The organism is Nonomuraea sp. B10E15, assembly GCF_039871615.1.
GTDB lineage: Bacteria > Actinomycetota > Actinomycetes > Streptosporangiales > Streptosporangiaceae > Nonomuraea.
The window spans coordinates 1-222,419 of the sequence record NZ_JBDPMB010000003.1 but is presented as its reverse complement, the minus strand read 5'-3'; the positions used below and the strand labels follow the sequence as shown (position 1 = coordinate 222,419).

At 71.3% G+C, this 222,419-nt stretch carries 206 protein-coding genes, 14 tRNA genes, 7 pseudogenes and 1 riboswitch (1 of these 228 running past the window's edge); of the genes and pseudogenes, 115 read left to right on the top strand and 112 right to left on the bottom strand.

Translation table 11 applies throughout. The features are described from left to right. The 4 genes in view from ABGB14_RS13940 to ABGB14_RS13925 are tightly spaced (at most 29 nt apart) and all read right to left on the bottom strand, a layout consistent with a single transcriptional unit that may run on beyond the window. Positions 1 to 2,469 carry the 5' portion of a DNA methyltransferase gene (locus ABGB14_RS13940; protein WP_347644027.1) on the bottom strand. 1,662 nt of this gene lie to the left of the window's left edge, so only the first 2,469 of its 4,131 coding nucleotides appear in the window; its start codon is at positions 2,467 to 2,469; the stop codon falls past the left edge of the window. After that, a complete protein-coding gene (locus ABGB14_RS13935) occupies positions 2,469 to 5,363 on the bottom strand; it encodes a DEAD/DEAH box helicase (RefSeq protein ID WP_347644026.1) in 2,895 nt (964 codons plus the stop codon). The genes ABGB14_RS13940 and ABGB14_RS13935 overlap by 1 nt, the downstream gene beginning before the upstream one ends. After that, complete coding sequence (locus tag ABGB14_RS13930; RefSeq protein WP_347644025.1) at positions 5,363 to 11,599, bottom strand: protein kinase; 6,237 nt, start codon at positions 11,597 to 11,599, stop codon at positions 5,363 to 5,365. Before ABGB14_RS13930 ends, ABGB14_RS13935 begins: the two co-directional genes overlap by 1 nt. 29 nt (positions 11,600 to 11,628) lie before the next feature. Next, positions 11,629 to 12,342 carry a hypothetical protein gene (locus ABGB14_RS13925; RefSeq protein WP_347644024.1) on the bottom strand — a complete coding sequence of 238 codons (714 nt, stop codon included), beginning with the start codon at positions 12,340 to 12,342 and terminating at the stop codon, positions 11,629 to 11,631. On the opposite strand from ABGB14_RS13925, the gene ABGB14_RS13920 reads away from it, so the two are divergent. Then, complete coding sequence (locus tag ABGB14_RS13920; protein ID WP_347644023.1) at positions 12,304 to 16,647, top strand: histone-like nucleoid-structuring protein Lsr2; 4,344 nt, start codon at positions 12,304 to 12,306, stop codon at positions 16,645 to 16,647. The two genes, ABGB14_RS13925 and ABGB14_RS13920, sit on opposite strands and share 39 nt — an antisense overlap. Positions 16,648 to 16,711: 64 nt before the next feature. Here ABGB14_RS13920 and ABGB14_RS13915 read toward each other — a convergent pair whose 3' ends face one another. Beyond that, positions 16,712 to 17,281 carry a TOPRIM nucleotidyl transferase/hydrolase domain-containing protein gene (locus ABGB14_RS13915; RefSeq protein WP_347644351.1) on the bottom strand — a complete coding sequence of 190 codons (570 nt, stop codon included), beginning with the start codon at positions 17,279 to 17,281 and terminating at the stop codon, positions 16,712 to 16,714. Between the two features lie 77 nt (positions 17,282 to 17,358). Continuing rightward, the gene (locus ABGB14_RS13910) at positions 17,359 to 17,778 is read right to left on the bottom strand and encodes a RidA family protein (RefSeq protein ID WP_347644022.1); all 420 of its coding nucleotides are present in this window, start codon (positions 17,776 to 17,778) and stop codon (positions 17,359 to 17,361) included. 209 nt (positions 17,779 to 17,987) lie between these two features. Between ABGB14_RS13910 and ABGB14_RS13905 the strand changes: the two genes are divergently transcribed. From ABGB14_RS13905 to ligD, 3 genes are all read left to right on the top strand, one after another. Continuing rightward, positions 17,988 to 18,518, top strand: coding sequence for a TetR/AcrR family transcriptional regulator (locus ABGB14_RS13905; RefSeq protein ID WP_347644021.1), 531 nt, complete (start codon positions 17,988 to 17,990; stop codon positions 18,516 to 18,518). Next, the gene (locus ABGB14_RS13900) at positions 18,511 to 19,809 is read left to right on the top strand and encodes a glycosyltransferase (protein WP_347644020.1); all 1,299 of its coding nucleotides are present in this window, start codon (positions 18,511 to 18,513) and stop codon (positions 19,807 to 19,809) included. The genes ABGB14_RS13905 and ABGB14_RS13900 overlap by 8 nt, the downstream gene beginning before the upstream one ends. A 132-nt stretch (positions 19,810 to 19,941) precedes the next feature. Further along, complete coding sequence (gene ligD, locus ABGB14_RS13895; RefSeq protein ID WP_347644019.1) at positions 19,942 to 21,135, top strand: non-homologous end-joining DNA ligase; 1,194 nt, start codon at positions 19,942 to 19,944, stop codon at positions 21,133 to 21,135. A gap of 21 nt (positions 21,136 to 21,156) precedes the next feature. Here ligD and ABGB14_RS13890 read toward each other — a convergent pair whose 3' ends face one another. Both ABGB14_RS13890 and ABGB14_RS13885 read right to left on the bottom strand, forming a co-directional pair. Further along, entirely contained in the window at positions 21,157 to 22,575 is a 1,419-nt protein-coding gene (locus ABGB14_RS13890) for an FAD-dependent oxidoreductase (protein WP_347644350.1), read from the bottom strand. Positions 22,576 to 22,646: 71 nt separating this feature from the next. Further along, a complete protein-coding gene (locus ABGB14_RS13885) occupies positions 22,647 to 23,540 on the bottom strand; it encodes an NAD(P)H-binding protein (protein WP_347644018.1) in 894 nt (297 codons plus the stop codon). Between the two features lie 87 nt (positions 23,541 to 23,627). Between ABGB14_RS13885 and ABGB14_RS13880 the strand changes: the two genes are divergently transcribed. Further along, positions 23,628 to 25,394 carry a thiamine pyrophosphate-dependent enzyme gene (locus ABGB14_RS13880; protein ID WP_347644017.1) on the top strand — a complete coding sequence of 589 codons (1,767 nt, stop codon included), beginning with the start codon at positions 23,628 to 23,630 and terminating at the stop codon, positions 25,392 to 25,394. On the opposite strand, the pseudogene ABGB14_RS13875 reads toward ABGB14_RS13880, so the two are convergent. Continuing rightward, positions 25,394 to 26,146: pseudogene (locus ABGB14_RS13875) on the bottom strand (IclR family transcriptional regulator); the annotation flags it as partial. The gene ABGB14_RS13880 and the pseudogene ABGB14_RS13875 sit on opposite strands and share 1 nt — an antisense overlap. A 79-nt stretch (positions 26,147 to 26,225) precedes the next feature. Between ABGB14_RS13875 and ABGB14_RS13870 the strand changes: the two are divergent. The 8 genes from ABGB14_RS13870 to ABGB14_RS13835 are packed head-to-tail and all read left to right on the top strand — an operon-like array spanning position 26,226 to position 32,653. After that, positions 26,226 to 27,383 (top strand): 4-hydroxybenzoate 3-monooxygenase, encoded by a 1,158-nt coding sequence (locus ABGB14_RS13870; protein ID WP_347644016.1) that lies wholly within the window; start codon positions 26,226 to 26,228, stop codon positions 27,381 to 27,383. After that, the gene (locus ABGB14_RS13865) at positions 27,380 to 28,123 is read left to right on the top strand and encodes a CoA transferase subunit A (protein WP_347644015.1); all 744 of its coding nucleotides are present in this window, start codon (positions 27,380 to 27,382) and stop codon (positions 28,121 to 28,123) included. Before ABGB14_RS13870 ends, ABGB14_RS13865 begins: the two co-directional genes overlap by 4 nt. Then, a complete protein-coding gene (locus ABGB14_RS13860; protein ID WP_347644014.1) occupies positions 28,123 to 28,758 on the top strand; it encodes a CoA transferase subunit B in 636 nt (211 codons plus the stop codon). Before ABGB14_RS13865 ends, ABGB14_RS13860 begins: the two co-directional genes overlap by 1 nt. Continuing rightward, on the top strand, positions 28,755 to 29,423 hold the full coding sequence (gene pcaH / locus ABGB14_RS13855; RefSeq protein WP_347644013.1) for a protocatechuate 3,4-dioxygenase subunit beta: 669 nt from the start codon (positions 28,755 to 28,757) through the stop codon (positions 29,421 to 29,423). Before ABGB14_RS13860 ends, pcaH begins: the two co-directional genes overlap by 4 nt. Beyond that, complete coding sequence (locus ABGB14_RS13850) at positions 29,420 to 29,908, top strand: protocatechuate 3,4-dioxygenase subunit alpha (RefSeq protein WP_347644012.1); 489 nt, start codon at positions 29,420 to 29,422, stop codon at positions 29,906 to 29,908. The genes pcaH and ABGB14_RS13850 overlap by 4 nt, the downstream gene beginning before the upstream one ends. After that, a complete protein-coding gene (locus ABGB14_RS13845; RefSeq protein WP_347644011.1) occupies positions 29,898 to 31,214 on the top strand; it encodes a lyase family protein in 1,317 nt (438 codons plus the stop codon). Before ABGB14_RS13850 ends, ABGB14_RS13845 begins: the two co-directional genes overlap by 11 nt. Beyond that, entirely contained in the window at positions 31,211 to 32,314 is a 1,104-nt protein-coding gene (gene pcaC, locus ABGB14_RS13840) for a 4-carboxymuconolactone decarboxylase (RefSeq protein ID WP_347644010.1), read from the top strand. The genes ABGB14_RS13845 and pcaC overlap by 4 nt, the downstream gene beginning before the upstream one ends. A 27-nt stretch (positions 32,315 to 32,341) precedes the next feature. Beyond that, positions 32,342 to 32,653, top strand: coding sequence for a DUF6401 family natural product biosynthesis protein (locus tag ABGB14_RS13835; protein WP_347644009.1), 312 nt, complete (start codon positions 32,342 to 32,344; stop codon positions 32,651 to 32,653). A 166-nt stretch (positions 32,654 to 32,819) separates the two neighbouring features. On the opposite strand, the gene ABGB14_RS13830 is transcribed toward ABGB14_RS13835, so the two are convergent. Continuing rightward, positions 32,820 to 33,602: a hypothetical protein gene (locus ABGB14_RS13830; RefSeq protein WP_347644349.1), complete on the bottom strand. Its 783-nt coding sequence runs from the start codon at positions 33,600 to 33,602 to the stop codon at positions 32,820 to 32,822. 132 nt (positions 33,603 to 33,734) lie between these two features. On the opposite strand from ABGB14_RS13830, the gene ABGB14_RS13825 reads away from it, so the two are divergent. Next, on the top strand, positions 33,735 to 34,115 hold the full coding sequence (locus tag ABGB14_RS13825; protein ID WP_347644008.1) for a VOC family protein: 381 nt from the start codon (positions 33,735 to 33,737) through the stop codon (positions 34,113 to 34,115). 7 nt (positions 34,116 to 34,122) lie between these two features. Here ABGB14_RS13825 and ABGB14_RS13820 read toward each other — a convergent pair whose 3' ends face one another. Continuing rightward, positions 34,123 to 34,893, bottom strand: a complete 771-nt coding sequence (locus tag ABGB14_RS13820; RefSeq protein WP_347644007.1) for an aldolase/citrate lyase family protein — start codon at positions 34,891 to 34,893, stop codon at positions 34,123 to 34,125. A 46-nt stretch (positions 34,894 to 34,939) separates the two neighbouring features. Further along, positions 34,940 to 35,860, bottom strand: a complete 921-nt coding sequence (locus ABGB14_RS13815; RefSeq protein WP_347644006.1) for an aldo/keto reductase — start codon at positions 35,858 to 35,860, stop codon at positions 34,940 to 34,942. A gap of 221 nt (positions 35,861 to 36,081) precedes the next feature. Here ABGB14_RS13815 and ABGB14_RS13810 point away from each other — a divergent pair, with 221 nt between their 5' ends. The 3 genes from ABGB14_RS13810 to ABGB14_RS13800 are packed head-to-tail and all read left to right on the top strand — an operon-like array spanning position 36,082 to position 39,264. Next, complete coding sequence (locus ABGB14_RS13810; protein WP_347644005.1) at positions 36,082 to 37,467, top strand: four-carbon acid sugar kinase family protein; 1,386 nt, start codon at positions 36,082 to 36,084, stop codon at positions 37,465 to 37,467. Beyond that, positions 37,464 to 38,465 carry a 4-hydroxythreonine-4-phosphate dehydrogenase PdxA gene (gene pdxA / locus ABGB14_RS13805; protein ID WP_347644004.1) on the top strand — a complete coding sequence of 334 codons (1,002 nt, stop codon included), beginning with the start codon at positions 37,464 to 37,466 and terminating at the stop codon, positions 38,463 to 38,465. Before ABGB14_RS13810 ends, pdxA begins: the two co-directional genes overlap by 4 nt. Before the next feature lie 16 nt (positions 38,466 to 38,481). Next, positions 38,482 to 39,264: a DeoR/GlpR family DNA-binding transcription regulator gene (locus ABGB14_RS13800; RefSeq protein WP_347644003.1), complete on the top strand. Its 783-nt coding sequence runs from the start codon at positions 38,482 to 38,484 to the stop codon at positions 39,262 to 39,264. A gap of 98 nt (positions 39,265 to 39,362) precedes the next feature. Here ABGB14_RS13800 and ABGB14_RS13795 read toward each other — a convergent pair. The 5 genes from ABGB14_RS13795 to ABGB14_RS13775 form a co-directional block, all read right to left on the bottom strand. Next, positions 39,363 to 39,437: transfer RNA gene (locus ABGB14_RS13795), tRNA-Val, on the bottom strand. A gap of 19 nt (positions 39,438 to 39,456) precedes the next feature. Continuing rightward, positions 39,457 to 39,528: transfer RNA gene (locus ABGB14_RS13790), tRNA-Gly, on the bottom strand. Between the two features lie 48 nt (positions 39,529 to 39,576). Continuing rightward, positions 39,577 to 39,647: transfer RNA gene (locus tag ABGB14_RS13785), tRNA-Cys, on the bottom strand. 15 nt (positions 39,648 to 39,662) lie between these two features. Beyond that, positions 39,663 to 39,734: transfer RNA gene (locus tag ABGB14_RS13780), tRNA-Gly, on the bottom strand. A gap of 93 nt (positions 39,735 to 39,827) precedes the next feature. Then, positions 39,828 to 41,888 (bottom strand): N-acetylmuramoyl-L-alanine amidase, encoded by a 2,061-nt coding sequence (locus tag ABGB14_RS13775; protein ID WP_347644002.1) that lies wholly within the window; start codon positions 41,886 to 41,888, stop codon positions 39,828 to 39,830. 260 nt (positions 41,889 to 42,148) lie between these two features. Between ABGB14_RS13775 and ABGB14_RS13770 the strand changes: the two genes are divergently transcribed. The 9 genes from ABGB14_RS13770 (at position 42,149) to ABGB14_RS13730 (ending at position 51,473) form a co-directional block, all read left to right on the top strand. Continuing rightward, positions 42,149 to 42,424 carry a hypothetical protein gene (locus ABGB14_RS13770; protein ID WP_132597376.1) on the top strand — a complete coding sequence of 92 codons (276 nt, stop codon included), beginning with the start codon at positions 42,149 to 42,151 and terminating at the stop codon, positions 42,422 to 42,424. Between the two features lie 13 nt (positions 42,425 to 42,437). Further along, entirely contained in the window at positions 42,438 to 44,258 is a 1,821-nt protein-coding gene (gene glmS, locus ABGB14_RS13765) for a glutamine--fructose-6-phosphate transaminase (isomerizing) (protein WP_347644001.1), read from the top strand. Positions 44,259 to 44,329: 71 nt separating this feature from the next. Further along, positions 44,330 to 45,100 (top strand): SAM-dependent methyltransferase, encoded by a 771-nt coding sequence (locus ABGB14_RS13760; RefSeq protein WP_347644000.1) that lies wholly within the window; start codon positions 44,330 to 44,332, stop codon positions 45,098 to 45,100. 171 nt (positions 45,101 to 45,271) lie between these two features. Beyond that, the gene (locus tag ABGB14_RS13755) at positions 45,272 to 46,219 is read left to right on the top strand and encodes a tripartite tricarboxylate transporter substrate-binding protein (protein WP_347643999.1); all 948 of its coding nucleotides are present in this window, start codon (positions 45,272 to 45,274) and stop codon (positions 46,217 to 46,219) included. 4 nt (positions 46,220 to 46,223) lie between these two features. After that, positions 46,224 to 46,419, top strand: a riboswitch (cobalamin riboswitch). A gap of 118 nt (positions 46,420 to 46,537) precedes the next feature. Next, positions 46,538 to 48,757 (top strand): ribonucleoside-diphosphate reductase subunit alpha, encoded by a 2,220-nt coding sequence (locus ABGB14_RS13750; protein ID WP_347643998.1) that lies wholly within the window; start codon positions 46,538 to 46,540, stop codon positions 48,755 to 48,757. A 10-nt stretch (positions 48,758 to 48,767) separates the two neighbouring features. Continuing rightward, entirely contained in the window at positions 48,768 to 49,763 is a 996-nt protein-coding gene (locus tag ABGB14_RS13745; protein ID WP_347643997.1) for a ribonucleotide-diphosphate reductase subunit beta, read from the top strand. A gap of 18 nt (positions 49,764 to 49,781) precedes the next feature. After that, on the top strand, positions 49,782 to 50,864 hold the full coding sequence (locus tag ABGB14_RS13740; protein ID WP_347643996.1) for a mechanosensitive ion channel family protein: 1,083 nt from the start codon (positions 49,782 to 49,784) through the stop codon (positions 50,862 to 50,864). A gap of 209 nt (positions 50,865 to 51,073) precedes the next feature. Next, a tRNA-Pro gene (locus ABGB14_RS13735) sits at positions 51,074 to 51,148 on the top strand. Between the two features lie 133 nt (positions 51,149 to 51,281). Beyond that, positions 51,282 to 51,473: a zinc ribbon domain-containing protein gene (locus ABGB14_RS13730; protein WP_347643995.1), complete on the top strand. Its 192-nt coding sequence runs from the start codon at positions 51,282 to 51,284 to the stop codon at positions 51,471 to 51,473. A 222-nt stretch (positions 51,474 to 51,695) separates the two neighbouring features. Here the strand turns inward: ABGB14_RS13730 and ABGB14_RS13725 are convergent, their stop codons facing one another. Both ABGB14_RS13725 and ABGB14_RS13720 read right to left on the bottom strand, forming a co-directional pair. Further along, positions 51,696 to 52,433, bottom strand: coding sequence for a class I SAM-dependent methyltransferase (locus ABGB14_RS13725; RefSeq protein WP_347643994.1), 738 nt, complete (start codon positions 52,431 to 52,433; stop codon positions 51,696 to 51,698). Between the two features lie 88 nt (positions 52,434 to 52,521). Next, the gene (locus ABGB14_RS13720) at positions 52,522 to 53,508 is read right to left on the bottom strand and encodes a hypothetical protein (RefSeq protein ID WP_347643993.1); all 987 of its coding nucleotides are present in this window, start codon (positions 53,506 to 53,508) and stop codon (positions 52,522 to 52,524) included. A 212-nt stretch (positions 53,509 to 53,720) separates the two neighbouring features. Here ABGB14_RS13720 and ABGB14_RS13715 point away from each other — a divergent pair, with 212 nt between their 5' ends. After that, complete coding sequence (locus ABGB14_RS13715) at positions 53,721 to 54,983, top strand: NAD(P)/FAD-dependent oxidoreductase (RefSeq protein WP_347643992.1); 1,263 nt, start codon at positions 53,721 to 53,723, stop codon at positions 54,981 to 54,983. Next, on the top strand, positions 54,976 to 55,431 hold the full coding sequence (locus ABGB14_RS13710; protein ID WP_347643991.1) for a MarR family winged helix-turn-helix transcriptional regulator: 456 nt from the start codon (positions 54,976 to 54,978) through the stop codon (positions 55,429 to 55,431). The genes ABGB14_RS13715 and ABGB14_RS13710 overlap by 8 nt, the downstream gene beginning before the upstream one ends. A gap of 8 nt (positions 55,432 to 55,439) precedes the next feature. Here the strand turns inward: ABGB14_RS13710 and ABGB14_RS13705 are convergent, their stop codons facing one another. After that, positions 55,440 to 56,045, bottom strand: a complete 606-nt coding sequence (locus ABGB14_RS13705; RefSeq protein WP_347643990.1) for a GntR family transcriptional regulator — start codon at positions 56,043 to 56,045, stop codon at positions 55,440 to 55,442. A 49-nt stretch (positions 56,046 to 56,094) separates the two neighbouring features. On the opposite strand from ABGB14_RS13705, the gene aceE reads away from it, so the two are divergent. The 4 genes from aceE to ABGB14_RS13685 all read left to right on the top strand — a co-directional run bounded on the left by aceE (position 56,095) and on the right by ABGB14_RS13685 (position 61,494). Further along, on the top strand, positions 56,095 to 58,542 hold the full coding sequence (gene aceE, locus ABGB14_RS13700) for a pyruvate dehydrogenase (acetyl-transferring), homodimeric type (RefSeq protein ID WP_347643989.1): 2,448 nt from the start codon (positions 56,095 to 56,097) through the stop codon (positions 58,540 to 58,542). A gap of 79 nt (positions 58,543 to 58,621) precedes the next feature. Further along, positions 58,622 to 59,227 (top strand): bifunctional 4-hydroxy-2-oxoglutarate aldolase/2-dehydro-3-deoxy-phosphogluconate aldolase, encoded by a 606-nt coding sequence (locus ABGB14_RS13695; protein WP_347643988.1) that lies wholly within the window; start codon positions 58,622 to 58,624, stop codon positions 59,225 to 59,227. 139 nt (positions 59,228 to 59,366) lie between these two features. Then, positions 59,367 to 60,479, top strand: coding sequence for an epoxide hydrolase family protein (locus ABGB14_RS13690; RefSeq protein WP_347643987.1), 1,113 nt, complete (start codon positions 59,367 to 59,369; stop codon positions 60,477 to 60,479). A 166-nt stretch (positions 60,480 to 60,645) separates the two neighbouring features. Further along, entirely contained in the window at positions 60,646 to 61,494 is an 849-nt protein-coding gene (locus ABGB14_RS13685) for an AraC family transcriptional regulator (protein WP_347643986.1), read from the top strand. Positions 61,495 to 61,524: 30 nt separating this feature from the next. Here the strand turns inward: ABGB14_RS13685 and ABGB14_RS13680 are convergent, their stop codons facing one another. The 3 genes from ABGB14_RS13680 to ABGB14_RS13670 are packed head-to-tail and all read right to left on the bottom strand — an operon-like array spanning position 61,525 to position 64,514. Continuing rightward, positions 61,525 to 62,925, bottom strand: a complete 1,401-nt coding sequence (locus tag ABGB14_RS13680) for an aminotransferase class V-fold PLP-dependent enzyme (RefSeq protein ID WP_347643985.1) — start codon at positions 62,923 to 62,925, stop codon at positions 61,525 to 61,527. 60 nt (positions 62,926 to 62,985) lie between these two features. After that, a complete protein-coding gene (locus ABGB14_RS13675; RefSeq protein ID WP_347643984.1) occupies positions 62,986 to 64,116 on the bottom strand; it encodes a hypothetical protein in 1,131 nt (376 codons plus the stop codon). After that, on the bottom strand, positions 64,113 to 64,514 hold the full coding sequence (locus ABGB14_RS13670) for a GntR family transcriptional regulator (protein ID WP_347643983.1): 402 nt from the start codon (positions 64,512 to 64,514) through the stop codon (positions 64,113 to 64,115). The genes ABGB14_RS13675 and ABGB14_RS13670 overlap by 4 nt, the downstream gene beginning before the upstream one ends. Before the next feature lie 68 nt (positions 64,515 to 64,582). Between ABGB14_RS13670 and ABGB14_RS13665 the strand changes: the two genes are divergently transcribed. From ABGB14_RS13665 to ABGB14_RS13645, 5 genes are all read left to right on the top strand, one after another. Continuing rightward, entirely contained in the window at positions 64,583 to 64,939 is a 357-nt protein-coding gene (locus ABGB14_RS13665; protein WP_347643982.1) for a hypothetical protein, read from the top strand. Next, positions 64,936 to 65,826: an ATP-binding cassette domain-containing protein gene (locus ABGB14_RS13660; RefSeq protein WP_347643981.1), complete on the top strand. Its 891-nt coding sequence runs from the start codon at positions 64,936 to 64,938 to the stop codon at positions 65,824 to 65,826. The genes ABGB14_RS13665 and ABGB14_RS13660 overlap by 4 nt, the downstream gene beginning before the upstream one ends. Further along, on the top strand, positions 65,823 to 66,617 hold the full coding sequence (locus ABGB14_RS13655) for an ABC transporter permease (RefSeq protein WP_347643980.1): 795 nt from the start codon (positions 65,823 to 65,825) through the stop codon (positions 66,615 to 66,617). The genes ABGB14_RS13660 and ABGB14_RS13655 overlap by 4 nt, the downstream gene beginning before the upstream one ends. A gap of 45 nt (positions 66,618 to 66,662) precedes the next feature. Continuing rightward, entirely contained in the window at positions 66,663 to 67,412 is a 750-nt protein-coding gene (locus tag ABGB14_RS13650) for a class I SAM-dependent methyltransferase (RefSeq protein ID WP_347643979.1), read from the top strand. 112 nt (positions 67,413 to 67,524) lie between these two features. Further along, positions 67,525 to 68,079 (top strand): SDR family NAD(P)-dependent oxidoreductase, encoded by a 555-nt coding sequence (locus ABGB14_RS13645; protein WP_347643978.1) that lies wholly within the window; start codon positions 67,525 to 67,527, stop codon positions 68,077 to 68,079. On the opposite strand, the gene ABGB14_RS13640 is transcribed toward ABGB14_RS13645, so the two are convergent. Continuing rightward, complete coding sequence (locus tag ABGB14_RS13640) at positions 67,967 to 68,218, bottom strand: helix-turn-helix domain-containing protein (protein ID WP_347644348.1); 252 nt, start codon at positions 68,216 to 68,218, stop codon at positions 67,967 to 67,969. The genes ABGB14_RS13645 and ABGB14_RS13640 overlap by 113 nt on opposite strands. A gap of 166 nt (positions 68,219 to 68,384) precedes the next feature. Between ABGB14_RS13640 and ABGB14_RS13635 the strand changes: the two genes are divergently transcribed. Continuing rightward, a complete protein-coding gene (locus ABGB14_RS13635) occupies positions 68,385 to 69,641 on the top strand; it encodes an MFS transporter (RefSeq protein ID WP_347643977.1) in 1,257 nt (418 codons plus the stop codon). 19 nt (positions 69,642 to 69,660) lie between these two features. On the opposite strand, the gene ABGB14_RS13630 is transcribed toward ABGB14_RS13635, so the two are convergent. After that, entirely contained in the window at positions 69,661 to 69,834 is a 174-nt protein-coding gene (locus ABGB14_RS13630) for a hypothetical protein (protein ID WP_347643976.1), read from the bottom strand. A 186-nt stretch (positions 69,835 to 70,020) separates the two neighbouring features. Further along, positions 70,021 to 70,263 (bottom strand): zinc-binding dehydrogenase, encoded by a 243-nt coding sequence (locus ABGB14_RS13625; protein ID WP_347643975.1) that lies wholly within the window; start codon positions 70,261 to 70,263, stop codon positions 70,021 to 70,023. A gap of 353 nt (positions 70,264 to 70,616) precedes the next feature. On the opposite strand from ABGB14_RS13625, the gene ABGB14_RS13620 reads away from it, so the two are divergent. Further along, positions 70,617 to 71,102: a hypothetical protein gene (locus ABGB14_RS13620; RefSeq protein WP_347643974.1), complete on the top strand. Its 486-nt coding sequence runs from the start codon at positions 70,617 to 70,619 to the stop codon at positions 71,100 to 71,102. Positions 71,103 to 71,292: 190 nt separating this feature from the next. Continuing rightward, on the top strand, positions 71,293 to 71,634 hold the full coding sequence (locus ABGB14_RS13615; protein ID WP_347643973.1) for a hypothetical protein: 342 nt from the start codon (positions 71,293 to 71,295) through the stop codon (positions 71,632 to 71,634). A gap of 130 nt (positions 71,635 to 71,764) precedes the next feature. Here ABGB14_RS13615 and rpsR read toward each other — a convergent pair. After that, positions 71,765 to 71,974 (bottom strand): annotated as a pseudogene (rpsR, locus tag ABGB14_RS13610) (30S ribosomal protein S18); the annotation flags it as partial. Between the two features lie 138 nt (positions 71,975 to 72,112). Between rpsR and ABGB14_RS13605 the strand changes: the two are divergent. Together ABGB14_RS13605 and ABGB14_RS13600 are read left to right on the top strand one after the other, a co-directional pair. Then, a complete protein-coding gene (locus ABGB14_RS13605) occupies positions 72,113 to 73,057 on the top strand; it encodes a sulfite exporter TauE/SafE family protein (RefSeq protein WP_347643972.1) in 945 nt (314 codons plus the stop codon). A 60-nt stretch (positions 73,058 to 73,117) separates the two neighbouring features. Continuing rightward, positions 73,118 to 73,531 (top strand): Rrf2 family transcriptional regulator, encoded by a 414-nt coding sequence (locus tag ABGB14_RS13600; RefSeq protein ID WP_347643971.1) that lies wholly within the window; start codon positions 73,118 to 73,120, stop codon positions 73,529 to 73,531. Between the two features lie 39 nt (positions 73,532 to 73,570). Here the strand turns inward: ABGB14_RS13600 and ABGB14_RS13595 are convergent, their stop codons facing one another. The 4 genes from ABGB14_RS13595 to ABGB14_RS13580 form a co-directional block, all read right to left on the bottom strand. Continuing rightward, positions 73,571 to 74,362: a PIG-L family deacetylase gene (locus ABGB14_RS13595; RefSeq protein WP_347643970.1), complete on the bottom strand. Its 792-nt coding sequence runs from the start codon at positions 74,360 to 74,362 to the stop codon at positions 73,571 to 73,573. A 61-nt stretch (positions 74,363 to 74,423) separates the two neighbouring features. Then, positions 74,424 to 74,496, bottom strand: a tRNA-Lys gene (locus ABGB14_RS13590). Between the two features lie 25 nt (positions 74,497 to 74,521). After that, positions 74,522 to 74,594: transfer RNA gene (locus ABGB14_RS13585), tRNA-Gln, on the bottom strand. Positions 74,595 to 74,610: 16 nt separating this feature from the next. Continuing rightward, positions 74,611 to 74,681, bottom strand: a tRNA-Ala gene (locus tag ABGB14_RS13580). On the opposite strand from ABGB14_RS13580, the gene ABGB14_RS13575 reads away from it, so the two are divergent. Further along, positions 74,682 to 74,855 carry a hypothetical protein gene (locus tag ABGB14_RS13575; protein ID WP_347643969.1) on the top strand — a complete coding sequence of 58 codons (174 nt, stop codon included), beginning with the start codon at positions 74,682 to 74,684 and terminating at the stop codon, positions 74,853 to 74,855. Positions 74,856 to 75,033: 178 nt separating this feature from the next. Here ABGB14_RS13575 and ABGB14_RS13570 read toward each other — a convergent pair whose 3' ends face one another. The 3 genes from ABGB14_RS13570 to ABGB14_RS13560 all read right to left on the bottom strand — a co-directional run bounded on the left by ABGB14_RS13570 (position 75,034) and on the right by ABGB14_RS13560 (position 79,023). After that, positions 75,034 to 77,310: a SpoIIE family protein phosphatase gene (locus tag ABGB14_RS13570; protein ID WP_347643968.1), complete on the bottom strand. Its 2,277-nt coding sequence runs from the start codon at positions 77,308 to 77,310 to the stop codon at positions 75,034 to 75,036. Between the two features lie 124 nt (positions 77,311 to 77,434). Then, positions 77,435 to 78,373, bottom strand: a complete 939-nt coding sequence (locus ABGB14_RS13565) for an aminoglycoside phosphotransferase family protein (protein ID WP_347643967.1) — start codon at positions 78,371 to 78,373, stop codon at positions 77,435 to 77,437. Positions 78,374 to 78,405: 32 nt separating this feature from the next. After that, on the bottom strand, positions 78,406 to 79,023 hold the full coding sequence (locus ABGB14_RS13560) for a TetR/AcrR family transcriptional regulator (protein WP_347643966.1): 618 nt from the start codon (positions 79,021 to 79,023) through the stop codon (positions 78,406 to 78,408). Positions 79,024 to 79,142: 119 nt separating this feature from the next. Here ABGB14_RS13560 and ABGB14_RS13555 point away from each other — a divergent pair, with 119 nt between their 5' ends. Further along, positions 79,143 to 80,339 (top strand): SGNH/GDSL hydrolase family protein, encoded by a 1,197-nt coding sequence (locus ABGB14_RS13555; RefSeq protein ID WP_347643965.1) that lies wholly within the window; start codon positions 79,143 to 79,145, stop codon positions 80,337 to 80,339. Here ABGB14_RS13555 and ABGB14_RS13550 read toward each other — a convergent pair. From ABGB14_RS13550 to ABGB14_RS13535, 4 genes are all read right to left on the bottom strand, one after another. Then, a complete protein-coding gene (locus tag ABGB14_RS13550; RefSeq protein ID WP_347643964.1) occupies positions 80,336 to 81,772 on the bottom strand; it encodes an L-fucose/L-arabinose isomerase family protein in 1,437 nt (478 codons plus the stop codon). The genes ABGB14_RS13555 and ABGB14_RS13550 overlap by 4 nt on opposite strands. Before the next feature lie 85 nt (positions 81,773 to 81,857). Next, positions 81,858 to 82,694 carry an alpha/beta fold hydrolase gene (locus ABGB14_RS13545; protein WP_347643963.1) on the bottom strand — a complete coding sequence of 279 codons (837 nt, stop codon included), beginning with the start codon at positions 82,692 to 82,694 and terminating at the stop codon, positions 81,858 to 81,860. A gap of 69 nt (positions 82,695 to 82,763) precedes the next feature. Next, positions 82,764 to 84,131, bottom strand: coding sequence for a xylan 1,4-beta-xylosidase (locus ABGB14_RS13540; protein ID WP_347643962.1), 1,368 nt, complete (start codon positions 84,129 to 84,131; stop codon positions 82,764 to 82,766). Between the two features lie 151 nt (positions 84,132 to 84,282). Beyond that, on the bottom strand, positions 84,283 to 85,323 hold the full coding sequence (locus ABGB14_RS13535; RefSeq protein ID WP_347643961.1) for a PP2C family protein-serine/threonine phosphatase: 1,041 nt from the start codon (positions 85,321 to 85,323) through the stop codon (positions 84,283 to 84,285). Between the two features lie 287 nt (positions 85,324 to 85,610). Between ABGB14_RS13535 and ABGB14_RS13530 the strand changes: the two genes are divergently transcribed. Next, the gene (locus tag ABGB14_RS13530; protein WP_347643960.1) at positions 85,611 to 86,576 is read left to right on the top strand and encodes a sporulation protein; all 966 of its coding nucleotides are present in this window, start codon (positions 85,611 to 85,613) and stop codon (positions 86,574 to 86,576) included. Positions 86,577 to 86,675: 99 nt separating this feature from the next. Here ABGB14_RS13530 and ABGB14_RS13525 read toward each other — a convergent pair whose 3' ends face one another. The 3 genes from ABGB14_RS13525 to ABGB14_RS13515 are packed head-to-tail and all read right to left on the bottom strand — an operon-like array spanning position 86,676 to position 88,123. Beyond that, the gene (locus ABGB14_RS13525) at positions 86,676 to 87,116 is read right to left on the bottom strand and encodes a hypothetical protein (protein WP_347643959.1); all 441 of its coding nucleotides are present in this window, start codon (positions 87,114 to 87,116) and stop codon (positions 86,676 to 86,678) included. Continuing rightward, a complete protein-coding gene (locus tag ABGB14_RS13520) occupies positions 87,097 to 88,002 on the bottom strand; it encodes a transposase (protein ID WP_347643958.1) in 906 nt (301 codons plus the stop codon). The genes ABGB14_RS13525 and ABGB14_RS13520 overlap by 20 nt, the downstream gene beginning before the upstream one ends. Then, positions 87,956 to 88,123: a helix-turn-helix domain-containing protein gene (locus ABGB14_RS13515; protein ID WP_347643957.1), complete on the bottom strand. Its 168-nt coding sequence runs from the start codon at positions 88,121 to 88,123 to the stop codon at positions 87,956 to 87,958. Before ABGB14_RS13515 ends, ABGB14_RS13520 begins: the two co-directional genes overlap by 47 nt. Before the next feature lie 22 nt (positions 88,124 to 88,145). Here ABGB14_RS13515 and tnpA point away from each other — a divergent pair. Continuing rightward, positions 88,146 to 88,563, top strand: a pseudogene (gene tnpA / locus ABGB14_RS13510) (IS200/IS605 family transposase). Here tnpA and ABGB14_RS13505 read toward each other — a convergent pair. Then, entirely contained in the window at positions 88,517 to 88,762 is a 246-nt protein-coding gene (locus ABGB14_RS13505) for a hypothetical protein (protein WP_347644359.1), read from the bottom strand. The pseudogene tnpA and the gene ABGB14_RS13505 overlap by 47 nt on opposite strands. A 162-nt stretch (positions 88,763 to 88,924) precedes the next feature. On the opposite strand from ABGB14_RS13505, the gene ABGB14_RS13500 reads away from it, so the two are divergent. Beyond that, the gene (locus ABGB14_RS13500) at positions 88,925 to 90,478 is read left to right on the top strand and encodes an MFS transporter (protein WP_347643956.1); all 1,554 of its coding nucleotides are present in this window, start codon (positions 88,925 to 88,927) and stop codon (positions 90,476 to 90,478) included. A gap of 226 nt (positions 90,479 to 90,704) precedes the next feature. Continuing rightward, positions 90,705 to 91,604 (top strand): hypothetical protein, encoded by a 900-nt coding sequence (locus ABGB14_RS13495; RefSeq protein ID WP_347643955.1) that lies wholly within the window; start codon positions 90,705 to 90,707, stop codon positions 91,602 to 91,604. Positions 91,605 to 91,943: 339 nt separating this feature from the next. Here the strand turns inward: ABGB14_RS13495 and ABGB14_RS13490 are convergent, their stop codons facing one another. Further along, positions 91,944 to 93,422 (bottom strand): Nramp family divalent metal transporter, encoded by a 1,479-nt coding sequence (locus tag ABGB14_RS13490; RefSeq protein ID WP_347643954.1) that lies wholly within the window; start codon positions 93,420 to 93,422, stop codon positions 91,944 to 91,946. A gap of 353 nt (positions 93,423 to 93,775) precedes the next feature. Here ABGB14_RS13490 and ABGB14_RS13485 point away from each other — a divergent pair, with 353 nt between their 5' ends. Further along, positions 93,776 to 94,564, top strand: coding sequence for a hypothetical protein (locus tag ABGB14_RS13485; RefSeq protein ID WP_347643953.1), 789 nt, complete (start codon positions 93,776 to 93,778; stop codon positions 94,562 to 94,564). Positions 94,565 to 94,834: 270 nt separating this feature from the next. Here ABGB14_RS13485 and glgC read toward each other — a convergent pair whose 3' ends face one another. Further along, a complete protein-coding gene (gene glgC / locus ABGB14_RS13480) occupies positions 94,835 to 96,070 on the bottom strand; it encodes a glucose-1-phosphate adenylyltransferase (RefSeq protein WP_347621076.1) in 1,236 nt (411 codons plus the stop codon). Between the two features lie 208 nt (positions 96,071 to 96,278). Here glgC and glgA point away from each other — a divergent pair, with 208 nt between their 5' ends. Together glgA and ABGB14_RS13470 are read left to right on the top strand one after the other, a co-directional pair. Continuing rightward, positions 96,279 to 97,451 (top strand): glycogen synthase, encoded by a 1,173-nt coding sequence (glgA, locus tag ABGB14_RS13475; RefSeq protein WP_347643952.1) that lies wholly within the window; start codon positions 96,279 to 96,281, stop codon positions 97,449 to 97,451. Beyond that, complete coding sequence (locus ABGB14_RS13470; protein ID WP_347643951.1) at positions 97,448 to 97,636, top strand: hypothetical protein; 189 nt, start codon at positions 97,448 to 97,450, stop codon at positions 97,634 to 97,636. The genes glgA and ABGB14_RS13470 overlap by 4 nt, the downstream gene beginning before the upstream one ends. 13 nt (positions 97,637 to 97,649) lie before the next feature. On the opposite strand, the gene ABGB14_RS13465 is transcribed toward ABGB14_RS13470, so the two are convergent. Continuing rightward, positions 97,650 to 98,054, bottom strand: coding sequence for a nitroreductase family deazaflavin-dependent oxidoreductase (locus ABGB14_RS13465; RefSeq protein WP_347643950.1), 405 nt, complete (start codon positions 98,052 to 98,054; stop codon positions 97,650 to 97,652). A 194-nt stretch (positions 98,055 to 98,248) separates the two neighbouring features. Between ABGB14_RS13465 and ABGB14_RS13460 the strand changes: the two genes are divergently transcribed. Continuing rightward, positions 98,249 to 104,560, top strand: a complete 6,312-nt coding sequence (locus ABGB14_RS13460) for a CHAT domain-containing protein (RefSeq protein ID WP_347643949.1) — start codon at positions 98,249 to 98,251, stop codon at positions 104,558 to 104,560. A 2-nt stretch (positions 104,561 to 104,562) separates the two neighbouring features. On the opposite strand, the gene ABGB14_RS13455 is transcribed toward ABGB14_RS13460, so the two are convergent. Beyond that, positions 104,563 to 105,018: a hypothetical protein gene (locus ABGB14_RS13455; protein WP_347643948.1), complete on the bottom strand. Its 456-nt coding sequence runs from the start codon at positions 105,016 to 105,018 to the stop codon at positions 104,563 to 104,565. A gap of 113 nt (positions 105,019 to 105,131) precedes the next feature. Between ABGB14_RS13455 and ABGB14_RS13450 the strand changes: the two genes are divergently transcribed. After that, a complete protein-coding gene (locus tag ABGB14_RS13450; RefSeq protein ID WP_347643947.1) occupies positions 105,132 to 105,647 on the top strand; it encodes a hypothetical protein in 516 nt (171 codons plus the stop codon). On the opposite strand, the gene ABGB14_RS13445 is transcribed toward ABGB14_RS13450, so the two are convergent. Both ABGB14_RS13445 and ABGB14_RS13440 read right to left on the bottom strand, forming a co-directional pair. Further along, on the bottom strand, positions 105,644 to 106,192 hold the full coding sequence (locus ABGB14_RS13445; protein WP_347643946.1) for a GNAT family protein: 549 nt from the start codon (positions 106,190 to 106,192) through the stop codon (positions 105,644 to 105,646). The two genes, ABGB14_RS13450 and ABGB14_RS13445, sit on opposite strands and share 4 nt — an antisense overlap. Before the next feature lie 43 nt (positions 106,193 to 106,235). After that, positions 106,236 to 106,943: a hypothetical protein gene (locus ABGB14_RS13440; protein WP_347643945.1), complete on the bottom strand. Its 708-nt coding sequence runs from the start codon at positions 106,941 to 106,943 to the stop codon at positions 106,236 to 106,238. Between the two features lie 289 nt (positions 106,944 to 107,232). Here ABGB14_RS13440 and ABGB14_RS13435 point away from each other — a divergent pair, with 289 nt between their 5' ends. Beyond that, entirely contained in the window at positions 107,233 to 108,528 is a 1,296-nt protein-coding gene (locus ABGB14_RS13435; protein WP_347643944.1) for an MFS transporter, read from the top strand. Here the strand turns inward: ABGB14_RS13435 and ABGB14_RS13430 are convergent. Together ABGB14_RS13430 and ABGB14_RS13425 are read right to left on the bottom strand one after the other, a co-directional pair. After that, positions 108,525 to 109,457, bottom strand: a complete 933-nt coding sequence (locus ABGB14_RS13430) for an SPFH domain-containing protein (RefSeq protein ID WP_347643943.1) — start codon at positions 109,455 to 109,457, stop codon at positions 108,525 to 108,527. The two genes, ABGB14_RS13435 and ABGB14_RS13430, sit on opposite strands and share 4 nt — an antisense overlap. Positions 109,458 to 109,524: 67 nt before the next feature. After that, positions 109,525 to 110,859, bottom strand: a complete 1,335-nt coding sequence (locus ABGB14_RS13425) for an MFS transporter (RefSeq protein WP_347643942.1) — start codon at positions 110,857 to 110,859, stop codon at positions 109,525 to 109,527. Between the two features lie 100 nt (positions 110,860 to 110,959). Here ABGB14_RS13425 and ABGB14_RS13420 point away from each other — a divergent pair, with 100 nt between their 5' ends. The 3 genes from ABGB14_RS13420 (at position 110,960) to ABGB14_RS13410 (ending at position 112,614) form a co-directional block, all read left to right on the top strand. Continuing rightward, positions 110,960 to 111,631: a GntR family transcriptional regulator gene (locus tag ABGB14_RS13420; RefSeq protein ID WP_347643941.1), complete on the top strand. Its 672-nt coding sequence runs from the start codon at positions 110,960 to 110,962 to the stop codon at positions 111,629 to 111,631. Between the two features lie 9 nt (positions 111,632 to 111,640). Beyond that, positions 111,641 to 112,000, top strand: a complete 360-nt coding sequence (locus ABGB14_RS13415) for a DUF2203 domain-containing protein (protein WP_347643940.1) — start codon at positions 111,641 to 111,643, stop codon at positions 111,998 to 112,000. 68 nt (positions 112,001 to 112,068) lie between these two features. Next, the gene (locus ABGB14_RS13410; protein WP_347643939.1) at positions 112,069 to 112,614 is read left to right on the top strand and encodes a CGNR zinc finger domain-containing protein; all 546 of its coding nucleotides are present in this window, start codon (positions 112,069 to 112,071) and stop codon (positions 112,612 to 112,614) included. 25 nt (positions 112,615 to 112,639) lie between these two features. On the opposite strand, the gene ABGB14_RS13405 is transcribed toward ABGB14_RS13410, so the two are convergent. Further along, positions 112,640 to 113,917 carry an MFS transporter gene (locus tag ABGB14_RS13405; protein WP_347643938.1) on the bottom strand — a complete coding sequence of 426 codons (1,278 nt, stop codon included), beginning with the start codon at positions 113,915 to 113,917 and terminating at the stop codon, positions 112,640 to 112,642. Between the two features lie 223 nt (positions 113,918 to 114,140). Between ABGB14_RS13405 and ABGB14_RS13400 the strand changes: the two genes are divergently transcribed. Beyond that, a complete protein-coding gene (locus tag ABGB14_RS13400; protein ID WP_347643937.1) occupies positions 114,141 to 114,770 on the top strand; it encodes an alpha-ketoglutarate-dependent dioxygenase AlkB in 630 nt (209 codons plus the stop codon). Positions 114,771 to 114,793: 23 nt separating this feature from the next. Here the strand turns inward: ABGB14_RS13400 and ABGB14_RS13395 are convergent, their stop codons facing one another. The 5 genes from ABGB14_RS13395 to ABGB14_RS13375 all read right to left on the bottom strand — a co-directional run bounded on the left by ABGB14_RS13395 (position 114,794) and on the right by ABGB14_RS13375 (position 119,558). Continuing rightward, positions 114,794 to 115,738 carry an oxidoreductase gene (locus ABGB14_RS13395; protein WP_347643936.1) on the bottom strand — a complete coding sequence of 315 codons (945 nt, stop codon included), beginning with the start codon at positions 115,736 to 115,738 and terminating at the stop codon, positions 114,794 to 114,796. 136 nt (positions 115,739 to 115,874) lie between these two features. After that, positions 115,875 to 116,768, bottom strand: coding sequence for an alpha/beta hydrolase (locus ABGB14_RS13390; protein WP_347643935.1), 894 nt, complete (start codon positions 116,766 to 116,768; stop codon positions 115,875 to 115,877). Beyond that, entirely contained in the window at positions 116,765 to 117,322 is a 558-nt protein-coding gene (locus tag ABGB14_RS13385; protein ID WP_347643934.1) for a MarR family transcriptional regulator, read from the bottom strand. Before ABGB14_RS13385 ends, ABGB14_RS13390 begins: the two co-directional genes overlap by 4 nt. Before the next feature lie 52 nt (positions 117,323 to 117,374). Beyond that, complete coding sequence (locus ABGB14_RS13380) at positions 117,375 to 118,259, bottom strand: D-alanyl-D-alanine carboxypeptidase family protein (protein ID WP_347643933.1); 885 nt, start codon at positions 118,257 to 118,259, stop codon at positions 117,375 to 117,377. A 120-nt stretch (positions 118,260 to 118,379) separates the two neighbouring features. Further along, the gene (locus ABGB14_RS13375) at positions 118,380 to 119,558 is read right to left on the bottom strand and encodes a glycosyltransferase family 4 protein (protein ID WP_347643932.1); all 1,179 of its coding nucleotides are present in this window, start codon (positions 119,556 to 119,558) and stop codon (positions 118,380 to 118,382) included. Between the two features lie 255 nt (positions 119,559 to 119,813). On the opposite strand from ABGB14_RS13375, the gene ABGB14_RS13370 reads away from it, so the two are divergent. Continuing rightward, positions 119,814 to 120,506, top strand: coding sequence for a DUF6348 family protein (locus tag ABGB14_RS13370; RefSeq protein WP_347643931.1), 693 nt, complete (start codon positions 119,814 to 119,816; stop codon positions 120,504 to 120,506). A 145-nt stretch (positions 120,507 to 120,651) separates the two neighbouring features. Continuing rightward, complete coding sequence (locus tag ABGB14_RS13365; protein WP_347644347.1) at positions 120,652 to 121,650, top strand: LacI family DNA-binding transcriptional regulator; 999 nt, start codon at positions 120,652 to 120,654, stop codon at positions 121,648 to 121,650. Here the strand turns inward: ABGB14_RS13365 and ABGB14_RS13360 are convergent. Then, positions 121,637 to 123,127 carry an alpha-N-arabinofuranosidase gene (locus tag ABGB14_RS13360; RefSeq protein WP_347643930.1) on the bottom strand — a complete coding sequence of 497 codons (1,491 nt, stop codon included), beginning with the start codon at positions 123,125 to 123,127 and terminating at the stop codon, positions 121,637 to 121,639. The genes ABGB14_RS13365 and ABGB14_RS13360 overlap by 14 nt on opposite strands. A 325-nt stretch (positions 123,128 to 123,452) precedes the next feature. On the opposite strand from ABGB14_RS13360, the gene ABGB14_RS13355 reads away from it, so the two are divergent. The 4 genes from ABGB14_RS13355 to ABGB14_RS13340 all read left to right on the top strand — a co-directional run bounded on the left by ABGB14_RS13355 (position 123,453) and on the right by ABGB14_RS13340 (position 128,008). Continuing rightward, positions 123,453 to 124,787: an extracellular solute-binding protein gene (locus tag ABGB14_RS13355; RefSeq protein ID WP_347643929.1), complete on the top strand. Its 1,335-nt coding sequence runs from the start codon at positions 123,453 to 123,455 to the stop codon at positions 124,785 to 124,787. A gap of 49 nt (positions 124,788 to 124,836) precedes the next feature. Continuing rightward, positions 124,837 to 125,760, top strand: a complete 924-nt coding sequence (locus tag ABGB14_RS13350; protein ID WP_347643928.1) for a sugar ABC transporter permease — start codon at positions 124,837 to 124,839, stop codon at positions 125,758 to 125,760. Next, positions 125,757 to 126,590, top strand: a complete 834-nt coding sequence (locus tag ABGB14_RS13345) for a carbohydrate ABC transporter permease (protein WP_347643927.1) — start codon at positions 125,757 to 125,759, stop codon at positions 126,588 to 126,590. Before ABGB14_RS13350 ends, ABGB14_RS13345 begins: the two co-directional genes overlap by 4 nt. A gap of 80 nt (positions 126,591 to 126,670) precedes the next feature. Further along, positions 126,671 to 128,008 carry an APC family permease gene (locus ABGB14_RS13340; RefSeq protein ID WP_347643926.1) on the top strand — a complete coding sequence of 446 codons (1,338 nt, stop codon included), beginning with the start codon at positions 126,671 to 126,673 and terminating at the stop codon, positions 128,006 to 128,008. A gap of 83 nt (positions 128,009 to 128,091) precedes the next feature. Here ABGB14_RS13340 and ABGB14_RS13335 read toward each other — a convergent pair. The 4 genes from ABGB14_RS13335 to ABGB14_RS13320 form a co-directional block, all read right to left on the bottom strand. Continuing rightward, a tRNA-Val gene (locus ABGB14_RS13335) sits at positions 128,092 to 128,166 on the bottom strand. A 1-nt stretch (position 128,167) separates the two neighbouring features. Then, positions 128,168 to 128,241: transfer RNA gene (locus tag ABGB14_RS13330), tRNA-Cys, on the bottom strand. Positions 128,242 to 128,255: 14 nt separating this feature from the next. Beyond that, a tRNA-Gly gene (locus ABGB14_RS13325) sits at positions 128,256 to 128,327 on the bottom strand. A 15-nt stretch (positions 128,328 to 128,342) separates the two neighbouring features. Further along, complete coding sequence (locus ABGB14_RS13320; RefSeq protein ID WP_347643925.1) at positions 128,343 to 129,017, bottom strand: ACT domain-containing protein; 675 nt, start codon at positions 129,015 to 129,017, stop codon at positions 128,343 to 128,345. 41 nt (positions 129,018 to 129,058) lie between these two features. Between ABGB14_RS13320 and ABGB14_RS13315 the strand changes: the two genes are divergently transcribed. Next, complete coding sequence (locus ABGB14_RS13315) at positions 129,059 to 129,295, top strand: hypothetical protein (RefSeq protein WP_347643924.1); 237 nt, start codon at positions 129,059 to 129,061, stop codon at positions 129,293 to 129,295. 81 nt (positions 129,296 to 129,376) lie between these two features. After that, positions 129,377 to 130,486 carry a tRNA dihydrouridine synthase DusB gene (gene dusB, locus ABGB14_RS13310; protein WP_347643923.1) on the top strand — a complete coding sequence of 370 codons (1,110 nt, stop codon included), beginning with the start codon at positions 129,377 to 129,379 and terminating at the stop codon, positions 130,484 to 130,486. Between the two features lie 5 nt (positions 130,487 to 130,491). Here the strand turns inward: dusB and ABGB14_RS13305 are convergent, their stop codons facing one another. After that, complete coding sequence (locus ABGB14_RS13305) at positions 130,492 to 131,271, bottom strand: phytanoyl-CoA dioxygenase family protein (RefSeq protein ID WP_347643922.1); 780 nt, start codon at positions 131,269 to 131,271, stop codon at positions 130,492 to 130,494. Positions 131,272 to 131,312: 41 nt separating this feature from the next. Here ABGB14_RS13305 and ABGB14_RS13300 point away from each other — a divergent pair, with 41 nt between their 5' ends. Continuing rightward, complete coding sequence (locus ABGB14_RS13300; protein WP_347643921.1) at positions 131,313 to 132,239, top strand: helix-turn-helix domain-containing protein; 927 nt, start codon at positions 131,313 to 131,315, stop codon at positions 132,237 to 132,239. Here the strand turns inward: ABGB14_RS13300 and ABGB14_RS13295 are convergent. The 4 genes from ABGB14_RS13295 to ABGB14_RS13280 all read right to left on the bottom strand — a co-directional run bounded on the left by ABGB14_RS13295 (position 132,206) and on the right by ABGB14_RS13280 (position 137,292). Beyond that, complete coding sequence (locus ABGB14_RS13295; protein WP_347643920.1) at positions 132,206 to 132,721, bottom strand: DUF2087 domain-containing protein; 516 nt, start codon at positions 132,719 to 132,721, stop codon at positions 132,206 to 132,208. The two genes, ABGB14_RS13300 and ABGB14_RS13295, sit on opposite strands and share 34 nt — an antisense overlap. 188 nt (positions 132,722 to 132,909) lie before the next feature. Next, positions 132,910 to 135,417, bottom strand: a complete 2,508-nt coding sequence (locus tag ABGB14_RS13290; protein ID WP_347644346.1) for a DUF3516 domain-containing protein — start codon at positions 135,415 to 135,417, stop codon at positions 132,910 to 132,912. 47 nt (positions 135,418 to 135,464) lie between these two features. After that, positions 135,465 to 135,965: an N-acetyltransferase family protein gene (locus ABGB14_RS13285; RefSeq protein WP_347643919.1), complete on the bottom strand. Its 501-nt coding sequence runs from the start codon at positions 135,963 to 135,965 to the stop codon at positions 135,465 to 135,467. A gap of 46 nt (positions 135,966 to 136,011) precedes the next feature. Continuing rightward, positions 136,012 to 137,292 carry an acyltransferase gene (locus tag ABGB14_RS13280; RefSeq protein WP_347643918.1) on the bottom strand — a complete coding sequence of 427 codons (1,281 nt, stop codon included), beginning with the start codon at positions 137,290 to 137,292 and terminating at the stop codon, positions 136,012 to 136,014. 184 nt (positions 137,293 to 137,476) lie between these two features. Here ABGB14_RS13280 and ABGB14_RS13275 point away from each other — a divergent pair, with 184 nt between their 5' ends. Beyond that, the gene (locus ABGB14_RS13275) at positions 137,477 to 138,724 is read left to right on the top strand and encodes a sensor domain-containing protein (RefSeq protein WP_347643917.1); all 1,248 of its coding nucleotides are present in this window, start codon (positions 137,477 to 137,479) and stop codon (positions 138,722 to 138,724) included. Continuing rightward, a complete protein-coding gene (locus tag ABGB14_RS13270; RefSeq protein ID WP_347621116.1) occupies positions 138,715 to 139,362 on the top strand; it encodes a response regulator transcription factor in 648 nt (215 codons plus the stop codon). The genes ABGB14_RS13275 and ABGB14_RS13270 overlap by 10 nt, the downstream gene beginning before the upstream one ends. Before the next feature lie 147 nt (positions 139,363 to 139,509). Here the strand turns inward: ABGB14_RS13270 and mihF are convergent, their stop codons facing one another. Both mihF and ABGB14_RS13260 read right to left on the bottom strand, forming a co-directional pair. Beyond that, positions 139,510 to 139,815 (bottom strand): integration host factor, actinobacterial type, encoded by a 306-nt coding sequence (gene mihF, locus ABGB14_RS13265; protein ID WP_043641121.1) that lies wholly within the window; start codon positions 139,813 to 139,815, stop codon positions 139,510 to 139,512. A 641-nt stretch (positions 139,816 to 140,456) separates the two neighbouring features. Further along, the gene (locus ABGB14_RS13260) at positions 140,457 to 141,692 is read right to left on the bottom strand and encodes an ROK family protein (protein WP_347643916.1); all 1,236 of its coding nucleotides are present in this window, start codon (positions 141,690 to 141,692) and stop codon (positions 140,457 to 140,459) included. Here ABGB14_RS13260 and ABGB14_RS13255 point away from each other — a divergent pair. The 11 genes from ABGB14_RS13255 to ABGB14_RS13205 all read left to right on the top strand — a co-directional run bounded on the left by ABGB14_RS13255 (position 141,604) and on the right by ABGB14_RS13205 (position 153,004). Then, positions 141,604 to 142,965, top strand: a complete 1,362-nt coding sequence (locus tag ABGB14_RS13255) for an MFS transporter (RefSeq protein WP_347643915.1) — start codon at positions 141,604 to 141,606, stop codon at positions 142,963 to 142,965. The genes ABGB14_RS13260 and ABGB14_RS13255 overlap by 89 nt on opposite strands. A gap of 238 nt (positions 142,966 to 143,203) precedes the next feature. Beyond that, a complete protein-coding gene (locus ABGB14_RS13250) occupies positions 143,204 to 144,259 on the top strand; it encodes a LacI family DNA-binding transcriptional regulator (protein WP_347643914.1) in 1,056 nt (351 codons plus the stop codon). Further along, positions 144,256 to 145,170: a sugar ABC transporter permease gene (locus ABGB14_RS13245; RefSeq protein WP_347643913.1), complete on the top strand. Its 915-nt coding sequence runs from the start codon at positions 144,256 to 144,258 to the stop codon at positions 145,168 to 145,170. Before ABGB14_RS13250 ends, ABGB14_RS13245 begins: the two co-directional genes overlap by 4 nt. Beyond that, positions 145,167 to 145,985 carry a carbohydrate ABC transporter permease gene (locus ABGB14_RS13240; RefSeq protein ID WP_347643912.1) on the top strand — a complete coding sequence of 273 codons (819 nt, stop codon included), beginning with the start codon at positions 145,167 to 145,169 and terminating at the stop codon, positions 145,983 to 145,985. The genes ABGB14_RS13245 and ABGB14_RS13240 overlap by 4 nt, the downstream gene beginning before the upstream one ends. 9 nt (positions 145,986 to 145,994) lie before the next feature. Further along, positions 145,995 to 147,296 (top strand): sugar ABC transporter substrate-binding protein, encoded by a 1,302-nt coding sequence (locus ABGB14_RS13235; RefSeq protein WP_347643911.1) that lies wholly within the window; start codon positions 145,995 to 145,997, stop codon positions 147,294 to 147,296. Next, positions 147,293 to 148,294, top strand: coding sequence for an ADP-ribosylglycohydrolase family protein (locus ABGB14_RS13230; RefSeq protein WP_347643910.1), 1,002 nt, complete (start codon positions 147,293 to 147,295; stop codon positions 148,292 to 148,294). Before ABGB14_RS13235 ends, ABGB14_RS13230 begins: the two co-directional genes overlap by 4 nt. Before the next feature lie 6 nt (positions 148,295 to 148,300). After that, positions 148,301 to 149,392: an ADP-ribosylglycohydrolase family protein gene (locus ABGB14_RS13225; RefSeq protein ID WP_347643909.1), complete on the top strand. Its 1,092-nt coding sequence runs from the start codon at positions 148,301 to 148,303 to the stop codon at positions 149,390 to 149,392. Continuing rightward, positions 149,389 to 150,528, top strand: coding sequence for an ADP-ribosylglycohydrolase family protein (locus ABGB14_RS13220; protein WP_347643908.1), 1,140 nt, complete (start codon positions 149,389 to 149,391; stop codon positions 150,526 to 150,528). Before ABGB14_RS13225 ends, ABGB14_RS13220 begins: the two co-directional genes overlap by 4 nt. Beyond that, on the top strand, positions 150,525 to 151,859 hold the full coding sequence (locus tag ABGB14_RS13215) for an ADP-ribosylglycohydrolase family protein (RefSeq protein ID WP_347643907.1): 1,335 nt from the start codon (positions 150,525 to 150,527) through the stop codon (positions 151,857 to 151,859). Before ABGB14_RS13220 ends, ABGB14_RS13215 begins: the two co-directional genes overlap by 4 nt. Further along, on the top strand, positions 151,856 to 152,743 hold the full coding sequence (gene rbsK / locus ABGB14_RS13210; protein WP_347643906.1) for a ribokinase: 888 nt from the start codon (positions 151,856 to 151,858) through the stop codon (positions 152,741 to 152,743). Before ABGB14_RS13215 ends, rbsK begins: the two co-directional genes overlap by 4 nt. Before the next feature lie 48 nt (positions 152,744 to 152,791). After that, a complete protein-coding gene (locus tag ABGB14_RS13205; RefSeq protein ID WP_132606345.1) occupies positions 152,792 to 153,004 on the top strand; it encodes a hypothetical protein in 213 nt (70 codons plus the stop codon). A 112-nt stretch (positions 153,005 to 153,116) separates the two neighbouring features. On the opposite strand, the pseudogene ABGB14_RS13200 reads toward ABGB14_RS13205, so the two are convergent. Continuing rightward, a pseudogene (locus ABGB14_RS13200) lies at positions 153,117 to 153,476 on the bottom strand (FCD domain-containing protein); the annotation flags it as partial. Between ABGB14_RS13200 and ABGB14_RS13195 the strand changes: the two are divergent. Then, positions 153,411 to 153,599, top strand: a pseudogene (locus tag ABGB14_RS13195) (helix-turn-helix transcriptional regulator); the annotation flags it as partial. The pseudogenes ABGB14_RS13200 and ABGB14_RS13195 overlap by 66 nt on opposite strands. A gap of 420 nt (positions 153,600 to 154,019) precedes the next feature. Here ABGB14_RS13195 and ABGB14_RS13190 read toward each other — a convergent pair. Both ABGB14_RS13190 and ABGB14_RS13185 read right to left on the bottom strand, forming a co-directional pair. Next, entirely contained in the window at positions 154,020 to 155,177 is a 1,158-nt protein-coding gene (locus ABGB14_RS13190) for an acyltransferase (RefSeq protein ID WP_347643905.1), read from the bottom strand. A gap of 211 nt (positions 155,178 to 155,388) precedes the next feature. Next, a complete protein-coding gene (locus tag ABGB14_RS13185) occupies positions 155,389 to 156,054 on the bottom strand; it encodes an NAD(P)-binding domain-containing protein (protein ID WP_347643904.1) in 666 nt (221 codons plus the stop codon). 115 nt (positions 156,055 to 156,169) lie between these two features. Between ABGB14_RS13185 and ABGB14_RS13180 the strand changes: the two genes are divergently transcribed. After that, complete coding sequence (locus ABGB14_RS13180) at positions 156,170 to 156,760, top strand: helix-turn-helix domain-containing protein (protein ID WP_132596267.1); 591 nt, start codon at positions 156,170 to 156,172, stop codon at positions 156,758 to 156,760. A 112-nt stretch (positions 156,761 to 156,872) separates the two neighbouring features. Here the strand turns inward: ABGB14_RS13180 and ABGB14_RS13175 are convergent, their stop codons facing one another. Then, positions 156,873 to 157,145, bottom strand: a complete 273-nt coding sequence (locus ABGB14_RS13175) for a hypothetical protein (protein WP_347643903.1) — start codon at positions 157,143 to 157,145, stop codon at positions 156,873 to 156,875. Between the two features lie 100 nt (positions 157,146 to 157,245). On the opposite strand from ABGB14_RS13175, the gene ABGB14_RS13170 reads away from it, so the two are divergent. Continuing rightward, positions 157,246 to 157,572: an alcohol dehydrogenase catalytic domain-containing protein gene (locus ABGB14_RS13170; RefSeq protein WP_347643902.1), complete on the top strand. Its 327-nt coding sequence runs from the start codon at positions 157,246 to 157,248 to the stop codon at positions 157,570 to 157,572. Here the strand turns inward: ABGB14_RS13170 and pyrF are convergent. Next, on the bottom strand, positions 157,563 to 158,387 hold the full coding sequence (pyrF, locus tag ABGB14_RS13165) for an orotidine-5'-phosphate decarboxylase (protein WP_347643901.1): 825 nt from the start codon (positions 158,385 to 158,387) through the stop codon (positions 157,563 to 157,565). The two genes, ABGB14_RS13170 and pyrF, sit on opposite strands and share 10 nt — an antisense overlap. A 199-nt stretch (positions 158,388 to 158,586) precedes the next feature. On the opposite strand from pyrF, the gene ABGB14_RS13160 reads away from it, so the two are divergent. Both ABGB14_RS13160 and ABGB14_RS13155 read left to right on the top strand, forming a co-directional pair. Further along, positions 158,587 to 159,063 carry a DUF2283 domain-containing protein gene (locus ABGB14_RS13160; RefSeq protein ID WP_347643900.1) on the top strand — a complete coding sequence of 159 codons (477 nt, stop codon included), beginning with the start codon at positions 158,587 to 158,589 and terminating at the stop codon, positions 159,061 to 159,063. 122 nt (positions 159,064 to 159,185) lie between these two features. After that, on the top strand, positions 159,186 to 160,001 hold the full coding sequence (locus ABGB14_RS13155) for an HAD family hydrolase (RefSeq protein WP_347643899.1): 816 nt from the start codon (positions 159,186 to 159,188) through the stop codon (positions 159,999 to 160,001). A gap of 33 nt (positions 160,002 to 160,034) precedes the next feature. Here the strand turns inward: ABGB14_RS13155 and ABGB14_RS13150 are convergent, their stop codons facing one another. The 4 genes from ABGB14_RS13150 to ABGB14_RS13135 are packed head-to-tail and all read right to left on the bottom strand — an operon-like array spanning position 160,035 to position 161,324. Continuing rightward, positions 160,035 to 160,382: a hypothetical protein gene (locus ABGB14_RS13150; protein ID WP_347643898.1), complete on the bottom strand. Its 348-nt coding sequence runs from the start codon at positions 160,380 to 160,382 to the stop codon at positions 160,035 to 160,037. A 28-nt stretch (positions 160,383 to 160,410) separates the two neighbouring features. After that, the gene (locus ABGB14_RS13145) at positions 160,411 to 160,992 is read right to left on the bottom strand and encodes a TIGR00645 family protein (RefSeq protein WP_347643897.1); all 582 of its coding nucleotides are present in this window, start codon (positions 160,990 to 160,992) and stop codon (positions 160,411 to 160,413) included. A gap of 50 nt (positions 160,993 to 161,042) precedes the next feature. Continuing rightward, the gene (locus tag ABGB14_RS13140) at positions 161,043 to 161,186 is read right to left on the bottom strand and encodes a hypothetical protein (protein ID WP_347643896.1); all 144 of its coding nucleotides are present in this window, start codon (positions 161,184 to 161,186) and stop codon (positions 161,043 to 161,045) included. A 12-nt stretch (positions 161,187 to 161,198) separates the two neighbouring features. Further along, entirely contained in the window at positions 161,199 to 161,324 is a 126-nt protein-coding gene (locus tag ABGB14_RS13135; RefSeq protein ID WP_347643895.1) for a hypothetical protein, read from the bottom strand. 130 nt (positions 161,325 to 161,454) lie between these two features. Here ABGB14_RS13135 and ABGB14_RS13130 point away from each other — a divergent pair, with 130 nt between their 5' ends. Further along, entirely contained in the window at positions 161,455 to 161,880 is a 426-nt protein-coding gene (locus ABGB14_RS13130) for a hypothetical protein (protein WP_347643894.1), read from the top strand. A gap of 104 nt (positions 161,881 to 161,984) precedes the next feature. Further along, complete coding sequence (locus ABGB14_RS13125; RefSeq protein WP_347643893.1) at positions 161,985 to 162,356, top strand: hypothetical protein; 372 nt, start codon at positions 161,985 to 161,987, stop codon at positions 162,354 to 162,356. 18 nt (positions 162,357 to 162,374) lie between these two features. On the opposite strand, the gene ABGB14_RS13120 is transcribed toward ABGB14_RS13125, so the two are convergent. Continuing rightward, the gene (locus ABGB14_RS13120) at positions 162,375 to 163,034 is read right to left on the bottom strand and encodes an endonuclease V (protein WP_347643892.1); all 660 of its coding nucleotides are present in this window, start codon (positions 163,032 to 163,034) and stop codon (positions 162,375 to 162,377) included. Between the two features lie 53 nt (positions 163,035 to 163,087). Here ABGB14_RS13120 and ABGB14_RS13115 point away from each other — a divergent pair, with 53 nt between their 5' ends. Further along, on the top strand, positions 163,088 to 164,176 hold the full coding sequence (locus ABGB14_RS13115) for an alpha/beta hydrolase (RefSeq protein ID WP_347643891.1): 1,089 nt from the start codon (positions 163,088 to 163,090) through the stop codon (positions 164,174 to 164,176). Positions 164,177 to 164,239: 63 nt separating this feature from the next. Then, a complete protein-coding gene (locus ABGB14_RS13110) occupies positions 164,240 to 164,980 on the top strand; it encodes a sulfite exporter TauE/SafE family protein (RefSeq protein WP_347643890.1) in 741 nt (246 codons plus the stop codon). Here the strand turns inward: ABGB14_RS13110 and ABGB14_RS13105 are convergent. The 4 genes from ABGB14_RS13105 to ABGB14_RS13090 form a co-directional block, all read right to left on the bottom strand. Continuing rightward, the gene (locus ABGB14_RS13105) at positions 164,949 to 165,677 is read right to left on the bottom strand and encodes a type 1 glutamine amidotransferase (protein ID WP_347643889.1); all 729 of its coding nucleotides are present in this window, start codon (positions 165,675 to 165,677) and stop codon (positions 164,949 to 164,951) included. The genes ABGB14_RS13110 and ABGB14_RS13105 overlap by 32 nt on opposite strands. An 87-nt stretch (positions 165,678 to 165,764) precedes the next feature. Next, positions 165,765 to 166,592, bottom strand: a complete 828-nt coding sequence (locus tag ABGB14_RS13100; protein ID WP_347643888.1) for a bifunctional 5,10-methylenetetrahydrofolate dehydrogenase/5,10-methenyltetrahydrofolate cyclohydrolase — start codon at positions 166,590 to 166,592, stop codon at positions 165,765 to 165,767. After that, entirely contained in the window at positions 166,589 to 167,194 is a 606-nt protein-coding gene (locus ABGB14_RS13095) for a cyclodeaminase/cyclohydrolase family protein (RefSeq protein WP_347643887.1), read from the bottom strand. The genes ABGB14_RS13100 and ABGB14_RS13095 overlap by 4 nt, the downstream gene beginning before the upstream one ends. Before the next feature lie 28 nt (positions 167,195 to 167,222). Beyond that, on the bottom strand, positions 167,223 to 167,789 hold the full coding sequence (locus tag ABGB14_RS13090; protein ID WP_347643886.1) for a hypothetical protein: 567 nt from the start codon (positions 167,787 to 167,789) through the stop codon (positions 167,223 to 167,225). 158 nt (positions 167,790 to 167,947) lie between these two features. On the opposite strand from ABGB14_RS13090, the gene ABGB14_RS13085 reads away from it, so the two are divergent. Further along, on the top strand, positions 167,948 to 168,856 hold the full coding sequence (locus ABGB14_RS13085) for a superoxide dismutase (RefSeq protein WP_347643885.1): 909 nt from the start codon (positions 167,948 to 167,950) through the stop codon (positions 168,854 to 168,856). A gap of 42 nt (positions 168,857 to 168,898) precedes the next feature. Here ABGB14_RS13085 and ABGB14_RS13080 read toward each other — a convergent pair whose 3' ends face one another. From ABGB14_RS13080 to ABGB14_RS13060, 5 genes are all read right to left on the bottom strand, one after another. Further along, a complete protein-coding gene (locus ABGB14_RS13080) occupies positions 168,899 to 169,528 on the bottom strand; it encodes an FMN reductase (RefSeq protein ID WP_347643884.1) in 630 nt (209 codons plus the stop codon). A 39-nt stretch (positions 169,529 to 169,567) separates the two neighbouring features. Beyond that, a complete protein-coding gene (locus ABGB14_RS13075; RefSeq protein WP_347644345.1) occupies positions 169,568 to 170,662 on the bottom strand; it encodes an LLM class flavin-dependent oxidoreductase in 1,095 nt (364 codons plus the stop codon). A 115-nt stretch (positions 170,663 to 170,777) separates the two neighbouring features. Further along, on the bottom strand, positions 170,778 to 171,353 hold the full coding sequence (locus tag ABGB14_RS13070) for an epimerase (protein ID WP_347643883.1): 576 nt from the start codon (positions 171,351 to 171,353) through the stop codon (positions 170,778 to 170,780). Between the two features lie 42 nt (positions 171,354 to 171,395). Further along, complete coding sequence (locus tag ABGB14_RS13065) at positions 171,396 to 171,875, bottom strand: hypothetical protein (RefSeq protein ID WP_347643882.1); 480 nt, start codon at positions 171,873 to 171,875, stop codon at positions 171,396 to 171,398. 112 nt (positions 171,876 to 171,987) lie between these two features. Continuing rightward, positions 171,988 to 174,360 (bottom strand): LuxR C-terminal-related transcriptional regulator, encoded by a 2,373-nt coding sequence (locus tag ABGB14_RS13060; protein ID WP_347643881.1) that lies wholly within the window; start codon positions 174,358 to 174,360, stop codon positions 171,988 to 171,990. A 307-nt stretch (positions 174,361 to 174,667) separates the two neighbouring features. Here ABGB14_RS13060 and ABGB14_RS13055 point away from each other — a divergent pair, with 307 nt between their 5' ends. Beyond that, complete coding sequence (locus tag ABGB14_RS13055) at positions 174,668 to 175,840, top strand: serine hydrolase domain-containing protein (protein WP_347643880.1); 1,173 nt, start codon at positions 174,668 to 174,670, stop codon at positions 175,838 to 175,840. A 79-nt stretch (positions 175,841 to 175,919) separates the two neighbouring features. On the opposite strand, the gene ABGB14_RS13050 is transcribed toward ABGB14_RS13055, so the two are convergent. From ABGB14_RS13050 to ABGB14_RS13035, 4 genes are all read right to left on the bottom strand, one after another. Continuing rightward, positions 175,920 to 175,994 (bottom strand) — tRNA-Val (locus ABGB14_RS13050). Positions 175,995 to 176,060: 66 nt separating this feature from the next. Next, positions 176,061 to 176,132 (bottom strand) — tRNA-Gly (locus ABGB14_RS13045). Positions 176,133 to 176,212: 80 nt separating this feature from the next. Then, positions 176,213 to 176,935, bottom strand: a complete 723-nt coding sequence (locus ABGB14_RS13040) for an SDR family oxidoreductase (protein WP_347643879.1) — start codon at positions 176,933 to 176,935, stop codon at positions 176,213 to 176,215. A gap of 29 nt (positions 176,936 to 176,964) precedes the next feature. Next, a complete protein-coding gene (locus ABGB14_RS13035; protein WP_347643878.1) occupies positions 176,965 to 178,161 on the bottom strand; it encodes a hypothetical protein in 1,197 nt (398 codons plus the stop codon). Between the two features lie 113 nt (positions 178,162 to 178,274). Between ABGB14_RS13035 and ABGB14_RS13030 the strand changes: the two genes are divergently transcribed. The 3 genes from ABGB14_RS13030 to hutH are packed head-to-tail and all read left to right on the top strand — an operon-like array spanning position 178,275 to position 181,150. After that, on the top strand, positions 178,275 to 178,826 hold the full coding sequence (locus ABGB14_RS13030; protein ID WP_347643877.1) for a hemerythrin domain-containing protein: 552 nt from the start codon (positions 178,275 to 178,277) through the stop codon (positions 178,824 to 178,826). A gap of 49 nt (positions 178,827 to 178,875) precedes the next feature. Continuing rightward, positions 178,876 to 179,583 carry a helix-turn-helix transcriptional regulator gene (locus ABGB14_RS13025; protein ID WP_347643876.1) on the top strand — a complete coding sequence of 236 codons (708 nt, stop codon included), beginning with the start codon at positions 178,876 to 178,878 and terminating at the stop codon, positions 179,581 to 179,583. A 16-nt stretch (positions 179,584 to 179,599) separates the two neighbouring features. After that, positions 179,600 to 181,150 (top strand): histidine ammonia-lyase, encoded by a 1,551-nt coding sequence (gene hutH / locus ABGB14_RS13020; RefSeq protein WP_347643875.1) that lies wholly within the window; start codon positions 179,600 to 179,602, stop codon positions 181,148 to 181,150. Here hutH and ABGB14_RS13015 read toward each other — a convergent pair. Further along, positions 181,142 to 182,314, bottom strand: coding sequence for a Rid family hydrolase (locus tag ABGB14_RS13015; protein WP_347643874.1), 1,173 nt, complete (start codon positions 182,312 to 182,314; stop codon positions 181,142 to 181,144). The genes hutH and ABGB14_RS13015 overlap by 9 nt on opposite strands. Before the next feature lie 57 nt (positions 182,315 to 182,371). Here ABGB14_RS13015 and ABGB14_RS13010 point away from each other — a divergent pair, with 57 nt between their 5' ends. Genes ABGB14_RS13010 through ABGB14_RS12990 form a run of 5 tightly spaced genes read left to right on the top strand, consistent with a single transcriptional unit; the run spans position 182,372 to position 187,507 of the window. Beyond that, entirely contained in the window at positions 182,372 to 183,289 is a 918-nt protein-coding gene (locus ABGB14_RS13010) for a LysR family transcriptional regulator (protein ID WP_347643873.1), read from the top strand. After that, entirely contained in the window at positions 183,256 to 184,266 is a 1,011-nt protein-coding gene (locus ABGB14_RS13005) for a chorismate-binding protein (protein ID WP_347643872.1), read from the top strand. Before ABGB14_RS13010 ends, ABGB14_RS13005 begins: the two co-directional genes overlap by 34 nt. Position 184,267: 1 nt before the next feature. Beyond that, entirely contained in the window at positions 184,268 to 185,110 is an 843-nt protein-coding gene (locus tag ABGB14_RS13000; RefSeq protein ID WP_347643871.1) for an aminotransferase class IV, read from the top strand. A 39-nt stretch (positions 185,111 to 185,149) separates the two neighbouring features. Continuing rightward, positions 185,150 to 186,925, top strand: a complete 1,776-nt coding sequence (locus ABGB14_RS12995) for a serine/threonine-protein kinase (protein WP_347643870.1) — start codon at positions 185,150 to 185,152, stop codon at positions 186,923 to 186,925. Positions 186,926 to 186,982: 57 nt separating this feature from the next. Continuing rightward, positions 186,983 to 187,507, top strand: a complete 525-nt coding sequence (locus ABGB14_RS12990; RefSeq protein ID WP_347643869.1) for a hypothetical protein — start codon at positions 186,983 to 186,985, stop codon at positions 187,505 to 187,507. Positions 187,508 to 187,512: 5 nt separating this feature from the next. On the opposite strand, the gene ABGB14_RS12985 is transcribed toward ABGB14_RS12990, so the two are convergent. Beyond that, positions 187,513 to 188,889: a hypothetical protein gene (locus ABGB14_RS12985; RefSeq protein WP_347643868.1), complete on the bottom strand. Its 1,377-nt coding sequence runs from the start codon at positions 188,887 to 188,889 to the stop codon at positions 187,513 to 187,515. A gap of 39 nt (positions 188,890 to 188,928) precedes the next feature. On the opposite strand from ABGB14_RS12985, the gene ABGB14_RS12980 reads away from it, so the two are divergent. Then, positions 188,929 to 189,582: a DUF305 domain-containing protein gene (locus ABGB14_RS12980; RefSeq protein ID WP_347643867.1), complete on the top strand. Its 654-nt coding sequence runs from the start codon at positions 188,929 to 188,931 to the stop codon at positions 189,580 to 189,582. Between the two features lie 76 nt (positions 189,583 to 189,658). On the opposite strand, the gene ABGB14_RS12975 is transcribed toward ABGB14_RS12980, so the two are convergent. Continuing rightward, the gene (locus tag ABGB14_RS12975) at positions 189,659 to 190,075 is read right to left on the bottom strand and encodes an SsgA family sporulation/cell division regulator (RefSeq protein ID WP_132341648.1); all 417 of its coding nucleotides are present in this window, start codon (positions 190,073 to 190,075) and stop codon (positions 189,659 to 189,661) included. Positions 190,076 to 190,560: 485 nt separating this feature from the next. Between ABGB14_RS12975 and ABGB14_RS12970 the strand changes: the two genes are divergently transcribed. Continuing rightward, positions 190,561 to 190,635 (top strand) — tRNA-Val (locus tag ABGB14_RS12970). 59 nt (positions 190,636 to 190,694) lie between these two features. Here ABGB14_RS12970 and ABGB14_RS12965 read toward each other — a convergent pair. Beyond that, positions 190,695 to 190,910 (bottom strand): annotated as a pseudogene (locus ABGB14_RS12965) (tyrosine-type recombinase/integrase); the annotation flags it as partial. 671 nt (positions 190,911 to 191,581) lie between these two features. Here ABGB14_RS12965 and ABGB14_RS12960 point away from each other — a divergent pair. The 5 genes and pseudogenes from ABGB14_RS12960 to ABGB14_RS12940 all read left to right on the top strand — a co-directional run. Further along, positions 191,582 to 191,863, top strand: coding sequence for a metal-sensitive transcriptional regulator (locus ABGB14_RS12960; protein ID WP_347643866.1), 282 nt, complete (start codon positions 191,582 to 191,584; stop codon positions 191,861 to 191,863). Between the two features lie 27 nt (positions 191,864 to 191,890). Beyond that, positions 191,891 to 192,103 carry a cation transporter gene (locus ABGB14_RS12955; protein WP_347643865.1) on the top strand — a complete coding sequence of 71 codons (213 nt, stop codon included), beginning with the start codon at positions 191,891 to 191,893 and terminating at the stop codon, positions 192,101 to 192,103. Then, entirely contained in the window at positions 192,100 to 193,080 is a 981-nt protein-coding gene (locus ABGB14_RS12950) for a hypothetical protein (protein ID WP_347643864.1), read from the top strand. The genes ABGB14_RS12955 and ABGB14_RS12950 overlap by 4 nt, the downstream gene beginning before the upstream one ends. A 21-nt stretch (positions 193,081 to 193,101) precedes the next feature. Continuing rightward, positions 193,102 to 195,327 carry a heavy metal translocating P-type ATPase gene (locus ABGB14_RS12945; RefSeq protein ID WP_347643863.1) on the top strand — a complete coding sequence of 742 codons (2,226 nt, stop codon included), beginning with the start codon at positions 193,102 to 193,104 and terminating at the stop codon, positions 195,325 to 195,327. Between the two features lie 150 nt (positions 195,328 to 195,477). Continuing rightward, positions 195,478 to 195,651, top strand: a pseudogene (locus ABGB14_RS12940) (metal-sensitive transcriptional regulator); the annotation flags it as partial. Positions 195,652 to 195,665: 14 nt separating this feature from the next. On the opposite strand, the gene ABGB14_RS12935 reads toward ABGB14_RS12940, so the two are convergent. Both ABGB14_RS12935 and ABGB14_RS12930 read right to left on the bottom strand, forming a co-directional pair. Beyond that, positions 195,666 to 198,041, bottom strand: a complete 2,376-nt coding sequence (locus ABGB14_RS12935) for a heavy metal translocating P-type ATPase (protein ID WP_347643862.1) — start codon at positions 198,039 to 198,041, stop codon at positions 195,666 to 195,668. Between the two features lie 875 nt (positions 198,042 to 198,916). Continuing rightward, positions 198,917 to 200,095 (bottom strand): FAD/NAD(P)-binding oxidoreductase, encoded by a 1,179-nt coding sequence (locus tag ABGB14_RS12930; RefSeq protein ID WP_347643861.1) that lies wholly within the window; start codon positions 200,093 to 200,095, stop codon positions 198,917 to 198,919. Between the two features lie 150 nt (positions 200,096 to 200,245). On the opposite strand from ABGB14_RS12930, the gene ABGB14_RS12925 reads away from it, so the two are divergent. The 3 genes from ABGB14_RS12925 (at position 200,246) to ABGB14_RS12915 (ending at position 201,188) form a co-directional block, all read left to right on the top strand. Further along, a complete protein-coding gene (locus ABGB14_RS12925; protein ID WP_347643860.1) occupies positions 200,246 to 200,455 on the top strand; it encodes a heavy metal-associated domain-containing protein in 210 nt (69 codons plus the stop codon). A gap of 60 nt (positions 200,456 to 200,515) precedes the next feature. Next, a complete protein-coding gene (locus ABGB14_RS12920; protein ID WP_347643859.1) occupies positions 200,516 to 200,917 on the top strand; it encodes a DUF305 domain-containing protein in 402 nt (133 codons plus the stop codon). 67 nt (positions 200,918 to 200,984) lie between these two features. Next, positions 200,985 to 201,188, top strand: a complete 204-nt coding sequence (locus ABGB14_RS12915; RefSeq protein WP_347643858.1) for a hypothetical protein — start codon at positions 200,985 to 200,987, stop codon at positions 201,186 to 201,188. 48 nt (positions 201,189 to 201,236) lie between these two features. On the opposite strand, the gene ABGB14_RS12910 is transcribed toward ABGB14_RS12915, so the two are convergent. After that, complete coding sequence (locus ABGB14_RS12910; RefSeq protein ID WP_347643857.1) at positions 201,237 to 201,764, bottom strand: DUF4396 domain-containing protein; 528 nt, start codon at positions 201,762 to 201,764, stop codon at positions 201,237 to 201,239. A gap of 531 nt (positions 201,765 to 202,295) precedes the next feature. Between ABGB14_RS12910 and ABGB14_RS12905 the strand changes: the two genes are divergently transcribed. Beyond that, positions 202,296 to 202,823: a carboxymuconolactone decarboxylase family protein gene (locus ABGB14_RS12905; RefSeq protein ID WP_347643856.1), complete on the top strand. Its 528-nt coding sequence runs from the start codon at positions 202,296 to 202,298 to the stop codon at positions 202,821 to 202,823. A 407-nt stretch (positions 202,824 to 203,230) separates the two neighbouring features. Here ABGB14_RS12905 and ABGB14_RS12900 read toward each other — a convergent pair whose 3' ends face one another. After that, a complete protein-coding gene (locus tag ABGB14_RS12900) occupies positions 203,231 to 204,643 on the bottom strand; it encodes an MFS transporter (protein WP_347643855.1) in 1,413 nt (470 codons plus the stop codon). 93 nt (positions 204,644 to 204,736) lie between these two features. On the opposite strand from ABGB14_RS12900, the gene ABGB14_RS12895 reads away from it, so the two are divergent. Further along, positions 204,737 to 205,315 (top strand): TetR/AcrR family transcriptional regulator, encoded by a 579-nt coding sequence (locus ABGB14_RS12895; RefSeq protein ID WP_347643854.1) that lies wholly within the window; start codon positions 204,737 to 204,739, stop codon positions 205,313 to 205,315. A 178-nt stretch (positions 205,316 to 205,493) separates the two neighbouring features. Here the strand turns inward: ABGB14_RS12895 and ABGB14_RS12890 are convergent, their stop codons facing one another. The 3 genes from ABGB14_RS12890 to ABGB14_RS12880 form a co-directional block, all read right to left on the bottom strand. Then, positions 205,494 to 206,477, bottom strand: coding sequence for a hypothetical protein (locus tag ABGB14_RS12890; RefSeq protein WP_347643853.1), 984 nt, complete (start codon positions 206,475 to 206,477; stop codon positions 205,494 to 205,496). Between the two features lie 330 nt (positions 206,478 to 206,807). Next, positions 206,808 to 207,293, bottom strand: coding sequence for a hypothetical protein (locus tag ABGB14_RS12885; RefSeq protein WP_347643852.1), 486 nt, complete (start codon positions 207,291 to 207,293; stop codon positions 206,808 to 206,810). Between the two features lie 288 nt (positions 207,294 to 207,581). Next, on the bottom strand, positions 207,582 to 208,832 hold the full coding sequence (locus ABGB14_RS12880) for a serine hydrolase domain-containing protein (protein ID WP_347643851.1): 1,251 nt from the start codon (positions 208,830 to 208,832) through the stop codon (positions 207,582 to 207,584). A gap of 271 nt (positions 208,833 to 209,103) precedes the next feature. Between ABGB14_RS12880 and ABGB14_RS12875 the strand changes: the two genes are divergently transcribed. Beyond that, on the top strand, positions 209,104 to 210,006 hold the full coding sequence (locus tag ABGB14_RS12875) for an aminoglycoside phosphotransferase family protein (protein ID WP_347643850.1): 903 nt from the start codon (positions 209,104 to 209,106) through the stop codon (positions 210,004 to 210,006). Between the two features lie 73 nt (positions 210,007 to 210,079). On the opposite strand, the gene ABGB14_RS12870 is transcribed toward ABGB14_RS12875, so the two are convergent. Genes ABGB14_RS12870 through ABGB14_RS12855 form a run of 4 tightly spaced genes read right to left on the bottom strand, consistent with a single transcriptional unit; the run spans position 210,080 to position 212,578 of the window. Next, complete coding sequence (locus ABGB14_RS12870) at positions 210,080 to 210,577, bottom strand: SRPBCC domain-containing protein (RefSeq protein ID WP_347643849.1); 498 nt, start codon at positions 210,575 to 210,577, stop codon at positions 210,080 to 210,082. Between the two features lies 1 nt (position 210,578). Next, positions 210,579 to 211,781 carry an RNA polymerase sigma factor gene (locus ABGB14_RS12865; RefSeq protein ID WP_347643848.1) on the bottom strand — a complete coding sequence of 401 codons (1,203 nt, stop codon included), beginning with the start codon at positions 211,779 to 211,781 and terminating at the stop codon, positions 210,579 to 210,581. Between the two features lie 7 nt (positions 211,782 to 211,788). Beyond that, on the bottom strand, positions 211,789 to 212,145 hold the full coding sequence (locus tag ABGB14_RS12860) for a YciI family protein (RefSeq protein ID WP_347643847.1): 357 nt from the start codon (positions 212,143 to 212,145) through the stop codon (positions 211,789 to 211,791). Positions 212,146 to 212,167: 22 nt separating this feature from the next. Further along, on the bottom strand, positions 212,168 to 212,578 hold the full coding sequence (locus tag ABGB14_RS12855) for a DUF6069 family protein (protein WP_347643846.1): 411 nt from the start codon (positions 212,576 to 212,578) through the stop codon (positions 212,168 to 212,170). 569 nt (positions 212,579 to 213,147) lie between these two features. Between ABGB14_RS12855 and ABGB14_RS12850 the strand changes: the two genes are divergently transcribed. The 3 genes from ABGB14_RS12850 to ABGB14_RS12840 are packed head-to-tail and all read left to right on the top strand — an operon-like array spanning position 213,148 to position 215,203. Then, the gene (locus tag ABGB14_RS12850; protein WP_347643845.1) at positions 213,148 to 213,816 is read left to right on the top strand and encodes a helix-turn-helix domain-containing protein; all 669 of its coding nucleotides are present in this window, start codon (positions 213,148 to 213,150) and stop codon (positions 213,814 to 213,816) included. Between the two features lie 56 nt (positions 213,817 to 213,872). Then, positions 213,873 to 214,439, top strand: a complete 567-nt coding sequence (locus tag ABGB14_RS12845) for a dihydrofolate reductase family protein (protein WP_347643844.1) — start codon at positions 213,873 to 213,875, stop codon at positions 214,437 to 214,439. Beyond that, the gene (locus tag ABGB14_RS12840; RefSeq protein ID WP_347643843.1) at positions 214,436 to 215,203 is read left to right on the top strand and encodes an alpha/beta fold hydrolase; all 768 of its coding nucleotides are present in this window, start codon (positions 214,436 to 214,438) and stop codon (positions 215,201 to 215,203) included. Before ABGB14_RS12845 ends, ABGB14_RS12840 begins: the two co-directional genes overlap by 4 nt. A 222-nt stretch (positions 215,204 to 215,425) precedes the next feature. On the opposite strand, the gene ABGB14_RS12835 is transcribed toward ABGB14_RS12840, so the two are convergent. From ABGB14_RS12835 to ABGB14_RS12810, 6 genes are all read right to left on the bottom strand, one after another. Beyond that, positions 215,426 to 218,647 (bottom strand): S8 family serine peptidase, encoded by a 3,222-nt coding sequence (locus tag ABGB14_RS12835; RefSeq protein WP_347643842.1) that lies wholly within the window; start codon positions 218,645 to 218,647, stop codon positions 215,426 to 215,428. Between the two features lie 158 nt (positions 218,648 to 218,805). Further along, a complete protein-coding gene (locus ABGB14_RS12830; protein WP_347643841.1) occupies positions 218,806 to 219,249 on the bottom strand; it encodes a hypothetical protein in 444 nt (147 codons plus the stop codon). Positions 219,250 to 219,575: 326 nt separating this feature from the next. Continuing rightward, positions 219,576 to 220,490 carry a hypothetical protein gene (locus ABGB14_RS12825; RefSeq protein WP_347643840.1) on the bottom strand — a complete coding sequence of 305 codons (915 nt, stop codon included), beginning with the start codon at positions 220,488 to 220,490 and terminating at the stop codon, positions 219,576 to 219,578. Next, a complete protein-coding gene (locus ABGB14_RS12820; protein ID WP_347643839.1) occupies positions 220,487 to 221,341 on the bottom strand; it encodes a hypothetical protein in 855 nt (284 codons plus the stop codon). Before ABGB14_RS12820 ends, ABGB14_RS12825 begins: the two co-directional genes overlap by 4 nt. Further along, positions 221,341 to 221,649 (bottom strand): hypothetical protein, encoded by a 309-nt coding sequence (locus ABGB14_RS12815; RefSeq protein WP_347643838.1) that lies wholly within the window; start codon positions 221,647 to 221,649, stop codon positions 221,341 to 221,343. The genes ABGB14_RS12820 and ABGB14_RS12815 overlap by 1 nt, the downstream gene beginning before the upstream one ends. Continuing rightward, positions 221,646 to 221,945: a hypothetical protein gene (locus ABGB14_RS12810; protein WP_347643837.1), complete on the bottom strand. Its 300-nt coding sequence runs from the start codon at positions 221,943 to 221,945 to the stop codon at positions 221,646 to 221,648. The genes ABGB14_RS12815 and ABGB14_RS12810 overlap by 4 nt, the downstream gene beginning before the upstream one ends. Between the last annotated feature and the right edge of the window lie 474 nt (positions 221,946 to 222,419).

Genomic DNA, 222,419 nt, shown 5'->3' with positions numbered 1-222,419 from the left:
AATCTTTGTACGGCGCGCTATACCGGAGATGGCCGCAATCGATGGCTCGACCACGCTGAAATACTTCTTGTCCTCGAAGTCGAGCTTGTCCCACGGCGGATTTCCCAGTACGCAAGTGAAGCCACCAGCCCAGCCGGTTTCCGAGTTCGCATCAGCTGTCGCGTGTTCCGGAACCGTGAAGATGTCCGGGAAGGCCAGGTGCCAGTGGAAGAACCGGTACTCCTCACGCAGCCGTTCGATCTCGTTCAGGGTCGCGTCAGGGACGGGATCCCCGTCCGAGTCCTGGAGCCTGCGGAAGACGTTGTGCGTGATCGCAGGTGGCGCGTCCTTGGTCTTGTGCCACATGAACGCCGCACACCACGCATCCGCCACCCGCAGCGCGTCCAGGTATTCCGGTGAGCTCTCCCAGGCCTGGTACTCCGCAGCCTGGGCGTGGACCTGCTTCAGATTGTCGGATGGCGCGGTGGAGATCCGGCGCAGGCCGGCGGCGAAGGCCGTGTTGGCGACCTTGCCGTCCGAGCTCAGCTCGAACAGCCCGCCCTGTCCGGCGCGCTCCTGCTCGTTCTGCTTTCCCAGGAATCTCGCGTACTTCTCGTCGTCTCCTTCGACCGCCTTGAACGCCTTGCTCGGAATGCCGTCCCGCATCAGCGCCGGCGTCGCCCCGATGAGGGCGTTGCCGTGCTTGATGTGGGCGTCCAGGAAGCCGAGCGGCTTGCCCGGCTCCAGTGCTTCCAGCCAGAGCGACACCTTGGCCAGCTCGACCGCCATCGGGTTGAGGTCGACGCCGTAGACGCAGCGGGCGATCACCTCGTGCAACGCATGCCGTACGGCATCGAGCGTCGGCTCAGGGTTGCCCTCGCGGACGGCGGCGACCCGCTTGGCGATCCGGCGCGCGGCGGCCACCAGGAAGTGGCCGGACCCGCAGGCCGGATCGCAGACGGTCAGCGAGAGCAACTCCGCGACGATGTGATCGGCCGGGTCGGGCGAGCCCGCAGCCGCCGCCTTGGCCTCGCCGCGCTTCTGCGCGTCGTCGATGACCGGGTCGAGCGTGGAGTCGAGCAGGGTCTCGATCAGCGAACTGGGCGTGTAGTACGAGCCTGTCTTCTTGCGGTCGTTGCCGAGCCGGTTGACCAGCTCGAACGTGCGGTCGACGGCGCTGTGCTTAGGCACCAGCTCCAAGAGTGACTCGTAGATCGAGCCCAGCTCCTCGGCGCCCATGTTCCGGTAGTCGACGGACCGCCAGCGGGTCGAGCCGTCGTCCTTGACCCGGGCGAGGTGCCGGATCGCCTCCAGAAGGTAGGAGTTCGCCAGCGCCGCACCCCGCAGCGGGGCGTCGGCCCCGGTGTCGTCGAAGAGCCCGCCCAGACCGGGCAGGCCGAGCTCAGGGCGGCCGTTCTCGTCGCCCAGGGAGTCCAGGACGATCCGCAGGGCCTGGTAGAGGTCGGTGTGTGAGGTGCCGCGCCGGCGGAGGGCATGGCGGCGCAGGCGTGCGGAGGAGAAGTATTTCTCGTAACGCTCGCGGGTCTGCTCGCTGGTGCCCGGCGGGTGGAGGGCGTCGCGGTCCTCGGCCACGAACAGGAAGATCAGCCGGTAGGCCAGCCGGAGCAGCGCGGCGTGGAACGTGTGCACGTCCAGCTCTGCGCGGAGCCGCTCGTTGGCCGGGTGCTTGAGGAAGCCGGTGCCCAGAGCCGTGATGGCCCTCTGAACGCCGTCGCGGTGGCTGTCCAGGGCCCGCGTGCCGGACGCGATCGCCTCCACACGCCACTTCTCCAGCCAGCAGGCCGAAGGCGCCTCGTTCTCCTCGACCTTGAACCTGGAGTAGTGCAGCAGCCGGTACAGCAGGACGAACTCGCTGAACAGCTCGCCGTCGAAGATCGCCTCAAGGTTGAACTCGACGTAGGAGGCGGTGGCCAGCGCGCTGGAGTCGCGCAGCAGGCGCAGCCGCCGGCCGTTGGTGACCACGCCCCACAGATGAGCCTCGGTCCGGTTCAGGAACTCCTGCACCAGCGACTGTGCCGGGATCATGCCCCCTGCGCGCTTGTCCAGATCGGCGTTCCAGGCGATCAGATGGATCGGGACGTGGTTCCAACGGTGGCTGATCGCGAAGGTCTTGCCGCCGTCGTCGGACGGCATGCCGGCGGCGCCGTTGGCGGTCAGGTCGCCGTAGCCGCACTCCGCGAAGAGCGGTGCGAGCCACTGCGAGATCGCCACACCGGTGGGGTCGGCCGGGGCGGCGGCCTCGGGCGCGACCGGAAGCGTGCCCCGTAGCTCCTTCCACACCGACTTGAGATAGTCCCAGTGCCGTTCGGCGTCATCACGCACCGAGCGGGCCCCGTACACCTTGTAGTCGGCGGGCAGGCAGCCCGGCACGTCCTTGCCCTCGGAGATGCGGATCAGCATGTCGGAGGGAAGCAGGCCGCCGACCGTGTGGACGGCGGAGAAGACCTGGTTGCGGGTGACGGCGGACATCAGGCGACCCCTCCGGCGGGCAGGTAGACGTAGACGCCGAGGATGTCGGCGGGATCTTGCACGGTGACGTCCAGGCCACGGATGATCTCGCCCGAGGCGCTGCGGACGCGGCGGTGGGAGTCGTGCAGCTCGGCTTCGAGCCGCTTGCCGTACTCCCTGAGATGGTCGGCGGTGGCGGGCGGGCCGTCGAGCACGCGCGCCATGGTGCGTTCGCCGAACACCGGATCGGTGTTGTCGTCGGCGCTCGCCTCGACCAGCTTGAGAGCTTCCTCGTCCGGCAGCCACTCGGCGCCCGCCGGCGAACCCTGAAAGGCCAGCAGCCGGGCGTCCTCGGCGACGAGCTGCTTCTCGCCCGACCGGGACGGCAGCGTGAGGTGGAAGCGGTAGCGCACCAGCAGCAGCGTGGTACGGGTGGCCACGGCGTTGGTGCGGATCACGCCGCAGCGCCTGGCCGCCCGCCTGCCGTTGCGGTCGCTCTCCAGCGCGGTGTTGAGCACGTATCCTGCCAGCGCCCCGACCACGGGGTCGGTGCGCACCAGCGCCGCCTCGCCGCGCGCCACGGCCGCCGTGGCCCGGAACGGGATGGCGCGGCCCAGCTCGACGGCGTCGCCGCCGACGACCGGCGCGAGCGCGTCCCGCAGCCCGGCCGGCGTCCCGCTCACGTCCGCCGTGAAGTCACCGGGGCCGTCGCCGCGCAGCACGCCGTCGAGGGCGGGCAGGGCGTACCGGACGAAATCGTGGACCTCGTCCGACCGGCCCAGGGTGTCGCGGATCGCGGCGACCTCGCGCGCGACCTCTTCCGGGTGGATGGAGCGCTGGGCGAAGCGGGAGCGGGAGGTGCGCTCGCGCTCCGCGGCCGAGTTCCACTCCGACTCCAGCTCCTCCGCCTTCCGGTCGAGCTCCTCCAGGCCGAACAGCGCCTCCTGGTCCGGGCGCTGGTCGCGCATCAGCAGCCACTCGACGAGCGCGTCCGTCACCCCGGTGGAGGCGGCGTCCGGGACGGAGACGGAGATGCCCAGGTCCTTGAGGATCTGGCGGTGCTTCTTGATGAGGACTTCGAGCACCTTGCCGTCGATGCCGTTGTCGCTGCCGTACAGGGTGATGACCCTGACGGTGTCCTTCTTCTGGCCGTAGCGGTCGACGCGGCCCTCGCGCTGGTCGTGCCGGGTCGGGTTCCAGGCCAGGTCGTAGTGGACGACGGCGTCGAAGTGGTGTTGCAGGTTGACGCCCTCCGACAGGCAGTCGGTGGCGACCAGCACCCGGCGGGCGGCGCCGTCGTCGCCGGCTTCGTCGGCCAGCTCCTCGATGCGTTGCAGCCGCTGCTGGGGTGACAGCGTGCCGGTGACGGACCTGACGACCGTCTTCTTGCCCAGCTTGCCGTTCAGGTGCGCGGCGACGTACTCGGCCGTGGGGATGTAGCGGCAGAAGACGATCGGGTTGTAGCCGTCGGCGAGCAGCGCCTTGAGGTGCTTGACCAGGGCGGCCAGCTTGCGGTCCTGCTCCGGCCCCTCCAACTCGGCCGCCCGGTCGGCCAGGTGCGCCAGCCGCGCTCCCGCCCCGTCGATCTCCGCTCCCGGAGCGGCGTCGAGCCCTTCCATGGCATCGCTGTCGGCGGCGTCGCTGGTGAGCGGCGCGCCCAGCCGGTCTGCTTCCTCGGCGGTGGCGGCGACCGCGGCGGCCGAGCGGGTGCGCAGCGTCTGGGCGGCGGCGCGAGGAGAGGAGACCAGCGAGCGCAGCAGCGCGATCGCCGACCACCAGGCGATGCGCGCCTCCCGCTTGCCGCGCTCGCCCGCCGCCGACACGCGCTCGCCGGCGTAGGCGATCGCGTCGTCGAGCAGCGCCCGGTACGCGGGCGAGAGCCGGTACGTCTCGTCCTTGAAGTGGCGGTCGGACGGGAAGGAGGTGTCCTCACGCAGGCTGTCGTCGGCCAGGCCGTCGTTCACGGTGAGGAACTGCCGCACGTCGGCCCGCTTGCGCTGGACGAAATGCTGGGCCAGCAGCCGCCGCCCGGCCTCCGAGTCGAGCTCGACGGTGGCGAGCTCCGGCCTGATGAGCCCCAGCAGGTTGCGGAACGCGCTCTCCTTGCCGCTGTGCGGGGTGGCGGTCACCAGCAGCAGGTGCCGCCCCGCGTCGTCGGCCACGCGCTGGAGCAGCTCGTAGCGGAGCTGGTTCTGGGTCGACGCGGCGGCGTCGTCAGCCGCCACGCAGGTGTGCGCCTCGTCCACGATGACCAGGTCGGGGCAGTGCCGGACGAAGTCGTCGCGGTGCCGGGTCGACTTGATGAAGTCCGTGGAGACGATCACGTTCGGGTGCCGGTCGAACAGCGACTGGCCCAGGTCCAGGCCGCGTTCGAGTTTGGAGACGGTCGAGGCCAGCACCAGCTCGGCGTCGATGCCGAACTTCGTCCGCAGCTCCTCCTGCCACTGCTCGGCCAGGGCGGGCGAGCAGAGCACGGCCAGGCGCTCCGCGCCGCCCTGGGCGAGAAGCTCGGCGGCGATGAGGCCGGCTTCGACGGTCTTGCCGATGCCGACGTCGTCGGAGATCAGCATGCGCACCGTCTTCTGGCGCAGCGCCATCATCAGCGGCACCAGCTGGTACGCGCGCGGCTCGACCGCGATCCCGGCCAGCGAACGGAACGGCCCGGCACCCGAGCGGAAACCGATGCGCAGCGCCGAGCGGAGCAGCCCGGCGTCGCGCTGGTTGCCCAGATCCTTGGGGGAGGGCGGGGCGAACCGCGCGCTGCCCACGTCCTCGAACGCCGGGAAGACGGCGGCGACGTCGTCGTCGGAGCCGCCCAGCGGGCGCAGTACCAGCAGGTCATCGGCGCTCTCGGGGAGCACGACCCAGTCGCGGCCGCGCGCGGAGACGAGCGAACCGGGGGAGTAGGCGGGCATCAGGCGTTTCCTCGCGTCGTCAGGGTGCCGAAGTAGCGCTCGTTCTGGGCCACGATGGCCGCCCAGTCGGCGTCATGAGGGAAGCGGATCACGTCCCAGGCCGCGTTGAAAAGGCGTTCCTCCGCCTCGGCGTCCCGCTCGGCGACCACCGCGTGGTCGTGGACCGGGCCGTCGACGAAGACCGCCACCTTGACGCCGGGCAGCCGGTAGACGTAGTCGGGGCGGGCCAGCGCCTCGGTGACGAAGGTCTGCGCCTCGTCGGGCAGCCGCAGGCCCTGCTGCTTCAGCCAGGTCACGAAGTCGCCTTCCAGCGTGCTCTCGGACTGCCCGACCAGCCGGGCCAGCTGCTCGGTGCGGCTCTCGCCCCGTCCGGTCGTCCTGGCCTCGGCGCCGGCCAGGCGCAGCAGCAGATCGCGGACCGAGTGCCGGTCGATCGCGGGGTGGTCGAGCTGGTTGCCGTAGGTGAGCAGGCACTCGTAGCAGCCCCGGGCGCACGGCCGGTCGGAGCGCGCGTGGCAGAGGTCGGCGCCGTCGGGAGCGAAGTGGCAGATCGCCAGCGCCTCCGCTGCGGCGCGGGCGAGGGCGCGCGGCTCGGACTGCATCAGGCGCAGCACGCCGGCGCCGCCCTCGGCGGCCTCGGTGAACAGCATCCGGTCCCGAGGGCCCTCGACCGGCGGCAGCAACTCGCTCGTCAGCTCGGAGTCCTCCAGCTCGAAGGCCGCTTCTATGCCGCGTTCGAGCGCGTACATGAGGGAGAGCGCGACCGGCGCGGGCAAGGGTTCATCGAGTTTGAGCACCAGAATGTTACGGGTGTCCTGGACATACGGGATGACGCGCTTGCGCTGCCGCTTCTCGTTGCCGTCGGCGTCCACGACCGGCAGTTCGCTGGAGTCACCGGACGCCTCGGAGGCCTCGCGCTCGTTCAGCCAGCGGCCGTCGGCCGGGTCGAGCCAGAAGCCGTCCGGCTCGTCCTTCTTGGCGCGCAGCCGGCCCAGGTTGGAGATGCGGACGGTGGCCGAGTCGCCGAACGACAGCGTGGCGATCTTCCCGGCCGGGTCGCCGACGATCGCGTCCCGGCGGCCGGTGCGGCGGCCGTGGTCGTTGAACCGGTAGGACGTCACCAGCCGGAAACCCGCCCGGCGCCGCTCTTCCTCGTCGGAGGAGATCCGCTCCCTGCGCTTGGTGTAGACGGTGTGGAGCTGGAGCAGTGCGCGCGTGGTCTCGCCCAAGGGCTGGTCGCACATCTGGCATCGGTCGGCCCGCTCACTGATGTCATGGTGGTAGCCGCAGGAGGCGCAGCGCTGGGCGTCGGTGGTGATCACATCGCCCGAGGCGTCCGGCTGCAGCTGGATCCGCTCGACCTGATAGCGCGAACCCTCGTGGTAGATGAGCGCGCCGGGGCCGAACTCGCGGATGGCCAGGAAACGGGGCCGCTGCAGATAGTCTCCGTCGCCGTAGCGGCGGCCGACCGTCGGGATGTAGGCGGCCAGCGGCAGGCGCGGGAAGGAGTAGCCGGGCAGGAACCCCTCGCTGGCGAGATAGCGGTAGGGGTTGAAGTCCGACAACACCGACTTGCTGTCCACGCTCTCGTTCTTGAGCAGGTCGAGCTGGGTCTCGGCCTGCTTGCGGCGGCTTTCCGCGATCTTCCTGTCGCGCTCGGTGAGCGTGTGGTCGAGCCGGCGCCGGTTCTGCTCCGCCTGGTCGACCAGGGCGGCGCGGAACAGGTCGCGCCAGCGGTCGAACGCCCGGTCGAACGCCTCCGGGGCGCGACGGACCTGCTCCTCGATCCACTCGTCGTGCCACCAGGTGGTCTCGGCGAAGTCGGCCAGCACCCCGCCGAACACCCGGCGGGCAGCGGCAACGGCACGCCGCTGGGCTGCCGGTTCGTGGATGTCGGCGTCGATGGTGGAGTGCAGCGCCAGCGCGGGGTCGGGACGGCGGACGTTCTCGTCGTAGCTCAGGTCGATGATGCCCGGGATCGTGTTGCCCAGCTTGAGCCGGGCTTCTGCCAGCCAGATGGCGTTGACGTGCGACCGGACCAGGTCCTCGTTGGCCAGGTCGAGCCGCGGCGGCGCCACCGCTCCCGCGACCATGCGCTCGGAGCGGCGGAAATAGTACTGGTCGTGGCTGTTGCCGGTAGCGCAGTAGGTCGTCACCAGCGCGGGCTGGCCCGACCGGCCCGCTCGGCCGCTGCGCTGGGCGTAGTTGGCGGGCGTGGGCGGCACGTTCCGCATCATCACGGCGTTGAGCTCGGAGATGTCCACACCCAGCTCCATGGTGGGGGAGCAGTAGAGGAGCTTCAGATCCGCCCGGCGGAAGGCGTCCTCACGCCGTTCCCGTTCCTCGGGGGAGACCTGAGCGGTGTGCTCGCGGGCCGACAGCCCGGCCAGGGCGGCGGCCGTGTCGCGGTACAGGTCGCGGAAGAAGACATTGACCCGGGGACCGTCGCCGCTGGCGTAGGTGCGGGTCAGCGGGTCATGGCAGCCCGTCTCGCCCGTCCCCGCCCGCCAGAGGAGACAGGCGGCCGAGACCCGGTAGCCGGTGATCGGCGGGCCGGCGGGACGGCGCCTCCAGCCGGCCCGCTGCGGCGCGGCCTCGACCGTCGTCAGCAACTGGGCTGTGGCCAGCACCTTCATCAGGTCCACGATGACTTGCTGGGTGTCGTCGATGGACAGCTTCGGGAAGTGCAGCCGCCTGAGATACTTACCGAACTTGCCGCGCCCGGACAGGAACAGGCCCGACCGGTCGATGCCCGGCCGCGAGCCCTGCGGGTAGGCCGTGCCGACCTTGGGCCTGTCGCCTTCGGCCAGCCGCCACGGCTCGATCAGCCGCTCCTCACTGGCACGCTGGAGGCTGTCGAAGTCCTCGCGGAAATACTCGACGTCGATGGCCAGCGCACGGCGCATCTCGTCCAGGAGCGCCCGCATGATCTCCGCACGGCGCCCGGCCTCGGCCTGCCGCAGCGCCGGATGCTTCGCCGCCTCCCACCGCTGGTCGTTGGCGGCGAGCCAGTCGAGGTCGGCGTAGTCGATGACCAGCAGGCCGGTCTGCTCCAGGTTGGGCATGGTGACCCGCCAGCCGCGCTCCAGATCGAGATAGAGACGGAAGGCGATCACGTCACGCAGCGTCTTGGCGGCGCGAGCGGCCATCGACGGCGCCAGGTCGTCGCCCTTGGCGTAGTCGGTCACGGCCAGGCCGAGCGACTCCGACACCCGGGAGGCCAGATCTTCGTGCCGGATGCCCTCCTCGCCCGCCGCCCTGGCCGCGTGGTAGAGCGCACTGCGCAGCTGCGTGATCTGGACGAAGTCGTTGAAGTGTCCCGCCTGCAGGGAGGCGTCCTGCCGGTTGTCGACGAAGGTCAGCAGCTTGCGGGCCCTCTTGTCGAGCGCCTCGGCCGGCACCTCCTTGAGCGATCGGACGATGGAGGCGGAGACCAGCGACGTGGCGGAAGAGCGGCCCTCCTGGTCGAGCCGTGCCAGCTTGGCGAAGTCCTTGCCACGGACCTGCTCGTAGCTCACCCCGCAGTGCAGGCAGAACAGGAACGGCGCGGGAATGAAGGCGGCCTTCAGCTCGCCGCGCCCTTCGACGCCGTACGGGTCGACGGTCACCGCCCGCGGGACCCTGGGACGGTAGGAGTCGCGCACGACCTCCCCGCCCTGCTCGTCGAACTCCAGCCACGACTCGGGCAGGCGACGCTGGGCGACCATCTCCTCAACGGTGGACGGCCAGGGCCGGGTGGAGTCGATGTAGAGATAGCCGTCTCCGGCGCGGCCCGCCGTGGCAGCGGTTTCCGGGCGCGTGCCGTACACGATGCTGTTGTCCTTCTCCGTGCGCCACACGGTCAGGTACTCCTGGCCGCACTCGCGGCAGAAGGCCAGCGGCAGCAGGATCTTGCCGCCGGAACCCGGCTGGTAGAGCTGGTAGTCGCGGGTCATGTGACGGCTCTGCGCGTCCTCCAGGGTGACGTAGACGGTGTCGCCCTTGGACAGGAACTGGTGCAGCCGGAAGGCGAACAGCGGACGCTCCGTGACCGGGTGCCTGGCCTCCGAGCCTGCCTTCAGCGTGGCCCTGATCGCCTCAGCGCACGTCTGCGCGCCCAGACCACTGCGTTCCGCGAGCTCGGCCGCGGCGTTCTCGATCTTGGCCGGCTTCTGCCGGACCAGCCGGCCCTCCTCGTCGACGGCCAGGCCGAAGCGGGTCTCGATCCAGCGGGCCAGCGGATCCCTGACGAGGTCGTCATAGGCGCGTGGAGCGCCCGGGGCGGTCAGCCGTTCGACGGGCACGGTATCCGGCGGCTCCTCCGTGGCGCGCACGAGCGTCTCACCGATCACGTTCTCAGGGGTGATCGGGGTGCCGAAGAGCGTCGTGGCGACGCGGGCGACCGCCTCGCGGCGATCCTCGGCCGTGCCCTCGGTCGCCATGGTCGCCGAGGTGCCGATGCACTGCAGGCGCTCGGCGCGGCACGCCTCCCGGACCCGGCGGATGAGCAGGGCGACGTCGGCGCCCTGCCGGCCGCGGTAGGTGTGCAGCTCGTCGAAGACCAGGAACTCCAGCCCTTCGGCCATCTTGATCAGCGACCGGCGGTCCTCCGGCCGTGTGAGCAGCAGCTCCAGCATCACGTAGTTGGTGAGCAGGATGTCCGGCGGGTTGTCGCGGATCTCCTTACGGCGGCTCTCGTCCTCCTGACCCGTGTAGCGGGCGAAGGTGACCGGCTCCCTGCCCTCGCCGTAGCCGTCGGTGAGATACTTTCTCAACTCGTTGAGCTGGCTGTTGGCCAGGGCGTTCATCGGATAGACGATGATCGCGCGTACGCGCTTGCGCGCCGCCGCCCCCTCCGCTTCGCGGTCCTTGAGCACCTTGTCGACGATCGGCACGATGTACGACAGCGACTTGCCGGAGCCGGTGCCGGTCGTCAGCACATACGAGCCGCCGCTCCGGGCGGTCCTGACGGCTTCGAGCTGGTGCTGGTGCAGCGTCAGCGGACGGCCGTCGCACACCGTGCCCCCCTCGGTCTTGCCGACCTGGAAGATGCGGGTGCACTCCTCGTGGAGGATGCCGTTCTGATGCGCCTCCAGAACGGTGCCACCCGACTTGAAGAACGGGTTCAGCGACAGCCACGGGTCCGGCCACTGGGACTTGCCGTCCAGATCCTCCTCGACGAAGGCCGCGATCCGGTCGTCACGGATGATCGTGCCGCCTTCGGTGAAAGCCCGGTAGTCCTTGATGAGCCGTTGATGCACGCCGAAGACGTCCATACCTGAGCCTGCCGGGCGGGGCTCGGGAGCAGCCGCGCGAGCGGCGGGCCGCTCGGCCGGCCTGGCAGCCAGGTGGTTGACGGGGTCGAAGGCGTCCCAGCCCGGAACCTGGTCCTCGCCCGAGGCGAACGGCAGCAGAGCCTCCCGGACGGCGACCGCGTCGGCGGGACGGTCGGCAGGGTCCTTGGCGAGCAGCCGTTCCACGAGCCGGGCCACGTCCTGGGGCACGTCCGAGCGCAGCAACCGTACGGGCGGCGGCGCCTCCTGGAGGTGCTTCTGGCCCAGCTCGTACGCGGACTCGCTATGGAACGGGGGAACACCGGTGAGCAGCTCGAACAGCACGCAGCCGAGCGCGTAGAGGTCCGCCGCCTGGGTGACGGAAGAGGCGCGGAACTGTTCGGGGGCCATGTAGCGGGCCGTGCCGACCGTGACGCCCGTGCTCGTCACCTTGATGTGCTCGCTGTCGCCGATGATCCTGCCCATGCCGAAGTCGAGGACCTTGATCAGGCCGCCGCGCAGCAGCATCACGTTGGCGGGCTTGAGATCGCGGTGAATGACACCGGCCGAGTGCGCTGCGGCGAGCCCGTCGGCAATCTGCGCGCCCAGGGCGGCGGCCCAGGAGATGGGCAGCTGGGGGTGCTCGGAGACGAGGTCGCGCAGAGATTCGCCATCGAGGAGCTCCATCGCCAGGTACGGCAGGCCGGAACGGTCCATGCCGCCGTCGATGGTCCTGGGAAGATTGCGATGGTCGAGCCGGGCCATGATGCGCACCTCGCGAGCGAAGCGCTGCATGGCCTTCTCCTCGACCGGGGAGCCGGAGGTCATGCCGAGGCGGCTTCTGAGGATGAGCTTCACCGCGACCATGCGGTTGTCGGCGTCTTCGTGCGCCTGAAGATCTTCGGCTCGGTGAACCTCCCCCATGTTGCCTTTGCCGATGGCACCCTTCAGCCGGAACCGGTCCGCCACCATGTCTGGGTTCACGGGCACTCCCTTGTTCAACGCCGCACCGGTCAAGCATCCACCGGCGTAGAGTACACGTCGATGGTCGAGTTCGGTATATGCTTTGCGTTGACGGCGTCAACACATAAAATGACGTCACATACCGATTTCAGTATTAGATCGCTCCATTCCCTCACTCGCACAGCCATTACCATCGCTTGGGCCAAGCGATCACCTGGCAACGAGGCATGTCGCGCTCGGCGTGGCCCCGCGCCGCGGAGCTGCCTTCCCAGGCCCTCAAATCCCTTTACTTCTGACCTCGCAGGCACAAGCCGAAGGAGTGAAGCCGCGTGAGCGAGCAGCAGTCGCGGGCCCGCGACCCCCTCCTGGTCGACTCCACCACGCGTCTGGTGGAGTTCCTCCGCGATCTGGCGACCGCCCGCCGGGTGCCGGTAAGAGACATCCTCGGGCACGCGCAGGTGCTCTGGCTCGCAGATCTCCCGGACACCGTCGTCCTCCAGCGGTCCGCCGAGCTCGGCGACGTTCTTCTCTCTGTCGAGCACGTGCGCAACGTCCCGCCTCCCTCGCCACCCGGAGACCTCGACGGCTGGTTGAGGCGTGAAGAGCTGTTCGACCAGGAACTCGACGCGCCCGAGCTCTCCGATTCGGGCCCCGGCCAGGTCGAGGACGCGGACGAGGACGGCGAGCCGCAGCTGCGGCAGGAGACGCAGCAGGACTGTCCTGACGTGGTCGAGACCTATGCGAAGTGGCTCCCTGCCTGGCAAGCATGGGCTGAGCACGAACGGGTGCGCGTGCGTCAGCAGCGCCTGCACCGGGAGCTGTACTCCATCAGCACCCAGCTGGGGCAGGCCGATGACGAGTGGGAGCTGGTGCTGGGCACCGGGCTGCTCACGTGGACCGCTCCCGGCGGCATCCGGGTCCGGAACCACCTGATCGCGACCCGGCTGCACCCGCGCATCGACCCGGACACCGAGCGGATCGACGTACTGCTGGGAGAAACCGCTCCGGCTCTGCAGGACCGCGAGCTCCTGACGGACCTGGACGGGTTCACACCCCAGCGCACCGACCGGCTGCGGCAGCGCGTACGCGAAGGCGAGGCGGTGGGGTTGCAGAACTCCGTGGCCGCACTGCTGCAGGCATGGTGCGACCGCGGTCTCGAGACGGAGGCTCGCTTTTTTCCGGAGTGGGCACCTGGCGAGACGCCGTCGAAATCAGCAGAAGTCCGGCCGGCGCCCGCCCTGGTCCTGCGCAAGCGCGACCACGGCTCGCTGATTTCGTACTACGACCAGATGATCGCTACTTTGACGGGTCCCGGCGCGCAGACACCTCTGGGCCTGGCCCAGCTCGTGGCTCCCCTCGAACCCGCCGAGCGGATGGCCTTCCTGCGAGATGAAGGCGTCGCGTCCTCGGGATCCCTTGGACACGACCCGCTGTTCCCCCTCCCCGCCAACCCCGAGCAGCGCACGATCATGACTCGCCTGCAGGGGGACAACGGCGTCGTCGTGCAGGGACCTCCCGGCACGGGCAAGACACACAGCATCGCCAACCTGCTCTCCGCGCTGCTTGCTCAGGGCCAACGTGTGCTGGTCGCCAGCCAGAAGGCTCAGGCGCTTCGTGTCCTGAGGGACAAGCTGCCCTCGGAGATCGCCGGCCTGTGCGTGTCGATGACCGATCTCGGCCGTGGCGGCTCAGCGGAACTGGAAGGTGGCGTCAAGGCGCTGTCGACCCGCTTCTCATCGTTCGACCCGGACCGTCAGTCCAGAAAGATCACGGAGAAGCGGCACGAACTTGACTTCGCGCGCCGGGCGACCGTGGAGCTGACGGAGCGGATCCGAGCCCTGCGCGAATCGGAGACCTACCGCCACGGCGAGATCGCACCCGGATATTCCGGCACCCTCGCCGACATCGTCCGGCGAATCGAGCGAGAGGAGCCGGAGTGTTCGTGGATACCCCTGCCTCTTCCCGCTGGAGCGGCGCCCCTTCCTCCGATCTCGGCCGCTGAAGCCGCGGAACTCGTCCCCCTGCTCGCCGGTGAGACGCCGCGTCGCAAGGCCAGACCGGCGCAGAGGATTCCCGACGTGACCTCGTTGCCCGGTGCGGAGAAGCTCAAGAGCCTCATCGCGGCGGAGGCGGCCGCGCAGACCCAGGCCCGGCAGGCCGAGACGGAAATTTCCGTTCGCCTGGAGCACCTGGCCCCGGACGTGATCGGGCAGCTGGAGGGCATCGCAGCCGACGCATGTCTCACCATTGAACGGCTCGGCTTGCCAGACGATCCGGACACGTGGGATCCGGACGATTGGGCGGCCCGGGCTCTGGAAGACGGGCTCTTCGGCCGCGAGATGGCCATCTGGGAACAACTCGCCGCGCACACCGACCGCCTCACCGCAGCTCAGAGTGCCGTCCGGCACATCGGCTTCCGGAAGATCGAACATCCGGAGCCGGACTCTCCCGCGGCTGTCAGCTCCTACCTGCAGTCCCTTCGAGCGCTTCGCGACTATCTGGCCGGAGGCAACCAGCTCAAGCGCGGCCTTTTCCGGCCCGCTGTCCAGAAGCAGGCCGAGCCGTGGCTCAACGCCACAGTCGTCGACGGTGTCACACCCGTCAACGCCGAACTCCTCTCGCTCGTCATAGCCGACATCGAGGGGCGCGCCGCCGCCGACGAACTCGAGCGCGGATGGCAGCTCGTGGGAGTGGAGTTCCCGCAGAACCAACCGCTGCTGCGCAGGGTGGCCCAGCTCAGCGACGCGTACGACCGCCTCGGACGCGTGCGCCAGGTCATCGCGGCGGTGGCGGAGACATCCCGGACCCTCGCCGCAGCCGGAGTCCATGTCAGCCTCCGTACCTCTGGCGAATGGCGCTCCTACGTCATGGCTCTGGAGGCCGTACGACTACGGGCCGAGGCGGACCGTGCCACAGCTCAGCTCGGCGATCTGCTCGCGGCTCTCGAGCATGAGGCCCGTCTCGGTACACCGGCGCCGGAACTCCTCGAAGCGGCACACTCGGTCGCCGTGCGAGACGCGATCACCTATCAGCTCTGCCTCACGGCTCTCACCGATGCCCAGCGCGAGCAGCGCGAACAGATCCGTTGTGACGAACTTGCGGGGAAGGTGCGTGCCGCCCATCCGGCGTTGCTGACCCTGCTCACAGAAGCCGGCGCCTGGCACGCCCATTTCACCACCTGGGATCGCGCCTGGGCCTGGGCCAAGGCGCGCACCTTCTTCACGCAGCAGCGGCAGCAGGGACTCGAACAACGGCTGGAGAGCGAGCTCGAGGCCGCGACCGCGCGGGAGATGCGGTTGACGGCCGAACTCGCCGCCGAGCAGGCCTGGCAGGCCGCGCTGGGCCGGATGAACGCCAAGCAGACGACGGCGCTACGCGCCTACCAGGACCACATCGGCAAGCTGGGCAAGGGGACCGGACGTTACGCCGGCAGATACCAGAGCCTCGCGCGTGAGGCCATGACACATGCCCGCGACGCCGTACCGGCCTGGATCATGCCGTTGCAGCAGGTTTTAGAGACGATCCCGCCGATCCGCGACTCCTTCGACGTCGTCATCGTCGACGAGGCGAGCCAGGCGAGCATCGAGGCGCTCTTCCTGCTCTGGCTGGCCCCGCGCGTCATCGTGGTCGGCGATGACAAGCAGTGCGCCCCGTCCGCTGTGAGTCACGGCGAGCTGGAACCGATCTTCGCCAAGCTCTCCACATATCTTCCGGACCTTCCCGCTTACCTGCGGGACGCCTTCACACCGAAGTCGAGTCTCTTCGACCTTCTTTCGACCCGGTTCGGCTCCGTCCTCCGCCTCAAGGAGCATTTCCGGTGCATGCCGGAGATCATCGACTTCTCCTCGCGGCAGTTCTACGCCGACGAGCCGCTCATACCCCTCCGGCAGTTCGGCGCCGACCGTTTGCCGCCGCTCCAAGTCGTACGAGTGGACGGCGCGTGGAGCGAAGGATCGGCGACGCGCCTGCGCAACAGCGTGGAAGCCGAGGCCATCGTGAGACGGATCCTCGACTGCATGGAGGACCCGTCCTATGACGAGAAGACCTTCGGCGTCGTCGTGCTGCAGGGAACGGGCCAGGCGCAGCTCATCCACAACATGCTGCTCGACCACATCGACCCGAAGGACTGGGAGAAGCGACGCTTGCGGGTGGGCACGCCGCCCGACTTCCAGGGAGACGAGCGCGACGTCATCTTCCTGTCGATGGTCGTCGCCGAAAGACGCTCCGCGGTGACCTCCACCGAGTGGCAGCGCCGGTTCAACGTCGCCGCTTCGCGAGCGAAGGACCAGATGTGGCTCTTCCACTCGGTCAGCGCCGACCTGCTGTCACCGGCATGCCTGCGGCGGTCACTGCTTGCCTACATGGCGAACCCGCCCGCCACGGACCCGCCCGGCTCGCTGTCCGACGTCACCGCCGACGCCCGTCACCCGGCCTTCGACTCGCTCTTCGAGCAACGGGTGTTCCTGCGGATCCGCGAGCGCGGATACCACGTGACCCCGCAGTTCGAGGTCAACGGCCGCAGAATCGACCTCGTCGTGAGCGGTGCCAAGGGACGTCTCGCGGTGGAGTGCGACGGCGACTTCTGGCACGGCACGCCCGACCAGCGTGCGGCCGACCTGGATCGGGAGCGCGAACTCAAAAGGGCGGGCTGGCGGTTCTGGCGGATCCGCGAGAGTGAGTTCTACTTCGATCCAGACGCCGCGCTGGAGGACCTGTGGGCCGAGTTCGACCGGCGCGGTATCCAGCCCGGCGAGGTCATGTCCGATGGGAACGGCGTCCCGGTCGCGGAGTGGAGCGCTGTGGCCCTGTCTCCACATGACGGCTGGGACGGCCTTGAGGACGGCGATCCTCGTGAGATGGGCGAGATCCCCATCATGGCGATGTCCGTTGCTGGGGGGAACCGTACGAGTCCACATCCTGTAGCCGGGCTGGGCCCGGTGGCGAGCGCTCCCGCTTCCATGGGAGCGATCCGCGCGTGGGCGCGCACACAGGGATACGACGTCGGCGATCGCGGTCGGCTTCCCGAAGAAGTGGTCAGTGCTTACCGCCGAGCGAACGGTACCTCTTGAAGGCGGCGACCGCTTGTCGGCTCTGGAACCGGAAGGGCGGGCGGAGGAGGAAGCGGTCGGGAGATCACCATCGGCGGCTGCCTGCCAGGTGGGTCAGAAGCATGTCCAGCGGCCGGGGAACGCGATCGAGGTCGAGGGCCTCGACGAGGAGGCCGGAATAGCGGATCTTGCGGCCGCTGCCCGACCCCATGAAGCGGCGCAACTGGTCATGGGTGCTACCGCCGCGCCACGCGGGCTGCTTCTGCAAGGTGCGGAACGAGCCGAGCTCGCCCTCGGCGTCGACGACCTGCTCGACGGCTGCGGTGCCGAGGGTGCGGATCAGCTCGTCCTCCAGGTCGGCGACGCACACGAAGAATCCGAGCGCCTCCAGGTCGTTCCTGCTGGAGCCGGAGACGAGGCCGGCGCGCTCAAGGCCCCTCCGGTAGTCGCCTTCCTCTCCGGCGTCGCACAAACCGGCCAGCCGGAGGTTGCTCCCGGAAGGGCCGAACCTGCCGGCGTACGTCCGGATGTTCGTGGCGCCGCCCATCGCCACGAGGGAGATGCCTTCGGCCGCCAGATCCAGGCCACGGCGCTCGGCCAGCGTTTCGACGGCCGACTTGTCGCTGAGGCCCTCGACCAGGACCACCGTCTGCATGTCGCTCACTAGCCCAGCCTGGCACCGGACGAGGGGAGGTTCGACCCCTTTATTGCGAATCTACAGTGTAAAGGGCGTCACCCGGCCGGGCGCTCGGGCACCACCGCCACGGCCTCCACCTCGACCACGATGTCAGGCGCGGCGAGCGCGGCGGCCACGATCAACGAGTTGGCGGGCCAGCCCCCGTCCGGGAACCAGGCGGCGTACACCTCGTCGAGCGTCGAGCGGAAGCCCGCCAGGTGCTCCGTGCCCGCCACCATGGTGAACAGGCGGAGGAGGTGCTGCGGCCCTGACCCGGCGGAGGCGAGCAGCGCCTCGATGTTGGCGAAGATCTGGCGGGTCTGGGTCGCCGCGTCGCTCCCCACGAGGGTCCCGGTCGCGTCCGTGCCGACCTGGCCGGCGATGAAGAGCAGCTCCGAGTCCGCGGGTGCCGCGGCCAGATGGTGGTATTTCGCCAGCGGCGCCCCGACCTCGGGCGGGCTCCAGCGCCGAACCATGACATCGTCCTTCCGTCCCGTTCGCATACGTTCGCCCACGTTAGCGCGTTGCGCGCTGGCCCCGGACTCGGCAGGCGCTCGCCGGCGAGGGCGATTTTCGCTTGACTTATCACTCAATTGAATATAGGGATGAGTCCATGGGAAATGGGAGCAGGCGCCCGTACCGCATGGGTTCCCGTACCGCGGCCATGGAGGTCACGCGTACGCGCGTGCTGGAGGCGGCGGCCGCGCTGTGGATGCAGCGTTGGTACGACGACGTCACGCTGCAGGACATCGCCGACGAGGCGGGCGTGTCGGTGCAGACGATCGTCAACCGCTTCGGCGGCAAGGAAGGGCTCGCCGACGTCCTCGCCGATCAGATGGCCTCCCGAACCGAGCTGACCCGTCAGGCGCCGGTCGGTGACGTCGAGGCGATCGTGGCCGTGCTCTTCGCCGACTACGAACGTCACGGCGACGCCAACGTGCTGTGGACCGCTCAAGTCGACCGTGTCCCGGCCGTCGCCCGGGCCGCCGCCCATGCCCGCCGCCAGCACCGGGCCTGGCTGGAACGGGTCTTCGCCGATCGTTTGCCCTCCTGCGGACCCGACCGTGAGCATGCGGTGAACCTGCACCATGCCGCCACGGACGTCTACCTGTGGAAGCTGTGGCGGCGCGATCTCGGCCTGTCGCGCGACGACGCCGAACGCTCCATGCGTGACCTGCTGACCTCGATCGACCCCCGAAAGAGACACGATGCGTAAGAACTTCCTGTTCGCCACCTGGTCCGGAGGCGGAGCCGTGCCGCCCGTCCTGTCGGTCGCCCGCGCGGTGCAAGATCGCGGTCACCATGTCCGGGTGCTGGCGGACAGCTCGCTGCACGAGGAGATCGCCGCAGGCGGCCTGGAGCCGATCGCCTGGACCACGGCGCCCCAAGGTGACGCCACCGATCCGGCCAAGGACGTCATCAAGGACTTCGAGGCCCGCACCCCGGTGGGCGCGTTCGCGCGGTTGAGAGATCGCATCGTCTGCGGCCCCGCCGCCGACTACGGCCGGGACACGCTGGCCGAGTTGCGTGCCCGACCGACCGATGTGCTGGTCGCCGAGCACATGCTGCTCGGCGCGTTCATCGCCGGCGAAGCGGCCGGCCTGCCCGTGGCCTCGCTGGTGACGACCCTGTACACGTTTCCCACTCCGGGGGCGCCGCCGCCCGGCCTGGGGCTCTCTCCCGCCACGGGCGCGCTGGGACGCCTGCGCGATCGGGTGCTGACCCGGTTGGTCCTCCGACCGTGGGCGAAGGGACTTCCGGCGCTCAACGCCGCTCGCGCCGCGCACGGCCTGCCGCCGGTGAACTCGGTGATCGACGCGTTCGACCGGGTCGACCGGCTGCTCGTGCTGTCCCCGCGTACGCTGGACTTCCCCGGCAGGCGCTTCCCCGCCCACATCCGGCACGTCGGCCCACGGCTCGACGACCCGGCCTGGGCCGGGGAACTGGAGCTGCCTGACGGTGACGCGCCGCTGGTCCTGGCCAGCCTGAGCTCATCGTTCATGGACCAGCGCACGCAACTCGAGCGGATCGCCGAAGCCCTCGGCACGCTGCCGGTGCGCGGTCTGCTGACCACCGGCCCGGCCATGGACCCGGCGACGGTCCGCGCGCCCGGCAACGTCCTGGTCACCGCGTCGGCACCGCACAACGTCGCGCTGCGCCACGCCTCGGTGACGATCACGCACGCCGGGCACGGTACGGCCGTCAAGTCCCTGGCGGCCGCCGTGCCCATGGTCTGCATCCCGCAAGGACGCGACCAGCCGGAGGTGGCCCGGCACGTCGCACGCGCCGGCGCCGGGGTCACCGTGAGCAAGAACGCCTCCCCTCGTACGATCGCCCGCGCGATCGACCGCGTCCTGCGCGACCCGTCCTACCGCCGCGAAGCGGGGCGACTGGCGGCCGAGATCGCCGCCGAGACGGCCACCGACCGGGCGGTCGCCGAGCTCGAAGCCCTCGCCGAACGAGCGACCGGCCGGGACGAGGGCGCCCCCCAGGCACGACACGGCTGAGCCGTCCGGGCCGTCACGGACGTCGCCGAGACGGCTCCGGGGCACCGGCGACCGCATCCCGCCAGGCCCATCGGCATGCGCCGCGCCTCCACGCGGCGCTGGAACGTCGGGGGCGGCACGTATCGTGACCGTATGCCTGACATCGAGGTCGCCGGGCGCGACGTGCGCGTCACCAGCCCCGGCAAGGTGGTCTTCCCGCAGTCCGGCCTCACCAAGCTCGATCTGATCCGCTACTACCAGGCGGTGGGCGAGGGGGCGCTGCGGGGCGTGCACGGGCGGCCGATGGTGCTCAAGCGGTTCGTGCGCGGCATCGAGGAGGAGGCGTTCTTCCAGAAGCGCGCCCCGGCGAAGCGGCCGGACTGGATCGAGGTGGCGGAGCTGAGATACCGCTCGGGCCTGAGCGCGGAAGAAGTCGTGTGCACCGACCTGGCCCAGCTGGTGTGGGTGGTCAATCTCGGGTGCGTCGACCTCAACCCGCATCCGGTGCGTTCCGACGACCTGTCCAGGCCCGACGAGCTGCGCATCGACCTCGATCCCGTGCCGGGGGTGGAGTGGGCCGACGTGCTGGCGACCGCGCAGGTGGCGCGCGAGGTGCTGGCCGATCACGGGCTGGCGGCATGGCCCAAGACGTCCGGGTCGCGGGGCTTCCACGTGTACGCGCGGATCGAGCGGCGCTGGCCGTTCGCCCAGGTGCGCAAGGCGGCGGAGACGGTCGCCCGCGAGGTGGAGCGGCGGGCCCCCGACCTGGCCACCAGCCGGTGGTGGAAGGAGGAGCGGCACGGGGTGTTCGTCGACTTCAACCAGAACGCCTACGACCGCACCGTGGCCTCCGCCTACTCCGTGCGCGCCGTGCCCGACGCCCGCGTGTCCACGCCGCTGACGTGGGACGAGGTGCCCGGCTGCCGTCCCGAGGCGTTCACCGTCGAGACCGTGCCGCGGCGGCTGGCCGAGCGGGGTGATCCGTGGGAGGACATGGATCTGCACGCGGGCTCGCTCGACGGGCTGCTGGAGCTGGCCGAGGAGCTCGGGCCCGCGCCCAAGCCGCCCAAGGGCAGCGGGCGCCGGCGGCAGACGAAGCCGGTCATCGAGATCGCGAGGGCCGAGCACAAGGACGAGGCACTGGCGGGCCTGGAGCGGTGGAAGTCCCGCCATCCGCGGGTCGCGGCCCGGCTGGAGCCCGCCGACGTGCTGGTCGACGGCATGCGGGGGCGCAGCAGCGTGTGGTATCGCATCCGGGTCAACCTGCAGCACGTGCCGGAGGGCGAGCGGCCCGGGCAGGAGCCGCTCGAGGTCGACTACGACCCGTGGCGCGCGGCCCCGGGGTGACCGGAGCGAGGGTGGGGAGGTTCAGCGGCCGGAGATGAGGTTGGCGAGGCGGGCATAGACCGAGGTGGTGGTGCCGCGCTCGTTCTCGCGGCGGTCGGCGGCGCGGAAGAGGGCGTAGATGAGCTGCACGCCGGCCCACCGCAGCGGCTCCGGCTCCCACTGCCGCACCTGGCGTCCCACCCACGGCAGCCCCGTCAGCTCCGTCTCCCGCCGCAGCACCAGGTCGCGCAGGGTGCGGCCGGCCAGGTTGGTCGTGGTGACGCCGCTGCCCACGTAGCCGCCCGCCCAGCCGAGCCCGCTGGCGTGGTCCAGGTGCACCGTCGAGCACCAGTCGCGCGGCACGCCGAGCACCCCGCACCAGGCGTGCTGGACCCGCGCGTCGGCGGCCGCGGGGAAGAGTTTGATCAGCATGCGCCACAGCAGCGCGACGGTCTGCGGCTGGGTGGCGCCCCGGGCGTCGGTACGCGACCCGAACCTGTAGGGGACGCCCCGGCCGCCGATGGCGATGCGGTCGTCGGCGGTCCGCTGGGCGTAGATGTAGGCGTGGGCCTCGTCCCCGACGAGCTCGTTGCCCGCCCAGCCGAGGTGCTTCCACACCTCGGCGGGCAGCGGCTCGGTGACGATCATGGAGCTGTTCATCGGCAGCCACTGCCGGCGCTGGCCGGCCAGCCCGGCGGTGAAGCCCTCGGTGGCCCGGATGACGTAGTCGGCGGTGACGGCGCCGCGCGTGGTGACGGCCGTGGCCTTCCCGCCGCCGTGCCGGGGCCGCAGCTCGGTCACGGTGGTGTCCTCGTAGAGGTCCACGCCGAGCCGGGCGACCGCGGCGGCCAGGCCGACGGCCAGCTTGGCGGGCTGGATGCGGGCGCAGTGCGGGGAGTACGCGGCCTCCAGCGTGCCCGCGGCCTGCAGCCGCTCGGCCTGCTCGTCCCGGCCGAGCAGGCGCATGTCGGCCTCGCCGTACCCCCATCCGCGCAGCTCGGCCAGCTCGGCGCGGAGCCGGCGCCGCTGGGCGGGGTTGGTCGCGACGTGGAGCAGCCCGCCCTTGTGGATGTCGGCGTCGATGCCCTCCTCGCGGGCCACCGCGATGACCTCGTCGACGGAGCGGAACATGGCGCGCTGCAGGTCGATCATCGCCTGCCGGCCGCGCGCCTTGGCGTGCCGCTTCCTGGATCCGGCGAACTCGGCCGACAACCACCCGCCGTTGCGTCCCGACGCGCCGAATCCGGCGAACTCCTTCTCCAGGATCGCGATGCGCAGGCCGGGGTCGGCCTGTTTCAGGTAGTACGCGGTCCACAGGCCGGTGTATCCACCGCCCACGATCGCGACGTCGTAGTCGCGGGGCCCCGGCAGCGCCGGCCGCCGTGCGGGCAGGCCGATCTGCCGGTACCAGAAGGAGACGCCGCCGTTGGCGAAGTCTTCGGTCAGCGGGATGCCGGTCATCACCGAACACATTGTCTATTACCGGCATATGCGGAGCAAGTGGACGATGTGTAACAGAACGGGGCAATGGGCTAGCTTCGTGTCGGCCGCTCGTAGCCCTCGTCGCCGCCGTATACGTGCAGGTCAGGGTCGTTCTCCGGCTGGTTCGCCGGGCTGGTGGGGGAGGCGGTGTGCTCGGTGGCGAAGTCGTCCGACAGCGCGGGAGGTGCGGGGTGGAGAAAGTCGTGCCAGGTGATGACGCCCCGGGAGTCGCCGTCCGTGACGAGCTCGCCGTCCCGCTGGGCCGCGTACAGCCTGCCCGGGTAGTGCACGGGCAGGCACGGGCGGTGCACGTTCCTGGCCTGCAGCCAGGTGCGCACCAGTTCCTCGGTGTCCATCACCTGCGGTCCGCCGAACTCGAACTCCCTGCCCTCGGGCCCGCCCGCCAGCAGCGCCACCGCCAGCGCGGCGACCTCGCCCGTGTGCACCGGCTGCCAGGGCAGCGAGCGGTCCACGAGCATCACGGGAAACGACGAGTACGCCCGCAGCCGCTGGTCGAGGGACTGCTGGTACCGCGTGGCGCGCAGGACGGTCCAGCCGATCCCGCTCTCCCCGATCAGGCGCTCGGCCTCCAGCTTGCGACCGAGGAAGCCGATGGCGGCACGGTCCACCCCGACGACCGAGGTGTAGAGCAGGTGCTGCACCCCCGCCTCGCGGGCGGCGAGGAGCAGCCGCCGGGTGCCGGGGACGTCCACGGCTCCTCGGCCCTTGGGCCCGCTGGTGGCGAGGTGCGCGATCGCGTCCACGCCGTGCACGGCGTCCGCGACGCCCTTGCCGGAGACCAGGTCGCCCCAGAACCAATCGACGCGCCCGGAGCTCTCCCGCTCCTTCCGGCTCAGCGCCCGCACCCGGTGCCCCGCCCTGACCAGCGCGGGTAGCATCGCGCCGCCCAGCGTTCCCGTGGCTCCCGTGACCAGAATGCGCATGTCGCTCCACTACCCGCGAACGCCTGGAAATGACAACGAACTACGTAAAGGCGTCTGTGTCCGGCAGTGCGGGGTAGTGCCGGACGCATGGCTCAAATCGCAGCGGAATCCCTGATCGAACGGCTCGCGGAGTGGGGCGTCGACACCGTCTTCGGCCTGCCCGGCGACGGCATCAACGGCATCATGGAAGGGCTGCGGCGCCACCGCGACAGGGTGCGCTTCGTCCTCGTCCACCACGAGGAGGCCGCCGCCTTCATGGCCACCGGCTATGCCAAGGCCACCGGGCGGATCGGCGTCTGCCTGGCCACGTCGGGGCCCGGCGGCATCCACCTGCTCAACGGCCTCTACGACGCCAAGCTCGACCACGTGCCCGTGCTGGCCATCACGGGCATGCAGGAGACCTCCGTGCTGGGCACCGGCTACCAGCAGGAGGTCCACCTGGACAAGCTGTTCGAGGACGTGGCCGAGTACAACATGTTGATCTCCAACCCGGCGCAGCTGCCCTCGCTGGTGGACCTCGCGATCCGGACGTCGTACGCCCGGCGCGGGGTCTCCCACCTCACGCTGCCCAACGACATCCAGGTGGCGGAGGCGGGGACGGACCCGTACGAGCAGCTCGGGCCGGCCAGGACGCCGCAGACCTCGCCCGTCTACCTGCAGCCGCCCGGCATCCCGCGGCAGGAGGACGTCGAGTGGGCCGCCGAGGTGCTCAACAGGGCCGAGCGGCCCGCCATCCTCGTCGGGCAGGGCGCGCTGCACGCCCGGCACGAGGTGCTGGCCGTGGCCGAGGCCCTGGGCGCTCCCGTGGTCAAGACCCTGCCCGGCAAGGCGGTGATCCCCGACGACTCGCCGTACACGACGGGCGGGATCGGGCTGCTCGGCACCCGGCCGAGCGAGGAGCTGATGGACGAGGCCGACGTGCTGTTCATGGTGGGCACGAACTTCCCCTACTCGAAGTTCCTGCCGGAACCGGGGAAGACCAGGGTGGTGCAGTTCGAGGCGGAACCGACCAGGGCGGGGGCGCGGATCGCGACCGACGTGCCGGTGGTGTGCGACGCGAAGGAAGGGCTGGCGGCGCTGCTGCCGCTGCTGTCCCGCCGGGACGGCAACGCCCATCTGGCGAAATATCAGAAGAAGATGGCGAAGTGGCGGGCCGACATGGACGCCCTGCAGAGCCCCGACCGCGACCCCATCGCCCCGCAGTACGCGATGTCCGTCGTCGACCGGCTCGCGGCCGACGACGCCATCCTGACCTGCGACAGCGGCACCATCGCCACCTGGGCGGCCCGGCACTGGACGATCCGCGGCGAGCGCGAGTTCTACCTGTCGGGCACGCTGGCCACCATGGCGCCGGGGCTCCCGTACGCCATCGCCATGCAGCACGCGTTCCCGGACCGGCAGGTCATCGCGTACGTCGGCGACGGGGGTTTCTCGATGCTCATGGCCGAGTTCCTGACGGCGGTCCAGCAGCGGCTGCCGGTCAAGGTCGTCATCAACAACAACAACTCGCTCGGCCAGATCCTGTGGGAGCAGATGGTGCTCGGCTACCCGGAGCACGGCGTGCGCTACGACCAGCCGGAGGCCGACTTCGCGGCCTGGGCCAGGGCGTGCGGCGGATTCGGGGCCAAGGTCACCAAGCCGGGGGACGTGGAGCCGGCCGTCAGCCAGGCGCTGGCCCACGACGGGCCGGCCCTGGTGGACGTGGACGTCGACCAGAACGAGCCGCCGATGCCCGGCAAGGTCTCCTACGACCAGGCCAAGAGCTTCGCGCAGGCGTTCTTGAAGGGCCAGCCGCACAAGGCCGCCATCGCCACGACCCTGTTCAAGGACCGCATCCAGAAGCTGATGGACTAGACGCTGGCCGCGCAGGCCCTGGTGATCCCGGCGGCGGCGCTCAGCAGCGGCTCGACCAGCCGGGGCAGCTCGCGCACGCGCCGGTGGGAGATCACGATGCCGAGCGCCGCGACCGGCCGCCCGTCCACCAGGATCGGCGCCGCCGCCGAGCACGAGCCCCGCGTCATCTCCTCGTACGTCAGCGCGTACCCCTGGGAGCGCACGGTCGCCAGCTCCCTGGCCAGCCGCCCGGCCTCGGTGATCGTGTGCGGGGTCGGCCGTTCGAGCTTGCGCGCCAGGTACGCCTTGACGAACCACTCCGGCTCGTACGCCAGCAGCGCCTTGCCGACGCCCGTCGGATGCATGGGCAGCCGGGCGCCGGTCCTGGACACGATGGGCACCGCCCGCCTGCCGTGCACCTTGTCGACGTAGAGCACCTCGAGCCCGTCGCGGACGGCCAGGTGCACGTTCTCGCCGGTGCCGGCGAACAGGTCCTGCAGCCACGGATGCGCCAGGTCCTGCAGCCGGGCGGGCGCGAGCTGGCCCAGCTCCCACAACCGCAGCCCCACCCGCAGCCGGCCGTCGGGCGCGCGGCTCAGCGCCTGCCACTCCTCCAGCTCCGCGACCAGGCGGTGGGCCGTGCTCAGCGGTACCCCGCTCCGCCTGGCCAGCTCGGTCAGGGTGAGCTGGGGGTGAGCCGGATCGAACGCGCCGAGGATCGCGAGCACCTTGGACGTCACCGAACGCCCGGGAACGCGAGATCCACCTGCCATGGACCAATCCTGCCCATTTCTTCCACCCAGTGGAAGGGTTGGTTCGGCTGATCGCCCCTGGAGGCAGGATGCTCCGTATATGCGAACTCAGGTCGGGATCATCGGGGCCGGGCCCGCCGGCCTGCTCCTGTCCCACTTGCTCCACCTGCGCGGCATCTCCTCCGTGGTGCTGGAGAAGCGCAGCCGCGACCACGTCGAGCGGCGAGTCAGAGCCGGGGTGCTGGAGCAGGGCACGGTGGACACGCTGGTCGAGGCCGGCGTCGGCGAGCGCCTCCTGCGCGAGGGGCTGCCGCACCACGGGATCGAGCTCAGGTACGACGGCGCGGGCCACCGCATCCCGTTCGAGAAGCTGGTGCCCGGCCGGCGCATCACCGTGTACGGCCAGCAGGAGGTGGTCAAGGACCTCATCGCGGCCCGGCTCGCGGCGGGCGGCGACGTGCGGTTCGAGGTCGAGGACGTGGCCCTGCACGGCCTGGAGACGGAGCGGCCGTACCTGACGTTCGGCGGCGAGCGGCTCGACTGCGACGTGATCGCCGGCTGCGACGGCTTCCACGGCGTGTCGAGGCCGTCGATCCCGGAGGGCGTTCTGAGCGTTTACGAGCGCGAATATCCCTTCGCCTGGCTGGGCATCCTGGCCAGGGTGGCGCCGTCGTCCGAGGAGCTGATCTACACCAGGACCGAGCGCGGGTTCGCCCTGCACAGCATGCGCACGCCCGAGGTCAGCCGCTTCTACCTACAGGTCCCCGCCGGCGAGCGGGTGGAGGAGTGGCCGGACGAGCGGATCTGGGCCGAGCTGAAGGCCCGGCTGGAGAGCGTGCCCGGCTTCGCGCTGGCCACCGGCGAGATCATGGAGAAGGGCGTCACGCCCATGCGGGCGTTCGTCGCCGAGCCCATGCAGTACGGCCGCCTCTACCTGGCCGGCGACGCCGCCCACATCGTGCCGCCCACCGGCGCCAAGGGGCTCAACCTGGCCGTGGCCGACGTCCGCGTCCTCACCCGCGCCCTGGCCGCCTACTTCGAGCACGGCTCGGCCGGGCTGCTCGACGGCTACTCGCGGGCGTGCCTGCGACGGGTGTGGCGGGCGCAGCACTTCTCGTGGTGGATGACCACCCTGCTGCACACGTTCGAGGACGACGACGCGTACGCGCGCCGGCTGCAGCTGTCCTACCTGGACTACGTGACCTCGTCCGAGGCCGCGGCGACGACCCTGGCGGAGAACTACGTGGGAATGCCATGAAGATCGTTGGTACGGCGGCCGAGGCGGTCGCGGGAATCGGGGACGGGGCGTCCCTCGCGGTCGGCGGCTTCGGCCTGGCCGGGGTGCCCGCCGTGCTCATCAAGGCGCTGCTCGGGCAGGGCACGTCCGGCCTGCACGTCGTGTCGAACAACTGCGGCACCGACGGGCGCGGTCTGGGCGAGCTGCTCGCGGCCGGGCGGATCTCCCGCGTCACCGGCTCGTACGTGGGGGACAACAAGGAGTTCGCCCGGCAGTACCTGGCCGGCGAGCTGGAGGTGGAGCTGATCCCGCAGGGCACGCTGGCCGAGCGGCTGCGGGCCGGCGGCTCCGGCATCCCCGCCTTCTACACGAGGGCGGGCGTGGGGACGCTGGTCGAGGAGGGTGGGCTGCCGTGGCGCCACCGCTCCGACGGGTCGGTGGCGGTGGCGTCGCCGCCGAAGGAGGTCAGGGAGTTCGACGGCGTCCCGTACATCCTGGAGCACGGCATCCGGACGGACTTCGCGCTCGTCCGGGCCGCGCGTGGCGACATCTACGGAAACCTGGTGTTCGCCAAGGCCGCACGCAACTTCAACCCGCCGGCCGCCATGGCGGGACGGGTCACCATCGCCGAGGTCGAGGAGTTGTGCGAGCTCGACCCCGAGGAGGTGCACCTGCCCGGCGTCTTCGTGCAGAGGGTGCTGGTGCTGGATCCCGGGCAGGCGGCGGACAAACCCATCGAGCGGCGGACGGTGCGTTCCTGATGGCCTGGACCCGGCAGCAGATGGCGGCCCGCGCGGCGGACGAGCTGCCCGACGGCTCGTACGTCAACCTCGGCATCGGCCTGCCCACGCTCATCCCCGCCCACCTCGGCGGACGCACCGCCGTGATCCACTCGGAGAACGGCATCCTCGGCGTGGGGCCGTACCCGCTGCCTGACGAGGTGGATGCCGACCTGATCAACGCGGGCAAGGAGACGGTCACCGTCGACCCCGGGGCGTCGTACTTCGACTCGGCGCTGTCGTTCGGCATGATCCGCGGCGGCCACGTGGACGTGGCGGTGCTCGGCGCCATGCAGGTGTCGCAGGCCGGCGACCTGGCCAACTGGGCGGTCCCCGGCAAGATGATCAAAGGGATGGGCGGCGCCATGGACCTCGTGCACGGCGCCCGCCGGGTCATCGTGGTCATGGAGCACACGACGCGCGACGGCGACCCCAAGATCCTGCCCGCCTGCACGCTGCCCCTCACCGGCCGGTCCTGCGTCGACCGCGTGATCACCGACCTGGCCGTCATCGACGTCGTCCCCGGCGGTCTGAAGCTCGTGGAGACCGCCCCCGGCGTCACCGCCGGCGAGGTGCGCGCCAGGACGGCGGCCGACCTCACAGAAGGAGCCACATGAGCCATCCTCCCTACCTGAGCCCCGGCTACCGCAGCACGGTCGTGCGCGCCCCCGCCCGCCCGCCCGTCGCCTTCAAGCTCGACCCCGACGCGATCGAGCTGACCGGCCCCGTCTTCGCCCACGAGGAGGTCGGCGCGCTCGACGCCGACCTCACCAGGCAGCACGCGGGCGAGCCCATCGGCGAGCGCATCATCGTCGAGGGGCGCGTGCTCGACGACGACGGCCGCCCCCTGCGCGGCACGCTGGTCGAGCTCTGGCAGGCCAACGCGGCCGGCCGCTACGCCCACGACGGCGACCAGCACCCCGCCACCCTCGACCCGAACTTCACCGGAGCCGGCCGCTGCCTCACCGACGAGGACGGCCGCTACCGGTTCGTCACGATCAAGCCCGGCGCCTACCCGTGGCGCAACCACGACAACGCCTGGCGCCCCGCCCACCTGCACTTCTCCGTCTTCGGACAGGCCTTCACCCAGCGGCTGGTCACCCAGATGTACTTCCCCGGAGACCCGCTCATGCCCTTCGACCCGATCATGCAGTCGATTCCGGACGAGGCGGCCAGGCGGCGCCTCGTCGCGTCGTTCGAGCTGGACCTCACCGAGCCCGAGTGGGCCCTCGGCTACGCGTTCGACATCGTGCTCGGCCGCACCCCGACGGAGACGCCATGACCACGCCCTCGCAGACGGTCGGACCGTTCTTCAGCCACGCGCTGCCGTACGAGCGGGACTGGGAGCTCGTGCCAGAAGGGCATCCCGGCGCGATCACGCTCACCGGCCGGGTGCTGGACGGCGCCGGGGAGCCGGTGCCCGACGCCCTGCTCGAACTCTGGCTCGGCTTCACCGGGGACCGCGGCGCGCTGAGCAGGCAGGGCGGGCAGGTGTCCGGGTTCGGCCGCTGCGCCACCGCGCCGGACGGCACCTACCGTTTCCGTACGGCCCCGCCGCCGGGGCCGTACCTGTCGCTGCAGGTCTTCGCCCGCGGCCTGCTGCGCTCCGTGCTCACCCGCGTCTATCTGGAGGACGTGCCCGACCCGCTGCTCGACGTCCTCGAACCCGGGCGCAGGGCCACGCTGATCGCCGCCGGTTCTGGCGATTCCTACCGCTTCGATGTGAGACTGCAGGGAGCGGAGGAGACGGTGTTCATTGACTTCTGACGAGCCATCGACGTCCAGGGGGCCGGGCGGCGACGGCGGGCTGCTCGCGCCCGTCCGGGCGGGCACCGAGGCGGAGGCGATCACCTCGGACACGGCGTGGCTGCGGGCCATGCTGGAGGCCGAGGCGGCGCTCGCCCGCGCCCAGGGCCGCCTGGGGCTCATCCCGGCGGAGGCGGCGGCCGCCATCGACAGGGCCGCCGCCACGCTCGTGCCCGACCCGGCCGGCGTGGCCGCGCGGTCCAGGCAGTCGGCCACCCCCGTCGTCCCGCTGGTGGCCGACCTGCGGCGGGCCGTGCCCGGCGCGGCCGGCCACGTGCACAGGGGCGCCACCAGCCAGGACATCGTGGACACCGCCGCCATGCTGGTGGCCGCCCGCACGGTCCGAGCCGTCGTCGCCGACCTGGGCGCCGTCATGGACGACCTGTGCGAGCTGGCCGGTCGCCACAGGGACACGGTGATGGCCGCGCGCACGCTGGGACAGCACGCGGTGCCGACGACGTTCGGGCTGAAGGCCGCGCAGTGGCTGGCGGGCCTGATGCGCGCCCGCGCCCGGCTGCGGGAGCTGCGCCTGCCCGCCCAGCTCGGCGGCGCGGCCGGCACCCTCGCAGCCTTCGCCGAGCAGGACCCGTCCACCGCGCTTCCCCTGGTCGAGGTGTTCGCCGAGGAGATCGGGCTGGCCGCGCCCGCGGCGCCGTGGCACGCGGAGCGCTCCGCCGTCACCGACCTGGGCGCGGCGCTCGCCGGCACTGCCCGCGCGCTGGGCAAACCGGCCACCGACATCATCCTCATGGCCCAGACCGAGGTCGGGGAGGTGGCCGAGTCGTCGTCCGGCGGCTCCTCGGCCATGCCGCAGAAGCGTAACCCCGCGCTGTCCGTACTGGTCAGGTCGGCCGCGCTCCAGGTGCCCGCGTACGCGCAGGTGCTCGGCCAGGTCGGCGGGCACGAGCGGGCCGCCGGGGCCTGGCAGGCGGAGTGGCTGCCGCTGCGCGAGGCGCTCCGCCTGACCGGGGGCGCGGCCGAGACCGCCGCCGAGCTGGTGCGCGGGCTCCAGGTCTTCCCCGAACGCATGCGCGCCAACGCCGGCCTGACCGGCGGGCGCCTCGTCGCCGAACGCCTGGCCGCCCACCTCGGCCGCGACAGGCTTGCCGCGATCATGCCTGGGCGCGGGCCGCTCGAACTCGGTGACGCGCTGGCCGAGGCGGGCCTGACCCGGGACCCGGACGAGCTGCTCGACCCGTCCGCGTACGTGGGCGCGGCTCCGGAGCTCGTCGACCGCATTCTCACCACCTACCGGGAGCAGCCGTGAAACTCCACCACCGCGTGGACGGCCCGTCAGGCGCGCCGCTGCTGGTGCTCGGGCCCTCGCTCGGCACCACGACAGAGGTCTGGCGCCCCCAGCTCGCCGAGCTCACCGCGTCCTGGCGGGTGCTCAGGTACGACCTGCCCGGCCACGGCGGGTCGGCGCCGGCCACCGGATTCACGATCGACGACCTGGCGGCGGCCGTGCTCGACCTCGTCGAGGACGTGCCCTTCGCGATCGGCGGCATCTCGCTCGGCGGTGCCATCGCCACCACCGTCGCGCTCCGCGTCCCCGGCCGGGTGCGCGGCCTGGTGTTGTGCTGCACGTCCGCCCGGTTCGGCGAGCCGGGACCGTGGCGGGAGCGGGCGGAGCTGGTGCGGGCCGAGGGAGTGGCCGCGCTCGCACCGGCGCTGGAGAACCGCTGGTTCACGCCCGGCTTCGACGGCCGGTGGGTGCTGGAAGGGCTGGCGGAGGTGGACGCCCCGTCGTACGCCGCCTGCTGCGAGGCCCTGGCCGCCTTCGACGTGACGGGCAGGCTCGGCGAGGTCACCGCGCCCGCGTTGGTGATCGCCGGGGCCGAGGACCCGGCCACGCCCCTCGACCAGGCGCTCACGCTGGCCGACGGCATCCCGGGAGCCTCGCTCACGGTCGTGCCGCGGGCGGCCCACCTGGCCGGCGTCGAACGTCCCGGCGCCGTCACCACCGCCATCGCCCGCCACCTGCGAGACGGCGGGCGGGAGGCGGGCATGCGCACCAGGCGCGAGGTGCTCGGCGACGCGCACGTCGACCGGGCGATCGCCGCGACCACCGGCTTCACCCGCGACTTCCAGGACTTCATCACCCGCTACGCCTGGGACGAGATCTGGAACCGCCCGGGGCTCGACCGGCGCACCCGCAGCTGTGTCACCCTCACCGCCCTCGTCGCCAGAGGGCATCTGGAGGAGCTGGCCATGCACGTCCGCGCGGCTCTGCGCAACGGGCTCACCCCGGACGAGATCAAGGAGGTGCTGCTCCAGAGCGCCGTCTACTGCGGGGTCCCGGCGGCCAACGCCGCCTTCGCGGTGGCCCGCCGCACGCTGGACGAACTTGGGCCAGATGCCCCCTGACCTTGGAAAATGCTTTAAGGTTGGCGGGTGGTTTTCGAGGACGGATGGGCGGCTTCGCCCTTGCGGTGGTTGATGAACACGCTGGGCGACGCCCAGCTCGCCAGGATGAGCGCCGACCCGGGGATGGCGGCGGCGGTCGACCAGCACGCCGCGGTGCTGCGTGACGCGATCCCGCTCGACCGGGAGACGCTGGGCGACTACCTGCTCGGGTTCCTTGACGAGCTGCGGCACCGGGGGTGGGTCTTCAGCGGCGAGCCGGACGCGCCGGCGCTCCGGCTGACGGCCGTCTGCTGGCTGTCGCGCGAGCTCGGCCTGCTCGAGGACGGCCACCCGGCCTGACCGCCCCGCCCGGCCGATCGCGCCGCCCGGCTGAGCGCCGCATGCGGCCGATCGCGCCGCCCGGTCCGGGCGTTCCCGCCCGGCTCTCGGCGGCCCGGCCCGGGCCCCCGCAACAGGCCGGGCCGGTCGAGTTCGGGCGGGCCGGACAGGAGGAGGACCGTCACGGTCACTCCGGGGGCATGTCCGAGCGGGTGGTGCGCCCGCCCGGCATCGTCCGCACCTGCGTCGTCTCCTCGCTCATCGACCGGGCGTCCTCACGACCCCGCTGGTACGCCTCCGCGTGCGCCCTGGCCTGCGGCGCCTCGGCCTCGATACGGCCCAGCCAGCGCTCCCAGCGCTGCTGCATCGGCCGGATGAGCCCGCCCCCGATGCCGATGGCCGCGATCGCGCCGATGGTGGCGAGCACCGTGATCAGCACAGGCGTGGTGACGGCGGTGGCCACGCCGATCTGGTTGAGCGCGGCGATGATGCCCAGCGCCCAGATGAACACCGCGGCCAGGGTCGCCAGGAAGCGCCCGTAGGACAGACCGCCGAGCGCGCCCGAGAGGATGTCCCTGACGGCCTTGGCGATGGCGCCGGCCACCACGATGATCACGATCGCCACGATGGCCTTGGGCAGCCAGCCCACCACGGCGGCCAGCAGCGCCGAGATCGGGTTGGGCCCGAAGACGTTGAAGGCTATCTGCAGGGTGACCAGCAGGATCGCGTAGTAGACGATTCTGGCGAGCAGGCTGCTGGCGGTGTAGTCGCTCCGCTCCAACCAGCGGTGCACGCCGCTGCGGTCAACGACCCGCTCGAAGCCGACCCGTTCGAGCACCTTGTTGACGATCTTCTCCAGCACCTTCGCCACGATCCACCCGATGATGAGAATCACGATGAACGCGATCAGCTTCGGGACGAACGTTGCAATCTGCCGGAATACGTCGGTAAGTCCTTGGCCTATGTTGATGTCCACGGTTTCCTCCTCCGAGGAGCTGATGCAACGGCGCTACCCGGACCGCAACGGTCTATGCACACAGTGCCACCGAAAGCTCGCATAAGGCGACATATCGTCTTTCGGGTGCCCTATAGGGTGATCACTATGCATCGAAGCCGTTTGTACGCCCTGCTGATCGACACGCCGGCCGCCGAGGCCGACCAGGCGGCCGCCTTCTGGGCGGCGGCGCTCGGCGCCACCGCCCGGCCGCTCGAAGGGTACGAGCAGTTCATCTCGCTGCACGGAGCCGTCCCGGGGTTCGCCGTGGCCGTCCAGTCGGCCGACGACCCGCCCCGTTTCCACATCGACATCGAGTCCGACGACGTCGAGGCCGAGGTCCGGCGCCTGGTCGCACTCGGGGCCACCGAGGTGTCGCAGTGGCAGGAGTGCCGCACGCTGCGCGCGCCCGGAGGGCACCTCATGTGCGTGCTGCCGGTGGAGAGCGACCGGGAAGTGTTCGACGCCGAGGCGAAGACCTGGCCGTAACAGCGGATCAGGCCGGGCCGGACCCGGCCGCCTTCAGGTGAGCCGCCGCGGCCTGCTCCAGGTGGACGAGGTCGGAGGCGACGGTGGCGAACGTGAAGCCCTCCGCCAGGCGCCGGGCTGCCTGCTCGCCGCCCGGGTTGTGGATGCCGGCCGCGACCCCGGCCCGCTCGGCGGTCGTCCTGACCTTCTCCAGCGCCTCCTCGAACACCCCCGCGACCTCGGGGTCGCCGGGGAACCGGCCGCCGACGGCCAGGCACAGGTCGGACGGGCCCACGTACACGCCGTCCAGGCCCGGGGTGGCGCAGATGGCCTCGATGTTGGCCAGGCCCTCCGGCGTCTCGATCATGGCCAGGACCAGCACGCTGTCGTCCGCCTCCGCCGGAGTGGGGCCGATCCGCAGCATGGAGCGCATGGGGCCGTACGATCGGCGGCCCCCGGCCGGGTAGCGGGCGGCCGACACGGCGCTCGCCGCGTCCTCGGCGGTGTCGACCAGCGGCACGATCACGCCGCCCGCGCCGAAGTCGAGCGCCCTGCCGATGGCCGCGGGCTCGCCCGACTCCACCCGTACCAGTCCGGTCGAGCGACCGCCGGCGTCGATGGCCATGAGGTTGCTCAGCAGCCCGGCGTTGCCGATCAGCCCGTGCTGGCCGTCCAGCGCGATGTAGTCGTACCCCAGCCGGGCCAGGCGTTCGGTGGCGATGGGCGCGTCCAGCACCACCCAGTAGCCGACGGCCCGTTCCCGGCTGCGGATCTTCCTGGCGAACTCGGCGGCGGTCATGCGATCTCCTCTGCGCTGGTGCGGATGTGCGGGCCGGCCAGTGGGGTCACCTGTTGTACGCCGGCATCGGGCCGCGGAGCGCGTCGCCCACGGCGTCGCACGCGGCGGCCACGTCGGCGGGCAGCGGCCCGGCTGCCAGGGCGGCCAGGTTGGCGCCGAGCTGCCCGGGGCCGGACGCGCCGAGCAGCACCGCGCTCACCACCGGCCTGCCGGTCAGCCAGCGCAGCGACAACTCGGCGAGCGGCATCCCGGCCGCGCGGGCGATCGCGCCGAGGTCCTCGACGGCCCGGAACAACTCGGCGTCCCAGTACCGCCGCCGGTACATCGCCGCCAGCCGCGAGTCGCCGAAGCGGCCCGCCTCCGGCGCCTGGTCGAAGCGGTGCCGGCCGGTCAGCAGGCCGCCGCCGAGCGGGTTGTAGACCATCGTGCGCAGGCCGGCCGCGAGCGCGAACTCCGCGTACTCGTCCTCGATCCTCCTGGCCAGCAGGTTGTAGAGCTGCTGGGCGAGCACGGGCCGTGGGGCGATCCCGGCGATCTGCCAGGCGGCGTAGTTGGACACGCCCAGCTCACCGATCTTGCCCTCGGCGACCAGCTGCTCGACCGTGCCGAGGGTGTCCTCCAGCGGCGTCGCCCGGTCCGGCTGGTGGAGGTAGAACAGGTCGACGTGGTCGGTCCGCAACCGTCGCAGGCTGCCCTCCAGCGAGGCGCGCAACCCGGCGGGGGAGAGCGGCGCGTGCTCGCCGGCGTCCGGGTGCGGGATGCCGGCCTTGGTCGCCAGCACCACCCGGTCGCGGCGGCCGCGCAGCAGCTCGCCGAGGATCTCCTCGGCGGCGCCGCCCGCGTAGCCGTTGGCGGTGTCCACGCCGCTCACCCCGGCGTCGAGCGCGAGGTCCAGCATCCGCCCCGCCGTGCCGGCGTCCACGGTGTCGCCGAACGTCATGGTGCCGAGCACCGGTTCGGGGATCATGCCTCTTCCCTTGTCGTAGTCGGCCGGCCGTCGCGCCGGGCGGTTCGCCATGGCGGCCCTCGGTCGCGGAGGGGCCGGCGCGCTCTCCCGGCCGAGCCGTTCAGCCCTTCTGCGCCGTGCTGGGGGTTCGCGCTCCTTGCGGGTAACTGTGGCATAGTGTGCGCGTTTCGTGCAATGCTTGACGCGTGATTCGCGCAGGTCTGCGGTGTTCGGAGGTGGGTGTGGGCCACTTTCCGGTGTTCGCCCTGGCCGACGACCTGTCAGGGGCGGCGGAGACGGCGGCCGTGCTCATGTCGCCCGAACGCCCCGCGCGCATCACGCTGTCGGGGCCGCCGTACGTCGCCATGCCGCCCGTCCTCGTCGCCGACCTCGACACCCGGCACCATGCCGGGGCCGCGGTCCTGGTACGGGAGGCGCTCGCCTGGGCGGGGGACCGTCACGTCCTCATCAAGATCGACTCGCTGCTGCGCGGCGACATCGCCACCACCGTCCAGGCCTGCCTGAGCACCCCCGCGCACTCGGCGCCCGCGCCCGTCGTGCTCGCCAGCGCGCTGCCGCAGGCCGGCCGCACGGTCGTGAACGGCGTACCGCTCATCCACGGGGTACCGCTGCGCGAAACACGCACCCGATCCACCACCCGACCCACCACTGGGCCCACCACCGGGCCCGGCGTTGTTCCCGCCACCGTGGCCGAGGCCCTGGGCGGGGTGCCGTCGGCGGGTGTCCGGCTGGCCGCCGTCCGTGCCGGGCGGGCCGCCCTCATGGAGGCGCTGGCGGAGGTGGCCGCGAGCGGGCGGGTGGCCGTGTGCGACGCGGAGACGGACGCCGACCTGGACATGATCGTCGCGGCCGCGCTCGCCGGCGACCCGGCGCCCCGGCTCATCGGCGCCGGCGGCCTGGCCGCCGCCCTCGGCCGCGCCCTGAACACCGCCCCCGCCCCCGCACCGCTCGGGCCCCCGCCTCCTCCGGCCGGTGGATCGTCCGCGGGCGCGCCATCGTCCTCTCCGGACGGCGGGCCGTCCGCGGGGGTGCCGGTCACCGGGCCGGCGCCCCCTCAGGCCGCCGGGTCGGCCCCGGACGCGCTGCTCGTCGTGGTGGGCACGGCGGAACCGGCGGCGGCGGAGCAGGCCAGGCTGCTCGTCGCGTACGGTGCCGAGCCCGTGACTCTCGACGCGGCGGACCTCGACACGGCGGATCCTGGCACGGCCGGGGAGCCGGTCGTGGGGCGGGTGCGGCGGGCGCTGGCCGGCGGGGTCGCCGTGCTGACCGTACGCGGGCCGGCGCCGCCCGCCCTCACCGCCATCCTCGGCCGGATCGTACGTGAGGCGCTCGGAGCGACCCGTGCCGACCTGGTCCTGACCGGCGGGGAGACCGCGAGGAGGGTCCTCGACGCGCTGGACGTGCGCGAGCTCATCCCCGTGGGCCAGGTGCACCACGGCGCCGTGCACAGCCGGACGCCCGACGGCCGTTCCGTGGTCACCAGGCCGGGCAGCTTCGGCGGCCGGGACAGCCTCCTGCGCATCGCCGCCCATCTCAGGCCCGGCCGCTTCCGCACCACAGGCGTTCCCGCCACGAGCGGCACCACCTTCGACGAAAGGCCGACATGAGCAGCACCCCTCTCATCGCCCTCACCATGGGGGACGGATCCGGCGTAGGGCCGGAGGTCGTCACCGGCGCGCTCCTCGCGCCCGAGACCTCCGCGTTCTGCCGCCCGGTCGTCATCGGTGACGCGGCACGCCTGCGCAGGGCCGCCGGATCCCGCGGCCTGCGGCCGGAGGTGGTCGCGGTGGAGCGTGTGGGCGAGGCCGTCTTCGAACCTGGCCGGATCAACGTCATCGACCTGGGGCTGCTGCCGGAGGACCTGCCGTGGGGCGAGGTGTCGCCGGTCGCGGGACACGCGGCCTACGAGTACGTACGGCTGGCCGGCGAGCTCGCGACGTCGGGTGACGTACAGGCGATCTGCACGGCCCCCCTGAACAAGGAGGCGCTGCACGCGGCCGGGCACCTCTTCCCCGGGCACACCGAGCTCCTGGCGCACCTGACGGGGACGGCGGAGGTGTCGATGATGTTGTCGACGTCCAAGGTGCGGGTCATCCATGTCACCACGCACGTCGGCCTCATCGACGCGGTCGCGCGCATCGAGCCCGGCCTGGTCGAGCGGACCATCCGCCGGGGTGAGGCGGCGATGCGCGGCTCGGGCGTGGCGCGTCCCAAGATCGGCGTGTGCGGCATCAACCCGCACGCTGGGGAGAACGGCCTGTTCGGGTACGGCGAGGAGGAGGAGAAGATCGTCCCGGCGATCGAGCTCCTGCGGGCGGAGGGCATGGACGTGCACGGCCCGCTCCCCGCCGACACCGCGTTCTTCCTGGCGGGCCGTGGCGACTACGACCTGATCGTGGCCATGTACCACGACCAGGGGCACGGCCCGGTGAAGATCCTCGGCCTGGAGGCCGGGGTGAACATCACGGTGGGCCTGCCGGTGATCAGGACGTCGGTGGACCATGGCACCGCCTTCGACATCGCGGGAAAGGGCGTCGCCGACGCCGGTAGCATGATCGAGGCCCTCCGCCAGGCGGCAGAGTTGTCGTCCGCGCGGGGGGTGTGACGAGGGGGGACCATCGATGGGCCGCGCAGCGCAGGCTCGCCGCGACGAGATCGTCCGCCTGGCCACCACCACCGGGCTGGCCAGCGTCGAGGAGCTGTCGAGCCAGCTGGGGGTGACGGCATCCACCATCCGCCGTGACCTGGCCCACCTGAAGGCGGCAGGGCTGCTGGCGCGCACGTACGGCGGGGCGATGGCGGTCGTCACCCACCCGGAGGCGTCGCTGCGGCAGCGCATCGGGGAGGCGTTCGAGGCCAAGCGGGCCATCGCCGCCTGGGCCGCCGCGCGGATCCGCCCGGGGGAGACGATCCTGCTCGACTCGGGTTCGACGACGGGTGCGCTGGCCCACGAGCTGCGGCACGCCGCCGACCTGACGGTGGCCACCACGGGACTGAACGCCCTGCAGGAGCTGGTGGGCGCGACCGGCGTGCACGTCGAGTGCCTGGGCGGCACCCTGCGCCACGTGAGCCAGGGCTTCGTCGGGCCGCTGGCGGAGGCGGCGCTGAGCAGGATGACGTTCGACCGGGTCTTTCTGGGCGCCGACAGCGTCACGGCCGAGGACGGCATCTGCGAGGCCAGCCTGCAGCAGACCCGCTTCAAGGAGCTGATGATGCAGCGCTCCCGCCACATCTACCTGCTGGTCCACGCCGCCAAGCTGGGCCGCCGCCCGTTCCACGCCTGGGCCCGCATGCCCGACAGCTGGACGCTGGTCACCGACGTGTCGGCCACCCCGGAATCCCTCAAGCCGTTCATGGCGAAGGGCGTGGAGACGGTGGTCGTGGATCCGCGAACCCACGGGTAGCGGCGGCGCGTTCGACCGTGGCGGTCATGATGGAGGAACCAGGAAGCCCCAGGCTCCCGGGCGTGTGCCGCGAGCTGGGGCCGTGAACTCTGGTCTGCTGGTGGACGATACTGGGATTGAACCAGTGACCTCTTCCGTGTCAGGGAAGCGCTCTCCCGCTGAGCTAATCGTCCTTGCGAGTGGTGAACTCCGAGCGGAAGACGGGATTCGAACCCGCGACCCTCACCTTGGCAAGGTGATGCTCTACCACTGAGCCACTTCCGCGTGTGCCGCACTTTACCTTAGCGGATCCCGAGGGGTCCGCGGTCATCGAGGTGGAGACGGGATTTGAACCCGTGTAGACGGCTTTGCAGGCCGCTGCCTCGCCTCTCGGCCACTCCACCAGGAGTCTTGCTCCGAGCGGAAGACGGGATTCGAACCCGCGACCCTCACCTTGGCAAGGTGATGCTCTACCACTGAGCCACTTCCGCGTGGACCCTCAGGCGACGTGCGCCCCGGTCACAGGAAAACCATATCGTCTTCCTGGAGTGCCCGCGCGCAGCGCGAGGCGGGTCAGGCCATTTTCAGTGCAGCACACGCATGTCCCTGGCCTTCACGAACATCACCCGGTGCCCGAGCTGGATCTGGTGATAGCGGAGCCGGCCGGTGGTGGTGACGTGCCTCGACGGCTTGAAGGCGTTGGCGGCGTAGTAGGAGCCGGTGACCGTGTCGTCCAGGGCGTACGTCTGGCCGGTCCCGATCGTGTACTGGAGCGGCCGCAGGGGCTGGTGGGCGGCGAGCTTGTAGGCGGATTTCTCGGGGTACGCCCGGCCGTACACCTTCACGTCGTCCTTCCGGGGCGTGACCAGGAGGCCCTTGGCGGGAATGGCGGTCGGAGCCGAGGCGGGGTTGTGGAACCACGCCTTCTGCCCCAGGTACCAGATGGCCGTCCAGTCGTCCCGGCGCTCCGCGACGGCGTAGCGCTGGCCGGTGGAGGCGCGGGCGCCGTGGTCGTACACGCTGTGGGTGGAGGCCTTGTTCCCGTGCTTGCCGACGTCCTTGACCAGGGGCGCCGACGCCTTGGGCGCCGTGTGCAGCCAGACGGCCGAGGCGCCGTGCGGCGGGCACGCCTTGGCGGGCTTCGCGGCGTCGCAGCCGGTGAAGCGGGGACGGTGGGTGGTGTACTCCGGGCGGATGATGACGGACTCGCCGTTCTCGGCTGCTCTGAACGGCCGGTTCATGAGGTCGAAATAGTGTGCCCAGTCCCAGTACGGGCCCGGGTCCTCGTGCATGCCGGCGACCGTCGCCGGTGTGGTGCCCGGGACGTTGTCGTGGCCCAGGATGTGGGCGCGGTCGAGCGGGATGCGGTGCTTGGCGGCGAGGAACTTCACCAGCCTGGCAGAGGCCCGGTACATCGCCTCGGTGTACCAGGTGCCTCCCTTGGCCAGGTATCCCTCGTGCTCGATGCCGATCGAGCGGGTGTTGACGTCCCAGTTGCCGGCGTGCCAGGCGATGTCGTTGGTCGCCACGTGCTGGGCGACATGTCCGTCACGGGAGCGGATCGTGTAGTGCCAGCTCACGTACTTCGGGTTGCGGACCAGGGAGGGGATGCCCCGGTAGCCGCCCTCGGTGTCGTGGATGACGATGTAGTCGACGGAACGGGTGCGGCTCAGGCGGTCGTGGTTGCCGTAGTCGCGGTGCTTCTTCTTGCCGAAACGCCGGTGCGCGGCGGGCATCCACTCGCAGGCGAGCGAGGCGGGGCACTCCGCGTCGCGCGCCCCTGACTCCGCCTTGGCGCTGTCGTGGCCCTCGTCGGCGATGACGGGCGCGCCGGCGCCGGCGTCGGATCCGAAGCCGGTGCCGGGATCGGCGTCGTCGCCGGTGTCCGGGTCGATCTGCTGCTCGTCCGTGAAGGGCGGGGGATAGGCGTCGAGGTCGCTCTCGTGGTCGCCGATGAAGGGCGGCAGGTCGGGTACGGGGTCCAGTCGCACCAGGTGCCCGTCGTCGGTACGGCGTTCGGTGCCCTCCCGCATCACCGAGAACACCTCGCCGGCGAAGCGGCGGGCGGCGGCCGGATCCTCCGAGCCCGAGTAGCGGGCGACCGCGTCGTACCAGTCGGCGGGGTTGGCGCTGGGGTGCTCCTGGTAGGAGGCGAGGAGGGCGGCGCCGCCCCTGATGTTCGCGGCCGGGTCGGTCCTGAGCCGGGAGGGCACGACGCCGATGAGGCCGCCGGCCTGGGGGAGCGTCGCCCGCGGCGCCTCCTGCGCGGTCCGCAGCGCGGAGGAGGCGGGCGGCTCGGCGCGCACGGCGGGCATGGGGCGGGCCTCGTCGCCACGGGCGTCGCCGAGCGCGTCCCCGACCGTGCCGCCGAGCGCCTCGGCGGGGAACGTGTCGACCAGGTGCATCGGCCCGTAGCCGCCCGCCGTGCTCGGCCGCCCGCCGTTGGCGTCCCAGCGGGACTCCAGGTACGCCACGCCGAGCAGCACGCTCTCCGGTACCCCGTGCTCGCGGGCGGCCGCGGCGAAGTCGGCCTGCCGCCCCGGAGACGCGACGGCGGCGGACCCCGGGCCGGCGGGCACGGCCGGAGGCCGGGCAGGTGCGGTCAGCGCGGTGGTGGCCAGGACGGCGGCGAGCCAGAGCTGCATGAACATCTCCCCCATGGATGTCACGACGCGACTACTCACCGTAACTGATCCCAGAAAGGGATGTGTCAGACGTGGCGGATGATACGGATGGGATTTGACTGGCTGCTGCCGGACGCGGCACCCCCCCTGCCTTCCGGTCGCGCCGGAACCGCCGCGCCGTCAGGGCCTGAGGCCACCATGGCGAGCGTTGGAGTTAGATCCTGCCCGATATCGGGCAGGATGATGGCGTGTCTCGCTCCAGAGCCGTAAGGTCCTCGTCTGTGCCACCGGCACGGCCTCCGTATGAAGATCTCATCGCTCACCTCACGAGGACGAGCCCGCTCGGCCCCGGCGAGGCGGCGCGCGTGGTCGCCGACGTGCTGGCGTACTTCTCGGAAACGACCGAGGAGTACGTCCGGCGCCGTCACGGCGAGCTGAAGGCGCGCGGCCACACGAACGACGAGATCTTCCCGAGGATCGCCGCCGAATTACGCGGCCGCCGGGTGGCCGCGCCGGAACTGTCGCTGAGACAGCTCCGCAGGATCGTCTACGGATGAACAGGAGACCTCGATGTGCGGAATCGTGGCCTACGTCGGCCCAAGGGACGCAGCCCCCATCCTGCTGGAGGGTCTGCAGCGACTCGAATACCGGGGCTACGACTCGGCCGGGGTCGTCGTGTCCAGCAAAGGGCTGAAGGTCCGTAAGGTCAAGGGGCGGGTGGCCGACCTGGCCAAGGTCGTGCCGGTCCGGTTCAGGGGCGGCCTGGGCATCGGGCACACCCGCTGGGCCACGCACGGCGTCCCCAGCGACGTCAACGCCCATCCGCACCTGTCCGCCGACCAGCGCATCGCGGTCGTGCACAACGGCATCATCGAGAACGCCGGAGAGCTGCGCGCCAAGCTGGAGGCCGACGGCGTGGTGTTCGCCTCCGAGACCGACACCGAGGTGCTCGCGCACCTGATCGCCCACGCCGCCGACGAGAACGACTCGCTGGAGGAGGCCGTCAGGAAGACGCTCAAGAGCGTCGTCGGCACGTACGGCATCGCCGTCATCGACGCCGAGCGCCCCGGCGAGGTGGTCGTGGCCCGCAACGGCAGCCCGATCGTGCTCGGCATCGGCGAGAAGGAGATGTTCGCCGCGTCCGACGTGGCCGCCCTGGTCCGCTACACGCGCCAGGTCGTGCACCTGGAGGACGGCGAGCTGGCCGTGCTGAAGGCCGACGGGTTCCACACCTTCGCCAGCGACGCCCGCGAGACGGCCAAGGAGCCGCTGACCGTCGACTGGGACGCCGGCCACTACGACACCGGCGGCTACGAGCACTACCTGCTCAAAGAGATCTCCGAGCAGCCCGAGACGATCACCAGGACGATGAGCGGCCGGCTCGACGAGCGCTTCAACGTCGCCCACCTCGGCGGGCTCAACATGGACGCCCGCGAGACGCGCAGCTTCCGCCGGGTGAAGATCATCGGTTGCGGCTCCGCGTACTATTCAGGACAGATGGGGGCGCAGCTCATCGAGGAGCTGGCGCGCATCCCCTCCGACGCCGAGCCGGCCAGCGAGTTCCGCTACCGCAACCCCGTCGTCGACCCCGACACCCTCTACGTCGCGATCAGCCAGTCGGGGGAGACCTACGACACGCTCGCCGCGGTGCAGGAGCTCAAGCGCAAGGGCGGCCGGGTCATCGGCATCGTCAACGCCGTCGGCAGCGCCATCGCGCGCGAGGTGGACGGCGGCATCTACCTGCACGCGGGCCCCGAGGTATCGGTGGCCTCGACCAAGGCCTTCACCTCGACCACGGTCGCGTTCGCGCTGCTCGCGCTGCACCTGGGCCGGGTGCGCGACCTGTCGCCGGCCGACGGCCGGCGCATCGTGGAGGGCCTGCGCCGGCTGCCCGGCCACGTCGAGGAGATCCTGGCGCAGGGCGACAAGATCGCCGAGCTGGCGCAGAAGTACGCCGACCACGCCGGCATGATGTTCGTCGGCCGCGTGCGCGGCTACCCGGTGGCCCGCGAGGGGGCGCAGAAGCTCAAGGAGATCTCCTACGTCCACGCGGAGGCCTATCCGGCCAGCGAGCTCAAGCACGGCCCGCTCGCCCTGATCGGCCCCGAGATGCCGACGGTCGCGATCGTCCCCGACGACGAGCTGCTCGACAAGAACCTCACCACGCTCGGCGAGATCCGCGCCCGCGGCGGGCGGGTGCTCATGGTCGGTCACCGCGAGCCCGGCCCGAAGCTGGCCGACGACGTCATCGTGATCCCGAAGAACGAGATCGAGCTCGATCCGATCCTGCTCACGATCCCGTTGCAGCTGCTCGCCTACCATGCCGCCGTGGCGCTCGACCGCGACGTGGACAAGCCGCGCAATCTCGCCAAGAGTGTCACTGTCGAATAATTGAGCCGCAAATCAGCCACATTCCCCTCAGGGTAGTGTTATCCGGCTCCAAACGACATAAATTCGATACTGTGCGGCAGTTCGACCAGCAGCGGCCCCATCCCGCACGCATGTACGACTACATGCTCGGCGGGAAGGACAACTTCGCGGTCGACCGTCTGGCCCTCGACCAGCTCGCCGAGCTGGTCCCGGAGGCGGTCCCGCTGGCCCGCGCGAACCGGGCCTTCCTTCAGCGTGCCGTGCGCTACGTGGCCGCCGCGGGGGTCCGCCAGTTCCTCGACCTGGGCAGCGGGCTGCCGACCCAGGGCAGCGCGCACGAGGTCGCGCCCGAGGCCCGGGTCGTCTACGTCGATCATGATCCGGTCGTCGCCGCGCACTCCAGGGCCCTGCTCGAGGACTCGGGCAGGGCCGTCTTCGTGGAGGCCGACCTGCTCGACACCGACGAGGTGCTGGCGCGGGCGGGCGCCCTGCTCGACTTGGCCGAGCCGGTCGGGGTGCTGCTGGTGTCGATCCTGCACTTCGTCCCGGACACGGCCGGCGCGCAGAACGCGGTGGCCGCGCTGCGCGAGCGGGTGGCGCCCGGCAGCCACCTGGTGATCTCCCACGCGACGACGATGGCCCGGATGGAGGACGGCGATCGCGCCAGGGTCCCCTCCCGGGGCTCGTCCGCGACGGGCGCCGACCGTCCGCCGTCCGAGATCCGCGCGTTCTTCGGCGACTTCCCGCTGGAGCCGCCGGGGCTGGTGCAGGCCACCGACTGGCGTCCCGACCGCCCCAAACTGGTGGGCGACTGGTCGCTGCCGTCGTCGCTGATGGCGGGGGTCGGCAGGAAACCCGGCTGACAGCGGCCAGGGAAGGCGTCCCGGGCCGCGGCGGGCTCGGCGCTGACCCGGGCCGGCGGCCGCACAGGCCGTCCCTCGTACGAGAGCGCAGCACGCCGACGGGGCCCCGGTGCGTGACGCTCCGCCACGGGTCAATAACCTGGAGTGGCGGGTGAGCTCGGGGAGGGGCGCATGCGGCGACGGCGGTTCTTGGCCTTGGGGCTGGGCTTGGCCGCGTGCGCGGCCGGCTGCGGCGCGCAGCGGTTCACCGAAGGCGCGTCCGTGCTGCGCACCCGATTCTCGATCAATCCGGGCGGGCGCCGGTGGGGTCGCGCGGGGCACGTGTTCGCCGGCGTGGCCCGCGCCGCCGGTTACGAGACGGGCGAGGGCCCGCAGGTCACGGTGACCGGCCTGCCGGCGCTGGCCGCCGCCGAGCTCAACCAGGGACAGAGCCTGCTCGACGCCGCCACCCCGCTGGCCAGGCTGGCCGGCGAGGTCGAGGTCGTGGTCGTGCCCGAGAGCTCCCGCTTCAAGGACTTCGGCGACTTCGGCGCCGCCCTGCGCACCAGGCCCGGGCAGACGATGCTGGCCGGCGGTCCGCAGGGAAATCCCGACCACCTGCTGTTCGGCCTCATCGCCAAAGGGCTCGGCGCCGACACCCGGCAGGTCGACTACACCGGCTACCCCAGCCGCCACGAGGTCGTCGCCGCGCTGTCGTCCGGCAAGGCGGTCGCCGCCGCCGGCCGGGTCGCGGAGTGGCGCACGATCATCGGGCGCGGCCGGATCAGGGCGCTCGCGGTGTCCTCGGCCGAGCGGGTGCCGGAGCTCGACGTTCCGACGCTGCTGGAATCCGGCGTACGGGTGGATTTCGTGGACTGGATCGCGGCCTTCGGCGCTCACGACATGCCGGAAGAGAGCCGCGAGTCGGCCGTCGGCATGTGCGACGAGGTGACCCGCTCGGCCGGCTGGGAGGCGGCCTGCCGGGCCGCCGGATGGGTCTCGATCCCGCTCACCGGCGACGACTTCGAGTTGTGGCTCGCCTCCGAGGTCCGGCGCACGCGCGAGGTGCTGCGGGACCTCGGGCTGGTCGACACGACCAAATCCACAATATGCAGGGGTGGTTGCGGGATCCGCCACTAGATGTAGGATCCTGGTCGTCGCTGGTTCGCCTCCCAGGAGGCGGAGTGAAAGGGAACCCGGTGCGATTCCGGGGCTGCCCCGCAGCGGTGAGCGGGAACGACCGCCGTCACATGCACTGGAGCGATCCGGGAAGCGACGGCCAGTAGGCGCCATGAGCACGCCCGCGAGCCCGAAGACCTGCCCGCGACGTGCCGGGTCATGCGCCCGGCGAGCAGTGTCCATGGCCTCGAGGGAGGGCCGGGGGCTGGTGCGGCCGTGGGTCCATGCCGCCGTGCTCTCGCGCGCCCTCACGGGGATGAGCTCGCGAGGAGAGAGCACGTGACGCAGATCGTCGATGTTGACCGCCGCCTGGCCATCGAGGAGGCCGCCGCCCGGGTGATCACCGATCCGGCCAGCTCCCGGATCGCCGCCGGCCTGCTGGCCGAGGAGATCGCCGACGAGGCGGCCGGGCACGGGGTGGGCTCGTTCTCCCAGTCGGTCGCGGCCACCCACGCGGCGGGGCTGATCCAGGACGGGCTGGCGGAGTTCGTCGCCGCGCACGCCGCCGAGCTGGACGCGCTGATCTGCGCGGAGGCGGACGGCCGGTTCGAGTATTTCGGGTTGCGCACGGTCTATGACCGCTACCTGCTGCGCCATCCCGAGACCCGTAAGGTGCTGGAGCGGCCGCAACACTTCTTCCTCCGCGTGGCCTGCGGGCTGGCGGAGTCGGTCGCCGAGGCGGCCGAGCTCTACGCGCTCATGTCCAGCCTGTCCTACCTGCCGAGCTCGCCCACCCTGTTCAACGCGGGCGCGCGCCGGCCGCAGCTGTCGTCGTGCTTCCTGCTCGACTCGCCGCGCGACGAGCTGGAGGGCATCTACGACCGCTACGGGCAGGTCGCCCGGCTCTCCAAGTACGCCGGCGGCATCGGCATCTCGTGGACCCGCGTACGCTCGCGCGGCTCCCTCATCAGGGGCACGAACGGCCACTCCAACGGCATCGTGCCCTGGCTGCGCACGCTCGACGCGTCGGTGGCGGCGGTCAACCAGGGCGGCCGGCGCAAGGGCGCGGCCTGCGTCTACCTGGAGACCTGGCATGCCGACATCGAGGAGTTCCTGGAACTGCGCGACAACACCGGTGAGGACGCCCGCCGCACCCACAACCTCAACCTGGCCAACTGGGTGCCCGACGAGTTCATGCGCCGCGTGGAGGCCGACGAGCCCTGGTCGTTGTTCGACCCCAAGGACACGCCCGACCTCACGGACCTGTACGGGGAGGAGTTCACCGCCGCCTACCGCGCGTACGAGGCGGCCGGGCGCCACGTCCGGCAGGTCCCCGCCAGGATCCTGTACGGCCGGATGATGCGCACCCTCGCCCAGACCGGCAACGGCTGGATGACCTTCAAGGACGCCGCCAACCGCACCTCCAACCAGACCGGCCGCCCCGGCAACGTCATCCACCTGTCCAACCTGTGCACCGAGATCCTCGAGGTCACGAGCGACGCGGAGACGGCCGTGTGCAACCTCGGCTCCGTCAACCTGGCCGCCTGCCTCGCGGACGGCGGTGTCGACTGGGAGCGGCTGCGCCGGACCGTACGCACGGCCGTGCGCTTCCTCGACCGCACCATCGACCTCGGCTTCTACCCGACGCCCGAGGCCGAGGCGGCCAACAGGCGGTGGCGGCCGATCGGGCTCGGTGTCATGGGCCTGGCCGACGTGTTCTTCGCGCTGCGGCTGCCGTTCGACTCGCCGGCCGCGCTGGAGCTGTCCACGCGGATCGCCGAGGAGATCGCGCTGGCCGCCTACGACACCTCGGCCGACCTGGCCGCCGAGCGCGGAAGGCACCCGTCGTTCGCCGACACCCGGGCCGCCGGGGGAGTGCTGCACCCCGATCACTACGGGGTGAGCACGCCGCGCTGGGACGCCCTGCGCGACAAGATCGCGACGACCGGCCTGCGCAACTCCCTCATGATCGCCATCGCGCCGACGGCCACGATCGCCTCCATCGCCGGCTGCTACGAGTGCATCGAGCCGCAGGTGTCCAACGTGTTCAAGCGCGAGACGCTGTCGGGCGAGTTCCTGCAGGTCAACCGCTATCTGGTGGCCGACCTGCGGGCGCGCGGGCTGTGGACGCAGCGGATGCGCGACGACATCAAGCGGGCCGACGGCTCGATCCAGTCGATCCCCGGCATCCCCGACGATCTGAAGGCCCTCTACCGCACGGCCTGGGAGCTGCCGCAGAAGGCGCTGATCGACCTGGCCGCCGCGCGCCAGCCGTACATCGACCAGTCGCAGTCGCTCAACCTCTTCATGGCCGGCCCCACGATCGGCAAGCTCTCCTCGATGTACGCCTACGCCTGGAAACAGGGCCTGAAGACGACGTACTACCTGCGCTCGCGCCCCGCGACCCGCATCGCCCAGACGACGGTCCCCGCGGGGGCCGAGCCCTCCGCGAGCCCCCCGGAACCGCGGAGCGGCTTCGCCGCGCTGTCCGCCTCCGCGACGGCTGACGCCGTCGCGTGCTCGCTCGAGAACCCGGAAACCTGCGAAGCCTGCCAGTAAGGAGCCCGTCGTGCTGCTCGACCCCGGAATGGACCTCACCCTGCGCCCGATGCGCTACCCCGACTTCTACGAGCGTTACCGCGCGGCCATCCGCAACACGTGGACGGTCGAGGAGGTGGACCTGCACACCGACCTGGCCGACCTGGCCAGGATGACGCCGCAGGAACGGCACCTGATCAACCGCCTGGTCGCCTTCTTCGCGACCGGCGACTCCATCGTGGCCAACAATCTCGTGCTCAACCTCTACCAGCACGTCAACGCCCCCGAGGCGCGCCTGTATCTCAGCAGGCAGCTGTTCGAGGAGGCCGTGCACGTGCAGTTCTACCTGACCCTGCTGGACACCTACCTGCCCGACCCCGACGAGCGGGTGAAGGCTTTCGCCGCGATCGAGCACATCCCGTCGATCCGGGACAAGGCGGAGTTCTGCTTCAAGTGGATCGACTCGATCAACGGCCTGCAGCGGCTGGAGACGGCGGCCGAGCGCCGCCAGTTCCTGCTCAACCTCATCTGCTTCGCCGCCTGCATCGAGGGCCTGTTCTTCTACGGAGCCTTCGCGTACGTGTACTGGTTCCGCTCCCGCGGCCTGCTCAACGGCCTGGCCACCGGGACGAACTGGGTGTTCAGGGATGAGTCCATGCACATGGAGTTCGCGTTCAGCGTGGTCGACACGGTCAGGGCCGAGGAGCCCTCGCTGTTCGACGACGAGCTGGGCGAGCAGGTCACCGCCATGCTGGAGGAGGCGGTGGCCGCCGAGCTGGCCTTCGCGGAGGATCTGTGCGGGGACGGCATGATGGGTATGGGGGTGACGCAGATGCGCCACTACCTGGAATATGTCGCCGACCAGCGGCTGGTCCGGCTGGGGCTGCCGAGAAGGTACGGTTCGGCTAACCCGTTCGGGTTCATGGAGCTGCAGGACGTGCAGGAGCTGGCCAACTTCTTCGAGCGGCGGGTCTCGGCTTACCAGGTGGCGGTCGAGGGAAATGTGAGTTTTGACGAGTCTTTCTAGGACCTAGGGGGTTATCGAGTGCAGTCTCCGGCGGGCTGGCCCATTCTCGCCATCGCGGTGATCGGCTCGGTCCTCCTGGTGGAAGTGGTCAGGCGGGTGCTGAACCGGATGGGGCGCAAGTGGGCGCTCGCCCGGCACCTCGTGGAGCACTGCACCTGGGCCGCGTTCGCGGTGGCCGTCGTGGTGGCGTGCAACCTGGTGCTCGGGCCGGGCATGTTCGGCCCGGCGCCCGCCGATCGCAGCCTGGCCGCATCGGTCGAGCACGCGCTCGGCCTGGTCACGATCGCCGCGGTCACCTGGCTGATCGTGCAGGCGACGTACGCGCTGACGGACGTCGCGCTCGACCGGCTGGTCCAGGTCGAAGGGGAGCGCAACCGCCGGGCGCGGCGGATCATGACGCAGATCGCGCTGGTCCGCCGCATCGCCTCCGCCGCCTTCATCGTGATCGCGCTCGGCGCCATGCTCTTCTCCTTCCCCCAGATGCGGGCGCTCGGCGCGGGCCTGCTCGCCTCGGCGGGCATCGCCGGCGCCATCGTCGGCATCGCCGCCCAGCCGACCATCGGCAACGCGCTGGCCGGGCTCCAGCTCGCCTTCAGCGACGCGCTCCGCCTCGAGGACGTGGTCGTGGTCGAGAAGGAGTGGGGCAGGATCGAGGAGCTCACGCTCACCTACGTCGTGCTGCGGCTGTGGGACGAGCGGCGGCTGGTCCTGCCGGTCTCGTACTTCACCCAGAACCCGTTCGAGAACTGGACCAGGCACGGCAGCCGGGTGCTCGCCGTGGTCTACCTGCGGGTGGACTGGTCGGTGCCGGTGCCCAAACTGCGGGAGGCGCTGTACGCGTTCCTGCAGGACAACCCGCTGTGGGACCAGAAGGACTGGACCCTCCAGGTCACCGACGTCCTGCCGAACGGGCTGGTCGAGCTGCGCGCCCTGATGAGCGCCGCCGACTCGCCGTCGTCCTGGGACCTCAAGTGCGACGTGCGCGAATACCTCGTCGAGTACGTACGCGAGAACTACCCGGACGCGCTGCCCCGCTTCCGCGTCGACACTCCGGAGACGCGCGCCGGCATGAGCTGGACCGACGACCGCGACCGGCGATAAATAGGTGGCATTCGCGCCGATCGCGGGTTTACCTTAAGCATGTCAACGACGGGATGACGACCGGCAGAAAGGGCGGCGAATGCGCGAGCTGGGCACCATCCGACCGCCGGCGGTCCTTCCTGAGCTGCCGCGGAGGCTTTCCGGATAATTCTTTCCCGGAATTTCCAGAAAGCCGTCTCGAGGATATCGAGGCGGCTTTTCCTGTGCGACCGAGTGTGGGGCAGTTTGGCCGCCCGCCTGCTTTGGGAGCAGGAGTGACGCAGGTTCGAATCCTGCCACTCGGACGGCGGTCCTGAAAGAACAGGGCCGCGGGCCACGGCCTGACCGAGGGGATTGGCGACCCCCGGCCGGACCACGCCCTCACCCCGGGCCGGCCCACGCCAGCCGGGCCCGGGGTCCAGTCCGACCGGCCCGGCGGTGATCTTTGTCGATCCTGCCTACACCTCCCAGGAGTGTTCGGCCTGCGGGCATGTGGACAAGGCCAACCGGCCCGACCAGGCCACCTTCTCCTGTACGTCGTGCGGCTTCGCTGAGCATGCCGACGTCAACGCAGCCGGTGTCGTCTCCTCACGGGGCGAGATCGGCTGGGCAGTGAGTCACGCTGCCTGACGCGGACCGACCCGTCGAAGCCATCGACGGCAACGAGCTGCAAGCTCGGTCGTTTACGGTTTACGACCGAGAAGCTGACCACCGACACGTACAAGCTGCTCGCGGCCGGCTCCACCGGCAGGGCGCTGACCAACATCGCGATGAACCTGGTGCTGGGCCTGGCCGCGGTCAGCCTCTGCTATCTGCTCGGCGGGGCGATCGCGGGGTGAGCGGTCCGCACGGTCACGGAGCGCGGCGCGCGAGGTAGAGGGCCGTCGTCACGCTCAGCGTCACCCGGTCGCCGAGGACGTCGCCCAGCGCGCCGAGCAGGCCGGCGCGCACGTCCTCGGGGAGCATCCGGACGGCCGAGCGGGTGCCGAGCAGCGTGAGGTAGTCGGCGATGGGAAACGTGAGCTCCGACGGGTAGAGCCGGGCCGACAGGTCCTGGAAGGCGTCCTGCCGTTCCAGCTCCAGCCACCAGCGCGACGACTCGATCGACGACCCGGTGGGCAGCTCGGTGTCCAGGAGGATGTGCGGCGTGTGCGCCCGGTAGACGGCGAGCGCCGCGTCCAGCACCGCGGGGTCCTTGAACATGTCGACGTGCCAGAACAGCGCGACGGCGCCTCCCGGGGCGAGCACCTCGGCCGCCTTCCGCCACCTGGCCTCCGGGGAGGTCCAGTGCCAGGCCTGGGCGCTGAACAGCAGGCCGAACGCCCGGTCGGGCCGGAACTCCTCGAACGGGGAGACGACGACCCTCACGCTGGGCCGCCCGCCCAGCCGCCGGTTCAGCACGGCGGCCATCGCGGAGTCCGGCTCGACGGCGGTGAGGTCGGTGCCGCGCGCCGCGAACATCGCCGTGGCCTTGCCCGTGCCCGCGCCCACTTCGACGGCCGGCGCGCCGCCGAGCCCGGCGTAGGCCAGGACGTCGTCCACCAGAGCGTCCGGGTAGGCGGGGCGGACCCTGTCGTATGCCTCGGCCACTTCTCCGAACACCCTGGCTTGCACCCGCTCCGCAGTCATTTGCGCCCTTTCGCCGAGACAATCGCCTTCTCACCAGAGTGGAGTCCGGTCATCGGGGCGCGCGGTCGGCCGCCGTGATGGCCCGCAACATGTACGGGTGCAGCAGCTTCGCCCGCTGCCGCGGGATGCCGCCGGCGATGGCCGCCTCGGCCAGCGCGTCCCTCAGCCACTCCACGTCCACCGGCCGCCCGTCCTCCCGCCGGAGCAGCGGCTCCCCCGCGGCCCGGCCCGACGAGAGCGCCTCCAGCAGCGGCCGGGCCGGAGGCGGCACCGGGAAGGCCACGATGTCGCCGCGGCTGTCGTGCACGGTGACGATGGCGCACTCGCCGTCGGCCACCGGGTGCAGGTCCTGGAGGGTCAGCTCGGCGAGGGCGCCGGCGGCGGCGCCGGTGGCGTCCAGCAGCGCGACGGCCGCGGCCTCGGCCTGCCGACCGCCGGCGGCCAGCCGGGCGACGCCCCGGCGCAGCAGCCGGCGGTCCTCCCGGGTCAGCACACCGGTGCCGGAGCCGGCGACGCGGTCGTGGCGTACCGCGCCGGAACGCCAGGCGAAGGCGTAGAAGGAGGACAGCACGCCCCGCCTCCTGTTCACCGTCGCGCTGGCCAGGGGCTTGCCCGGCACGCGCACGCCGATGGTGAGGGCGCCGGCGCGCGCCGCGTCACAGTAGGTGTCGAGGTGGGCTCCGGTGACCGCGAGCGGCTCGACGGACGGCTCGGCCTCGCGCAGCCAGCGCAGGAACGCGGCCAGGACCCGCAGGCGGACCTGCCTGGTGGCCGCGGACGGCCGCTCCCGTAGCCAGGCCGCCGCCGTGCGCCAGGTCAGCGGGTCGAGGGAGTCGAGCAGGTCGACGTCGTCGCCGCGCACCTCGCCCGCGTCCTGAGGGCCGCGGCGCGGGCGCAGCCCGGCGATCTGCCCGATGCTGGGCGCGGCCGTGCTCGCGCCCGGGCCGGGGCCTCCGTCGCCGGAACCTAAGGCCCTGCCCGCCGGTGAGGTGCTCTGTGCTCGGCCGGCGGTCCCTGAGCCAGGCAGATCAGTCATGATCTTGATCATCTCACGGAGCTCGCCTCGCTCGCGTCCTCCTTCAGGACCTGTTTGCGACGAACGCGGCCATCGTACGAGAGCCGCCCCGGGCGAGACACGGGGATCGGGGAACGGGGTGGCCGGGCGCGCCGAGGCGGGGCCGCCTGACATGGTGCTCAAGTATCAGGTACCTTATTGTTTAATCAGGTGCCTGATAGGAAGGAGCGGCCATGAAGGTGTTGATCATCGGAGCCGGCATGGGCGGCCTGACCCTCGCCCAGGCGCTGCGGCGTGCCGGGATCGAGGTCGCGGTCCACGAGCGCGATCCGGCCGTGGAGGCGACCGGCGGCTACCGGCTCCACCTCGACGACCGGGCCTGCGCGGCGCTGCGCCGCCACCTCGCGCCCGACCACTACCAGGCGCTCCTGGGCAGTTCGGCGGGGTGGCAGGCGTTCCGCCGCTTCGCCGTCGCCGACCACCGGATGCGGCTGCTGTTCGCCGAGCCGCGCGAGCGCGCGCAAGAGACACTCATGATCGGCCGCATCCCGCTGCGCCGGCTCCTGGCTCACGGGCTGGACGGTGTGCTGAGGTTCGGCGCCGAGTTCACCGGCCACCGGGCACATCCCGACGGCACGGTCACGGCGCACTTCGCCGACGGGAGCGCCGACCAAGGCGATCTCCTCGTCGGGGCGGACGGCGTGGGTTCGCGGGTCGCCACGGCGCTGGCCGGCCGCCCGACCTCGGCCCCCGCCGGGGTGAGCGGCATCGCCGGCCGCACCCCGCTGGACGGCCGGACCCGCCCGCTCGTCCCAGGACTGCTGGCCGAGGGCCCGGCGCTGGCCTTCGGGCCGGGCGGCATCGGGATGTTCGTCACCGTCCACGACCCGGCCGGAGGCGCCGTGGTCGATCCCTCCTCGTGCACCGGCGTGCCCGCCATGCTGGAGGATCCCGCGCTCATCTGGGGGCTCCTCGCGCCCGACGGCCGCTTCCCCGGCAGGCCGCGCGAGCTCGACGGCGCGGGCCTGATGCGGGTCACCGGCGCGCTGCTCGACGGCTGGGACGGGCGGTTGCGCGCCCTCGTCCGCGCCGGCGACCCGGCCACCGTGGCGTTCTTCCGCTTCCACGCCGCCGACCCCGGCGCCGACCTGACGCCCTGGCCGGCCGGCGCCGTCACCGCGCTGGGCGACGCCGTCCACGCCATGCCGCCCACCGGCGGGCGGGCCGCGGCCACCGCGATCCGCGACGCCGACCTCCTGGCCGGCGAACTGGCCCGCGCGCACGCGGGGGAGTCCACCATCCCGATGGCCGTGCACCGCTACCAGAGCGGGATGGCCGCCTACGCGGGCGACGCGATCCGCACGTCGATGCAGCCGCTTGGCTGGGTGCACCGGCTCTCCGGCCCGGTCGGGGCAGGGCTGGCGCGGCTGAGCCTGCCCGCCCTGGCCACAGCCGCCCGGCTCGGCCGCCGCGTGACGGGAGCCCGCGTTGCCTGAGCGGAGGTCCGGCTACGGGGCCTGGCCCGACGGGGAGCCTGATCTGCCGCTGTGGGAGCTGATCCAGACCTCGCATGTGGTCGCCAGGGGTTTCACCGCGCTCTTCGCCTCGGTCGGGCTCACCCCGACACAGTTCGGCGTGCTGGCCACGCTCGCCGCCGGCGAGGACCTCAGCCAGGCCGAGCTCGCCCGCGCGGTCATGGTGCGTCCGCAGAGCATGAACGAGCTGTTCGTGTCGCTGCTCAAGCGCGGCCTGGTCGAGCGCGACGGGCCAGGGGGCCGCGGGCGCCGGGCGGGGTTGCGGATCACCGAGGCGGGCCGCGAACTTCTGGCCAGGGCGCAGCCCGAGGTCGAGAAGTTCAACGCGCCGGAGGCCATCGGGCTGTCCGCCGCCGAGGCCGGGGAGTTGTCCCGGATGTTGCGCGCCGTCCGCGAGGCCCTCGCCTGACCGTCCGCTCAGGGGGCGTAGCCGAGCACGTGGTCACGCAGCAGGCGGCCGATGTCCGGGTCGCCGCGTTCGATGGCCTCGACGAGGGGCTCGTGGTCGGCGGCGTTCTCGTGCGGCCGCATCCTGAACAGCCGGATCGACACGTGCGTCCACACCTCGATGCCCAGCGACTCCCACACCGAGACCAGCACCGCGTTGCCGGACGCGGCCACGATCTCGCGGTGGAAGCCGACGAGGTGGCGCACCTGGCCGTCGAGCGAGCCGGCGGCGGCCGCCTCGTGCATGCGGGCCACGTGCGCCCGCAGCGCGGGGACGGAGGGGGTGCCCAGGCGGGTGGCGGTCTCCTCGAGGCCCGCCCGAACCTGGTAGACCTCGCGCAGGTCGGCCGGGGTGAAGCCGCGGACCCGGGCGCCCTTGTTGGGGGAGGACTCGATCAGCCTGAGGGCTTCGAGCTCGCGCAGCGCCTCGCGTACGGGCGCCTGGCTGACCTGGAGCTCGGCAGCCAGGCGGCGCTCCACGATGCGGTCCCCGGGCCCCCAGCGACCGCTGATCATGCCCTCGACCAGCACGTCGCGGATCTCGTCACGCAGTGGCGGCCGCGCCACAGGCTCCACGGAGAAGTCCTTTCATCATATGATCGATCATAGGGTGTTTAATGGAAGCATGCAGAGAGATGTGGATCCTCAGGAGACCGCCGAATGGCTCGAGTCGCTCGAGGCGGTCCGGCGGGAGGCCGGTCCCGATCGGGCCGACTACCTGCTGCGCAGGCTGGCCACGAGCACGCGCTATCTCAACACGGTGCCCACGGCGGAGGAACCCGCCTACCCGGGCGACCTCGCGCTGGAGGAACGCGTCGCGGCCTACGACAGGTGGAACGCCGCGGCCATGGTCAGCCGGGGCGCCAAGCTGGGGCTCGGCGGCCACCTGGCCACCTACGCCTCGGCCGCCTGGCTCTACGAGGTGGGGTTCAACCACTTCTTCCACGCCGGCCACGACCAGGTCTATTTCCAGGGGCACGCCTCTCCTGGCGTCTACGCCCGCGCCTTTCTGGAAGGACGGCTGAGCGAGGAGCAGCTCGACCTGTTCCGCCGCGAGCCCGAGGGCGGCCTGCCGTCCTACCCGCACCCGAGGGCCATGTCCGGCTTCTGGCAGTTTCCCACCGTGTCGATGGGGCTCGGCCCGCTCAACGCGATCTACCAGGCCAGGTTCAACCGCTATCTGCACAACCGCGGCATCAAGGACACCTCGCGCAGCCATGTCTGGGCCTTCCTCGGCGACGGGGAGATGGACGAGCCCGAGGCAACCGCCGCCCTCACGCTGGCGGCACGCGAGGGCCTCGGCAACCTCACCTTCGTGATCAACTGTAACCTCCAGCGGCTCGACGGCCCCGTCCGCGGCAACACCCGTGTCGTGCAGGAGCTGGAGAGCGTCTTCAGAGGCGCAGGCTGGCACGTCGTCAAGGCGCTGTGGGGCTGGGAGTGGGACGACCTGCTCGGCTCCGACGAGCTGGTGGCCAGGCTCGGTGAGGTGCCCGACGGCCAGTTCCAGACGTACGCCGCCTCGTCCGGCGCCTACATCAGGGAGCACCTGTTCCACGGCCTGGACGTGCCCCACTCCGACGAGGACCTGCGGCGTGTCGTCGGCGGGTCGCGGGCCGGCCACGAGCCGCGCAAGGTGTACGCCGCCTACCGCAGGGCGCTGGAGCGCACCGACGCGCCCACCGTCGTCCTCGTCCAGACGGTCAAGGGCTGGACGCTCGGCGCCGGGGTCGAGGCGCGCAACGCCAACCACCAGATGAAGAAGCTCACGCAGGACGAGTTCCGCGTCATGGGCGAGCGGCTCGGCCTGCCCGTTCCCGCCGGGGCGCTCGACGGCGAGCTGCCGCCCTACCTGCACCCCGGCCCCGATTCGCCCGAGGCGCGCTACATCGCCGAGCGGCGATCCGCCCTGGGCGGGCCGATACCCCGGCGCACGGTCTCCCACCACCTCCTGCCGCAGCCCGGCGAGCGGCCCTTCCGCGCCCTGGCCAAGGGCTCGGCGCAGCCGGTGGCCACCACGATGGCGTTCGTCCGGCTGGTCAAGGACCTGATGAAGGAGCCGGAGACCGGGCGGCGCTGGGTGCCGATCGTGCCCGACGAGGCCAGGACGTTCGGCATGGAGTCGCTCTTCCCCACCGCGAAGATCTACTCGCCCCACGGCCAGCGTTACGACGCCGTCGACAGGGAACTGCTGCTGTCGTACAAGGAGGCGGTCGACGGGCAGATCCTCATCGAGGGCATCACCGAGGCGGGGTCGATGGCGTCGTTCACCGCCGCCGCCTCCAGCTACGCCACGCACGGCGAGCCGATGATCCCCTTCTACATCTTCTACTCGATGTTCGGCTGGCAGCGGACCGGCGACCAGATGTGGGCCCTGGCCGACCAGCTCGGCCGCGGATTCCTCATCGGCGCGACCGCCGGGCGCACCACGATGACGGGGGAGGGGCTGCAGCACGCCGACGGGCACTCGCAGCTGCTCGCCTCGGCCAACCCCGCGTGCCTGGCCTACGACCCCGCCTTCGCGTACGAGGTGGGGGTGATCGTGCGGGACGGGCTCGAACGCATGTACGGCCCCGCGGCCGAGGACGTGTTCTACTACCTGACCCTCTACAACGAGCCGAAGCCGCAGCCCGCGATGCCCGAGGGGATCGAGGAGGGCATCGTCAAGGGCATCTACCGCTACTCCGCCGCAGGCGGCGCCGCCCATCTGCTGGCCAGCGGCACCGCGATCCACTGGGCGCTGGAGGCGCAGCGGCTGCTGCAGGACGAGTACGGCGTCGGCGTCGACGTGTGGTCGGTGACCTCGTGGAGCGAGCTGCGCAGGGAGGCCATGACCGCGACGGGCGTGCCCTACCTGCGCCAGGCCATGGCGGGGACGAGTGGGCCGGTGATCGCGGTCAGCGACTGGATGCGGGCGGTGCCCGACCAGATCCGGCCCTGGATCGACCGGCCGTGGACGTCGCTCGGCACCGACGGGTTCGGGCTTTCCGGCCCGCGTGAGGACGTACGCCGCCACTTCGGGGTGGACCCCCGCTCGATCGCGGACGCGGTGCTCAAGGCGGTCGAGGAGTAGGGGCTGCCCGGCTGGTCCGGCCGGGCCGTCCGATATATTGCGAAATGCCGTGATCACCAGGGCCGAGGAGGAGACATCCATGGACGCCGATCAGTTCTTCGACCGGCACCTCGACCGCGTCCCGATCCTCGGCATCTTCCGCAACCTCGACCCCGACGCGACCGTGGCGATGTGCGAGCGAGCCTGGGAGTTCGGGGTCGAGCTCATCGAGGTGCCCGTGCAGACGTCCAGCGCGCTGCCGTCACTCCGGGCGGCCGTCGAGGCCGCGAAGGATCGCGGGAAGAGCGTCGGTGCGGGAACGGTGACCACGGCCGCGCAGCTGCTGACGGTGCACGACCTGGGGGCGGCGTTCACGGTCGCGCCCGGCCTGCACTCCGAGGTCGTCGCCGAGTCGCGCCGCCTAGGGCTGCCGCACCTGCCGGGCGTGGCCACCGCCACGGAGATCGCCGCCGCCCTCGCGCACGGCTTCACCTGGCTCAAGGCGTTCCCCGCCAAGCAGCTCGGGGCCGGCTGGATCGCCGCCCAGCTGGCGCCGTTCCCCTCCGTCCGGTTCGTCGCCACCGGAGGGATCGACGCCGGCAACGCGGCCGGCTTCCTGGCGGCCGGCTGCCGCGCCGTGGCCGTGGGGTCGGCGCTCAACGATGACGAGGCGCTGGCCAAGCTGCGCGCGAGCCTCCCGGCGTGACGCCACCCCTGCACTGAGTCCGCACGAGGGCACGGGCGTGAAGCCCGTGCCCTTATGGAACGCTCCAAAGGATTCGATCCCTTGCGTCCAGCGAACCGTATAGCGTACGGTACGTTGTACGACAACTCTGGAGGAATCCTTGACCGACATCCGGCCCTTCCGCCTCGAAACCGCCCAGGCCGACCTCGACGACCTGGGCGCGCGGCTCGACCGGGTGCGCTGGCCGGACGAGGTGCCCGGCCACGGCTGGCGCCACGGCGTGCCGCTCGCCCACCTCAGGCGCCTGGTCGAGCACTGGCGCACCGGCTACGACTGGGAGGCGGCGCGGGCCGAGCTCAACCGGCATGACCAGTTCGTCACCGAGATCGACGGGCAGCGCGTGCACTTCCTGCACGTCCGCTCCGCGGACCCCGGCGCGCTGCCGCTGCTGATCACCCACGGCTGGCCCAGCTCCCCGGTCGAATACCTCGACGTGATCGAGCCGCTGAGCCGCGACTTCCACCTGGTCATCCCGTCCCTGCCGGGCTACGGCCTGTCGGGGCCCACCCGCGAGACCGGATGGGGCTCCACCCGCATCGCCCGGGCCTGGCTGGAGCTCATGACCCGGCTCGGCTACGAGCGCTTCGGCGTGCAGGGCGGCGACTGGGGCACGTGGATCTCGCGCGAGGTCGGCGTCCTCGCCCCTGACCGGGTCGCCGGGATGCACGGCAACGGCATCATCTGCTTCCCCGTCGGCGCGCCCGGCGAGCTCGACGGGCTGAGCCAGGTCGAGCAGGAGCGCCTGGCCTTCCGCGAGAGCTACCTGACCGAGCAGTACGCCTACAAGCTCATCCAGTCGGCCCGCCCGCAGACCTTCGCCTACGGCATGGCCGACTCGCCGGTGGCGCTGCTGGCCTGGTTCGCCGGCGTCTACCACGAGTGGAGCGACACGGAAATCGACGCCGACCGGCTGCTCACCACGGTCATGCTCTACTGGCTGACCAACACCGCCGGCTCGGCCGCCCGGTCCTTCGTCGAGACGCCTGACACCGAGACGGACACCGGCGTCGAGTGGGAGCTCAAGCCCGCGACCGTGCCAACCTCGATCTCGGTCTTCCCGAAGGACATCCTGCGGCCCATCCGGCGCTTCGCCGAGCGCGACAACAACATCGTCGGCTGGGTGGAGCACGAGCGGGGCGGCACGTTCGCCGCCCTGGAGCAGCCGGATACGTTCGTCGCCGACGTGCGCGCGTTCTTCGCGACCCTGCGCTGAGCGGCGGCCCGCCCGGGCCGGGAGGGCCGACCCGTCAGGAGCTTGGCCCGCGTGGTCCTGCCCCAGCCGTTCACGCCGACCAGCGCGCCGCCCGCGTGGTGATCGTGCGGCTCTCCCCCGAGGCGGGCCGGGGCGCGCTCCCGGGCGTGAGGGTTACCGTGGGCGCATGAGCGTGCGGTACTGGCGTGACCCGCTGTGGGGCGGCGTGGACCTGATGCGGGCCCGCTTCACGGGCGACCCGTTCGCCCGGCACAGCCACGACACGTACGCGATCGGCGTCGTCGAGGAGGGCCTGGAGGAGATCGCCTTCCCCGACGGGCCGCGGTGCGCCGGCGCCGGCGAGGTCGTCATGATCGACCCGGGCGTCGTGCACACCGGGCGGGCGCGCACGCCGGACGGCTGGACCTACCGCGTCCTGTATCCCAGGCCGGAGCAGCTGGCGGCCATCGCCGACGAGGCGGGCGCCGCCGCCGGGCCTCCGGCGTTCACCACCTGGTCGGCCGCCGACGAGCGAGCCTCCGCGCTGCTGCTGTCCGCGCACCGCGCGGCCGAGCAGGGACAGCGGCTGGCCGCCGACTCGCTGCTGCGCGTCGTCATGGCGCGGCTGATCGGCGCGTACGGCTCCCGCGGGCCACGCCCCGGCCGGTCGGCCCGGCCCGCGGCGGCCGGCCGGAGCGTCGCCGCCAGGGCGCGCGAGCTGTTGCACGAGTCCCTGGCCGACCCGCCCGACCTGGGGGAGCTGGCCGCGGCCGCGGGCACGGCGCCGTTCGCGCTGCTGCGTTCCTTCCGCCGCGCGTACGGGCTGCCGCCGCACGCCTACGTCGTCCAGCTGCGCGTCAGGCGCGCCCGCGCGCTGCTGGAGCGGGGGACGCCTCCGGCGGAGGCGGCGGTGGCCGCCGGGTTCTGCGACCAGTCGCACCTGTCGCGGCACTTCCGCCGCATGGTGGGGGTGACACCGGGCGCCTACCAGCGGGGGGTGCTGGCGGGCCGGCCGGTCGGCGGGACGCGCGGATGACGCGGAGCGTGGCGCCGGCGGGCCGGCCGGTCAGCAGGACGCGCGGATGACGCGCAGCGCCTCCTCCACGCGGTCGGCGCCGGTGCGGACACTGAGCACGCACAGGCGCAGGTAGAACGCACCCTCCAGGGTGGTGCTCGACAGGTAGACCCGGCGCGTGGCGTTGATCCGGTCGAGGAGGCGCCGGTTGTCGTCGTCGGAGCCCCGCAGGCGGAAGGGCACCACGCTCAGGTCCGGCCGCCACGGCACCTCCAGGCGCGGATCGGCCGACAGCTCCCGGTGCACCACCCCGGCCAGGTCGAGCTTCTCGTCCAGCGCCTCCTCGAAGGCCCGCAGGCCGTGCAGGTGCAGTGGCAGCCACAACCGCAGCCCCCGGAACTCCCGGGTGAGCTCCACGCCCAGGTGCCCGTAGTCGGGCAGCCCGTCCACCTCGTGGATGTCCTGCAGGTACTGGCCGCCGCCCGCGTGCGCGGCGCGCAGCACGGCGGGCTCGCGTACGAGCAGCACGCCCGTCCCGTACGGCAGGAACAGGCTCTTGTGCGGGTCGAACGTGAGCGAGTCGGCCTCCTCGATGCCGGCGAGCCGCTCGCGCCCGCGCCGGGTGAGCTGGAAGCCGCCGCCGTAGGCGGCGTCGACGTGGAACCACAGCCCCTGCTCGCGAGCCAGCCGGCCCAGGTCCGCGAGCGGGTCGACGGTGCCCGTGCTGGTGCTGCCCGCGGTGCCGGCCAGCAGGAAGGGGCGCAGCCCGGCGGCTCGGTCCTCAGCGATCATGCGGGCTGCCTCGCGGACGTCCATGCGCAGGTCCGCGGTGGTGGGGACGGTCCGGATCCGCCCGGCGGGCAGGCCGGCGATCTGGGCGGCCTTGGCCAGGCTGTAGTGCGTGTGCTCGGTCACGTACACGGTGCCGTCGCCGAACGCGGCGCCGAGCCGGTCGTGCCGGGCGGCCACCACCGCGGACAGGGTGGCCTGCGAGGCGCCGGTGGTGATCAGCCCGCCCGCGCCGGACGGCAGCCCGAACAGGCCCGCCATCCAGGCGAGCACGCTCTCCTCCATCGCGACCAGCGCGGGCGCGGTCTGCGCCACGCCGGTGTAGCGGTTGGCCACCTGCGCGAGCAGCTCGGCCAGGGCCGACGAGACGAGGCCGCCCGCGGGGAAATAGGCCAGGTAGCCGGGTCCCGCCGTGTTGACGCCCTGCCCGGCGGCCTGGCGGAAGGTCTCGATCAGGGTGGCGAAGTCGCCCGGCTCGCCACCCGGCGGGCGGCGTAGCAGCGCGGCCAGCCGGGCGGCGTCGCGGTAGTCGCTGGCGGGCTCGTCCGGCAGCTCGGCGACCTGCCGGACGATGAGGTCGACGGCCTGGCGGCCCAGATCGGCGACGGCGTGCGGGGCGAGGTCCAGGGGGAGTGCGGTGTGGCGTTCCTGCTGGGTGGTCATGTCCGGACACGGTAGGGAACCGGGCAAGAGTCAGGATTGGACGTTCTTGCACCCTGGCTGTCAGAAAAGGCTCTCCCGCTGGGGCAGGTCGACCACCCCGGTGAGCGCGAGCAGCCCCAGCAGCACCAGCGCGGCGAGGATGGCCCACGTGACGGGATGGCCGAGGTTGAGCGTCCAGGTCGCGCCGATCCTGGCGGGCACCAGCAGGGCCGTGTCGCGCCGGTTGAGGTAGACGGTGCCACCCAGGAACCAGTGGCGGTCGTCGTCACGCTGCGTCGCCCCGGTGTCCTCGGCGTCCTCTCCCGGCAGGGCCGGCAGCCGGTGCCCGCCGTGGCCGACGCGGATCTCCCGGACGACCCAGGCCACGAGCAGCGCGACGAGCGGGACGTACGTCGCGATTCGCCAGGCGGGCGACGGCGGGACCAGCTGCCACAGTTGCAGGGACGCCACCAGCAGCCCGAGGTTGAGACAGGCCGCCCCGGCGAGCGTCAGCCGGGCCACGCCGCGCAGGTAGACGCGGTACCTCCGGGCCGAACCCGCGGGACGGGCGGCGTCGAGGTCCGGGCGGGCGCGCAGGACGAGCAGCGTCACCACGGGGAGGAGCAGCGTGATCCCGGCCTGGATGAGCACCGGCTCGAACGCGGCCAACGGGGTGAGGGCCCGCGCCGGGCCGGCAGGGTCGACGCCGTACCCCCGGAACGACGGCAGGGCGCCCAGCGAGCCGTACCGCCACCAGCCGACAGCCGCGGTGACCAGCGTGATCGCGAGCGCCGGCAGCGTCCACGCCCAGGGCACGCGCACCGGGTCGGTGCGGAACGTGGTGTCCACGGTGACGCGGCGGCGCAGGCCCTCCTCCCAGCCTCCGTCGCGCCTGGCCGCGCGGACCCCGCGGCCGGCCCGCACGTAGAGGGCCAGGTCCGCGACGCCGAGCACGGCGCCGACACCGCTGACGAAGCCGGCGCCCCGCCCGGCCGCGACGAGCGGCACGCTGGCGGCGGCGGCGCACAGGGCGGCGATGAGCACCAGCCTGGTGTAGGCACGGCGTTGCCCGATCACCTCGGGGTGGGCGACGTACGCGTGCGGCACGAGCACCCCGAACGGCGCCGTCGGCCTGGTCAGCGCCGGCAGGGCCAGCGACACCCCGGTCACCAGGGCGATCGTGGCCAGCGCGGCGGCGATGGGCAGCGTCATGAGGTCGTCTTCTCCTCGGCTCGGAATCTCGCCAGCAGGGCCTGGCAGCGGCGCACGACCTCGTCGCGGTCGAGGCCGTGCACGGTGGCCTCGGCCAGCAGAACAAGGGCCCGCTCTTCCCAGTCCGCCGCGAAGCCGGGCTCCGGCGGGCCTGAGGAGGGATCGCGCCTGACGACCGCGCCGCTCTTGCGGTTGACGCGGATGACGCCCTCGCGCTTGAGCAGGTCGTACGCCTTGTTGACGGTGTGGAAATTGATCCCGAAGTCGGCCGCGAGCTGGCGGGTGGAGGGCAGCGGGTCGCCCTCCACGGCCTCGCCTCTGGCGATCGCCTCCACGATCCGGTCCCGGATCTGCTGGTAGATCGGGACCTCGCTGTCGAGATCGAGGTGCAGGTTCACGCCCCCCAGGTTATCTGATATACAACTAATAGAACAGATGGAACTCACCAACGATGGGAGCCCCGGCCATGTTCACCCTCGACATCACCCCGACCACGCTCACCGTGCGCTACGAGCGCTGGACGCGGCTCTTCGTCCGCAGGGCGCGCACCGACATCCCGCTGGCGGCGATCCGCGAGGTCGTGCCCGTGGCCCACCCCCTGTCCCAGGCCAGGGGCCTGCGTGCGGGCATCGTCGTCAGCGGCGTGCTCAAGGCCGGGACGTGGACGGGCTTCGACGGCGTCACGCGGCTGGTGTGCGCCCGGGGCGGCGAGCCAGGGCTGCGCATCGTGCTCGACCGGCGCATCGACGGCGTCGACGAGCTGGTGCTCAGCCTGGCCGGCGCCGAAGAGGTCCGGCACCGGCTGGCCGGAGCGGCCGCGTGACCGCCGTCGAGGTGCGCGGGCTCGGCAAGGCGTACGGCCCCGTGGCCGCCGTCACCGACCTGAGCTTCGACGTGCCGCCGGGCAAGGTCACCGCCTTCCTCGGCCCCAACGGGGCGGGCAAGACCACCACCATGCGCATGGTGCTGGGTCTGGTCGCCCCCGACACCGGCAGCGCCACCATCGGCGGGGTGCGCTACGCCCGCCTGCGCCGCCCGGCCGCGACCGTCGGCGCCGTGCTGGACACCTCCGGGTTCCACCCCGACCACACCGCCCGCGCCCACCTGCGGGTGTACGCGCGGATGGGCGGCTTCTCCCGCCGCCGCACGGAGGAGGTCATGGACCTGACCGGCGTGACCCCGTTCGCCGGGCGCCTCACCCGCGCCCTGTCCACCGGGATGCGCCAGCGCCTCCACCTGGCGACCGCGCTGCTCGGAGACCCGCGCGTGCTGCTGCTCGACGAGCCCGCCAACGGCCTCGACCCCGAGGGGAACGCCTGGCTGCGCGGCTTCCTGCGCGAGCTGGCCGCGCAGGGTCGCGCCGTCCTGGTCTCCAGCCACGTGCTGAGCGAGGTGGAGCAGCTCGCCGACCGGGTCGTGGTGATCCGCGAGGGCCGGCTCGCCGTCGCGGGCCCGGTGGCCGACCTGTACGGCGACCCCCGCGTGCTCATCCGCTCGCCCGGCGCAGAAACCCTGCACGCGCTCCTGCCCGGCCTGGAGGAGGGGGTCACTGTCGAGCGCACGGCCGGGGACGCCCTGCTGGTCCACGGGCTGCCCGCCGACCGCATCGCCGCCGAGGCGAGCGCGCACGGCATCCCCCTGCACGAGATCACCCCCGTCCGCCCCACGCTCGAACAGACGTTCCTCAACCTCACCGGAGGGCCCGCATGACCGGTTTCGTCCTGGCGGAGTGGCGCCGCCTGACCAGCGCCAGGCTCTGGCGGTGGGGGATGCTCGCGGCGATCTGCAGCGGCGCGTTCGCCGCGCTGCTCGCCCTCATCGGGCCGGAGAACTTCGACCCGCCGATGCCCGGCCTGCACACCGCGGAGGGCACGCGCGTGGTGCTCGGCCTGCTCGGGCTGCTCGCGTTCGTGCCCGCGCTGCTGGGCACGTCGGCGGTGGCCGCCGAATACCGCCACCGCACCATCACGACCACGGTGCTGTACGCGCCCCGGCGATGGACCGCGCTGGTCGCCAAGATCGTCACGTACACGGCGGCCGGCCTGGCCTACGGGGCGGCCACCGCCGCCGTGGCCGCCGCGGGGCTCTTCACGGCGGCCGCCGCCAAGGGCGTCACCCTGGGGCTGCCCGCAGGCGAGGTGCTCGGGCTGCTGGCCAGGATCGCGGTGACCATGGGCGTCTACACGCTGCTCGGCGTGGGCTTCGGCGCCCTGCTCCGCAACCAGGTGGCCGCGCTCGTGGTGCTCGGCTCGTACTTCTACGTCGTCGAGACCGCGCTGATGCTCGTCCCCGGGGTCAACACGCTCTACCCCTACCTGCCCGGCGGGGCCACCGCCGCCCTGACCGGCTTCACCTACCTGGCCGACGCCGTGGCCGCCCAGACGGGCGGGGCGGCGGGCGCCCTGCTGCCGGCCTCGCTGGGCGGCGCCGTCCTCGTGGGCTACGCCGCGCTGGCCGCGCTCGCCGCCGTCGCGGCCCCGTTGCGCAGGGACATCACGTGAAAAAGGGCGCGCGAAGCGCAGGGGTGCTCCGGCATAATCCTCCGGATGCATCGACACCTGCTCAGCCACCTCGCCCATCGTGACCATCCCATCGCCGCCCCCATCCACGACGACGCCCTCGAACGCCTGCTCCGGCGGGCGCGGCTGCCCGCCGACGCGCGCGTCCTCGACCTCGGCTGCGGCGAGGCCGAATGGATCATCAGGGCTCTGGAGCTGCACCCGAAGGCGACGGCCGACGGAGTGGACGTCTCCGAGGCCGCGCTCGCCGCGGCCGCCGAGCACGCCGCCGCCCGCGGCGTGTCCGACCGGCTCAGCCTGCACCACACCACCGCCGACGGCTTCACCGCCCCCGAGCCGTACGACCTCGTCCTGTGCGTCGGCGCCACCCACGCCTTCGGCGGCCTGACGGAGTCGCTGCAGGCGATGCGCCGCCACCTGCGCCCCACCGGGCGGGCTCTCGTCGGCGAGGGCTTCTGGGAGACGACGCCCTCGCCGGAAATCCTGACCCTGCTGGACGCGGGCCTCGACGAGTACGCCGACCTCGCCGGCACGGTGGAGCGGGCCGAGCACGCCGGCTACGCCACCGTCCACGCCCACACCAGCACGCGCGCGGAGTGGGACGAGTACGAATGGTCCTGGACCGGCTCGCTGACCGACTGGGCGCTCGACCACCCCGGCGCCGACGGCGACGCCGCCCTGGCGGCGGCCCGCGACCACCGCGCCACGTGGCTGCGCGGCTACCGCGACGTCCTCGGTTTCGTCACCTTCCTGCTCCGGCCGGTGCGGGAGCCGTGAGGCTCACGTGCCCGGTCGTGGCGGCGGCACGTGAGTCCCACGTGCCCGGTCATCGCCGGGACGGCTCGCCCGGGAGGGCCATGAACGTCACGAGTCGCCTCGGGAGAAGGTCATGAACTTCACGCAGCCCGGCGCCGACCTGGTGTGCCTGAACGCGGGCATCGTCGGCCAGGACCTGGGCGCGCCGTGGGAGGTGAGTGACGACGACTGGGACAGGGTGTTCGCCGTCAACGTGGGCGGCGTGCGCAACGGCCTGCGTGCCTTCGTCCCCGGGCTGCTCGCGGCCGGACGGCCGGCGCACATCCTGGTCACGGCATCGCTGGCGGGGCTGGTGACGTTCCCCGGCGGCGGGGCCTACGCCGCCTCGAAACACGCCGTGGTGGCCCTGGCCGAGCAGGCCTCGCTGGCGCTGGAGGGCACTCCGGTCGGGGTGACGCTGCTGTGCCCCGCGCTCGCGGTCAACGCGGTCGGGGTCGCGCCCATCCGCAGCGTTCCCGACAGCCCTTCACGCATCCGCGACAGGTCCTGCCGCGGCGCGTCCGGGCGGCTCAGGCTTACCGGTGCGCGTCGGCTTGTGCGCGGGCGCGTTCGATGTCGGGGACGTGGCTCTCGGCCCATTCCCGGACGGCACGTAGGGGGCCTAGCAGCGACCGACCGAGGTCTGTAAGGGCGTACTCGACATGCGGGGGATTCACGGGAATCTCCGTGCGGGAGATCAGGCCGTCGTACTCCATTGCGCGAAGCGTCTCGGTGAGCGCCTTCGGTGTGATCCCCCGGATGTGCGCCTTGAGCTCGGTGAATCGCATCGGCCTGTTGACCAGCGCGTTGACGATGAACACCGTCCAGCGCGCCCCGATCCGGTGCAGAACGGTGCGACTGGGGCAGGTCGCAGCCATGATGTTGTAGGCCTTACCCATGCACGACTCCCGGTAGCGTTGTAGATACCGGTATAGAATCTATACTGTCCGGGTTGTGTCTACTCCCGATTACCCGGTTCGTCCATCGATAGGTCGGCACGGCCGTTTCGTCGCAGCGATCATCATCGACTCGATCGGCACCGGTGTCTTCGTCCCCGTTTCGATGCTGTACTTCCTGGCCACGACGCCGCTGACGCTGGTGCAGGTGGGCGCGGCGCTGACGACGGCCGGGCTGCTGGCGGTCCCGGCGGGCCCTCTGATCGGAGGACTGGTCGACCGGTACGGCGCCAAGCCGGTACTACAGGCGGCGAACCTGGCCCAGGCTCTCGGCTTCGCCGGGTATCTCGTCGTGGACCAGCCATGGCAGATCGCCATCTGTGCCTGGCTGAACAGTGCCGGGCGGGCGGTGTCCTTCAGCTGCTATGGCGTGACCGTCACGGCGCTGGCCACGCCCGGCCAGCGTGAGCGCTGGTTCGGTGTTCTGGGGTCGGTACGCAATCTCGGCTACGCACTCGGCGGCCTCCTCTCCGCCGTCGCGGTCAGTGTCGGTACCGACGGCATCTACGCCGGGATAGTGATCGTCAACGCCTTGTCCTATGTCACCGCCTTCGTTCTGATGCGCGCCGTGCCGAATGTCCGTCCTGAGGCGGGTCAGGACGCTGCTGGAGGCTGGGTGCGCGTGCTCCGGGACCGGCGGTACCTGTCACTGGTCGCGCATCAACTGTGCTTCGCGATCTCCTTGTTCGTCCTCAACATCGCGATACCGGTCTACGCTGTGGACGTGCTGGGACTACCTGGCTGGACTGCCGGCATGGTCTTCACGCTCAACACCCTGATGGTCGGCTTCGGCCAAGGCATCGTCCTCGGGTGGCTCAGCGGGCGGATCCGCAGCCGCGTCCTCATCGCCGGACACGCCTGCTTTGCGGCCGGCTACCTCCTGTTCCTCGCCGCCGACCACGTTGCTGCGCTCGCTCTCGCGGTCGGCGTCGTGTTACTCGGTGCAGGCAGCTACACCTTCGGTGAAATGCTCGGCGGCCCCATCACGTCGACTATCGCCGCGGAGAGTGCCCCAGAAGCTCTCCGCGGCCGGTACTTGGCCCTCAACCAGCTCGCCGTGACTGTCGCAGGAGCGGTCGCTCCGGCTGCGCTCTCCAGCTTGCTGTCCACCGGGGCAGCCGCGACCTGGCTGACTCTGGTCGGCGTCAGCGTCCTCGGAGCCGCGCTCGCCACTACGATCGGCAGAGTGGTGCCGGCGGCGCGGAGCCGCATCGGAGGTGTCCAGAGACGGGCCGGGACCTGCTGCTCGCCTTGAACGAGCTGTCACTCTGCGGTCATCGTGGGTGCCGAAGCCATCGGGCGAGGCCGAGGCCGGCGAGCAGCGCCTCCCGGTCGCCGTCCAGCAGGGCTTCGGCTCGCTCCACGATGGCGGCGCAGACCGGGTTGCCGGCAACGATGTCCTGGGCCTCGGCCACTCGGTCGCGAGCGCCGGGGCTCCCGTCAAGCACGGCGGCCTCGGCACGCAACGCGACACACCAGCGGTGCCAGATCCAGGTGACCCAATTTCCACCCTTGCCTGGGTTCGGGGCCCATCCGCTGCAGGGCCACCACAGCCTGCCCGCGGTGCAGGAGGAGCGTCGCTCCGAAGACCGCCCCGCAGCCGTGGAAGTACTCCGGCGGGGCGTCGAGCAGGTTCACGATCTGCTGCCCCTGATGGTCTCCAGGATGTGGTCGGCCCCACGGTCGCGGGTGGCTCTGTGGACGGCCTCGACCCGGTCCCGGGTCGCCCTGTTGATCAGACGGGCGGTGCCCAGATCCTTGGCCCGGGCGAGTTTGGCGTCATCGCCGGAGACGCCGATGACCTCGGCGCCGTGCGCCGCGGCGATCTGCAGGCCGAACAGGGAAACCCCGCCCGTGCCCGTCGGGGAGGTTGGCAAGGGTTCAGTGTGACGGGCTACGGAACCGGAACTGCGCAACAGCAAGCGGTTGCTGGGCACGCCACACTTCTTCCTATGGGCAGATCGTGGGAACTTCGTCCAGCAACGCCGGCAGATGCCGGCTGGCTCGCCGACCTCAAGGCCCGCGTCATGCGACCCGCGCGCGCCGCTGCTGGCCGGGGCTGGGTCTCCTGGTCCGAGAGCCTACCCAGGGTGCGCGTGTCGTGACCGGAAGGCGCCGTATCCGTCGGATTTTGACCGACGCCGAATGGAAGGTGCTGGGGAGATTCCCCCTCACGAGTGAGTCCGGTTGACCCTCTCGGGGGAGGGCTGGGGGCTGGACCACCGGCACGATGAACGGCATGAAGCCCCTTTGGACCGGTATCGCCGCGCTTACCCCCTACATCTTGATGAAGACTTACTGGGCGTTCGGCGGGAGCGTCGGGCGGCCCGCTGCCGATCTTCCCGCCGAGATGCGCGCCAACGGGGCTCCGGAGTGTCTGGTATGGATGCAGCAGCACGGGATCGACTTCACGGTGCTCGGCGCCCTTTGCGGGATCGTGCTGCTGGCCGCGCTGGCTCGACCCTGGGGTGAACGGCTGCCGCGCTCGGCTCTGCTCGCCCTGGGCTGGGCAGGTGCTGTTGGCCTCACCCCTTACGGTGCCGCCACCCTGGTAGCTTCCGCCATCGGTTTTACGGTCGGCGATGCCGAGGGCGGGTCTTCCTGGGTCGGTTATGTAGGCGGATTCGCCTTCGCCGGCCTGGGCCTCTCCCTTGCCTTCTGCGCCCGCTCCTACCAGCGCCGCACCAGCCGTCCCCACACCCCGGCGGTCTCCTGACTCGAACGCGACACCAAATCCCTTTGTCAGCAGGCTCTGAGGTTCGGACAGTCCGGGGTCGGATACTGATCAACCATCCGTATGCTGCATCCCGGCGGCCTAGGTATGTCCATGGCGCGCAACCACATGAACACGCCGCCGAGGCCCTCAATCGTTCAGGCCTTGGTTGCCTCCACTCTTCAGGAATGACGTGGAGATCCCGGCCGGCCACGGCCAGGGCGGCGACCGGCAGGGCGGCCATTCCCGCGCCGAAGACGATGCTGCGGGTGATGAACATCAGCGCGAAGGCGAGGGGCGTGGGCATCATGCCGTCGAGCCCCAGGGCGGCCACCACGGCGAAGCCGGTCAGGCCAGCGGTGGCGAGGCCGAGACCCGACAGCAGGACCAGGCGCAGCCCGATCCTGTGCAGGGCGTGGCCCCACAGCGGGCTGGCGACGGTCAGGGCCGTGGCGGCGACGGTGATGACCAGGCCCAACTGGGTCTCGGTCAGCGTCAGCTCGCGGGAGAGCGGCGCCAGGACCGGGGTCAGTAACTGTTGCGCCGAGTACACCACCAGGACGGCGATGAGCAGCGGGATCAACGATCTGCGCATGGGAGCAGCCCCTCTCCTGGACGATGACGGCCGCGCGTCCGTGGCGGCACGGCCATGCGCCGGGGCGGGAGGCGTAGGGGAGCAGGGCCATCTCGCGGGCGGTCTTGATGGCCGTGGCGATTTTGCGCTGCTGCTGCACGGTGACGCCGGTGACGCGGCGGCTGCGGATCTTGCTGCAGTCGGAGATGAACCTGCGCAGCAGCGCGGTGTCCTTGTAGTCGATGCGGTCGGCGTTCAGCAGCGGGTTGGGCTTCTTGCGTGGGCCGCGGCGTCCGCACAGCCGGCGGTCGTTCGCCGCCGTGCGGGTGAGCCCCGATCGTGCTGTCGGGTGGCTGACCTGTCACATCTTGACTCGATCCTGGAACTCGTGGAGACTAATCCTACTTGGATAGTAGGAATGATAGGAAAAGAGGGGATCGTGCGAGCGCTAATCCTGCTCGGGCTGGTCGGTTTCGCGGCCCAGCTCGTCGACGGCAGCCTGGGCATGGCCTACGGCGTCACCTCGACCACGCTGCTGCTCGCCATCGGCACGAACGCGGCCGCGGCCTCCGCCACCGTGCACCTGGCCGAGATCGGCACGACGCTCGTCTCGGGTCTGTCCCACTGGCGCTTCGGCAACGTCGACTGGAAGGTCGTCGCCAAGATCGGTGTCCCCGGAGCCATCGGCGCCTTCGCCGGGGCGACGTTCCTGTCCAGCCTGTCGACCGAGGTCGCCGCGCCCGTCATGTCGATCATCCTGCTGGTGCTGGGCGCCTACATCCTGGTCCGCTTCACCGCGCTGGGGCTGCCGCGCGGCAACCTGGGCAAGCCGCTGCGCAAGAGGTTCCTGGCGCCGCTCGGGCTGCTGGCCGGCTTCGTCGACTCCACCGGAGGCGGCGGCTGGGGGCCGGTCGGCACCCCGGCGATCCTGGCCAGCGGCCGCCTGGCCCCTCGTAAGGTGATCGGTTCCATCGACACCAGCGAGTTCCTGGTCGCCATCGCCGCCAGCATCGGCTTCTTCGTCGGCCTCGGCTCGGAGAACATCACCTTCTCCTGGGTGGCGGTGCTGCTGATCGGCGGCGTCGTCGCCGCCCCCATCGCCGCCTGGCTGGTTCGCCACATCCCGCCCCGCATCCTCGGCTCCTCCGTCGGCGGGATCATCGTCCTGACGAACGCCCGTACCCTGCTGCGCAGCGACTGGATCGACGCCTCCAGTTCCGTGCAGACGATCGCGTACGTGACCATCGCCGTCATCTGGGCGGCGGCGATCGCCTACTCGGTCCGCGAATACCGTCGCGACAAGGCCAACGAGTCGGTCGAGGCGATCGAGAGCGAGCTGCAGCGCAAGACCGGGGACACGGAGGAGGAGACGGCCTCCGCCTGAGGCCCGCGCATCCGGGCCCGGCCCTCGTCCGAGGGCCGGGCCCGTGGCGCCGACACGCCTATGAGAATCTCCGCGCGCACCCAGTACGCACTCGGCGCGATGCTCGCCCTGGCCGCGGCGGACGGCCCGGCCCACGCGGAATGGATCGCCGACTCCCAGGGAATCCCCCGCCGCTTCTGCGACAACATCCTGCTCCAGCTGCGCAGGGCCGGCCTCATCCACAGCCAGCGCGGCCCCGACGGCGGATACTGGCTCGCCCGCCCGGCCGGGGACATCGCCCTGGCCGACGTGATCCGCGTGACCGAGGGCGTCGAGCAGGCCGCCAGACCCTTCCCGAAGGCCGCGGCCCCGCTGGCCGAGATCTGGGCCCGGCTGCAGAGCCACGAGGAGGCCCTACTCGGTGAGATCACCCTGGCCGACGTCGTGGCCGCCGCGCAGGAGCCGTCCAGGTCCGCCGGGCTGGAGGCGCCCTGAGCGGCCCGCCGCCGTCCCGCCCTCCGGGGACCACGCGCGTCACCCGAGGGCGGTCTCCACGTCTCCGGCGGGAAGGACGCCGGCGGGAGAAGCGCCGGGGAGAGAGACGCGGCGGTACCACTCGTTCGCCAGCATCAGGGCGCGGGCCGGCTCGGGCAGCGCGGTCAGCATGGTCATCGACGCGCCGCGCCCGACCTCCGACTCGTGCGCGTGCATCGCGGCCCACTTGTGCTCGCTCCATCGCGAGACGTCGAGACGGGTGGTGATCTGGTCGTCGGGCACGCCGGGCAGCGCCTGATCCGGGCCGGGATCCGCGCCGAAGACCGCCCGCCAGTGCGACAGCACGACGGATCGCGGGATGGTCGCCAGGTAGAGCGAGCGGGGCCGCCAGGGCGCTCCCGCGTCGCGGTGGAGCTGGTCGTAGCCGGCCGCCTCCACCGCGGCCATGGTGACGCGGTGGGCGTGCACGTGATCGGGATGGCCGTAGACGCCGTAGCCGTCGTAGGTGAGCACGACGTCGGGGCGGATGCGCCTGATGTGCCCGACCAGCACCCCCACCGTCTCGTCGAGCGGCACGTCCACGAAGCGCGGCGCTCCGGGTGCGGACTCGGGCTTGCGCGCGTCGGCGTAGCCGAGCAGCAGCGGCTCGCCGGCGCCGAGGATGGCGAGGGAGCGCTCCAGCTCGCCGGCCCGCCGGGTGCCCTCGGCCCAGGTGCACGTCACGACCGCGGTGACGGCGCCCTCGTCGGCGTACCTGGCCAGGGTGCCGCCCGTCCAGATCGCCTCGTCGTCCGGGTGCGCGTGCACGCACAACACGCGGAGCTCCGCCACGTCCCCCTCCTTACGTGATCAAGGACGGCCATGGTAACGAAGGCGTGTGACGTTTGCGACGTACCGCCCCAGGGGCTCGAACCCTGCCAATCCGGCTTAAAAGGCCGGTGCCCGACCAGCCGGGCGCGAGCGGCGAGGACAGAAGGGGCCCTCGATGAGCTGCCAGAGCACGATTCGAACGTGCACCTACCCGGTTCAGAGCCGGGCGTCCTACCTGTTAGACGATCTGGCATGGAAAAGGAGAAGGGTGGACCGACAGGGACTCGAACCCTGAACCTCTGCTTGCAAGGCAGACGTGATGCCTTTTCACCATCAGCCCATGTCGTACGGAAAGAAAAAAGCCACCTGGATGTTCAGGCGGCTGGTGAGCGATTCTCTCGACAAATCACCCAGAAGCACGCCGGACCACGGCCTGACCGGCCTGGCGTTGCGCCCGTTTGGCGGCGGCTGCGCGACCCATGGCTCCTCCTCCGGCGATGTCGTGGCCCGCTGATCGGCGGTTTTCCGCCTCTCACGTGAAACCACGATAAAGGGCGGAGCCCGGCGCGTGCCACGTATTATTCGCGGCTCCTCGTTCACCCGCGAGAAAGCCAGGGAAATGGCGGCGCGGGCCTGTTGTGCCGCGGAGCCCGCGCCTCCGAGGGCCGTCATCGGGCCCGTCATCGGGCCCGTCATTGAGGGCCGATATCGCGCAGGAGCAGTACGGCGATGTCGTCCGTACGATGATCGGCGGCGGCCTCGTCGATGAGGGCCGCCGCCAGGTCGCACAGCGGAGTGCCCGGCGAGGGGGCGAAACGGCGGGCCAGCCCGGTGATGGCGTCGCCCAGGTCGAGCCCGGGCTCCTCGATGAGGCCGTCGGTGTAGAGGGTCAGGACCGAGCCGGGATCGAGGACCAGGTCCGTGGCGGCGTACTTCGCGTCGGGGTCGATGCCGAGCAGCGGCCCGGGGGAGACGTCGATGACCTGCGTGGCCGCGCCGGGGCGGGTGAGCAGCGGCGGGAAGTGCCCGGCGCTGCTCAGGCACGCGGTGCGCTCCGCCAGGTCGATGCTGAGATAGAGGCAGCTGGTGAACCGGTCGGGGGACAGCTCGGCGAGCAGCCGGTTGGTGTGCGCGAGCACCTCGCCGGGAGGCGCCCCGGCGGAGGCATGGGCATGGATGGCGGTGCGCACCTGTCCCATGAGCGCGGCGGCGTTCATGTCGTGCCCCTGGACGTCGCCGATGACGGCCGCCGCCATGGTGGGGCTCAGGCGGATGAGGTCGTAGAAGTCGCCGCCGATGTCCATGCCGGGCAGGGCGGGCACGTACCGGGCGGCCACCTCCAGGCCCGGGATCTCGGGCAGCTGGTGCGGCAGCAGGCTCGCCTGCAGGCACTGGGCGAGCTGGTGCTTGTTGTCGTAGAGCCGGGCACGCTCGAACGCCTGCGCGACCAGCCCGCCGAGCGCCGTGAGCGTGGCCCGCTCCTCGCCGCTGAAATGGTGCGGGCGGGCGTAGGCGAGCACGCACGTGCCGAAGGGCCGGCCCGAGGTGGCGAGCGGCAGGAACGCCCAGGCGTTCATGTCGTCGGCGCGGATGGAGTCGGGACGCTGCCGGCGGAGCTCGTCCCACGTGGAGAAGAACGCGGGTTCGCCGGCTTCGTAGTGGTCCGGCGGGCCGGTCTGGTGGATGACGGGGCGCCTGTCGTACCGCTTGACGGCGTCCTGACTGTAGCCGCGCGACGCGGCCACGCGCATCCGGTTGTCCTGCCAGGTGAGGATGGCCAGAGCCTGGGCGCCGTAGACGGGGATGACGTGGTCGGCGACGAGGTCGACCACCTCCTGCGCGGTCACCGCACGGGCCAGCGCGGTCGCCAGGTGCAACATCTCGTGCAGCGCCATCACGCGCGGCTCCCGGGCGGCGTCCACCCCCGGGTCCACCCCCGGGTCCACCCCCGGGTCCACAGCGGGGCCGACCACCGGGCCCGCTCCCGGGCCGGCTATCGGGCTCACGACCGGGCTCATGACCGAGCTCACGTCCGGGCTCATGACCGGGCCCGCCATCGGTCCGGCGACGAGGCTCGGCTCGGCGGCGCGGGCGGCCCTGGCGGGCGCGACGCGTAGGGTGATGCCCGTCAGGCCCGGATAGAGGCGGAAGGTCAGCTGCCGCGCGCCGGGGGCGCGGGCGGTGAAGTGGGTGGCCTGCCGGCTGACGACCGCGTCTCGGTAGTGGTCCTCGTACGCGGGGTCGTTCAGCCACGGGAGCGACTCCCACAGCGTCCGCCCGAGCAGCTCCGACGGGCTCAGGGCGAGCAACTCGGCGGCCGGAGCGCTGACGAGGCTCACCCGTCCCTCCGTGTCGAGGCAGCAGTACCCCTCCGGCAGGCGGTTGAGGCAGTCCAGCGCGAGCCGGTGGGCGCGCCGGCCCGTGCCGGTCTCGCGACGCGGGTCCAGGAGCCGCGGCTGTGGTCGCGGGGTGATGGGGTGGCCCTGCGCGGCGGCCCGCCGGAGCAGGGCCCCGATCTCGCCGCAGGCGTGGTCGATGACGTCGCGCTGGCGCGGGGTGAGCTCGGAGGCGAGTCCCGACGGCCACAGCAGCACGAGGCCGCCCCACACGGCGCCGCCCGAGCAGACGGGGGTGGTCACGGCCGCGAAGTGGTACGGCAGGGCCAGCGCGGCGGCCGGGAAAGCGCGGGCCAGCTCCTCCCTGCCGCCGACCCAGATGAGCCGCCGATCGCGTACGGACACGGCGATCGGCAGGGAACGGTCGGTCTTGACCCTGACCCTCGCCCACGCCCTGGCGATCGAGCCGGGTATGCCCACCGCCGACTCCATCTCGAGGACGTGGCCGCTTCTGTCCAGCACGTACGCCATGCCGATGTGCGCTCCCGCTGCGCTGACGGTCTCGATCAGCAGCTCGTCGAAGCGGGACGACGCGCTCGTCCCGCCCGGACTCGGGAGGTGTTCGCCGTGCATGGCCTCACCACGCCTCGCTCATGAGCGAGAAGGGCGCCAATCGGACAAAACGCCACATACGGGCAGAATACACTTTTGTGTGTGAGGGGATGGTTACGATCTGGCATATGACCAGCGTGCCCCGCTAGGAGGACGGCAGCTCCAGCGGCGGCCGGGCCCGCCACCGCACGACCAGGGGCTCCAGCATGGCGGCCAGCTCCGGCATCCGTCCGGCCAGAGCCAGGGCCGCCACCACCTGGAGCAGCCGGGCGCCCTCCACGAACTCCAGCAGCGCCCGGTCCACCGGCCCGCCGCCCGCCCGCTCGTACGCCTCGACCGCGCGCGGCCCCGCACCGGCCAGGTCCCATTCGACCGGCCCCAGCGTGACGTCCTCGAAATCGCCGAACAGGTGTCCCCCGGCCGTCAGCAGCACGTTGTACGGCGGCGAGTCACCGTGCACGGCCTGCAGGCGGGCGCCGGGAAACGCACCGGGCAGGTCACGGGCCAGGGCCTCGACCACGGCGTTCTCCCGCCCGGCCCGGTCCAGGTCCGCCGCGGTCAGGATGCCGGGCCTCTCGCGCAGCTCGGCCAGTGACAGCGCCGTCCCCGGCACCAGCGGCGCCAGCACCGGCAGCTCGCCGGGGTAGCCGGCCATGAGCCGGTGCAGCTCGGCCACCCACCCGGTCTGCTCCACGAACCTGTTCTCCAGCTCGTCCGGGGGAGCGGCGGCGATGGGGTCGCGCTCGTCCACGTACTGCCAGAAGGTCAAGGACATCCCGTCGCACTCCACCGGCTCGCGCGGCACCAGAGGGCTCGGCGGCACCACGGGCGCGCCCTGGTCCGCCAGCCAGCCCACCACGGCCAGTTCCCGCCGCTGGCGGCCGGCCTGCTCGGCGGCGGACGCCAGGGCCAGGGTCGGCACGCGGACCACCACCGGATCGGGCGCCAGGTGCACCAGCACGTTGAACACGTCGTGCAGCACGCGCGGCTCCAGCGCGCGCAGCCCCAGCCGCCGCCCGGCCGAGACCGCCACCCGCATCGCGTGCTCGGCCCGCTCGCTCGGGGCATGTCCGGAATCAGCCATGCGGGTGATCATGTCCGGGACCTGGCCGGTCGTCAATCCGGCCGGCCTAGGACGCGGTCGAGCAACTGGTGCATGTGAGCGCGGAAGCGCCGCAGCAGCGCGGGATCGCTCATGACGATCCGGTGGCCGGTTCCGTCGAGGATCCCGCTCAGCGTGAAACCGTGGATGCACCACACGATCGTGTACGTGAGCATCGGCGGGTCGGCCCCGGCCGGCTCCGCGAGCGTGGCGAAGCCGTCGACGAACTGCTGGGTCAGCGGCTGCAGGTCGTGCGCTTCGAGGTGGTCGATGTCGCTGGCGTCGGACATCCAGCGGTGCGTCCACAAGGCGGGGATCTCGGGATGTTCGGCGCAGAGGTCGATGTACGCGTCGACGAAGCGGTGCAGCGCCTCCAGCCTCCGTTCGGGCGGGCCGGTCTGCGCCTCGCGGGCCGGCGGCTCGACCCTGGCGGCGAGCGTCCGCAGGACATGCTCCATGACCTCCAGGTAGAGCCCTCTCTTGGTGGGGAAATAGCGGGTCGCTGTGGCCACGTCCACCCCGGCGGCCTCTGCCACCTGCCCCATCGACGTCGCGTCGTAGCTGAGGGCGGCGAACAGCCGGATCGCCGCCCCCAGGATCGCCTCCCGTTCGCCGGTCTCTGGAGTGCCCATGGACGCGACCCTAGGCGCGGTCCGCCGACCGGCACATCACTTGATCCGCAAGCCCGGGTAAAAGTAGCTTCCCGATCATGCTTTCGCCCGAACAGGCCCGGATCCGATAGAAATGTTCGGTGTCGTCGAGAAACATTTCTCCCGGGCGCTGGGTCAGCACGTGGACGGCCACGCCGCAGCTCACCGAGCCGGGAAACATGCCGCCTCCGCCGTACACGAAGGACGGCCTGGTGCTGGCCGGCAGCACGCTGCGGCAGAGCGTGCGGGTGTCGGCGGGCGGGTCGCGGCTGCGGGTGCGCCTCTCCAACGCGTTCGGTGGCGCGCCGCTGCCCATCACCGCCGCCTCCGTGGCGCTGCCCGAAGGCGGGCGGGCCGGGGTGCGCACGATCCAGCCGGGGACCGCGCGGCCGGTGACGTTCTCCGGCAGGCCCTTCGCGGTCGTGCCGGTCGGGGCGCAGGTCGTGTCCGACCCGCTGGATCTCGCGCCCGCGCCCGGCTCGGTCCTCACCGTGACCCTCCACCTGGCCGACGGGCAGGCCTCCGAGGACGTCACCTCCCATCCGGGCTCCAGGACCACCTCCTACCTGGCGACGGGCGACCACGTCACCGCCGCCGACCTGCCGGGCGCGACCCCCGTCGACCACTGGTACTTCCTCAGCGCCCTGGAAGTGTGGTCCGAGCCGGGCACGGCCGCGCTCGTCCTGCTGGGAGACTCGCTGACCGACGGCAGGGGCTCCACGACCAACCACAACGACCGCTGGCCCGACCAGCTCTTCGACCGGCTGGGGGCCGCCGCGGGCGTCGCCGTCGCCAACCAGGCTGCGGGCGGCAACCGCCTGCTGGACGACGGCCTGGGCCCGAGCGGCCTGGCCCGGCTCGACCGCGACGTGCTCGCCCAGAGCGGCGTCCGGTGGTTGATCGTGCTGGCGGGCGTCAACGACATCGGCACGGCGCCGGCCACCCGCCCGGCGCAGCAGCGGGTCGCCGAGGACCTGATCGCGGCCTACGAGCAGATCATCGTCCGGGCGCACGCGCACGACATCAGCGTGTACGGCGGCACGCTCACGCCCTTCGGCGGCAACGTCCCGTACGACGACGCCCCGGGCCACCGCGAGGCTGCCAGGCGGACGGTCAACGACTGGATCCGGACCGGCGGGAGGTTCGACGCCGTGATCGACTTCGACCGGGCGGCCCGCGACCCGGCCGCGCCCCGCCGGCTTCTGGCCCGGCTCGACCTGGGCGACCACCTGCACCTCAACCCGGCCGGCCACCGGGCGCTGGCCGGCGCGGTGCCCGCCGGCCTGCTCACCGGCTAGATCTGGACGAACTCGAGGTCGAGGAGATGGGCCAGGGACCTGAGCTCGCCGGCGCGGTGGCCGGTGCCGAGAGCCCAGTGGTGTGACATGCCGGTGGCGCTCCACTCGTCGGTCCACTCGCCGGGGTCGCGGCCGAAGTCGACGCGGGAGGTGGTGTTGCCGATCTGCAGGTGGGGCCCGTCGACCGTCTCGCCCTCGGACGCGAGGAAGGCGAAGCGCCCGTCGCGGCGCTGGATGATCCCGAACGCGGTGATCGGTCCGTGCTTGACGTCGAACTCGACCGAGACGCCCCAGCCGCGCTTGCCGTGGTAGACGCCGAGGCCGCGCAGCAGCGGCTTCCTGGCGCTGATGGCGAGGTGGGCGGGCCCGTCGTGACCCATCTCGACGTGACCGCGGTGGAAGTCGAGCGCCTGGAACTCGGTGAAGGAGCCGCCCGCGCCGAGCCGGTCCATGACGAGCATGGCCAGGCTGGTGCGCAGCTCGTACTCGCCGGCGGCGGGGACGCCGCGGGCGGTGAGCAGGGACGCGCCGAGGATCATGCCGGCGCCGAGGCGCTCGTGCGTCTCGCCGTCCAGGCCGCGGTGGTAGTAGGCCAGGCTGTCCAGTTCGAAGTCGGCCACGAGCCGGTCGAGGCCGACCGAGACGCGGCAGGCCCAGTCGAGGTCGGTCTCGTTGACGGAGTCGGCGAAGTCGAAGATCTTCTCGGTCTCGGCGCGCTTGGCGGCGGCCTCGGCGTCGGTGACCTTCTCCACGCGCACCCGCAGGTCGTCGAACTCGAGCACCTCGACGTGCCCGCCGAAGTTCGCGCTCACCAGCGTCAGGTCGGTGGACACGTCCAGCATGCCGGGATAGAGGTGGCCCATCAGGCCGTGCCGCCCGTGCCGCAGCGCGGCCCTGGCGGCGGCCGCCCGCACCCAGCCGCCGATGCGCTTCCAGGCCCGCTCGTCCTCCAGGTAGCCGGACACCGAGCGGAACGGGATGCCGCACCGCTGGAAGGCGTTGGCCATCTCGGGCAGCGGGCAGGCGCCGCAGTAGGCCAGCCACTGGCCGGTGTCGAATGTCGCGTGGTCCATCGACTCGGTCGGCTGCAGGTTGATCAGCAGCACGGGCGCGCCGCTGCGCTGCGCGATCGGCACCAGCATCGTGGCCGTCATGTACGTGGTCAGGAAGCCGACGATGAGGTCGCAGTCGGCGGCCCGCAACTTCTCGGCCGCGACCGCCCCCTCCTGCGCGTCGGAGATGAACCCGACGTCGACGATCTCCGCGTCCAGCTCCCTCATGCGCTCCGAGACCCGCGCCGCCGAGCGCTGGAGCTGGGGAAGGAGGTCGGGAAACTGGGGCCAGTACGCTCCCAGCCCTCCGGCCACGAGCCCTACGCGTACCTGCCTGGTGCTGGCCATGGTGCTGCCCTCCGGCGCGGCTTCACCGCGCAAAACGTTTTACCTGGATTGGCCTCATCGGGACGGTATTGTGGCGGCAGCCGATGGTCAAGGGGCCTGTTCGCGGCGTTCACACGTTTTAATCCGCAAGGTGGCGGTCGAGGAAGTCGGTGACGTCGCGGGCCAGGGTCAGCCGGTGGTCCGACAGGGCGTGGTCGGTCGGATAGAGCCGGTGCTCGAGCCCGGACACCGGATGCGCACGGTAGGCCTCGACCAGCGGATGATGATGTGTCCGCGCGGGCGTGACGCTGTCGCGGCCGGTGCCGACCAGCAGCACGGGCCGGTCGGCCAGGCGGGGCGCCAGGCCGGCCAGGCTCCATGCCTGGCCGGCCGCCTCCATCTCGGCGACCAGGGCCGCGCCGCTGGTGCCACGGAGCGGCAGCAACTCCTCGTCCCACGCGGAGGCGTGATCCGCCCGCGCGCCGGGCTCGGCCCGGCAGGCCGCCGCGGCCTTGCCCATGTCGAAGGCGGCCACCGAGACGACGGCCCGGACCGCGGGGTCGGCGGCGGCCGTCATGAGGGCGGCGAAGCCGCCGAGGCTGTGGCCCACCAACGCCAGCCGGTCGGGGTCCAGACGGTGCGCGGACGCCACGGCGTCCTCGCGCACGGCCCGGGTGACGCGGGCGGCGTCCTCCAGCACGTTGCCCCACGAATATGAGCCGCCCACGCCCCACGAGCCGCGGTAGTGGAACACCAGGGCCGCGTAGCCCGCGCGGCGCAGCGACTGCGCGAGGTCGAAGTTGCGCTCGTTGCCCGGGAACCCGTGCAGGAGCACCACGATCGGATGCGGCCCGGGGCCTGCGGGCAGGTGCAGGACGCCCAGCAGCGCGTGGCCGCCGCTGGCGAACGTCACCGCCGGTGTGCCTGCGGGAGGCGCGAGGTCGGCGGGAAGGTCGCGTGTCAGAGCGTCGGTCACGGCTGCCTCCGGTGTGATCGAACTGATCGGTTCGATCACGAATCTAGCACCCGTCGCACCGGCGGCCGGTCAGCGGCCGCTCCACTTGATCTCGTACGGCTTGAGCGTGAACCGCGTGCCGGCGACGGTCGTCGTCACCTGGCCGTCGGAGGTGTTGACCAGCAGCAGCTGCTCCGGCTGGGCCAGCACCCTGACCTTGGCGTCGGAGGAGGTGACCGCCTCCAGCTCGACCCCGGCGGGGAACCACTTCGTGAAGCCGGCCACCAGCCTGGCCGTGGGCTGCTCGGCGCCCGTGCGCGGCTCCCACAGGCAGGCCGGGCAGCTGCCCTCCTTGGCCTGCGGGTTCCAGTAGAGCGCCGTGGCGGCGCCGCTCCGCGCGAACTCGATCATCGAGGCGGCCTGTACGGCGAGCCGCTTGGGCTCGGGCCACGTGGTGCCGTCCTCCGGCACGAAGTACCACTCCGACCACCACACCGGCAGGTCGCCGGTCTTGTCGCGCAACCACTGGGTGACCGCGCTGAACTTGCTCAGCGCACCGAACTCGTCAGGCAGCAGCTCGTGGGCGTCGGTCACCGACGCGCCGTCGACCACGACGAAGTCGGCGCCCTTCTTGTGCTCGAACCAGTACGTGAAGGCGTCGAGGACGTGCTGGTTGACGACGCCCCACTCGCCGCGCAGCTCGGTGTCGCCGCCCTTGTTGCTGTCGAAGCCGAGGTAGGGGCCGCCGATCTGAGCGTCGGGCCGCGCCGCCTTCACCGCGTCGTACACCTTGTTGTACAGCTCGGTGTACCCCTTGTAGTCGGCGGGCTTGGAGTGGTCCTTCCAGAAGCCCTTGAACTCGTTCCACACCATGAAGTACTTGACGTCCTTGTACCGCGTGGCGACGGCCGCCGACAGCTTGGCGAAGTCGTCGAAGTGCTCGGGATAGGGGGCGTCCTCCAGGTGCTCGGCCCAGCCCTCCTCCGACGTCGGGCCCTCGGGGCCGCCCTTCATCCAGTCGGGAGCGCAGCAGAGCGTGATGACCGGCGTGGCGCCCGACTGCCTCATGAGGTTCATCCGGCTGTCGAGGTCTTCCCAGACGTACCGCCCGGGGTGCGGCTCGGGGTTGAAGGCCCCGAAGCCCATGATGTGCTGGTTCTGCAGCATCGGGGTCTTGGCGAACCGGCCGGCCACCCGCTGCTCGAACTCCCGGGTGATGTTGTTGGCGCTGACGCCGGTGTGCGTGAACCCCCAGCGCGGCCAGCCGTCCTCCACCTGCGGCGGCTTCCCGGCCAGGCCGCTCGCGCCCGGCGACGCCTGGGGCGCGGCGGTGGTCTTCTGCACGGTGGGAGGCCGCTGCTGCGGGGACTGGCCCAGCAACGAGCAGCTCGTGACGGCCAGAGCCACGGCCATGGCGGTCGCCGCCGAGGCGGCCGCCCGCCCGAGCCGCCGCCTCATCCCTTGACGGTCACCCGAAGTCACCCGAGCCTCACCGATCCTCCCGTCGACATGCCGCCAGTAGCGTTCCACGGGCTGGGGAGGCGGGGCGCATCGAGCGCCTGGTTCACAGTCAATCGTTATCGTTCGGCGTCTTTCCGCGACGCGGGTCTCACGAGCCGCGGCGGTGCAGCAGCAACATCGCGGCGTCGTCGAGCAGCGGCCCGCCCACGTGCTCCACCAGGTCGGCCCGCAGCGCGTCCAGCGCGGCCTGCGGGTCGGTGAGCGTCAGGAGCCCGGCGCGGTCGGTGAGCGGGTAGAACTGGCCGGCCGTGTCCCTGGCCTCGATGACGCCGTCGGTGACGAACAGGATGCGGTCGCCCTCCCCGAACGGGATGCGCTGGGGCTTGGCCGCCGCGGCGTCGAGGGCGCCGAGGCCCAGCGGCAGCCCCTGCTCGGGCGGCTCCATCGTGGAGCAGGTGCCGTCGGGCCTGATGAGCATCGGCGGCGGATGGCCGAAGTGCACCAGCGTCATCTCGCCCTCGTGCACCTCGGCGACGGTCGCCGTGACGAACTGCTCGTCGTCCAGGTGCCGGGTCAGGCTGACCTCCAGCCGCTCGCCGATGTCGGTCAGCTCGGCCTCGTCATAGGCGGCCTCGCGGAAGGCGCCGAGCACCCAGGCGGCCGTCTCGACCGCGGCCAGGCCCTTGCCCTGGACGTCGCCGATCAGCAGGCGAACGCCGTGCGGCGTCGTGACGACCTCGTACAGGTCGCCGCCGATCTGGGCCTCGGCCGCCGCCGAGGTGTAGGAGAGCGCCACCTGCAGATCTCCCGCCCGCCGCGGCACCGGCCGCAGCAGCACCCGCTGGGCGACCTCGGCGACCTGCTTGACGCTGGCCAGCTCGCGCTCGCGCTCCAGCCGCAGGTGTGCGGCCAGCATGCTGGCCGCGGTCACGCCCGCGATGCTGACGACCGTGAGGTTGTTCTGCCAGTGGAGCACCAGGTCGTTGTAGGACGCCAGGAACAGGCAGATGGCCAGCGCCACCGCGCCCACCGCGGAGGTCCGCCGCACCCCGCCCGACAACGAGGCGAAGGCCGGGCCCAGCGTGAGCAGCGGCAGGAAGATGAGCGTCGGGCCCGCCAGCACGTCGAGGACGGCGACGCAGAACATGACGGCGAAGGGCAACCACCGCAGAGCCCGCAGGGATCTCATCTGCCCCCTCGCGTCGCCATGTGCGTGTCTCGCACGGCCCACTGTCAGCCCACCGATCCCGGTCAACGAAAAATGAAACATCAATGATTGGCCATATACAAGCATGGCTCAACGCATGTCGGTTGCGGGCCGCGCGGGACGGCGTCGTACGGGTGAGGTTCCACGGAGACGCGACGAAACAGACATGAGGGACGCTTCCGACACCTGCTGGACCAGCGGAACTCCGGCCGGGTACAGATCGTTGGGTCAGCGGCACACAACCGATCTTGCACAGGGAGAACAGAGTCGTGGTCTTCAAACGGATGCTGGGTGCTTTCGGCGTCGGCGCGCCCTCGGTGGACACCGTCCTGTCCACCGCCCGGGCCCGGCCGGGCGGCACGCTGGAAGGGGAGGTACGGCTCAAAGGCGGCGACTTCGACGCCGAGATCGAGCACATCACGCTCGGGCTGGTGGCCCGGGTCGAGATCGAGCACGGCGACGGCGAGCAGGCGGGGCTCGGCGAGTTCTCCCGCACCGAGGTCTCCGGTCCTTTCACGCTGGCCAAGGGCGAGGAGCGGGTCCTCGGTTTCGCGTTCCCCGTGCCGTGGGAGACGCCGATCAGCGAGATCGGCGGGCAGCCGCTGACCGGCATGGCCGTGGGAGTGCGCACGGAACTGGCCATCGCCAAGGCCGTCGACAAGGGCGACCTCGACATGGTGGCGGTCGAGCCGCTGCCCTCGCAGCTGCGCATCCTGGAGGCGTTCCTGCAGCTCGGCTTCGGCTTCAAGTCGGCCGACCTGGAGGCGGGGCAGCTTCACGGGGTGCGGCAGGAGCTGCCGTTCTACCAGGAGATCGAGTTCTACGCGTCCGGCCCCTACTCCGGGGTGGTCCGCGAGGTCGAGGTAACCTTCGTGGCCGACCCGGCAGGGCTGCAGGTCGTGCTGGAGGCCGACAAGCGCGCAGGCCACTACTCCTCCAGCGACGCCATCGGCCGTTTCCACGTCAGCCACGACGACGCCCTCGTCACCGACTGGGCGGGCGAGCTGGGCCGCTGGCTCGACAGCCTGTCCCAGTACGCCGGGCACGGCGGTCACCATGAGCACTACGGCCACCACGAGGGACACCACGGCGGGCACCACGGCGGGCCCGGCCTGGGCATGGTCGCCGCGGCCGGCGCGGCGGGCGTCGTCGGCGGTCTCGTGGCGGGCGAGGTCGTGGAGGAGGTCGTCGAGGAGTTCTTCGAGGGCGACGAGGAGGAGGGCGGCGACTGGTGACCCGCCGCTGAAACACGCGCCGCCGCCTGGCCGGTCAGGGGTCGACGGGCAGGCGGCGGGCGGCGACGCCGGCCCAGCCGAGGCCGAGCGCGGTGAGCACTAACACACCCCCGGCGCCCGCGCCGGCCGCCACGAGCCCGGCGGCGCCGGCTCGGCCAGCCACGACATGGTCAGCGGCTGCCCCACGCCGAGCCCGAACCCCAGGACGACCAGCACCGGCGCGAGCAGCCACAGCGGCATCGGCAGGGGGGTGAGCAGCATGGCGACGGCCGCCAGCACCACGCAGCTCGTCACCAGCGCGTGCGCGAGCCCGGGACGGCGCAGCAGGGAGCGCACGTCGCCGCCCGCGTCCTGCTCACCGGCCATCGGGCGGGGGCTGCGCGCGAGCGCCGCCGACAGCGCGACGAGTACGGCGGACAGGCCGCACGACCACAGGAAGACGCGGGCCGGGCGAGGCGGCGAACGTTTGACGCGCTCCCCGGCCCCGAAGGCCGGAGATTCTGGCCTGTGTCGCCGCTCTTCAGGCGGCGGCACTTCCACGGCTTCCTGCTTCGTCGGGCCGTGCCGGGCCGGCGCCTGGACTCATCGGCCCTCCACAGGCGTTTAGCCTGTCCGCCCGTCCGGCGGCCAGGATGTTGCTGGCGGCGTTGATGTCCCGGTCATGCCGTGCGCCGCAGGCGCAGGTCCATTCCCGCACGGCCAGCGGCATTGCCTCAGCCACGATTCCGCAGGCCGAGCAGAGCCTGGAGGAGGGGAACCACCGGCTGACCTTGGCGAAGGTCCGTCCGTACAGGTGCGCCTTGTACTCCAGCATGCCGACGAACCGACTCCATCCGGCATCATGGACGCTCTTGGCCAGCCTGGTGCGGGCCAGTCCCTTGACCGCCAGGTCCTCCACGTACACCGCTTGGTTCTCGCGGATGATCTTTGTGGAGAGCTGGTGGTGGAATTCACGGCGCGCGTCGGTGACCTTGGCGTGCTGGCGGGCGACCTTCGTGCGAGCCTTGCCCCGGTTGGCTGATCTTTTCTGTTTGCGCGACAGATCCCGCTGGAGTTTCTTGAGCTTCTTCTCTGCCCGGCGCAGGAACCGGGGCAAGTCGATCTTCCGGCCGTCGGACAGGACGGCGAAATGCCCGAGCCCGAGATCGATCCCGGTCTCCGCGCCGGTGGCGGGCAGGACTGTCTCGGCGACCTGGATCACGAACGAGGCGAAGTGCCGGCCTGCCGCGTCTTTGATCACGGTCACGCTGGATGGCGGTGAGGGCAGTTCCCGCGACCAGCGCACCGCCACGTCCCCGATCTTCGGCAGGCGCAGCTTGCCCTGCCCGGTGATGGAGAAGCGGGCGTTCTTGGTGAAGCGGATCGCCTGCTGGTTGTCCTTATGCGACCGGAACCGGGGCGGTGCGATCTTCGGGCCCGGCCGCATGGGCGGAGTTACGCATGCGCAGCGCGTCGTTGAACACCACGCGGGCGCACCCGAACGCCTGCGCCAGCGCGATCTGCTGGGCCGGTGTCGGGTCGATCCGGTAGGAGTACCGCAACTGCACCCGGCCAGAATACAGTTGGTTTATGGCCGAGGACAGCGAGATTAGGACCGGCAGTCACTGCGTTTTCGTTCTACATGCTCATTTGGTTTCGTGACGAAGTTCCGGCATCGAGTCTTCACCGGCACTCATCTGACCCGCATGGAAGAGATCATGAGATCGGTGTGCGCCGACTTCGAGACCGAGCTACGCGAGTTCAACGGGGGGGCACGGCCACGTCCACCTGCTGGTGAACTTCCCGCCCAAGATCGCCCTGTCGAAACTGGTCAACTCGCTGAAGGGGAGTCTCCTCCCGGCGGATGCGCCAGGAGTTTCCCGAACTGGCCGCCCACTATTACCGGGCGAACAAGCTGTGGTCGGGCTCGTACTTCGCTGGGAGCGTGGGCGGCGCTCCGATCAGTGTCCTGCGCCAGTCCATCGAGCAGCAAACCCGTCCCCTTTGAACCACAAGACGCCGGTCCGCCTGGCGGCGAACCGGGCTATTCCTGCACCGCTACGCGGTACGAACGCGGCGTCGTGGCCGCCGCGCCCGGTGGTGTTGGCCACCAGCGCCTGCTGCGCGATGACGCAGCCCAGATGGCCGGTGCCGAGCGGGCCGTACTCGGCCGCCGGTTCGCGCATCGCCGTTGGGCCTGGGTCCATGGGAACGTTATAACCTCTATGCGCACCTCGCCCTCTTGGTACAAGGCCACTTCATCACCCTTGGGCATGACATGTGTGGTTATAGAGGGAGAGAAGCGTCGCAGGTTATAACCTGTGAGCAGAATTGACCTCAACTCGACTTGAGGTCCTACCGTGGCCGGCATGAAGGAGATTGCCCCCGCACAGGCGGGCTGGCGGGAATGGACCGGCCTGACCGTGCTCATCCTCCCCACCCTGCTGCTGTCGATCGACATATCCGTCCTGCACCTGGCCGTGCCGGCGCTGACCGAGGATCTGCGGCCGACCGGCTCGGAGCTGTTGTGGATCTCCGATATCTACGGGTTCCTCATCGCTGGTTTCCTCATCACGATGGGCACGCTCGGCGACCGCGTCGGGCGCAGGAAGATCCTGCTGATCGGCGGCGCCGCGTTCGCGGGTGCCTCGGCGCTCGCGGCGTACGCGCCGACGGCGGAGGCGCTGATCGTGGCCAGGGGCCTGCTCGGCGTCGCCGGCGCCACGCTGATGCCGTCCACGCTGTCGTTGATCAGCAACATGTTCCGGGATCCGGGGCAGCGTACCCGGGCCATCAGCCTGTGGATGACCGGGTTCATCGGCGGCATGGTGATCGGGCCGCTGGTCGGCGGCGTGCTGCTGGAACACTTCTGGTGGGGGTCGGTCTTCCTGGTGAACGTGCCCGTCATGGTGGTGCTGCTGGTGGCCGGGCCGCTCCTGCTGCCTGAATACCGCAACCCTGGCTCGGGCCGCATCGACCTGGTGAGCGTGGTGCTCTCGATGGCCGCGGTGCTGCCCGCCATCTACGGCGTGAAGGAGCTCGCCGCCGGCGGGCTCGGCTGGGGCCCGGCGGCCGGCATCGTGTCGGGACTGGCCCTGGGGGTCGTGTTCATCCGGCGCCAGCGGCTGCTCGCCGACCCGCTCCTCGATCTGAAGCTGTTCGGCGACCGCAAGTTCAGCGCATCCCTCGGCACGCTCATGCTGGTCACCATGATCGGCCCGGGGCTGGGTCTGCTCGCCGGCCAGTACCTGCAGCTGGTCGAGGAGCTGTCCCCGCTCGAGGCCGGGCTCTGGATGTTGCCCATGAGCGCCACGGTGATCGTCGGCTTCGCCGTCACCCCGGTGCTGGCCCGCCGGTTCCGCCCGGCCCACGTCATCGCGGGCGGGCTGGCGGTCGGCGTGCTCGGCATGCTCCTGTTCACCCAGGCGGGCAGCTCCAGCGGGCTGGCGTACGTCGTGATCGGGCAGTCGATGTTCTTCGCCGGCAGCTCCCCGCTGATGGTGCTCGGCATCGACATGGTGGTCGGCGCCGCCCCGCCGGAACGGTCCGGCTCCGCTTCGGCGCTCTCCGAGACCGGGCAGGAGTTCTCCGCCGCGCTCGGGCTCGCCGTGCTCGGCAGCCTCGCCACGATCGTCTACCGGGCGAGCCTGTCCGTACCGGAGGGAACGCCGGAAGCGGCCGCGGACGCCGCCCGCGACACCCTCGGCGGGGCTGTCGGAGCCGCCGCGGACCAGCCCGCGGGGGTCGCCGCCGAACTGCTCGCGACGGCCAGGAGCGCGTTCTCCGACGGGCTGGCCGCCGCCGGGGCCGCGAGCGCCGTGATCATGCTGGCGGCCGCGGTGCTCGCGGTCACGTCGCTGCGTCGCGTCCCGCCGATCGGCTCCGCCCCTCCCACGCCGGAGGTCGAGCACGCGGCCAGATGACCGGCCTGGTCGGCCCGCCTCCTGCGCGTGCGCTGACCTGCCGCTTCATGGTGTAACTGGACTGTAAGTCAGAAGAAAGCGGCAGGAATAGGTTGATGTGCACCTGATCGAGTTCCCCGACTTCAAGGAGTCCGACGTAACCAGCACCGCTGTGTGGAGCGAACTGCGCATGACCTCCGCGCCTTAGCTGTCCATCTCGATCTCACCGCACCTCACCGCCCTGGCGATGATCTCCGACGCGCTCGCCGGACGCCGCCGCGGCCTGCCGGAGCTCTGGCGCAAGACGATCAGAGCGCGTGTCCGGCCGCAGGGACACCAGGCCGTACGGCCGCTCGCCGCCCCCGGCTACTCGGTGGTCCCCGACAGCCTCGTGCCCCGTACGCCCACCGGCGGCGACGTCTCGGTGCAGGACCAGATCGACACCCTGCGCGACCTCCCGCGCGACGCCCTGATCAAGGACCTGGAGCAGGCATTCGGCGACAGGCCGCTGCCGGCCCACTGGCGTCCCGCGGCCGAGCGGCCGGACCGCTGGCTGCACGGCTACGCCGGCGCCCTCGCCGACGTCTGGGACACCACGGAACCGCTGTGGCGCCGCGCCCGCCCCCTGCTGGACCGGGAGATCCGGCGGGTCGGCGTCGCCTCCGTCCGCGGCGGCCCGGAACTGCTGCTCGGCGCGCTCAACCACCGCATCACGTACGGCGAGCGCGGGCTGCTCATCGCCGACGTCGAGTCCAGCACGTACGAGCTGGGCGACAGGAAGATCGTCCTGGTGCCCATGCTGGCCGGCAAGGACGCGGTCATCGTCAGCCTGGACAACGAGGACGCGGTGTGGATCGCCTACCCGGTGCCCGGAGCGGACCAGCTCTGGCACCGGCCCGCGGGAACGGCGCACGGCGAGTTGTCGGCGCTGATGGGGCCGGTCCGCGCGGACCTGCTCTGCGCGATCGGGCAGCCCATGACCATGAGCATGCTGGCCGGCGACATGCAGGTGGCGCCCAGCAGCATCACGTACCACTGCGACCGGCTCATCGCCGCCCAGCTCATCAGCAGGGAGCGGCGCGGACGTGAGGTGTGGATCGCCCGCACCCCCCGCGCCGAGGAGCTGCTGGACATCTTCCGCCGCTGAGGGGCGGGAACGACGGAGAGCGCGCCGGGGAGCCCGGCGCGCTCTCCGTCCGCGCGTGCCAGCCGGCCTGGCCGAACTGGTAGAGCAGCGGGCCGTCGAGCTTCCAACCCGGCTCGTTCGCCAGAGATGGAGTAGAGCGGCGTCCGCGTGACCGCGACCCCGGCGCACAGCGTGGCACCGAGCGCCACCGCGAGCCCCAGGCCGGCGGGACGGGTCAGGCGGCCGAACGACAAGGCATGAGAAGGTTCCCTCCGATGCGCTGACAAGTCCGCGACAAGTAGCAGGGCACCGGGAGGGAACCAGGTCACTTCGGCTTACGTGCACGTGTTTCCGTGACGGCTAGAACGTCACCAGCGGGTCCCCGACGAAGTCGGCGATGAAGTTGACGAAGAAGAACCCGAAGAACAGGAAGTTCAGCACGAGGATCACGTAGTGCCACGGCCGCGGGCGGGCCGGGCGCGGCAGCTTGCTGTTCAGGTACATCAGCAGGAACGGATAGAGCAGCGCGCCCAGGTTCGACATGTTGGCCGACCACTCCACCAGGGCCACCGGCAGCGACTGGAAGATGATGACCGAGATGACGATCAGCAGCAGAATCATGAACGGGTAGTAGAAGCGCCGCGGGTCGCCCTGGATGAGGGCGCGCAGGCGCGGGCTCGTGGCGTTGGCCGCGTCCGTCGTGACCCGGACCATCGCCTCGAAGATCCCGAGCTGCGTCGAGAACAGCACCAGCACGCCCAGCAGCAGCCCGATGAAGAAGACCGCCTGGCCGTACTCCGCGCCCAGCACGGAGGCCACGAACGTCGGTACGTTCTCCCGCGTCGGCTTCTCGCCCGACATCGTGACGGCGTGCGACATGAGGATCGTGGGCAGCAGCATGCCGAGGATGGCGCCGACGAAGAACACGCCCCACATGTCGACCATCAGCAGCCGGTACCACCTGCGCCACAGTCCCCGGTTGCGTTCGTCGTCGGGGAACGTGACGCCGCTGGCCAGGATCTCGCGCCGATCGCCGCGCAGGCCGGAGATGAAGCCGACCCGGTGGCCCATGCCGTAGCCCTTGTCGCGGTAGTGGCCCATGACGTACCAGTTGAGGCCGGAGGCCAGCGCGGTGAACCCGGCCAGGCCGCCGAGCTGCGTGGCGGTGATCCCCGCGGGTGGCGCGGCCGGGGTGATGAAACCGAGAATGCCCTCCCACCACTGGCTGAACGGCACCACGAGCAGGTCCACGGCCAGCAGGGCGAGCAGGATCGAGCCGACCATCACCCAGTTCGCCAGCTCCAGCACGCGGCTGATCCGGCGGGCCAGCGCGGTGATGACGAACACCAGCACCAGCAGGGCGACGGCCCACCAGCGCGGCTCCAGCTCCCCGGCGGGCGGCGGCGCACCGTGGATCAGCGCGTACACGCCGTCCCCCGCCGACGAGGCCCAGCCGCCCGCGATGAACGCGAAGATCACGATCACCACCGAGAGCGGCACCCAGAGGGGCCACCCCGGCGGCACCCGGCCCCAGCCGACGACCGGCGTCTCACCCGTCGCGAGGATGTACCGGGAGCATTCGACGTTGTAGAACGTCTGCAGCAGCGCCGAGACCAGGATCACCCAGCCGACGCCGATGAAGCCGTACTGGCCCACGCTCAGGGGCCCGAGCAGCCACTCGCCGCTGCCGATCGAGATGCCGAGAGCGATCAGGCTCGGGCCGACGGCGTACTTGAAGAGTTCCTTGGGGCCGATCCTGGAGACCTTGAAGACCTCCTCGGGCGTGGGCAGGTCGGTGATTTCGAGATCCGGGCGGCTGACTCCGAGTGGGTGCGACATCTCACTGCCTCCTGCGTTCACAGTGATCCCGAACCACGGCCGCAGCAAGGCCCAATCATGCGGACGGAGCGCGCCCGCGGCGGGCCGGGACGGGGCACTCCGGCGGGTACCGGACGCCGCCGCATGAGCGTCGATCTTGTCCCGAGACATCCGGCAAAGCGGTGAGACGTTCCTCGCGTGGCGTTACACGACGTTACGAGAGCGACTACTTAGAGTGATTAATGCTTGTCACTTCGTGATAACAGGGGGAGAACGTGAGAAGTAAGCTCATAGCCACAGGTGGCGCTCTGGCCACCGCCGCCGCGCTAGTCGCCATAGCCGCTCCTGCCCACGCTGATGAGGTCACCTGCGCCTTGAGCGTGTCCGACGCCACCCACACACTCCGCATCGACAAGTGGGGCGTCCACGCGTCCCGTCACGACCAGGAGGCCTGCTCCGACCGCCGCGAGCGCACCGACGACCGTCACAAGCGCAAGGCCTTCCGTTACGGCGACATGACGGCTCAGACCGCGGAAAACCAGGAAGCCGCGGAAGCCCGGAACGTCGAGGAAGCGGAGAAAACCGAAGCCGCCTACGACGTACGCGAGCCGGAGAAGTCGCAGGAGACCTGGGAGTCGGAGGAGGCGGAGACCTCCGAGGAGGCCGCTGAGTCCGAGGAGGCCTGGGAGTCGGAGGACTCTGAGGAGGCCGCTGAGTCCCAGGAGGCCTGGGAGTCGGAGGAGGCCGCTGAGTCGGAGGAGGCTTGGCACTCTGAGGAGGCCGCTGAGTCGGAGGAGGCCTGGGAGTCGGAGGAGGCCGCTGAGTCGGAGGAGGCTTGGCACTCTGAGGAGGCCGCTGAGTCCGAGGAGGCGTGGCAGGCGGAGGAGGCCGCCGAATCCGAGGAGGGCTGGGAGTCCGAGGAGGCCGCCGAGTCCGAGGAGGCGTGGCACTCCGAGGATGCCCAGCGGGCTGAGGAGCACGACACCACCGACCTGGAGGCCATGGAGGACGACAGGTACGCCAGGGACTGGAAGCGCGGGCACCACGGTGACCGCCACCACCATGGCTACCGTCCGCACCACCACTGGGGCTGGCCGCACCATGGCTACCGCCCCTGGGGGAACCCGTACGCCTGGCCTGGCATCTGGTACGGCCAGCACTAAGCGGACGGCCTGGCTGAGCCAGCGCTGACAAGGGTTGGTTCGATCCTGTTCGGGCCGATTCGTGCGGTCCCGGGACACGGCCACGTGGCCCGGGACCCTTCCCCGGAAGTCCGGGCTCCCCTGCCTGTTGACGACCTTTGTGACACTGCCGCCCGGCGCTCCGGCGCCGGCCCGGTCCCCCCTTCCGGGCAGCGCCGCCGGCGACGCGGGACACCGTGACTCCCGGCCGCCTGAATGCCGCCCGCCGCGACCGCGCCGGGATCCGCCCGCCTACCGGTCGACGATCTCGTTCTTGCCGATGACCACGACCCCGCCCCGCGTCAGCGCGAACCGGGTGCGGTCGTACTCGAGGTCGAAGCCGATCCGCGCGCCGTCGGGAATGACGACGTTCTTGTCGATGATCGCCTTGCGCACCACCGCGCCCCTGCCGATCTTGACGTTCTCCATCAGGACGGAGTCCTCCACCCGTGAGTGCGAGTGGAGCACCACCTTGGGCGACAGGACCGACCGGATCGCCGTCCCGCCGGAGACGATCACGCCGGGCGACACCAGCGAGTCGATCGCCCGCCCCACCCGGTCGCCGTCGTTGTGCACGAACTTGGCGGGCGGCAGCGGGTCGTGCCCGGTGAAGATCGGCCACTTGTCGTTGTAGAGGTTGAACACCGGGTGGGCCGAGATGAGGTCCATGTGGGCGTCGTAGTAGGCGTCGAGCGTCCCCACGTCACGCCAGTAGCCCCGGTCGCGCTCGCTGGAGCCGGGGACGATGTTGTGCGCGAAGTCGTACACGTCGGCCCCGCCCGACTTGACCAGCATGGGGATGATGTTTCCACCCAGGTCGTGCTTGCTCGTGGGGTCGAGCGCGTCCTCGCGCAAGGCGTCGATCATCGACTGCGTCTTGAACACGTAGTTGCCCATCGACGCGAACACCTCGTCGGGCGAGTCGGCCAGCCCCACCGCGTCTTTCGGCTTCTCCCTGAAGGCGACGATCCGGCGTCCCTCGGGGTCGGTCTCGATCACGCCGAACTGGTCGGCCAGCGACAGCGGCTGCCGGATCGCCGCGACGGTGACGTCGGCGCCGGAGTCCTCGTGCTGCTCGACCATCTGCTGCGGATCCATCCGGTAGATGTGGTCGGCCCCGAACACGATCACGTGCTCGGGCATCTCGTCGTAGATCAGGTTGAGGTTCTGGAAGAGCGCGTCCGCCGACCCGGAGAACCAGCGCGGGCCGAGCCGCTGCTGTGCGGGCACCGGGGTGACGTAATTGCCCAGCATCGCCGTCAGCCGCCAGGTGCGCGACACGTGCCGGTCGAGGCTGTGGTTCTTGTACTGCGTGAGCACGACGATCTTCAGGAAGCCGCCGTTGGCCAGGTTGGACAGCACGAAGTCGATGAGCCGGTACATTCCCCCGAACGGCACGGCCGGTTTGGCCCGATCCGCCGTGAGCGGCATGAGCCTCTTGCCCTCTCCACCTGCCAGCACGACCGCAAGCACCTTCCGGGACCTCATGTTCTGGACGCTACCCTCAAATGGCCGATCTATCGACGAAAGCCCGCACGGCGGCATTCGCGCGTGTCCGGATTTGCGGATCAATGTGCCCGCCGGAGCTTCCCGGGCAGGGCCTCCCCGACGTGTCGCGGGCGGGCAGAACCGGCCAACGGCGCAACACCCGCCCCTTGTGGTGGTCCGCCGGATGCGGCCGCCATAAGGTCGTGTCATGCGCGTTGATCTGCTCAGCCGTGAGTACCCGCCGGAGGTTTACGGCGGAGCCGGGGTGCACATGGAATACCTGGCCAGGGAGCTGCGACAACTGGCCGACGTGCGGGTGCGCTGCTTCGGGGCCGCGCGCGCCGAGGCCGGGGTCGCGGCCTACCGGGTGCCGGGCGGGCTGGAGAGCGCCAACGCCGCGCTCCAGGTGCTCGGCGTCGACCTGGAGATGGCCGCCGCCTGCGAGGGCGCGGACGTCGTTCACTCGCACACCTGGTACGCCAACTTCGCCGGGCATGTCGCCAAGATGTTGCACGGCATCCCCCATGTGGTCACCACGCACAGCCTTGAGCCGCTGCGGCCGTGGAAGGCCGAGCAGCTCGGCGGCGGCTACACCATCTCGTCGTGGGCCGAGCGCACCGCCCTGGCCGCGGCCGACGCGGTGATCGCGGTGTCGGAGGGCATGCGACGCGACGTCCTGGCCGCCTACCCCGAGATCCCGCCCGGCAGGGTCACCGTCGTGCACAACGGCATCGACACCGCGGAATACGCCCCCGACCCCGGCCTCGACGTGCTGAAGAAGCACGGCGTCGACCCGGGCAGGCCCTACGTCGTGTTCGTCGGCCGCATCACCCGCCAGAAGGGCCTGGTCCACCTCCTGCACGCGGCGCGCTCCTTCGACCGCGGCGCCCAGCTCGTGCTCTGCGCGGGAGCGCCCGACACGCCGGAGATCGCCGCCGAGGTGACCGCCCTGGTGCGTGGCCTCGACCGCGACGGGGTGTTCTGGATCCAGGAGATGTTGCCCAAGCCGGAGGTGATCCAGCTGCTGACGCACGCGACGGTGTTCGTGTGCCCGTCGGTCTACGAGCCGATGGGGATCGTCAACCTGGAGGCGATGGCCTGCGAGACGGCCGTGGTCGCGACCGCGACGGGCGGCATCCCCGAGGTGGTGGCCGACGGCGAGACCGGGCTGCTGGTGCCCATCTCCCAGAGCGGCGACGGCACGCCGCACGACCCCGAGCGGTTCGCCGCCGACCTGGCCGAACGCGTCAACGCCCTGCTCGGCGACCCGTCCCGCGCCGAGGCGATGGGCCGGGCCGGCCGCGCCCGCGCGGTCGGACACTTCTCCTGGTCGCGCATCGCCCACCGCACGCGCGACCTCTACACATCCTTGCTCGCGTGAGTTCTGCCTGCCCGCGAACCGGCACGGTCGAGCTGACCGCAGGCGGTGAAGCGACGGCCAGCTCCGAGGAACTGCTGAGAATGTTCCAGCAGACGATGATCTCTCGAGGGCTGACCGTCCCGGAGACATATGAGTGGTACGCGGGGTGGAGCAACGGCTACGTGGAGTTCGTCCCGGTGGAATAGCGCTCGTGGCGCGTCAGTGGATGCGTTCCAGGACGACGACCGGGATCTCGCGGTCGGTCTGGCGCTGGTAGTTGTCGTAGTCCGGCCAGGTGGCCGTCATCAGCCGCCAGAGCTCCGGCTTCTCCCCAGGGGCCGCCGTGCGGGCGCGGGCCTTGAACCGCTGGTCCTTCACCTGCACGTCGACGTCCGGGTTGGCGAGCAGGTTCTTGTACCACTCCGGATGGTCGGGGTCGCCGCCCTTGGAGGCCACGATCACGTGGTCGTCGCCGTGCCGCTGGTAGATGAGCGGCGTCGTGTACGGCCGGCCCGACTTGCGGCCCTTGGTGGTGAGAAGGAGCACTGTGGTGTTGTTCCAGTCGTGTCCTTCGGCGCCATCGGTTTCCTGATAGCGCTGGACATGTTCCTTGCCGTAGAGCATGGATCCTGTCTACCCGCGACCGGCGTGACCTCACCGTGACGTGCCAGGGTCTGTACGAGAAGTTGGCGGTCGCCGTCGCGGGCGGGCCGGTCACGCCGGCGTTCGACCTGCCGATGTCCGGCGTCTCCCGGATCGAGCCGACACCGTGATCAGCATGTCTGTACGCGGGCGCACGCTGGTGAGAGCCTTTGGCCATGACCGATCCGGCCGAGGCGCTGGCCGCCCGCATCGAACGCTTCGAGCAGGCCGCTGATCCCGAGCTGATCTGGGATCCCGCGGCGCTGGCCGAGGCCGAGGAGGCGATGCGCGCGTGCGCCGGCGACCGCTCCGACGCCGCCGCATGGCGCCTGATCGGCATGCTGCACCTCGCCCGCTACCGGCTCGACCAGCGCGTCACGCAGGACGCCGCGGTGGCGGGCGCGTTCTTCGCCGCCGTGGCGCTGCTCGACCCGGGGCGGCTGCCCGAGCGGCTGCGCGGCTCCAGCATGCCTTCCGGCGACTCGGCCGCCGGCTGGGCCGGTCTGGTCGAGGAGATCTTCCGGCTGGTGGACCCGGGTGGGTACCCGCACGTCGGGCTGCTGATCGAGGCCCTGGTCCGGCACGCGGTGGCGCGTCCGGGGGCGGAGGAGGTCGCCGAGCGGCTGGGCGAGCTGCTGCTGCAGGAGTCCGTACGCCCATCCGATCCGGCCCGCTCGCCCGAACCGGCACGTCCGCCTGACCCCGCGTCTTCGCCGGGCCCGGCGCGAGCCGGTGATCCCGCCGGTTCGCCTGGCCCCGTGCGGCCGCCCGGCACCGGCGGAGCGGACGAACCGGCCGGAGCATCAGGATCCGCCGAGCCTGAGCCCGTCGGGTCTGAGCCCGAGCGCGACCGGACCGCCGGATCCGCCGGCCCGGACGGGCGCATGCGTGCGACCGGCCCCGCGTGGGCCCCACGCGCGCTGTCCGCGCTGGGGAGCGGCCTGGTGCGGCTGCACGAGGAGACGGGCGCGCCCGAGGCCGCCGACGACGCCGTGCACCTGCTGTTCCGGGCGGCACTTGCCGACCCCGTCGCCCACACGGGTGAGCTGGCGGACGCGCTCAGCCGCGCCGCGCCCGGCGACGAGGAACTGGTCAGGGCCTATCTGGGGGCGGCGCAGAGCCCTCCGGGCAGCCAGGACAGGTCGCAGGCGCTGCGCGCGCTCGTCGACCTCACCCGTGACCGGGCCGACCGGTCGCTGGCGGACGGCGACCTGCTGGCGTTCATCAGGGTGGGGCAGTGCGCGCTGGACTTCTGGCACGAGCCGTGGGCCACGTCCGGGGTGGTGGCTCCGTACGCGACCGGGCTGGTCGAGTGGTACGTGGTCACGGGGGACGAGCGCTCGCTCGAAGCCGGCACGGAAATGCTGGAGGCGATCCGCGTGACGCCCGGCGAGACGATCCGGGGGCTCGGCGCGGACCCCGTCGCGCGGCTCGTTCTGCTGGGCGAGCGCCGCAGGAGGCGCTACGCCGTCACCGGCGACCTCGCCGACCTGGACGCCGCCGTCGGCGCCGCACGCGAGGGGGCCGCGCTCGCGCCCACCGGTCACCCCGAGCGTGCCCGCCTGCTCGCCGGCCTGGCGAACGCGCTGCTCGACCGAGCCGTCGCCACCGGCGGTGATCCGGCCGAGCCGGTCGCGGCCGCCCACGCGGCGCTCGCCGCCCAGGACCGGCGCCACGCGGCCAGGGCCGAGGTGCTGCTGCTGCTCGGCCGGGCGCTCCGGCTGCGTCTCACCGCGGAGAGTGCCGACGAGGCCGTCACCGCGCTGCGCGAGGCCCTGACGGCCGGCGACCGGCCGGCGCTGCGGGCGGAGGCGTACAGGCTGATCTCCGAGGTGCTGCGGTGGCGCGCAGAGCGGGCGGGACGGACGCAGGACCTGGACGACGCCGTGGACTCCGCCCGCCAGGCGGCCGAACTCGCCCTCAAGATCGCCCGGGACCCGGCCCCCGCCCAGCAGGCGCTGGGGGAGGCCCTGCTGGCCCGCTTCTCCGCGCGCGGCGACGCCGACGACCTGAGCGAAGCCCTGATCCTGGCCACACCGATCCCCGCCCCGGCCGCCGCCGCCGGCGGCGGCTCCGGCCTGCTGCCGCGGCTGGGAGACCTGCTGGACGGCCTGGTCGAGCAGCCGGAACCGGCGGCGGTGGACGAGCGGCTCGCGCAGGCCGCGACCGAGCTGGCCCTGCGCTCGCCGGACGAGGAGACGGCGGGCAAACTGCTGCGGCTGGCCGAACGGCGGACGCGAGCGCCCGGGGAGCGCGGCGAACACCTGCTCCAGGTGGCGTCGCGGCTGGCCGAGCTGGGCCGTCCGCACCTCGCCGGTGACGTGCTGGCCCGGGCCTGCGCGGCGTTCGAGGAGGCGGGGTCGCGCTCGCGGATGGCGTACGCGCTGTCCGAGCAGGGAGCAGGGGAGGAGGACGCCGGCCGGCTCGACCGGGCGCTGGAGGCGTACGAACGGTCGGCCGCGCTCTACCGCGAGCTGGGCGAGCCGGGCTCCGAGGCGCTCCAGCTCGGCAGGAAGGCCGCCGTTCACCTGCGCTCCGGCGACCCGGCCGGAGCCGTCGAGGAGCACCTGCGCGCCATCGCCCTGTGCGAGGACGCCGGGCTGGCCGCCGAGGAGGCCTCCCACCAGGAGCGCGCGGCCGGCGCCCACCTGGCCGCCGGCGACCCCGCCGCGGCCGTGGCCCGCACGGCCAGGGCCCGCGAGCTGTACGCGGAGCTGGGCGAGACCGAACGTGCGGCCATGGCCCTGGTGCCCGCCGCCAGGGCGGCCGTCGACCAGGGCGACCTCACGGCGGCCGGCGAGCGCATCACCGCCTGCGCCAGGGAGCTGGAGGCGGCGGGAGCGTGGGAGGAAGCCTGCAGGACGCTCGACGCGCACGCCGTCATCCTGGCCGGGCGCGGCCACCGGGCACAGGCGGCCGCCTGCGAGACCCGGCTGGTGGAGATCGTACGGCGGAGGGGACGGCGCCGCGAGCCCGCCGACGAGTGGTACCGCATCGCGCAGCGCCGCCGTGAACGCGGTGACACGGCCGGCGCGCGGTTCGCGTTCGAACTGGCCGAGCGCGAGTACGAGGCCGCCGGCCACGACGACGGGGCCGGATCCGTCCGGTACAACCTGGGCGCGCTCGCGTACGCGGAGGGCGAGCCGCAGCGGGCACTGGAGTACTTCGGCGCCGCGGCGGAGGCCTTGGCCCGGCTGCGCGCCCCCGCCAAGGAGTCGACGGCGCTCACCATGCGGGCCGCCTGCCTGGCCGTGCTCGACCGTGCCGAGGACGCCTCGGCGGACCTCGACCGGGCCTCGGAGCTGGCCGCCGTCGCGGGCGATCGCGAGGCGCTCCTGACCGCCGCCCTGGGCAGGGCCGCTCTGGACGTGCGGCTCGGGGACCTGCGGGAGGCGGCGGAACGCCTGCGCTCCGCGCTCGGGGCGGCCGCGGGCGACCCGGTCAAAGAGGCCGTCGTACGCGATCGGCTGGCGGCGCTGGCCGCGCTCACCGGCGATGTGCCCGCGCAGGTGACCGCGCTGGAGCAGGCCATGGCGGGCTACCGCGAAGGCGGCCAGGACCGGCTGGCGGCGCTCGCCTCCACCCGGCTCGGTTTCGCGCTGGAGCGGCAAGGCGAGTTCCGCCGCGCCAGGGCCGCGCTGGAGACCGGCCTGGCCGGGCTGGAGACGGCCGGGGACGTGGTGGGGGTGCCGTTCGAGGTGATCGTGCCCGTGGCGGGGGAACTGGACGTCGAAGTCCTGTCCCGGCTGGCCGCCATCCAGCTGGCCCTCGGCGACGTGACCCGCGGCCGTGCCACCCTCGACCAGGCGCTCACCACTTCGCGGGCGGGCGGCGGCCGGGACGCCAGGGCGGAGCGGCTGGAGCTCTGGCTGCGGATCGAGGAGGCGGAGGCCGCAGGCGACCTGCCGGCGGCCCGCACCCTCGCCGAGGAGGCGCTCACCGCCGCGGAGCGCGCCCTCGCCGACCCGGCCCCGGTCGAGCCGGATGTCGCCGGGACGGGTCCGGGTTCCGCTCCGGCGGAGCCCGTCGAGAGCACGGAGGAACGCTCGTACCTTCTGGCCAAGCTCTCCACCCTCTGCCGCGCCCTGGGAGACCCGATCGCCGCACGCGACCATGCGGCGCGCGGCCACCGGCTACGCGACGGCCACCGGATCGAGCACCTGCGGAACCTGGGGGCGGCGGTCAGTGACCTCGGACGGACGGACGAGGCGGTCCGGCACCTCGCCGAAGCCGTCAGCCTGGCCAGGGCAACCCGGTCGGCCCTCCCGGTCCGGCTGGTCCAGGCCCTTGACCTGCTCGGCCGTACGCTCACCGCGCAGGCCCGGTGGCAGGACGCCGCGAACGCCTTCGACGAGGGACTCGCCCTGGCCGCCGCCCCGGTCTGGCGCGCCCTGAGAGCCCCGCTCCTCGCCGGACGGGCCGCCCTCCACCTCAGGCTGGACGAACTGGACGAGGCGGCGTCCCGCTACCAGCAGGCGCTGTCCATCAGCGAGGAACTGGGCGTCCGGACCGGGCTCGCGGACGCCTACGCTGACCTGGCCCTGGTCCGCACGCTGCGCGGGGAACCGGACGAGGCCAAGCCGCTCGCCGAACGGTGCCTGACCCTGGAACGTGCTCATGGCAGGGGTCACGGCGTGGTGCTGGCCCTGATCGCCCTCGCCCGTCTGAGCCCGGCCCGGGCGCCAAGGCTCCTGGAGGAGGCGCTGGCCCTGGCCGAGGAGCTCGGCTACCGCCCCGGCAGGGCCCTCGCGCTGAGCCGCCTGGGCGCGCGCGACGTCACGACCTCCTCGTACGCCCGCGCCCGCCTGCGGCTGTCCACGGCCATCGACCTGCTGGCCGAACTCGGGCACGACCTGGAGCTGGGCGTCGCCTGCCACCATCGTTCCCTGGCCGCGGAGGCGCTCGGCGACCTGCCCGCCGCGCTGGCCGACGCGGAACGCGCCTTCGAGCTCGGCCACCTGCCCGCCCGTGACCGGGCCTTCGACCTCGCCGTACGTCTTCGCCGCGGCCTGACCGCCTGGACCATCCTCGAACGCGTCAAGCTCGAGACGCTGGCCGCCCACCTCGACCCCCCGCCGCGCCCGCCCGAAGGCAGCGGCGACACCCCGGAACAGCCCGGCCCGGCCTCCGTTCGGCCGGGCGGCGCGTCGCGTCCCGTTCCCGTGCGAGGCGAGCCCGGCCCGGCGGCCGCGGAGGGGCCGGGCGAGATGCTGGAGGCCGGGCGGCGAGGGCTCGACGCGGTGCGCACGCTCATGACGGCAGCCCGCAACACCCGGGACCCGGAGCAGGCGGCGGAGCTGATCCGGCGCGCCCGCGAGGCCAGGGCCGACGTGGAGTCGTCGTGGCGGCGCACGGAACCTCCGGCCCCGATCCACGTGGCGCTACGGCTGGGCGCCCCGCCCGGCCGGGCCCAGCTGGACGCCCTCGTCGCGCCCGGGCCGGCCGTGCGCTCTCCGGCCGGCACCGGCGCCGCCTCCCGGGGGGCCGTTGGACTGCTCGGGTTCTCCGTGGGGGAAGGCGCCGTCACCGTGTTCGCCCATCGCACGGGCTGGGCCGAGCCGCGGGTGTTTCCCACCGCCGCGGGCCGGGATGTCCTCAGCGACTTCCTCGCCGCCGCGCGCGAGCGGCCTGGACTGCTGGACGTCGAGGCGCGGCGGCGGCGCGCGGACCTCTGGAAGCGGCTGGCCGATCTGCTGCTGCGGGAGGCGCTCCAAGCCTTCGGCGACGACCTCGACCTCGTGCACCTCCTCCCGCACGCCGAACTGCACGGCATCCCGCTCCACGCGCTCGCCCCGGACGGCCGGACGCTGATCGAACGGTTTCCCGTCGCCTACGCCCCGTCCGCCGCCGTCCTGGCCCGCCTGGCGCGGCGACCCCGGGCTGGTGGCGGGAGTTCGCTGGTGCTGGGCTTCCCGCGGGGGGACGGCGCGAAGGCTCCCGTGGAGGCCGAGGCGGAGGAGGTGGCCGCCCTGCTCGGCACCAGGCCCCGCACCGGCCCGTCCGCCACCTCGGCACTTCTGCCCGGCACGTGGGACGTGCTGCACCTGGCGTGCCACGGCGTGTTCGGTCAGGGCGGCGACCCCTTCGGCTCCGGCGTCCGGCTCGCCGACGGCCTGCTCACGGCCAGGCGGCTGATGGGCATGGACGTCGACGCCGGCCTCGTGGTCCTCACCACCCACGAGCAGACCGGGGAGGAAGCCCGTGCGCAGGTCCGCGGGGGTGCCCGGGTGGCCGTTCCCGGTGCGGAGGACGTGGCCGCGCTGGGGCACGCGTTCCTGAACGCGGGGGCCAGGTCGGCGCTGCTGGCGCTCTGGCCGGTGGCGCCCGAGATCACCCTGGCTCTCCTGCGCGACTTCTACGCCAGGCGGCGCGACGGCGAGGGCGAGGCGCGGGCCCTGCGCTCGGCCGTGCTGGGGTTGCGCGAGCTCTACGGCTCCGCCGAGCCCGACCTCTGGGCGCCGTACGTGCTGGTCGGCCTGCCCTGCTGAGCCTAGAGGTAAGGGCGGGCCGCGCTAACCAGCTCGGCCGCGGCGTCGCGGGTGTCGATGGAGAGGGCGGTGCCGGGCGTGCGCTCCCGGACGTCCTGGTCGCGGATCGCGAACACGGCGGGGGCGACGCCCACGTCGCCGTAGCGCCCGGTCACGGCCTCGCCGATCGCTTGTCGCAGGTCGCGGACCACGCTGCGCGCGGTGTGGCCGGTGCCCGAGGCGGCGAGACGGCCCAGCATCCCGGTGAAGCGCAGCTCCGTCTCGGCCGCGGGACGCTGCCCCGGCAGCACGGGCCGGTCGAGCCAGAACACCTTCCCCGCCAGGAACGCGGCGTAGCCCGCGCCGTCGTGGCCGAGCACGCGCGCCGTCTCGGCGAGCAGCTCCCCGAACTCGGCCAGCTCCGCCCCCGGCGGCAGGTCCGTGGTGACGAACAGGGGCACGATCAGCGCGTCGAGCATGGCAGTTTCCCTCCGTGAGGAGGCTCATCGTAGGACGCCCCACCGACAATCGCGGATCGCGCCACTCCGCCTGCCCGGCGGGTCCGCCCGGTAAGAGCGGTAAGGTCACGTAAGTGGCTGAGGCTCTCCTGATCACCGGCACCGTGGGTGTGGGGAAGACGTCGGTGGCGGACGCCGCCGGCGACGTTCTGTCCGACGCCGGCGTGCCCAACGCGGTCATCGACGTCGACTGGCTCCGCCGGGCCTGGCCCGCGCCCCCCGGCGATCCCTTCAACGGGGCCCTGACGATGCGCAACCTGCGCCCGGTGGCGGCCAACTTCCTGGCCGCGGGCGCGCAGCGGCTGGTCCTCGCCGGCGTCGTCGAGAGCCGCGCCGAGCGCGCCTCCTACGCGGAGGTGCTGGGTGTCCCGCTCACGGTCTGCCGGCTCCACGCCGCTCTCCCCGAGGTACGCGAGCGGCTGAGAACACGCCACACCAACGATCCCGGGTCACTTGACCGGCACCTGGAGAGGGCCGGGGAATTGGCATCGATTCTGGACGCGGCCCAGGTCGAGGACTACGCCGTGGACGCCGGCGCGGGCCCTCCCGCGCAGGTCGCCGCCCTGGTCGTCAAGGGGTGGGGCGTCTAGCGCTCGGTCCACTCGTCCTCGAGCGCCGAGTGCACGATGGAGTCGCGCCAGCCGTGCGGCGTGTGCAGGTGGTGGCGGATGCGGCCCTCCTCGACCATGCCCGCCGTCAGCATCGCGAGCTGCGCCGGCAGGTTGGCGGGGGAACGGGCGCCCCAGATGCGGTGCAGCCCGAGCTGCTTGAAGCCGAACTTCAGCAGCAGGCGCACGAGGTCGGTGCCGATGCCCCGGCCCCACTGGCCGGGATGGAGCCCGAAGCCGATCTCCGCGCTGTGCGGGTGGTCGGCCTCGACGCGCAGGCGGGCCACCCCGATCACGTCGCGGCGCCCGGCGTCGATCACGGCCAGCACGTAGAGGCGGCGCGGCTCGGCGCAGGCGGCCTCCATGGCCTGCTGGACCAGCGCGGTCACCTCGTGCAGGCCGCGCGGGGTGAAGGGCATGTGCTGGGTCGCGGCGGGGTCGCCGTAGACGGCGTGCAGGGCGGTGACGTCGGCCTCCGTGACGTCACGGAGGCCCAACCGTTCACCCTCGCACAGGACACGCCGCATGCGCAGACGGTAACGGAAGTCCCGCGATCTCTACAAGTGGATGTCAAGTGGCGAGTTGACTTCCGTAAGCTCGCGCGACAAGTTCGGCGATGGCGCTGTGGGAGCCGAGCGGCTCCGCGTGCCCGGCGTTGGTCGCCGCGGCCGCCTGCTCGACGATGCCCTGCGGGGCCTCATGCCCGATGATGCAGGGCGCGATGGCGAGGCGCTCAGCGCCGGCCTTGCGCAGTTGCCGGGCCGCGAGGACGACGCCGGGCTCGCTGTCCATCGAGGCGGCGAGGACGGGCAGCGTGAGCCTGGAGGCCAGGAGCACCGCGGTGGCCTGCACGGCCTGCACGGCCCGCTGGCCGCCCGCCGTGCCGAGGATGACGGCGTCGGTGGGGCTGGAGACGTTCAGCAGGCGTACGCGGTCGACCCTGGCCAGGCCGCGCTCGGCGAGGCGGATGTGCAGCGCCTCGGCCAGCAGCGGGTGCGGCCCGAGCGCCTCGGTCACGACGGCTCCCGAGCCGCTGGCCGCGACGGCCTTGCCGATCTCCGCCATGACGACGGGGTCTTCCCAGGTGAGCAGCGGCACGACGACGGCGTCACGGCCGGAGGGCAGCGAGTCGGCAAGGTCGGTGACGCTCTTCAGCCGCACCTCGATCTGCGGGTGGTCGACGCGTACGACCGCCGCGATCTCCTCGGCCACTCCGGCGGTGTCGCCCGGGGTGGCGAGCACGAGCAGGGGGGCGTCCGACGGCAAGGACGTGGGCACGGGACGGCGGTGGCGACCGCCTCCCGGCCGGGGGGCACGTTCGCGTACAGGCAGGCTCACAGGCGCGCAGTTTATGCCTATTCAGGGCCGCCTGTTCCGTGAATCGATGGCGATTCCGTCACAACCTGCCATGCCTGGCAACGAGATGGACCGCTCCGCTCGCTGTGAGTGATCGAGATGGGTTTGTGATGGCCGGAAAGATTGACTAGCCGGTACGAAACGGAAACTCTTGAGCCACTAGAAACGCGTTCTAGAGCGACAGTCTCAGGTCCGTCCCCGGAGGATGGGAATGAAGCCGTTCTATGTCCGCGAACTGAGCGTTTATCCCGTCGGCCGTCGCAGGATCTTCCTGCTCGCGATAGCCGTGCTGGCCAGTCTCGTGGTCAATTTCGAGACCACGATCGCCACCATCCTGCCCCTGCTCATGGACGACCTGGGCATGTCGCTCACCGTCTACGGCCAGATCGCCGCACTGTCCGTGCTGGTGGGCGGTATCTCGGCCGGTTTCGGCGGCATCCTGTCCGACCGGTGGGGCCGGGTCAAGATCCTCGTGCCGACCCTGACCGTCACGGCCGCCTGCAACTTCCTGCTCGCCACCGTCGACACCGTGGCCGGGCTGTTCTGGATCCGGTGCCTCATGCTGTTCATCGAGGGCGCCGGCATCACGATCACCGCGTCGCTGGTGCGGGACTTCTCGCCGCGCATGGGGCGGGCGCAGGCGTTCGCGTTCTGGACGTGGGGGCCGGTCGGGGCCTCGTTCCTGGCCGCGCTCATCGCGGGCTTCACGCTGCCGCTGTTCGGCAACGCGTGGCAGTCGCAGGCGATCATCATGGGCGTCGTGTCACTGACCATGTGCGCGATCATCGCCTGGAAGATCGCCGAGCCGTCGGCCGCGCTGCGGGCGCAGGTGCTGGAGGACGAGCAGGCCGTACGGGTGGGGGAGATCGTCACTCACGGTAAGGTCAGGGAGCTGTTCAGGCACCCGCACCTGTGGGCGCACGTGCTCGGCAACACCGGCTGGCAGGTGCTCTACTGGACGTTCGCCATCTTCGGCCAGACGATCCTGTCGGGCGCGTTCGGCATGGACCCGGCCGTGGCCAACCGGGTCGTCGCGCTGAGCATCGTGGTCAACGCCCTGACCGTGGTCGTCGTCGGCCGCATGTCCGACCGGCTGCGGCTGCGCAAGCCGTTCATCGCCGTGGGGACGGTGCTGACGACCGGTGCGATGGCGTACTTCATCGCCCTGATCGGTCCCGGCGTCCCCACCGCCCACGTGACCATCGTGTACGCGCTGATCCTGCTGTTCATGGGCATCGCGTACGTGCCGTGGATGGCCAGCTTCTCCGAGAACGCCGAGGACGTCGAGTCCCGGCTGCAGGGCTCGGCGCTGGGCATCTGGGGCATGGTCGTCCGCGTCATGATCGTGGTCCTGCTGGTCGTCTCCCCGATCGTCGTCGAGGCCGGCGGCTGGCAGACGTGGCTGACCGTGGCGCTCGCCGGCCAGGTCGTGTTCCTGGTCTCCATGGCGGCCTTCAAGGGCCGCTGGCGGCCGGAGCGGACCGCGGCCCCCGAGACCGCGGCCTAGCGTGCGGGCACGACGACCGACTGCGGGTTGCCTGGGGCGTACACGGTGATGCCCTGCGGCAGTGACTTGAGCTTCTCGATCTCCGCGCAGGACGGGCACTTGTCGTAGCCGTCCTGCCTGGCCCTGTTCGCCTCCGCCTCCGCCTCGGCTTGGGCGACCTTCGCCTGGGCCTCGGAGACGGCCGCGGCGGCGGCCAGCGAGCGGTCCACGGCCTTCTGCACCTCTGCGGGCAGCGTCACCTTGACCAGCGTGAAGCGGAGCCCGGTCAGGAAGTCGCCGCCCAGCGTGGCGGGCAGGTCGCGGGCCAGCGAGGCGTTGACCGCGTCCTGCACCTTGGCGATGGTGGCGTTGCTGTCCTGCGGCTTGAGGCCGGAGCTCTCCAGCAGCGAGCAGGAGGGCACCAGTTCGGCGCAGCGCATCGCGCCGATCTGCCCGCGCAGCGCGTTGTCGATCACCGGCCGGACGGCCTGGCCGAAGAAGGCCGCCCAGCCCTGGTCGCCGTCCCACGGGTAGAGGGAGCTGTCGTCCTGGGCGCGGAAGGTGCGCGTCCCGTACTTGTCGTCGAACTTCTTCAGCGTCCCGTGGTCGAGGTTGAGCGTGAAGTAGAGGGTGCCCTCGATGCCGAGGTTCACGCCGTCGCTGCTCGGGACCGTCACCACGTCCACCCCGAGGGCGGTCGCCCGCCTGGTGTCCGCGGTGATCGTGTAGAAACGCTGCTGCGCCGGATAGCGGTGCACCGACGACCACATGCCGGTCCAGGTCACCCCGGAGCCGGGGTTGATCACCTCGCGCACCTTGTTGTCGTCGAGCGGGCCGCCGTCGCGCACCACGGCCACCTCGCCGCCGCTCGTGCTCTCCATGCCGCCCACGCCCCCGACGAGCAGGGGGATCACGATGATCGCGGCAACGACGGCCAGGGCGATTCTCATCCGGATCCTCTCGCGCGGGCGGCGTTGGCAGCCGCCGCCCGCGGCTTTCGCGGCATTCCTGCGGATCTCAGGCGAACGGGCCCACCTGGCCCGGCAGCGAGGGCCTGGCGGGTACGTCGGGGTCGTCGGCGAGGTCGAGGTCGCGCGTCTCGGGGGCGATGGCCAGGCCCACGGCCGTCACCGCCAGGGCGGCGACCACGTAGACCGACACCGCCACCGTCGTCTGGAACGTGTGGAAGAGCTGGAGAGCGATGACCGGGGCCAGCGAGCCGCCGACGATGCCGGCCACCTGGTAGCCCATGGACGCGCCGCTGTAGCGCAGGCGCGTGCTGAACAGCTCGGCGATGAACGCGGCCTGCGGGCCGTACATCGCGGCGTGGGTGACCAGCGCCACGATGGCGGCCAGCGCGATCAGGGGGAAGGACCTGGTGTCGAGCAGCGGGAAGAACGCGAACACCCACACCGCGGCGGCGACCACGCCCGCCAGGTAGACGGGCCGCCGGCCGTACCGGTCGGACAGCGCGCCGGCCACGGGGATCAGGCCGAGCTGCAGCGCCGACGCGATCAGCACCGCGTTCAGCGCGTACGAGCGCGGCAGGTCCAGCTCACCGGTGATGTAGACGATGATGTACGCCGTGAAGGTGTAGAAGGCGACATCGACCCCGATCCGCGCGGTGAAGGCCGACAGCAGGGCGCGCGGGTGGGTGCGCAGCACCTCGAGCAGCGGCATCTTCGCCTTGGCGCCGTGCTGCTCGACCTCGGCGAACAACGGCGACTCCGAGATCTTGAGCCGCACCCACAACCCCACGAAGACCAGCGCGCCGGACAGCAGGAACGGCACCCGCCAGCCCCACGACAGGAACGCCGCGTCGGACATCGTGAAGGACATGACCGTGAGCAGGCCCGTCGCCAGCACGTAGCCCGCGGGCACGCCCACCTGCGGCCAGCTGGCGTTGAAGCCGCGCCGCCGGCCGTCGCCGTGCTCGAGCGACATGATGACCGCGCCGCCCCACTCGCCGCCGAGCCCCAGGCCCTGCACGAACCGGAGCAGCGCCAGCAGGATCGGCGCGATCACGCCGACGCTCGCGTAGCCGGGCAGCACGCCGATGAGGAACGTCGAGACGCCCATCACCAGCAGCGTGACCACGAGGACGGTCTTGCGGCCCGCGCGGTCGCCGAAGTGGCCGAACACGATGCCGCCCAGCGGGCGGGCCACGAACGCCACGGCGTTGGTCGTCAGCGAGGCCAGGATGGCGTTGAAGGGGTCGAGGTCGGGGAAGAACAGCTGGGGGAAGACGAGGGTCGCCGCGGTGGTGTAGAGGAAGAAGTCGTACCACTCCAGCGACGTGCCGATCAGGCTGGCGAGGATCACCCGCCGGGTCTGTTGCGTGGAGCCTGACATCGAATGCTCCTAGAGTTGATGGGGGATAGTTTCAACGTAAGGATCGTTGAACAATTCGACAAGAGGTTTGCTCCATGATTCCCTGTCGATTGTGGATAACGTGGTTGCCGATCTCTCCCAGGACCGGCCCCGCCTGGGACGCAGCAGCACGGCGGAACGGGTGGCCGACATCCTGCGCGACCGCATCAGCGAAGGCTTCTTCCCTCCGGGGCAGCGGCTCTCGGAGGAGTCCATCTCCGAGGCGCTCGGCGTCTCGCGCAACACGCTGCGCGAGGCGTTCCGGCTGCTCGGCCACGAGCGGCTGCTCGACCACCGGCTCAACCGCGGCGTGTTCGTCCGCCTGCCGTCCGCCGCCGACGTCTCCGACCTCTACCGCGTGCGCCGCGTGCTCGAAGGCGCCGCGGTGCGGCGTACTCCCGGCGAGGCGGAGCTCGCGACGATCGGCGAGGCCGTCCGTGACGCCGAGCGGGCCGCCGCGAAGGACGACTGGCAGGCCGTCGGCACCGCCAACATCCGCTTCCACCAGGCCCTCGTCTCGCTCATCGGCAGCCCGAGGATCGACGAGGCCATGCGCCAGCTGCTGGCCGAGCTGCGCCTCGTCTTCCACGTGATGGAGAACCCGCGGGCCTTCCACGAGCCGTTCGTCGACCGCAACCGCACGCTGCTCGAGCTCATCGCGTCGGGCGGGCCCGACGTGGCCGCGGCCTACCTCGACGACTACCTCGACCACGCCGAGCGGCTGCTCATCCACGCCTTCGAACCGAGCCGCTAGCGTGGGCGCATGGACCGGATCTTCACCCTCGACGAGGCCCGTGCGCTGATCCCCGCCGTGATCGAGGACGCCCGCGTCGTGATCTCCGCCCGCGCCGACCTGGCGGAGATCGATTTCGACCGGCGTACGAAAGGGCGCTCCGAGCTCGGCGGCCTGCCTGAGCTGAAGGGGCTGCAGGCCCGCGTCGAGGAGATCCTGAGCGGATGGAGCGAGCAGGGGATCGAGGTCAAGGGCATCGCGCCCGTGCTCGTCGACTTCCCCTCCGAGCTCGACGGCGTGTCCGTACGGCTCTGCTGGATCGAGGGCGAACGCGAGCTCGCCTGGTATCACCGCACCGAGCTGGGCTTCGCCGGCCGCCGCCCGCTCTGATCAGCGGTCCGCGCACCCGGCCTGCCGCACCCGGGCGATACCGGCCACGGCGGGCATACGCTGCTGGGGTGGAGGTTCACTCGACCAAGGCGATGGCCGCGCGAGCCGTCGACCTGTGCGTGGAGCTGCTGCACGAGCAGCCGTCGATCGAGTCGGTGTCGCGGGTCCTGCGCGACCACGGGGAGACCGGAGACCTCGATCTCAGCGCGAACGACCTGACGGCGATGCGGGAGGCGGCGGCGCGGCTGCGCGAGGTGCTGGCCGCGCAGACCGCCGGCGAGGCGGCGGCCCTGCTCAACCGGCTGCTCGCCGGCGGAGCACAGACCCCCAGGCTCACCAGCCACGGGGGTTCGACGACCTGGCACCTGCACGTCGACAGCGGTGACGACGCGCCGTGGGGTGAGTGGTTCCTGGCGTCCTCGGCGATGGCGCTGGCGGTGCTGCTCGCCGACCACCAGAGGGTTCCCGGCGGGCTGTGCGCCGCACGGAGCTGCGGGCGGCCTTTCCTCGACCTCGGAGGCGGCAGCCCGCGACGCTACTGCAGCGCCCGCTGCGCCACCCGCGAACGCGTCGCCGCCCACCGCTCCCGCTCCGGCACCCGCGCCCCCGGCTGACCCCCTTCCCCCGGCGCTCGCCCGGTCACCGCCGGGGGATGAGCACCACCACGGCCACCGCCTGCAGCGCCGCTCCGGCCAGCAGGGCCGCGCCCGGCGAGTACGACGCCAGCGGGCCCGCCATCGCGGAACCGAGCGCGTACGAGGTGATCTTCAGGCTGGCGGCCGTGGTGAACACCTGGCTCCGCAGGCGGGCGGGCGCCTCGCGGTGGCGTACGGAGAACAGCGCGGTGAGCTGCGGCCCCTCACCCGCTCCCGCGAGGGCGGCGGCGACCACGGCGATCCAGAACGACTGCGCCGCGGCCGCCAGCACCATGCCCGCCCCCAGCACCGCCGTCCCCCAGACCAGCACACCATCCCACCACCGCACCGGGTCGCGGGCGGCCCGCGCTTCGCCTCCAGCGCCTGCCGGGTCGCGGGCGGTCCGTGCGCCGTTCCCCGCGCCTGCCGGAGCGCGGGTGGCCAGGAGCGCGTTCATCGCCAGCCCGCACGCGGCGGTGACGGACAGCAGCAGCGCGCCGTGGCCGCTCTCTCCGGTGAGGCGGACACCCAGCACGGGCACCGCCACGACCAGCATGGCCAGACCGGCGCACGAGATCATGGATCCGGCCGTCGCCCCGCGCAGCCGCGGATTCCTGGTGATGGCGGCGAACCCGGCGATCAGCTCCGCCCGTACGGACCGCCCGCCCCTCTGGCGCCCGACCTCCTCGCGCCCACAGCCGGCGGTCCCGGCGGAGCGCCCCGCGAAGGACGTGTCCGGACGTGGGGGCAGGGTCCAGGCGACGGGCAGGGCGACGATCAGGAGCGCGACGCAGGCGGGCACCGCCATGGTGGCGCCGCCCACGGCCGCGAGCACGCCCACCACGGCGGGACCGGCGAGTCCTGCCACGTTGTAGGTCATGGCGTCGAGCGCGGTGGCACGGCCCAGCCGTTCGGGCCCGGCCGCCAGCGGCAACTGCGCGGTCCAGCCGCCCGCGAGCGCGGGACCCAGCAGGCCGGTCGCGACGGCCACCCCGATGAGCGCGGCCTCCGGCACCCGGCCCAGCCCCGAGAGGACCAGCAGGAGGCCGGCCGCGTATCCCGACAGGCAGCAGGCGAGCAGCCTGCCGGGCCGCCGCGCCCGGTCGAGCAGCACTCCGAGCAGCGGCCCGCCCACGGCGGCCGAGACGGTGAGCCCGGCCAGCAACCACGACGCCAGCAGGGGAGATCCGGTGACGGCGAGTCCGGTGACGAGCAGCGCGGGCCCGGACATCTCATCTCCGGTGCGGGCGGCGACGGCCCCGCCCATGTAACGGGATAACATAGTGGAGACGTTACATGGGATGATGCCCGTAGCGAGCGCGGGGTCGCCGGGAGGCGGCCAGGAACGTTCCGGTCTGCTGGGAGCCGCTTCGCGCTCGCGGACGGCCCGGCCTGTACGGACTGCGTGCCGCGCAGGCCGGGCGCGTCATCGGCGGCCATCCCGCGCCGCCCGGTGCCGCCGCGTGATCGAATGTGTGTTTGAACGATGACGTACACTCGTCCTCATGACAGCCGCGTTCCAAGCATCTCTGCTCGGCCTCGACGAGGAGCTCGCGGTCGGCCCGCTCGGCGACACGGTGCGCAGGACCCACCTCGCCCACGGCGCCTGGATCGACCTGCGCCCCGGCTGGCTGGCCGGAGCCGACGAGCTCTACGAACGGCTGGCCGAGACGGTTCCGTGGCACGCGGAGCGGCGGCACATGTACGACCGGGTCGTCGACGTGCCCCGGCTGCTGAAGTTCTACGACGAGCACGAGACCCTGCCCGACCCGGCGCTCGACGAGGCCAGGCGGGTGCTCAACGCCCACTACGGCGAGGAGCTGGGCGAGCCGTTCCGTACGGCCGGGCTCTGCTTCTACCGCGACGGCCGTGACAGCGTGGCCTGGCACGGCGACACGATTGGCAGGGGCAGCACCGAGGACACCATGGTGGCGATCCTCTCGGTCGGCGACCCCCGCTCGCTGCTGCTGCGGCCGCGCGGCGGCGGTTCCTCGATCCGCCACGACCTCGGCCACGGCGATCTGATCGTGATGGGCGGGAGCTGCCAGCGCACCTGGGAGCACGCGATCCCGAAGACCAGCCGCCCGGCGGGGCCGCGCATCAGCGTCCAGTTCCGCCCGCGCGGCGTGCGCTGACCCCACGGGTGGGTTGCGGCCGGTCAGCGCAGGGTCAGGCGTGCGACCCGGCCCTGCTCGCCAGCCGCCCAGCACGACAGGTCCCGCGTGCACGACACCGTGTCGAACGAGCCGTCGTCGAACGTCTTCCAGCTCCGGCCGCCCGAGTACGTCACGTCGCTCCCGGAGGGGCCGACGGCGACGGCGGCGAAGGGCGGGAAGGGCAGCCAGGTGACACCCGACCGGTACGCGGGCGGCGGGGTGGCGGCGGCCCGCCAGGTCGTCCCGCCGTCCTCGCTGACCGCCCCGGCGCTCGGCGACCGCTGTTCGGGACGGTAGTCGCCGCCGACGGCGATGCCCCGGTGCCGGTCGCGGAACGCCAGCCCGAAGACGCCGCGCGCCGGGTCGCCCGCCGGGATCGGGGTGTCGGCGACGGTCCACGTACGCCCGCGATCATCCGAGTGGAACACCCGCGACCGCTCCGCCCCGCCGCCGGCCAGCCAGACGTCCCGGCCGCCCGCCGTCACCAGGCACTGCCCGCTCGCCGCGAACCCGGCCTCGCCCGGCAGCGCCTGCGGCATGCCGTCCGCGGGCAGCACCTGCCAGCTCCGCCCGCCGTCGCCGGTCGCCAGGATGCGGAACCGGCCGTCCACGGGGTCGCTCATGGCCAGCCCGTGCCGCCGGTCGAAGAAGGCCAGGCAGTCGTAGAACGCCTTCGGCTCGTCGTTCCTGAACGTCTCCGTCCACGTGCGCCCGCCGTCGTCGGTGCGGTAGACGCGCGAGTCCGTGCCCTCGCCGATGGACAGCGCGACGGCCCTGTGCGCGTCGAACGCCTCGATGTCGCGGAATTCGAGCGCGGCCGTGCCTGGCGGGGAGACGTTCTGCCAGCGTCGCCCGCCGTCCACGGTCCTCAGCACGGTGCCCTGCGAGCCGGAGGCCCACACCACGTGCCGGCTGACCGGCGACAGGCCGCGCAGGCGCGCCGTCACCGCGGTCTCCTTGAGCTCCCAGCCCAGCTCGGGCGTTCCGGCGTGGGCGGGGAGCGAGCGGCGAGCACGACGGACGCTGACAGCACGCTCAACGCGATGCGAAGCTTCATGTCGGGCAAACTAGCCCAGAGGGTCACTACCGTCCATCGTTTCCCCGCCCCTCGCCGAGGAACTCGCCGATCAGCGGGTTGACCCGCTCAGGGGCCTGGCGGCTGGACCAGTGGCCGACGCCTTCGAGCAGCGCGTACCGGCCGCCGGGGATGAGCGCGGCGGCGGCTTCGGTACGCGTGGCGTTCACCCCCGCGTCCCTGTCTCCCTGGATGAGCAGGGCAGGGCAGGCGATCTCCCCGAGGCGCGGCCTGAGGTCGACGCGCATCCGCAGGGGCCCGATGGAGGCGTTCTGCCAGTCGGAGGAACCCGCTCCCGCGACCCGCACCTCCGCCATGATCTCGTCCACGACGTCGTCGAAGTCGTCGACGGGCCCGGCGAAGAGCGCCCGCCTGGCGAAGCCGGCGACGCTCTCCCGGCTCCTGAACATGGCGCTCGGCAACGTCTTGCTCAGCAGCGGCAGCTTGGCGACGAGCCAGAGCGCCTGGTGCACGACGGGCGGGAACGACAGGATCCCGGCCGGGGCGAGCGCCACGATCCGGTCGACGCGGGAGGGGTGCTCGATGGCGTACGCGAGGGTGAGCGCGCCGCCCTGGGAGAGGCCGACCAGGGCCGCGGAGGTCAGTTCGAAATGGTCGAGCACCTGGGTGACGGCGGCCAGCAGACGCTCGTGGGTGGCCGGGCCGTCCCAGGGACGGCTCCTGCCCTGCTTCGGCCAGTCGAGGGCGAGAACGCGGTGCCGGGCGCTCAGGGCCGGGATGAGGTGCCGCCAACTGAGCAGCGCGTTGTCGATGCCCGCCCCGCTCAGCAGCAGCACGGGGGAGCCCCGATCGCCGGCGCTGTAGACGTGCAGCCGGCCCTCAGGGCAGGTGAGATAGGTGCTGCGCAACCCGGACGGCTCCGCGGGCGCCCCCGCCGTCACTCCGCGCCCTTTCCCGCCTCGCCTGCCCCGGACGCGTCCGTCCCGGTCGGGCCCGGGGCGGACGCGTGCGTTCCGCCGGGGTTCTCGGCGGCGGCGCGGTACGCCTCCCACCGGTCCCACAGGGCCGGCAGTTCCTGCTCCAGGAACTGGTAGAGCTGGTGGACGCCGACAAGGCGCTCGCGCCGCTCGGGCGCGCTGCCGGCCAGCACCCGCAGGCCGTCCTCGGTGAGTTCCCTGAACGCCGCCGTCTTGGCGTAACGCCCGGCGACCATGCGGCTCCACCCGTCGGCGGCGATGCGGAAATACTCCTGCCGCTCGCCCCTGCGGCGGACCCCCTCGACGAGCCCGCTGGGGGTGAGCAGGCGGGTCGCGCTGCTGATGGAGCTGCGGCTGACCCGGAGCACATCGGCCAGCTCCGCCGCGCTCTGCTCTTCCGGGTCGCTGATGAGCAGCCATCCGATCACCCGGCCGGCGATCAGTGGCAGGCCCTCCCGCGCGAAGAACACCGCGACGTCGTCGACGAACTCGAGCTCGGCTTCCGAGGGGGTACGCATATTTCGGATATTACTGTCATTGCAGTAATGACTGCAATGGCGAGAATGCGGCTCAGGCGGAGACGCGCGACCCGCCCCAGGCCAGGAGGGCCTCGGCGGTGCCGAACCGCCGGCTGGAGACGGACTCGTCGAGCAGCACGCCGACCAGCCGCCGCCCCTCCGACTCGCCCGCGAAGGCGAGGCAGTAGCCCGCCGCCCGGGTGAACCCGGTCTTCAACCCGATCGCGCCCGGCGTCCCGAGCAGCCTGTTGGTGTTGCGCCAGCTGTAGGCGCGGTGGTCGTCGGTGGCGGCGAGCGTGTGCCGCCGCGTGCCTGCGACCTCCTCGATCAGTGGCACCTGGAGCGCCTTGACCGCCAGCAGGGCCTGGTCCTCGGCCGTGGAGTAGCCGTCGCCGCGCGGGGTGGGCAGGCCGTCGGCGTTGACGTACTCGGTGTCGGACATGCCCAGCTCGCGGGCGGTCGCGTTCATCCTGGCGACGAAGCCCTTGACGCCGGGGCCGTACGTGCGGGCCAGCGCGTGGGCGGCGTCGGCGCCGGAGGGGAGCATGAGGGCGTACATCAGCTCGCCGACGGTGAGCCGGTCGCCGGGGCGCAGGCCGGCGGTGGTGCCGCCGCCGTCCTCCGCGTACGCGACGTCTTCGGCCTTGATCCGGACCACGTCGGTGGGTTTGGCCGACTTCAATACGACATATGCGGTCATGGTTTTGGTCAGGCTGGCGACCGGCATGCGCTCGCCGGCGTCCTTGCTGAAAAGCACGTCGCCGGACTCGGCGTCGATCAGATGGGCCGCCCGGCCGTAGACCGCCGGGGTGTCCCTTTCCGCGGCGGTCATGACGGGCGCGGCGGCCGGCGCCTGGGCGGCGGCGGGCGCGGCTACCCCGGTGACCAGGGCGGCGGCGCCTGCCAAGGCGACAAGTGGGGCTCTCCTGATACGCATGACGACAGGGTGCCGCGCATTTTGGGGTGCTGTTGACGAAAACAACAAAAATTCATGACCGGATGTCAGAAAGCCCGATATTTCCGGGCCTTTCGTGAGGTAAATCTTTTGCGAATACGCTCACCGGTCGTGCCAGAAGGTGCCGGTCACGCGTTCGCCATGTGCCAGTTCCGCAAACAGATCCTCCCAGAGCGGCATCACCTGCTCCGGCGCGTAGGCCCGTGCCGTCTCGGCCGCGGCCCGGCCCATGCGCACCCGCAGATCCCGGTCGGAGATGACCCGCATCAGGGCGTCGGCCAGCGCGTTCACGTCACGCGGCGGCACGAGCACGCCGTCCACCCCGTCGGCAAGCACGTCCCCCGGGCCGGTCGGGCAGTCGAACGCGACCACGGGCAGCGCGTGCGCCATGGCCTCGATCATCACCATGGGGAAGCCCTCGAACCGGGAGCTCAGCGCGTACACGGAGGCGTTCGTCAGCTCCCGGTCCAGCCGGCCGGTACGCCCGGGCAGCGTCACGTGGCCGCCCAGGTCCAGGCGCTGCACGAGCCCGTCGAGCTCCGCCTTCCTGGCGCCCGTGCCGAAGACGCGCAGCCGCCATTCCGGGTGGTGGGCCACGACCTTCGCGAAGGCCTCGATGAGCAGATCGAACCCCTTCTGCGCGGTCAGCCGCCCGGCCGCGACCACCACGGGGTTCACCTGCTGGGACGGCTCCTGCTCCGCCCGGTGGGCCGCGTTCGGGATCTTCACGATCGGGGCCCCCGGGAGCAGGCGCTCGTATGCATGCCGGTTCGTGCGGGTCAGAACGGTGATCGCGTCGAGGCGGCCGTAGTGACGGGCGATCTGCCTGCGGATGGAGTCGGGGTAGGCCGGCAGGTTCATGTGCTCCTGCGCGACCGTGACGACACCCTTGGGCGCGCGGCGGGCCGCGATCAGGTTGAGCGCGGGCCGCGCGGTCACGAGGACGCCGTCGCGGAGCGCGGCCACGTAGTCCATCGCGGCGCGCTCCACCCGTTCGGTGAAGTAGGCGCTGGCGAACTCCCCGCGCGGCACGACCTTCCCCCGCACCCGGCGCCACGCCCTGCGCCCGAGCGAGTCGGGACGCCGGCCGCCGCGCTGGTCCACGAGCGTCACGATCGGGATGCGCGGGTCCAGCCCGAAGAGGGGCCTCTCGCGGCGCCGTACGAGGCTGACCAGTTCGACGTCGTGGCCCGCGGCGGCCATCGCGTTCGCCTGGTTGGCGACCGCGCGGATGGTGCCGCCGGCGCCGTAGGCGTGCAGCATGAAGTAGCGGATCTTCATGGCGTGTGCTCCCGGGCCCGTGCCTCCGGGGCGGGAGGCACGCGGGCGGCGGGCGCGCGGGAGGGGACGGGACCGGACCTGGCCAGCGTCGTGCTCGGTGTTCGCTGCCGGTTCATGCCGATGCAGGGTAACGACCGTACCTGGCAGTTCCCTGGCAACGGCGGCACGCAGGGCGGGCGTGCGTGCCCGCGCATGATGATCAAGACTCGCTAGGGTGGCCAGGAGCGGTGCGCGGCGAGGTCGAGAGGGATGAGCATGGACGAGGGACGACCGGCGGACGACGTGATCCTGGGCATGATCGCCGATCGCCTCGGCGCGGTCATGGGCAGGCCGTGGCAGGTCCAGGACGGCAGGGCCAAGGGGCCGGGCACGCTCGCCGTCGTGCTGGGCGACGACCACTCCGGCGACCCCGGCCACCTCGACCTCGACTTCGTGCTCAACGTCGACCGCCCCGAGGACACCACGATCAGCGACTGCGTGGCCGGGTACGGCGGCACCACCGAGGAGGCCCTCGACCGGGCCGTCCAGGTGTGGCTCGGCACGACCGGCAGCGCCCTGATCGAGCTCCTCGTCCAGGACGGCTCGCACGCCGCCCACTTCGGCCCCGACGACCCCGACGGCTTCTCCGGCTGGCACGCCATCCACGGCGGCATCACCGGCTGGGGCACCGGCGACGACCATGAGGCCGTCCAGCGGTGGGCCGTCCAGCACGTGGTCCTGCCGCACCTGGCTCCCGCGCTGAAGGGCACGTTCGAACGCGAGCGCCTGATCGGCGTCAAGGCGTTCTTCGGCGGGGGCGAGGGCGCCGAGACGGCCGAGATCCGGGTCAACGGCGCCTACCACGAGGCGGGCTCGCGGGCCCTGGCCGAGCTGGACTGGCCGCGGCCCGAGCAGGGCATCTCGTACGCCCGCACCTTCGTCCTGCTGGTGCACGACGAGGCCGGCTGACCCCTCAGCCGCCGATGGCCGACGTGAGCGCCGGCCATCGCGTGACCCCATGGCCAGGCCCGCGCGCCCGCCCCCTCCGCCTGTTAGCGTTACCGGCAGGGGGTGTGCTGCGGTGAAACCCAGGAATGGCAGGCCGGCGGTGCTCATGGACGTGGCGGTGCTGGCCGGTGTCTCGGCCATGACCGTCTCGCGCGTGCTCAACGATCCCGACCGGGTGCGCGCCGAGACCCGGGCCCGGGTGCTGGCCGCGGTCAGGGAGCTCGACTACCGGCCCAACCAGGCGGCCCGCCAGCTGGTCACCGGCCGCTCCGGCGTGCTCGGCGTGGTCAGCATCGACACCACCCTCTACGGCCCCGCCACCACCCTCTACTGCATCGAGCAGGCCGCGAGAAACGCCGGCTACAACGTCAGCATCGCCAGCCTCAGCTCGCTCAACCGCAGGTCGATGGAGGAGGGGGTGCAGCGGCTGCGCGCCCAGGCCGTCGACGGCGTGATCATCGTCGCGCCGCACGAGTCGGCCACCGAAGGGCTGCGCCACCTGCCGCCCGAGATGCCGGCGGTGGCGGTCGACGCCGGCGACGACCTCCCCGTGCCCGTGGCCAAGGTCGACCAGCGGGCCGGAGCCGTGCGCGTGACCAGGCACCTGCTCAGCCTCGGCCACCGCACGGTGTGGCACGTGGCGGGGCCGGCCGACTGGCTCGACGCCGACGGCCGCATCGAGGGCTGGCGCGGCGTGCTGGAGGAGGCCGGCCGGCCGGTGCCCGACGTGCTGCGCGGCGACTGGAGCTCGCGCTCCGGCTACCGGCTCGGCCGCGGCCTGGCGCGGGAGCCCGAGCTCACCGCCGTGTTCGCGGCCAACGACCAGATGGCGCTCGGCGTGCTGAGGGCGCTGCGCGAGGCCGGGCGGCGCGTGCCCGAGGACGTCAGCGTGGCCGGCTTCGACGACATCCCCGAGTCCGCCTACTACTGGCCGCCGCTGACCACCGTGCGGCAGGACTTCGGCGAGGTCGGCCGGCTCGCCTTCCACATGCTGCTCGACCGGATGGCGGGCGCCGACCCCGACGGGCGGCGCCTGGTCGAGCCGGAGCTCGTCATCAGGGAGAGCACCGGCGCCGCCCCGGGGGTGAGCCTCAGGCCAGCCTGATCACGTTCCACGACACCGGCGGCAGCAGGACGCGTGCCGGGTCGTGCTCGACGTCGGGGTTCGGCCTGGGCACGATCCGGTCGGGGACGTCGGCCGTGTTGCGGGCGTAGACGTCGGCGTCCGTCAGGGTGGTGGCCTCGACGATCCGCGCGCCGCCGAGCGCCCGCGTGTCGATCGTCAGCGACAGCGGCACGTCGGTCGAGCGGTTGACCGCGAACAGCGTCGTGCCCTCCTCGGCGTGCGTGGCGACCGCGTGCAGCAGCGGCACCTCGCCGTACTCCTTCGTCTCGTACGACGGCGAGACCGGCTCCACCCGCAGCACGTCGCCCGCCGCGTGCCTGGACGCCTGCGCGAACGGATGGAACGTCGTCTGCCGCCAGGCCCGCCCGCCGGGCTCCGTCATGATCGGCGCGATCACGTTCACCAGCTGGGCCAGCGACGCGGCGGTCACCCGGTCGCTGTTGCGCAGCAGCGTGATCAGCAACCCGCCGAACGCCACCGCGTCGGCCAGGTGGTAGTGGTCCTCCAGCAGCGGCGGCGCGACCGGCCAGTCGGTGGGCGGCTCGGCGTCCCGGAAGCGTGACAGGTACCAGACGTTCCATTCGTCGAAGGAGATGTCGATGCGCTTGCGCGACTTGAGCCGCGCCCCGACGTGGTCGGCGGTGGCCGCGACCGAGGAGATGAAGTACTCCATGTCGGTCGAGCAGGCCAGGAAGCTGCCGAGGTCGCCGTCCTTCTCCTCGTAGTAGGCGTGGCAGGAGATGTAGTCGACCACGTCGTACGTCTCCTCCAGCACCGTGGCCTCCCACGCGCCGAAGGTCGGCATGCCGGAGCCCGAGCTGCCGCAGGCCACCAGCTCCAGGTTCTTGTCCATCGTGCGCATGGCGCGGGCGGTCTCGGCGGCCAGCCGGCCGTATTCGCGGGCCGTCTTGTGGCCGGTCTGCCAGGGGCCGTCCATCTCGTTGCCGAGGCACCACATCCTGATGCCGTGCGGCTCCTTCGAACCGCCCGCGACGCGCAGGTCCGACAGCGTGGTGCCGGACGGGTGGTTGCAGTATTCGAGCAGGTCGAGGGCCTCGGCGATGCCGCGGGTGCCGAGGTTGAGCGCCATCATGGGCTCGACGCCGGCCTTGCGGCACCAGCGGACGAACTCGTCGACGCCGACCTCGTTGGTCTCGGTGCTGTGCCAGGCCAGGTCGAGCCGGCGCGGCCGCTCGGCGACCGGGCCGATGCCGTCCTCCCACCGGTAGCCGGAGACGAAGTTGCCGCCGGGGTAGCGGACGGTGGACACGCCCAGCTCCCTGGTCAGGTCGAGCACGTCGCGGCGGAAGCCGTCGCCGTCGGCCGAGGGGTGGTCCGGCTCGTGGATGCCGGTGTAGACACATCGCCCGAGGTGTTCGACGAACGTGCCGAAGGTGCGCCGGCGTACCGGAGCCACCTTGAACGCGGGATCGAGCGTGAGTTCTGCCTGGTGCACGGAGGGGACTCCTGGTGTTGCGCGGGCGTGACGTCGCTCCAGATTGTTAGCGTTATCAGCGGTGGGGTCAAGGGGTCCGCGCTCGCCCCCGGGTGTCGGGCAAGCGTTTTCCGCGAGGGCCTTGACAGGCCAGGTGTTACCGCTAACACTCGGGTAACCCCAACGAAACACGGGGTCCGCGCGGCGACCTCCGCAACCCGGCGGATCGCCACCGTCGCCTGCGCGCGGTGCGCCAGGCCGGTTCGCGGCTGCCCTGAATCCTCTTGCGCCAACGAGAACATCAGCGAACAACGGCCAAGCATCGGCTCGGTAGGAAGAGGCCACTGTGCAAGGTCCCTCCGGCATATCCCGCCGGCACCTCCTCGGCGGCAGCCTTGCCCTTCTCGGCGCCGCCGCCTCCGGCTGCGCCATCCCCGTGGGACTCGGCTCCTCCGGGACCCGGGTCCAGTACTGGCACTTCATGGGCGCCAGCGACGGGATCATCATGAACAGCATGGTGAACGCGTTCGCCAAGGAAGCCCCGGAGATCTTCGTCGAGGAGAACGTGCTCGCCTGGGGCGAGCCGTACTACACGAAGATCGCCATGGCGGGGTCCGGCGGGCGATCGCCCGACCTGGCCACCTTCCACCTGGCCCGGCTGGCCGGGATCGGGGCCGGCCAGATCCTCGACCCCGTCAACGAGCGGCTGCTGGAGGAGGTCGGCCTGCGGGGCGCCGATTTCAGCCCGCCCATCTGGGAGCGGGCCCACATCGACGGCGTGCTGTACGCCATCCCGTTCGACGCCCACCCGATGGTGCAGTACTACAACACCGACATCTGCGGCAAAGCAGGGCTGCTCGGCCCGGACGGCAAGCTGCGGCCCACCAACGGCGTCGACGAACTGGTGGACCAGCTGACCAAGGCCAAAGAGGTGATGGGCGGCAAACCGCCGCTCGCCTTCGACGCGCTCGGCCTCGGCACGGTCGGCCCGTGGCGCGTGTGGTGGTCGCTGTACCCGCAGAGCGGCGGCACCCTGCTGTCCGACGACGGCGCCACGATCACCATCGACGACGCCAAGGCGCTCGAGGTGCTGCGGTTCATGCAGCGGCTCGGCAAGGAAGGGTTGTGCGACTGGCGCACCGACTACGGCGCCTCCGTGGCCAACTTCACCAACGGCCAGGCCGCCTTCCTGTGGAACGGCGACTGGGAGACCACCGGGCTCAAGGACCGCGGGACACCGTTCAGCATGACGCGCTTCCCCGCCGTCTTCGGCACCGGATCGGCGCAGGCCGACTGCCACGCGTTCGTCCTGCCGCACCAGCGCGACCGCGACCCCGAGGTGGAGCGCGCCACCTACGAATTCATCGCCTACCTCGTCAGGAACAGCGCCGACTGGGCCGTGGCCGGCCACGTGCCCGCCTACCTGCCGACCCTGGAACTGCCCGAGTACCTGGCGCTGGAGCCGCAGTCGGAGTACCGCTCGGTCGTCACCGAGGTGGCGCTCGATCCCCAGGTGTGGTTCGCCGGCTCCGCGTCGCGGTTGTGGATCGAGTTCGGGGAGGCGTTCTCCCCCGTCATCAGCGGGGAGCGCACGCCGGAGGAGGGCCTGGCCGCGGCCAGGGCCTCGCTCGGCCGGCTGCTGTCCGCCCCGGACCCCTTCCCCGACGAGGAGCGCTCATGATCAGGCGTGTCGAGGTCATCAAGGCGATGGGCCCGGCCAAGGAGGGCACATGACTGCTGCCGTCGCACCACCCGCGGCCTCCTCCGTCCCCGCGGCCAGGGCCAGGGTCCGGCGCGGATGGACCCAGCACGGGTTGCTGTTCGTGGCGCCGTTCCTGCTGGTGTACGTGGTCTTCCTGGTCTGGCCGACCCTGCTCGGCTTCCGGATGAGCCTGTCGAGCGTCAACATCGCCGGCGGCAACGACCACCTCGTCGGGTTCGCCAACTACGCCGAGGCGTTCGGCGACCCCCGCATGTGGCGCTCGTTGTGGAACACGCTGGTCTTCACCGTCCTGAGCACCATCCCGCTGGTGTTTCTCGGGCTGGTGTTCGCGCTGCTGGTGCACCACCTGCGGTTCATGCAGTGGTTGTGGCGGCTGTCGTTCTTCGGGCCGTTCCTGCTGCCGTCCGCCGTGGTGTCCATCCTCTGGCTGCAGATGATCTACCCGCCCGACTACGGCCTGCTCAACGGCACGCTCGGCACCGACGTCCTGTGGCTCGGCGACCCGTCCACGGCCATGTGGTCGGTGGTGCTGACCACGGTCTGGTGGACGGTCGGCTTCAACTTCCTGCTCTACCTGGCCGCCCTGCAGGCCATCCCGCAGCACCTGTACGAGGCCGCCTCGATCGACGGCGCCACGGCCTGGGACAAGCTGCGCTCCATCACGCTCCCGCTGCTCGGCCGCACGACCGCGCTCATCGTGGTGCTGCAGCTGGTCGCCTCGCTCAAGGTCTTCGACCAGATCTACCTCATGACGGGCGGCGGTCCCGACGACTCCACCAGGCCGATCATCGAGTACGCCTACGACGTCGGCTTCACCGGCTACCGCATCGGCTACGCCTCGGCCGTCTCCTACATCCTGTTCGTCCTGATCGTCATCGTCTCCCTGGCGCAGCTCCGGCTGTTCCGCAAGCGCGAGGAGGTCGCGTCGTGACCAAGCGGTTCAGCTTCAGCCAGGCCATCCTCCTGCTGGCCGCGCTCGTGCTGGCGGCCATCTGGCTCGCCCCCATCGCCTGGGCGGTGGCCACCTCGCTCAAACCCGAGGACGAGACCACCGTGACCCCGCTGCAGTGGTTCGGCAGCGAGATCACCTTCGACTCGTACGCGCTGGTCCTGGAGACCGGCGGCATCCTCAAGTGGGCCGTCAACTCGACCGTCACCGCGGTCATCGTCACGTTCATGACCGTGCTGTTCTCGGCCATGGCGGCCTACGGGTTCGCGCGCACCCGGTTCAAGGGGCAGCGGGCGCTGCTGGCGGTGATCCTCGCCGGGATCATGGTGCCGCCGCAGGTGCTCATCGCACCGCTGTTCGCCGAGATGGTCACCTTCGGGCTCGTCGACACCTGGTGGGCGATCATCCTGCCGCAGGTGGCCGCGCCGCTGATCGTCTTCATCCTGTTCAAGTTCTTCCAGGACGTGCCCCCCGAGTTGGAGCAGGCGGCGTTCGTGGACGGGGCGGGGCGATGGCGGGTGTTCTTCACGATCGTGCTGCCGCTGTCGCGGCCCGTGCTGGCCGCCGTGTCGATCTTCACGTTCATCAACACGTGGAACAACTTCCTCTGGCCGTTCCTGGTCTCCACCGACCCGAACACCATGACCCTGCCGGTGGGCCTGGCCAACGTCGTGCAGGGCACGTTCGGCCTGCGGTACGCGCAGATCATGGCCTCGGTGGTGCTGGCCGGGCTGCCGCTGCTGGTCGTGTTCGTGCTGTTCCAGCGGCAGATCGTACGCGGCGTCGCCCACAGCGGCCTGGCGGGCCAGTGACGGGCGGGCGGCGTCACGGCTCGACCGCGCGGGGTGACCCAGCCCGGTGTCAGAAACCGTGACCGGGGAATGACATTCGCATGACAGGCGCCGCACCTGAAGCCGGCCACATTCCCCTCAAACGGGCTATCGGCCCCAAGCTTCTCATCCTTTTCATCATCGGCGACATCCTGGGCACAGGCGTCTACGCGCTGACCGGCGTGGTGGCCGGCCAGGTCGGTGGCGCCCTCTGGATGCCCTTCCTGTTCGGCTTCGTCATCGCGTTGCTCACCGCGATGTCCTACGTCGAACTGGTCACGAAATACCCCAGGGCGGCGGGCGCCGCGCTCTACACGCAGAAGGCCTTCAAGAAGCCCTTCTTCACGTTCATGGTCGCGTTCACGGTGATGTGCTCCGGTCTCACCTCGGCCAGCGCCGCCGCCCGCGCGATCGGCGGCGACTACCTGGAGGCGTTCTTCACGTTGCCGAGCGTGGTGGTCGGCATCGTCTTCATCGTCGCCGTCGCGGCGCTGAACTACCGGGGCGTCTCCGAGTCGGTGAAGACCAACATCGTGTTCACGCTGATCGAGCTCACCGGCCTGCTGGTGATCATCCTGATCGGCGTCTACGCCGTGTTCACGGGGGCGGGCGAGCCCTCCAGGCTGGTCGAGATCGACACCGAGCAGGCGGGCGGCCTGATGTACGCCCTGCTCGGCAGCACCGCGCTGGCCTTCTTCGCGTTCGTCGGGTTCGAGGACTCGGTGAACATGGCCGAGGAGACGCAGGACCCCTCGCGGAACTTCCCCCGGGCGATCTTCCTCGGGGTGGCGATCACCAGCGTCGTCTACATCCTCGTGGCCCTCACCTCATCGCTGCTCGTCGCGCCCGGGGTCCTGAAGGAGTCGTCCGGCCCGCTGCTCGAGGTGGTGAAGGCCGGCGGGCTCAACTTCCCGCCGCAACTCTTCGCCGCGATCGCCATCTTCGCCGTCGCCAACTCGGCTCTGATCAACATGATGATGGCCTCCCGGCTCGTGTACGGCCTGGCCAACGAACGCGTGGTGCCCCGCCGCCTCGGCTGGGTCGATCCGCGCCGCCGTACTCCGGTGATCGGCATCATCTTCACCACCGCGCTGGCCATCGCGCTCATCTCGACGGGAGAGATCGCGGGGCTCGGCGACACGACGGCGTTCCTGCTGCTGTGCGTCTTCACGATCGTCAACGTGGCCGTGCTCGTGCTGCGCAAGGACCGGGTGGAGCACGCGCACTATCGCACGCCCACGGCCTTTCCCGTGATCGGCGCCGTGCTGGCCTTCATCATGGCGAGCCCGCTGACCGGCCGGCCCGCCGAGGTGTACGTCCGGGCGGGCCTGCTCCTGGCCGTCGGGCTGGTCCTGTGGGGGATCAACTGGCTGGTGGTGCGCCGCCAGAGGGCCTCGTAAGCGCACGAACGGCGGCTCGTCAAGAACCGCGGCACACAGAACGGACCCCCGGCTTCGACGAGAAGCCGGGGGTCCGCCAGAGCTGGTGGACGATACTGGGATTGAACCAGTGACCTCTTCCGTGTCAGGGAAGCGCTCTCCCGCTGAGCTAATCGTCCGTGGAGGTGGCGACGGGATTTGAACCCGTGTGGACGGCTTTGCAGGCCGCTGCCTCGCCTCTCGGCCACGCCACCGAGCCCAAACTCCGAGCGGAAGACGGGATTCGAACCCGCGACCCTCACCTTGGCAAGGTGATGCTCTACCACTGAGCCACTTCCGCGTTGCTCCGTTAACTCTAGCGGGTTTTTCGACCGGATGCTTCCGGTCCTTGGTCGCGGAGCAGCCGGACCATGCCGCGTTCGGTCGCGGGCAGGCTGAGGAAGATCTCCAGGATCCTCGTCAGGCGGTGCACCTCGATGCGGTGGAACGAGGGGCCGTCGGAGCGGGCCAGCACCAGAGACAGCGCCAGAGGTGGCAGCGGGGCATGGATGACGTGCAGGTCGTCGTCGAGGGTCAGGGCGACGGGGCGGGCCGGGACGTCGGCCGGGATGGCGGGCGGCTGCTGCGGGGCACGCCAGCTCGCGTAGACCACCCGCTGCTCGGCCGTCATCGTGGCGGCCCAGTCGGCGCTGAACAACACGGGGAGCGAGTCGACGAGCGTGGTCAGCGCCCGGTCGCCCGCCGTGGTGATGAACTTGAGGATCTCCAGCTCGGGGTAGGTGCCCGGGGCCTCCCGGGTGGTCCAGACACCCTCGACCGTCACGCCTTCGACGCCTTCCAGGCTTTTGACCAGCGCCTGCCTGGGCGTGCCCGCCGGGTTGAAGATCGTGATGTCGTCGACGGCCCGGCCGGCGCCCCGGTCGAGCACGGTCACCTGGGTGATGTCGGCCCCCGCCGCCCCCAGGACCGTCGTCACCTGGGCCAGAGAGCCGGGCCGGTCAGGCAGCACCAGGCGCACTCGAAGAAGCATCCGTGTCCCCTCGCATGAAGATGCCGGTGCACAGTTTATCGGTGAGGGGTGCGGCGGTCCGTGCTTTCGGCGCCGCCTCGCTCGCTCACGGAATCATCACCGGCGTCATCACCGGCGTCATCACTGGGGCCGTGCTCACGCTGGGCGCCGCGGCGGCCACCCCTGACGGCACGGCGGTCACCGACGAAGCGGTGGTCACTCCTGAGGTGGAGAGCAAGGACGTCGAACGTCAAGGTGACGTCCCCGAAGAAGCGCTGATCAGGCCCCGGACGAACTGAGGTCGCGGACACTCGTCCCACCCGGGGCCGGACCCATGGGCGAATACCGCTCGCGGCCAGACCTGCGCTACAACTGAGCGGGTGAAGATTGGGCCGATCGAGGTGTGGCCGCCGGTGGTGCTCGCGCCCATGGCGGGCATCACCAACGCGCCGTTCCGGGTGTTGTGCCGCGAGCAGGGCGCCGGATTGTTCGTGTCAGAGATGATCACGACGCGGGCGCTGGTCGAGCGCAATCCCAAGACGTTCAGGATGATCCGGTTCGCGGAGTCCGAGCGGCCCAGGAGCATCCAGCTGTACGGCGTCGACCCCGCCATCGTGGGCAGGGCGGTCCGGATGATCGTCGAGGAGGACCTCGCCGACCACGTCGATCTCAACTTCGGCTGCCCCGTGCCCAAGGTGACCAGGCGCGGGGGCGGGTCGGCGTTGCCGTACAAACGGCATCTGCTGCGGCGGATCCTGCGCGAGGCGGTCGCGAACGCCGGGCCGCTGCCCGTGACGATGAAGATGCGCAAGGGCATCGACGACGATCACCTCACCTATCTTGACGCCGGGCGCATCGCGGTCGAGGAGGGGGTCGCGGCGATCGCCCTGCACGCCCGCACGGCCCGCCAGCACTACGGAGGCGTGGCCGACTGGGCGGCCATCGCCCGGCTCAAGGAGGCCGTGCCGGAGATCCCCGTGCTGGGCAACGGCGACATCTGGTCGGCCGACGACGCGCTGCGGATGGTGGCGCGCACGGGCTGCGACGGCGTGGTGGTCGGGCGCGGGTGCCTCGGCCGGCCGTGGTTGTTCAGAGATCTGGAGAACGCGTTCAACGGCAGCCCCGAGCGGGCCAGGCCGGTGCTCGGCGAGGTGGCCGAGACGATGGCCAGGCACGCCGAAGGGCTGACCGGGTGCTTCGACATCGAGCGCTACGCGGTGGCCGACTTCCGCAAGCACGTCGGGTGGTATCTGAAGGGGTTCCCGGTCGGGAGCGAGCTGCGGCGTGAGCTGGCCACGGCCGAATCGCTCGACGGGCTGCGCGAAGGGCTGGCCAAGCTCGATCACGACCAGCCGTGGCCGCCCAACACCGACACACCGCGCGGCAAGTCGGGTGAGCGGTCCAAGGTGCTGCTGCCGGACGGGTGGCTGGACGATCCGTGGGACTGCGTGGTGCCGGAGGCGGCCGAGTCGGACGTCTCCGGCGGCTGACGCGCTCAGTGCGGGCCGGTGATCTCGGTGCCGCAGGGGCCGCCGCCCACGGCCGGCTCCAGCCGGATCCGCTCGCCCGACATCGTGAGCGTCGGGTAATACTCCGCGATGCGCTCGGCCGAGCGGCCCGTGTAGTGGCAGATGAAGCTGCGCCTGAACCGGTCGCTCGTGGTGTTGGGCTCCGAGCCGTGCACCAGGCTGCCGTTGAAGAACAACACGTCGCCGGGGTCCATGTCGACGGGCACCCGTTCGAGGCCGGGTGGCGGCGGCACGTACTCCCTGGTGAACGACGTGCCCTGGTCGGCCTCCTCGGGGCAGAACAGGTCCATCAGGTGCGTCCCCGGCACCACTTCCAGGCCGCCGTTCGCCCGGTCCACCCGGTCGAGCGCCACCCAGGCGGCCACGCAGGTGCCCGGCTCGACGCGGAGGTAGAAGTTGTCCTGGTGCAGGGCCTGGCCCCTGGCGCCCGGCGGCTTGAAGTAGAACATGCTCTGAGCTGCTATCGGCTCCTCGCCGAGGAGGTCGCGCAGGATCGCGGCGATGCGCGCGTCGAGCAGGAAGCGCAGGGCCACGTCGTTCACCTGGTGCGGGTGCATGATGCGCGGATAGTCGCGCAGGATGTCGTACGGCCGGCCGGGCTCCTGCGGCTGCGGGGCGAAGTGCCCGGGGATCGGCCCCCTGGCGTGCAGCGCCATGAACTCCTCGCGCAGCTCGGCCACCTCCTCCTGCGACAGGAGGGCTGGCGCCAGCATGAATCCCTGGTCGTGGAAGTCGTTGAGCCTCATGGGCCTCACGCTAGAGAGCACGTTCGTGCGACGGTATGCCTGTGACCGCTGAGGACCTGTCTGTTCCTGCTGCCGAGCTGTTGATCGTGGGCCACTACGACAAGGCGCCCGGCTACGCGACACGCCGCCCGGCGGGGTCGCCCAGCTGGCTGCTGCTGTGGACGGAGGCGGGGGAGGGGCTGGTCGAGCAGGGCGGCACGTCGTTCGCGGTGTTGGCGGGGGATCTGGCGGTGCTGGGCTCGGGGGCGGCGCAGCACTACCGGGTGCGGGCGGGCGCGGAGCGGTGGCGGTTCTGGTGGGTGCACTTCCAGCCGCGGCCGGGCTGGGCGGCGTGGCTGGCGCCGTACGCCGAGGGCGACGGCTGTCACCTGGTCGCCGGGGTGCCGCCGTCCGTGCACGAGCGCGTCGATCTGGCGTTCCAGCGGGCGCTCCAGGACGCGCGCTGGACGCCGGGGTTCGCGCCGGTGGCGCCGGTCGAGGCGCGGGTTCCGGCGCTCGCCGTGGGCGGGCCCGCGCGGGAGCTGGTGCTCGGCGCGGTCGAGGAGGTGCTGGTGCTGGCCACCGCGTCCGCGCGCCCTGAGGCCACGCGGACGGGCGAGGAGGGCGACGAACGTGTCCGCCGGGCCCTGGCGATCATCGCGGCCGAGCCCGGCGCCCCGCATTCGGTGGCCTCGCTGGCCCGTGCCGTGGCGCTCTCGCCCTCCCGCTTCGCCCACCTGTTCGCCGAGCAGACCGGTCAGACCCCCATGCGGGTGGTGCGCCGGGCGCGGGCCGGCCACGCCGCGAGCCTGCTGGAGGTGACCGACATGGACGTCGGCCAGGTGGCGCTGGCGTGCGGTTTCGTCAGCCCTTTCCACTTCAGCCGGGCCTTCAGCAAGGAGTACGGGATGCCGCCCCGCGACTATCGTGCCCGCCTGCGGGACCGGCGGCCCGCTCAGACGTCGACGGGGCCGCCGCTGCGCCAGTAGACGTTGTCCTCCCGGGACAGCAGCCCTTCGTCGACCAGGTAGCGGCGCAGCGCCGCGTGGTCGTCGTGGAAGGCCCGCAGCGCCACGTTCACGTCCTTCTCCGCATAGCGCACTCCCGGCTCGAACACCCGCACGATGTACCGGAGCACGACGAGCCGCTTGTCGCGGCGCATCGTCGTGGTCGTCAGCCGCCCGCCGACCAGGAACGTCCGCAACACCCGCTCCTCCGCGCCGAGTTCCCCGGCCGGCTCGTCGGCCGATTCCGCGTGGGCGCGCAGCAGCTCGCGGAACCGCTCGGGCGTGGCCCGCCACGTGCCGTCGTCGCCGCGGGCGGCCAGGCCGCCCGCGGCCAGCCTGTGCAGCGCCTTGGGGGACGGGTCGCCGGGGAGGCCGAGCACCAGGGCGGAGAAGGCGCGCAGCGTGTCGTCCTGGGAGAGCAGCCCGAGGACGCGCCGGAGGTCGTGGTCGTTCACCTCACCCATTTTGTCCTATGATCGACGCGAGGTTTTCCTGACTCTTTGTAATCGCATATGTCACGAAATGTCTCGATCTTGAGACATGGCTATGACACGACCTCAACACTCAGAGCCGGACACTTAATCGACAGGCCTGTGCCGGGGCGCCCTTGCCAGTCCGTTCCGGCACAGGGCTTGTCGCTTCTCCGGGGATCTCAGAGCCGGTTGAGCCCGATCACGTGGAGCACGGCCCGCCCCTCCTCGTCGGAGGCGGCCAGGTCGACCTGGGCGTCGATGCCCCAGTCACCGTCGCCGGCCGGATCCCTGATCGTCTGGCGGACCTTCCACAACCCGCTCTCCTCCTCGATCCGCAGCAGCGCGGGCCCACGGGCGTCGGCGTCGGTGAGGATCTCCTCGTGGTCGTCGTAGTACGCGTCCAGCGCCGCGCCCCAGTCGACGTCGGGGGCGAGCTCCTCCAGCTCGTCCTCCTTCTCGACGGCGCAGAGCTCGACCAGCCGGAACATGGCGTTGCGCACCAGAACCCGGAACGCCCTAGGGTTGGCGGTGACCGGGCGCACCTTGGCCTCCAGCTGGTCCTTCTGCTCCAGCACCTCGGCCGGGTTGGTCAGCTTCTCCCACTCGTCGATCAGCGACGAGTCGACCTGGCGGACGAGCTCGCCGAGCCACTCGATCAGGTCGACCAGGTCGTCGGTCTTGAGATGCTCCGGCACCGTGCGCGACAACGTGCGGTAGGCGTCGGCCAGGTAGCGCAGCACCGTGCCCTCGGACCGGGCCAGCTCGTAGAACTGGATGTACTCGGCGAACGTCATGGCCCGCTCGAACATGTCGCGCACCACGGACTTCGGGCTGACGGTGTAGTCGCCGACCCACGGATGCCCGCGCCGGTAGGTTTCGTACGCCCCGAGCAGCAGGTCGTCCAGCGGCATCGGATACATGACCTCGGCCAGCTGCTCCATCCGCTCCTCGTATTCGACGCCGTCGGCCTTCATCTGCGCGACGGCCTCGCCCCTGGCCTTCTTGAGCTGGGCGGACAGGATCTGGCGCGGGTCGTCGAGGATCGACTCCACGATCGAGACCACGTCGAGCGCGTAGACCGGCGACTCGCGGTCGAGCAGGTCGAACGCGGCCAGCGCGAACGTCGAGAGCGCCTGGTTGAGCGCGAAGTCCTCCTGCAGCTCGATCGTCAGCCGGGCCCGCCTGCCCTGCTCGTCGGGCTCGGCGAACTGCTCCACGATGCCGCCGGCCAGCAGCGACCGGTAGATCGCGATGGCCTGGCTGATGTGCCGCCGCTGCCACTTGCGGTCTTCGTGGTTGTCGGTCAGCAGGTGCTTCATCGCCTGGAAGCAGTCGCCCGGCCGGTTGATCACCGCGAGCAGCATGGCGTTGCTGACCTTGAAACGCGAGTTGAGCGGCTCGGGCTCGGCCTCCTGGAGCTTGACGAACGTGTCCTCGCTCCAGCCCACGAAGCCCTCCGGCGGCTTCTTGCGGGCATAGCCGCGCCGCCTCTTGGGGTCGTCGCCGATCTTGGCCAGCGCCTTGGCGTTCTCGATGTCGTGCTCGGGAGCCTGGCAGGCGACGTAGCCGATCGTGTCGAAGCCCGCCCGGCCGGCCCGCCCGGCGATCTGGTGGAACTCGCGGGCGCGCAGCCGGCGCACCTTGTTGCCGTCGTACTTCGACAGCGCCGTGAACAGCACCGTCCTGATCGGCACGTTGACGCCGACGCCGAGCGTGTCGGTGCCGCAGATGACCTTCAGCAGCCCCGCCTGCGCGAGCCGCTCCACCAGCCGCCGGTATTTCGGCAACATGCCGGCGTGGTGCACGCCGATGCCGTGGCGGACCAGCCGCGACAGGGCGCGCCCGAACCGGGTGGTGAACCGGAACCCGCCGATCATCGAGGCGATGGCCTCCTTCTCGGCCTTCGTCGCCATGTTGATCGACATCAGGGCCTGGGCCCGCTCCATGGCCGCGGCCTGCGTGAAGTGCACGACGTAGACCGGCGCCTGGCCGGTGCTGAGCATCTCCTCCAGCGTCTCGTGCAGCGGGGTCATCCGGTAGGAGTAGACGAGCGGCACCGGCCGCTCCGAGTGCTTGACCACGGACGTGGGCCGCCCGGTGCGCCTGGTCAGGTCGCGCTCGAACATCGACACGTCGCCGAGCGTCGCCGACATCAGCACGAACTGCACGTTGGGCAGCTCCAGCAGCGGCACCTGCCAGGCCCACCCGCGGTCGGGCTCGGCGTAGAAGTGGAACTCGTCCATGACGACCTGGCCGATGTCGGCCGCGGCCCCGTCGCGCAGCGCCACGTTGGCCAGGATCTCGGCCGTGCAGCAGATGATGGGCGCGCCCGCGTTGACGCTCGCGTCGCCGGTCATCATGCCGACGTTCTCGGTGCCGAAGACGGCGCACAGGTCGAAGAACTTCTCCGAGACCAGCGCCTTGATCGGCGCGGTGTAGAACGTGCGCACGTCACGCGTCAGCGCGGCGAAGTGGGCGCCGGCGGCCACCAGCGACTTGCCCGACCCCGTCGGCGTGGCCAGGATCAGGTTGCTGCCGGAGACGACCTCGATGAGCGCCTCCTCCTGGGCGGGATAGAGGGTGAGCCCCCGCTCGGAGTTCCAGGCGACGAAAGCGTCGAAGATGGCGTCGGGATCGGCGTCGATGTCATCTGGCAGGCGGTCAACGAGTAGGCTCACGCCCTCTATCCTGCCGAAGTTTGCCCGATGGTCGAACCGGCTCCGCCCCGATCAGGTCAAACCTCCAGGTCGAGCTGGAGCAGGACCGTGTCGACCCAGCGCCCGTGCTTGAATCCCACGGCCCTCAGCCGGCCGGCCTCGGCGAAGCCGTACACCTCGTGCAGCCGCGCCGACGACGGGTCGCCCGAGTCGGCGATCACCGCCACCACCCGGCGGGCGTGGTTCCGGCGCGCCGCGTCGATCAGCTCGCCGAGCAGCAGCCGGCCGAGCCCGCGCCCGGTCATGCCGGGCGCGATGTAGATGGTGTCCTCGACGGTGTGCCGGTAGGCGGGCTTGGGACGGTATGGAGCGAGGTAGGCATAGCCGGCGATCACGCCGTCCACGTCGGCCACCAGGAACGGCAGCCCGGCCCGCGTGACGCCGGCCGCCTTCGCCCGCCAGTCGTCCAGCGACGGCGGCGTCTCGTCGAACGTGGCCACGCTGCCCGTCACGTAGTGCGCGTAGATGGCGGCGACGGCGGGCAGATCGGCCCCGGCGAGGGCTCGGACCTTCGTCATGCCCCCATTCTGCGCACCGGCGCGTTACGCCGGTGTTTCCCCGACCTCACGCCCCGGCGCGCGGCGCCGTCACCAGCAGCCCGCCGAGCAGCGCGATCACCGCGAGGAACGGCCCGCCGCCGGGGGCGAAGCCGCCCACGGTGAGGATCAGCACCCCCGCGCCGACCAGCGCGGTCGCCCCCAGCACCGTGCCCCAGCCCTCCTTGCCGTACGGCAGCGCGGGCGGCGTCTCGAACCGGGCGAACCCCTTCAGCAGCGGCCACAACACCAGGCACAGCAGCCCGAACCAGAGCGGCCATCCGGCGAACCAGAGCGCGCTGCCCGGCGCCGGCGTCTCGATGCCCAGCAGGACCACCACGACGCCGGTGACGGCGAACAGGGCCGGCATGTGCCACAGGTACACCGTCATGATCCGCGGCCCCGCCCAGTCCAGCAGCCGGCCCGTGGGCAGCCGCAGCAACCACGGCCGCAGCAGCACGGCCAGCCCGATCTGCCCGGCGGAGACGGCCAGCATGGCGAGGGTGGGCGGGGCCATGTTCGACATCTCGGCGCCGGGCAGCCCGATCATGCTGCCCGGGTAGGGGCCGTACGCCACCAGCGAAGCCGCCGCCCCGAAGCCCCCCGCCGCCAGCGCCCACGCGTGGCGCAGCCGGCCCTCGGCGTAGAGGAAGCCGAGCTGGTGCACGGCCAGCCAGACGAACACGATGTTCAGGTAGCCCACGGCCTCGACCCCGGTGGAGAAGCGTGCCACGTCGGTCAGCACCGCCCCGGCCGCCAGCCCGGCGGGGATCCACAGGCCGTACCTCTGGTGCAGGCGCAGCGCGTACGGGGTGGCCGTGACGGCGATCAGGTAGACGGCCAGGAACCACAGCAGCTGCCCGGTCAGCTTCGCGCCCACGTCGAGCGGCTGCTCGGGCACGCCCAGCGTGAGCAGGATGTGCGGCAGCGGGATCCACACCGCGGCGAGCGGCAGGAGCGGCCAGGCCAGGCGGCGCAGCCGCTCCGCCAGCCACCGCGGCGCGCTCTTGCCGGTGCGCCCGAAGCTGATCGCGTTCGCGGCGCCGCCCGCGAAGAACACCAGCGGCATCACCTGGCTGATCCAGGTCACCACCCACACGCCGGGCGTGGACAGCGCGTTGCCCGTGCTCAGCCGGACCCCGTCGTACGACAGCACGGGGATGGTCCAGTGCTGCAGGACGATCAGCGCCATGCCGAACACGCGCAGCAGGTCGATGAACGGATCCCGCGCCGCGCGCACGCCTGCCGTGCGGCGCGGCCCCGTGGTCGTGGTGGCCGCGGCGGTGGGGCGGTCCAGCAGAACGGTCATGGGGGCGCCTCGATTCGCAGGGGACGGATGACTCAAGGCTTCCGTCGCGGGCGCCCGCGCACATTGCCGCCGCCCACCCTGTCGAGGTCAAGATCGCACCACCGGCTCCGGTAGGGCTGGCCCTACCCCCGCACACCGGCGCACCCGCTCGTCCGGGACGACGGGACGAAATACGGTTGAGGCCATGCGCTCCCTGATGAGGCGTGTCCTTCTCGACACCCGTTACACGCTGGTGGGCTTCCCCACGACCGTCATAGGTTTCGTGCTCATGGTCGCCGGCTTCTCCGCCGGCACGGGCACCCTGGTCGTGTGGCTCGGCGTGCCACTCCTGGCCGGCACGCTGATGATGGCGCGGGGATTCGCCGACGCGGAGCGCGGCTGGCTGTCCGACGTGCTCAAGCGCCCTCCGGTGCGGCCCCGCTACAAGCCGGCCCCGGACGGCGCGGGCTGGTTCCGCCGGCTGGTCAACCCGCTGACCAGCGGGCAGTCCTGGCTCGATCTGCTGCACGGCATCGTCAGCCTGCCGTTCGCCATCGTGGCGTTCGTGCTGACGGTCGTCTTCTGGGCGATCCCCCTGGCGGGGCTGACCTGGCCGCTGTACGGCATCATCACCATGCGGATCCCCGGCAACACGGAGCTGCCCGAGCTGCTCGGCCTCGGCGACGGCTATCTCGTCAACGTGGTCTTCCACGTGGGCATCGGCCTGGTCTTCGCGGTGCTCATGCCCTTCATGGTGCGCGGGGCCGCGCTGCTGCGGGCCGGGCTCGGCAGGGCGCTGCTGACCGGCGTGGCCGAGCTGCACGAGCGCATCGACGACCTGGCCGAAGGGCGCGCCGCGGCCGTCTCCGCCGAGGCCAACGCGCTGCGCAAGCTGGAGCGCGACATCCACGACGGCCCGCAGCAGCGGCTGGTCTCGCTGGCCATGGAGCTGTCCAGGGCGCAGCGGCAGATGGCCAAGGACCCCGAGGCGGCGCAGGTCACGCTCAAGTCGGCGATCGGCGCCACCCGCGAGACGCTCGACGAGCTGCGCGCGCTCTCGCGCGGCATCGCGCCGCCCGTCCTGTCGGACCGCGGTCTCGCGCCCGCCCTCGCCGCCCTGGCCGGGCGCTGCACGATCCCGGTGGACCTGGACGTGCAGACGGTCGATCGTTATCAGGCGTCGGTCGAGAACGCCGTCTACTTCGTGTGCGCCGAGGCTCTCACGAACGTGGCCAAGCACAGCCGCGCCACCATCTGCACGGTCCAGCTGGTCCGCATCGGTGACGGCCTGATGCTCACGATCGGGGATGATGGTGTCGGCGGCGCGAGCGTCGCCAAGGGACACGGTCTCGCCGGGCTGGCCGACCGGCTCCGCGCCGTCGACGGGGAGCTGACGATCCAGTCACCCGACGGCGGGCCGACAACGATCGTGGCGGAGGTGCCGTGCGGGTAGTCGTGGCCGATGACGCGGTCCTGATCAGGGAGGGCCTGGTCAGGCTGCTCGAAGAGTTCGGCTGCGAGGTGGTGGCGGCCGTCGGTGACGGCCCCGGCCTCGTCGAGGCCGTCGCCGGGCACAAGCCCGACGTGTCGGTGGTCGATGTGCGCATGCCGCCGTCGTTCACCGACGAGGGGCTCAGGGCGGCCGTCGAGGCGCGGCGCAGGGTGCCGGGCGCGCCCGTGCTCATCCTGTCGCAGTATGTCGAGGTCTCCTACGCCGACGACCTGCTGGCCGACGCCCGGGGCGCGGTGGGCTACCTGCTGAAGGACCGCGTCGTCGACGTCGACGAGTTTCTCGAGGGCCTGCGGCGGGTGGCCGCCGGCGGCACCGTGTTCGATCCGCAGGTGGTGTCCCAGCTGATGGTGCGCAGGCGCAAGGACGACCCGCTGGCGCAGCTCACGCCGCGTGAGCGTGAGGTGCTCGGGCTGATGGCCGAGGGGAAGTCGAATCCGGCCATCGGGCGGCAGCTCGTGATCAGTGACGGGGCCGTGGAGAAGCACATCAGGAGCATCTTCAGCAAGCTCGGCCTCTACGCGGAGGACAGCGACCAGCATCGCCGGGTGCTCGCTGTGCTGACCTACCTGCGGTCCTGACCCTTATGTCGTTGTCGGTTCGCCCGCACCCCCGGCCCCGGCCCGCCGGCGAGCGGGGGCGGCTCCGCTCTCCGGTCCCTCCTCGGCCGCGCTGAGGGGTGGCTGGCCGGTCCGCGCGGCGCTGCGCGCGGACCTGGCCGCTCGGGGTCAGCCGAGCGCGTCGACCAGCTTCTTACGCTGCTGGGCGCCCAGGCCGCCGAGACGGCGCTTCTCGTCGACGCCCGCCTCCTCCATCAGCGCGGTGGCCTTGGCCGGACCCACGCCCTTGACGGCGCGCAGCGCCTGGGAGACCTTGATCTTCTTCGCGATGTCGTCGTCGCGCTCGAGCAGCTGGGCGAACGTCAGCTCGCCGGCCTTGACCTTGGCCAGCAGGGCGGTGCGTGCGGCACGCGCCTCGGCCGCCTTGGCCAGAGCCGCTTGACGCTGCTCGGGGGTGAGGGTGGGAAGTGCCATCTCTGTTCTCTCCTCGGGGAGTTTTACGTTCGGGTTCTGTTACCCGTGGTGCAGTGGCTAATCATGGCGGATACCAGCGGTTCGTGTTGCGGAAAGCGCCCGGCTCAACGTGCCGGCCACCCCGTCGTGGCCGCTCACGCGCACGCCACGTGCCGCGTGACCGGGCCTTCGCCGGCCCTCATGCCGCCGACCACGCGTTCTCCCACACCGTAGCCCCCACGGAGCGGGTGCGACCTCAGCGGCGGCCGGACCGGGCCCCGGCCGGCCCTGCGAGCGTGGCGCCGCGAGCCGCCGGCCTCGCCGGGTCCGCGGTCGTCCCTCGCGGGGCGGCCGAGGTGCGCGCCCCGCCCGGCGCGAGCACGCCTCCGTACCCTTCATACGCTGGGGAAACACCGGACATCGCCCGTGCCCGCGAGCGCCACGGGGATGGCCGCGCACGCCCGGCACGCCCCGCGTCGCGCCCGCCTCCGTCATGGGGGCGCGAGCTCCGGGTTCGCGCGTTCGCCGCCCGGGTCATGGGGGTCCGGCCCGGCGGATCCTCGCAGCCGTACGGCTCGCCGGCGGGGGGCCGTACAAGATCGCAAACGTGTTCGGATACGGAGGGCGCTATTGCGGCTTATCCCTACGCGGGGTGGAATGCGTCACATTTCGCCTTTCGGGCGTGTCGCGACCCTGGTCAGGGTGGTTTTCCGCCACCTTTCGAGCCCTTCGGGGGTCAGGAAGGCGTCGAAGACCGACTCCATGGCGCCCAGCAGCGCCCCGCGCCAGCCCAGAGCCGACCCCGCGATCCTGGGCGGGGGGTCGCGGCGGATCGCCATGAGGCGGGGCTCGCAGGCCCGCAGCAGCGTCCCGCCCGCGCGCTCCGCCAGCTCCACGCCGTGGCCCGACAGGGTCACCACCTCCGGATCGTGGGCGTTCACCAGGGCGGCGATCCCCCGGCCGAGCGCGGCGGCGCCGGCCGCCACCGCCTCCTCGCTCGTGGCCAGCACCCGTTCGGCCTGCTCGCGTCCCCGGCCGCCGCCGTGCTCCAGGCCGACGTGGCGCAGCAGCGCGTTCGCGCCGACGTCCATGCCCCAGCAGCCGATCGCCCCGCACATGCAGGGCCGGTCGCCGCCCCCCAGCGGCATGTGCCCGAACTCGGCGCCGGTGCCGCTCGCCCCGCCCAGCGGGCGCCCCTCGACGACCAGCACGCCGCCCAGGTCGAAGTCCACATGCAGGTGCAGTCCCACCCGCACCCCTCGCAACCGCCCGCGCCGCGCCTCCGCCAGCGCCGCGAACGCGGTGTCGTTCCCGACCACCACCTCGCTCGCGCCCGGTGCGGCGTCCTCCCGCGGGGCGTCGCCGGGGGCGGGGGACAGGCCGAGGAGGGCGGGTACGTCCACCGAGCGCCAGCCGAGGTGGGCGATGTCCACCAGGCCGCCGAACCGCACCGGCCCCGCCAGGGCGACGCCGACGCCGACGACCCGGTGGCCGAGCCGGGACGTGTGGGCGGCGACGGCCTCGCCCAGCGGAACGAGAGCGCCCTCGGGCGTGCCGTCGTGCGGGCGCACGTCCAGGACGGCGACCCGGCCACCCAGCTCGCACGCCGCCAGCTCCCACGCGTCCTCGCGCACGTCCGCCGCCAGCGCCAGCGGCCCGCGCGGATGAGGGCCCGGCACCTGGGTCGGGCGTCCCCGCGCGTGCTCCTGGGCCGGCTCCTCGTGCAGCAGCCCGTCCTCGGCCAGCCCGGCGACGAGCACCGACGCCGTCCCCCTCGCCAGCCGCAGGTCGCGGGTCAGCCGCGATCGGGTGCTGGTGGCCCCGCAGTCGTGGACGGCGCGCAGCAGCCGCACCCGGTTGTGCGCGCGAAGCTCGCCGCTCGTCGTGGCTCCGTTCACGAACACAGTTTATGCTCTAGCCGTGAACAAAAGCGTCATTGAAGCCAGGCGTGCTCGTGCCGGAGTTTTCGGATTTTTCATCCTCTGCGGTTTTGTGATGGGTCTCTGGGCGGCCGGGCTGCCGTCCCTGAACGACCGGCTCGACCTCGGTTTCGCCCGGCTGGGCAGCATCCTGCTGCTGATCTCCGGCGGTGCGCTGGTGTCGATGCTGGTGGCGGGATCCCTGGTGGACCGGTGGTCCAGCAGGCGGGTGTGCTGGTTCGCCGGCCCGTTCTCGGCGCTGGTCCTGCTCGGCCCGGCGCTGGCGCCCTCGTACGAGGCCCTCGTGGTGCTGGCGATCGTGTTCGGGATCGGGCTCGGGGTGACCGAGGTCTCCATGAACGCCCACTCCGTCGAAGTCGAACGCCGCTACGGCCGGCCGATCATCTCGGCCTTCCACGGCACGTGGAGCCTGGGCGGCGCCGCCGGGGGCGGGCTCACCGCGCTCGTCCTGCAGGCCGGGCTCGACGCCCAGTGGCTGCTGATCGCGGCGGCCCTGGTCGTGCCGTTCCTGTACGTTCCCGCGGCCCGGTTGCTGCTGCCCGACCAGCCCGAGCACGCCTCGCCGGAGCCGGGGGCCCAGAAGGGCGCCGGGCTGAAGTGGGGACTCATCGCGGTGCTCGGGCTGGCCGCCTTCGCCGGGCACCTGAGCGAGGGCGCGGCCATCGACTGGGCCGCGTTGCACGCGCGTACGGTGCTGGAGACCGACCCCGCCATGGCGCCGCTGGCGTACACGGTCTTCTCCGTGGCCATGACGACCGTCCGGCTGCTGGGCGACCCGATCAGGGCCAGGCTCGGCTCCGTGCGCACCATCCAGTTGGCCGGGCTCTTCGCCACCGTCGGCTACGTGCTGATCCTCCTCTCGCCCGCCGTCGGCGAGCCGCTCCAGGTGGTCTGCGCGTGGACCGGCTGGGCGCTGGCCGGGGTGGGGCTGGCCACGGTGGTGCCGGTGTTGTTCAGCGCGGTCGGAGCGGTCGGCGACCGGGTGGGACGGGCGCTGGCCATGGTGACGGCGTTCGGCTACAGCGGGCTGCTGCTGGGGCCCGCCGTGCTCGGCTACGTGGCCGAGGCCTCCTCGCTGCCGGTCGCGCTCGTCATCCCGACGGTCCTGGCCGCCGTGGTGGCGCTCGCCGGAGCGCCCGCGATCCGTTCGCTGCTCAGGGTCTCCGGCGCGGAGTCCCGCGGGGAAGGGGTCGTCGCGCCCGGGCCGGCGCCCGAACCCGCCCGGGACTGACCCCGCGCGGCGCCGCGTCCTGTCCGTCTTCGCGGGCCTCATCCGTCGCGCGTCCGGCATGCTCCGGGCGCGCCCGGCTTGCCGCGCCGGTGGTCGCGGATTTGCCGGCATGGCGGCTGACCTGGTGTTATGCGATCGTGACTTGACCTGCAGGTTGCGTGCCGGTTTCATGTGGCTCACGCGGTAAACGTTTACAGCAATCAGATCGTAAACGTTTACACCACAGGGAAGGACAACCGTGGCCGACGGACCCACGATCACCACGATCGCCGAGCGCGCCGGCGTCTCGATCGCCTCGGTCTCGCGGGTTCTCAACGGCCTGCCGACCAGGCAGGAGACCGTGCGCAAGGTGATGGCCGCCGCCGACGAGCTCGGCTACGTGCGCAACGCCGTGGCCAGGTCGCTCAAGTCGCGCCGCACCCACCAGGTGGCCTTCGCCATGGCCGACGTCGGCAACCCCGCCTACCTGGCCATGCTCCGCGAGATCCAGCCGGTGCTGAAGGCGGCGGGCTACCGGCTCGTGCTGCACTCCACCGACGCCGTCGTGGCCGACGAGATCGACGTGCTGCACAGCCTCGGCGAACGTTACGTGGACGGCCTGATCATGAGCCCGCTGCGGGTCACCGATCAGCACCTCGAGATGCTGGCCGCGGCCAGGGCGCCCGTCGTGATCATCGGTTCGGTGCCCGAGGGAACGCGGGCCGACAACGTGCGCGCCGACTCCCGCACCGGCGTGCGGCTGGCGATCGACCACCTCTACGCGCTCGGCCGCCGCAGGATCGGCATGATCAACGGCCCGCTCGACACCGTTCCGGGAGCCGCCCGCGGCGCCGCCTACCGGGAGGCGCTCGCCGACCTCGGCCTGCCCTACGACGAGGAGCTCGTGCGGATCGGCGACTTCTACCGCGCGGAAGGGGGCCGCGCGGTGGCGGAGCTGCTCGACAGGGTTCCCGACGTGGACGCGCTGATGTGCGCCAACGACCTGATCGCGCTCGGCGCGCTCGACGTGCTGCGCGCGGCGGGCAAGCGGGTGCCCGCCGACGTGGCGGTGGTCGGCATGGACGACACCGACCTGGCGGCGGCCTCGTGGCCGGCGCTGACCAGCGTCTCGCTCGGGTCGGCCGAGCGCGGCAAGGCCGCCGCCGAGCTGCTGCTCGACCGGCTGCAGGGCGGCGACCGCGAGCCGCGGGTGGTCACCGTGCCACCCCGGCTCGTCATCCGCGCCAGCACGGCGGGCGAGGGAGCCGCGCACGACGACGCGGGACGTACCGAGAGGAAGGAGGGCGGCGCGTGACGGCGACCGTGACGAGACCGGCGCCGCCGCGGAGGCCGCGCGCCAAGCGCCGCCGCATGTCGCGCCAGGCGCGCGAGATGTGGCTGCTGATGTTGCCCGCGCTGGTGCCGGTGCTGCTGTTCAGCGTCGGCCCGCTGCTGTACGGCATCGGCCTGGCCTTCACCGACGCCCGCAACACGCGGGTCCACGAGACGAGCTTCGTCGGCCTGGCGAACTTCACCGATCTGCTGGCCGACGACGACTTCTGGGCGTCGTTCAGGATCGGCGCCGTCTGGGCGGTCTCCGTGACCGTGCTGCAGTTCCTGGCCGCGCTCGGCCTGGCCGTGCTGCTCAACCAGAACCTGCGCTTCAGGGGCGTGGCCCGGGTGCTCGCGGTGGTGCCGTGGGCGATGCCGCCCGTGGTCATCGGCCTGATGTGGAAGCTCGTCTACCACCCCGACGCGGGCATACTGAACGACCTGCTCGGCACGGACGTCAACTGGCTGGCCGACTTCTCGCTCGCGCTGCCCGCGATCATCGTGGTCGGCGTGTGGACCGGCATGCCGCAGACCACGGTCGTGCTCCTGGCGGGCCTGCAGAACGTGCCCAAGGAGCTCTACGAGGCCGGCGAGATGGACGGCGCGGGCCGCTGGCGGCGCTTCTGGAGCATCACGCTGCCGCAGTTGCGGCCCGTGATCGTGGCGATCACCTCGCTCGACTTCGTGTGGAACATCAACCAGTTCGGCCTGGTCTACGTGCTCACGCAGGGCGGGCCCGGCGGGCAGACGCGGCTGCCGATGTTGTTCGCCTACGAGGAGGCGTTCCGCTACCGGTTCGCGGGCTACGCCTCGATGCTCGGCCTCGCCATGGCGATCGTCGTGCTCGCGGTGCTCGGGTTGTACCTGTGGCGGCAGATGAGGGAGAGCCGATGAGACGCCTACCGCAGTACGCCGCGCTGGTCGCGTACATCGTCTTCCTGGCCTTTCCCCTGCTCTGGCTGCTGTCGACGGCGCTGAAGACGCCGCAGGAGATGGCGCTGACCGAGCCGACGTGGTTGCCGCGCGAGCCGACGCTGGCCAACTTCACCGACGCGTTCGGCGAGCAGGACCTGGTGGGCGCGGCGGTGCGCAGCCTGATCGTGGCGCTGTTCAGCAGCGTGATCACGGTGCTGATCTCGCTGCCCGCCTCCTACGCCATGGCCCGCTACCGCAGCCTGCTCAACCGGGTCGCACTCGGGTGGGTGCTGGTCAGCCAGGTGTTCCCGTTCATCCTGATCATCATCCCGCTCTTCATGATCCTGCGCGAGATGGACCTGGTGAACACGCTGCCGGGGCTGGTGGCCGTGCACGTGACGTTCACGCTGCCGTTCGCGTTGTGGATGTTGCAGGGGTACGTGCGCGCGGTGCCGCCCGAACTGGAGGAGGCGGCGGCCGTGGACGGCGCCACCCGGCTGCGCTCGATCGCCACCGTCGTGGCGCCGCTCCTCGCGCCGGGCGTGGTGGCCACGCTGCTGTTCGCGTTCATCTCGTCGTGGAACGAGTTCATGTTCGCGCTCGTGATCCTGCAGAACCCCGATGTCATGACGCTCCCGCTGACGCTGGTGAGGTTCACCGGCCCGGAGGGGGTGGCCAGGCTCGGCCCGCTGGCCGCGGCGTCGCTCATGGCGACGATCCCGAGCCTGATCTTCTTCGCAATCATCCAGCGGCGCCTGAAGTCCGGCCTGATGGCCGGCGCCGTCAAGGGCTAGGAGGCTCATATGCGTATCAAGTCCGCTCTGGCGGTGGTGGCGATCGCCACGCTCACCACGGCGTGCGGCGGGGGAGGAGGCGGCGAGTCCTCCTCCCCGAACGAGCCGGTGAAGATCAATTTCCTCAGCCTGGCGTGGCAGAAGGAGTCCGTGGCCGCCAACAAGCAGCTCGTGGAGGAGTGGAACAAGGCCAACCCGAACATCCAGGTCACCTACGTCCAGGGCAGCTGGGACAACGTCAACGACCAGCTCGTCACCCAGTTCGCCGGTGGCACGGCCCCCGACGTCATCCACAACGACTCGCCCGCGCTGTCCGGCTTCGCCACCGACGGCTACCTGCTCGACCTCAGCGGCAAGCTGCCCGCCGAGCTCAAGAACGACATCCCCCAGGCCGCCTGGGACACCGTCACCTTCGACGGCGGCAAGGGCGAGCAGGGCGTCTACGGCGTGCCGTTCCTGCAGGAGTCGCAGGTCATCATCGCCAACAAGAAGCTGCTCGAGGCGGCCAAGGTGCGCATCCCGACGGCGGACGCCCCGTGGACGTGGGACGAGTTCTCCGCGGCCGCCAAGAAGATGACCAAGGGCGACACGTACGGCGTGGCCTGGCCGATGAAGTCGCCGGTCAACAAGACGCTCAACCTGGCGCTCAACTTCGGCGGCACGTTCTTCCAGACCGCCGGCGGCAAGACCACGGTCAAGGTCGGGCCCGAGGAGCGCGAGGTGCTGCAGCGCATCCACGACCAGCTCTACAAGGACAAGTCGGCCGATCCCGCCGCGCTCGGCCAGGGCACGGCCGACCCGCTGCCGGCCTTCTACAAGGGCAAGTTCGCGCTGCTGCCCGCGGGGGTCTACCTGCGCCAGCAGGTCGCCGAGCAGGCGCCGGACGGCTTCGAGTGGGTCACCCTGCCGGGCCCGAAGGGCACCTCCACCCAGCAGGGCGCGGTCTCGCAGACGTTGTCGATCGCGCAGGAGAGCGAGCACCCCGACGAGGCCATGAAGTTCATCTCGTTCTTCCTGAACGGCCCCAACCAGGCCAAGCTCGCCAAGGGCGACTGGCTGCTGCCGACGTCCGTGAAGGCCGCCGCCGACCCGGCGATGACCAGCGAGGAGAACGGCTGGGACGTGGCCACCGCCTCCGCCAAGGACCTCGTCGTGGCGCCGTTCCTCAAGGTGAACGGGTTCGACGAGTGGAAGAGCAAGGTTGCCACGCCGGCCCTCCAGGAGTACTTCGCCAACAAGATCACCATCGACGAGGTGGCCAAGAGGCTCGTCGAGGACGGCAACCAGGTGCTGGAGCGGTACCAGCGGTGACTCCCCGCGACAGGGCCCGGGGGTGCCTGCTCGGCCTGGCGGCCGGCGACGCCCTCGGCGCTCCCGCCGAGAACCTGACGCCGTCGGAGATCCGGCGCCGGTGGGGACGGCTCACCGAGATCGAGGGCGGGGGCACCGACGACACCGAGTACGCGATCTTCGCCGCGTCGCTCCTCGTCCGTCACGGTCATGCGCTGACCAGCGCGGACGTCGCCGCCGCGTACCGGGAGCTGATCCTGCCCCGGATCGCCGGGCCGATGCGCGGGGCCGGGTTCTCCGAACTGGGCACCGTCGAGGCGCTGCGCCGCGGCCTGGAGCCGCCGCTGACCGGGCTCGTGCACGCCCACGGGTGGTCGGACGGGCTGGCCATGCGGGCCGCGCCGTACGGGATCTTCTGCCCGGGCGATCCGGCGGAGGCGGCCCGGCTGGTGGAGCAGGACGGTCTGGTCAGCGCGGCCGGCGAGGGCATCCTCGGCGGCCGCGCGGTCGCCGGCGCGGTGGCCGCCGCGATGGGCGGCGCCGCCCCCGACGAGGTCGTGGCGGCGGCGCTGGCGGTCATCCCGCCCGACTCCTGGACCGCCAGGAACATCGTCCGGGTACGCGACGTGCTCGGCCGGCTCTCGGCCGCGGGCGCCGGCGCGGCCGGCCCGGATGCGGGCGCCGGCGGGGCGGCCGTCGGCGAGGCGTTGCACGAGGCCGTGGTCGTGCGGCATTACCCCTGGACCGACGTGGCGCCGGAAGCCGTGGCGCTGGCGTTCGCGGCCTTCCTCGCGGGAGGCGGTGACGTGGAGACGTCGGTGACGTTCGGGGTGAGCCTGGGCAGGGACGCCGACACGATCGGCGCCATCGCCGGGGCCGTGGCGGGAGCCGGTCGCGGAGAGAGCGGCGTGCCCCGGCGGTGGGCCGGAAGAATCGGGCCGGTGACGGGCAAATGCCTGCCCGTCGTGGCGGGGAGACACGTGCTGGACGTCGCCGACGAACTGGCGGAAAGGCTGTAGATCACGATGTCGGGGGACAGGATCAGGGGCGCCTTCGCCGGGCTCGCCGTGGGCGACGCGGCCGGATGGCCCGCCGCCAGGCACCGCGCGGCGCTGCACGCGCCCTGGAGCCGGCGCCTGTACAGGGAGCTGGACGCGTTCGCGGAAGAACATCGCGTGACCACCCTGCCGGTGCCGTTCGCGCTGAACCAGCCGGTGGCGCCGCTGCGCGTCGGCCCGTCCGACGACGCCGAATGGCTGGCGTGGACGGCGCTCACCATCGACCGGCCGCGGGCCGAGGCCTTCAGGGACCTCATCGACCCGGCCCCGGGAACCCCCGGGACGCGCGCCGCCAGTGACCCGGCGTCCGGGCCGTCCGGGGTGCGGGCGGTCGGTGACGCGGCGTCCGGATCGTCCGGGGCGCGGGCCGGCGGCGGGGCGGTCAGGGCGCGGATCTCGGTGGCGACCGCGCTCGACAACCTCGCCAAGGGGGTGGAGCCGCCCGCGTCCGGGCACGACAACCCGCACTTCTTCGACGACGCCGCCGCGGTCAGGGCCGTCGCGTTCGGGGCCCTCGGGAGGGACCCCACGCGGGACGCCGAGGTGACGAACGCCGGCGACGGCGTCCTGGGCGCCAGAGCCATGGCCGCCGCCGTGGCCGAGGCCGTGGCGTCGGGCTCGGCGGTCAACGCCGTGGAGGCCGCGCTCGCCGCACTGCCCGACGGCACCGCCATCGGCCACAACGCCCGGCTGGCGGTCAAGGCCGCGCGGGCGGCGGGTGACCCGTTCGCCGCCGTCCCCGCGCTGGACGGTGCGCTGCTCGACCACGTCTACAGCTACGGTGTCGGCGCGGCGCAGACGGTGCCCGTCGCCCTGGCGCTGGCCGCGGTGTCGGGCGGGGAACTGGGCCGGGCGGTGCCCGCGGCGGCGTGCCTGGCCGCGCTCGCCGACTCGGCGCCCGCGCTGACCGGAGCGCTCACGGGAGCCTGCGGCGGGCTCGGCGCGGTCCCGGAGGGGTGGATCACGCCGGTGCGCACGCTGGCCGGCTGCTGCCTGCCTGACCTGGCGGGCCTGGATCTGATCGAACTAGCCAACGATGTCACGGAGGGAATCGCATGACGCCGCTTGAGGACAGGGCGACCGGCTGCGTGGTGGGGGCGGCGGTCGGTGACGCGCTGGGCGGCGCCACCGAGGGCTGGACCCCCGAACAGATCGTCGACCGGTACGCGGGCCGGGTCGAGGGCATCGTGCCGCCGTTCAACGAGGACTGGCGCAACGCCCGGCCGATCGCGCCGTACCACAAGGGTGACGGCCACATCACCGACGACACGTTGATGACGCACGCCCTGATCCGGGTCTACGAGAAGGCCGGCGGGCACCTCGGTGCGTATGCGATGGCCGAGCACATGGTGCCGGAGCTGATGGGCGAGCGGCGGTGGATCCCCGAGCTGGAGGCCGAGGCGCTGCCGCTGCAGCGGATCTTCCTGGCCGAGAAGTGGATCGTGGCCAGGCTGCACTACGGGCACGTGGACCCGCGTGAGGCCGGTGTCGGAAATATCGTGAACTGCGGCGCCGCCATGTACGTCGCCCCCGTCGGCATCGTCAACGCCGCCGACCCCGACGGCGCCTACGCCGAGGCCATCGACCTGGCCGGAGCCCACCAGTCCAGCTACGGCCGCGAGGCCGCCGGGGTGATGGCCGCCGCCGTCGCCGAGGCCATGCGGCCGGGCGCCACGGCCGACTCCGTGGTCGCCACCTGCCTGCGCCTGGCCAAGGACGGCACCAGGGCCGCCATCGAGGCCGTCTGCGAGGCCGCCGCCGGGCTCGGGCACTGGGACGGATCGTTCGAGGCGCTGCGCGCCGCCATGCGGCCGTACGACACCGTCGCCGACACCTACCGCGACCAGGGGCTGGGGGCGCGGCGGCCGAGCCGTACGCACAGCATCGAGGAGCTGCCGCTCGCGCTCGGGTTCCTGGTGATCGCCAAGGGCGGCTACCGCGACACCGTGCTCGGCGGCGTCAACTACGGGCGCGACGCCGACTCGATCGCCTCCATGGGCGGGGCCATCGCGGGGGCGCTCGGAGGGCTGTCCTCCGTGCCGGCGGAGTGGGTGGAGCAGGTCGGCGCCGCCAGCCGTACGGACCTGGTGGCTCCCGGGCTCGCCATCGCCGGGGTCGCCCGCCGGGTGCACGCCGGCGACCTCGCGCGGCGGCGCGACCACGAGGCCGCCTTCGCCGCCCTGGACCGCCGGTGATCCGGCTCACCTGGGTCCAGCCGGAGGACCTGCTCGGCCACGAGCTCCGCCAGGCGGCCGAGGACGGCCGCGCCGGCGACCGGGTCCGGGAGATCGCGGCCCGGTGGCACGCGGCAGGAGGGCACGACGCCCCGCCACGCGCGGGCGCCTCCGGCCCCGGCGCCGCGCGACTGCGAGGGCTGGCAGAGGAGCTGCTGGACGAGCTGGCGGCCATCCCGTCGCCGCTCGACGAGCCGTCCGACCTGGCCGCGATCATCGCCGCCTGCCCCGGCTGGCCCGCCCCCCGCCCCGGCGCGGCCGATCCCGCCCGGGTGCTGGGCGCCTGGCTCGGGCGGGCGGCCGGGTGCGTCCTGGGCAAACCCGTCGAGAAGATCCCGCGCGAGGGCATCAGGCGGATCGCCGAGACCACCGGCAACTGGCCCATCAGGGGCTGGTTCACCGCGAAGGGCCTGCCCGATGACGTCGCGCGCCGCTGGCCGTGGAACCGCCGCAGCGCCGTCAACTCCCTGGCCGAGAACATCGACGGCATCCCCGAGGACGACGACCTCAACTACCCGCTGCTGGCCCTGACCGTCCTGGAACGTCACGGCCGCGGCTTCACCACCGACGACGTGGCCAGGCTGTGGCTGGACGAGTTGCCCGCGGGCCGTACGTTCACCGCCGAGCGGGTCGCGTACCGCAACCTGCTGGACGGCGTCGAGCCGCCCCGCACGGCCACCCGTCGCAACCCGTTCCGCGAGTGGATCGGAGCGCTGATCAGGGCGGACGTGTACGGCTGGGTCAACCCGGGCGATCCGGCCACGGCCGCCGAGTACGCCTGGCGCGACGCCCGGCTCACCCACACCGCGAACGGGATCTACGGGGCGATGTTCGTGGCCGCGATGTGCGCCGCCTCGCTGGTGGCCACGTCGGCGGAGGAGGTGGTGCGGGCGGGCCTGTCCGTGGTGCCCGAGGGGTCGCGGCTGCACGAGGCCGTCCGCCTGGCCGTCGCGGACGCCGCCCGCGAGGACGACTTCGAGCGGGTCGTCGACCGCCTCCACGAACGCCACGGCGCCCTGCACTGGGTGCACACGGTCAACAACGCCGCCCTCGTCGCCGCCACGCTGATCCATGGCCGGGGCGACTTCACCGCCACGATCGCGGGAGCGGTCGCCGGCGGCTGGGACACCGACTCGGCGGGGGCCACGGCCGGATCCCTCGCGGGGGCGCTGAACGGCGGCGTGCCCGGTCGTTGGCGCATGCGCGACCGCCTGGCCAGCAGCCTCAGCGGGTTCGACGGGGTGGGTCTGGAAGAGCTGGCCGCCCGTACCCAGGAGATGATGACCATATGATCTCGGTTTTCGGCAGCGCCAACATGGACCTCGTCGCGTACGTCTCAAAAGCCCCTAAACGCGGCGAGACGGTCACCGGGCGCCACTTCCGTACCGTCCCTGGCGGCAAGGGCGCCAACCAGGCGATCGCCGCGGCCCGCGCGGGCGCGCGGGTGGCGTTCCTCGGGGCGGTCGGCGACGACGGTTTCGGCGCGGAGATGCGGGCCACGCTGGCGGAGGCCGGCGTCGACGTAAGCGGCCTGCGCCAGGTGCCGGGGCCCAGCGGCATCGCACACATCGTGGTCGACGACGACGGCGGCAACTCGATCGTCGTCGTGCCAGGGGCGAACGGCACGGTGACCGGACCGTCCCCCGACGACCTGGCCGTGATCGCGGCCTCTCAAGCGCTGCTGCTCCAGCTGGAGCTGCCCATGGGCGCGGTCGTCGAGGCGGCGCGGGGGGCGAGGGCGGCGGGCGTGCCCGTGTTCCTCACGCCGGCGCCCGCGCAGCCCCTGCCGGCTGAGCTGCTCGACGCGGTCACGACCATCGTCCCGAACGAGCACGAGGCGGCTGCCATCACCGGCGTCTCCGGCGCGGACGCGGCGCTCGACGCGCTGCTCGAGCTGGTCGAGGAGGCCGTGATCACGCTGGGCTCTGAGGGCGCGCTCTTCGGGTCCCGGTCGGGGGAGCGGCTGCGCGTGCCCGCGGCGCCGGTGAAGGCGGTGGACACGACGGCGGCCGGCGACACGTTCGTGGGCGCGCTGGCGGTGGCCCGCTCGGAGGGGCGTGCCATGGTCGGCGCCCTGCGGTTCGCCTCGGCGGCGGCGGCGCTGTCGGTGCAGCGCGAGGGGGCCAGCACGTCGATGCCGGCCCGCCAGGAGATCGAGGAGTTCCTCGCCTCGTGACCCGCTCGCCGGAGGTCTCATGATGCGCCTGATGGGCAGATGGTGACCATGAGCGAGAAACCAGAGAACCTGCCTGACGCGGTCGGCGGGGTCGAGGGGGAGAGCGACGTCGTCGCCGAACGGTCGGGTGCCGGCACGCCGAGGAGTCGCCGCCCCGTCTCCGCTGACCCTCCTGACGACGAGGACACGCGGGAGGAGGAAGCCGGAGAGGAGGAGAACGGGAACGACGTCGTCCGCCCGGACGCCGGCCCCACCGGCTGACCGTCAGGCGCGTCCCCCGTGCAGGTGGGCGAGCGTCTCCTCCAAGCTCCGCCCGCAGGATGCCGTCGGCCGCGCCGGCGTCCCCGCGCCGGACAGCGGCCACCAGCGCCGCGTGTGTCTCCTGCCCGGGGGCGCGGTGACGCGCCCGCAGTCCCAGCATCTCCACCGGGCCGATCAGCCCTTCGTGCAGCGCCGGCGCGAACTCCGCGAACAGGTCAGCCAGCACCGGGTTGCCCGCCGCCGCCACCAGCGCCGCGTGCAGGGCGATGTCGGCGTCCACGAACGCGGCGTCGTCGCCCTCCGCCGCACGCTCCCGCGCCTCCAGCGCCGCGAGGTCCTCGTCGGTACCTGTCCGACATCGACGAGATCCGGCGGGTCGTCGAGCACTGCAACCGCCTGCCCGTCCCTGAGCGCCACCCGTACGCGAAGCCAGCTCGATCTGGCGATCCAGGCAGAGGTGTCCGCCCGGCACGTCAGCTTCGTGGAGACGGGCCGGACCATTCCCAGCAACGCGATGGTGTCGCGTCTGGCCGAGCATCTGAGCGTCCCGTTGCGGGAACGCAACCGCCTGCTGATCGCGGCCGGCCACGCCCCCGGGCTCGTCCTCGGCGAGGAGGCCGCGGCCAGCACGTCCTCGTCGCCGCGGACACGAGCCTTCTCCGGCTTGCCGATCACGACACAGCGGGTGTCTCCCCCGACGGCCGACTTGCTCTCTTCGACCGTTCGAACGCCTCATCCACGACCTGCCACCCTCGTGAAGATCACCAACAGCATCCAGTGCGTACGACCGCGCCGAGTTCTACTGGTCTGGAGGAAGAAACCAGGCGGGGAAGAACTATGCAGAGGTTACCGGTTCCGCAGTGGAGTGGACCGGTAACCGGTAGCGAACCGGAACCGGCCGTGACGGGTCCCTCGCCGTTGCGGCCGGGCGACGTGGCCGGGGGATTGATGTGGTGGGGGCGATGGCCTGTCACTGGCCGTCTTGACCACGTGCCGTCGCCCCCTCCCTACGGATCTACAGCACCTTCCGGGCGCCCGGCAGGGCGCGCACCAGGTACGCCGTCGCCCAGCACAGCGGCAGCCCGATGGCGGTGAGCAGCGCGGCCTTCGCGATCGCGGGCGCCTGTACGCCGCTCAGGGCGTAGCCCAGGGCGACCAGGACGGCCGGGTGGATGACGTAGACGGTGAAGGCGTGCGCCGACAGGAACCGGCGGAGGCGGCCCTGGCGGCCGAGGCGTTCCCTGAACAGCACCAGAAGGCCGAGGATGATACCGACGGCGAGTGCCGACTCCGACATGGCCGTCAGCAGGGACGGCAGGGTTCCGTGGCCAAAGCTCACCTCTCTGTAGGAGCCCACGACGAGGACGAGCACCACCGTGGCGACGGCTGCGGTGGCGAACCCGGCCCGGCCGGCTGTTCTGGGCAGGCTCTCCAGCCAGCCGCGCCGGGCCGCGATCAGCCCGACGACGAACAGCGCCGCGTACTGCGGCAGGTAGCCGGGGGACGGCAGCCCCAGCACCGTAACGCCCATCGGCACCACCATGCGCCACACGTACGTCACCAGTGACAGCCCCATGACGAACCCGACGATCGCGGCGGTACCGGGCGCCCGGCCGGTGGCCGGGGTCGTCCCGGGCGCGCTCCGGCCCTGGCCGGCCAGGCGCCGCCACAGGATGTAGAGCGCGCTGAACACGAGCAGCACCTCGACGAACCACAACGGACCCGGTGTGTAGTGGAGCAGGTAGAACTTCCAGTAGGGCAGGTCGGTTCCCTGCCGGGCGGCGGCTTCGCTGGCTGTGGCGTACCTGCCGATGGTCACCAGGGGACGGATCAGCAGCAGCCACAGCAGCAGCGGGACTCCCAGACGCAGCAGCCGCTCCCTCAGGAACTGCCCGGCCCCCTTGCGGTCGTAGGACCGTGGCACGAAAAGTCCTGAGACGAGGAAGAAGGCGCCCATGAAAAACGCCTGGTTGAACAGGAGCAGGAGGTCCAGCAGCATTCCTGAGGAGTCGGCCGGTGGTTCCGTGTAGTACCAGTCCGGGATGTTGCTGTAAGCGATCACGGAGTGGTGGATCACCACGAGTGCCATCAGGGCGGTGCGTAGGTTGTCGACATGAAGAAGCCGCGGGGCGGTGGTGGACGACGCGGCCTGCTGGTTGGCGGGCTGCGTCATCGGTTCGCCGTCCCTTCGGGCCGTGCGGCCCGTGTGCTGTGCTCGAGCGGGCCGACCTCCCGCGTGGATAACCGGGTCCACGCGACGATGGGGAGGGTCGGTGTTTTCTGGTGGATCTCTGCCGGCAGCATGAGATGTCCCTCTGAAGCGATGTGTGTTACTTGTTGTATAGCAGATAGAATCACGATGCGTCGGTCGGTCACGACGTTCCTCACGTGTTGAGGAGTTTGGCGAGATCGTCCGCGGATGCGGGACGGCCGGGGGCGGCGAACATTCCGGCCGGGTCGAGATAGGCGTGCTGGGCGGGTGTGCCCGGCGCGAATCGGCGGCTCTCGGCGAGCGGGCCCACGTCGTACGTGTCATAGCCGAGCGAATCGATCAGGATGGCGACCGCTTTCTTGGCGGCGGCGTCGTCGCCGGCGATGGGCAGGGTGCTGCGGTCCGGGGCGCCGGCCGGGCGTCCCAGGGTGGCCAGGTGCTTGAAGAAGATGTTGCTGAACGCCTTGACGACGCTTGAGCCGGTCAGGTGGGTCTGGAGCAGGACGTGGGCCGGGGTGTCGCCGGCGTCGATCTCGGGGACGCTGCCCTGTCGGGCGGGGTCGTAGTTGAGTGTGTCGATGACGACCCGGCCCCGGAGGGGTTCCGCGGGGACCTGCCGGTAGGCCTTGATCGGGATGGTCACCACGACGATGTCGCCGGCGGTCGCGGCCTCGGAAGGGGTCGTCGCGCGGGCGCGCGGGCCGAGCCGTGCGACCAGGTTCTGCAAGGTCTCCGGGCCGCGGCTGTTGCTGAGGACGACGTCGTGGCCGGCGTCGACCCCGAGGCGGGCGAGAGTGCTGCCGATGTTTCCGCTGCCGATGAAGCCGATGGTGGTCATGGTCTCCTGCCGGGCCGGGATAATGTAAGAGGGGTTTTCCGCATAAGCGAAGGCATGCCTTGACTTTAACGCAGGCAGCCCTTCACTTAGCAAGGTCGGTGTCGCAGAAAGAGGTATGTCATTGGGTGCCACCGAGCCCGGCACGCGAGCCGAACCCCGTTTCACCGTGCGTCGGCCTGCGCGCGCCGACGCACGCCGCAACTTCGACGCCCTGCTCGACGCCGCCCGTGAGGCGTTCGGCGCCGAGGGCGCCGGCGCCTCGCTCGAGGGGATCGCCCGGCGGGCAGGGGTCAACATCGCGACGCTCTACCGCAACTTCCCCACCCGCCAGCACCTGTTCGAAGCCGTCTACCTGGACGAGGTGGAGGCCCTGGCCCGCATGGCAGCCGAGTTGAGCGGCCTCGAACCGTGGGATGCCCTGGAGGGCTGGCTGCGTCAGTTCGTCAGCTATGCGACCACCAAGAAGGCGATCTACGACGCCGTCGCGCACCGCGAGGAGATGTTTGTAACCGGCCGCGACATGATCCATGCGGCCGGTCGGCCGCTTCTCGAGCGCGCCCAGGGCGCGGGCAAGGCCCGGGACGACGTGAGCTTCGACGACATTCTATTCCTGGTCAACGGTGTCAGCGGAGCGAACTTCGTCCAGGAGGCGCAGCGCGACCGGGTGCTCGCCATGGCCTTGGACGGCATCAAAGCCCAGAAGTGAGCGCAGCGAGCGCGAGCCGCTGACGATCAGACGAGTAGTCTCAGCCCGGCGATCTTCACAGCCGCGTCGAAGACACCATCGGCAGCCGGCCCTTACTGCCGCTCATCCCCGCTCACCTGTCCACCATGGCCGATCTCGCCGAGGCGTCCGAGGCCCGCTCGCCGATCGGGCCGTCGCCGTGCTGGCCCAGTACGCCGCCCGCCAAGACCTCGCGGCAACGCTGGCCGCCGAGGCCGCAGCCACCCACACCGCCGAACCACCACCCGTGGTGCATCACCGCGAGTTCAAAGTCGTCACCCGGCTGCGTCGACACCACGCCGCCGTGCATGACCTGCTGAAACAGGGTCTCAGCAAGGCGGCTATCGGCCGGGAACCCGGCCTGCACCCCGCAACCGTCCGCAAGCTGGCCAACGCCGCTGAGGTTTGGTCGATGGGAGACCCCGGCTCTGGCCGACCTCCCCACCCCGCAGCCCGAACCGGGGGAGGTGCTGGTGAAGGTCGCCGACTCCTCGGTCGACGGCTTCGACCTGTCGGTCGCCGCCGGCTACGTGCAGCAGATGATGGAGCACCGCTTCCCGCTGGTGGTGGGCAAGGACTTCGCCGGCACCGTCGAGGCGCTCGGCGAGGGCGTCGGGGGCTTCGCGGTCGGGCAGCCGGTGTTCGGCGTGGTGATGAAGCCGTTCCTGGGGCCCGGCGCGATGGCCGAGTACCTGACCGTGCCCGCCACCTACGGCATCGCTCCCCTCCCCGAAGGGCTGGCCGCCGCAGGCGGGCGCGCTAGGTCTGGCCGGTACGTTGACGCTCACTTCTGAGCGGCGACCTTCGTCCCCAGGCGGGCGGCGCACTCGTCCCGGTAGTCGAGCGTGCGCGAGCGCAGCTGCTTGGGGTCGGCGAGCACGGCCCTGGAGACCGAGGGCACGACGGCATGGCGGACGGACGCGAACACCCGGGCCACGTCGGCGGGGGTGGCGCCCTGGGCGCCCAGCCCCGGCGCGAGAATGGGGCCGTTGAGGTCGTCCAGCGCGTCGTCGAGTGCGGGCAGCGTGGCCCCCATGACCAGCCCGACCGGCCCGAACGGCGTGTGCCCCGCGTTCGCCGCCGCCGCGGCGGCGATCACCTGGCCGGCCACGTGCCGCTGCAACGCGGCCGCCTCGGGGTTGGAGGTGCGGGCCAGCACGAACACGCCCGCGTCGTTGAGCATGGCCGACGTGATCGCGCCCTCGAGCGACCCGAACCCCAGGTAGGGGCTGAGCGTCACCGCGTCGGCGGCCAGCGGGCCGCCCCGGTCGAGGTACGCCTCCGCGTAGGCGGCCATCGTGCTGCCGATGTCGCCCCGCTTGACGTCGAGAAGCACCAGCGTGCCGGCCTCGCGCAGGTCGGCCATGGTGCGTTCGAGCACGGCGATGCCGCGGCTGCCCCAGCGCTCGAAGAAGGCCGACTGCGGCTTGACCACCGCGGCCACGTCGCCCACCTCGTCGACCACCGTACGGCTGAAACGCTCCAGACCGGCGGGGGAGTCGTCGAGCCCCCAGGCGTGCAGCAGCGCCGGGCTCGGGTCGAGGCCCACGCAGAGCGGTCCGCACGCGTCGAGCCTGGCTCGCAGGCGCGCCCCGAACGTGTCATTCATCGGCTCCTCCTTCGCCGGAGACCCCTGGCTGCCCCCGACATGGTGCTCGCCCGGCCTCTCTCACGACCACCGCCACGACCCTCGGCGCCGGCCCCGGCGGAACGGTTCTCCGGCGACGATACGGGACAGGACTCCCGATGCTGAACAGGGTGTGCGATCCGAGTCTTCCTCGCTTGGCCTGAGGGGTAGATCAGCAGACATGTACGAGATCGCCCATCGTGTGCTGGTGCTGCGTACCGATCCGCCCCGTGACGTCGTCGTCACGCTCGGCCTGCCGTACGAGGAGCCGGCGGGCGAGTGGTCGTGCCCGTACCGCATCGACGGGCTCGCCGGGTGGGAGCACGAGCGGAAGGTCACCGCGTTCGACTCGCTGGAGGCGATCGGGCTGGCGATGGTCACGGTGCGGGCGGCGCTCGCCGGGTCCCACGAGGCCAAGGGGGGCCTGCTGAGCTGGGACGACGCGCCGCAGGGCCGGCGGGCGCGGACGGTGTACGTGAGCGTGGACCAGGAACACGACATCGCCTACGTCTCCATGAAGCACGAAATGGCACCAGGTGAGGCGATACGTCAGGTCGAGGCTGACGACGTCATCGTCGACTACGGCGAATCCGGGCAGATCCTCGGCCTGGAGATCATGAACGCGGCGGCGGCGCTCCCGCCCGAGCTGCGGCTCTGATCGGAGAGGCGTCCTCCACGAGCGCTCGCCGGCGGGCCGGCAACCACCGCCGGTCACCAGGGCGGGGGAGGGAGCACACCCGCCTACCCTGCGGGCGGGCACGGCCGGGGATAATCGCCCGGGTGAGCACCGTGATCTCGCCGCGCATCGTGGCCACCGACCTCGACGGAACCCTCCTCACCTCCACCGGCACCATCACCCCGCGCACCAAGAAGGCCCTGCGGTCCGCACGGGCGGCCGGAGCCGAGATCGTCTTCGTCACCGCCAGGGCGCCGCGCGGCGTCCGCGAGATCGCCGAGCAGACCGGCGTCACCGGCATCGCGATCTGCAGCAACGGAGCCGTCACCTACGACGTGGCCGCCGACGAGATCATCGACAGCCGTCCGCTCCAGCCCGAGGCGGCCAGAAAGGTCGCCGCCACCCTGGCCGAGGCCATCCCCGGCGTCGGCCTCGCCGTCGAGACCGGCAGGAACGTGCTGACCGAAGTGGCCTACACGCGGCGGGTCAGCCACGACCTCGCGCACTACCGCGAGGTGACGTCGGTCTTCGACGGGAACGAGCCCATCGTCAAGCTGCTCGCCATGTCCGCCGCGCACACCGCCGACGAGATGTTCACCGCCGTGGTGGCGGCCGTCGAGGGCCAGGCCGAGGTGACGTACTCCAGCGACGAGGGGCTGCTGGAGATCAGCGCGCCGGGCGTGACGAAGGCGGGCGCGCTCGACCGGCTCTGCGGGGAGCGAGGCGTCGAGGCCGGTGAGGTGGTGGCGTTCGGCGACATGCCCAACGATCTGGCGGTGCTCGCGTACGCGGGCGCCGGCTACGCCATGGCGAACGCGCACCATCTGGTGCTGGCGGCGGTCGAGCGGCGCACGCTCTCCAACGACGAGGACGGCGTGGCCGCGGTGCTGGAGGGTCTCTACGGACGGTCCCGCGGGTGACGTGCCCGCCCACGCGGGCGGGCACGTACGGCCTCAGGCGTCGTCGTCGGACACGCGCGAGGCACCGTCGCAGGAGCCGGGTGAGGTGCTGAGCACGGGCATCAGCCCGCCGCACGTGCTCACCGGAGCCGACACGGGTTCGACGATCTCGTCATTGAAGACGATCACGTCACCGATGAGCGGCCGGCCCGAGGCCGCGGCCGGCTCGGCGGGCTCGGCGGGCTCAGCCGGCTCGGCGGGCTCGGCGGGTTCGGCGGCCGTCGCGGGCTGGGCGCCCGCCGCGGTGGGCGGGGGCGTGACCACGGCGTGCGCGGCGTACGGGAACAGCACGCTCGCCACCGCGGCCCCGAGCCCCGCGGCGACGAAGCGCCTCGTTCCCATCAGAACCCCCACCCCCGGCACCACCGCGTCACGGCGAGGTGTGCCGGCCTGCCCAGGCGGCCTTCATGCCGGCGGGGCTGACGCCGTCGCCGGTGTCGTGCTGAGGGTGCCCGCCCTCCATCATCCGGTCGATCAGCGCCAGTGCCAGCGCCGAGACCACGAAGGTCAGGTGGATCAGGGTTTTCCATAGCAACTCCCTGTCGGTGATGGCCGGTCTGGCCGCGTTGATGAAGATCTGGAGGAGGTGGATGGACGAGATGCCGATGATGGCCATGGCCAGCTTGACCTTGAGCACGTTGGCGTTGACGTGCGAGAGCCACTGGGGCTGGTCAGGATGGCCCTCGATGCGCAACCGCGAGACGAACGTCTCGTAGCCGCCGATGATGACCATGATCAGCAGGTTGGAGATCATGACGACGTCCACGAGACCGAGGACGATCAGCATGACCGTGGTCTCGGGCGGCGTGCCGCCGAACCCGAGGTGGATCAGATGGATCAGCTCCGCCATGAACCGCCACACGTAGACGACCTGGGCCGCGATCAACCCCACGTAGAGCGGGGCCTGGATCCACCGGCTCAGGAACATGACGTAGCCGACCCGTTCCGGCATCTTCTGCGACCTCGTACGCGACGCGGTCACGGGCACCTGAGCGAGTCGCACTAGGACGTCAGGACGTTGACGTGCTGGACCACGGTCTCCACGTCAATGAGCGGGGAGCCGTTGCCGAGCAGTTCCAGCGGGATCGGGGACGCGCCGGCCACCAGCGCGGCGGCGGCGACGGCGGTCAGGACACCGAACTTCAACGGAACTCCTTGTCACTGCTCTTCGCCCGCGCGCACGGCGCTGCCGGACGACGGGTCATGGACCGGGACGGCGGCGGACAGGGCCAGGCCGCCCGCGGCGAGCACGGCGGGCGTGATCCGCCGGGAGATGGACAACATCGAACCTCCTGGGTAGGGGTGTCGAACGACCCATGACACTACCCAGGGTAATGGAATGATTACTCTGAGTTAAAGATTTTCCTGCGGGAAGTGATCGGCGGATCGGCGGTCCTGGAGGGAAGCGGGCCTCGTGGACGTGCTTCAGGCCGCCGGTGCGTCGATGCGCGGCAAACCCGTCATCGACGTGACCAACGCTGCCGCCCCTGACCGCTATGACCCCACGCGACCGATCGCACGCCTGATCAGCGACCTCACTGGAGGCCACGTCGTGAAAGCGTTCAACCTGTGCCACGTGGACGTGTGGCGGATGACGCCGCCGGTGTTCGGCGCGAGGCCACTGGCCGTGCCGCTGTGCGGCGACGACCCGGCCGCCATGGACTCCGCCCGCGCGCTGGTCGCCGACCTCGGCTGCGAGCCGCTGAACGGAGGAGGGCTCGACCGGGCGACGCAACTGGAGGCGACCGCCGCGTTCGTGATCGGACTGTGGTTCGGGGGCGCCGACGCCCAGGCCATCCTGCCGCCGCTGGACTCGTCGGGCGCACACGGACAGGGCTGACGTACGACGAGAGGCGTAGCGGGGATGACGACGGTCGGCGGATGCCGCGCGCACCGCCAGGGAGAATCCTGGAGGCCTTCCTACGAGGCCTAAGGAGAAGTCCAGTGGTAACCGAGGTCGCCAAGGGCAGCGGGTACATGACCGCGTTCAAGGTCGTCGCCATCCTCAACACGGCATCCGTGCTCGCTCAGGCCGTGACGGCCGGGCAGCTGATGAGCGGCGCCGGCGCCGCCCTGCACGGTCAGGGGTCGTTAGCCGTGCACGTGCTGGGGCTGGTGCAGCTCATCGTGGCCGTGCTGATGTGGCGTCCGGGCCGCGCGGCCGGCTGGCCCGCGCTGGTCAGCCTGGCGATCCTGCTGCTCGGGTTCGTCCAGTCGATGCTGGGCGGCTCCGGGGCGGTGACGGCGCACGTGCCGCTCGGGGTGGGGCTCTTCGGGCTCAGCGTGTGGCTCGTGGTCTGGTCCTGGCGCCGCTGAGCCTGCGGCGGGCGCGGGTCAGGAGGGGTGGCGGGCCAGGTGGTCGGCGTGGCGGACGGGCTCGGGGAGGCGGAAGCGGGCGGCGAGCCGGAGGACCTCGTCGGTGGCCGTGTCCAGGGAGATGCGATGGCCCTGGGAGACGTACACCGGTCTGACCCCTCGTCGCGTGCGCAGCGCCCGCCCGACCGTGGCGCCCTCGTACACGATCGGCGTCCACGCCCCGCGCTCCGGCCCGGGAGGCTCGTGCGTGCCGATGAACGGCGTCTTGCCCACCCCCAGCGCCGGCAAACCGGTGAGCACCCCCAGGTGGCAGGCCAGCCCGAACCCGCGCGGATGGGCCAGCCCGTACCCGTCGCAGACCAGCAGGTCAGGGGTCACGGTGAGCTGTTCGAGGGCGTCGATCAACGCGGGCAGCTCGCGGAAGGCGAACAGTCCCGGCACGTACGGGAACGACGCCCGCGCCTCGGCGACCACCTGCTCCACCGGCGTGAGCGTGCTCCCGTCGAGGACGACCACGGCCGCCGTCACCGCGTCGTCGCCGTGGTAGTGCACGTCCAGGCCCGCCACCAGCGCGAACCCGGTGGGTCCTGTCAGCTCGACGTGCCCGCGCAGCCGGTCCTGGATGGACTCCGCCTCCGCGACGCTGGAGGGCCATGGATGAAGTCGTCGTACCCGCACCCCGATCAAGGTACGCGGTCGCGGCCGGAGATCGTTGCGTAGGGTCGGTCGTCATGAACGAAGTTCCGGTGGACGTACCGGTGATCGTCGGTCCGGGGGTCGTCGCCGACCCGGCGCTGCTGGCGCGGGTCGCCGGCCGCGAATTCGCCGCCCTGGGCGTGCGAGGCACCCTCGTCCACGCCCGCGACGCCTCTCACCTGCTGTCGCTCGTGCGGGACGGGGCGGTCGTGATCCCCGGGCCCGAGGCCGAGGTGCGCGCCCTCATCGGACGGCCGCTCGGAGCCGTGGTCTGGGTGGACACGCACCGGGCCGACGGCGTCGAGCCGGGGGAGGGCGCCTCCCACCTGCACGGGCGCGGGCTCAGCGGCCTGAGATGGGGCATCCGGCACGCCCTCCACCGGGTACGCCACAGTCCCCTGAGGATCCCTTACGGACCGTCCCGCGATCAATGGGGTGATCTGTACGTGCCGGAGGGCGTTCCCAGGCCGCCGGTCGTGGCGCTGGTCCACGGCGGATACTGGCGCTCGATCTGGGCCGCGGACCTCATGGAGGCACTCTGCGCCGACCTGGCGGGGCGCGGGTTAGCGGTGTGGAACCTCGAATACCGCCGTCCCGACACGCACGGCTGGCACGCCACCACCGCCGACGTCGCCACCGGCCTGGCCACCCTCCACGCCCTTCGTCCCCGCACCCCGCTGGACCTCGATCGGATCGCGGTAGGAGGACACTCGGCCGGCGCCCAGCTGGCGTTGCGGGCGGTGGCCGACGGGGCGCGGGCCGCGCTGGCGGTGTCGCTCGCGGGCGTGCTCGACCTGGTCGAGGCCGAGCGGCGGTGGCTCGGTTCCGGCGCCGTCGCCGCCGCCATGGGCGGTCGCGAGGAACGGTCGTCCGGGGGAGCAGACGTCCACGGGGCCGGGTCGCCACTGCTCAGAGTGCCGATCGGCGTGCCGCAGCTCGTCGTCCAGGGCGCCGCCGACGACCTGGACCTGATCGACTTCGGCCGCCGCTACGCCGAGGCCGCCGGACGGGCCGGCGACGACGTGTCGTACCTGGAACAGCCCGGCGACCACTTCGACGTCATCACCCCCACCACCTCGATCTGGCGGGCAGCGGCGGAGGCCATCACCGCGGTGCTCACCTGAGCGTGGCAAGAAGCCCGCCACCCGCCCGAAGGGGACGAACCGGTCACCGCCTAGCATGTCCAGGTGATCGTCGGAGAGGTGCTCGGACTGCTCGGCGTCGGTGTGGTGGCCGGCGTGGTGAGCACGGTCGTGAGCCTCGCGTCGGTCGTCTCCTACCCGGCGCTGCTGGCGTTCGGCCTGCCCCCGCTGACCGCGAACGTCACCAACACCGTCGCCCTGGTCTTCACCGGCATCGGCGCCGCGGCGGGCTCGCGGCCCGAACTGGCCGGTGAGGGCGGCCGGATGCTCCGCCTCGGCCCGGTGGCCGCGATCGGCGGCGCGACGGGCGCGTTCCTGCTGCTGGTGACCCCTGCCGAGACGTTCGAGCTGATCGCGCCGTGGCTGATCGCGATGGCCTCGCTGCTGCTGGCCCGCCCGCCGTCCGGCCGGGCGGACGGCGAGCACGGGCTGGCGGCGCGGGTGGGGCTGTTCGCCGTGACGATCTACGTCGGCTATTTCGGCGCGGCCGGAGGCCTGATGGTGTTCGCCGTGCTGGCCGCCACGTTCGCCCAGCCCGCGGCCAAGCTCAACGCGATGAAGAACGTGCTGTCCGGGCTGGCGAACGCGGTGGCGGCGCTCGGGTTCGCGCTGTTCGGCCCGGTGGACTGGGGTGCGGCGGCGCCGCTGGCGGCCGGGTTCCTCCTCGGCGGATGGACCGGCCCCAAGATCGCCCGCAGGATGCCGGGCTCGGGGCTGCGGTACCTGGCGGCGGCCTGCGGGCTGGCCGTGGCGATCAAGCTGGGCTGGGATTCGTACGTGACCTGACCGGGACGCCCGCCCGTTCCTTCGCGAGCGCGGCGAACCTGCCGGTGACCCGGCGCCAGACGGGCGTGGACACCGGCTCGTCCGCCACCGCCCGCTCGTAGACCTCTCCGGGGTCGAACCCCTCGGCCCGCCACTCACGGATGCGCGCGGGCGTCACCTCCGGGTGGAACTGCACGCCCCACGCCCGCTCGCCCACCCGGAACGCCTGGTACGGGCACGCCGCCGTCTCGGCCAGGTGCACGGCCCCCTCGGGCAGCCCGGTGACGGCGTCCTTGTGGTGCTCGACGGCGGGAACCACCGGGGGCAGGTCGTGGAAGAGCGGGTCGGTGGCGGCCTCGGGCCGGATCGTGACCGGGACGCTGCCGTTCTCGGGCGCTCCGGTGTCGCCGGTCACCACGCCTCCCGCCACCTCGGCGATGAGCTGGCCGCCCAGGCAGATCCCGAAGAACGGCACGCCGTCCGCCAGCGCCTGGGCCGCCAGCCGCCGGGTGCCGGCCAGCCACGGCGCCCTGTCGTCCTCGCTGGGCAGGTAGCCCCCGCCCAGCACGATCATGGCGTCGTGCTCCAGGCGGCCGGGCAGGGGAACGCCGTCGTGGGCGTGCACGACGTCCAGCTTCAGTCCGGCGTCCTCAAGCCATCCGCCCACGCGGCCGATGCCGCCGCTGCGGCTGTTCTGGACGATCAGGACATCACCCATCGTGGGCCTCCGCTGGGGTTCGCGAACATGGCGTGGAAGCACGGCGTGGAAGCACGGCGTGGAAGCACGGCGTGGAAGGGACCGGGGTCACGGCAGGTTAGCGGCCCTGGCGGTGTGGCGGAGCAGGAGGGCGGTCGTCACCGGCCCCACGCCGCCGGGCACCGGGGTGAGCGCGCCGGCCACGGCGGCGACCTCGTCGGAGGCGACGTCGCCGGTCAGCCCGCCGTCCTCGGTGGGGTTGGTGCCGACGTCGATCACCACCGCGCCGGGGGCGACGTGCGCGGCGCCGATCAACCCGGCCCGGCCTGCCGCGGCGACCAGCACCTCGGCCGTGGAGGTGACGGAGGCCAGGTCGCGGGTGCGCGAGTGGCAGACGGTGACGGTGGCGTTCCGGTCGAGCAGCAGGTGCGCCAGCGGCTTGCCCACCACGGTGGAACGGCCCACCACCACGGCGTGCCGCCCCTCCAGTTCCACCTCGTGGTGGTCGAGCAGCGCCATCACGGCGGCCGCCGTGGCGGGCGGGAACGCGGGCAGTCCCGCCGCCAGCCGGCCGAGCGAGAGCGGGTTGGCGCCGTCGACGTCCTTGCGCGGGTCGATCGCGCCGGCCAGCTCCTGCGCCGAAGCGCCCTCCGGCAGGGGTGTCTGCATCATCACGGCGTGCACGCCGGCGTCCGTGCTGAGCCGGGTCAGCGTCTCGCCGATCTGGTCGGGGGTCGCGCCGGGGCCCAGGTCGACCAGGTCGCAGGCGATGCCCACGCCGACCGCCGCCTTGGCGATCGAGCGGACGTACCACAGGCTCGCCTCGTCGGCCGTGGCCACCACCACGGCCAGGCGCGGCTGCGGGCCGGCGGCCGCCTCGGCCTGCGTCCGGGCGCGGATGGCGGCGGCCAGGTCCTTGCCCGGCAGCGCCTTCACGGGTTGATCTCCTCGCGTACGGAGGCGGTCACGGCGCCGGCTCTGGCGATGGTCGCGTCGACGCCGGACAGGCGGCCGGTCAGCTCATGGCGTGCCCGCTCGTCCTCGATGCCGCCCAGGTTGACCTCGACGTTCACCCTGGCGGTGGAGAGCGCGGCGCGCGCGGCGTCCGCGGCGGCGGCCACGTCGGTGACGAGGTTGCGGTTGGCGACGGGCAGCAGCACCTCGCACAACTCGACGACGCGCGTGGCCGTCTCGGCCACGCGGGCGGGCGGCTCGGCGGCGGCGGCCAGCGCCCTGGCGATGGCCGCGCTGCGCTCCTCTCCCTTGGGCAGGCGGTAGGCGTCGGTGACCGCGGTGAAGGCAGCGGCGTCCTCCTCGGCCAGCTTCAGCGCCTGCCCCCGCAGGGCGTCGGTCTCGGCGATCACGCCGGCGACGGTGCCGGCGTGATCGGCGTACTTCTCGCCGGTGGTGTAGCGGGCCACCATGCCGAGCAGCGCGGCGGCCTGGGCCGCGTGCAGGGCCGCGGTCGCGCCGCCGCCGGGTGCGGGCACCCTGTCGGCCAGCTCGGCCAGGAAGTCGACGATCCTAGAGTCGCGCATGGCGGCATTCTGCCAGGCCGTGCCCGGCTCATTCGCGGAACATCGGCCGCGTGGTGTCGCCGGGGCCGCTCTGCGGCGGGTAGGCGGGGCCGCTCTGCGGCGGGTACGGGTCGTGGGCGGGGCCGTACGCGTGACCGTAATCGAGGCCGTGCTCGAGGTGGTGGTCGGGAGGCGGTGGCCGGTGGGCGGCCCGCCACCTCGACGGGAACATGGAGACCACCAGCGTCGTGATGCCGAGGAAGAGCAGCAGGCAGGAGTAGGCCAGGGTCTGGTAGCCGATCCCGACGGTGTCGGGCAGCCACTGGCTCGGCAGGAGCCGCTGGCGGGTGAACATCTCCAGGAGGGGCAGGACACCCAGCGCGGTGAACATGAGGCCCCCGAGCAGCGACGCCACCGGCGACAGGCGGGAGCCGACCAGGAAGGCGAGCGCGATCGCGGACACGGCGATGACGGCCAGCCCGAGCCAGGAGAGCTCGTACGCGACCCTCAGACGCGTCGCGAAATCGCCGACTCCGAACGACAGTCCGACGGCGATCAGCGGAGGCAGGAGCAGCCCGGCGACCACTCCGAGAGCATGACGGGCACCGTTTGACATGTTAAAACCCCGTTTGTTCGGCTCTGTCCCAAGCTACCGTGCGGCATCCGTCCGCGTGAGGGGCCCCTCGGCTTCTCCCGTGGACGTTCCTGCGAAATCGCTGTGAAGCCCGCCGGCGGCCGTTGCCCGCCTGGGCGTGCGCGGGCATCGTGGGCCGCATGAGATCCGCGATCCTGAAGACCGCACTCAGCGCCCTGGCCGTCCTCCTCGTGGGCGGTGTCCCCGCGCAGGCCACGGGCAAGCCCGGCACGTTCGACCTGCCCGACGGGTTCCAGCCCGAGGGCATCGCGATCGGGCCGGGACCGTACGCCTACTTCGGCTCCCGCGCGACCGGTGACATCTACCGGGCCGACCTGCGCACCGGGAAGGGGTCCGTCGTCAGCAAGGGGCCGGGCACGCCGTCGCTCGGTCTCGAGACGGACGGGCGGCGGCTGTTCGTGGCCGGAGGGACGGGCGGCGACGCCCGGGTGGTCGACCTGCGCACGGGCAAAGTGATCAGGTCGTACACGCTGGCCACCGGCGAGTCGTTCGTCAACGACGTCATCCTCACCCGCGGCGCCGCCTACTTCACCGACTCCACCAACCCGGTGCTCTACAAGCTGGAGCTCGGGCGCGGCGGCGCGCTCCCCGCCAAGGCCGTCAAGATCCCGCTCAAGGGCGACATCGAGTACGGCACCGGCATCAACGCGAACGGCATCGCCCCCAGCCCCGACCGCAGGTCACTGCTGATCGTCCAGTCGAACACCGGCAAGCTGTTCGAGGCCGACCCGTCCTCCGGCGCCACCACGGAGGTTGACCTGGGCGGCGAGGCGCTCGCCAACGGCGACGGCCTGCTCCTGTCAGGCCGCACCCTGTACGCCGTGCTCAACCGGCTCAACACGGTCGCCGCCGTCGAACTGGCGCGCGACGCCTCGTCCGGCAAGATCGTCAAGCGGCTGACCGACCCCCGCTTCGACGTGCCCACGACGGTCGCCGCCCACGGCCACCGGCTCTACCTGCCCAACGCCCGCTTCACCACGACGCCGACGCCGGAGACGCCGTACACGGTGGTCGCCGTCAAGCGCTGAGAAGGACCTCGGGGGCGCGGCCGGTCCGCGCTCCCGAGGTGGTCAGCGGACCTGGCCGTTCGCCGGGCGCAGGGCCGCGAGCTGCTGCTCGAACGGGACGACCTCCTCGGCGTCGTCCCGCCGGGGCGCGCGGCTCTCCATGAGCCCGGCCAGCTCGCCCGCCGCGCGGGCGACGCGCTCGCCGAGGCCGTCGGTGAAGGCGTCGCCACCGCCGCCCCAGTCCTCCGACGCCGCGTAGACGGCCGTCGGGACGACGATCGCGCGCAGGTAGGCGAACAGCGGCCGCAGCGCGTGCTCCAGCGCCAGCGAGTGGCGGGCGGTGCCGCCGGTGGCGGCGATGAGCACGGGCTTGCCCTCCAGCGCGGAGTTGTCGATCACGTCGAAGAAGCTCTTGAACAGGCCGCTGTACGAGCCGCTGAAGATCGGCGTGACCGCGATGAGCCCGTCGGCCTCCGTCACTTCCTCGATCGCCCCCCTGAGCCGGGCGTTGGGGAAGCCGGCCACGAACGCGCCGGCGACGTCCACGGCCAGCTCGCGCAGCTCGATCACGCGTACGTCCACCGGCTCCGCCCGCTCCTCCAGCTGCCGGAGCGCCGCCTCGGCGAGGCGGTCGGCGAGCAGGCGGGTGGAGGAGGGCTGCGTCAGTCCGGCCGTGACGATGGCGAGCTTCATGTACGTCGGTCCTTCCAGAAGTCCTTCGGGGAATCGGGGTCAGGCGGTGACGGGCGCGCCGGAGTCCTTCGCCGCGAGCAGGGAGGCGTGGGTCGGGGCGCCGGGCACCTCGGCGGGGCGGCCCTTGGCGAACTCCTCGCGCAGCACCGGCACGACCTCCTCGCCGAGGAGGTCGATCTGCTCCAGCACCGTCTTCAGCGGCAGACCCGCGTGGTCCATGAGGAACAGCTGCCGCTGGTAGTCGCCGAAGTGCTCCCTGAACTCCAGCGTCCTGTCGATGACCTGCTGCGGGCTGCCCACCGTGAGCGGCGTCTCCGCGGTGAACTCCTCCAGCGACGGCCCGTGGCCGTACACGGGCGCGTTGTCGAAGTACGGGCGGAACTCCCGCACCGCGTCCTGCGAGTTCCTGCGCATGAACACCTGGCCGCCCAGCCCGACGATGGCCTGCTCGGGCGTGCCGTGGCCGTAGTGGGCGTAGCGCTGCCGGTAGAGGTTGATCAGGCGGATGAAGTGCTCCTTCGGCCAGAAGATGTTGTTGGCGAAGAAGCCGTCGCCGTAGTAGGCGGCCTGCTCGGCGATCTCGGGGGTGCGGATCGAGCCGTGCCACACGAACGGCGGCACCCCGTCGAGCGGGCGCGGCGTCGAGGTGAAGCCCTGCAGCGGGGTGCGGAAGCGGCCCTCCCAGTCGACGACGTCCTCGCGCCACAGCCGGTGCAGCAGCGCGTAGTTCTCGATGGCCAGCGGGATGCCCTGCCGGATGTCCTGGCCGAACCACGGGTAGACCGGGCCGGTGTTGCCCCGGCCCATCATGAGGTCCACCCGGCCGTCGGCCAGGTGCTGCAGCATGGCGTAGTCCTCGGCGATCTTCACCGGGTCGTTGGTGGTGATCAGCGTCGTGGCCGTGGACAGGATCAGCCGTTCCGTCCTGGCGGCGATGTAGCCGAGCATGGTGGTCGGCGAGGACGGCACGAAGGGCGGGTTGTGGTGCTCACCCGTCGCGAACACGTCGAGGCCGGCCTCCTCGGCCTTGAGCGCGATCGTCACCATCGCCTTGATGCGCTCGCGCTCGGTCGGCGTCCGGCCCGTGGTGGGGTCGGTGGTCACGTCGCCCACGCTGAAGATCCCGAACTGCACTTTAGTCCCGTCCATGACTGTTGAACATTTGACGATAAGGGTAGCGCCGAAGCCCGTCCCGATATTCCATCATCCGCCATCGGCCGCGGACGAGCCGTGGGCACGGGAGGCCGGGTCAGAGCGCGTTGATGTCGGCGGGCCCGAGCACCCGCCGGGGCGCGCCGCGCTCGGCGACCGTGATCATCGCCCGGCCGATCTGCCCGGGCGTGGTCGCCGTCGCGGGGAGGACCCTCCGCAGGACGGGATAGAGCGGCCGGACGACGATGTACGCCAGCCGGTGGAGCCCGGTCCTCGCCGTGCCGCCGCCTTCCTGCCGGACCGGGCCCGGCCGGAACACGTAGGACCGCAACGGCAGCGCGAGCAGCGCCTCCTCGGTCGCGCGGTCGACCCTGGCCCCCGACACGTACACGAAGGCCGAACCGGGGTTGAGCCGCGCGAGCGTCTCGCCCGCGGCGCGCGGGCGTCCCGGGCCGCCCGGGCAGAAGAAGCACGCGTCGTGGCCGCGGAGCCCGGCCTCGACCGGCGCCAGGTCGAGCAGGTCGGCGCGCACGATCTCGCGCAGCCTGTCATGGACGACCCCCGTCGGGGCGGGGCCGACCGCGAGCACCGCGGTCACCCGGTCGTCGAGCAGGCACTGGCGGAGCACCCCGCGCCCGACCGTCCCGGCCGCCCCGAACAGGATCACCTTCACGCCTGGCTCGCCCCCCGCTCCGGCCTCGACCCCGGTGGCTCCCTAGTTTCTCATCGGGTCCGGGCGGATCTCGGTGAAGAGCCTGAGCCTGGCCTGCCGCAGCCGGTGCCGGGCTTCGGGCGGCCAGCGCAGCGCCAGTGACGGCAGCCGCGTTTCCAGCACGATCTTCAGGTACGGGCGGCCGGAGCGCCCTCCGGGCACCTCCGCGCACACGCCCGACACGCGCCCGAAGGCCTGCCGCCGCCCCAGCCGCAGGGTGCCCTGCCCGCTGACCTCCTGCGGCAGCCGGCCCGCACCGAGTTCCACCGCCTCCCACACCAGCTCTTCGCGGTCGAGCAGCGGCAGCGGGAATCTCAGCGCGAAGCCGGCCAGCGAACCGGCCGGCCGCAGGTAGATCGAGCCGTGGAACGACGGGAGCGTGCGCAGGAGTCGCGGGCCCGTCGAGATCAGCCCTTCGCTGGCGCCGACGTCGATCCGCAGGGATTCCGGGTCGGCGTAGGAGGCGTCCGGAGTGGGCGGCAAGGGGAATCACCTCGTACAGGAAGGTCGGCTGAGAACGGGTCTATCCATAAGACGCACTACGCCGCGCATATGTGACAAAGGGCCCGTTACGGGGCGAAGGCGCGCCCGAGGATCACCGTTCCTGGTCGGTGACCCAGATGGCGATCTGGGTGCGGGAGGTGAACCCGAGCTTGGTCAGGATGTGCTCGACGTGCCCCTCGGCGGTGCGCTGCGCGATCACCAGGGTGGCGGCGATCTCCTTGTTGCTCATGCCCTGGGCCACGAGGCGGGCGATCTCCATCTCGCGACGCGTCAGCGGCTGCGCCGACGCGGCCCTGTGTGGTTGGGACGCGCCGGGCCGGGACGCACCGGCGCGGGGCGCGCCTTCCCGGGGCGGATGTTCTTCCAGGACGTACGCGAGCGCCTCGTCGTAGGAGAGCCGGGATCCCCGCCTGACGGCCTCCTCGAAGTCCGCCTCGTCGAGCGCCTCGCGGGTGCGCGCCTCGGAGTCGTCGTAGTGGCGCAGGACGTAGACGTATTCGAGCGGCATGACGTCGATCATCCGGCGGACGGTCCTGAGCGTGCCCAGCAGCACGGCCGCCCGCTCGTGCCGCCCCTCGGTGGCGGCGATCCACGCCAGCACCTCCATGTTGAACCTGACGCCCAGCAGGTCGTCGATGGTCCGCTGGAACCGCAGGCTCTCCTTCGCGTACGCCGCCGCCCGCCGGGTGTCGCCGTGCCGGCAGGTCTCCACGCCGAGCGCCAAGTGCGCGTAGGACCTGACCCAGCGTTCGCCGTGGGTGTCGCAGAGGACGACGCACTGCTCGCCCGCGGAGAGGGCGCCTGCCGAGTCGCCCCGCAAGGAGCGGGCCAGGCAGGTCCAGACGAGGGAGAGCGCTAGCCCCATGAGGTCGCCCACCGCCCGGTGCAGGGCCCCGGCCCTTTCGTAGCAGGTGACGGCTGACCCGGGGTCGCCCCGGTACATCTTGATCATTCCGGAGCAGAGCGTCGCGTACGCCTGCGCCGACTCGTCGCCGAGCCTCGCGCCGATCGCCCCGGCCTCGCGCAACATCGTCTCGGCGGAGTCGACGTCGGCCTGGATGATGGACAGCCACGCGCGGGACCACAGGGCCCTGGCGTACACCTCGTCCTGTTCGCCGGCCGCGGCCAGCCCTCGGTCCAGCCAGTCGCAACCCTCGCCCAGGTAGGCTCCGGCCGCCCACTGGTGGAACAGGTCGGCGGCCATGGCCAGGCCGGCCGGGGCCTCCTGGGGGTCGGCGAAGCAGTACTCGAGAGCCCGGCGCAGGTTGGCGTGGTGGGCTCGCAGCCTGGCGGACCAGGTCACCAGCGAGGGCCCGAAGACGTTGGCGCGGTATCCGGCCGCGAGGCCGCGGAAGTAGTCGCGGTGCCGCCGACGCAGCGCCGCCTCCTGGCCCAGGGCGACGAGCCGCTCGCGGCCGTACTGCCTGATCGTCTCCAGCAGCCGGTAGCGGACGGCCGGCGCCGCGGGGGAGCGGTCGTCGCGGACCAGCACCGACTTGTCGATCAGCCCCGTCACGAGATCGATGACCTCGTCGCGGTCGATGCCGTCGCCGGAGCACACCGCCTCGGCCGCCTCCAGGTCGAGACCGCCGGCGAACACGGAGGCGCGGGCCCACAGCAGCTGTTCCTTCTCGGTGCACAGGCCGTGGCTCCAGTCGATCAGCGCCCGCAGCGTCTGCTGCCGCGGCAGCACCGCCCGCCTTCCCGCGGTGAGCAGCTGGAACCGGTTGTCCAGGCGGGCCATCAGCTGCTCGATGGAGAGCGACCGCAGGCGCGCGGCCGCCAGCTCGATCCCGAGCGGGATGCCGTCCAGGTGGCGGCAGATCCGCTCGATGACCTCACGGTTGGACTCGGTGACGGCGAAGCCGGGCAGCACGGCCGTGGCGCGGTCGGCGAACAGCCGCACCGCGTCCGGGTGGGTGGTGAAGGAGCCCCCGCGCGGCCCCGGGAGGTCCGGCTCGGGCAGCGACAACGTCGGCACGGCCAGCACCTGCTCTCCCTCGATGCCCAGCGCCTGCCGGCTGGTGGCGAGGATCCGCAGGCCGGCGACGGAGCGAACCATCGTCTGGGCGATCAGGGCGCATTCGTCCAGGAGGTGCTCGCAGTTGTCGAGGACCACGAGAATCTGATGGTCCTGCAGCCGGTCGATGAGCGTGTCCATCGGCGGGCGCGAGGACTGGTCCCGGATCTCCAGGGCGCTGATCAGCGCCCTGGGCAGGAGCGCCGGGCTCTCCAGCCCGGCCAGCTCGACCAGGAAGACACCGTCGCGGAAGGCCGGCCGGACCTCCGCGGCGACCCGCAGGGCCAGCCGGGACTTGCCGACGCCCCCGACGCCCGTCAGCGTCACCACCCTGGCCGCGCCGAGGACTCGCCGGACCTCGGCCACTTCGTGCCGGCGCCCCACGAAACTCGTCACCTCGACCGGCAGCCGTGACACCGGGCGCCGCTTGTTGAGGGTCGTCACCACAGTCACCATTGCCTCGAAACGGGTTGCGCCAGCGGATCAGGCTGCCCCATAAGGACCAGACATAACCACGTTATGTGCCGGCCGATTCAGAGGCTGTGTCCGGCACGGTGAGATGGCCGTTGCCGCCCGCCGGCTCGTCCAGGGGCGCGGCGCTCCCTCCCCCAGCCGGGGGAGGCGGCGCGGCGGCGCCTTTCCTAGCGTGGTGCGGCGTGATGAGAGCTCTCCGGACCGGGCCACCGCGTCCGTGACGCACCCGATGCGGCTCACCCACGACACCACACGTGACACGTTCAGGGGGTCTTCCATGAGATCGAGCACGTACAGGACGCGCCGTGCGTGGCGCCTCGTCCCCGTGGCCGCGCTGGCCCTGGCACTCGTTCCGGCGGCGCAGAGCGGCGCCGCGACGGGCACGCGCGCTGATCTGCAGCGCTCACTTGACGCCATCGTCGAGGCGGGGGCGGTCGGCGCGCAGGCGGAGGTGGTCGACGCGCGGGGGCGGTGGCGCGGCGTCAGCGGCACCGCCGAGCTGGGCGGGCGGCAGCCCGTGCCCGCGCGCGGCCGCTTCCGCATCGGCAGCACCACCAAGACGTTCACCGCCACCGTCCTGCTCCAGCTCGTGGCGGAGCGGCGCGTCGGCCTGGACGACCCGATCGAACGGCACCTGCCCCGCCTGGTGCCCGGCGGCCGCGACATCACCGTCCGCCAGCTGCTCAACCACACCTCCGGGCTGCGCGAATACCTGGAGGACACCGAGGCGCTGCCCATGAAGGGCGAGCGATTTCTCACCAAGGTGCGCTTCGCCACGTACACGCCGGAGCGCCTCGTACGCATGGCCACCGGCCGCCCGCCGTATTTCCCGCCCGGGACCGGCTGGCACTACTCCAACACCAACTATGTCCTGGCCGGCCTCATCATCGAGAAGGTCACCGGGCACACCTACGCGGAGGAGGTCGAGCGGCGCGTCCTCCGGCCGCTGCGGCTCAGGCACACGTCCGTCCCCGGCACGCGGACGGCGATCCCCGGACCCCACGCCCATGGCTACCTCAAGGTCGCCGAACCCGGCGGGGGCGTACGATCCGCCGACGTCACGCGCCTCAACCCGTCCTGGGCCGGAGCCGCCGGTGAGATCATCTCGACCACCGGTGACCTCAACCGCTTCTTCGCCGCCCTGCTCGGTGGAGAGCTGCTCCCGCCTCAGCAACTGGCGGCCATGAAGACCACCGTCGCGACCGGGAGCCCCGACGGCGGCAGGGACGGTCTGGGCCTGATGCGGCTGACCCTGCGGTGCGGGATGACGGTGTGGGGCAAGGACGGCGGCATCCAGGGCTTCTCCACCCAGTCGCTGCACTCCGAGGACGGGCGGAGGCATGTGTCCCTGTCGGTCACGCACCGCGACTTCTTCGGTGTGGACTACCAGCGGGTGATCGCCGCCCTGCAGCAGGCCGCGACCGCCGCCCTCTGCGGACGGCAGGCGTGAGAACGTCCTGGCGGCGGCACGCCCTGCCCAGGCGAGGCCTCGGTAACGCGCGGACGGCGCAACGCCGCCCCATGATGTCTGGTGGACGATACTGGGATTGAACCAGTGACCTCTTCCGTGTCAGGGAAGCGCTCTCCCGCTGAGCTAATCGTCCTTGCGTGGCGAGGAGACGCAGGCCACCGCCCCACCTCTCGGGCACGCCACCGAGCCACAAGCTCCGAGCGGAAGACGGGATTCGAACCCGCGACCCTCACCTTGGCAAGGTGATGCTCTACCACTGAGCCACTTCCGCGTGTGCCCCGCTCGCGCCGGGCGACGAGAGAACTCTAGCGAATCCCGGCCTGGTCCCCAAACTGAGGAGATCCGCCCAGGTCAGGTGTGGCCGCCGTTGACGGTGAGGCACTGCCCGGTGACGAAGGCGGCGCCGTCGGAAGCGAGGTAGGACACCGCCGCCGCCACGTCGCCGGGCGTGCCCATCCGGCCCAGCGGCACCTCGGCGCGGTAGCCGCTCTCGTCGAGGCCCGCGTGCCGCTCGACCGGGATCCAGCCGGGGGCGACGATGTTGACCGTGACGCCGTACGGGCCGAGCTCGCGGGCCCACGCCAGGGTCATCGCGTGCTGGGCGCTCTTGGCGGCGATGTAGGCGGACATGCCGGGCAGCTTGCGGTCGACGATGTCGGAGCCGATCTGGATGACGCGGCCGCCGCCGCGTTCCTTCATCCCGGGCAGCACCGCCCGTACGAGCAAGGTGGGGCTCTTGACGAAGAACGTCAGCTGGTCGAGCTGCGACTGCCAGGTGAGGTCCTCGACGGCGACGGAGGGCTGCGGGCCGGTCGCGTTGGCCACCAGTACGTCCACCGGGCCCAGTCGTTCGGCGACGGCGGCCACCAGGTCCGTGACCCCGGCCTCGTCGGTGACGTCGGCGGCGAACGCCGCCGCGGTGCCGCCCGCCTCCCGTACGGCGGAGACGACCTCCTGGGCGCCTGCGCCGTTGGAGCGGTAGTTGACGGCGACGGCCAGGCCGTCGGCGGCGAGCCTGCGCGCGATGACGGCTCCGAGGCCGCGCGACGCGCCGGTGACGAGGGCGACTGACATGGGCCCGACTCTAGTGGCCGGGCTCGTCGTCACCTGAGCCGGAGGCCCGCGGGATGCGGCCCTTCGGTCTCCAGGCGGTACTCCATGCCGGTGATGGCACGGTTGTCGTCGACGACCCGCTCGGAAGGCGCCTTCTCGCCGCCCATGATCGCCTCCTGCATCTTCTGGAAGCGTTCGTGGGCCTCCCGCACGTAGCCGGTGCCCAGGGTGGTGTGGTCGATCCGGGTGGCGAGGAGATCGCGGACGTACTGCTTGTTCGGCTCGAACGTCACCGGCGGCGGCAGCGCGGGCGCGAGCACCTGGTCGGGGTCGCGGCCGTCGTGCCGCTTGAACAGCTCGGCCGCCAGCCGCAGGTGCTCCAGCTCCATGTTGAGGTGGAGCTCCCAGATGTTCTTCACCTTGGGGTCGGACTCGGTCTCCATGAAGGAGTAGTAGAGGTAGCACTCGTTGTACTCGTGGTTGAGCAGCATCTCCCACCAGCTCTCGCCGGGGTCGACCAGCGACTCGTAGTGGGTGACGTGTTCCTCCTCGACGAGGCCGATCTCCTGGTAGAGCTGCCGGGCGATGGGCTCCATGTACATCGGGCCGACGTTCATGTAGAAGTTCATGGTCTGCTGCTCGGCCGACATGACGGTCAGCGCGTGCAGCCGCGACAGCGGCTCGGTCCTGCGCCGGTCGTAGGGCTCGCGTACGTTGTCGACGGGGTCGCGGTGGTGCAGGTAGGTCGGCCGCCCGGGCATCACCTCGGTGAGCTGGTCGACGATCTTCTCGGCCTTGCGGTGCTCGATCATCTCGTAGAGGTTGGCGTAGCGGTAGAGGTGGTCGAAGTCCTCCAGCACGCCGAACTCGTAGGCCTGCTTCAGATACGCGTCCGGCTCCATCCGGGCCACCCACGCGGTCAGGTCGACGGCCACTTGCTCGTACGCGATCGTCGTCTCCAGCACCGAGGCCGATCCGGGCAGCAGCCAGTTGACCGCCTTCTGCTGCTGCGCCTCGATGTAACGCACGCGGGCCAGCTGCTGTTTCAGCTCCACGTCGGGACAGTGGCGGGCGAGGTGGTGGCTGAACATCATCGCCTCCACCTCGATGCCGTTCATCGTGATGATCCGGCACCGCGTGTACGGATCGCAGCGGTCGGCGTCGATGGGCGTGACGTCCAGCTCGCGCCAGTCACGCACCTGCTCGTCCAGCGGGACGCCCCGCTCCTGCAGTGGGTCGAAGGCCATGCCGCAGCGCGTACCCGTGGCCTGACCTGGCAACCTCCGCGTTCGGTCCCCGAACCGCCCGTGTTCGGTAAGGGGGCGCGTGGCCGCACGGGAGCGGGGGTAGGGGCGCACCCGTGGGTGAACACGATGTCATCGATCTCCTGACGGCCCAGCACGGCCGCATCAGAGACCTGTTCGACGAGGTGGAGAAGGCGCCTCCGGACAAGGTCGAGGAGGCGTTCGACCGGCTGACGCGCATGTTGTGCGTGCACGAGACCGCCGAGGAGGAGATCGTGCACCCGTACGCGCGCAGGAAGCTCGACAACGGCCAGGGCGTGGTGGCCGACCGGCTGCAGGAGGAGAACCGCGCCAAGCGGCTCCTCGTCGAGCTGCACAAGGACGGGGTGGATCATCCGGAGTTCTGGGACCGGCTGGCCGAGCTGCGCACGGCCGTGACCGCGCACGCGCGCAGCGAGGAGCGGTACGAGTTCGTCAAGCTGCGGGCGCACACCTCCATGGTCGAGCGGCGGGCCATGGCGGCGGCGGTACGGGCGGCGGAGGCCCTGGCGCCCGTGCGCCCGCACCCCGGCACGGAGACCGTCGCCAGGAACATGCTGGTGGGGACGCCCCTGGCGTTGATGGACCGGGCCCGGGACATGATCGGCAAGGCTCTCGGCAGGCGTTGACGGCACCTTTCGACGACGGGCGAAATGTCGTCGTACTAACGTCGCAGGCATGGAGTTCGTCGCACGTGACGCCGACGTCGCGCCCGTCGCCTCGCTCATCGCCGATCCGACGAGGGCCGCCATGCTCACGGCGCTGCTCGGCGGGCGCGCGCTTGCGGCGGGGGAACTGGCCAGGACCTCCGGGGTGAGCGCCGCCACCGCGAGCGCCCACCTGGCCAGGCTGCTCGACGGCGGGCTGGTGGACGTCGTGCGCCAGGGCCGCCACCGCTACTACCGGCTGGCCGGGCACGAGGTGGCCGAGGTGCTGGAGACGCTGGCCAGGATCAGCGGGCGCCCGCCCGTGCGCTCGCTGCGCCAGTCCCGGCAGGCCCGCCTGCTGGAGGAGGCCCGCACCTGCTACGACCACCTGGCGGGGCGGGCGGGCGTGGCCCTGCTGGACCGGCTGCGGGAAGGCGGCTACTACGCCGCGTACGACCTCACGGACGCGGGGGAGCGGCTGCTGTCGGGGATCGGCGTGGACGTGGCCGGCGCCCGCGGGTCCAGGAGGCGTTTCGCCCCTGAATGTCTCGACTGGACCGAGCGCAGGGCGCATCTGGGCGGTGCGCTCGGGGCGGCGATCACGGGAGTGCTGCTGGAGCGTGGCTGGTTCCGCCGGGGCGCCGTGCCCAGGGCCGTCGTCCTCACCGAGGAGGGCAGGGAGGGGCTGTCGGCGTTGTTCGCTGGTAAGGAGCTAACATCGGGTACGCCGGTTACCTAGCAGCGAGAGAGACACCATGCGCGACAACGGAGTCGTGAACGTCGGCCCTGAGCCCCTGACCTTCCGCGACGTCATCCAGGTGGCCCGCCACGGCGCCCCGGTGCGCCTCACCGACGACGCGGTCGCCGCCATGGCCGCCGCCCGCCAGCGGGTCGACGAGCTCGCCGAGAGCCCGACCCCCGCGTACGGCATCTCGACGGGGTTCGGGGCGCTGGCCACGCGGCACATCGACCCGGCGCTGCGTGCCCAGCTCCAGCGCTCCCTGGTGCGCTCGCACGCGGCCGGCAGCGGGCCCGAGGTCGAGACCGAGGTCGTGCGCGCGCTCATGCTGCTGCGCCTGCACACGCTGGCCACCGGCCACACCGGCATCAGGCCGGTCACGGCGAAGACCCTGGCCGCGCTCATCAGCGCGGGCATCACGCCGGTCGTGCACGAATACGGCAGCCTCGGCTGCTCCGGTGACCTGGCGCCGCTGGCGCACGTCGCGCTCACGCTGACGGGCGAGGGCGTCGTGCGTGACGCCTCCGGCGCGCTGCTGCCGGCCGCCGAGGCGCTCAAGCAGGCCAGGATCGACCCCGTCGAGCTGGCCGCCAAGGAGGGCCTGGCGCTCATCAACGGCACCGACGGCATGCTGGGCATGCTGATCCTGGCCATCGACGACCTCACCAGGCTGGTCAGGACCGCCGACGTGAGCGCCGCGATGAGCGTGGAGGCGCTGCTGGGCACCGACCGGGTGTTCGCGCCCGAGTTGCAGGCGTTGCGACCGCACCCGGGCCAGGCCCTGTCCGCAGCCAACATGACGAAGATTTTGCATGACTCCGGCATCATGGCGAGCCATCGCGACCCAGAGGCCTGCACCCGCGTCCAGGACGCCTACTCCCTGCGCTGCGCACCCCAGGTCGCCGGCGCCGCCCGCGACACCATCGCGCACGCCGCCACCGTGGCGGGGCGCGAGCTGGCCAGCGCCGTCGACAACCCCGCCGTCCTGGCCGACGGCCGCGTCGAGTCCAACGGCAACTTCCACGGCGCCCCGATCGCCTACGTGCTGGACTTCCTGGCCGTCGTGGCCGCCGACCTGGCCTCCATGTCCGAACGGCGTACCGACCGGTTCCTCGACGTGGCCCGCAACCACGGGCTGCCCGCGTTCCTGGCCGACGACCCCGGCGTCGACTCCGGTCACATGATCGCCCAGTACACCCAGGCCGCCATCGTCTCCGAGCTCAAGCGGCTGGCCGTGCCGGCCAGCGTCGACTCCATCCCCAGCTCGGCCATGCAGGAGGATCACGTCTCCATGGGCTGGTCGGCCGCGCGCAAGCTGCGCAGGTCCGTGGACGGGCTGACCCGCGTGCTGGCCGTCGAGGTGCTCACCGCCGCCCGCGCGATCGACCTGCGCGCCCCGCTGGAGCCCGCGCCCGCGACGGCGGCCGTGCTCGGCGCGCTGCGCGAGACCGTCCCCGCCCCCGGCCCCGACCGGTTCCTCGCGCCGGAGATCGATTCCGCCGTGCGCCTGGTCGCCGACGGGGGAGTGGTGGCCGCCGCCGAGTCGGTGACCGGCCCCCTAGCGTGACGGCAGGGCGACGATCAGGTCCACCTCCAGCAGCAACCCCGGCATGAACAGCTTCGACACCTCGACGGTCGTGCTGGCCGGGGGCGTGCCGGTGATGTATTTCCTGCGCACCCGCCCGTACGCCACGCGGTCGTCCATGTCCGTCAGGTACGTCCTGATGAACACGACGTCGTCGAACGTCGCGCCCTGATCGGCGAGGATGCGGGCCACGACCTGGAACACGTGCTCGGCCTGGGCCGTCATGGAGCCCGCGCCGACGATGTTCCCCCGCTCGTCGAACGCGGCCTGGCCGGAGACGTAGAGCGTGTCGCCGGCGCGGACGGCGTGCGAGTACATGCCGTTCGTGGCCGGGACGGTCGCCAGGTTGAGCGGCACCGCCCGCCGCGCGCCGGATCCGGCCGCGGGGCCCGCGACGTGCTCCGCGATGGCGGTGACGTCCCGCTCGCCGAGCCCGGCCGCCCGAGCATCCTGCAGCCGCGTCCTGGCGGCGGCGCTCATCCAGGCCCCGTGCCACGCGGCCAGCTCCAGGTCCTTGGCGGCGTGGGCCAGGGAGTAACGGGTCTCCCAGGAAGGAGCCCTCAGCCGCTCGGCCGCCACGCCCAGCGGGGTGTCCGCCAGCACGTCGACGAGCGCGTCGCGGTCCACGCCGTGCGCGCCGCCGTACGCGAACGTCTCGGCCAGCAGCACCTGGACGGGCACGAGCGCGCTCATGACGGCGATCTTCATGGCCGCGCCCGTCCCCAGCGGGCCGAGCTCCCTGACCCGCCCGAACGTCGACAGCACCTCTCGGCACCCTGCCACGTCGCCGCCGGCCAGCACCGTGAGGGCCCCGGACGCGGCGGGGCCCACGCTGCCCAGCACGGGCGCGTCCACCAGTCCCACCTCCGCCGGCAGCAGCGCGCGCAGCTCGCGCACCGCCTCCGGGCCGATCGTCGACATCTCCACCAGGGTCGTGCCGGGCCGCAGCCCCGGCAGGGCCGCGGTCACCACCTCGCGCACCGCGGCCGGGTCGCTCAGCATCGTGATGACCAGGCCGGCGCCGTCCACCGCCGCGGCGGCGGTGACGCCGTTGCCGCGCCGCCACGTCCGTACCTCGTGCCCGGCCTCCACGAGCCGCCGGGCCATCGGCGCTCCCATGCGCCCCTGTCCGAGAAAAGCAATCATGCGCTCAGTGAAGCGGGGAGCGAGGCATTCCACCACCGACTAGATTGCATATCAGCCATGCTTGACACGAATGCCTTTGACGCCGCCACGCTGCGGCTCTTCGACGAGGTCGCGAGGAGCGGCTCGTTCACCGCCGCCGCCGAGCTGTTCGGCTACACCCAGTCCGCGGTCTCCCGTCGCGTCGCCGCGCTGGAACGCGCCGCAGGAGGGCCGCTCTTCGAGCGCCTGGCCAGGGGCGTACGCCTGACGCCCGCCGGCGAGGCGCTGCACCGCCACGCCGTCGCCGTGCTCGACCGGCTCCAGCGGGCGGGCGAGGAACTGACCGCCATCCACGCCGGGCGAGGCGGCGTCCTGCGGGTGGGCGCGTTCGCCACGGCCAACGTCGGCCTCGTGCCCGCCACGCTCAGGCGGTTCGCCGACCGGCACCCGGGCGTCGACCTGCGGCTGACAGAAGGGCTCAGCGCGCGGCTGGTCGACGGGCTGAACGCCGGGACGCTGGACGTGGCCGTGATCAGCGACTACCCCTCCGGGCTGCCCGCCGGCGTCGCCGGCACGGTGCCGCTGCTGGACGACCGGCTGCTCGTCGCGCTGCCCGGAGACCACCGGCTGGCCGCCGAGCATGACGTCGACCTGCGCGACCTGGCCGGGGAGAGCTGGATCGAGGCGGCCCCGCGCGGGCAGCCCACCCTCCTCGTGACGGCGTGCGCGGCGGCCGGGTTCACGCCGCGCACCGGGCTGCGGGTGGCCGAATGGTCGGGCAAGTTCGGCTTCGTCGCCGCCGGGCTGGGCGTGACGCTGGTGCCCGAGCTGGCGGCCAGGGCCGTGCCGCGCGACCTGGTGCTGCGGCCGCTGCGGGGCACGGCGCCCGCGCGCAAGGTGTACGCGGCCCTGCCCGGCACCCCGCTGCCCGCCGCGCTCGAGCTGGCCGGGATGCTGGGAGAATGGCAGATGTGCACGACGGATACGCCTGCTTAGGCGGCGTGCTCGCGACGGAGTTGCGCGACGTGACCACCGACCTCGCCGCCCTCGACGGCCAGGGCTGGTGGGCCGTCGTCGTCGACTACGAGGGCAAGGTGACGTGCGCCCGGTTCGACCGGGTGCGCCGGGCGCCCCTGCCCGCGCCGGCCCGCCCCTGGCACGGGCCCCGCCGAGGCGAGTGGCGCAGCTCGCTCGACCGCGCCGCCTACGAGAGCGGCGTGCGGGCGATCCGCGCCTTCATCGAGCAGGGCGAGGTCTACCAGGCCAATCTCTGCCGGATCCTGTCGGCGCCCGCCCCGCCCGACGCCGACCCGCTCGCGCTGGCCGCCCGCCTGGCGTCCGGCAACCCCGCGCCGCACTCCGCGGTGATCCAGGTGCCCGGGCTGAGCGTGGTGTCGGCCTCGCCCGAGCTCTACCTGTCGCGCGACGGCGACGTCGTGGAGTCCCGGCCCATCAAGGGCACCGGCGTCACCGCGGCCGACCTGCTGGAGAAGGACTACGCCGAGAACGTCATGATCGTCGACCTCGTCCGCAACGACCTCGGCAGGGTCGCCGACGTCGGATCCGTCGAGGTGCCCGCGCTGTGCGCGGTCGAGGAGCACCCCGGCCTCGTCCACCTCGTCTCCACCGTCAGGGCCAGGCTGGCCCCGGGTGCGGGATGGCCCGAGCTGTTCGCCGCGACGTTCCCGCCGGGGTCCGTCACGGGCGCGCCGAAGTCGTCGGCGGTCCGCATCATCAATGAGCTCGAACCAGCCCCCCGGGGCCCGTACTGTGGGGCCGTGGGCTGGGTCGACGCCGACCGGCGCACGGCGGCGCTGGCCGTGGGCATCAGGACGTTCTGGCTCGCGGGCGGCGAGATCCGGTTCGGCACGGGCGCGGGCATCACCTGGGGCAGCGACCCCGGGCGCGAATGGCACGAGACCGAGCTCAAGGCAGCCAGGCTCATCGCACTGGCATCCACAGGAGGAGACTGAAGTGAACATCCCTGTCTGGGTCAACGGGGAGCTGATCGACCCCGCTCAGGCCACCGTGTCGGTGTTCGACCACGGGCTGATGGTGGGCGACGGCGTCTTCGAGACCATCAAGATCGTCAAGGGCGAGTCGTTCGCGCTCACCCGGCACCTCGACCGGCTCAGGCTCTCAGCACAGCGCATGGACCTGCCCGAGCCCGACGTCGAGGCCATCGCCGACGGCATCGGCAAGCTCCTGGCCGCCGCGACGGCCAACGGGCCCGCCTGGCCGCTCGGCCGCATCCGCGTCACCTACACCAGCGGCCCCGGCCCGCTCGGCTCCGACCGCGGCGACCAGGGCACCACGTCCGTCGTCATCGTCGGCGAGCAGAAGCCGTTCCCGGCCGCCGCCGACGTCACCGTCGTCCCGTGGCCGCGCAACGAGCGCGGCGCCCTGGCCGGCGTCAAGAGCACGTCCTACGGCGACAACGCCAAGGCCCTGCTGTACGCCAAGCAGCGCGGCGGCGGCGAGGCCGTCTTCGGCAACCTCGCGGGCCACCTGTGCGAGGGCACCGGCTCCAACGTCTTCGTCGTGCGCGACGGCCGCCTGCTCACCCCCACCCTGGGGTCCGGCTGCCTGGCGGGCGTCACCAGGGCGCTGGTCCTCGAATGGTGCGGAGCGGAAGAGGCCGACATCCCGCTGACGGCCCTCTACGAAGCCGAGGAGGCCTTCCTCACCTCCACCACCCGCGACGTGCAGCCGATCAGGCGGGTCGACGACACCGAGCTGCCCGTCGCGCCCGGTCCGATCACCACCAAGGCCATGCGGATCTTCGCAGAACGCTCTGCCGCCGACCTCGACCCATGAGCTAAGGTCATGCCTCACAACTGATCGTGTGAGGCATACGTGGCAGTCGATCCGCTCCGCCCGGGAGATCCCGAGGCGGTGGGAGAGTTCCGCATCGTGGGCCGTCTCGGCCAGGGCGGGCAGGGCATCGTCTACCTGGGCGAGTCGCCCGGCTCCGGCCAGGCGGCCGTCAAGGTGATGACCGGCGGGATCGACCGGGCCTTCGCCCGCGAGCTCGCCGCCGCGCGGATGGTCGACGAGTTCTGCACCGCGCGCGTGATCGTGGCCGACCTCGACCACGACCCTCCCTACGTCGCCGCCGAGTACATCGACGGCCCCGCCCTCGCGACGGCCGGGCCGGTGCGTGGCGCCGCGCTGACCCGGCTGGCCATCGGCACCGTCACCGCCCTGGCCGCCATCCACCGGGCCGGCGTGGTGCACAGGGACTTCAAACCCGGCAACGTGCTGCTGGGCCCCGACGGGCCACGGGTGATCGACTTCGGCATCGCCCGGCTGGCGGACGCCACCACGACGGCGGGTTCGCCCTCGGGGACGCCCCCGTACATGTCGCCCGAGCAACTGTCCGGTGACACCGTCGGGCCCGCGGCCGACCTGTTCGCGTGGGGCTCGACCATGACGTTCGCGGCGACGGGTGAGCCGCCGTTCGGGCGCGACACGTTCGCGGCGGTGGCGTACCGGATCCTGCACGGCGAGCCCGCCCTCGGCGGGCTGCCCGAGCCGCTGCGCGGGATCGTGGCGCGCTGCCTGGCCAAGGACCCTTCCGCCCGGCCCGGCGCCCGTACGGTCCTGCTGGAACTTCTCGGCGAGCCCCCGGACCCGCCCGGCGCGAGCGCCGCACCCGCGCCGGAGAGCCGCACCCCGGACGACCGGGCCGCCGAGGCGGAGCTCAGCAGGGGAGCGCGGGCGGCTGCGGGCGGAGGGCGAGGCCGGGTGTCGCGGCGGGCGCTGCTGCTCGGGGCGGGCGCGGTCGCGGGTGCGGGGGCCGTGTCGGGAGGCGTGCTGTGGTGGCGCTCGGCCCGGGGCCCGGCATCCGGCGGGCGGGTCGCCGGCCCCGACGCCGCGGGGAGCCCGGACGCGAGCGGCTCCGTGACGTCCACCACCCCCGCGGGCTCGGCGACCCCGGCCGCGCAGGACCGCTCGCCGAGCGCCACCGCGCCACCCGAGCGCACGGTCGTCCCGCCGCGGCCGGAAGGGCAGGACATCGTGATCGCGATGCAGAGCGCGATCACGGTGAAGCCGATGGCGGACCTGACCTTCGACGGCGCCCTGACGCAGAGCGAGTTCGCCGCGAAGGCGCGCGGCCGGATCCGGTTCCATCCCGAGGTGAGCTTCAGCCCGCAGAACTGCGCCTACGCCATGACCGTCACCCCCGCCGGCGAGCCCGCGATGGACGTGACCATGGTGCTGTCCGAGGGCTCCACCGAGCTGTTCGTCGACGGGAAACCGCAAGGGGAGCGCGAGCCGCGTGGCCAGGACTACCTCGACATGGTCGTCACCATGTCGGGAATCGGCGTCATCCTCGACCTGGTGGGGCGCACGGAGCGGGTGGACGCGGCCGGCCTGCGCTACTCCGGCAGCCTGCCCGCGGAGAAGGCGCCCGGCGCGATCCAGGAGCGGCTCGCGGGCATGGCCGCCTGGAAGACGAGCGAGCTCAAAGGCACCAGGATCAACTGGCAGCTGGAACTGGACCGGCAGAACCGTCCCCGGCTCTTCGTGCTCTCCTGGGTGACCGAGGTGCGCGGCACCGAGCTCGCCTCCACCTACTCCACGACGTTCGGGGGCTGGCGGCAGGGGGAGATCGCCGCACCCGGCTAGCGATCCGGACGCGCCACGGGATCGCCTCAGGCGCGTCCTGCGGCGATGATGAGGGACATGGAGACAGCCCCGGTGCCGCCGATCTCCACCATGGGTGCCATCGTCACGGTGGAGCGTGTGCTCGCCCGAACCCCCGCCCTAGCCGTCCTGCTGCCGATGATCCAGGCCTTCGACACCGGCTGCCTGCTGAACATCGACGTCGTGGCCCGCAACGCCGCGGCGCCGCGCGGCCTGGCGCTGCAGCTCGACTCCGCGTTCTCCGGCGAGGAGAGCACGTCGCTGCACATCACGCTGCGCTATCCGGACGGCGCCGAAGTCGCCTCCGACGCCGACCACCACTGCGCGCCGCCGAGCCTTTCCTGGTTTCCCGGCGGCGTGCGCGGCGACGCGACGTTCACCCTCTACCAGACGCCCCTGTGGCTGCATCCGCTGCCGCCGCCGGAGGACTTCGTCCTCACCATGGAGTGGCCGTGGGCCGGCATCGGCCTCGAGATCGTGCGGCTCGACGGCGCCGCCATCGCGGGCGCGGCGGCGCGGTCGAAGCACTGCTGGCCGTCCTGGGGGGCCACCGAGGCGCACTGAACCCTTCAGTAAGACTTCTGCGTCTGTACGTTGAAGTCGTCCATCCTGACCTGCTTGGCCGGGTCGGTGAGCGGATGGTCGATCCGCAGCACGTCGAGGCCCTGGCGCATGTCGCTGGAGTAGATGTAGCCGTTGTAGTAGTACGCGGACCAGGAGCCCACGGTGCCGCCGGTCTCGTCGGGCCCGCGCTCGAAGAAGCCGATCTCCTTCGGGTTGGCGGAGTCGGTGAAGTCCCAGATCGACACCCCGCCCTGGTACCACGACTGGACCATGACGTCCTTGCCCGGCACCGGGATCAGGGAGCCGTTGTGGGCGACGCAGTTCTCGTCCGGCTGCTGCTCCCTCGGGATCTTGAAGTAGCTGCGCCGCTCCAACTGGCCGTTGATCAGGTCGTAGACGGCGTCCGCGCCCTTCGTGGGAGGGGTGTTCCTGTCGCAGGTGGCCATGGCGCCGCCGCCGAGCTCGTCACCGAACACGATCTTGGTGCCGTCGTTGTTGAACGTCGCCGAGTGCCAGATCTGGAAGTTCTCAGGGTCGTTCAGCCGCTGGACGACCTTCGGCTCGACCGGGTCGGTGATGTCCATGATCACACCGTCGCCGAAGCAGGCGGCCGCGGCCACGTTCTTCTCCGGGTAGGCGGTGATGTCGTGGCAGCCGGAGCCGCCCTCGCTGTTGGAGCGCTCAGGGAAGAGGTCCGGCTTCGCCGCCATCTTCGCCGACTGCGGGTCCTGCACCGGGATCTCCACGATCTGGATGAGCTCGTGGGGCGGCTGGCAGGTCTCCGACTCGGGCTCCGGGCCCGGCGAGGAGACGTACACGTACAAGGTCTCCCCGGCGGGGACCATCGTGTGCGTGTGGGAGCCGCAGTCGGTCTGGACCGCGCTGACGTATCTGGGGCTCTTCTTGTCGCTGATGTCGAAGATGCGCAGACCTTCCCAGCTGCGGCGGTCATCGCGGGAGTCGCACTCCGGGCCGCTGCGCGGCTCGTCGATCGACAGGATGAGCAGGTCGCCGTAGACGGTGACGTCGTTCTGCTGCGCCGGGCAGGACACCTGGCTGACGATCTGCGGCTTCGTCGGGTCGCTGATGTCGTAGATCGTGAACCCGCCGAAGTTGCCCATGTACGCGTAGTCGCCCTGGAAGGCGAGGTCCGTATTGAGGTCTTCCGAACCGTTTAACGGGGCAGTTCTCGGAATGTTGGCGACGTGTTCCACATTGTCGCTCTTCATCACGCCGTCCGCGGTGGTTCTTGCTGGAGCGCCGGTCTCCTGCGACGACCCTGCGGGCGTTTCGGGCATGCCCCCCAGCGGGACTCCGGCGCACGCGGAGGCCAGCAGCATGACCGTACACAGCAACGCTCCGCGCAGCTTGGCAGAGATCAACGCGCATTCCCCTTCATGTTGTGGCTCAGTATGGAAGCTATGTCAGCAGGTTCGACGCCGCGCACGGTCTTTATCACGGTTCTGACCATATTGGGCCTAAGCGCCTGCTCGCAGCCGTCTGCCCAACCCTCTGCCGTGGGTACGGAGGCGCCGGTCATCGTGCCCGGCAGCCCAGGAGGCCAGGGGCGCACGGCGACACCGGGGGAGCGGCTCGGGCAGACGCCCGCCCCGACCGTGGCCTCCGACGTACGTTTCGCCGAGGCCATGATCCCGCATCATCGCCAGGCTCTGGAAATGACGGCGCTCGTGGAAGACCGCACGACCACGTCCACCATCCGCTCGATTGCCCGCGCGATCGACGCCGCCCAGCTGCCGGAGATCAAGGGCATGACCAACTGGCTCGCCGAGCTGGGCCGCTCCGCCCCGTCGGGACACGACCACGGGGAGGCCGAGGGCTACGGGATGGCGACCGAGCAGCAGCTGAACGCGCTGGGCGCGGCCAAGGGGACCGCCTTCGACCGGTTGTTCCTCCAGCTGATGATCAGACATCACCAGGGTGCGGTGAAGATGGCCGGAGAGCAGCTCGCGACCGGCCGGGACCGACGCATGCGGCTGCTCGCCAAGGATGTGTACTCGGGTCAGAGCATTGAGATCACCCGCATGAAGCGGGTGCTGGAATCGCTGCCGGCCTAGCGCCGGGGCCGGGGGGTGCTCCGGCCGGGGGACACCGGGGGCACGGGGTCGCTTCCGGTCACGAGGTCGCTTCCGGTCACGAGGGCCAGAGCATGTTGGTCAGCTCGCTGTCGAGATCCATGAAGTCGGTCTCGCGGCCCGCGGGCACCTTCTCGTACGTGCGGTGGAGGAACTCCGTGAGCGGGGCCAGCGGCACTTCGAAGAGCGCCTGCCCGAACGGTGATGTGAGACTGATGTGCAGCGTGCGCTCGCCGTCGGCACGGGCGGGCCACACCTGCACGTCGCCGTCGCCGACACGTCGCACGATGCCCACGGTCAACAGTTCGCGAGCAAAGATCCACTCGACCGGCTCGTCGTTCCCTACGTGGAAGGCCATGCGGATGGCGTATGGGTCGTCAGCTGTGTAACTCAACCCGGCGAGCAGGGGGACGGTTGTACGGTCGGGGACCACAAGCCGAAGGCCAAGCTCGGCGGAGACGGTGGTGCTGTTCATCGTCAGCCAAACCTTTTCGTCGTAGGTCCCCTCTACGGGGCTTTCACTGCTCTGATGGACTTCGTCCTGAGCCATGACGCAGGGAACGAAGAAACCCGTAGGAAAGATTCCGCTCCTAGGGCCTTCTGTAACGCACATCACAGCTGGACATTTGGGCATCTACCAGGCTAAACGGCATCAATCGGGTCGTATTTGCAAGGGTTTTGCGTGCGGTGGACCGTGTTCCGGAGGCGTCGGTCATGAACGTTTCTTGCGAAATGATCGCGACCGGCGTCTTCCGGAACACGACTGATGGTATGCCACCGACCCGCCATGCCGATGGGCAACCGCCGCGTTTCACCCGAATCCCTACGGCTGCGCCGATCCGGCCCTCGCCGACCCCCTCCCGCCGCCCGGCCCACCCCCTTCTGATCACATCGCTTCGCCAGCAGGCGCCAGAGTGCGGTATGGTTTTCCCCGTCGGCACCAAGCGGAGCCGGCAGGGCGGGCGATTAGCTCAGCGGGAGAGCGCTTCGTTCACACCGAAGAGGTCACTGGTTCGATCCCAGTATCGCCCACCAAGGTCAAAGGCCACCTCCCAACGCGGGACGTGGCCTTTTTGATCTTCTAGGGCGGCATGTCCGATCATCCGGGGGATGTTCTCGATGGGGACGCCGTCCGCCGACAACCGCGACACGAAGCTGTGCCGCATCTCCCGAGGGGTCCACTCGGAACCGACCAGGCCGGCCCTGGTGATGACCCGCCGGAACTCGCGACGGACGTTGCCCGCACTCATCGCGGTGCCGTTTCGGGTGGCGAACACCAGACGTGCCTGATCGTCCTTGCCCGGGGGCATTCCACGGGCGTCCAGGTGCTCCCAGAGCACGACCTGGGCACGGACACACCGATGGGGGAGCTGGAGCGTACGGCGCGGCAGGTCTCGGCGCGCTCGCTGCGGTCCAGGTGGTCTGGGCTGTCCAACTGGTGTGCCGGGTCCACTCCACGCGACGTTGCCATCCGCAAGGTGAAGTCGCGCAAGGGTCTTATGGATCTACATCGTAGAGAAGTAGGTATGAGCCTGCGCTGCGAACGCTGACGGGAAGGCTCGCCTGACGCAGGTCAAGAGAGTGGCGGGTCCTTCCGGGCTTGATCCAGGTCGATGGCCCAGATCCACAGCCGCTCGGAGGGCGCCACGCGGTGGTAGCCGAAGAGGACGGCTCTGGACAGCAGCGCTTGCGTCCCGCCTTCGCGCCACGCCTTGCGCCGGCGGGGCACCGACCGACTGGCGAGCCGCTCAACCCGAGCCACCTCGCGGAGACCGGAGCGGTACCCCGGTAGGGTAGGTAGTGATGCCGTCGCGACGGTGCCGGCCAGGGCGGCGCCGACAGTCATTCCGATGTCGAGCCAGTTCCTGGAGTCATCCAAGGAGTCGTTGGCGAAGTGAACGGCGGCGCCGCCCTGCTTTGCCAGGAATACGGTAGGGGGGTATGGTGTTGTTCTGGGCGATCGACAAGAGGAGGGGTGGACATGGCCGGATACAGCGGTAGCAAGCAGGACCACGCCATGCGGTTGCGCCGTATCGAGGGGCAGGTCCGCGGGCTGCAGCGGATGGTCGAAAACGACAAATACTGCATCGACATCCTGACTCAGGTGTCGGCGGCGACCAGCGCGCTGAAGTCGTTCTCCCTGTCGATGCTCGAAGAGCACCTGGCCCACTGTGTCGCTGAGGCCACGCTGAAGGGCGGCCCGGAGGCTGACGCCAAGGTCAAGGAGGCCTCCGAGGCGATCGCCAGACTCGTGCGTTCCTGACCCTGCCGACCTGAAGGAGAGACCGATATGAGCACCACATCCACCTACACCGTCAAGGGCATGACCTGCGGCCACTGCGTCAGTTCGGTCAGGGAGGAGGTCAGCGAAGTGACCGGGGTCGCCAACGTCGAGGTGGACTTGGCGACCGGGCTGCTGACCGTGGACAGCGACGGCCTTATTGACTCAGCCAAGATCATCATTGCCGTTGAAGAGGCCGGTTACGAGGTGGCGAACCGGTGAACACCCCAGTCAAGCTCGGCTCATACGTCCTGGGACTGGCCGTCGTTTTCGGCGGTGCTCTGGGCGCGGGCAAGGTGGTGGGACCGGTGGGGACGCCCCCGGCCGAGGACCACGCCGCCATGACAGCGCCCACCGCGAGCGCGAGCGCGAGTGCGGGCCACGGGGAGCACGCCACCGAGCAGGTGGAGGACGATACCCCCGGAGGGCTCCAAGTGTCCGAGAGCGGTTACACCCTTCACCCGCTCACCGCGACGATCAAGCCGGATGAGCCGACCGACTTCCGCTTCTCGGTGACCGGGCCTGACGGTGAGCCGGTCACCGACTACCAGGTTGAGCACGACAAGAAGCTTCACTTCATCGTCGTGTCCCGCGACCTGAGCACCTTCCTGCATCTCCACCCCACCGAAGCAGGTGACGGCGTCTGGTCGGTCAAGCTGACCCTGCCCGGCGCGGGAGCGTACCGGGCCTTCGCCGACTTCGTCCCCACGGGTGGCAAGGCTTTGACGTTGGGCACAGACCTGCTCGTCGCCGGCGATTTCGAGCCGAAGGCGCTGCCGCAGGCCAGCCGTACGGCGAGCGTCGACGGATACGAGGTCACCCTCGACGGCGAGCTGACGCCCGGCCAGTCGAGCAAGCTCACCCTCAAGGTCAGCAAGGACGGCAAGCCGGTCACTGACCTGCAGCCCTACCTCGGCGCCTACGGCCACCTCGTGGCGCTGCGCGCCAGGGACCTTGCCTACTTGCACGTCCATCCCGACGGAGAGCCCGGCGACGGTGAGACCGAGCCCGGGCCGGAGATCGTCTTCTATGCCGAAGCGCCCAGCACCGGCGACTACCGGCTGTTCCTCGACTTCCAGCACAAGGGCGAGGTCCGCACCGCGGACTTCACCCTCGGCGCTGGGGAGCGGCCGGCGATCCCGACCTCCACGCCGACGCCCACATCCACCGGGCACGCCGACGACGGCCACAGCCACTGAGCGAGAGAAAGGAGAACGGTGATGACCCAGGTCACCGATGACCGGCAGAACGCGGTCGAGCTCTCGATCGGCGGCATGACCTGCGCCTCGTGCGCCAACCGCATCGAGCGCAAGCTGAACAAGATGGACGGCGTGACCGCGACGGTCAATTACGCGACGGAAAAGGCGAAGGTCACCTTCCCCGAGGACGTCAACCCGCAGCAGCTCATCGCGGAGGTGGAGAAGGCCGGATACACGGCCGCGCTGCCCGCACCGCCCACAACGGAGGCGGCCGAGCAGGAGCCGGAGGACGAGCTCCAGCCGCTGCGCCACCGCCTCATCACTTCCGTGGTGCTGTCGGTCCCGGTGGTGGCCATGGCGATGATCCCGCCCCTGCAGTTCACGAACTGGCAGTGGTTGTCGCTGGTACTGGCCGCTCCCGTGGTGGCGTATGCGGGCTGGCCCTTCCACAAGGCAGCCTGGACCAACCTGCGCCACGGCGCGGCCACCATGGACACGCTGATCTCGGTCGGCACCCTGGCCGCGCTGGGCTGGTCGCTGTGGGCGCTGTTCGTCGGCACCGCCGGCACGCCCGGCATGACGCACCCGTTCACGTTCACCATCGAGCGCACCGACGGCTCCGGCAACATCTATCTGGAGACGGCCGCCGCGGTGACGGCGTTCATCCTGGCCGGGCGCTACTTCGAGGCCCGCTCCAAGCGGCGCGCCGGCTCTGCGCTGAGGGCCTTGCTGGAGCTGGGCGCCAAGGACGTGGAGCTGGCCGACGGCCGGCGCGTGCCGGTCGAGCAGCTCACGGCGGGCGACCGGTTCGTGGTCCGGCCGGGCGAGAAGATCGCTACTGACGGCGTGGTCGAGGAAGGTTCCTCGGCCGTGGACGCCTCGATGCTCACCGGCGAATCCGTCCCGGTCGAGGTCGGCGTGGGCGATGCGGTCACCGGCGCCACCGTGAACGCGGGTGGCAGGCTCATCGTCCGGGCAACCCGGGTCGGCGCCGACACCCAGCTGGCCCAGATGGCCAAGCTGGTCGAGGAGGCGCAGACCGGCAAGGCGCAGGTGCAGCGGCTGGCCGACCGCATCTCCGGCGTCTTCGTGCCGATCGTGATCGCACTCGCCCTCGGTACGCTGGGCTTCTGGCTCGGCACCGGCGACGGTGTCGGGGCGGCCTTCACGGCGGCGGTCGCGGTGCTGATCATCGCCTGCCCGTGCGCACTCGGTCTGGCCACGCCGACTGCGCTGCTGGTCGGGACCGGCCGAGGCGCGCAGCTCGGCATCCTGATCAAGGGGCCGGAGGTGCTGGAGTCCACCCGCAAGATCAATACTGTGGTGCTGGACAAGACCGGCACGGTCACCGAGGGCAGGATGACCCTCACGGCCGTCCACGTGGCCGAGGGGACGAGCGAGGACGAGGTGCTGCGCCTGGCAGGTGCGCTGGAATACGCCTCCGAGCACCCGATCGCCCAGGCCATAGCCAAGGGTGCCGCTGCCCGCGTCGGCGAACTGCCCGCGCCGGAGGATTTCGCCAACGTCGAAGGGCTCGGCGTTCAAGGCATCGTCGACGGCCACGCGGTCCTGGTCGGCCGCCCCCGGCTGCTGGAGGAGTGGTCCCAGCACCTTCCGGCCGACCTGGAACGGGACTTTCACGAGGCCCAAGCCGGCGGCCGCACCGCGGTCGCGGTCGGCTGGGACGGCCAGGCACGGGCGGTGCTCGTGGTGGCCGACGCGGTCAAGCCGACCAGCAAGGAGGCCATCGCCCAGCTCCGTGCCCTCGGTCTCACACCGGTGCTGCTGACCGGCGACAACGAGGCCGTGGCCAAGACCGTCGCGGCCGAGGTGGGCATCGACGAGGTGATCGCCGAGGTGCTGCCCGCAGACAAGGTCGACGTGGTCAAGCGCCTGCAGTCCGAGGGCAAGGTCGTGGCCATGGTCGGTGACGGGGTCAACGACGCTGCCGCGCTGGCCCAGGCCGACCTGGGGCTGGCCATGGGCACCGGCACCGACGCCGCCATAGAGGCGAGCGACCTCACACTGGTACGGGGCGACCTGCGGGTAGCCGCCGACGCCATCCGGCTGTCCCGTAAGACGCTCAGCACGATCAAGGGCAATCTGTTCTGGGCCTTCGCCTACAACGTGGCCGCCCTGCCGCTGGCGGCGCTCGGCTTGCTCAACCCGATGATCGCAGGAGCGGCGATGGCGTTCTCCAGCGTCTTCGTGGTCAGCAACAGCCTGCGCCTGCGGCGCTTCAAGTAGCAGTGCCGGGATGGCTCCACGCCGTACGGCGTGGAGCCATCCTCCTCTTGCTCAGGTGCCGCGGATCGGGTGCGATCGGGAGCGACCTCGACCCGTACCGGTCCGACCGCGCGGCTTCTACGGCCGGCTGTGCTGCCAGACGCAGCACGCATCGACATCCTGACCCAGGTCTCCGCGGCCACCAGCGCACTGAAGTCATTCTCCCTGGCCCTGCCTGAGGAGCACCTTGCCCACTGCGTCTCCGAAGCCACCCGCCAGGGCGGCCCGGATGCCGAGGCGGAAGTCAAGGAGCCCGGCGACGCCGTCGCCAGGCTGGTGCGTTCTCGACTCGCCTTTCCTCACGTAGAGGGCAGGCGCAGCCGTTTGAGCGCGAGGGCGTTGACGGCCACGATCACGCTCGATCCCGACATCGACAGCGCGGCGATCTCAGGCCGAAGCACGAGCCCGAACGCCGGCTCGAACACCCCGGCGGCGACGGGCAGGGCGAGCGCGTTGTAGCCGATGGCCCAGCCCAGGTTCTGCCGCATCTTGCGCAACGTACCCCGGCCGATGCGCAGGGCCGTGGGCACGTCCAGCGGGTCGGAGCGCATCAGCACCACATCGGCGGTTTCGATGGCCACGTCCGTGCCGGCGCCGATGGCGATGCCCAGGTCGGCGTGGGCGAGTGCCGGGGCGTCGTTGACGCCGTCCCCGACCATGGCCACCTTGCGGCTGCCTGCCCGGAGCTCAGCGATCTTGGCCGCCTTGTCTCCAGGGAGCACTTCGGCGATCACGGTGTCGATGCCGAGCTGCCGCGCGATCCGCTCCGCGGTCGCGGCATTGTCTCCCGTGAGCATCACCACCTCGACGCCGAGCTCATGCAGCGTGGCAACGGCAGCAGAGGACGTGTCCCGCGCCGCGTCCGCGATGCCGATGATGCCGGCCACCGTGTTGTCCACGGCGACCACGACGGCGGTGCGGCCGCCCTCGGCCAGTTCCCGCCGCCTGCCCGCCAGTTTCCCGAGCTCCACCCCTTCCCGCTCCAGCAGCCGCCGGTTGCCGACCACGACCTTGCGCCGGTTGACCTGCGCGACAGCGCCGTGTCCGGGGACGTTCTCGAAGTGCTCGGCCCTCATCGGCGCCAAGCCCAGGCCATCCGCGTGCCGGACGATCGCCTCGGCCAGCGGATGCTCTGACTCCCGCTCGACGGCAGCGACCAGGCGCAGGAACTCGTCGTCCGGCAGCGTGTCACCTGCCACCACATCGGTGACCTCCGGCTCGCCCTTGGTCAAGGTGCCGGTCTTGTCCATCACCACGACCTGAATGCGGGCCGAGGACTCGAGCGCCATCGCATTCTTGAACAACACCCCACGCTTGGCCCCCAGCCCGGTGCCCACCATGATGGCGGTGGGGGTCGCCAGGCCGAGCGCGTCGGGACAGGTGATGACGACGACCGTGATGGCGAACAGGATCGCGACGCTGAACGGCTGCCCTGCGGCCAGCAGCCAGACCGCGAAGGTGAGGACCCCTCCGATCAATGCCACGAGGACGAGCCAGAACGCCGCCCGGTCGGCCAGCCGCTGCCCCGGCGCCTTGGAGTTCTGCGCCTGCTGGACGAGGTGGACGATCTGTGCCAGGGCGGTGTCGGCTCCCACCTTGGTCGCGCGCACCCTGAGCGTGCCGTTGCGGTTGACGGTGGCACCGATGACGGCAGAACGCGGCTCCTTGTGCACCGGCAGGCTCTCGCCGGTGACCATCGACTCGTCGACCTCGCTCTGACCCTCTTCGACGGTGCCGTCGACCGGAATCTTGGAGCCAGGACGGACCAGCAGGAGGTCGCCGACCATCACCTCGGCGGTCGGGACCTCGACCGGCTGACCATCACGAACAACCGTCGCCTTGGGCGGGGCCAGGTCGAGCAGGGCACGGATGGCGTCGTTGGCGCCGCCCCTCGCCCGCATTTCGAACCAGTGGCCGAGCAGTACGAAGGCGGCCAGGACGGTGGCGGCCTCGTAGAACACCTCGCCGCCGCCGGTGAGCGTGACGACCAGGGAGTACAACCAGCCGGCGCCGACCGCGACCGCGACGAGAACCATCATGTCGAGGGTGCGGGCGCGAAGTGCGCGGACGGCTCCGTCGAAGAAGATCCAGCACGAGTAGAAGATCACCGGCAGGCTGAGCAGCAGCGCCCAGACGTCTTGACGCCATCCGAACGGGACAGGCAGGTCCAGCCCGAACACCTCCGTGCCGATCGGAGACCACAACACGATCGGGATGGAGAAGATCGCGGCCACCAGGAAGCGGTTGCGCATGTCGGTGACCATCGAGGCCATCGACATCCCGGCATGGCCGCCGTGTCCCATCATGTCGTGAGGTGACGCCGTTTCTTCGGCATGCGTTGCGTGACCAGCGGGCGCAGCCACGGCGCTCGCGCCTGGCGGGTCAGGCTCAGCCATGGGATCGCAGATGTGAGAGGGCACCGACTGCCCGGCGCAGTGATAGCCACATTCGGTGATCCACGTACGCAGCTCGGCGAGGGACGTGACGCGCGGATCGAAACGCACCGTCGCCGTCTGGGCGGCAGCGTTGGCCTCGACCTGCAGCACGCCTGGGCGCCGGCCCAGGGTGGCCACGACGACGTTCTGTTCGGAAGCCCAGTGCAGCCCGCTGACGTCAAGGATCGCAGTGCTGCGTTCCTTGTCTTCGCCAGGTCGATCAGGGACGTAGTCGCTCATGGTTGTCACCTCCCACAGAGCTCTACTTCACGATGGCTCATCGTAGAACCGGTACCCGCTAAGGCTTTGGTCAGTCCGGAGGTGCTGCATACGGCATTGGGCTGTACTACTGCTGCTGATCGTAGATGTGCTTGGGGCGCCTCGATTGCTGAGTAGGGCCGTCACTCGCGACGGGAGGGAACATGACTTCACAGGTTGCGGAGATGCTTTCCGCGTATCCACAGGACCTCGGCCACGTCGACCAGGAGAAGCAGCGCGAGCTGACCGCCGCTCTCGGCTGAACGTGACAGTGCGAGAGGGAGAGCACCCGTGGCAGCGAGCAGACGCCGGCGGTCCACGGCTGTGACCGCGGGCTGCCTGACCAGGCAGCTTGCCGGAGGCGGACCAGGTCTTCCCGGAGTCCTGGCTGATGTGGATTCGGCCCTCGGCTCCCGCTCCCACGAGCACGTCGCCTGCGAGGACGTCGATGTGGCTGAGGAGGGGGGCTTTCGTGACCTTGCTGTGGTGCAGCCTGCCGTTGGTGCTGACCTTCAGCCCGTCGGGTGTGGTGGCGTAGACGCGTGACGGCTGCTCGGCGCCGGCGGGCTGGATGGAGTGGAAGTCGGCGGAGCCGTCCTCCGACGGCGTCTTCCAGGTGCGTCCGGAGTCCGTCGACTTGACAAGGCCGAGGTGGGGCGGGTGTTCCGGCGAGACGTCCTCGGGCGAGGGGTGTCCGCTGGCCAGGAACGTCTTCGGGCCGGTGATGGCGAAGCCCATGTGGTCTTGGTCGTGGACTCGAGCTCTCCTGGGCCACGCACCATGTGACAGTCCCTCCACCCGGGTCTGTTCAGATGCTACCGGCGATCGTAGAAGCGTGGCCTCAGCGTGTCTTCTCGTCACACCAGGGAAGCCAGGCGATCGCCCGCCAGGATGGCGCGTTTGACGCGGATCAGGTCCTTGGGCGCGTTCACCGCGACGGCGCCTACCAGAGCGCCGTGCTTGGCGAAGGCGACGGCGAACCGCCCCTCGCGCGGGTCGCCGGTCACGACGCGGGTCTCGTCCGCCAGGTGCGGCAGGCCGGCCGTCTGGATGCGGGCGCCGTGCACGTGGGTGGCGAAGGACGGCAGGTCGGCGAAGGGCTTGGCGTTGTCCGGACCGGCCAGCAGGTTGAGCGCCGCGGCGGCGCCCTGGTCGTTGGCGTTCGACCAGTGTTCGACGCGTACCATGGCGCCGCCGTACAGGCTGTGCGGCCAGCGTGCCACGTCACCCGCGGCGACCACGTCCTCCGCTCCCGACGCGAACAGGCGCTCGTCGCAGACCACCCCGTCGCTCAGCGTCAGCCCGCTGCCTTCCAGCCAGTCGGTGTTCGGGACGACGCCCATGCCCGCGATGACCAGGTCGGCGGGCAGCGTCCGGCCGTCGCTCAATCGCACGCCCGTTACCCTGCCGTTCCAGTCGAAGCCGGTCACGCGGGTCCCGGTGACGAGTTCGACGCCGTTGTCCCGGTGATGGGCGGCCAGCCAGCGTGCGGTCTCGGCGCCGACGACCTTCGCCATCGGGTGCGGCGACGTGTCCACGAGGGTGACGCCGAGCCCGAGGGCTCGAGCGGTCGAGGCGACCTCTCCTCCGATGAAGCCACCGCCGATCACGACGACGTCGCCGGGTCCTGCGGCCAGTTCGGCGCGCAGCGCCAGGGAATCCTCGACGGTGCGCAGGGTGTACACGCCGTCGGGGGTGTCCGGCAGGTGGCGTGGGCGGGCGCCGGTGGCGATGACCAGGCCGTCGTAGCGAATTTCCGAGGCATCGTCCAGGATGAGCCGGCGCTGAGACGGGGCCAGCCGTACGGCATGGCGGCCCTGTAGCCAGCGGTTGCCGAGCTCCTCGGCGCCTGGGAGAGTGACCTCGTCATCGCCCCTGAGCATGCTCTTGGACAGCGGGGGGCGATTGTAGGGAAGGTGCTTCTCAGCCCCTACCAGGGTGATCGTGCCGTCGAAGCCCTCACGTCGCAGAGCCTGAAACGCACGAAAGCCAGCCAGCGAAGCTCCGACGATGGCGATGGAGTTGAGTTCTCTCATGAGGGACGACCATACCCCTAAGGGGTATATGTGTGAACGTGATTTAGATCTCACATACCCATAGGGGGTTAGGGTTGTCAGAGATGCTGTGCTGCCGTATGGTCAACTCGCCCGTATACCTAATAGGGGTATTTGTCGAGGGGAGTCATGATGAGCAATGCGACCTACACCGTAAGCGGGATGACCTGTGGCCACTGCGTGGGCACCGTGAAGGCCGAAGTCGGCAAGATCGCCGGTGTCACTGCGGTCGATGTCGACCTGGCCACCGGCCAGGTAACCGTGACGGGGAACGAGCCGATCGAGGAAGCTCTTGTGCGCGATGCCGTAGAAGAAGCGGGCTACGAGCTGGTCTCCGCCTGACCGGGCCTCGAAGAGGGCCCTGGCGGGAGAGCCGCGGTGAACGGTTGACGGCCGGGTGCCGTGCATCTGTGTGTGCCGGCACCCGGCCGGCTCCTGGCAGGTGCTACGAGCCGCACTAGTACACCGGCAGGTGCCGTGACATGCCTTCGTTCCCGGGAGATTCGCACCATGAAGGGCTGGCTGACGGGGTGGGGCAAGGCCGCGCCGGAGGGCGGCATGGGACACGACATGCCCGGCGTCATGTCCGAGAAGGAGATGACCAAGCTCAAGGCGGCCAAGGGCACGGAGTTCGACAAGCTGTTCGCGCAGCGGATGATCGCCCACCACAAGGGCGCGATCGAGATGGCCCGCACCCAGCAGGCCGGTGGGTCGAACCCGCAGGCCCAAGAGTTGGCCGCAACCATAGAGACCACGCAGCAGGCCGAGGTGGAGGAACTGCAGAAGATCCTCGACCGGCTCTGATTTCATGACCCGTCCGAGCGCGATGGACGCCCGGACGGGTCATGTCCCGCGAGGTCGGGTGACGCCGATGGCAGCGCCTGATGGCGTGATGTCCGTCCGCAATGGGACGTCCGGGAAGCGGACCAGCGTGACCGCCTGGTTGCCGCTGGCCGCGAGCGCCTCCCGCATGAGGAACGTGCGCGCCTTCAAAGGCCATCGCCTGCTCGAACGGGGCGGCACGGGCGACTGGCCTGCGCAGCGCGAGCGCTCAGCAGACCGGCCGCCCACCTGACGGGGCGCTCCGGCCGCAGTGGCCTGCGCGGCCCGCCGCGGACCGAGATCAGTGGTGATAGGCGTGTACGACTGCGTGGCCCTTGCCCCGGCCGATGATCCACTTGTTGATCGGGGTGGTGACCAGGAAGGCCACCAGCAACGCGAAGGCGAGGGCTCCCCAGAACAGGCCGGAGGTCAACGTGGCGTCCATGGCGCCGGGGACGGCGAGCATCACGCCGTTGTCCACGATCTCCATCACGAGGATCGACGCGGTGTCGGCGGCCAGCGCTAGCTTGATCGCAGCGCGCCAGCTCACGCCGGCCCGGCGCAGCGGCAGCAAGGTGAGCAGGTAGCCGAAGAAGAAGGCCAGCACCACGGCCAGGGCGATGGAGGGAGCGGTGCTCCAGCCTAGCCAGGTTGCGATGACCAGCCCCAGCACCTCGCCGATGGCGCACCCGGTTAGGCAGTGCAACGTGGCTGAGGCGGCCATCGACCATGACGCCTTGCCCGTGTGCCCCTGGCGCGTTCCCTGGGTGGGGTGGTGTTGGGCATGCACGGCGCGCTGGTCCTGCGTGGGCGGGTTGTGCTCAGCCATCGGCCCCTCCTCAACGGTATGGGTTAGAGGTCATTCATCCCGAAGCTATACCCCCCTTGGGTATGTGGCAAGTGAGGCTGGCGGCGAGGGCTGCATGCTGGCGTGGCACGGCATCTCCGCGTCGAAACCTGGACTGGGAGAGTTGCGGCTGGGCCGGCGTGTGACTGGCTGCGGCGAAGCGGCAGGGTGTCGTGAGGTGGTGCGGGTCCGAGGGGCTGCCGCATAGGAGTATGTGGAGCAGGCGAAACGCTGGCCGGGGCAGGTGGCTCGGCTGATGCCGGTGGCCTGCACCATGGTGGGCGCAGTGGCGCCGCACAGTCTCCGTCATCTCGACGGTGCGCACAGAAGCGGGCGGCGCGGGAGCGGACAGTGTGCCTGGCCGCGGTAGTGAGTGTGGAAGCGTGCGGGGAGGTCGGGCGGGCTTCGAGGCGTCGCGGAACAGGGGCAGGACGGGGAAGGGCTCGGTGAGGTGGCGGGAATGCCTCTCGCCCATATACCCTTAGGGGGTATAAATGGAGTTAAGGAGATCGTATGCGACGCCTTACCGCGCTGGAGCCCGCCGAAGCACCCGGGAAATCCCGTGAGCTCCTGGAGGACATCGTCGCCAGGAGGGGCGGTGTGGGAGCCATGGTCGCCACCATGGCTCATTCGCCGGCCCTGTTGCAGGGCTACCTGGAGCTGTCCCGTGCCATGAAGCGCGTCAAGCTGCCTCGTGCTCTCAGCGAGAAGATCTCGCTCGCCGTGCAGGAGTGGATCGGCTGCGCCTACTGCCTGGAAGCACACACGGAGGCGGCACGTGCGGCAGGGCTGAGCGAGAGCGACATCGCACTCGCTCGTCAGGGATCGGCCACGGACACGCGCGAGGCGGCCCTCATCGCGATGGCGGTCCGTATTCTGGCCGAGCCGTCCTCCGTCGGCGACGACGATGTGGCGGAGCTGCGCGCACATGGCTGGAGTGACAGGATCATCGCCGAGATCCCGGGATTGGTCGCCCTGAACCAGCTCACCGGCACGTTCAACCTCCTTGCCGGGCTCGAACCCGCGGCGCCGGAAGCCTAGGGGCGGCCTGCGCGACGCGGGCGGTCAGCATCGCCTGGAAGTCCGCGTAACCGGCGAAGTCCTCGTGGTCGCAGGTCAACGCGCAGTCGATGAGTTCTGGCGACGCTTGGGCCCGGGCGACGCGCCCGAACCAGGCTCCGGCGGTGGCGATGGAGGATCTCCCGGCGGGCGGTGGGCTCCGGGGTGGTGAACATCTCGCGGAGGTCCTCCCAAGCGATGCCCGCTTCCCTGGCGCGGAGGACCACCGCGATTCGGTACAGATCGATGCGGCTGTAGCGGCGCCGGCCACCCTCGGCGCGGGCGGGGGTGAGCAGCGATCCCGGATGGGATCACCAGTCTTGACCGGGCTCTGTGGTGGTGCCGTGATGCGTGCAATGCCCTTCGTCATCCCCCGCACCACGGATGGCTCAGGACGGATGAGGTTGGTTCTGCCGGTTTGTGCGGCCGGGTGTCAACAGCGCGGCGGCGACGGCGCCGACCGCCGCTGCGGCGGCCGCCACGATGAACCCGTTGGTGAAGCCGCTCAGCGTGGTCCCGACCAGGCTCGCGGCTGCGACGCTCGACACGACCGCGGCTCCGATGGAGGCGCCGAACTCGTGGAAGGTGCTCACGATGCCGGAGGCGATCCCGGCTTCATGGGGCGCCACCTGCCCGAGCGCGGTCGCCGAGGCGATGACGAACATCGCGCCGGTGCCCGCCGCCGCGACGGCCACGCCGAGCACGACGCTGACCGTGTTCATCGACACCGCCGGTACGGCCAGGCCGATCGCCGCGACCGTCAGGCCCGCGACGGCCAGCCGGCGTCCACCCCATCGGCCGAGCATGCGTCCGGTCAGATGGGCGCCGAGCATCGTCGCCAGCGCCACCGGCAGGAACAGCAGCCCTGCCTGCAAGGCGCCGTATCCGACAGCGTGCTGGAAGTAGAAGGTGCCCAGGAAGAACACGGCGATCATCAGCGCCGTTGCCATCAGGATGAGGAAAGCGCCGGTCGCCACAGGCCGCCTGGCCAGCATCCGGACGTCCATCAGGGGTGACCGGGCCCGCCGCTGCCAGAGCACGAACAACACATAGCCCACGGCGGCCGCCAGGACGAGCCATCCGGTGAGCGCGCTGAGCCAGCCCCGCTCGCCTGCGGCGATGAGGGCGTAGATCAACGACGCGGAGGAGGACGTCACCAGAATCGCGCCGAGGGCGTCGAGCCTTGGCCGGTCGGCGGACGTGGCCGGCCGGGCCGGCAGCAGAGCGGCGAGCACTGCGGCGATCACGAGCCCGATGGGCACGTTGACATAGAAGACCCATGACCATCCTGGGCCTGCGGTGAGCAGGCCGCCGAGGAGGACACCGAGGGCGGCGCCACCACCGCCCAGCGCGGACCAGACGCCCAGGGCCTTGTTCCGCTCCTCTCCGTCGAACAGCGCCACCACCAGCGACAAGGCGGAGGGCGACAGGAGCGCCGCCCCGACGCCCTGCGCCACGCGACCGCCCACCAGCAGGCCCGCGGACCCGGCCAGCCCGGTGACCAGCGATGCGACGGCGAACAGAAGCAGTCCGGCGAGCACGACCGGCTTGGCTCCTACGAGGTCCGTGATCCGTCCGCCGAGCAGCATCAGTCCGCCGAAGGTGAGCGTGTAGGCGCTGACCGTCCAGGTCAGCGCCTCGCGGCCGAGTTCGAGGTCCGTCCCGATGTGGGGCAGTGCTATGGCCACGACGGTGACGTCGAGGATCAGCATGAGCTGGGCAACCCCGAGGAAGCCAAGGATGTGCCACCGGGCCGGATGCGGCTCCTGGGGTGAGACCTGCCGTACTTCTGGTTGGGCCATCAGTTCTCCTCCATGCACATAACTCGTACTCTCGTGTACGAGATCTAGTCGACACTATAACCTGTATATGCACATACGAGTTAGACTGGTGTAATGGCTGCACCCTCCGCGCGCTCCAGGCGCCGCGCCGATGCCGAGCGCAACATCGCCCGCATCGTGTCCACAGCGCGCGCATTGCTGAGTTCGGATCCGAACACGACCACGGACGACATCGCGCAGGCCGCAGGTGTCGGGCGGATGACCCTGTACGGGCACTTTCGCACTCGGGCAGACCTGGTCGAAGCCGCACTCATGGACGCCCTGCGAGCCGGCGACGAAACCCTGTCGTCCCTCGACCTGACGGGGGACGCCCACGAAGCCATGACCCGCCTACTGGCGTCGAGCTGGGAGATCGTGGCCGAGTCCGCGGCGCTGCTTACCGCCGCCGAGACAGTCCTCCCCGCAGGCCGGGTCCGCGAACTGCACGCCGAACCCGCTCGACGCATGGCCGAGCTCATCCGCCGCGGCCAGGAACAAGGCGTCTTCCGCGCCGATCTTCCCACCACCTGGCTGGTGAGCCTCGTCCACTACATCCTGCACGGGGCGGCGAGCGAGGTACGCGTGGGACGCCTGCCCTCACACGACGCCGGTGACATGGTGACGAAGTCCGTTCAATCGGTGCTGACCGGCTAGAAGCACTGTCCGGAAATGCAGAGCCGCCTTCTTGGGGCTGGCCCGCGGCTGCGGCTTCGCCGTCGTCGTGACCGAGTCCAGGATTTCCACGCCGCAGTGGACTCCTGAGGCTCGGGCGCGGTCCGTCATCCCGGACCGCGCCCGTTCACCCCCGCTTAACAGTGAGGTGCGGGTCGCCTCAGCTCACGACCTTCGCCTCGACGTTGTGCGCCAGCGGCAGCCCGGTCACCTTGATGTCGCGGGTCTCGATCTTCTGAGCCGTGATGCTGTACTCCGCGCTGCCCTCACCGGGCTTTTGCATGTCGTACTTGGCGTGGAACGTCCATTCGCAGGTGAAAAGCGTTGTGAAGGCCTGGGGACCTACTTGTACGGCTAAGTACGTCTCGAAGGTGTCGGTGATCGTGACGCTACGAAGATCCTGGCCCTTCTGCCACTTGGTCGGCACTGCCCATGTCGGGGAGTCGTCGCGGATGAGGACCACCGGCTCACCGGGCGGGATATCGTCGGTCTGGCCCTTGTACCAGGGCGGCTGGCTGGTGTCCAAGGACCGCTCGAACGAGTAGTCGACTTTTAGCCCGTCATACTCGGCGACCCGGCTGCTTGTGACGAACTGCAGGACGCCGGCCTTCGTCGCGTCCGTATTGTCCCCGTCGGCCTTGAGCGCCGTGAGAACCTTGAACAGACCGAAACGTATCCAGATCGTCGGGGGCTGGAAGGCGTATCCGGCGAGAGCGCCCCTGAGGTGCTGATTCACCTCGACGATCGGCGGATGGGCAAGCACCATCGGAGTGGCGAATTGCAGAGAGCGCCCGCCGACGACCTCCGTGTGGTCGGGGGAGAACGAGCGGGCTTCGTAGAACTTCTGCGCGCTGAAGTAGTCGTCCTCGCCCAGGTGCACGGCGAACTCCTTGAGCTGGGCCCGCCACGGGTCACCCAGCCTGTAGATGGCCGAGGCCTCCGCCAGCGCCGTGCGAATGCTCTCCATGTCGGAGGCGAGGTTTCCCTCCGGCCCGTTGTAGGTGACGCCGTTCAGCACGGCGGTGACGAACTCGTCCTCCTCCTCCAGTCCTGCGAGGTGGACCAGCACCTGAAGTGTCTCGAGGTGCTCCTGACCCGCTTCGCTCTCGTACCGCTGTGCCGCGTAGTTGGACGCCGAGAACATGCCCTCTCCCACTGTCGTCGGGACTCAGTAGAGACAAGAGTTCGGTGCGGGTGGTTGTGATACGGCGACAGCCGGATCAGGTTCCGGTTCGTCTCGATGGCGGTCTTCGGCTGCCCGCTCACGACCGTCGCCGCTACATGATCACTGGGCGAGCCGGCGCGTCGCCGTGGCACGCCTGGTGCGGCGGTGGGGAGAAGATCTTTCTGGGAAACCCCTCGGGCTGAGCGCCGTACTGCGTGCCTTCGGCCCGCTGGACCGTCCGTACGAGATGGGCCCTGGCGTGCTGCAGATGTGTGGTCTGGACGCCTCGCTGCCCGTGGCGGGGCGCCTCTAGATGTACAACGACCACTTGGTGCAGTCGGCGAAGCGTTCCGGTACGTAGCCGAGGTTCTTGGACGGGCGGTTGTCCAGCACCGCGCCGCAGGCACGAACGTAGTAGCCGGCCCGGGTGTAGGCGCCGGTGTGCGTGCGAGACTTCGTACCTCCCAGCTTGCGCTCGCCGAGCCTGTCGACGGTCGACGATCCGGGCTGTTTGCGCTCCAGCCATACCCAGCCCGTACGCATCCACGGCAAGGGGCTTTCGATGAGCCCCCATGCGCAAGGCCCGCCGACTCGGAGGACGACCTTCCCGCCAGGGATGCCGAAGGCAGTGTCGGCCTCGAAGAAGTTCCCGCTGGCGGCGATCCGCTCGGACATCCTCCGGCTGCCGTCACAGACGGCTGCCTGCGCCGGCGTCGCCAGCGCGGTTGTGAGGAACAGGGGGATGAGGAGGGCCGAGCTGAGCCCGATGACAACTGCGCACTTGGAACGTGCCATGATGATCTCCCGGTCCTGGATGGCAGCTTGCCTGTCGGCAAGTCGTGACCGGACTGTAAGAGCGTCCACGCGTCCGTAGCCATGCATAAGTACGCACAGGCGGCCGGTAAAGCTACCTTGATGCCACCCCGGTGCCGCACAACGTGCGTGGCCAGGCCGAACCGCTGTGCCGGCTCGCCGATGGCCAGCCGGGTGTCGCCCTACCTCGCCGGCGAGAGAGCTCAACGTCCGGGGTAGGGCGGCGGTGCTGTGGCGGGCCGCCGATCGGTGACCCGCCCGCGCCGCCGGTCACGGTGTGGCCGTGCCCCCGTCCACGCCGATCGCCGGGAGCGGCCGTGCCGCCCTGGTCGCCGCCCCCGCGTCAGGCCCGCACGCCGCCTCCAGCAAGTGGTTCCCGATCGCGAAGTCGATGGCGTGCGTGACGGGACCACCGTTCTCGTCGAGCTGCTGGTAGTTCCTCAGGTTGATGCCGAAGGCGAACTGGTGGCCGCCGCCGGCGTCGGAGAACGCGAAGGTCTGCATGCCGGGGACGCTCCCGTCGTGCCCCCAGAACCTGCCGCACGGCAGGTCGAGAGGGAAGATCCCGAGACCGTAGTCGACCGCGGCGCCCGACAACGACCGGATGGGCACGGTCTTCTGCATCTCGGCGAGCAGAGTCGCGTCGAGCAGCTCTCCGCGCAGCAGCAGCCGGAAGAAGCGGTTGAGGTCCTCCATCGTCGAGGCGACCGCACCCGACGTCCAGGCCCAGGACATGTTGTAGACGCTGTAGTCCTTGGGCGGGTCGAAGTAGCCGAACAGCGCCTCGTACGCCTTGGAGCTCGGCCCAGGCAGGTACGGCGTACGCGGGAACGACGTGTGCCGCAGCCCGGCCTTCCGGAAGACCTGGTCGGTGATGTACCGCTCGGCACTCGTGCCCGTCACCTTCTCCAGCAGCAGGCCGGCGATGACGAAGTTCGTGTTCGAGTACGACCCGGGTGTCACCCCCGGCTGCCCGGTCGCTGGGGCGCCGAGCCCTGCCCGCGCCAGCTCCTCCGGCGGGAAGGCGCGGAAGCGGTTGGCGTCCAGGCTCTCGATCGTCGGGAAGAGCACCTCGGTGTGGTTGGCGATGTGGCTGGTGTGGTTGAGCAGCATGCGTACGGTGATCTGCTGCCCGCGCTCACCCGGGAGCAGATCCGGCAGGTAGCGGCCGATGGGGGCGTCGAGCTCGATCGTGCCCTTGCTGACCTGCTGTAGCACCGCCACGGTGACGAACGACTTGGTGATGCTCCCGGCCCGGTGCACCATCTCGGGACGCATCGGGCGGCGGGTCTCGACGTCGGCGACGCCCGCGGCGCCCTTCCAGCTCCGCCGGCCGTCCACGACGTTCGAAGAGGCGCCGTACATGCCGGCCTCGTGCACGGCGTCCAGTGTCTGGCGCAGCCGCTGCCGGTCGAGGCCGCCGTCCTCGGCGACGGCCGCGGGTGCCGCCGCGAGCAACGCGGCGGCCAGGGTCGCGGCTCCCAGCCGCGAGGCGAGCGTGCTGAATCGACGAGTGGTCATGGCGCTCAGCATGAGCCTTCCGCTCGGCGGAGGTCAGTGTTCTGTATCACTGGTCCCGCATGACAGAAGTCAGTTCTCACACCAAGTCGGTGTGGCCGTCGGCGCTCAGGCCGGGCGCTGGGCCGGCGCCTCCTGGGCCTGATCAGGAAGAAGGCTTGACGGACCCGGCCTCGGCCATCAGGGTGTGGGTCGCCCGCGGTCCAGGCGGTGCTGCGGGCTGGACACCTTGCACTGCCGGTTCGGGCAGAGCAGCGCAGTACTGTGACTTCGCATGACCGACACCGAGATCGAGATCACCGCGGACCTGGTCCGCGACCTGCTTCGGGAGCAACATCCAGATCTTGCCGGGCTGGCCATCCGTGAGGTGGAGGGTGGCTGGGGCAACCAGATATGGCGCCTCGGGGACGAGTTGGCCGTGCGCATGCAGCGCATGGACCCCACCCCGGAGCTCCAGCTCAAGGAGCGGCGGTGGCTGCCCGTGCTGGCCCCGCGCCTGCCGCTCCCGGTGCCGACCCCGGTGCGGTTCGGCGAACCGTCCGGACGCTTCCCCAAGCACTGGACCGTGATGACATGGGTTCCCGGCGAGCCGCTGGACCACGGCTTGATCAGCCGCGGCGCCCACGCGGCCGACACGCTGGCGGGCTTCCTCGGGGCGCTCCATGTGGAGGCGCCCGCCGAGGCCACGGCCAGTTCGGACTTCGGCGCTCACCCCAAGAGGTGTACGGGCGGCTTCGAGCAGTTCTTGCAGGCCATTGACCCCGACGCCGTCGGCGATGTCCGCGCCGTCCGGGCCGTCTGGGCCGATGCCGTCGCGGCCCCCGAGTGGGAGGGCCCGCCGGTGTGGGTGCACGGCGACCTCCATCCCGCGAATGTCGTCGTCTCGGACGGAACGCTCTCGGGTGTGATCGATTTCGGTGCCTTGTTCGCCGGCGATCCCGCGTGGGACCTCGGCGCCGCGTGGGTGCTGCTCCCCGCGGGCGCGGCTGCCCGGTTCTTCGACGCGTACGGGCACGCGGACGAGGCGACGATCCGGCGCGCCCGCGGGCTGGCCGCTATGAAGAGCCTCTTCCTGATGCTCATGGGACAGAACGGGGATCGGGGCCTTCCCGGCGGCAAGCCGCACTGGGGGCCCGCGGGCCGGGCGGCACTTGATCGTGTTCTGGCGGGCGTTTGAGGCCGTCTGCCGGGGTGGCGGTCATGATGTTCTCCTCGAATCCAGTTGATGTGCTGCGAAGGGACGGACGACGTCACCTGCCGGGGACGAGCTCGGCCAGGTGGCGCAGCGAGTTGATGAGATGGTCGGGGCCGAACGGCGGGAACCGGAGGTATGCCCGGACGGAGTCGGGCACCGCCGACCAGTCGTAGGTGAGCGTGACCTCGGTCTTGGACGGACCGAGCGGCGTGAGGTCGTACCGCCAGATCCAGCCGCCGAACTCCAGCTGACCGTCGCCCTTGTCATAGCCCGTCAGCCAGCCGATGGCGCGCGGCGGGTCGAGCACCTGGACCTTGTTGACCACCCGGTAGTCACCGTCCGGATGGTCGGCGTGATGCATGTCCATCCGGAAGATCTGCCCCACCTCGGTCAGCGGCGCCTGGTTGACGGCTTCCTGCACCCAGCCGGTGCCGTCGATCGCGGCGTGGCTCGCCGGGTCCGCCAGCACCGCGAACACCCTCGCGGCGGGCACGGCGACGGTCAGGGTGGCGTTCACGTTCTCCTGGTTCATGATGTGCACGCTCCGTGTCATCTCAGGCCTCCTGCTCCATGCGTGCCCGCCGGGTCCGCAGGAAGGTTCGTTCGGTGTCGTTGGCAGCCCAGGTGATCGCCTGGTCGTAGGCGGCGACGGCCTCGGCGGTGCGGCCCAGGCGGGCCAGCAGGTCGGCGCGGGTGGCGGGCAGCAGGTGGTAGCCCGGCAGGTCCAGCTCGTCGATGGCGGCCAGCGCCTGCGCCGGTCCGTGCACCTCGGCGACGGCGACCGCTCGGTTGAGTGCCACGATCGGGGTCGGGGACTGCCGCAGCAGCTGGTCGTACAGGGCCAGCACCTGCGCCCAGTCGGTGGCCGGCCCGTCGGTGTGCACGGCGTTGATCGCGGCCTGCAGCTGGTACGGTCCCGGCTGGTCGCGGCGCAGGCAGCGGCGTACCAGCTCGTGTCCTTCGGCGATCAGCTCCCGGTTCCACAGCGAGCGGTCCTGCTCGGCCAGCACCACCAGCTCACCGGCCGGCCCCAGCCGGGCGGGCCGGCGGGCTTCGGTGAGCAGCAGCAGCGCCAGCAGGCCGATCACCTCCGGCTCGTCGGGCATCAGCTCGGCCAGCTCCCTGGCCAGGCGGATCGCTTCCAGGCTCAGGTCGGTGCGCAGGAGCTCCCCCGCCGTGGCGGTGTATCCCTCGTTGAAGACCAGGTAGAGCACGGTGAGAACCGGCGCCAGCCGGTCGGGGAGCTCGGCGGCGCCGGGCACCCGGTAGGGGATGCCGGCGTCGCGGATCTTCTTCTTGGCCCGGACGATCCGCTGGAAGACGGTCGCCTCCGGAACAAGGTAGGCGCGCGCGATCTCGGCCACCTCCAGGCCGCCGAGCAGGCGCAGGGTGAGCGCGGTCTGCGCGAGCGGCGACAGCGCCGGGTGGCAGCAGGTGAAGATCATGCGGAGCTGGTCGTCGCGCACCGGTCCCACCTCCTGGGGTTCGCCGGGCTGGTGCAGCAGCAGTGCCTGGGCGTGGCGCGCTTCGCGGGTGGATTCACGGCGCAGGCGGTCGATCGCCCGGTTGCGGGCGGTGGTCACGATCCATGCGCCGGGATTGGGCGGCGGCGCCTCGCCCCACTTCTGGACGGCCACCGCGAAGGCGTCCTGCACGAACTCCTCGGCCAGGCCGATATCCCCCAGCTGGCGCGTCAGCGTGGCCACGCACCGGCCGTACTCGGCCCGGTAGACGCCGTCCAGATCCACCGCGTCCATCGCCTGCTCACTTCCACTGCGCGTCTTCGAACGGGCGCACCTCGATCGGGGCCCCGCAAGCCAGCGCGCACCTCTCGCCCCAGGCCAGCGCCTGGTCCAGGTCGTCGCACTGGATCACCCAGAACCCGCCGAGCTGTTCCTTGGTCTCGGCGAACGGGCCGTCGGTCATGGTGGTCGTGCCGTTGCCAGGGCGTACGACGGTGGTGGCGTGCGAGCCCACCAGGCCACCCGCGAACACCCAGCAACCAGCCGCCTGCATGTCAGCGGTGACCTTGGCCGTCCGGGCCTGCTGCTCCTGCAGCTCCGCATCGGACGGCCATGACGTGCTCTCGTCGAACTGGACGGCCAGCAGGTACTTCTTCACGGTCGAACTCCTTGAACCAGGATCAGGCGGACATGCGGCGGGCGATGGCGGGGATCACGATCGCGGCGGCGACCACGTGCGTCACCATCAGCAGCACCTTCGTGGCCACCGACGCGCCGACGAGCACATCCGGTACCAGGGACAGCGCGGTCAGCACCAGCGTGGCACGGACGAACGCCGTACGCGCCCGCCGGGCCCAGCGGGCCAGCGCCACGGCCAGCACCAGGCCTGCCAGGGAGAAGACGACGGTCAGCACCGCGAAGCCGGATGCGGGGATCGGCGCGCCGTTGACGACGAGGCTGATCCCGGCGGCCTCGCCCGCCGCGGCGACGGCCGCGGTCGCCGCGCCGGCCACGAGGGAGGCGGTCAGACCGCCGATGATCAGCCGCTTGGCGGTAGCGGTGGTGGCGGCGGTAGCGGTGATGATGGACATTGCGGACCTCCGGTGAGTGGTGACCGGCCCGTCGCCGGCCTCTCACCCTGGCTACGAACGGGCTCGACGCCACTCGACACGTCCGCAGAGAAATTCGGAAGAAGTCTTCACCCGACCGCCTCCGAGGCGACAGGACCTGCCCCTTCCACGCTCGCGGGTGGCCGGATCCACGGTGGACAGGAAGGTCCTGGCCGATCCGAGCTTTCGCACCTGCGGGCTGATGTTCGTTTCCACATTCACCGTCGTGCTCCCGTAGTGCGACGATCTTTTTGCGGGAGGCGAGCCTACGTGTTCGTCGCGATATCCAAATGAGCGCCTTCAAGAGCGCAGCTCCGGATTTCCACTCGCATCATGTGATGTCGGCCGGACATCTGACAGGGCGATATCCGGACTTCTGCCGGACACTTTCATCCGATTGCCAGCGCCGGCCGGGCGCTGCCGATCGTCTTCTGGCTGGTCACGTCCTTGGACTGAGTGTAGACGCGGGCTCCGGCCCTGCCAGGTCCCGGTTGTGGCCGGGTGTCGTGTGAGGTCTAGAATCACGCCGGGTGGGGATAATTTTCGACGCTGTGATCGGCGAACTCCCGCTGGTGCAACGAGTGTGGTCGGCGAGCTGTGACACCACGACTGTCTTCAGTTCGGTGGTCAAAGCCTCATCCATGATCGCGTTTGCGCGAGGTGACCGTGGAATGACGGTGCACGTGCGCGGACCGGAGACGAAGGGCTCATCGCTGACTTTCCCGGCCGGCTGGGAGTTTTTCGGTGTGGAATTGCGGCTCGGTGCCTGTCTGCCGCTTCACCCGCCCTCCGGTCTGACCGACCTCAGGGATGCGTTGGTGCCGACCCTCCCGGGCGGCCGGATCCTGCTGGGCAACCGGGACTGGGAGATGCCGACCGTGCAGAACATCGACGTCTTCGTCGACCGGCTGGTGCGCGCAGGTCTGCTGTCCTTCGACCCGCTCATCGACGAGATCCGGCACGGCGAACGGCCACGCGGTATGTCCGAACGGAGCGCGCAGATCCGGTTCCGCCGGGCCGTCGGGATCTCGCACCGCAAGCTCGCCAGCATCGAGCAGGCACGGCACGCCGCGCAGCTCCTCATGGCGGGGAGCTCGATCGCCGACGTGGTCACCGCCGGCGGCTATTACGATCAGTCGCAGCTCGCGCGGGCGATGCGGTGGGCGACCGGTCAGACTCCGGGCGAGTTGAGGTCCGGTACGCCGTTCCTGGCGTTGTGACACGGGTTCGGTTCGATACAAGACAGACCGACAAGCCGGATGGTTGACTCCCGGCCGTGCGAAAACTGATCGAATACGACCACCTCTCGATCGATGGGAGGATGTTCGGCGACGCCTGGTGGGCCGGGCAGGCGAAGATCGTCCCCAACGACGACCACTTCGCCTATCAGCTCGGGCTGCTGTCCTCGGCGGCCGGTCTCGTGCTCGGCCGGGCGACCTATGAGGGCTTCGCCCAAACCTGGCCGACCATGACCGGCGATGTCGCAGACAAGATCAACTCCTTGCCCAAGTACGTCGCCTCCACCACGCTGACCGCCACCACGTGGAACGCGGAGGTGCTGGCCGGCGATGCGGTCGAGGCAGTCGCCCGGCTCAAGGAGGCCGGCGACGGCACATTGATCAAGTATGGCAACGGCCCGTTCAGCCGGGCGCTGGTCGAGGCGGGTCTGCTCGACGAGCTGCATCTGAGCATCTCCCCGTTCGTCGCTGGATCCGGTGAGTCGCTGCTGTCCGGCATGCGTGCCACCGCAATGGATCTGACGAAGGTGACCGAGCTCGGTAACGGCACAGTGGTGCTGACCTATGTGCCGAGTCGGTGGACAGGGACGGGGGAATCGACATGACTCAGGGTGCGTACGCCTCGGTGAACGGCATCGACCTCTACTACGAGGTTCTGGGCGCCGATCGGCCCGGTCCGCCGCTGATCATGCTGCACGGCGGCGCGTACACGTTCCGTCTGAGCTTCGACTCGTTGCTGCCGGCGTTGACCGCTGAGCGGAAGGTGATCGGTGTCGAGCTGCAGGGGCACGGGCACACCGCCGACAGTGACCGGCCGTTCTCCATCCGGCAGTGCGCCGAGGACGTGATCGCGCTGCTCGATCATCTCGGCGTCGAGCGGGCCGACCTGTTCGGCTACAGCCTGGGCGGGCTGGTCTCCACCGAGGTCGCTGTCTCGGCCCCGCACAGGGTCGGCCGGGTCGTGCTGGCGGCCTCGCATGTCCGGTCGACACGATCCGAGGCGTATTACCCCGAGATCACGGAGCTGAAGCTGGACTCGCCTCGGATGCCGACCGAGGAGGACTCCGCGGCGATGAAGCGTGCCTACGACGAGGTGGCGCCGAAGCCGGAGGACTTCTTCCCGTTCGTGGTGAAGCTCCAGCCGGCGGTGCACGATTTCGAAGGGTGGACGGATGAACAGCTGGCCCGGCTGACGATGCCGGTCCTGATCATCATCGGCGACACCGACTTCGTCCGGCTCGAGCACGCCGTCGAGATGAAGCAGCTGCTGCCGGACGCGCGACTCGCGATCCTGCCGGGCACGAAGCACCTGCAGGTCATCCGGCCCGACCTGGTGCTGCCGATGGTCACGGAGTTCCTGCGCCAGTGATCAGAGCCGGCGGGGGCGGCGCGGCCAGGTCCCGCCCGTACCGGTACAGGCGACTCGTACCGGTACGGGCGACTCGGCTGACCGCCCTGTACGGGATCCCGGTGACGCCCGCGAGCATGCCCGTGTGACGACGTCGTCCCCAACGCCTGGTCAGGCAGCCGAGGCGCACCGGTTCGGCCAGGACGAAGCGGCCGGAGAGACCACGTTCGTCGCCACGGGGCGTCAGCGCACGCGGAAGGCGCGCTCCACGGTCTGCTGGACCGTGTTACCCGCTGTGTCGCGCGCCGTGAGGCGGAGCGACGCGAACCCTCCCTGTCGCGGAAGGACCGGGACGATCGCCTTCCAGGTGTCCTTGCCGGCAGGCACGACCACGGCCTTGATCCACGAGGAGCCGTCGCGCGACACCTCGACACCGACGCGGGACAGCGGCCGGGTCGCCCCGGTCATGCGCTCCAGCCGCAGGGGCAGCACGAGGGCCCCCGGCCTGGTCGCGTTGTCCAGGTCGAGCTGGGGATAGGCACGCAGCACGAACAGCGGCACGGGACCGGCACCCGACGAGGTGAACGACCACTCCGTCCTGACCTTGGTGGACAGCTCGCTGGCCTTGGGGTTGACCGTGCCGTCCAGGACGAGCTGGAAACGCCCGGGACCGGACTCGACGGGGAAGGTCACCGTACCGGGCAGTTTGTCGGCCGTTCCCACGACCTGGCCGTCACGCAGGAGCGTCGTGGTGCCGCCGCCGTAGTCGCTGCTCACGGCGGAGCGGCCGGGACGGGGCGGGTGCCACAGCGGTATGCGCGTGATCGTGAAGGCCTTGTCGTTCCTGGTCACGGCGGCGTTGCCCGGCAGGGCAGGGCCCACGACGCCCGTGTTCCACCACTCCTTCTCGGTACGGCCGGCCCGGTAGGAGTCGGCCTCGGCGTGCTCGTCGGTCTGGTGGAGACGCCCGGTCGGCATGGTCTCGATGGAGCGCGCCCACGGCACGCCCGGCGTGAAGTACCAGGTCGGCGTGGCCGGCAACGACACGACCGCCTGGCTCCACGAGGTGTAGGACCCGGCGGGGCCGTCGGTGACGGGTCCCGCGCCGAACGCGCCCGTGGCGTCGGCCCGGAGGGTGGCCAGGTGCGCTCGTACGGTGCCCAGCTCGCGGTCACGCACCCGCAACGTGCCCGGCACGGATCCCTCCCTGCGCAGCAGCAGGTTGTACTGGTAGGGCGTGTCGGTGAACGTGCCGTCCGCGCGCAGGGCCGCCAGCTGGGTGAACGTCTCGAAGCGGAACCCGCGCGCCTTCCCCTCGGTGGGCGACACGCGGAAACGCAGCGGATCGGGCGAGACGTTCCGCGGCAGCGAGAAGCGGTCGAGGGAGAACCGCGCCCCCCACTGCCGGCCGTCCTGGCGGTCCTGGATGAAGGTGAAGGTCTCTCCCGCCGTCCTGGCGTCGGCGTGGTCGGTCGCCACGTTCAGCAGCCGCGCGTCGCGGGCGTCGAAGACGAGCTCCCGGTCCTCCTTGACCTCCAGACCGGGGACCGGCACCACGCTCAGCTCGTCGTGACCGTCGGGGAACGCGGTCCGCAGCACGGCATAGGCCAGGTAGCGGCCCGCGGGCACGCGGACGGGCCCCTCGCTGTCGCCGTGGTTGACGCCGATGCTGATGGGGTCGCCGCCGCTCTCCGGCATGAGCGTCATCGGCATGTAGTCGTCCGGGCGGTCGGGGACCGTACCGAGCTGGTCGATCATCTTCACGTGCAGGTCGTAGCTCTCCGCCTCGGTGGAGAGGTTGACCAGGGTGGAGATGGTGACGCCGCCGCCCGTCGCGGTGATGCGACCGGGGAAGGCGCCGGGGCGGGACGACTTCACCTGCGCGGTGACGGTGACCGCCGCGGTGTCGTTCGCGGGGACGGTCACCTGCGTGGCGCCCAGCGTGTACACGTCCTCGGGCGCGTCAAGGGCGAGGTCGAGCGTGACCGGCGCGGTGCCGGAGTTGCGGTAGGTGAGGGTCCGCTCGATGGGGTCGTCCTCGTACGGCCAGCGCAGGTGCCCGAAGGAGAGCGTGCCCGCGTCGGCGGCGACGCTCTGCTTGACGGCCTTGGCGACGTCCACCCGGCCGGCGCCGTTGTCGGTGAGCGGCCCACCTGGCTTGACCGAGCCGACCAGGCTCGCCTTGAGCTGCTGCCACGTCCAGTCGGGGTGCTGCTGGGCCAGGATTGCGGCGGCGCCGGCGACGTGCGGGGCGGCCATCGACGTGCCGGAGTACGCGATGTGGCCGGTCGTGCCGGCCCGGGCGGCGGTGATGTCCACGCCGGGGGCGGTCAGGTCGGGTTTGATCGCGAAGTCCGCCACGCGGGGGCCTCGGCTGGAGAAGCTCGCGAGCTCGTCCTCGGAGTCCACCGCGCCCACCGTGAGCGCCGAGTCGGCGCTGCCCGGGCTGCCGAGCGTGCTCGCGCCCGGTCCGTCGTTGCCCGCGGCGATCACGAAGAGCACGCCGCTGTCGGCGGAGATGTGCTCGACGGCCTGCTCCAGCGGGTCGAGACCGGGCTCGTCCCGGTGGCCGAGGCTCAGGTTGACGATCTTGGCGCCCTGCTGGGCGGCCCACTCCATGCCGGCGATGATGCCGGAGGCGTAGCCGCTGCCGCTGTCGTTCAGCACCTTGCCGCTGAGCAGCCGGGCTCCGGGCGCGACGCCCTTGCGCGCGGGCGTCCCCGCGGCGCCCTGACCGGCGATCGTGGCGGCGACATGGGTGCCGTGGCCGTGCCGGTCCACGGCGTCCTGGCTGTCGGTGAAGTTCTGGGCGGCCTCCACCCGGCCGGCGAGGTCGGGGTGTTCGTCGTCGACGCCGGTGTCCAGAACGGCCACCTTGACACCCTCGCCGCTGAACCCGGCCTGCCAGGCCTCGGGCGCGCCGATCTGCGGAACGCTGCGGTCGAGCGAGGCCTTGACGGGCGCGTCGAGCCACACCTTCGCCACCGAGCTGTCCTGGTCGAGCTGCGTCCACACGGCCCGCTCGCGCGGAGCGGTGGCCGCCACGGCGTTGATCGAGGCCAGCGTACGGGCCCCGGCCAAGGAGGCCTTGGGCGCGGCCCCGTCCCGATACTGCACGATCAGCGGCAGCCCCTTGACCGAGGCGTCATCCAGCCCGGCCGCGATCAGCCGGGGAACCTGGAACAGGCTGCGATCCAGCACGCCTCTGGCCACGTCGCCGGCGACGTCCAGCGGGATGAGCGCCCAGTCGTCCTTGGTGCCCTCCGTGACGTACCGGACGTTCTTCCTGCCGGGACCCGCCTCGAAGGCGACACGATCACCGTCCACGGTCACGCGGTCTCCGGTGATCAGCGTCACGCTCCTGGCGGCGGCCGAGTCGGGCGGTGGGGTGTCCGCGACGGCAGGGGGGACGGCGGCCAAGGGGATCGCGAGCGCGACCACCGCGACGAGCGTTCTGGCTAACATCGTCGTTTCCTCCTCATAGGGCATGAGGAGTCAAGCAGGGGAGGATTCGCACGATCAAGCAACCTGGGTGGCGCCATCGGTCATGACGCATGTACGACACGGCGCCCGAGCGTCCGCAGCCGGGTGACCGGGCGGTCGGGCGCCGCGGCGCGAGGGAGTCACCCGCAGTGCCCCACGTACGGACTCGTGGCGACGGTGTACTGCGGGTGCGCCTCCGGCGGCCGGATGGCGGGGTTGCGGACCTTCCTGAACGTGCCGGAGGCCGCGACGCACTTGTTGACGCCGTTGAGCCTGACCGGACCCGCGTAGTACGTGAACTGGCCGCCGTCGTAGGCGCGTCCGATGCGCGGGTCGCACGTCCGCTTGCCCTTGGCGGAGCGCGCGCACGTGAGGAGGGTGACCGACATGGTCTTCTTCGTCGCGACGGACGCCGACGTGGCCCGTAGGACGGCGCAGTTGCGGGTGCCGTCCCAGTAGAGGTGAAGCTTGGCGATGACCCTTCCCCCGTTGTCCTTCATGTTCCGGGTCTGGAGCAGTTTTCCCGAACAGCCGTCCGCGGCGAGGGCGGGCTGGCTGACCGTGACCGCAGATGCGACGGACACCACTCCTGAGATCACGACCGCCGTGACGGCCCTGGCGATTCGTCTGGCTACGACCACCGAACACTCCCTCTGGTACACCATGATCCTTAACGGTGATCATCGTAGGCCGTACGGAGGTTCGACATCACAAAAGGTCATTTTCATCACGAAACTTCCAGGAAGTCCGAAGGTGCCCCTGAGGCGCCTAGTACTCCGGTGACATGTCGCGATCAGGGCGGCGAGCAGCCGGGGGATCTCGGGCAGGGTCAGGGGGATGACGTCGTCTGTGGTGCTGGCCGTCGCCATGTGACCCCGATCCCTCAAGATCGCCAAGTGCCACTGAAGTACTAGGTCATGCGGACGCCCAACACGCTCAGCAGCGCTTCGGATATCCGGTTGTCGGCTCTGCGGTCGTAACTCTCGTATCCAGGCATCGGGTTCGCTTCCAGGACGGTCCACCCCTTCTGGCTCACCCGGAAGTCGAAACCGATGAAGTCGAGCCCCGACCATGCCTGGTATGCGTGACACGATGCCAGCACGTCGTCCGGCACCGGAACAACCGCGTAACGCTTCGGCGAAGGATCAAAGCGGTAATCGACGACGAGAGAGTCCTCCGACCGCTCGGGGGTCACACTGACAGCGATGGGTTCACCGCGCACCAGGTGCAATCGAACATCCACGCCCGGCACATACGCCTGGAACAGGACCGGACTGTTTCGCAGTGAATTCACCCTCGCCGCTTCCGCATCGGTGAATGGGGAAACGATGGTCTTCTCCGAGCTCGCACCCTTGTACAGCACGCGGCCGTTCTGTTCGAGGAAGTCGCTGAGCGGCTCCCCGAAGTTCGTCAGCAGAGATGGAGGGGTCGTGAACCGGAAACCTGCGAGCACCCACAGATGATAGAGCTTGGAGCCGTTGCTGGGCTCGGAGCGCGGACGATTCACCACAGTGATCTCGCATGCGCCGAGCATTTCGACCAGGGCGCGTAACCGCGCACGGGCCGCGCCTCTCGCTTCCGCGGGCAGCAGCTCGGTGGTATCGATCAGACGGGAATATATGCCGCTGACCGATAATTTCGAGAGCTCAAGGACGGTCTCGCCGTACCACAGTCGTCCTTCACGAGCTTCGCCGTCCCAGATCCACCCTCCCTCGTCGAGATAACGCTGCACATCGAAGAACAGAAACGGAACATCGTGGCCCCTCGCCATCGCCGCAGTATGAGCCATGGTCTTGTCACGCGTGGCACCCAAGAGGACGATCACGAGTCCTTACCGCTCCCGCAGCAGACGTCAAGCAAAGCATCGTGTACCTTACCGGCCCACTGCCGGTACCAGGCGAGTGGCGGATCCGTCCTGATTGCGGAGACCAGAGGATGGCCTCGACGGCCGACCACCGCAACCGTATAGAAGCACAGGCCCTCTCTCGCGGCCTGGTTCCTGAAACGAGTCAACCAGGTCTTGTACCCTTCCGACGAGCGATCGAGGCCGCTCCCCGACCACAAGGGGAACACGTGATCGCCCACCATCAGATACAGATCATAGGACGCAGTGTCACACACCTGTGCCCGCACGAACGGTGGCATCTCCCGCTCCGTCGGATCCGTGTCACCACACCAGGTGACCAAGGAAATCGCGTTCTGCCAATGAATCTCGCCGGCCGACTTCTCGTGGGCAAGATGCACCAATTCCTGGAGCTCAGCGGTGCGGGAACCCGTGTAGGTGGCGACGAACGAATCCCCGAACAGCGATCGTAGGCCCTGGACGTAGTCCCAAGCCCAACGACCCGGACGGTTCACCGTGTGGGACGCCATGCCTGCCAAGGACCACAGGGCGGCGAAGTACTCCTGGGATGCGAATCGCTCTTCTTCGACATCGATGATCGGTCGAAGGGCTCCGGCGTGCCTCACCCACACACAGGTGTCGGTGGACGTCAAACGCTGGCCATCCACGAAGCAGACCCATCGGGGATCACGGGCGTGCTCGTACGCAAGAGCCAAGGACATGTCTCGAAGATCGCTCACGAGCGCGCAAGAGACATTGCTTTTCGAACAATGCTCCTTGAAGGCCTGGGCGCCGTCGTCATGCGGAGGAGCAAAAACCAGGATCGACCGCATCACATCATTGGGCGCATGAATTGCTCCACGGCGCTTATCTCACCCGGAAGCACGACTGCGTCGATCGGGCTGAGAATCTCAGGGTCGCTGGCCTCCTTGCCCTCGCTGTCCTTCTCGCTCGATTCCTTACCCGTCTCGTTCCCGTCGGAGCCGCCTTCCTTTCCATCGGAATGACAGCCGTCCGCGGCAAGGGACAGGGCGTTGGCGATGGCGTCATCGATCGTGAGCGCTGACAACCTGAAGTCGCCAAGGACGTCCGGGCGGGCATTCTCAACGATGAAGAACTTTTCCCTCGCCACACGAATCACCCCTCCGCCTTGCGCTCGGCCAGCAGATCGCCGATGTTGACGCCGTTGATGACGAGGCCGGAAACGTCACTCGCCTCTATCACGACATTGTTGAAGCTGCACTTCAACATCCGACTGTCATCGAACGAAACCTGTGCGAACGTGTCGCTTCGGAGAGAGGTGTCGATGAACTCGCAGTCGCTGAAACTCGACCGTACGAAGCGACTGCCGTCCAGAATTGAACCCACCCACGCCGTCTGCTGCGAATTGGCGCCTTGATAGAGCACGTTTGATCTTGGCGAGTCAGCCTCTGCCATAATTCCCCTCCCGGCAGTCGACGCTACACAGGACGATAACCCGGATGCCGGGCCTCCACAAGAGGCGCTTTCATGAACTGCATCCGCGCACGATTGGGAAGATCGGAGAGGATGCGAGTAAAGATCTACAGCCGAACGGATCTGGATCTCGCGCGTCTTAAGGCCGGCAGGGAGGAGGCGTCCGCCATGGATTGTGCTTGCACAATGATGCTCATCAGCGGCACCTTCAGTGCCTTGTTCGCGCGACTGGATGTTTTTGCTACAAGATATTCTGACCGCAGGTCAAACAATGGCGGACTCCGCAGGCATCCACCGGGTGATCCTAGCCGTTGAGGCCCTCAGGAATGCAGGGCTGAAGCGTTCTCACGTGGTGAGACCGAGTAGTTGAAGACCGTCGGCAGGGTGGCTGCGGTAGTGGTCGGTGGCGGCGGTGATGTTGGTCCAGCCGATGAGGCGGGTCAGGCCGACGGCGAG

Excerpts from the sequence above, each read along its gene's own strand:
- ABGB14_RS12865 (WP_347643848.1), bottom strand. The coding sequence starts at position 211,781 with ATGGACGCGGTGGATCTGGACGGCGTCTACCGGGCCGAGTACGGCCGG.
- ABGB14_RS13565 (WP_347643967.1), bottom strand. The coding sequence starts at position 78,373 with ATGGCTGATTCCGGACATGCCCCGAGCGAGCGGGCCGAGCACGCGATG.
- ABGB14_RS13350 (WP_347643928.1), top strand. The coding sequence starts at position 124,837 with ATGACTGCTGCCGTCGCACCACCCGCGGCCTCCTCCGTCCCCGCGGCC.
- ABGB14_RS13535 (WP_347643961.1), bottom strand. The coding sequence starts at position 85,323 with ATGAGATCCCTGCGGGCTCTGCGGTGGTTGCCCTTCGCCGTCATGTTC.
- ABGB14_RS13340 (WP_347643926.1), top strand. The coding sequence starts at position 126,671 with ATGACAGGCGCCGCACCTGAAGCCGGCCACATTCCCCTCAAACGGGCT.
- ABGB14_RS13225 (WP_347643909.1), top strand. The coding sequence starts at position 148,301 with ATGTCGGGGGACAGGATCAGGGGCGCCTTCGCCGGGCTCGCCGTGGGC.
- glgC (WP_347621076.1), bottom strand. The coding sequence starts at position 96,070 with ATGAGGTCCCGGAAGGTGCTTGCGGTCGTGCTGGCAGGTGGAGAGGGC.
- ABGB14_RS13180 (WP_132596267.1), top strand. The coding sequence starts at position 156,170 with ATGTCATTGGGTGCCACCGAGCCCGGCACGCGAGCCGAACCCCGTTTC.
- ABGB14_RS13105 (WP_347643889.1), bottom strand. The coding sequence starts at position 165,677 with ATGGGTGATGTCCTGATCGTCCAGAACAGCCGCAGCGGCGGCATCGGC.
- ABGB14_RS13400 (WP_347643937.1), top strand. The coding sequence starts at position 114,141 with ATGACAGCCGCGTTCCAAGCATCTCTGCTCGGCCTCGACGAGGAGCTC.
- ABGB14_RS13205 (WP_132606345.1), top strand. The coding sequence starts at position 152,792 with ATGAGCGAGAAACCAGAGAACCTGCCTGACGCGGTCGGCGGGGTCGAG.
- ABGB14_RS13650 (WP_347643979.1), top strand. The coding sequence starts at position 66,663 with ATGCATCGACACCTGCTCAGCCACCTCGCCCATCGTGACCATCCCATC.
- ABGB14_RS12955 (WP_347643865.1), top strand. The coding sequence starts at position 191,891 with ATGAGCACCACATCCACCTACACCGTCAAGGGCATGACCTGCGGCCAC.
- ABGB14_RS13520 (WP_347643958.1), bottom strand. The coding sequence starts at position 88,002 with ATGCGGCCGGGCCCGAAGATCGCACCGCCCCGGTTCCGGTCGCATAAG.
- ABGB14_RS13820 (WP_347644007.1), bottom strand. The coding sequence starts at position 34,893 with ATGACCGCCGCCGAGTTCGCCAGGAAGATCCGCAGCCGGGAACGGGCC.
- ABGB14_RS13675 (WP_347643984.1), bottom strand. The coding sequence starts at position 64,116 with ATGACGCTGCCCATCGCCGCCGCGCTGGCCACGATCGCCCTGGTGACC.
- ABGB14_RS12820 (WP_347643839.1), bottom strand. The coding sequence starts at position 221,341 with ATGCGGTCGATCCTGGTTTTTGCTCCTCCGCATGACGACGGCGCCCAG.
- ABGB14_RS13500 (WP_347643956.1), top strand. The coding sequence starts at position 88,925 with ATGAAGGAGATTGCCCCCGCACAGGCGGGCTGGCGGGAATGGACCGGC.
- pcaH (WP_347644013.1), top strand. The coding sequence starts at position 28,755 with ATGAGCCATCCTCCCTACCTGAGCCCCGGCTACCGCAGCACGGTCGTG.
- ABGB14_RS13900 (WP_347644020.1), top strand. The coding sequence starts at position 18,511 with ATGCGTAAGAACTTCCTGTTCGCCACCTGGTCCGGAGGCGGAGCCGTG.
- ABGB14_RS12935 (WP_347643862.1), bottom strand. The coding sequence starts at position 198,041 with ATGAGCGACTACGTCCCTGATCGACCTGGCGAAGACAAGGAACGCAGC.
- ABGB14_RS13490 (WP_347643954.1), bottom strand. The coding sequence starts at position 93,422 with ATGTCGCACCCACTCGGAGTCAGCCGCCCGGATCTCGAAATCACCGAC.
- hutH (WP_347643875.1), top strand. The coding sequence starts at position 179,600 with ATGCGCGACAACGGAGTCGTGAACGTCGGCCCTGAGCCCCTGACCTTC.
- ABGB14_RS13370 (WP_347643931.1), top strand. The coding sequence starts at position 119,814 with ATGGACGAGGGACGACCGGCGGACGACGTGATCCTGGGCATGATCGCC.
- ABGB14_RS12900 (WP_347643855.1), bottom strand. The coding sequence starts at position 204,643 with ATGGCCCAACCAGAAGTACGGCAGGTCTCACCCCAGGAGCCGCATCCG.
- ABGB14_RS13305 (WP_347643922.1), bottom strand. The coding sequence starts at position 131,271 with ATGAGGCTCAACGACTTCCACGACCAGGGATTCATGCTGGCGCCAGCC.
- ABGB14_RS13425 (WP_347643942.1), bottom strand. The coding sequence starts at position 110,859 with ATGTCAGGCTCCACGCAACAGACCCGGCGGGTGATCCTCGCCAGCCTG.
- ABGB14_RS13455 (WP_347643948.1), bottom strand. The coding sequence starts at position 105,018 with ATGCTCGACGCGCTGATCGTGCCCCTGTTCGTCACCACGGACCTGCCG.
- ABGB14_RS12960 (WP_347643866.1), top strand. The coding sequence starts at position 191,582 with ATGGCCGGATACAGCGGTAGCAAGCAGGACCACGCCATGCGGTTGCGC.
- ABGB14_RS13720 (WP_347643993.1), bottom strand. The coding sequence starts at position 53,508 with ATGACTGATCTGCCTGGCTCAGGGACCGCCGGCCGAGCACAGAGCACC.
- ABGB14_RS13870 (WP_347644016.1), top strand. The coding sequence starts at position 26,226 with ATGCGAACTCAGGTCGGGATCATCGGGGCCGGGCCCGCCGGCCTGCTC.
- ABGB14_RS13415 (WP_347643940.1), top strand. The coding sequence starts at position 111,641 with ATGGACCGGATCTTCACCCTCGACGAGGCCCGTGCGCTGATCCCCGCC.
- pyrF (WP_347643901.1), bottom strand. The coding sequence starts at position 158,387 with ATGAATGACACGTTCGGGGCGCGCCTGCGAGCCAGGCTCGACGCGTGC.
- ABGB14_RS13540 (WP_347643962.1), bottom strand. The coding sequence starts at position 84,131 with ATGAGGCGGCGGCTCGGGCGGGCGGCCGCCTCGGCGGCGACCGCCATG.
- ABGB14_RS12910 (WP_347643857.1), bottom strand. The coding sequence starts at position 201,764 with ATGGCTGAGCACAACCCGCCCACGCAGGACCAGCGCGCCGTGCATGCC.
- ABGB14_RS13445 (WP_347643946.1), bottom strand. The coding sequence starts at position 106,192 with ATGCGGCGTGTCCTGTGCGAGGGTGAACGGTTGGGCCTCCGTGACGTC.
- ABGB14_RS13430 (WP_347643943.1), bottom strand. The coding sequence starts at position 109,457 with ATGAGAATCGCCCTGGCCGTCGTTGCCGCGATCATCGTGATCCCCCTG.
- ABGB14_RS12980 (WP_347643867.1), top strand. The coding sequence starts at position 188,929 with ATGTCAGCAGGTTCGACGCCGCGCACGGTCTTTATCACGGTTCTGACC.
- ABGB14_RS13275 (WP_347643917.1), top strand. The coding sequence starts at position 137,477 with ATGCGCTCCCTGATGAGGCGTGTCCTTCTCGACACCCGTTACACGCTG.
- ABGB14_RS13655 (WP_347643980.1), top strand. The coding sequence starts at position 65,823 with ATGACCGGTTTCGTCCTGGCGGAGTGGCGCCGCCTGACCAGCGCCAGG.
- ABGB14_RS13220 (WP_347643908.1), top strand. The coding sequence starts at position 149,389 with ATGACGCCGCTTGAGGACAGGGCGACCGGCTGCGTGGTGGGGGCGGCG.
- ABGB14_RS13010 (WP_347643873.1), top strand. The coding sequence starts at position 182,372 with ATGCTTGACACGAATGCCTTTGACGCCGCCACGCTGCGGCTCTTCGAC.
- ABGB14_RS13135 (WP_347643895.1), bottom strand. The coding sequence starts at position 161,324 with ATGTTGTCCATCTCCCGGCGGATCACGCCCGCCGTGCTCGCCGCGGGC.
- ABGB14_RS13665 (WP_347643982.1), top strand. The coding sequence starts at position 64,583 with ATGTTCACCCTCGACATCACCCCGACCACGCTCACCGTGCGCTACGAG.
- ABGB14_RS13935 (WP_347644026.1), bottom strand. The coding sequence starts at position 5,363 with ATGCCCGCCTACTCCCCCGGTTCGCTCGTCTCCGCGCGCGGCCGCGAC.
- ABGB14_RS13695 (WP_347643988.1), top strand. The coding sequence starts at position 58,622 with ATGGACGCCGATCAGTTCTTCGACCGGCACCTCGACCGCGTCCCGATC.
- ABGB14_RS13055 (WP_347643880.1), top strand. The coding sequence starts at position 174,668 with ATGAGATCGAGCACGTACAGGACGCGCCGTGCGTGGCGCCTCGTCCCC.
- ligD (WP_347644019.1), top strand. The coding sequence starts at position 19,942 with ATGCCTGACATCGAGGTCGCCGGGCGCGACGTGCGCGTCACCAGCCCC.
- ABGB14_RS13160 (WP_347643900.1), top strand. The coding sequence starts at position 158,587 with ATGTACGAGATCGCCCATCGTGTGCTGGTGCTGCGTACCGATCCGCCC.
- ABGB14_RS13095 (WP_347643887.1), bottom strand. The coding sequence starts at position 167,194 with ATGCGCGACTCTAGGATCGTCGACTTCCTGGCCGAGCTGGCCGACAGG.
- ABGB14_RS13915 (WP_347644351.1), bottom strand. The coding sequence starts at position 17,281 with ATGCAGACGGTGGTCCTGGTCGAGGGCCTCAGCGACAAGTCGGCCGTC.
- ABGB14_RS13035 (WP_347643878.1), bottom strand. The coding sequence starts at position 178,161 with ATGGCCTTCGACCCACTGCAGGAGCGGGGCGTCCCGCTGGACGAGCAG.
- ABGB14_RS13865 (WP_347644015.1), top strand. The coding sequence starts at position 27,380 with ATGAAGATCGTTGGTACGGCGGCCGAGGCGGTCGCGGGAATCGGGGAC.
- ABGB14_RS13375 (WP_347643932.1), bottom strand. The coding sequence starts at position 119,558 with ATGAAGATCCGCTACTTCATGCTGCACGCCTACGGCGCCGGCGGCACC.
- ABGB14_RS13320 (WP_347643925.1), bottom strand. The coding sequence starts at position 129,017 with ATGCTTCTTCGAGTGCGCCTGGTGCTGCCTGACCGGCCCGGCTCTCTG.
- ABGB14_RS13815 (WP_347644006.1), bottom strand. The coding sequence starts at position 35,860 with ATGATCCCCGAACCGGTGCTCGGCACCATGACGTTCGGCGACACCGTG.
- ABGB14_RS12890 (WP_347643853.1), bottom strand. The coding sequence starts at position 206,477 with ATGTTCTCGGCGTCCAACTACGCGGCACAGCGGTACGAGAGCGAAGCG.
- ABGB14_RS13505 (WP_347644359.1), bottom strand. The coding sequence starts at position 88,762 with ATGGACCCAGGCCCAACGGCGATGCGCGAACCGGCGGCCGAGTACGGC.
- ABGB14_RS13285 (WP_347643919.1), bottom strand. The coding sequence starts at position 135,965 with ATGACGAAGGTCCGAGCCCTCGCCGGGGCCGATCTGCCCGCCGTCGCC.
- ABGB14_RS13025 (WP_347643876.1), top strand. The coding sequence starts at position 178,876 with ATGGAGTTCGTCGCACGTGACGCCGACGTCGCGCCCGTCGCCTCGCTC.
- ABGB14_RS12905 (WP_347643856.1), top strand. The coding sequence starts at position 202,296 with ATGCGACGCCTTACCGCGCTGGAGCCCGCCGAAGCACCCGGGAAATCC.
- ABGB14_RS12875 (WP_347643850.1), top strand. The coding sequence starts at position 209,104 with ATGACCGACACCGAGATCGAGATCACCGCGGACCTGGTCCGCGACCTG.
- ABGB14_RS13850 (WP_347644012.1), top strand. The coding sequence starts at position 29,420 with ATGACCACGCCCTCGCAGACGGTCGGACCGTTCTTCAGCCACGCGCTG.
- ABGB14_RS12870 (WP_347643849.1), bottom strand. The coding sequence starts at position 210,577 with ATGACACGGAGCGTGCACATCATGAACCAGGAGAACGTGAACGCCACC.
- ABGB14_RS13890 (WP_347644350.1), bottom strand. The coding sequence starts at position 22,575 with ATGACCGGCATCCCGCTGACCGAAGACTTCGCCAACGGCGGCGTCTCC.
- ABGB14_RS12855 (WP_347643846.1), bottom strand. The coding sequence starts at position 212,578 with ATGTCCATCATCACCGCTACCGCCGCCACCACCGCTACCGCCAAGCGG.
- ABGB14_RS13910 (WP_347644022.1), bottom strand. The coding sequence starts at position 17,778 with ATGGTTCGGCGCTGGAGCCCGCCCGAGGTCGGGGCGCCGCTGGCGAAA.
- ABGB14_RS12880 (WP_347643851.1), bottom strand. The coding sequence starts at position 208,832 with ATGACCACTCGTCGATTCAGCACGCTCGCCTCGCGGCTGGGAGCCGCG.
- ABGB14_RS12840 (WP_347643843.1), top strand. The coding sequence starts at position 214,436 with ATGACTCAGGGTGCGTACGCCTCGGTGAACGGCATCGACCTCTACTAC.
- ABGB14_RS13040 (WP_347643879.1), bottom strand. The coding sequence starts at position 176,935 with ATGTCAGTCGCCCTCGTCACCGGCGCGTCGCGCGGCCTCGGAGCCGTC.
- ABGB14_RS13860 (WP_347644014.1), top strand. The coding sequence starts at position 28,123 with ATGGCCTGGACCCGGCAGCAGATGGCGGCCCGCGCGGCGGACGAGCTG.
- ABGB14_RS13115 (WP_347643891.1), top strand. The coding sequence starts at position 163,088 with ATGAACGAAGTTCCGGTGGACGTACCGGTGATCGTCGGTCCGGGGGTC.
- ABGB14_RS13235 (WP_347643911.1), top strand. The coding sequence starts at position 145,995 with ATGCGTATCAAGTCCGCTCTGGCGGTGGTGGCGATCGCCACGCTCACC.
- ABGB14_RS13090 (WP_347643886.1), bottom strand. The coding sequence starts at position 167,789 with ATGTCAAACGGTGCCCGTCATGCTCTCGGAGTGGTCGCCGGGCTGCTC.
- ABGB14_RS12810 (WP_347643837.1), bottom strand. The coding sequence starts at position 221,945 with ATGGCAGAGGCTGACTCGCCAAGATCAAACGTGCTCTATCAAGGCGCC.
- aceE (WP_347643989.1), top strand. The coding sequence starts at position 56,095 with ATGCAGAGAGATGTGGATCCTCAGGAGACCGCCGAATGGCTCGAGTCG.
- ABGB14_RS13280 (WP_347643918.1), bottom strand. The coding sequence starts at position 137,292 with ATGACCGTTCTGCTGGACCGCCCCACCGCCGCGGCCACCACGACCACG.
- ABGB14_RS13775 (WP_347644002.1), bottom strand. The coding sequence starts at position 41,888 with ATGCAGCTCTGGCTCGCCGCCGTCCTGGCCACCACCGCGCTGACCGCA.
- ABGB14_RS13435 (WP_347643944.1), top strand. The coding sequence starts at position 107,233 with ATGAAGCCGTTCTATGTCCGCGAACTGAGCGTTTATCCCGTCGGCCGT.
- ABGB14_RS13640 (WP_347644348.1), bottom strand. The coding sequence starts at position 68,218 with ATGCGATTCACCGAGCTCAAGGCGCACATCCGGGGGATCACACCGAAG.
- ABGB14_RS13645 (WP_347643978.1), top strand. The coding sequence starts at position 67,525 with ATGAACTTCACGCAGCCCGGCGCCGACCTGGTGTGCCTGAACGCGGGC.
- ABGB14_RS13150 (WP_347643898.1), bottom strand. The coding sequence starts at position 160,382 with ATGGGAACGAGGCGCTTCGTCGCCGCGGGGCTCGGGGCCGCGGTGGCG.
- ABGB14_RS13575 (WP_347643969.1), top strand. The coding sequence starts at position 74,682 with ATGTCGTACGGAAAGAAAAAAGCCACCTGGATGTTCAGGCGGCTGGTG.
- ABGB14_RS12975 (WP_132341648.1), bottom strand. The coding sequence starts at position 190,075 with ATGAACAGCACCACCGTCTCCGCCGAGCTTGGCCTTCGGCTTGTGGTC.
- ABGB14_RS13380 (WP_347643933.1), bottom strand. The coding sequence starts at position 118,259 with ATGCGTATCAGGAGAGCCCCACTTGTCGCCTTGGCAGGCGCCGCCGCC.
- ABGB14_RS13005 (WP_347643872.1), top strand. The coding sequence starts at position 183,256 with ATGGCAGATGTGCACGACGGATACGCCTGCTTAGGCGGCGTGCTCGCG.
- ABGB14_RS12990 (WP_347643869.1), top strand. The coding sequence starts at position 186,983 with ATGGAGACAGCCCCGGTGCCGCCGATCTCCACCATGGGTGCCATCGTC.
- ABGB14_RS12895 (WP_347643854.1), top strand. The coding sequence starts at position 204,737 with ATGGCTGCACCCTCCGCGCGCTCCAGGCGCCGCGCCGATGCCGAGCGC.
- ABGB14_RS13465 (WP_347643950.1), bottom strand. The coding sequence starts at position 98,054 with ATGCTCTACGGCAAGGAACATGTCCAGCGCTATCAGGAAACCGATGGC.
- ABGB14_RS12925 (WP_347643860.1), top strand. The coding sequence starts at position 200,246 with ATGAGCAATGCGACCTACACCGTAAGCGGGATGACCTGTGGCCACTGC.
- ABGB14_RS13620 (WP_347643974.1), top strand. The coding sequence starts at position 70,617 with ATGAACGGCATGAAGCCCCTTTGGACCGGTATCGCCGCGCTTACCCCC.
- ABGB14_RS13755 (WP_347643999.1), top strand. The coding sequence starts at position 45,272 with ATGCGGCGACGGCGGTTCTTGGCCTTGGGGCTGGGCTTGGCCGCGTGC.
- mihF (WP_043641121.1), bottom strand. The coding sequence starts at position 139,815 with ATGGCACTTCCCACCCTCACCCCCGAGCAGCGTCAAGCGGCTCTGGCC.
- ABGB14_RS12835 (WP_347643842.1), bottom strand. The coding sequence starts at position 218,647 with ATGTTAGCCAGAACGCTCGTCGCGGTGGTCGCGCTCGCGATCCCCTTG.
- ABGB14_RS13295 (WP_347643920.1), bottom strand. The coding sequence starts at position 132,721 with ATGGGTGAGGTGAACGACCACGACCTCCGGCGCGTCCTCGGGCTGCTC.
- ABGB14_RS13600 (WP_347643971.1), top strand. The coding sequence starts at position 73,118 with ATGAGAATCTCCGCGCGCACCCAGTACGCACTCGGCGCGATGCTCGCC.
- ABGB14_RS13240 (WP_347643912.1), top strand. The coding sequence starts at position 145,167 with ATGAGACGCCTACCGCAGTACGCCGCGCTGGTCGCGTACATCGTCTTC.
- ABGB14_RS13560 (WP_347643966.1), bottom strand. The coding sequence starts at position 79,023 with ATGGGCACTCCAGAGACCGGCGAACGGGAGGCGATCCTGGGGGCGGCG.
- ABGB14_RS13825 (WP_347644008.1), top strand. The coding sequence starts at position 33,735 with ATGCATCGAAGCCGTTTGTACGCCCTGCTGATCGACACGCCGGCCGCC.
- ABGB14_RS13080 (WP_347643884.1), bottom strand. The coding sequence starts at position 169,528 with ATGAAGCTCGCCATCGTCACGGCCGGACTGACGCAGCCCTCCTCCACC.
- ABGB14_RS12885 (WP_347643852.1), bottom strand. The coding sequence starts at position 207,293 with ATGGCACGTTCCAAGTGCGCAGTTGTCATCGGGCTCAGCTCGGCCCTC.
- ABGB14_RS13190 (WP_347643905.1), bottom strand. The coding sequence starts at position 155,177 with ATGACGCAGCCCGCCAACCAGCAGGCCGCGTCGTCCACCACCGCCCCG.
- ABGB14_RS13880 (WP_347644017.1), top strand. The coding sequence starts at position 23,628 with ATGGCTCAAATCGCAGCGGAATCCCTGATCGAACGGCTCGCGGAGTGG.
- ABGB14_RS13405 (WP_347643938.1), bottom strand. The coding sequence starts at position 113,917 with ATGTTATCCCGTTACATGGGCGGGGCCGTCGCCGCCCGCACCGGAGAT.
- ABGB14_RS13145 (WP_347643897.1), bottom strand. The coding sequence starts at position 160,992 with ATGCCGGAACGGGTCGGCTACGTCATGTTCCTGAGCCGGTGGATCCAG.
- ABGB14_RS13715 (WP_347643992.1), top strand. The coding sequence starts at position 53,721 with ATGAAGGTGTTGATCATCGGAGCCGGCATGGGCGGCCTGACCCTCGCC.
- ABGB14_RS13015 (WP_347643874.1), bottom strand. The coding sequence starts at position 182,314 with ATGATTGCTTTTCTCGGACAGGGGCGCATGGGAGCGCCGATGGCCCGG.
- ABGB14_RS13460 (WP_347643949.1), top strand. The coding sequence starts at position 98,249 with ATGACCGATCCGGCCGAGGCGCTGGCCGCCCGCATCGAACGCTTCGAG.
- ABGB14_RS13365 (WP_347644347.1), top strand. The coding sequence starts at position 120,652 with ATGGACGTGGCGGTGCTGGCCGGTGTCTCGGCCATGACCGTCTCGCGC.
- ABGB14_RS13680 (WP_347643985.1), bottom strand. The coding sequence starts at position 62,925 with ATGACCACCCAGCAGGAACGCCACACCGCACTCCCCCTGGACCTCGCC.
- pdxA (WP_347644004.1), top strand. The coding sequence starts at position 37,464 with ATGAGCAGCACCCCTCTCATCGCCCTCACCATGGGGGACGGATCCGGC.
- ABGB14_RS13495 (WP_347643955.1), top strand. The coding sequence starts at position 90,705 with ATGATCTCCGACGCGCTCGCCGGACGCCGCCGCGGCCTGCCGGAGCTC.
- ABGB14_RS13385 (WP_347643934.1), bottom strand. The coding sequence starts at position 117,322 with ATGCGTACCCCCTCGGAAGCCGAGCTCGAGTTCGTCGACGACGTCGCG.
- ABGB14_RS13185 (WP_347643904.1), bottom strand. The coding sequence starts at position 156,054 with ATGACCACCATCGGCTTCATCGGCAGCGGAAACATCGGCAGCACTCTC.
- ABGB14_RS12945 (WP_347643863.1), top strand. The coding sequence starts at position 193,102 with ATGACCCAGGTCACCGATGACCGGCAGAACGCGGTCGAGCTCTCGATC.
- ABGB14_RS13085 (WP_347643885.1), top strand. The coding sequence starts at position 167,948 with ATGAGATCCGCGATCCTGAAGACCGCACTCAGCGCCCTGGCCGTCCTC.
- glgA (WP_347643952.1), top strand. The coding sequence starts at position 96,279 with ATGCGCGTTGATCTGCTCAGCCGTGAGTACCCGCCGGAGGTTTACGGC.
- ABGB14_RS13885 (WP_347644018.1), bottom strand. The coding sequence starts at position 23,540 with ATGCGCATTCTGGTCACGGGAGCCACGGGAACGCTGGGCGGCGCGATG.
- rbsK (WP_347643906.1), top strand. The coding sequence starts at position 151,856 with ATGATCTCGGTTTTCGGCAGCGCCAACATGGACCTCGTCGCGTACGTC.
- ABGB14_RS13685 (WP_347643986.1), top strand. The coding sequence starts at position 60,646 with ATGAGCGTGCGGTACTGGCGTGACCCGCTGTGGGGCGGCGTGGACCTG.
- ABGB14_RS12930 (WP_347643861.1), bottom strand. The coding sequence starts at position 200,095 with ATGAGAGAACTCAACTCCATCGCCATCGTCGGAGCTTCGCTGGCTGGC.
- glmS (WP_347644001.1), top strand. The coding sequence starts at position 42,438 with ATGTGCGGAATCGTGGCCTACGTCGGCCCAAGGGACGCAGCCCCCATC.
- ABGB14_RS13800 (WP_347644003.1), top strand. The coding sequence starts at position 38,482 with ATGGGCCGCGCAGCGCAGGCTCGCCGCGACGAGATCGTCCGCCTGGCC.
- ABGB14_RS13570 (WP_347643968.1), bottom strand. The coding sequence starts at position 77,310 with ATGCACGGCGAACACCTCCCGAGTCCGGGCGGGACGAGCGCGTCGTCC.
- ABGB14_RS12915 (WP_347643858.1), top strand. The coding sequence starts at position 200,985 with ATGGCAGCGCCTGATGGCGTGATGTCCGTCCGCAATGGGACGTCCGGG.